Raw genomic sequence first — 170884 nt, 5'->3', positions numbered from 1 at the left:
CACTCGTAGCTCAGCTGGATAGAGTACTCGGCTACGAACCGAGCGGTCACAGGTTCGAATCCTGTCGAGTGCACCATTTAAGAGTCAGTTGCAGTCATGCAGGTGATTCGGTTACAGCCAGTTGTGATCTGGTCTAAAAACACAATCTGCACTCGTAGCTCAGCTGGATAGAGTACTCGGCTACGAACCGAGCGGTCACAGGTTCGAATCCTGTCGAGTGCACCATACAAACAAAAAGCCCGCCTAGTGCGGGCTTTTTGCCGTCTGGGGTTTGTGTGGGATTTCTTCTTTTTCCCTCGCTTTCATGTGTTTTCCTCATCCGCTGCGTCGTCGCAGTTCATAGATGCGGCCTTTGCTCAGCTTTGGCTCGCAAGCGCTTGTTCTTTCCAGTTTTTTGACGTTTAAAGTGGCCGGGCGGTGTATCATTGCGCCCGTCAGCCCCGCCGGGGCTTGTGGAATACCTCCATGGACTTACCCAGTAGTTACTCAGTACCCCGTTTTACCAATCATGAATTGACTGATTGATCCTTCCGGCGTGCCCCGCTGCTGGGAGTGGAGTTCGCCTATGACCGAAGTAGAAGTAAAGAAAACGCAAGAAAGCCTGCAGGATCGCCTGGCTCAAGTCATCGAGCTACTGCAGCGCCAGCGCGTGGTCGAAGACCTTACGCACCGCCAGGATGGCCCGAATAACAACCTGGTTGAAAACCTGGTTCACCGGCAAAACCTCGTCGAGTTGCAGCGCAAGCTTGACGACCTGCACTCCGCCGACGTCGCCTATATTCTCGAAGCCTTGCCGCTGGATGATCGACTGACCCTATGGCAGTTGGTCAAGGCCGACCGCGACGGCGACATCCTCCTCGAAGTATCCGACTCGGTTCGTGAAACCCTGATCGCCGACATGGACGATCATGAGCTCCTGGCTGCAGCCAAGGAGATGGACGCCGACGAACTGGCTGACCTTGCCCCTGAGCTGCCTCGTGATGTTGTCCATGAGCTCATGGAAGCGTTGGACACTCAGCAGCGTGAGCGTGTGCGCTCCGCGCTTTCCTATGACGAGGACCAGGTCGGCGCCCTGATGGACTTCGAGATGGTCACCATCCGCGAAGACGTCAGCCTGGAAGTGGTCCTGCGTTACCTGCGCCGACTCAAAGAGCTGCCAGGTCACACCGACAAATTGTTCGTGGTGGATTACGAAGGCATTCTCAAGGGTGTGCTGCCGATCAAGCGCCTGCTGGTGAATGATCCGGAGAAGAAAGTTGCCGACCTGATGGCCAGTGACACCGTGAGCTTTCATCCGGACGAGGATGCCTATGAAGCAGCCCAGGCATTCGAGCGCTATGACCTGATCTCGGCGCCGGTCGTCGACAAGAACGGCAAGCTGATCGGTCGTCTGACCATCGATGAAATCGTCGACTTGATTCGTGAAGAAAGCGAGACCGAAGTCCTCAACATGGCGGGTCTGCGTGAAGAGGAAGACATCTTTGCCTCGGTTTGGCGCTCGCTGCATAACCGTTGGGCGTGGTTGGCCATTAACCTGATCACAGCCTTTATCGCGTCGCGGGTTATCGGCTTGTTCGAAGGGTCGATCGAGAAGTTGGTGGCGCTTGCAGCGCTGATGCCGATTGTGGCCGGGATCGGCGGAAACTCGGGTAACCAGACGATTACCATGATTGTGCGCGCCATGGCGCTGGATCAGGTCAGTACGGCCAACTCGTCGCGCCTGCTGCGCAAAGAGTTGGCGGTGGGCCTGATCAATGGCCTGGTGTGGGGTGGGGTGATCGGTGTGGTGGCTTACTTGCTGTATGGCAGTTGGTCGCTCGGTGTGGTGATGACGGCTGCGATGACTCTCAACCTCTTACTGGCGGCGTTGATGGGGGTATTGATCCCGATGACCCTGGCTCGCCTTGGGCGCGACCCCGCCATGGGTGCCAGCGTGATGATCACGGCCATGACCGACAGCGGCGGTTTCTTCATCTTCCTGGGCTTGGCAACGATTTTCCTGCTCTGACTCCATCCTGCGGGGGCACATCTGCCCCCGCTTTGCATTATCTTCCCAAATCCCAGGCAAAAAAAGCCAGCACTTGGCTGGCTTCGGCTTTCAGTTGCGGATCAATTGGCTTCTGCGGCCGCCTCAACGTCGTGCGCGATAAGCGAAACGAGAGCATTTTGCTGGCGGTGGGAGAGTTGACGAAAACGCTGCAGCAGTTCGCGTTCGTGCAACGACAGCTCTGGGCTGTCCAGGCGCATGCTCAACTCGTCGCCCAGCGCACCTTCCTGAATGAGGCTTTGTTCCAGGCGAGCGATGATTTCGGAGTTCATGCTGCGGTGATGATTGCGAGCCACCTCGGCAATGCGTTCACGCATTCCGTCTGGCAGACGTACGACGAACTTGTCAGCCGTACGGCTGGAATAAATTGCCTGTTTCAATGGGCGCATATATTTAACCGGTTAGTTCAGGGGAGCGGTTTTTGGAATTGGCCGCAAGATGAGTGTTAAGACAAGGCTCACGACCAAAGTTCAACCTGAATTGCAAAGAGGCCGCATCATGCCTCAGATTTGACAGTTCCTTGGCGTCAATTCTGTGACAAATATTGAACTGCCTAAAGGCTTTATGCCAGCACTCATTTACATTTTTGCGGACTGGTTGGAAAATTTTTCACCGTGTGAATCCACGGGGGAACTTCCGCAAGCCCAGGCCACCACAGGGTTTCAGGCCGTACATGCTATAGCAAAGTGGCCTTTTGCCCTTGGTTTTAAGACTAGTGGCAATTTGCCGATATGCGAGGACCAGGCGACATAAGGTCGGGCGTGGCGGGGATCAGCGCAGGACGGGGTCGAATTTGATACGACGACCCACGATGAGCGTCAGCAACAAGAGAGTGGCGAATACACCACAGGCGATGAAAGCGGTGGTGGCGCCGTCTTGAGAGTCTTCACCCAAGCCTAGAACCGCTGTGACAACGGTCAGGCAAAGGAATAGCCAGGCATATTTGGTCATCAGGGGCTTCCTCAGAATACCCAGTGTTCAGATGCAGGTGCCACTTGGGTATCCTGGGTCAGGCGTATGGGCGATTGCACGTTCGGTGCCATCACCGCCAGTTGCGGACGTTGTTGCAAGTGATGAGGGACGGCCTGGGTGATCTGCGCGGGGTCGTGACTGTTGCTCGATTGAAAATGGAACATGAGCAGTGCCGCCAGGGCTACGGTGTTGAGGGCTAACAGAAGGGCACTGTTCATGATTATGTTCTCCGCTTAACGCCGTGGTTTGTTAGGGTTTGTAGGAGAAGTATTGCAGGTGTCATGCCAATGTATTATTTCAATAAAATCAGAGGCTTAAGTCTGATTTGAGAGACTTTCAGGTTGCAATTTGCAATGATGGCATTTCGCGGGAGTGCATTTTGCACGATGCGGTTCTTGCGCCTGTATCGACGGGGTCAAGACACGGTCCACCCGGCAAGTATCGGCCTACACTCAAAAAGCCTACGGACGACATGACAAAACCTACCCTGGCCGTTAACATGCACGCCGTCCGTCGCCGCTTGCCAGGCGCGGCGCCTGTCATTTGTCCCAGTAGCTCAATTGGATAGAGCATCCCCCTCCTAAGGGGAAGGTTGGCCGTTCGAACCGGCCCTGGGACACCAGATTCGAGGCCTCGTACAGATTCGTCTGGCGGGGCTTTTTTGTGGGCGTTTTCCGAAGATGGGTCGAACCTTGCCAGGGTTCTAGGTTCACACCACTGGCATCGTGTATTTATAGCGATTCGTGTATCCCACGAGCAGCCGGACTGCGTCTGAGTCTTGTAGCAAATAATCCCCCGGAAACAGCGCATACCGCCTGTCCGGACCCGGCCACCCCGGACTATCATGCCGATAGCCCTGTCTCTCACTGCAAGGAGCCGCTCGGAACGCCGATGCGCCAGATCTGGAAATCTTTTCGAGCCCTTTATTTCGCCTCCTTGATGATGCTGATCGGCTCCGGCCTGCTCAGTACCTACCTGGCCTTGCGCCTGGCGGCCGACCAGGTGGACAGCCTGTGGGTCGGTGCGCTGATGGCGGCCAACTATTTCGGCCTGGTGCTGGGCGGCAAGATCGGCCACCGTCTGATCGCCCGGGTCGGGCATATACGTGCTTATGCAACCTGCGCCGGCATTGTCGGCGCGGCGGTGCTGGGCCATGGCCTGGTCGACTGGCTGCCAGCCTGGATCGTGCTGCGGATCATCGTGGGCCTGGGGATGATGTGCCAGTACATGGTCATCGAGAGCTGGCTCAATGAACAGGCCGACGCCAAGCAGCGCGGCGTGGTGTTCAGCGGCTATATGATCGCGTCCTACCTGGGGCTGGTGCTCGGCCAGTTGATCCTGGTCATGCACCCTCAGCTCGGCCTCGAATTGCTGATGCTGGTCGCGCTGTGCTTTGCGCTGTGCCTGGTGCCGGTGGCCATGACTCGCCGTATTCACCCGGCGCCCCTGCATCCGGCGCCGATGGAGCCACGCTTCTTCATAAAGCGCGTGCCGCAGTCGTTGAGTACCGTGCTGGGCGCAGGGGTGATCGTGGGCTCGTTCTACGGCCTGGCGCCGCTTTATGCCTCCCAGCAAGGCCTTACTACCGAGCAGGTGGGTCTGTTCATGGGTAGCTGTATTTTTGCCGGCCTGTTGGTGCAGTGGCCGTTGGGCTGGTTGTCGGACCGCTATGATCGCGCGCTGCTGATTCGTTGCTTTGCCCTGTGCCTGGCGGTGGCGGCGCTACCGCTGGCGATACTGACCAAAGTGCCACTTGAAGTGCTGTTCGTGGCGGGCTTCTTGTGTTCCCTGGTGCAGTTCTGTTTGTACCCGCTGGCGGTGGCGTTCTCCAACGATCATGTGGAAGGCGACCGTCGTGTCTCGCTTACCGCCATGCTGCTGGTGACCTACGGTGTCGGCGCGAGCATCGGGCCGTTGCTGGCCGGTGTGGTGATGAAGATGTTTGGCAGTCACATGCTGTATGCGTTTTTCAGCCTGTGTGCGCTGATCCTGGTGTGGCGGATTCGGCCGAAAGCCGTGACTAACCTGCATCAGGTGGATGACGCGCCGTTGCATCACGTGGCGATGCCCGACAGCATGTCCAGCTCGCCGTTGGTCGCCTGCCTCGATCCGCGGGTGGACGAGGCGGTGGTGCAGGAGCAAATGCAAACCGCCACGCCGGAACCCGAGCCGGAAACGGTCACGCCGGTCGACGAGCCGCTTTTTGAGGGGCCGCCTGAGCCACCGGGCCCGGACGAGCATCCTCACGACTTGAGCAGGGCGCGCCCCTGAATGCAAAAAAAACGGGCAGATCCCATCAGGGGCTGCCCGTTTTTTTGCTGCGATCTTTGAGTTTAAAAATCGTCGTCTTTGTCGAAACGCCGTGCTTCGCGTTGCAGTTGGTACACAAAGCGCTCGACCTGGCGCTGCACCAAACCACTCATATTGTGGAAGCGCACGCCGGCAAACGTGGTGTTGATCTTTTCTTCGAAATGCAGGTAACGCAGTTCGACCGAAGTGGTCATGCTGCCAAAGGGCAGGGCGGCGATAAAGCGGTCGTAGACCTGGCCCAGTTGCAGGCGCTCGGAGATGTCTCCTTCGAAGCGCAATTTGCAACCTGTGGCGGAAATATCCAGCAGCTTGCCGCTGACCGGGGCCTTGAGCTTCTCGCCACCCAGCTCGATGTTCACCAGTTGCGCCAGTTTCAAGGCTGCGCGAAAGGCATTGCGACGCTGGTGATAGACCACTTCGCTGGGCAGGCTACCGGTGTAGATGCGGTGGCCGTCCTTTTCGCTGATGTTCAGGTTGCCATTGCTTTCCCAGGCGACACGCACGCCGTCGTGGAAACCTTCGATACGGAAGGGTTCGCCGTTTTCGAGGTGGCGTTCGCCATCGCGAGGAATCATTTCATCCAGGGCCAACGTGCCGCTGTCCCGATTGACGTCTACCAAGTAGCTCTGAAAGCGCTGGCTGCGTTCATGGAAGGTGATGATCAGCGGGTCATGGCTTTCTTGCAGCATGCGCAAGGTACTGGCGATTTCCAGAGGCGTGGTGAGGACCTTGGGTGGCTGCGGGGCATCTTCCGCATTAAGGGCGTTGAACACGGTTCTTCCATCTCCAGACAAAATACGACTACACGCAAGAGCAGGCATTCTGCCAGTATGTGGCGCGCCTTGGATAGGCCGCGCTGTAAACCGGCGTCAGGCTTGGCTGCGGGTGCTTGGCTTGACCAGGCGCGAGGTGGAACCCTGAGCGTTGTAAAGCGCTGGAGGCTCTCCGCCGTGAAGTATACGCAACTGGTTGGCGGTCGTGGCTTGCTGAAGCTGGATCGACTGACCGTTGAGCTGGTTGGCTTCCTGGCACTGGGTGAGCAATTGGTTGAGTGCTTTGCTCTGGGCCAGTAGTTGATCGCCGACCGAGGAGTGGCTGGCCAGCTGCGCGAGCCCATCATGGTCGGCCGGCAGGCCCAGGCTGACGAGGATCTCGCTGCGTTTTTTGCCGTGCTGTTCCAGCAGGACAATCAGCGATTGCTTGCGCGCCAGAATTTCTTCCAGCAAGGGCATGTCCCGGCCGTAAAGGGCCAGGGATTCTTCCCTGAGCAGCTCGAGCAGCAATTGCGTCGGTGCTAGATCATCAATGATCAGTTGAAGCAGGGTTTCGTCGTGATGCATGGCTGGCCTTGGGGTTTAAGCGTCCAAAAGCCCGGCGCAGGCCTTTGCCTAGCGCTCGGCTTCGAAATTAAGCAGCTTGCTGGCTACACGGTTGCTGTCGACTTTATAGCTGCCATCGGCGATTGCCTGTTTCAATTCGGCCACACGGGCTTTATTGACCACCGGTTGATCGCGCAGCGAGTCAGTGACCTTCTGCAACTGTTGAGCCTCATTGCTCAGGTGTACGGATTCCCCGCTCTGGCTGGCGCTGGCCTGTTCTGCCTTGACGGGCACTGGCTGGGCCTTGGCTTCTACGCTGTCCTTGGTGCCGGCAGTGCGCGTAGGGGCCGACGTCGTCGGGGTGTTATTCAAACGGCTGAAATCGATGACCATGATCAAAAAACCTCTGGGTATTTGGACGCTTGCCATGTTTTCGGCCATATCTGGACAAACTTTAGGCTCGAATGACAATAAACTGCACAGGCCGGCATCCAACCGACAGTGTAGGAAAAGCTGGCGTCTGATACCAGTGGTCTATAAAGCCACCTCCACTTGGCCGGGGGCCGTGACCCGCGCCTTGATCACCCGGTTGGAGTTGAGATTCTTCACGCGGATCTGTTCGCTCATGCCGCCGTTGGACAAGGCCTCCCCCGGCATTTTGACCTGCAGCGCGCCACTGCTGGCGGAAATCACTACCTGGTCGCCTTTGCGAATCACCTCGGCCTGCTCCAGATGCACCAGGGTGATGACCTGATCGGTGACCACTGGTCGGGTCAGTTTCTGCCCGACGGCCTGGTCGAGGGAGGTCAGGTAGCCCTGGCTGATCATGCTGATATCGCGCTCGCGCAACACCACGTCCTCGAAACCGATAATGCCCGTGCGTTTAAGTGGACGGGCAACCACCACCACATCGCGGAATAATTTGACCTGAGCGGGCACGAACACCGTCCAGGGCGAGGCGCCGTCGCAACGCACCTTGACCGTTACACGTCCGATGGGCTGGGCGGGGCTTTCCAGGGTGGCTGTCAATTCCTTGTCGCACATTGGCATGCGCAGGCGCGGGTCCAACTGGTTGACCTGGATTTCGTAACGCCCCGGCGTCTGTGTGGTCGCCAGATAATCTTCTACAGTGAACTCAAGAAAGCCCTGGGTGACGCCGATAAGTAGATCAGGCAAGGTGACGTTATCTGCGCGGGCCGTGGCGCCCAGGCCCAAGGCAAGCAGTGCCAGCGGCGCGCAGAGCAGTCTGCAATACCGTGTCAGGTGGAGGCGTCGGGAAACTGTCGTTTTAATATCCATGACCAATAAATAGCAAAGCTCGTGCCGTTTAGTGTTGGGTGCGCGTCACTGCCCTTATAGGTATGGCCGAAGGTTTTAGCGTGGGAGTCAAGGCATGGCAGGAGTAATGGATTCAGTAAACCAGCGCACACAGCTGGTGGGGCAGAATCGCCTGGAGTTGTTGCTTTTTCGCCTGGATGGCAAGCAGTTGTATGGCATCAACGTGTTCAAGGTGCGGGAAGTGCTGCAATGCCCCAAGCTGACGATCATGCCCAAGTCCAGCCCGGTGGTGTGTGGCGTTGCCAACATACGTGGCGCGACGATCCCGATTCTTGATCTGGCCCTGGCCACCGGTTCCGCCGGGTTGCAGGACCGCGAAAACCCGTTCGTGATCATTACCGAGTACAACACCAAGACCCAGGGTTTCCTGGTGCGCTCGGTGGAGCGCATCGTCAACATGAACTGGGAAGAGATCCATCCGCCACCCAAGGGCACCGGTCGCGATCACTACCTAACGGCGGTGACGCGGGTCGACAACCAGCTGGTGGAAATCATCGACGTCGAGAAAATCCTCGCCGAAGTGGCGCCTACCTCTGAGTCGATCTCCGTGGGTGTGGTGGACGCCGAAACCGCGCACAAGGCAGTCTCACTGCGCGTGCTCACGGTGGACGACTCGTCCGTGGCGCGCAAGCAGGTGACCCGTTGCCTGCAAACCGTCGGGGTTGAAGTGGTCGCCCTCAATGATGGTCGCCAGGCGTTGGACTACCTGCGCAAGCTGGTGGACGACGGCAAGAAGCCGGAGGAAGAATTCTTGATGATGATCTCCGACATCGAGATGCCGGAAATGGACGGCTATACCCTCACGGCCGAGATCCGCAACGATCCACGCATGCAAAAATTGCATATCATCCTGCATACTTCGTTGTCGGGTGTATTCAACCAGGCGATGGTCAAGAAGGTCGGTGCCGATGACTTTTTGGCCAAATTCCGTCCTGATGACCTGGCATCCCGGGTTGTCGACCGGATCAAGGCAGCAGATCACAGCTAAGGTGTTTCCCTTGGCGGTCATACGATTTTAGAGGCGGTATCAGTGTCTACAGGTAATTTGGATTTTGAACAGTTCCGGGTCTTCCTGGAAAAAGCCTGTGGCATATTGCTCGGTGAAAACAAGCAGTACCTGGTATCCAGCCGTCTCAACAAACTGATGGAGCAGCAGGGTATCAAGTCGTTGGGTGAGCTGGTCCAGCGCATCCAGGGCCAGCCGCGCAGCGGGCTCAAGGAGATGGTGGTCGATGCCATGACCACCAACGAAACCCTGTGGTTTCGCGATACCTACCCGTTTGAAGTGCTCAAGAGCAAAGTGCTGCCGGAGGCCATCAAGGCCAGCCCGGGCCAGCGCCTGCGCATCTGGTCGGCCGCCTGTTCCTCGGGGCAGGAGCCGTACTCTATTTCGATGTCCATCGATGAGTTCGAGCGGACCAACATGGGCCAGTTGAAGGCCGGGGCGCAAATCGTGGCCACCGACCTGTCCGGCACAATGCTCACCAACTGCAAGACCGGCGAGTACGACAGCCTGGCCCTGGGGCGTGGTTTGTCCCAGGAACGCCTGCAGCGTTACTTCGACCCGAAAGGGGCGGGACGCTGGGCGGTCAAGGCGCCGATCAAGAACCGTGTGGAGTTCCGCTCCTTCAACCTGCTCGACAGCTATGCCAGCCTGGGCAAGTTCGACATGGTGTTCTGCCGCAACGTGCTGATCTACTTCTCGGCCGAAGTGAAGAAAGACATCCTGTTGCGCATCCACGGCACGCTCAAGCGCGGTGGTTATCTGTTCCTTGGCGCTTCTGAGGCGCTGAACGGTCTGCCGGACCATTTCCAGATGGTGCAGTGCAGCCCGGGGATCATCTACCAGGCCAAGTAAGGCTGACGCGGTAAAAAATGTGGGAGGGGGCTTGCCCCCGATGCCGGTGTGTCAGTGATCGATGTATCAACTGAACCGCTGCCATCGGGGCAAGCCCCCTCCCACATTTGTTTTGCGGCAAACCCAAGTAAAGCGGCAACCCTCATTGCCGCTTTACTGGCGCCACGCGGAAACCGCTTGCCGCTTTTCTGGCATTGCCGCTGGCAACCTCCTCCAGAACCCTTGATATACGGGCCTTCGCCAGGTTGGCATGCACCTTGCTATAACCCTGGTAACGAAAAGCAGGTCAGCCCTTGAAGGTTTCCGCCATGAGCATCAGCTTCGATAAAGCGCTCGGTATCCACGAACAAGCCCTGGGCTTCCGCGCCCAGCGTGCCGAAGTCCTGGCCAACAACATTGCCAACGCCGACACCCCGAACTACAAGGCTCGGGACCTGGACTTCTCCGCCGTGCTCGCCGCACAGCAAGACAAGACCAAGAACGGCACCTTCGCCTTGAACATGACCAACAGCCGTCATATCGAAGCGCAAGGCTTGAGCAATGGCGACGAGTCGTTGCTGTATCGCACGCCGATGCAGCCGTCGATCGACCAGAACACCGTCGACGCCCAGTTGGAGCAATCGGCCTACGCCGAGAACTCGGTGAACTTCCAAGCCAGCTTTACCCTGCTCAACAGCAAATTCAAAGGGCTGATGTCAGCCCTGCGTGGAGAGTAAGCCATGTCTCTGTCCAGTGTTTTCAATATTGCCGGCAGTGGCATGAGCGCGCAGACCACGCGTTTGAACACCGTCGCCAGTAACATCGCCAACGCCGAGACCGTGTCTTCGAGCATTGACCAGACCTACCGCGCCCGTCACCCGGTGTTCGCCACCATGTTCCAGGCTGGCCAGAACGGTGGCAGTGATTCGCTGTTCCAGGACCAGGGTGCCGCCGGCTCCGGCGTGCAGGTGCTCGGTGTGGTTGAAGACCAGAGCAACCTTGAAGCGCGCTACGAACCCAACCATCCCGCCGCGAACGAAAAGGGTTATGTCTACTACCCCAATGTCAACGTGGTCGAGGAAATGGCTGACATGATTTCCGCCAGCCGCTCGTTCCAGACCAATGCGGAAATGATGAACACCGCCAAAACCATGATGCAGAAGGTCCTGACCCTGGGTCAGTGATAAGGGGCGCCAAATAATGGCCATCGTTGATACATCAAACAACACGCCGGTCCAGGACCTGTTCAACTCCAAGGTCAAGAACGCCCAGGACAACAGCAGCGTCAGCGACGCCGCCAATAAGGCGACGGGCAAGCAGGCGTTGGGCAAGGATGCGTTCCTGCAACTGCTGGTAACCCAACTGAAAAACCAGAACCCGCTGTCGCCGCAAGACAACGGCGCGTTCGTGGCGCAACTGGCGCAGTTCAGCAGCCTGGAAGGCATCAACACCCTGAACGACTCGGTGAATGCGATCTCCACCAACTTCAGCTCGTCGCAGGCGTTGCAGGCCTCGTCGCTGGTCGGGCGCTCGATCATCATCCAGACCGACAAGGCCATGGTGGATACGAGCAAGAGCATGACCGGTTCGGTGGCGGTGACCTCGGCGGTGGGCAACGTCTCCGTCAAGATCACCGACAAAGACGGCAACGTGGTGCGCACCATCGACATGGGGGCCCAGAGCGCCGGCACCCAGAACTTCATCTGGGATGGCAAGAACGACAAGGGCGAGGTTGCCCCGGCGGGCACCTACACCTTCAACGCCACCACCAAGAACGACAAGGGTGACTCCGTTGCCCTGGCCACTTCGCTGCCCGCGACGGTAACGAGCGTGACCCTGAGCAAGACCGGCGGCGAAATGCTGCTGAACCTGGCGGGCGGCATGGGCAGCGTCAAGCTGTCGCAAATTCAGACTATCGGTACATAGAGCCGGCTAAATACGGCAGAGGGAGAGAAACATGTCTTTTAACATCGGCCTTAGCGGCCTCTATGCGGCCAACAAACAACTGGACGTGACCGGCAACAACATCGCCAACGTCGCGACCACTGGCTTCAAGTCGTCCCGTGCGGAATTCGCCGACATCTACGCCGCGTCCAAGCTGGGCACCGGCCAGAACAGCATCGGCAACGGTGTGAACCTGGCGGCCGTGTCGCAGCAGTTCACCCAGGGTGACGTCAACGGCAGCGGCGGTATCCTGGACATGGCGATCCAGGGTGGCGGCTTCTTCGTGCAGAAGGGCAGCGACGGTTCGCTGGAGTACACCCGCAGCGGTGCCTTTCGTGCCGACAAAGACGGCTACATCACCAACAACACCGGCACTTCGCGCCTGCAAGGCTACGCGGCAGATGCGGATGGCAAGATCATCAAGGGCGGCCTGACCGACCTGCAACTGAACCTGTCGAACCTGCCGCCCAAGGCCTCCACCAAAGTGGATTCCACCAGTAACCTGAACTCCTCGGAGCCGGTGATCGACCAGGTGGCCAAGCCGTTCAACCCGAACGACACCAGCACCTTTACCACCCAGTACAGCACCACCTTGTACGACTCCCAGGGCAACGCGCACCCGATGGTGCAATACCTGGTGAAAACCGACGGTAACAAGTGGAATGCCTATACCCTGATCGATGGTCGCAACCCCGACGGTTCGGCGCCAACCGGCACCCCATCGACTCCACCTGTGCCATCGACCTTGACCTTTGACGGCGCCGGCAAGCTCACCAGTGTGGTCACCGGTGGTGTCTCCGATAAGACCCTGACCATTACCGGTTGGGTTCCTGGCACCGTGACCAATGGTGTGTGGAAGGCCAACGGTGCGGATGCGAACCCAACAGGTATCGCCGTCAACATGGCCAACATCACCCAGTACAACTCGGCCACCTACCGCAACCCACCGGTCACCGATGGCTACGCCACCGGCCAGATCACCGGGCTGAAAATCGACGGCAGCGGCGTGTTGTTCGCCACGTTCAGCAACCAGCAGAGCAAGGCCATCGGCCAGATCTCCCTGGCCAGCTTCAACAACGAGCAGGGCCTGCAGCCAGCCGGCGGTACTACCTGGAGAGAGACCTTCGCCTCCGGCCAGCCGGGTTACGACACCCCGCAAGCCGGTACCCTGGGTTCGATCGTGGCCAACTCCCTGGAGAACTCCAACGTCAACCTGACCAACGAGCTGGTGGACCTGATCAAGGCCCAGAGCAACTACCAGGCGAACGCCAAGACCATCTCCACCCAGAGCACCATCATGCAGACCATCATTCAGATGACGTGATGCTGTAGACCTGACGTTCCAGCCCAGGAAAGCCCCTCGAGAGAGGGGCTTTTTTTTGCGTGCAGTTCTATATCCCGATCTTTCCAATAGGAACCGATCACTCCGTTCTTTCCACTTATCCAGACGTAAGACATTTTGGATCATAGGGGGAGCGCTAGGTATGTGGGGGTCGTCGGCATCTGCCCAAGAGGCTGGAGGTGCGCGTCATAGTGTGGCCTGGGATCGGTATTACCCGGTAGATGTGAGCCGTTCGCAGAGTGCAGCGCAAGACACAGGCTCCAATAAGCAAACGATCAGTCAGTTGCTCAAGGAACTTGAAGATGCCGAGAAAACGTCGAAGAACCAGACCGTTCGGGATCTGCGTGACAAGCTCAATAAAATACGAGAAGAACTTGGCGATGAGAAATTCAAGGAGATCCTCGAGGAGCTGAAGAAAGACAGGACTGACGCCTGGTGGGAGTGGTTGAAGGCAATGTTTCCGGGCCTGTTTCCCGATGAGCGTCCTCCCGCGCCTCCCTCACAGGCACCTTCTCCGCGCGGCGCAGGCGGCGTTAGAGTCAATCCGCAAGACTTTGGCCCCTCCGAAGCCATGAGCAACAAGCCCATTACCGAGGGGGCTAACTATTTCAATTACAAACCAGACAACAGTGACCCAGGTAGAAAACCGGACAATATCTGGAGCGGCTTCAGTCAGGGGCCGGATGGAAACTGCATCACCGTTTCGGCGATAAAAGCCGCAATGATGCAGTTCGGCCAGAAACCTACCGATGTGTTCAAGGAGGTTAAGGAAACGAGCAACGGCTATGAAGTGATGATGCGAGACGGTTTCAAGCTTTCCTTGACCAAAGATGAGTTGAGACAGGCTGCTACTCACGCGCGCTTCAGGGGCGATGATCCGGCGATGATGACGGACGCCAATTTCATGTATGCCGCGAGTGCCAAGCGGGCGCAGATAGAAAACAACGACGGTTGGGCCGGACGCAGTTTCCAGGCGGCAATGAACAGCCTCAATGATGGTGAGTTCGCGCGTGAAGGGCTGGACCGTTTGGGCTTGAGAGGCCATTACAGGCCGGCGACAGACGCTGATTTGAGAAGCAGCAAAGTGGGGACGGTGGAGTACGGCAACCATTCGATGGCGGTGATCAACGGCCGGGTCGAGTTGTGGGGCCGGCGCGGTGGCGCGCCTCGGTCGGGTATAGCGACCGTGTTGTTTTAGGTCGAATACGCTTTGTTTCCGGGCAAAAGAAAGCCCCCGATACACCAAAGGTCTATCGGGGGCTTTCAACCTTGGGTTAAACCCAAGGCAGGCTCAGCTTACTGGCAAGCTTCGCAATCCGGCTCGTCAATCGCGCAGGCTTTTGGCACTGGCGCCGGGCCGGCTGGCGCAGCAAGCACCGAATCATCACCGTGGTTGCCGCCGCTGGAAACAGCGTTCAGCTTACCGGTGTTGATGGTCGACTTCTCGGTGCTGGTCGCGGCCAGGGCACGGAGGTAGTAAGTGGTTTTCAGGCCACGGTACCAGGCCATGCGGTAGGTCACGTCCAGCTTCTTGCCCGATGCGCCGGCGATGTACAGGTTCAGCGACTGAGCCTGGTCGATCCACTTCTGGCGACGGCTGGCCGCGTCAACGATCCACTTGGTGTCTACTTCGAAGGCGGTCGCGTAGAGCTCTTTGAGTTCTTGCGGGATGCGCTCGATCTGTTGCACGGAACCGTCGTAGTACTTCAGGTCGTTGATCATGACCGAGTCCCACAGGCCGCGGGCCTTGAGGTCGCGAACCAGGTACGGGTTGATCACGGTGAATTCGCCCGAGAGGTTCGATTTCACATACAGGTTCTGGTAGGTCGGTTCGATCGACTGCGACACGCCGGTGATGTTGGCGATGGTGGCGGTCGGTGCGATAGCCATGATGTTGGAGTTACGAATGCCTTTCTGCACACGGGCACGTACCGGCGCCCAGTCCAGGGATTCGTTCAGGTCGACGTCGATGTACTTCTGGCCACGGGCTTCGATCAGGATCTGTTGCGAATCCAGCGGCAGGATGCCCTTGGACCACAGCGAACCCTGGAACGTCTCGTAGGCGCCGCGCTCGTCGGCCAGGTCGCAGGACGCCTGGATCGCGTAGTAGCTCACCGCTTCCATGGACTTGTCGGCGAACTCGACCGCTGCATCCGAACCGTAAGGAATGTGCTGCAGGTACAGCGCGTCCTGGAAGCCCATGATGCCGAGGCCGACCGGACGGTGCTTGAAGTTGGAGTTCTGCGCCTGTGGCACCGAGTAGTAGTTGATGTCGATGACGTTATCGAGCATGCGAACAGCGGTGTTGACGGTGCGTTCCAGCTTGGCGGTGTCCAGCTTGCCGTTGACGATGTGGTTCGGCAGGTTGATCGAACCCAGGTTGCAAACGGCGATCTCGTCCTTGTTGGTGTTCAAGGTGATCTCGGTGCACAGGTTCGAGCTGTGGACCACGCCCACGTGCTGCTGCGGGCTGCGCAGGTTGCACGGGTCTTTGAAGGTCAGCCATGGGTGGCCGGTTTCAAACAGCATGGACAGCATTTTGCGCCACAGGTCTTTGGCCTGGATGGTCTTGAACAGCTTGACCTTGCCTGGGTACTCGGTGAGGGCTTCGTAGTACTCGTAGCGCTCTTCGAAGGCTTTGCCGGTCAGGTCGTGCAGGTCCGGGACTTCGGATGGCGAGAACAGGGTCCACTTGCCGTCATCGAAGACACGCTTCATGAACAGGTCAGGGATCCAGTTGGCGGTGTTCATGTCGTGGGTACGACGACGGTCATCACCGGTGTTCTTGCGCAGCTCGATGAACTCTTCAATGTCCATGTGCCAGGTTTCCAGGTAGGCACACACCGCGCCTTTGCGCTTGCCACCCTGGTTTACGGCGACGGCGGTGTCGTTCACCACTTTCAGGAACGGCACGACGCCCTGGGACTTGCCGTTGGTGCCCTTGATGTACGAACCCAATGCACGCACCGGGGTCCAGTCGTTGCCCAGGCCGCCGGCGAATTTGGACAGCATGGCGTTGTCGTGGATCGCATGGTAGATGCCCGACAGGTCATCTGGCACGGTGGTCAGGTAGCAGCTGGACAGCTGTGGACGCAGGGTGCCGGCGTTGAACAGGGTCGGGGTCGACGACATGTAGTCGAAGGACGACAGCAGGTTGTAGAACTCGATGGCACGGTCTTCTTTCTGCTTCTCTTCGATCGCCAGGCCCATGGCCACGCGCATGAAGAACACTTGCGGCAGTTCGAAGCGGATACCGTCCTTGTGGATGAAGTAACGGTCGTACAGGGTCTGCAGGCCCAGGTAGGTGAACTGCTGGTCACGCTCGTGGTTGATCGCCTTGCCGAGTTTTTCCAGGTCGAAGGTGGCCAGGACCGGGTTCAGCAATTCGAATTCGATACCCTTGGCGATGTAGGCCGGCAGGGCCTTGGCGTACAGGTCAGCCATCTCGTGGTGGGTGGCGCTGTCGGCGACTTTCAGGAAGCCCAGGCCTTCGGCACGCAGGGTGTCCATCAGCAGGCGCGCGGTCACGAACGAGTAGTTCGGCTCACGTTCAACCAGGGTGCGGGCGGTCATCACCAGGGCGGTGTTGACGTCGGTCAGGGCCACGCCGTCGTACAGGTTCTTCAGGGTTTCGCGCTGGATCAGGTCACCGTCGACTTCTTCCAGGCCTTCGCAGGCCTCGGTGATGATGGTGTTCAGGCGGCCCAGGTCCAGCGGTGCAAAGCTGCCGTCGGCCAGGGTGATACGGATCGACGGATGCGCTTGCACGGCGGCTTCTTCGGCCGGGGAGCGTACCGCACGTTCCTTGGCACGCGAATCACGGTAGATCACGTAGTCGCGGGCGACTTTCTGCTCGCCGGCACGCATCAGGGCCAGTTCGACCTGGTCCTGGATTTCTTCGATGTGGATGGTGCCGCCCGACGGCATGCGACGCTTGAAGGTCGCGGTGACCTGTTCGGTCAGGCGGGCAACGGTGTCGTGGATGCGCGACGAAGCGGCAGCGGTGCCGCCTTCAACTGCAAGAAACGCTTTGGTGATGGCGACGGTGATTTTGTCATCGGTGTAAGGAACGACAGTGCCGTTACGCTTGATCACACGCAGTTGGCCAGGTGCGGTGGCGGACAGATCCAGGTTCGAATCAGCGGCCTGCGGCACGGAGCCTTGCGGGTTCTCGCGAGTTGTGTCGGTTTGCATGGGGGGTTGTCTCCACGTTCTATATTTGATTGCGAGTGCCAGGCTCTTCCTGCAACACCCGTACCGTTTTCCATATCGGGGATGGGAAACAGCTGCCATCCGCGTGAGCGGTTTGGTCTACTGAAAATCGGTTGGTTCCATGCTGCGCTAGCAATAAAACGCTTGAATTTCGAGCCACTTGTGTGGTTGGGCGATTTCTTCGAAAACCCCACATGTAGGGTCTTCTGTAGTGCCGAGGTACAAGATAATGCGTTTTCGAGGGGTTAGCAACGCAGTAACCTGTGGATAACGCTGTGAGTAAAATGTGTAAGAAAGGTAGAACAGCCGTGTAGGCCGCATTGCTGCTGGATTACGCCGTTTGTCATTAAATGTTTCGGCCTCAAAACAAGCAGCCCATTTTCGAAGGGCGCGAACCCTATCACAAAAAAACCTGATCACCGAATGGATTTCCCGGCTTGTGTTTGAGGGCTGGCCCATGGCTACAATCGCCTGCCTCGGGCTAAGAAGCGACCCACATCATGCCCGCCTTTTATGACAGACATTGAGGTCACCCGTGGAGCAAGAAGCCTGGCAGGTATTGATAGTCGAAGATGACCAGCGACTGGCCGAATTGACCCGGGAGTACCTGGAGGGCAACGGCCTGCGGGTCTCTGTGGAAGGCGATGGCGCCCTGGCGGCGGCGCGGATCATCGCCGAACAGCCCGACCTGGTGATCCTCGACCTGATGCTGCCCGGCGAAGACGGCCTGAGCATCTGCCGCAAGGTGCGTGAGCGCTATGACGGCGTGATCCTGATGCTCACCGCGCGCACCGACGATATGGACCAGGTGCTGGGCCTGGACATGGGCGCCGACGATTATGTGTGCAAGCCCGTGCGCCCGCGCCTGTTGCTGGCGCGCATCCAGGCCCTGCTGCGGCGCAGCGAAGCGACGGAGCCAGCCGCCGTGGAGAACCAGCGCCGCCTGCAATTCGGCCCTCTGGTGGTGGACAACGCCCTGCGCGAGGCCTGGCTGAATAATGAGGGCATCGAACTGACCAGCGCCGAGTTCGACCTGCTGTGGCTGCTGGTGGCGAATGCCGGGCGCATTCTTTCCCGCGAAGAAATCTTCATTGCCCTGCGCGGCATCGGCTACGACGGTCAGGATCGCTCCATCGACGTGCGTATCTCTCGCATACGCCCCAAGATAGGTGACGACCCGATCCACCCGCGCCTGATCAAGACCATTCGCAGCAAAGGCTACCTGTTCGTCCCCGAAGCCGCCGCCGACATGCCGCTGTGAACTCGATCTTCCTGCGCATATACGGCGGCATGTGCGCGGCGCTGATCCTGGTGGCGCTGCTCGGCGTGCTGGCCCTGCACCTGCTCAACGAGGTGCGCAGCGGCCAGTACCGCGAGCGCCTGGCCCATGGCACCTTCGCCTTGATGGGTGACAACCTGCAACCCATGAGCGCCATCGAGCGCCAGCGCGCCCTGGCGGTGTGGGAGCGTTTGCTGGGGATTCCGCTGGAGTTGCGCCCGCTGGCCGATGCGCAACTGGACTTGAGCCAGCGCAATCGCCTGCAACGCGGCCAGGTGCTGGTGGAGCAGACCGGGCCGCATGCCGCGCGGGTGCTGCGTTTGGTCAGCGAACAGGAGCAGCTTGTTCTTACAGGCGAGGTTCAGCAGATCAGCGAACAACTGGCCCGCGCGACTATCTACCTGCTGGCCGATGAGCTGGTGCGCTTTCCGGTGGCCGAACAGCCGCAGCGCCTGGCAGATATAAAGGAAGCCAAGGGCTTTGGCTTTGATATGCACCTGATGCCACTCGACCAGGCCGATATGGATGAAGACCAGCGTCGTCGGGTTTCGGAAGGCGACACGGTGATGGCCCTGGGCAAGGGCGGCGATTCGATCCGCGTGTTTGCCGGCATGGTCGGTACGCCGTGGGTGCTGGAGATCGGCCCGTTGTATCAGATGAACCCTTACCCGGCGCAATGGCTGATCCTGATCGCCTTGATCGGCCTGACCCTGATCGGGCTGATCGTCTATCTGTTGGTGCGCCAGCTTGAGCGTCGGCTGCGCGGCCTGGAGGCCGCCGCCACCCGCATCGCCAAGGGCAACCTGGAAGTCCGCGTGCCGGCCCGTGGTGCTGATTCGGTGGGGCGGCTGGCGGCGGCGTTCAATGGCATGGCCGAGCATTTGCAACAACTGCTGGCGATCCAGCGCGAGTTGGTGCGCGCGGTGTCCCACGAGTTGCGCACGCCGGTGGCACGCCTGCGTTTCGGCCTGGAGATGGTTGGCGACGCCACTACCGTCGAGGCTCGGCGTAAATACCTGGAAGGCATGGACAGCGACATCCAGGACCTCGATGGCCTGGTGGATGAAATGCTCACTTACGCGCGCCTGGAACAAGGCTCGCCGGAGCTGAATTTCCAGCGGGTCGACCTTGATGCGCTGCTTGATCAGGTGATCGGCGAATTATCGCCACTGCGTCCGCAAGTGACTGTGGCCCGAGGGATTTGCTTGTCTTCGGCGCATTGGGACGACGCCTGGGTCGACGCCGAACCGCGTTACCTGCACCGTGCCCTGCAGAACCTGGTGAGCAATGCCATGCGCCACGCCCAAGGCCAGGTGTTGATCAGTTATCAGGTGGGCCAGGTGCGCTGCCGCATCGACGTGGAAGACGACGGCCCCGGCGTGCCGGAAAGCGCCTGGGAGCGCATCTTCACGCCCTTTCTGCGCCTGGACGACAGTCGCACCCGTGCCTCGGGCGGGCATGGCCTGGGGTTGTCGATTGTGAGGCGGATTATCTATTGGCACGGCGGGCGGGCGTTGATCAGCAAGAGCAATAATCTGGGCGGCGCGTGTTTCAGCTTGAGTTGGCCCAGGGATCAGGATAAACCCTGATGGATCAGGCGCTGACTGCGACCAGGCTCAACAACTGCCCATCATCCACCGCAAACTGGCCCACCAATTCCTTGCCATGGCACCACTCTTCGGACAGGTCCGTCAGCAGTCTCAGCCGCAGATGCCCGCCCTCCGACCATTCCAGCAACTCGGCATGCTCAAAGTAGAAACGCTTCTGCACAATGGGGTAGAGCGCCTTGAACAGGCTCTCCTTGGCGGAGAACGTCAGCGTCACCAACAGGGCGATCCTTTCCCTTGGCAAGGCGGCCATGCGCAGTAATTCATCAGCCGTCAGGATTTCCCCCGCCAACCGCTCGGCCCGCTCGAGGCTCAGCACATTCTCCAGGTCCATCCCCAACCCGCGCCATTGCGCCTTGTGCCCGACAATCGCGGCGGCATGCCCGGTGCTATGGGTGATGGAGCCGCTGATAGGCGCGGGCCACACCGGTGCGCGGTCTTCGCCGATCGCGGGGATGCAGTCCAGGTGATCTAGCTGTTGCAGGGCGGCACGGGCGCACAAGCGGCCGGCGAGGAACTCGGCCTGACGCTTGGCTACCGAGCGCTGGATGCTCGCCGGTGGCGGCACGGCACAGCGCTGGAAATCGCCGGCCGTGAGCAGGGCCGGGTCAAAGCGCGTGCTGAGAAACACCGTGCCGGGCAACGGTTCGGGCAGCGGCCAATGGGCGTCGAGTGGGGTGCAGCAAGCGGGCAAGGGATTCATGGTCGGTATTTTGCCGAGTTGAGGGGCGTGAGGATAGCCCACTGCGGTTCAGGTGAGGTTCAGAGCCTGTTCAGGGGGAGTTCAGGGGCGCCTGCGTAGTCTGGGGCATACAGCCAAACGCATAGAGGTGACACCATGACTGCGATCAAACAGCTGATGTTGGCGTTAACCATGCTCAGTGCCACCGCTGGGGTCCAGGCATCCGATGGCGCCTTCGCCGCATTCGGCGGTGAGAAAACCAAGAAATCCAGTACCTTGATCCAGCGTGTCAGCTTCGAAGAAGCGGGCAGCCAACCCACGCCCTGGGGCCAGTCCCTGAGCCTTGTAACCCCGCAGCCGGGCTATCGCGCCGGTTATGAACACCTGACCGGCCAGTTCAATGGCATAAAACTGCGCCCGCAAGACCTGCAGGGCCGCTATGATATCCCTCTGTCGGACAGTTGAATTGCCTTGGAGAGCCTTATGAAATTGCTGGTGGTGGAAGATGAGGCGCTGCTGCGCCATCACCTGTTTACCCGCCTGACCGACAGCGGGCATGTGGTCGAGGCCGTGGCCAATGCCGAAGAAGCCCTGTACCAGACTGGCCAGTTCAACCATGACCTGGCGATCATCGACCTGGGTCTGCCCGGCATGGGCGGCCTGGACCTGATCCGCCAACTGCGTGCCCAGGCCAAGACCTTTCCGATCCTGATCCTCACCGCCCGCGGTAATTGGCAGGACAAGGTCGAAGGCCTGGCCGCGGGCGCTGACGACTACGTGGTCAAACCGTTCCAGTTCGAAGAGCTGGAGGCGCGGATGAACGCTTTGCTGCGCCGCTCCAGTGGCTTTACCCAGTCGACTATTGTTGCTGGTCCCTTGTTGCTGGACCTCAATCGCAAGCAGGCGTCGCTCGAAGAGCAGCCGCTGGCGTTGACCGCCTACGAATATCGGATCCTTGAATACCTGATGCGCCATCACCAACAAGTGGTCGCCAAAGACCGCTTGATGGAACAGCTCTACCCCGATGACGACGAGCGTGATCCGAATGTCATCGAGGTGCTGGTCGGTCGCCTGCGTCGCAAGCTGGAAGGCCCGGCCGGGTTCAAGCCGATCGACACGGTGCGTGGCCTGGGCTATCTGTTCAATGAGCGCTGCCGTTGATTCGCTCGCTACGCGTGCGCTTGATGCTGGCGGCCGCGACCTTGGCCGTGCTGTTCATGCTCGGCCTGTTGCCGGCCATGCAGGGGGCGTTCAGCCTGGCGTTGCAGGACTCCATCGAGCAGCGCCTGGCGTCGGACGTCACCACCTTGATCTCTGCCGCGCGGGTCGAAAACAACCGTCTGCTGATGCCGGCGCAGTTGCCCGACGAACGCTTCAACCTCACTGACAGCCGCCTGCTCGGCTATATCTACGACCGCGAAGGCCACCTGGTGTGGCGTTCGCGGGCGACCAAAGAAGAAAACATCAACTACAAGCCACGCTACGACGGGCGCGGTAACGAGTTTGCGCGGATTCGCGAGGCCAACGGCCAGGAATTCTTCGTGTATGACGTCGAGGTCAGGCTGCTGGGCGGCAAGAGCGCCGCCTTCAGTATCGTGGCCCTGCAACCGGTGCGCGAATACCAGTTGACCCTGGAAGGCTTGCGCGAAAATCTCTACCTGGGCTTCGGCGCAGCCTTGCTGGTGTTGTTGACCTTACTGTGGCTTGGCCTGACCTGGGGCCTGCAAGCCCTGCGCCGGCTGAGTCAGGAGCTCGACCAGATCGAAGGCGGCACCCGTGAGAGCCTCTCCGAACAACACCCCCGCGAATTGCTGCGCCTGACCGGCTCCCTCAACCGCTTGCTGCACAGCGAGCGTGAGCAACGTGCGCGCTACCGCGATTCCCTCGACGATTTGGCCCACAGCCTGAAAACCCCGCTCGCGGTGTTGCAGGGAGTGAGCGAAGAAATGGCCCAGCGTCCGGAAGATCGCGAGCAGGCCCGGGTGCTGCAGTCGCAGATCGAGCGCATGAGCCAGCAGATCAGCTACCAGTTGCAGCGCGCCAGCCTGCGCAAAAGCGGCCTGGTGCGCCACCAGGTGCGCCTGGAGCCGGTGCTGCAAAGCCTGTGCGATACGCTGGGCAAGGTCTATCGCGACAAGCGCGTCAGCGTGTCCTTTGACCTGCCGGAAGAGTGTGATGTGCCAATCGAGAAGGGCGCCTTGTTGGAGCTGCTCGGCAACCTGCTGGAAAACGCCTACCGCCTGTGCTTGAGCGAAGTGCGCATCAGCCTGGTGGAAAGCCTGGAAGGCACCGAGCTGTGTATTGAGGATGACGGGCCTGGCGTGCCGCCGGATCAGCGTGCCAGGATTCTGCAGCGGGGTGAACGGCTGGACCGTCAGCACCCGGGGCAGGGGATTGGGTTGGCGGTGGTCAAGGACATCATCGAGAGCTACGGTGCGCGGTTGACCCTGGGCGATTCGCCGTTGGGTGGCGCCGCCTTCAGGATTCACTTCCCGGCTTTGTGATCTTTAGGGGGGGACAGGCCTCATCGGGGGCAAGCCCCCTCCCACATTGGCGCTGCATCTTTAGCTCTCTTGGGCTCGGTAAGCCCCCGGCGTCAACCCCGTCCACTTCTTGAACGCCCGATGAAACGCCGACGGTTCGGAAAACCCCAACTGCTCGGCAATCTCCTGCAACGATAAATCCGCCCGCCCCAAATGATAGATGGCGATGTCCCGCCGCAGCTCATCCTTGAGTGCCTGAAAGCTGGTGCCTTCTTCGCGCAAATGCCTGCGCAGGGTCTGCGGGCTGATGTGCAACTGCTGGGCGACGGCTTCCAGGTCTGGCCAGGGTGTACGGTCGCCGCTGAGCAAGCGGCGGAGCTGGCTGCTCAAGCTGTCGCCTTCATCCGGCCGTGACAACAGGTCGGCGGGGGAGCGCTCGAGGAAGTGCTTGAGCGTGCGTTCGTCCTGCAACAGCGGCAGGCTCAGGTAGCGGCTGTGAAATACCAGGCTGCTGTTCGGTGCGCCGAATACCTGGGTGCAGGGAAACAGCAGGTCGTATTCGCTGGCGTGAGCCGGCATCGGGTAGCTGAAGGTGGCCTGGTGCAGGCGGATGCGTTGGCCGATCAGCCAACTGCCGAGTCGATGCCAGATCACCAGCAGGCATTCGCTGAGGAAGTGATCCGGGTCCCACAATTGCGAGTCGTCCAGGCTCAAACGGGCCATTTCGCCTTCACGTGTCAGCTGCCAGCGTGGCCCCTGCGGGAATAGGCTATAAAACAATAAGCCGCGTTCCAGGGCTTTCTCCAGGGTGCGGCAGTGGATCAATGCGTGGCACATCATGGCAAAGGTGCCGCGTTTGCTGGGGCCGTCGGCAAACCCCAGGTATTCATCGTCCAGCGCCAGCCAGAGCATTTGCAGCAACCGGGTAAATTGTTCCGGCGCGATGCGGGCGCGAGGTTCGGTCAGTAGTTCCGGGGTGATACCTGCTTGCAGCAGCAGGCCCGAGTAGTCGTAACCGACCCGACGCGCACCGCCGAGGGCTGCCCGGGCGTAATGGCTGGCGATGGTACGTTCACGCATGCGAAGGCCTCTTCCATGGACGGGCGGATGGTAGCCACCCTCGGATGGGGTCACAAGGCGGATATCCGCCAAATTGTAGGACGGGATCAGGTTGATGGGCGGAAATCCGCCACTCGATTCGGTGCTTGGGAGGGCACTTGTAAAGTACAAACCCTGATGTCTAAAGGCCTTCAGGGTTTTTCAGCAAAGTGGCACGGCGTTTGCGGTAAGGATGACAGCGCAGGCTGGACCTACCGACCTCGCAAACAACAAATCCCTCCAGTGCAGGAGGGTTCGCAATTCAAGTGTCGTGGGCAATGGCGGATATTTGCCACACGGGACGATTGAGGAACTTTGCAATGACGACTCGTCAGCCTATCTACAAATCCCTGTACTTCCAGGTGATCGTTGCAATCGTTATCGGTATTTTGCTCGGTCACTTCTACCCACAGACCGGTGTGGCCCTCAAGCCACTGGGTGACGGGTTCATCAAACTGATCAAAATGGTCATCGCCCCGATCATCTTCTGCACCGTTGTCAGCGGCATCGCTGGCATGCAAAGCATGAAATCGGTCGGCAAGACCGGCGGTTATGCACTGCTGTACTTCGAGATCGTTTCCACCATCGCGCTGCTGATCGGCCTGATCGTGGTGAACGTGGTGCAACCGGGCAACGGCATGCACATCGACGTCGCCACCCTGGACGCCTCCAAAGTGGCAGCCTACGTCACTGCCGGTAAGGACCAGAGCATCGTCGGCTTTATCCTCAATGTGATCCCTAACACTATCGTTGGCGCGTTCGCCAATGGCGACATCCTGCAAGTGCTGATGTTCTCGGTGATCTTCGGTTTCGCCCTGCACCGTCTGGGTGCCTACGGCAAGCCGGTACTGGACTTCATCGATCGCTTCGCCCACGTGATGTTCAACATCATCAACATGATCATGAAGCTCGCGCCAATCGGTGCCCTGGGCGCCATGGCATTCACCATCGGTGCCTACGGTGTGGGTTCGCTGGTGCAGTTGGGCCAGTTGATGATCTGCTTCTACATCACCTGCATCCTGTTCGTGCTGGTAGTGCTGGGCGGTATCTGCCGCGCTCACGGTTTCAGCGTGATCAAACTGATCCGCTACATCCGTGAAGAGCTGTTGATCGTACTGGGTACTTCCTCTTCCGAATCCGCACTGCCACGCATGCTGATCAAGATGGAGCGTCTGGGCGCGAAGAAATCCGTAGTAGGCCTGGTGATTCCAACTGGCTACTCGTTCAACCTCGACGGTACTTCGATCTACCTGACCATGGCGGCCGTGTTCATCGCCCAGGCGACCGACACCCACATGGACATCACCCACCAGATCACCCTGCTGCTGGTGCTGCTGCTGTCCTCCAAAGGCGCTGCCGGCGTGACCGGTTCGGGCTTCATCGTACTGGCGGCCACCCTGTCGGCCGTAGGTCACCTGCCGGTTGCCGGCCTGGCGCTGATCCTGGGTATCGACCGCTTCATGTCCGAAGCCCGTGCGCTGACCAACCTCGTAGGTAACGCCGTTGCCACCATCGTCGTGGCCAAGTGGGTCAAGGAACTGGACACCGACAAGCTGCAAAGCGAGCTGGCGTCCGGCGGTACCGGCATCTCGGAAACCCGTGAGCTGGATGACCTGGGCGTGGCCGAAGGCCCTGCACCTGTGGTCAAGTAAATTGCCGATGGCGTGAACTAACGCTGACAGCAACGCACAAACGCCCCGACTGGTTCGGGGCGTTTGCGTTTCTGGCGCGTCACTTCGGCGACTTTTGTTTTACAGTGAATGACTCGGTTTTAACGCTTGCAGGAGGTTATGTGGACAGTGTGGATCTGAATGTCCTGCGCAGCGTGCTCGAATGGCGCCGTGCCGGACAGCGAGTGGTGTTGTACAGCGTGGTCCAGACCTGGGGCAGCGCGCCGCGCCCGCCGGGCGCCATGCTGGCATTGCGGGGCGATGGGGTAGTGATCGGCTCGGTATCGGGCGGGTGCATCGAAGATGACTTGATTGCCCGCCTGCAGGATGGTCGGCTGCCTGAAGACGGGCCGCCGGTGCAGTTGGTGACCTATGGCGTTACCCGCGATGAAGCGGCGCGTTTTGGCCTGCCGTGCGGCGGCACCTTGCGCCTGACCGAGGAGCGGGTAGACGAGTGGGAATGGGTGGCTGAGCTGTTGGCACGGTGCGAGGCTCATCAGATCGTCGCCCGGGAGTTGGACCTGGCCACTGGCAAGGTGACGTTGAGTGGCGCGAGCAAGACCGACGTCGTCACCTTCGACGGTGAACGCCTGCGAGCCATCTATGGCCCACGCTGGCGCCTGCTGTTGATCGGTGCCGGGCAGTTGTCGCGGTATGTGGCGGAAATGGCGCGCCTGCTGGATTTCGAAGTACTGATCTGCGACCCGCGCGATGAGTTTGTCTATGGCTGGGAAGACCAGCACGGTCGCTTCGTGCCGGGTATGCCCGATGAGGCGGTGCTGAATATCCAGACCGACGAGCGCACGGCCATCGTCTGCCTCACCCATGATCCGCGCCTGGATGACATGGCGCTGCTGACGGCACTGAATTCCTCGGCGTTCTACATTGGTGCCCTCGGTTCACGGGTCAACAGCCAGAAACGCCGGGAAAACCTCGCGGCGCTGGGCTTGTCGACGGAAGCGATTGCGCGTCTGCATGGGCCGATCGGTTTGCATATCGGCAGTCATACACCGGCGGAAATCGCGTTGTCGTTGATGGCGGAAATTGTTGCGATCAAGAATGGTGTGGCGCCGATGCAGAAGAAGCCGTTGCCGGTGGTGGTTGAGTGAGCATCACCGCGATTGTGCTCGCGGCGGGGCAGGGCAGCCGTTTCCGCGCCGAGGCAGGGGCTGACCAGGACAAGTTGCTGGCTGATTGTGTGGGCCTGGATGGCGTCGTTCGGCCAGTGATCGAGCAGGTGCTGAAAAATCTGCCGAGTGCCGTGGCTGATCGTTGGGTGGTGACTTCAGCCGATCGTCCCGAAGTAATTCGCTTGGCAGAGATCTACGGTTGCAAGGTGTTGCTGCTGCGCTCGGCCGGCATGGGCGACAGTATTGCCGCTGCGGTTGCAGCCAGTGCTTCGGCGAATGGCTGGCTGGTGGTGCTGGGGGATATGCCGTTTATTCAGTCATCGAGCATTGAGCGAGTGATTGCGGGGTTGGAGGAGGGTGGCATCAGTGTGCCGGTGCAGGACGGGCAGTACGGGCATCCTGTGGCATTTGGCCGGGCATTTGGGCCCGGGTTGATGGCTTTGACCGGTGACCGTGGAGCCAAGCCGTTGTTTGCCCAGGCGGCGGTGCGTGAGGTGGCGGTAGATGACCCAGGTGTGTCATGGGATGTGGACGTGCCTGCGTTGTTGCATTACCTCTAACCGGACGAACATAAAAAAGCCCCGCCTGATCACTCAGGCGGGGCTTTTCAGTGGCTGCGGGAATCAGGCGAGAGGCTTGCTCTCGTGTTCTGCTTCCTGTGCCGCAGCAGCAGCAGCGGCAGCGGCAGCGGCTTCAGCTTCCTTGCGACGACGACGCACTTCACGTGGGTCGTTCGGCGCACGGCCGTTTTCGGTCAGGGCGCTGACCGGTGCAGCCTCAACCACGGGGGCAGCCACTTCGGCAGCCGCCGGCGCTTCAACCACTGGCGCTGGTTCAACGACCGGAGCAGGCTCAACCACTGGGGCTGGCTCGGCAACCACAACTTCGGCAACCGGTGCCGGCGCTTCTTCTACCGCCGGGGCAGGTGCTGGCGCTGGCGCTTCAACCGGAGCGGCAGGCTCGGCAGTCCATTGGAAGGCGGTCTGTTCTTCACGAACTTCACGAACTTCACGAACTTCCGGGGCCGCTTCGACAGCCGGTGCTTCAATCACTGCTTTAGCCACAGGTTGAGGCTCGACTACCGGTACTTGTTCAGCCACCGCTTCAACTTCTGGCAGGGCTTCTTGAACCGGAGCAACTTCCACTTCCGGAACAACCGGTGCTTCGATTGGGGTAGTCGCTTCAACAACCGGTGCTTCTACGACTGGGGTTTCGGCAGCAGGTGCTTCAACGACCGACGCTTCAACCACTGGGGCCTCGGCGGCAGGCACTTCCACAACGACGGCTTCTTCAACAGTCGCGGTAGCGCGCTCAGCCTGCTCGTGCGCCTGGGCTTCAGCCGGAGCGCTGATGACCGAGCTGGCAACGGCAGCGGTAACGGCCAGGCCGGCAGCCAGCTCGGCGCCAGTCGGCTCGCTGGTAGCGGCTTCTGCGTTTTCGCCGGTCTCTTCCGAGCCTTCGATCACGTTGCCGTTGGCATCGCGTTGACGCTCACGACGGTTGCTGCGACGACGCTGGCCACGGGAGCGACGGCGTGGACGATCGCCTTCGGCGCCTTCCTGACCGTCTTCCTGCAGTTGCTCTTCGCCGGTCAGCACTTCTTCTTCGCTGGCGGCAGCCGCTTGTTCGGCACGTGGTTGACGCTCTTCACGCGGAGCGCGAGGCTGGCGTTCTTCACGTGGCGCACGTTCTTCGCGCGGCTGGCGAGCCGGGCGTTCTTCGGCAACAACAGCTGCACCGGCAACGGCTGGCGCAGCGTCCAGCGGCTCGCGCAGTTCGCGCACACGCTCTTCGCGCTCGCCACGTGGCTTGCGGTCTTCGCGTGGGGCGCGTGGCGTACGCGGTGCGCGCTCTTCACGCGGTGCCCGTTCTACGGTCGGGGTTTCTTCACGGGCTTCGCGAGGCGCACGCTCTTCACGTGGGGCGCGTTCTTCACGCGGCGCACGCTCTTCGCGCGGCTTGCGCTCTTCGTCACGACGGCCGTTGCGGTTACGGCTCTGCTGGCGACCGTTGCGACGCTCTTCGTTGCGTGCAGGGCGCTCGGTCGCTGGTTTCTCAACCACAACCGGTGCAGCAGGTTCTTCCTTGGTGGCGAACAGGCTTACCAGCGACTTCACCAGGCCTTTGAACAGGCTTGGCTCAGGCATTACGGCTGGCGCGGCAACCGGAGCGGCGGCTTCAACCGGAACCGGTGCGTTGGCACGGGCCGGAGCGGTTTTCACGGCGGCTTCCTGGCGGACCAGGGTGCGGGTCGCGGCGGCTGGCTGCACTTCTTCGACTTCGGCGGCTGCAGCGGCGATTTCGTAGCTGGACTGGCCGCTGTGGGCTTCCGGGCTGTCATCACGCAGGCGCTGCACTTCGAAGTGCGGCGTTTCGAGGTGATCGTTCGGCAGGATGACGATACGGGCACGGGTGCGCAGTTCGATCTTGGTGATCGAGTTGCGTTTTTCGTTGAGCAGGAAGGCTGCAACCGGAATCGGCACTTGTGCGCGGACTTCGGCGGTGCGGTCTTTCAGGGCTTCTTCTTCGATCAGGCGCAGGATCGCCAGGGACAACGATTCAACGTCACGGATGATGCCGGTGCCGTTGCAACGCGGGCAAACGATGCCGCTGCTCTCGCCCAGGGACGGACGCAGGCGCTGACGGGACATTTCCAGCAGGCCGAAGCGCGAGATGCGGCCGACCTGTACGCGGGCACGGTCAGCTTCCAGGCATTCGCGGACTTTCTCTTCCACGGCGCGCTGGTTCTTGGCTGGGGTCATGTCGATGAAGTCGATCACGATCAGGCCGCCGATGTCACGCAGGCGCAGCTGGCGGGCGATTTCTTCAGCCGCTTCCAGGTTGGTCTGCAGGGCGGTTTCTTCGATGTCGCTGCCTTTGGTCGCACGCGCCGAGTTGATGTCGATGGACACCAGGGCTTCGGTCGGGTCGATCACGATGGAGCCACCGGAAGGCAGTTCGACCACGCGCTGGAAGGCGGTCTCGATCTGGCTTTCGATCTGGAAACGGTTGAACAGCGGAACGCTGTCTTCGTACAGCTTGATCTTGCTGGCGTACTGCGGCATCACCTGGCGGATGAAGGTCAGGGCTTCGTCCTGGGCTTCAACGCTGTCGATCAGCACTTCGCCGATGTCCTGGCGCAGGTAATCGCGGATGGCGCGGATGATCACGTTGCTTTCCTGGTAGATCAGGAACGGCGCGGAACGATCCAGGGAGGCTTCCTTGATGGCGGTCCAGAGTTGCAGCAGGTAGTCGAGGTCCCACTGCATTTCTTCGCTGCTGCGGCCCAGGCCGGCAGTGCGCACGATCAGGCCCATGTCGGCCGGTGCGATCAGGCCGTTCAGCGCTTCACGCAGTTCGTTGCGCTCTTCGCCTTCGATGCGACGGGAAATGCCGCCGGCACGCGGGTTGTTTGGCATCAGGACCAGGTAACGGCCAGCCAGGCTGATGAAGGTGGTCAGGGCGGCGCCCTTGTTGCCACGTTCTTCTTTTTCGACCTGGACGATGACTTCCTGGCCTTCGCTCAGGACGTCCTTGATGTTCACGCGGCCTTCGGGGGCTTTCTTGAAGTATTCGCGGGAGATTTCTTTGAGGGGCAGGAAGCCGTGGCGCTCGGAGCCGAAATCGACAAAGGCAGCCTCGAGGCTTGGTTCGATGCGAGTAATACGGCCTTTATAGATGTTGGCCTTCTTTTGCTCGCGTGCACCGGATTCGATGTCCAGGTCGTAGAGGCGTTGGCCATCTACCAGTGCAACACGCAACTCTTCGGGTTGAGTTGCGTTAATCAGCATTCTTTTCATGTTGTACCGTCGGTTTCCGGGCTGCCGGAAACGGCGTTCGGCACACACGACTTCTCACGGTCGGTGTCAGGTGCGTCAAGAGTGGTTGGCCACTCCAGTGTCCAGCAATAACAGGCCAATTGGGCCGGTACCGCGACGGACGCGTCCTGCTTGTTAGCGGTGGTGACAAAGGCACCACTTCAACAAAAGCTAAGGTCAGGAGGAGGAATCAACCGGCGACTGTGGACGAGATGAAGCGTCTAAATATAAGCCTAGTGCTACACGGTCCGACGGTTGTGCATCTCCACCCTACACGTATCCCTGATAATTCGGGTGCTGCCGCGCGCAGAATCCGCAGCGGGTTGGCATTTACCGTGTTCTCCAATGGGGAGTCCACGCTCATGGCTAAACAAGACTAGGTGTGGGCGGTTGCGCTCTCACTCAGCTCTTAACAGGCGTTGTTTCCGAAGCATTCGCCGTGGTCTGGTCCAAGACTGACTGCACTTTGTGAACTGGCCGTAAATATCTGCGCAGAACGCGAGTATTCACTCTGCTTTCTGCACTCGCTTCAGGCCTCATGTCACCTGCGCTTGTTACAATCTTGAACCTTCCAGGGTGGCGAAAGCCCCGTAGGACGGCCTCGCGTCCTGATGAATTGCGATGGTCAGGGCCGGCAGTTTGCCGCATGTCCTCTGTCCAGGCCGCTTTTGGCGGCGTTCGCGACTATAGCAGCAATGATTAAGTGCTTCAATTCCATAAAAAATTGTTATCATCGCCGCCATGACGACTACCGCCCCCCAGACCCCCAGCGTCCAGCTGCTCGAGGTCTCGCCGGAATATGCCGGCCAACGCATCGACAATTTTCTCCTGGCCAGGCTCAAAGGCGTGCCCAAGACCTTGATTTACCGCATCTTGCGTAAAGGTGAAGTGCGGGTGAACAAGGGCCGGATCAAGCCCGAGTACAAGTTGCAGGCGGGCGATATCGTACGCGTGCCACCGGTGCGCGTGCCTGAGCGTGACGAGCCTGTACCGTTGGCCCAGGGCTTGTTGCAGCGCCTGGAAGCCTCGATTGTCTTCGAAGACAGCAAGCTGATTGTGATCAACAAGCCCTGCGGCATTGCGGTGCATGGTGGCAGCGGCCTGAATTTCGGCGTGATCGAAGCCTTTCGTCAGTTGCGCCCGGATGCCAAGGAGCTGGAACTGGTCCACCGCCTGGACCGCGACACGTCCGGCCTGCTGATGATCGCCAAGAAACGCAGCATGTTGCGCCACCTGCACACCGCGTTGCGCGGCGATGGCGTGGACAAGCGCTACATGGCGCTGGTGCGCGGCAACTGGGCCAGTTCCATCAAGAGCGTCCGTGCGCCGTTGCAGAAGAGCAACCTGCGCTCCGGCGAGCGCATGGTCGAAGTGGATGAGGAGGGCAAAGAAGCCCTGACCCTGTTCAAGGTGCTGCGCCGTTTCGGCGACTTCGCCACGATGGTCGAGGCCAAGCCGGTCACCGGGCGCACCCATCAGATTCGTGTGCACACCCTGCACGCGGGTCACTGCATCGCGGGCGATACCAAGTACGGCGACGAAGATTTCTCCAGGGAAATCCGCGATCTGGGCGGCAAGCGCCTGTTTCTGCACGCCTACATGCTCACCGTGCCGCTGCCAGATGGTGGCGAGTTGAAGCTGCAGGCACCGGTCGATGAGATGTGGGCCAAGACCGTGGAGCGCTTGAGTGTCGCGCCTTGACTACAAACTGCTGATATTCGATTGGGATGGCACCCTGGCCGACTCCATTGGCCGGATTGTCGAGTCGATGCACGCTGCGTCGACCCGCTCGGGGTATGCGCTGTGCAGTGATCTGGCGGTCAAGGGCATTATCGGCCTCGGCTTGCCTGAGGCGATTCGCACCTTGTACCCCGAGATCAGCGACGCCGAACTGGTCGCGTTTCGCGAGCATTACGCCGATCACTACATCGCATTGGAGGCCACCCCTTCGCCGCTGTTCGACGGTGTGGCGCAGGCCCTGGAGGCATTCCGTGCCCAGGGCTATCACCTGGCAGTCGCCACTGGCAAGGCACGACGTGGCCTGGATCGGGTGCTCAAGGCCCACGGTTGGGAAGATTATTTCGATATCACCCGCGCCGCCGATGAAACTGCCAGCAAGCCTCATCCTCTGATGCTGGAGCAGATCCTGGCCCATTGCGGCGTGTCGCCACGCCAGGCCTTGATGGTGGGCGATGCCTCCTTCGACCTGATGATGGCGCGCAATGCGGGCATGGACAGTGTGGCGGTCAGCTATGGCGCCCAGGCTGCCGAGGCGTTGCAGCAATATGAGCCGCGTCTGACGATTGATCATTTTTCCGAATTGCAGGCCTGGCTCAACCGGGCCCAATAAGTCTTTGCTGGGGTTGATGGCATGAGTGATGAGTGGAAAGCGCCCGAAAAGGCTGAAAGCAGTGATGACAAAAGCTGGAAGCTGCTGGAGAAAACCCTTCTGGCCAGCGTTCAGGAGCAGCGTCGCGCGCGGCGTTGGGGGATTTTCTTCAAGCTGCTGACCTTTGTCTGGCTCATCGGCATGCTGGCGCTGTTCAGTCCACTGGTGGACATGGAAAAAAGCGCAACCCGGGGTGCCAATTACACTGCCCTGATCGAAGTGCGCGGAGTGATTGCCGACAAGGAGTCCGCCAGTGCCGACAACATTGTCAGCAGCCTGCGCGCCGCGTTCGAAGACCCTAAGGTCAAAGGTGTGATCCTGCGTATCAACAGCCCGGGCGGCAGCCCGGTGCAATCGGGTTATGTGTATGACGAGATCCGTCGTCTGCGTGGTCTGCACCCGGATACCAAGCTGTATGCGGTGATTTCCGACCTGGGCGCCTCGGGTGCCTATTACATTGCCAGTGCCGCTGACCAGATCTACGCCGACAAGGCCAGTCTGGTGGGTTCCATTGGCGTGACGGCGGCCGGTTATGGTTTCGTCGGCACCATGGAGAAGCTCGGGGTGGAGCGTCGCACGTACACTTCGGGTGAGCACAAATCTTTCCTCGATCCCTTCCAGCCGCAAAAGGCCGATGAGACCCAGTTCTGGCAGGGTGTGCTCGATACCACTCATCGCCAATTCATCGCCAGCGTGAAGCAGGGGCGTGGTGATCGTCTGAAGGACAAAGACCATCCGGAGCTGTTCTCCGGCCTGGTGTGGTCCGGCGAGCAGGCGTTGCCGCTGGGCTTGATCGACGGCCTGGGCAGTGCCAGTTCGGTAGCGCGGGATGTGATTGGCGAGAAGGAGTTGGTGGATTTTACGGTTGAGGAATCGCCGTTTGATCGTTTCTCCAAGCGGCTCGGTGCCAGTGTGGCCGAGAAGCTGGCCTTTTACATGGGCTTCCAAGGCCCAAGCCTGCGCTGAGCCCCAGGCTACATATAGATCAAAATGTGGGAGGGGGCTCGCCCCCGATTGCGGTGGGTCAACTGCGGGTTAGTTGGCTGATCCTCTGCTATCGGGGGCAAGCCCCCTCCCACATTTGCTTGTGGTGTTCTCAGGGGATTTGCACGCCTTCGGCCAGCAGCATATCCACCAGGCGAATGAGGGGAAGGCCGATGAGGCTGGTGGCGTCCGACCCTTCGGTACTTTGGAACAGGCTCACGCCCAACCCCTCGGCCTTGAAGCTTCCCGCACAGTCATACGGCTGCTCGACTCGCAAATAGCGTTCGATGCGCTCGGCATCCAGCTCGCGCATGTGCACGGTAAAAGGCACGCAGTCGACCTGGCAGTGCCCCGTCTTGCTGTTGAGTAGTGCCAGCCCAGTGAGGAAGCTGACGCGCTTGCCGCTGGCGGCCAGCAGTTGCTCGCGGGCATTCTCGAAGGTGTGCGGCTTGCCGATGATCCGGCCATCGAGTGCGGCCACCTGGTCGGAGCCGATAATCAAATACCCCGGATGGCTGGCGGCAAGGGCGCGGGCTTTCTGTTCGGCCAGGCGCTTGACCAGTTCCTCGGCGGATTCATTTTCGTGGTGACTTTCATCGATATCCGGTGAGCTGCAGATAAACGGCAGGTGCAGGCGGCTCAGCAATTCCCGGCGATACACCGAGCTGGATGCGAGTAATAAAGGCAGCATGGGCGTCTCCTCAGGTCGGCAGCGGATTCTAGCGGGGCGACCGGCTGACGCACAGGGCTGAATTTCCTTTGACATGGCTGGGTGCATCCCTATAATGCTGCGCCTATGTTGAATGACCCGATTCCACCTCACGTTGACCCGCGCAAATTGGCTGATCGTGGCACTTCCCTTCAAGGTGAGTTGCTGCTGGCCGATTTGGAGAGACTCTGCGACCCGCTTTCCGACACTGTCGGTACGGTGCAGGCCAAATTCGTTTTTGAACGAGATGAACGTAAATCTGTGGTAATCCACAGTTTTATCGACACCGAAGTCAAAATGGTTTGCCAGCGTTGTCTTGAGCTGGTCACCCTGCCGATCCACAGCGAGTGCAGTTATGCTGTGGTGAAGGAGGGTGCGAATACCCAGTCGTTGCCGAAAGGTTATGACGTGCTGGAACTGGGCGAAGATCCTTTGGATCTGCATGCACTGATCGAGGAGGAGCTTCTGCTCGCCTTGCCCATTGTGCCTGCTCATCATCCGGAAGAATGCCAGCAGCCGGCGGGCCTCGATGACGAGCCCGAACCGAGCGAGGACGAGGTAACGCGGTCCAACCCGTTCAGTGTATTGGCGCAGTTAAAGCGTGACCCAAACGTTTAGGAGTTAATCAATTATGGCTGTTCAGCAGAACAAAAAATCCCGCTCCGCCCGTGACATGCGCCGTTCGCACGACGCTCTCGAGGCTAGCACCCTGTCCGTGGAAAAGACCACCGGTGAAGTTCACCTGCGTCACCACGTATCGCCAGAAGGCGTATACCGTGGCCGTAAAGTGATCGACAAGGGCGCTGACGAGTAATCACTTGTCTGCTCTAGTCATCGCGATAGACGCAATGGGCGGGGACTTCGGTCCCCGCAGCATTGTTCAGGCCTGCATTGCCAGCCTGTCTGCAACACCCTCGCTGCACCTGGCCCTCGTCGGCCAACCCTCCTTACTTGAAGAAATGATTGCCAGCCATCCGGCGGTGGATCGCGCGCGCCTGACGATTACGCCAGCCAGCGAAACCATCACCATGGATGAAAAGCCTGCGGCAGCCCTGCGTGGCAAGCCTGACTCTTCGATGCGGGTGGCCCTGGAACTGCTGCGTGATGGCAAGGTGCAAGCCTGTGTCAGCGCCGGCAATACCGGGGCGCTGATGGCGTTGTCGCGGTTTGTGCTCAAGACCCTGCCCGGCATTGATCGACCGGCTATGGTGGCGGCGATTCCGACGCAAAAAGGCTATTGCCAGTTGCTGGACCTGGGCGCAAACGTCGATTGCAGCGCCGAGCATCTGCTCCAGTTCGCCGTGATGGGCTCGGTGGCCGCCGAGGCGCTTGGCGTGGCCCGCCCGCGCGTTGCCTTGCTGAATATCGGCACCGAAGACATCAAGGGCAACCAGCAGGTCAAGCTGGCCGCCACGTTGCTGCAGGCCGCGCGGGGTTTGAATTACGTCGGGTTTGTCGAAGGTGACGGCTTGTACCGTGGCGAAGCGGACGTGGTGGTGTGTGACGGGTTTGTCGGCAATATCCTGCTCAAATCCAGCGAAGGCCTGGCGACCATGATCGCCACGCGTATCGAGGCGCTGTTCAAACGGAGCCTGGCATCGCGCGTTGTCGGCGCCCTGGCGCTGCCGTTGATGCGCCGCTTGCAGGCTGACCTGGCTCCGGCGCGGCATAATGGCGCGAGTTTTCTGGGGTTGCAGGGCATTGTGGTAAAAAGCCACGGCTCGGCCGGTGTCGAGGGTTTTCAAAGTGCGATCGCGCGGGCAGTGATCGAGATCCAGGAAAACCTGCCGCAACGCTTGCACGGCCGTCTTGAGGACCTGTTGCCTTAGGCGAATCGGCCCGGGAGTGCTTAAATGTGACCGGCCAGTTCAATTGACCATCCAATCTGTCAGTTTCGTGCGCTCCCACCGTAGGAGTGCGCATTTTTGACGACCAGATCATTAGGGGCTTGTTACATGTCTACATCCCTCGCATTCGTCTTTCCAGGGCAGGGTTCGCAGTCCCTCGGCATGTTGGCCGAGCTGGGCGCGCAATACCCGCTGATCCTGGACACCTTCAAGGAAGCTTCCGACGCCCTGGGTTACGACCTGTGGGCACTGACCCAGCAGGGGCCGGAAGAGCAACTCAATCAAACCGATAAAACCCAGCCGGCCATCCTGACCGCCTCGATCGCCCTGTGGCGCCTGTGGCTGGCAGAAGGCGGCGCACGCCCTGCATTCGTCGCCGGCCACAGCCTGGGCGAATACAGCGCCCTGGTGGCAGCGGGCAGCATGACCCTGGGTGAGGCGGTCAAGCTGGTCGAGCGTCGTGGCCAACTGATGCAAGAAGCCGTTCCGGCCGGGCAGGGCGGCATGGCCGCGATCCTGGGCCTGGACGATGCCGTGGTGATCGAAGCCTGCGCCGAAGCGGCCCAGGGCGAAGTCGTCAGTGCAGTGAATTTCAATTCCCCGGGCCAGGTGGTGATCGCCGGTGCCAAGGCTGCCGTTGAGCGTGCCATCGAAGGCTGCAAGGCCCGTGGCGCCAAGCGTGCGTTGCCGTTGCCGGTGAGCGTGCCGTCGCACTGCGAGCTGATGCGCCCGGCGGCCGAGCGTTTTGCCGAGTCCATCGCCGCCATCAACTGGCAGGCGCCGCAGATCCCGCTGGTGCAGAACGTCAGCGCCGCCGTGGCTGCCGACCTCGAAACCCTCAAGCGCGATCTGCTGGAGCAGCTCTACAAGCCGGTACGCTGGGTTGAATCGGTCCAGACCCTGGCCGCCAATGGTGCGACTGAACTGGTTGAGTGTGGACCGGGTAAAGTCCTGGCCGGCCTGAACAAGCGCTGCGCCGACGGCGTGTCGACTGCCAACCTCAATACCCCTGACGCCTTTGCTGCCGCTCGCGCGGCACTGGCCTGAATCCCTGAACTTAGGAGAAGCCTGCATGAGTCTGCAAGGTAAAGTTGCACTGGTCACCGGCGCAAGCCGTGGCATTGGCCAGGCGATCGCCCTGGAGCTGGGCCGTCAGGGCGCTGTTGTGATCGGCACCGCTACTTCCGCCTCGGGCGCCGAGCGTATCGCCGCGACCCTGAAGGAAAACGGCGTGCAAGGCACCGGCCTGGAACTGAACGTGACCAGCGATGAATCCGTGGCTGCCGTTTTGGCCGAGATCACCGCACAGTTCGGCGCGCCGGCGATTCTGGTGAATAACGCCGGTATCACCCGCGATAACCTGATGATGCGCATGAAAGACGACGAGTGGTACGACGTGGTCGACACCAACTTGAACAGTCTGTTTCGCCTGTCCAAGGGCGTTTTGCGCGGTATGACCAAGGCGCGTTGGGGCCGAATTATCAATATTGGCTCCGTAGTGGGTGCCATGGGCAACGCAGGCCAAGTAAACTACGCAGCCGCCAAGGCCGGTCTGGAAGGTTTCAGCCGTGCATTGGCGCGTGAAGTCGGCTCGCGGTCGATTACGGTCAACTCGGTGGCTCCAGGGTTCATCGACACCGATATGACCCGCGAACTGCCGGAAGCACAGCGTGAAGCGTTGCTGACGCAGATTCCGCTGGGCCGTCTGGGCCAGGCTCAAGAGATCGCGAATGTGGTCACTTTCCTGGCATCCGACGGTGCGGCATACGTGACTGGGGCTACAATCCCGGTGAACGGCGGGATGTACATGAGTTAAATTGTGACGGATCGCTTCAAAAATATGTCATACGAGCTGTCTAAAATCCGTTATAAAGCTGCAACTTAATTTATAGGCAGGTGGCCGACCGGGTACAGGATGAAGCTTTCAGTTGAAAAGCTGAAAAGGCTTTCTATACACTTACCCACTGGCCAGCTGCCTGAATTTGTCCATTAGGAGTTAAACAAGGTATGAGCACCATCGAAGAGCGCGTCAAGAAAATCGTCGCCGAGCAACTGGGCGTTAAAGAAGAAGAAGTGGTCAACACTGCTTCCTTCGTAGAAGACCTGGGTGCCGATTCCCTTGACACCGTTGAGCTGGTGATGGCTCTGGAAGAGGAATTCGAGACCGAAATCCCGGACGAAGAAGCTGAAAAAATCACTACTGTTCAAGCTGCTATCGACTACGTTACTAGCCACCAGGCGTAATAGTTTGTAGTCGTCGCTTGCTGTCAGGGAAAAACCGCACTGCTGTAACGGCGTGCGGTTTTTTCTTTAGCCCTGATGAAAAGTACGCGCTGAAGCAAAAGTGTCGTCATTAGAAAAAGGAGAGTGCTGTGTCGCGTAGACGCGTCGTAGTCACCGGTATGGGTATGTTGTCGCCACTGGGCACGGATGTGCCAAGCAGTTGGCAGGGCATTCTGGCTGGCCGCAGTGGTATTGGTCTGATCGAACACACGGACCTTTCTGCCTATTCCACCCGTTTTGGCGGCTCGGTAAAGGGTTTCAATGTCGAGGAATATCTCTCGGTCAAGGAATCCCGCAAACTCGACCTGTTCATTCAATACGGCCTGGCAGCCGGTTTTCAGGCTGTGCGTAATGCCGGTCTGGAAGTCACCGACGCCAACCGTGACCGCATCGGCGTGGCCATGGGTTCGGGTATTGGCGGTTTGACCAATATCGAAGAAACCAGCCGCACGTTGCACGATTCCGGCCCTCGTCGAATTTCGCCGTTCTTCGTCCCGGGCTCGATCATCAATATGATTTCCGGTTTCCTGTCCATCCACCTGGGCGCACAGGGACCTAACTACGCCATCGCCACGGCGTGCACCACCGGCACGCACTGCATTGGCATGGCGGCGCGCAATATCGCCTATGACGAAGCCGACGTGATGATCGCCGGTGGCGCCGAAATGGCGGCCTGCGGCCTCGGCATGGGCGGCTTCGGCGCGTCCCGTGCGCTGTCGACGCGCAACGACGAGCCGACCCGCGCCAGCCGTCCATGGGACAAAGGCCGTGACGGCTTCGTGCTGTCCGACGGTGCCGGCGCCCTGGTGCTGGAAGAGTTGGAACACGCCAAGGCGCGTGGTGCCACCATCTACGCCGAGCTGATTGGCTTTGGCATGAGCGGTGACGCCTACCACATGACCTCGCCACCGTCCGACGGTGCCGGTGCCGCGCGTTGCATCACCAACGCCCTGCGCGATGCCAAGGTGAATGCGGACCAGGTGCAGTACATCAACGCCCACGGGACTTCGACTCCGACGGGCGACCTGGCGGAAGCCGAGGCCATCAAGTCGGTGTTCGGTGAGCACGCCTATAAGCTGGCGGTCAGCTCCACCAAGTCCATGACCGGACACCTCTTGGGTGCGGCGGGCGCGGTCGAGGCGATCTTCAGCGTGATGGCCATCAAGGATCAGGTCGCGCCGCCGACCATCAACCTGGATGAGCCTGACGAAGGCTGCGACCTGAACTTCGTGCCTCACGAAGCGCAGCCGATGCCGATCGACGTGGCGATCTCCAACTCGTTCGGGTTTGGCGGTACCAACGGTTCCCTGGTGTTCCGCCGGTTCGCCGAGTAATGCACAGCTGGGTCGACGGTCAGCCAGCGGACAGCGTGCCCCTGAAAGATCGCGGCCTGGCGTATGGCGATGGGCTGTTCGAGACCATCGCCGTCAAGGCCGGACAGCCGGTGCTGCTCGACCGTCACCTGCAACGCCTCGACGAGGGTTGCAGGCGCCTCGCCTTGGTTGCGGATCCGATGGTGATCCGCAGCGAAGTGCTGGCCTACGCCACCGCCCTTGGCGAGGGTGTCCTCAAATTGATCCTGACCCGTGGCGACAGCCTGCGCGGTTATGGCATCCACCCTGGCGCACCGGTGCGCCGTATCTTGCAGGGCAGCCCGCCTACTACTTATCCCAGCGCTCATGGAACCGATGGCATCCGCCTGTTTCCCTGTGCCACCCGCTTGGCCGAACAGCCGTTGCTGGCCGGTCTCAAGCACCTCAACCGTCTGGAACAGGTGATCGCCCGCGCCGAGTGGCAGGACACCAAGCACGCTGAAGGCTTGATGCTGGATGTGTCCGGTCGTGTGATCGAAGGCGTGTTCAGCAACCTGTTCCTGGTGTGCAACGGCTTGTTACTAACCGCTGATCTGACGCGTTGCGGCGTGGCCGGGGTGATGCGCGCCGAGATTCTGGCCCAGGCACAGACCCTGGGCATCCCGGTGGCCGTGGCCGACATCAGTGTCGAGCAGTTGCAGCAAGCCGACGAAGTCTTCGTGTGTAACAGCGTTTATGGCATTTGGCCGGTGCGCGAGTGCGCTGCGATGAGCTGGTCGGTTGGCCCGCTCACCCGTAAACTGCAGGGCATTGTTCGCGCGCTATTGGAAATTTGAGTTGATACGAAAACTGGTTGTACTGCTGCTGATCGGTCTGTTCTCGGCGGCTTTGCTGTTGGGTTATGGCGCCTGGAAATACGACGCTGCCCTGAAGCAGCCCTTGAAGCTGACCCAGGAGCAATTGCTCGACGTACCGGCAGGGGCGACCCCCACCGGCACCTTCAATCGCCTGGAAGCTGACGGCGTACTGGACGGTGCCTTCTGGTTGCGTCTGTACTGGCGCTTCAACCTGGACGGCCAGCCATTGCACAGCGGCGAATACCGCATGACGCCCGGCATGACGGCGCAAGGCTTGATCGGCTTGTGGCAGCGTGGCGAAGTGGTGCAATACAGCCTGACGCTGGTCGAAGGTTGGAACTTCCGCCAGGTACGCTCGGCCCTGGCCAAGCATGAAAAGATCGTGCAGACCCTCTCGGGCCTGAGCGACAGCGACGTCATGGACAAGCTCGGTCACCCTGGCGTGTTTCCAGAAGGGCGGTTCTTCCCCGATACCTACCGTTTCGTGCGTGGCATGACCGACGTCGAATTCCTGAAGAAAGCCTACAACCGCCTGGACGACGTACTCGCCCAGGAATGGAGCAAGCGCGCTGCCGACGCGCCTTACACAGACCCTTACCAAGCGCTGATCATGGCCTCCCTGGTGGAGAAAGAGACGGGCGTGCCTGAAGAGCGTGGGCAGATTGCCGGGGTATTTGTGCGGCGCCTGAAGGTCGGCATGCTGCTGCAGACCGACCCGACGGTGATCTACGGCCTGGGTGAACGCTACAACGGCAAGTTGACCCGCGCGCACCTCAAGGAAGCCAATCCCTACAACACCTACATGGTCGCCGGCCTGCCGCCGACGCCCATTGCCATGGTCGGCCGCGAGGCGATCCATGCCGCGCTGAACCCGGTGCCGGGCAGCAGCCTGTATTTCGTTGCCCGTGGCGATGGCAGCCACATTTTCTCGGATAACCTGGATGCGCATAATGCCGCCGTGCGTGAGTTCCAACTCAAGCGACGCGCCGATTACCGCTCCAGCCCGGCGCCGGTGGTGAAGCCTGCCGAAGACGCAACGCCACCGGCGGATGTGCCTGCCGAGGCGCCGGTAGAAAAGCCGGCCGACCCTGCTCCGGACGCTACCGCGCCGCAAAGCCCGCAATAATTCTGACTAAGGACTGCCTGTGACTGGCTTGTTTATTACCCTGGAAGGCCCCGAAGGCGCCGGCAAAAGCACCAACCGCGATTACCTGGCCGAGCGCTTGCGCAGCGAAGGCATCGAGGTGGTGTTGACCCGTGAGCCCGGTGGCACGCCGCTGGCCGAGCGTATCCGCGAAGTGCTGCTGGCGCCGGGTGACGAGCAGATGAACCCGGACACCGAGCTGCTGCTGGTGTTCGCCGCCCGTGCCCAGCACCTGGCCGAGGTGATCCGTCCGGCTCTGGCCCGTGGTGCCGTGGTGATTTGTGACCGTTTCACCGATTCCACCTACGCCTACCAGGGCGGCGGTCGGGGCTTGTCCGTGGAGCGCATCGCCACCCTGGAAACCTTTGTCCAAGGCGACTTGCGCCCTGACCTGACCTTGCTGTTCGATCTGCCGGTGGAAGTCGGCATGGCCCGTGCCAGCGCCCGTGGCCGCCTGGATCGCTTCGAGCTGGAAGGCGATGGGTTCTTCAACGCGGTACGCAGTGCATTCCTCACACTTGCCAAGGCGGAGCCTGCACGGTACTCCCTGCTGGATGCAGCCCAGCCGCTGGCGCAGGTGCAGCAGGCCATCGACGCGCTGCTACCCGAACTGCTGGAGCGCGCCCGTGGCTGAAGCCTACCCGTGGCAGGACAGCCTGTGGCAACAACTGGCCGGCCGTGCCCAGCACGCCCACGCCTACCTGTTGCATGGGCCGGTGGGGATCGGCAAGCGAGCGTTGGCCGAGCGCCTGATGGCAAGCCTGCTGTGCCAGCGCCCGATCAATCTTGAGGCCTGCGGCGAGTGCAAATCCTGCCTGCTGCTCAAGGCTGGCAGCCACCCGGATAACTACCTGCTGGAGCCCGAGGAAGCCGACAAGGCAATCAAGGTCGACCAGGTGCGCGACCTGGTCAGCTTCGTGGTGCAGACCGCACAGATGGGCGGACGCAAGGTGGTGCTGATCGAGCCGGTGGAGGCGATGAACATCAATGCTGCCAACGCCTTGCTCAAAAGCCTGGAGGAGCCGTCCGGCGATACGGTGTTGTTGCTGGTGAGTCACCAGTCCAGCCGTTTGCTGCCGACCATCCGCAGCCGCTGCGTGCAGCAGGCGTGCCCGCTGCCAAGCGAGGCCATGAGTCTTGCGTGGCTGGCACAGGCGTTGCCGGAGTGCTCCCAGGACGAACGGGTCGAGTTGCTGACCCTGGCCGCCGGTTCGCCGTTGGCGGCGGTGAAGCTGCAGGTCCAGGGCGTGCGTGAACAACGGGCGCTGGTGGTGGAGGGGGTCAAGAAACTGATCAAGCAGGAAGTGTCCGCCACCCAGCTGGCAGAAAGCGCCTGGAAGGACATCCCCCTGCTGTTGCTGTTCGACTGGTTCTGCGACTGGTCAAGCCTGATCCTGCGCTACCAGCTGACCCAGGATGAAAACGGTCTGGGCCTGCCGGATATGCGCAAGGTGGTGCAGTACCTGGCGCAGAAAAGTGCCCAGGACAAGGTGCTGGCGATCCAGGACTGGATCCTCGCCCAGCGCCAGAAGGTGCTCGGCAAGGCCAACCTCAACCGCGTGCTGCTGCTTGAAGCGTTGCTGGTGCAATGGGTCGGTTTGCTCGGACGCCGTTAATTTCCGTGGTCGGCGGGTGTATCGTCGGCCAGACACTTTTCGTGACTGAAGTTGTAGACTCCTATGATTGTAGATTCCCACTGCCACCTTGACCGCCTCGACCTGGCCCAGCACGGCGGTTCCCTTGACGCTGCCCTCGACGCCGCACGCCAGCGTGGGGTAGGGCACTTCCTGTGCATCGGCGTCAGCGCGGAGAATGCAGCGGACGTCAAATCCCTGGCCGAGCGTTATGCCGATGTGGATTGCTCGGTGGGCATCCACCCGCTGGACCTCAAGCCCGGTGAAGCCCCGGCACTCGACTGGCTGCTGGGTGAACTCAATCACCCGCGCGTGGTGGCCATTGGCGAAACCGGCCTGGATTACCACTACGAACCCGAAGCCGCCGAGTTGCAGCAGGCTTCGTTCCGCCTGCACCTGCAAGCCGCCCGGCAGACCGGCAAACCGGTGATCGTCCACACCCGTGGCGCCCGTGCCGACACCCTGACCCTGCTGCGCGAAGCGGCATTGCCCCAGGCTGGCGTGTTGCATTGCTTTACCGAAGACTGGGACATGGCCAAGGCGGCGCTGGACCTGGGGTTCTATATTTCGCTGTCGGGTATCGTCACCTTCCGCAACGCCGACGCCCTGCGTGATGTCGCACGCCAGGTGCCCGCCGACCGCCTGCTGGTGGAAACCGATTCCCCCTACCTGGCTCCCATCCCCCATCGCGGCAAGCCGAACCTGCCGGAGTATGTGCGCGACGTGGCGGATTACCTGGCGATGCTGCGCGGTGAGTCCTACGAGCGTTTTGCCGAGCAGACTACCGAAAACTTCAAGCGCCTTTTCCCACTGGCCCACGTCGCTTCTTAACGCGAGGGTCAAATCGCAGGCAAAAAAAACCCGGGTTCTGGGGGGTGAATCCGGGTTAAGACCATTAGGAGTAAAACAAGGGTACGCGGTCCGTTGGTACCCAGGTCGGCGCTTCACTTGGGGGAGATGTCACGTCGACAGTTCAAGTATTGATCAGTATCCGATTCAGTCCAGTCGCGGCTGATCGTTTTTTAAACAGATTTGGAATACGCGCGCTTCGCTTGAGTTCTCATCAGACCGGTGCACGGGTGCAGTTGTTGCGTATTATTTCTGACTGATATCAATGAAAACGTTGGCGTGCTGAAAGTAAAGTGCATTCCGGGTTCACATAGACATTGCCCAACGACCGTTCAGTCGGGATAATCCCTCGCACCGGGTAAATCGTATCGCCACGTATCCGTGGCCCTGCGCAACCCTCCCTAATCCGACCTTTGCAGACCTCTTCCTCATGCACAAAGAACCCCGTAAGGTCCGTGAGTTTCGCCGCCGTGAGCAGGAAATTCTCGACACCGCACTCAAGCTGTTCCTTGAACAAGGTGAAGACAGCGTCACCGTCGAGATGATCGCGGATGCCGTGGGTATCGGCAAAGGCACGATCTACAAGCACTTCAAGTCCAAGGCCGAGATCTACCTGCGCCTGATGCTCGACTATGAGCGCGACTTGAACGAGTTGCTGCACTCGGCCGATGTCGACAAGGACAAGGAAGCCCTGTCCCGTGCCTACTTCGAGTTCCGCATGCGTGACCCGCAGCGCTATCGCCTGTTCGACCGGCTGGAAGAGAAGGTGGTCAAGGGCCACCAGGTGCCGGAGATGGTCGAGGAACTGCACAAGATCCGCGCCTCGAACTTCGAACGCCTGACTCTGCTGATCAAGGGGCGCATCAGCGAAGGCAAGCTCGAAGATGTGCCGCCGTATTTCCACTACTGCGCCGCCTGGGCCTTGGTCCACGGTGCCGTGGCGCTGTACCACTCGCCGTTCTGGAGCAACGTGCTGGAAGACCAGGAAGGTTTCTTCCAGTTTTTGATGGATATCGGCGTGCGCATGGGCAACAAGCGCAAGCACAGCAGTGAGCAGCCACCGGCAGAAACGCCTGCCACGTAATGATTTGCTGCCACGCGTAGTACCCCAGGAATATACTCAGGCATGGACTCTTGCTAAAAGCTGATTTATCAGTCAGCTTTTAGCGCGCCCGAATCATCCTCTGCCGGAGTGATCCATGATCGTTGATCGTCAAGGCAGGCGTTTTCGCAATTTGCGGATCAGCCTGACCTCAGCCTGCAATTACGCGTGTACCTACTGCGTGCCTAACGGCAAGCGGCTGGTGGCTGCCCAGGACGAACTCTCCGCCGAGGCCATGGCCCGTGGTGTGGAATACCTGATCGAAGCGGCGGGCATCGACCGCCTGCGCATCACCGGCGGCGAGCCGCTGGTCAGCCCCAAGCTGGAAGCGTTCATGGGCGCCGTGGGGGGGATGGGGCTCAGCGATATCAGCCTGACGACCAACGGCCAATTGCTGGCGCGCAAGCTGCCGTTGCTGGTGGAGGCCGGGATCAAGCGCATCAACGTGTCCCTCGATACCCTCGACGCAGATGCCTTCCGCGGCATTGCCCGTGGTGGCGACCTGGCCACTGTGCTCGACGGCATGGACCAGGCCCGCGCTGCCGGCATCAAGATCAAGGTCAATATGGTGCCGTTACGCGGCCAGAACCTCGACCAGGTCATGCCGCTGCTCGACTATTGCCTGGAGCGTGGCTACGAGCTGCGCTTTATCGAATTGATGCGCATGGGCCACCTGGCCAAGGACTCCAACGCGTTCCTGCAGCAGTTTGTCAGCCTGCAACAACTGCTGGGTTTGATCGGTGAGCAGCATGAATACCTGCAAGCCAATGCGCCTGTGGATGCCACTGCCGTACGCTACGAAATCCCCGGTAAAGGCTTCTTTGGTGTGATCGCCAACGAAAGCGTACCGTTCTGCCGCACCTGCTCACGGTTGCGCTTGTCGTCCACGGGTTGGTTGCATGGCTGCCTGTCGTCGAGTAACCGTCACTACGTCGGCGACCTGCTGGACAAGCCGCGCCATCAAGCACTCCCGGCCTTGCAGGGGCTGTTGATGAAGGCGTTGGGTGACAAGCAGGAGGTGGCTTTTTCTGGCGGCGCCACCATCATGAAAATCATCGGCGGCTAACCAACCCGCCAAGCCAGCACACAACCAACTGTGGGAAGGGGCAAGCTCCTCCCACATTTGTTATAGGTTGCTTCCAAATGGCGCAAAACCTGCATCACACGCCCATTCGCCGGTTTTCCGTCACCGGCTTCTGGAGGATTAGGATGCGTAGTGTGGTTTTGTTGCTGGCGTCGTTGACGCTGAGTGGCTGCATGACCGTCAGCGATATGGCCGAAGGCACCCGCTATCAGATGAGCGACGCCGGTTTGCTGGACCACAGCGATACCCGCCGTACCGCCTCGGTACGCATACAGCCGGACTCCTTTGTCTTTATCGCCCAGGGCGCCTTTGTGCCGCCGGGCAGTGCCTACCCGCGGCCGAACGTGGTGGCCGAAGAAGCCTTCAATGGCTTTGTCGAGTACTTCCCCATGGTGCGCCGCGCCCGTCAGCCTGAAGGCCTGGAGCAGGCCATGGCCGAAGCCCGTGCGGCGGGGGCTCACTACCTGCTGTACTGCCGTTTCGCCAAGGCGGATGACCGCATCGGCAACGCGGATGAATGGGCCGACCAGGAAGCCCTCGACCGCGTCGGCCTGGACAGCGGCGTCATCCAGATCATGTTGATCGAGACCAGCACCCAGTATTTGATTGATACTGCACGTATACGCAGTCGTGGCGGTTTACTGACGTTTCACGACAACAAGCCAGAAGATCTGATTGCCCGCCCCCTGGCGCAGTACGCCCGCGGCCTGTTGGGGATGAGCAATCCATAAGACCCAGGAGAACCCCATGACCGATTCCGCCAAGGCCAACGACCTGTTGGCCCAGTTGCCCAAGGGCAAGGGGCCGGCCCCGGTGCACCTGTGGAACCCGGACTTCTGCGGCCAGATCGACATGCGCATCGCCCGTGATGGCACCTGGTTCTATCAAGGCACGCCGATCGGGCGCAAGCCGATGGTCAAGCTGTTCTCCAACATCATCCGTCGCGATGGCGATGATTACTTTCTGATTACCCCCGTGGAAAAAGTCGGCATCACCGTCGATGATGCACCGTTTGTCGCCATTACCCTGGAAGTCGAAGGGCAGGGCGAAAGCCAGGTGCTTCGCTTCACCACCAACGTCGATGACCAGGTCGAAGCCGGCCTCAAACACCCGCTGCGGGTGGTGATCGATCCTGTGACCCAGGAGCCTGCACCCTATCTGCGAGTGCGCAGCAACCTCGAAGCCCTGGTGCACCGCAATGCGTTCTACCAGTTGGTGGAGTTGGCAGTGAGCCGTCCGATCAACGGTCAGAATTGGCTGGGCGTCTGGAGCGCAGGCGAGTTTTTCCCTATTGGCCTGGAGCCCTGAAGCCGGTTTTATCATCTCCCTGAAATAATTCGCTTGCTGCACATGGGCGCTTTGCGTTATCAATTTGTACATGATTAGACATGTTCGATTTGATAAGAAAAAACGCGTCGTCGACGAGCTCATCCGCCGTATCGAGGGTGGGGTGATGGCCGACGGTTTCCTGCTGCCGGGCGAGCACCAATTGGCCGAGGAGTTCGCGGTCAGCCGCGGCACCCTGCGCGAGGCCCTGGCCGAACTCAAGCGGCGCAACTACATCGCGACCCAGAGCGGCGTCGGCTCCATCGTGACCTTTGACGGCATGGTGCTCGACCAGCGCAGTGGCTGGGCCCAGGCCCTGGCGGACACCGGTGCGAAGGTCAACACCGATATCCTGCGCCTGGAAGCGGTGACCCGCCCGGACCTGCTCAGCCGTTTCGGCAGCGACCAATTCATTGCCCTCGACCGCCGCCGTCGCACTACCTATGGCACTGCCGTGTCCCTGGAACGCTCGCTGATGCCCGCTTCCGGAGGCCTGGAGGGCCTGCCAAGAGTAGGCCTGATCGATAATTCCCTGACCATCACCCTGGCTGCCTACGGATATGTCGGCGCCGAAGGGGACCAATGGATCGGTGCCGAGCCCCTCAGCGATGAAGATGCCGAGTTGCTTGGCCGCCCAGCCGGCACGGTGTTCCTCAAGGCTTCGCGTACCACCTACGACCGTCGCGAACGTTTCATGGAGTATGTCGAAAGCTTGCTCGACCCTCTGCACTTTCGCCTGCACCTGCAATTTGGAAACTCGAAATGACCCCGCTCAATCGCGCCCTCGGCGCGTTCTACGGCCTGGCCTTGGGCGATGCCCTGGGCATGCCGACCCAGTCCTTGAGCCGCGAACAGGTGCGTGCGCGTTTCGGTGCCATCACCGGCCTGGAAAACGCCGATGCCGACCAGCCCATCGCACCGAACATGCCCGCCGGCTCCATCACCGATGACACCGAACAGGCCATCCTGGTGGGCGAGTTGCTGGTGGAAGGCCGAGGCAAGATCGAACCCACTGTGCTTGCCCAGCGCCTGATCGACTGGGAAGCGGTGATGCGTGCCAAGGGCTCGCAGGATTTGCTCGGCCCCTCCACCAAGCGTGCGATCGACATGATCCTCGCCGGCCACACCCCGGAAGAATCCGGCCGCTACGGCACCACCAACGGCGCCGCGATGCGCATCACGCCAGTGGGGATTGCCGCCGATGTCAGCGACCCGGCGCAGTTTATCCAGGCGGTGATCCAGGCCTGCCAGGTCACCCACAACACCACCCTGGGTATTTCCAGCGCGGCGGCGGTGGCGGCGGTGGTGTCGGCCGGCATCAACGGCGTGGACCTGGGCGAAGCGTTGAACATCGGCACCCAGGTTGCCCAGCAGGCCGAAGGCCATGGTCACTGGATCGCTGGTGGGCGGATTTCCACGCGCATCAGCTGGGCGCGGACCTTGAGCGTCGGCAGCGGTGACAAGGCCCTGTTCGCGGACCTGTTGTACGAATTGATCGGCACCTCCGTCGCGTCCCAGGAGTCGGTGGTGGTGTCGTTCGCCCTGGCCCAGCAAGTGGCGGTGGGCGAGATGAATGCCTTCGAGGCGTTGTGCCTGGCAGCCAGCCTTGGCGGCGACACTGACACCATCGCGGCGATTCTCGGCGCCATGCTCGGCGCGTGCCTGGGCATGCAGTGCTGGCCCGAGGCGATGATCGAACAGGTCAAGCAGGTCAATGGCCTGGATCTGCAATCGCTGGTTCAAGAGCTGTTGAAAATGCGCTGAGTCAGGACGACCGGAAGATTCGCTTTGTATACCTGCCACAACCACAACAATACAGGCACTTGGAGCACCCCCTCATGAGCAGCACATCTTCTGGCCAGAGCGCCGGGCAATTGGAAACACGCGGCATCGAACCGGTCCCGGAAGGCGAGTGCAACGGCCACCCGCTGCAACTGTTCTGGGTGTGGTTCGCGGCCAATATCAGCATCCTCGGCTTGCCGCTCGGCGCCACGCTGGTCGCGTTTCGCGGCCTGGCGATCTGGCAGGCCATCATCGTGGCGATCCTCGGCGCCGCCGGCTCCTTTGCGGTGGTCGGCATCATCTCAATTGCCGGCCGTCGCGGCCGTGCGCCCAGCCTGACGCTGTCCCGTGCCATCTTCGGTGTGCGCGGCAATATCGGCCCGACCCTGGTGTCGCTGATGTCGCGCCTGGGCTGGGAAACCGTCAACACCACCACGGCGGCCTTTGTGCTGCTGTCGTTGTGCTCGATCCTGTTCGGCTCGCCGGTCGAAGCCAAAAGCGCACCGGTGCTCACCCTGGTCTTTATCGCCATCTTCGTGCTGCTGACCTTGTCGGTATCCGGGCTGGGCCACGCCACCTTGCTGGTGATCCAGAAGTGGGCCACCTACGTGTTCGGCGCGTTGAACATCCTGGTCGGCGGCTTCCTCTGCGCCACGATCGACTGGAGCGCGGTGTTCAACGCTACCCCGGCACCCTTGAGCGCGATGATCATCGGCATCGGCACCATGGCCGCTGGCACGGGTATCGGCTGGGCCAACGCCGGCGCGGACATGTCGCGCTACCAGCACCGCAGCGTCAAGGCGGTGCGCCTGGTGGCGTCGGCGGCGTTCGGTGCGGGCATTCCGCTGGTGCTGTTGATCACCCTCGGCGGCCTGTTGTCGGTGGGCAACAATGACCTGGCTTCGGCCACCGACCCGATCGTCGCGATCCGCGACATGCTGCCGACCTGGATGGCCGTGCCGTACCTGATCACCGCGTTTGGCGGGTTACTGCTGTCCAACAACCTGTCGGTGTACTCGGCGGGCCTCACCACCCTGACCCTCGGTTTGAAGGTCAAGCGCGTGCATGCGGTGATCGTCGACATCGTGGCGATCTTCGCCGGCTCCATCTACTTCATGCTGATCGCCGACAGTTTCTACGGCCCGTTCATCACGTTCATCTCTTTGCTGGCGGTGCCGATCACGGCATGGGTCGGCATCTTTGTGGTCGACCTGATCCACCGTCACTACTACAGCGCCAAGGACCTGCTGGACGTGAGCCCAAGCAGCGCCTACTGGTATGGCGGCGGTGTGGAATGGCGTGCCTTCGGTGCCTGGGCCGTGGCGATCGTGCTGGGCTTCAGCTTCACCACCATTGGCACCACCGCCGAGAACATCTGGTTCGCCGGGCCTTTGTCCGACTCGTGGCTGGGCCACAACGGCCTGGGCTGGATCGTCACCTTCCTGGTGGCCGGCGGGATTTATGCGGTGCTGGGCGGTGCGGCTGACCGTCGCCCGGCTTTAGTCGAGAGCCCTAATGTCTAGATTGCTGCACACCGGCCAGGTCATCGTCGACCTGGTCATGGCCCTCGATACCTTGCCCGCAACCGGTGGCGACGTGCTGGCGCAATCGGCCAGTTTCGAAGCCGGCGGTGGTTTCAATGTGATGGCGGCCGCACGGCGCAATGGGCTGGCGGTGGTCTACCTGGGCCGTCACGGCAACGGGCGCTTCGGCGACCTGGCACGCGCGGCGATGCAGGCGGAAGGTGTCGAAATCGCCCAAGCCGCCAGCACGGATAAAGATACCGGTCTGTGTGTATCGCTGACCGAGGCCACCACCGAGCGCACGTTCATTTCCCATATCGGTGCTGAAGGCGAGTTGAGCGCCGACGACCTGGCGCGGGTGGTTCCACAGGCGGACGATTATGTGTATGTGAGTGGCTACAGCCTGTTGCTGGAAGGCAAGGCGCAGGCTCTGCTCGACTGGTTACTGGCCCTGCCTCGCGATATCCAGGTGGTGTTCGACCCGGGTCCGTTGGTGAAGGCACCGGATTCGGCGCTGATGGTGGCGCTGTTGCCGCGTATCGATATCTGGACCAGTAATGGCCCTGAAGCATTGGCGTTTACCGGGGCGGAAACGGTTGCGGAGGCGCTGGTCGACCTGAATCGTCATCTGCCTAGCGGTGCCTTGCTGGTGGTGCGGGATGGGCCGAATGGCTGCTGGGTGAGCCGCAATGGCCAAGCGGAGCATGTGCCGGGGTTCAAGGTGACGGCGGTGGACAGCAATGGCGCAGGGGATGCCCATGCCGGGGTGTTTATTGCAGGGTTGGCCGATGGCTTGGCACCTGCCCGGGCAGCGCGTCGGGCGAACGCAGCAGCAGCGCTGGCCGTGACACGCTGGGGGCCGGCTACATCGCCTGGCAGCGCAGAAGTCGATGCCTTGCTGCGGGAATAGGGTGGGTCAAAAAATGTGGAGGGGGCAAGCCCCCTCCATATTTGAGGCTACTGGCTCGTTTCAGACTCCAGCTTGCGCGCCTCATCCACACCCGACGCCGTCAGCTTGATCGGCAGGTTCAACGCATACTCACCGGCGGCGTCGGTGGTCACATGCCCATCCTTGATCAGGCCGCGATCCTGCAGGAACGCCAACGCACTGGCGACGACTTTTTCTCCGCGGTAGTTATCCAACACCTCCTTGCCCAGCCCTTGAGGGTGAGCGTGCAGCAGGCGGGTCAGGACTTCTTTTTCAAGGTCTTTGTCGACGTTCATGCGTACCTCTTCACTGGGAAATGATCGGGTGTTCGTCAGGCGTTGGTTGGATCAGGGCGCAGGTTGTTTCGGAGCGCCGGGCAGGTTCGAGTCATCGCCCTTATTGATCTTGGGTTCATTGACCGATGGACCCATTTTGCCGTTGCCGACGGCGGCTGGCGCCTGGCGTTGAGTGTCATGACCCTGGGTGTGCGGGTCGGCGGCATTGGTATTGTCAATGACTGCGCCGCCATTGGTGTCCAGGCCGGTGCCCATGGATTTCTGGGACTCGGTGGTGGCGTCCGGATTGGTCGGGCCGGTAGAGGAGGTGGCTGCAAAACCGCTCAGCGAAACCGAAGACAACAGGCCAGCCAGGGCGAGGGCAGCAAACTTGGAATGCTTCATGAGGGTGTCTCCATATGATGAATGTCCTTACCCTCTATTGGTCCGCCGGTATTCTGCGTTCGTGCCTTGATGGCGACGAACGGTCTTGTGTCACCTGTAAGATTTTGTGTGCCAGTGACCACGAAAATGCGCTGCAACTCGTCACGAAAGCGCCTTAGTATGTGTGCTTTGAAATTGCCAAGGCTCACCCATGACCATCGAGATTCGCCCCGCCGTGCCCAGCGATGCTGCGCAGATCCTGACTTTCATCACCGAGCTTGCCGAGTATGAGAAGGCCCGGCATGAAGTGATCGCCAGTGTGGTGGACATCGAGCGCAGCCTGTTCAGCGAAGGGGCGACCGCCCATGGCCTGATCTGTTTGCGCGATGGCTTGCCGATTGGTTTTGCGGTGTTCTTTTTCAGCTATTCCACCTGGCTGGGCAGCAACTGCCTGTACCTGGAAGACCTGTACATCAACCCGGAGCAACGCGGTGGCGGCGCAGGCAAAAAGCTCTTGCGCCACCTGGCGAAGATCGCGTTCGACAACGGTTGCGGTCGCTTCGAGTGGAGCGTGCTGGACTGGAACGAACCGGCGATTGCCTTCTATAAATCCATCGGCGCCCAGCCGCAGGAAGAGTGGGTGCGTTACCGCATGGAAGGCGATGCGCTGCGTGATTTCGCCTTGGGCTAGCTGAAAATCAAAATGTGGGAGGGGCTTGCCTACTCCCACATTTTTTTGTGTTTTGCTCACTATATGGGATGCAAATTTATATATTGAGATGTTTCAAAAGATGGGTTTATAGTCGGCTGCATCAGCACTCACTACCAAAAATAAAACAGGTGAAGCGATGCAGGCACAACCGTTGTCACTCCCCGCCGTGCCCGAGCCCATCTACGGCGAGCGGCTCAAAGGCAAAGTGGTGATCATCACCGGTGCCGCCCAGGGCATTGGCGAGGCGATCGTCGCGTGTTTCCAGGCGCAGCAGGCGAAGCTGGTCATCGCCGATATCCAGGGTGAAAAGGTCGAGAACGTCGCGGCCCACTGGCGTGAACGCGGCGCCGAGATCTACGCGCAACCGGTCGATATCACGTCCAGGGAGCAATGGCAGGCGCTGGTCAATGTGGCCATCGAGCGCTTCGGCCGGGTGGATGTGCTGGTCAATTGCGCCGGGGTCAATGTGTTCCGCGACCCGCTGGAGATGACCGACGAAGACTGGCGCCGCTGCTTCGCCATCGACCTCGACGGCGCCTGGTACGGCTGCCGCACGGTGCTGCCGCACATGATCGAGCAGGGCATCGGCAACATCATCAACATTGCCTCCACCCATTCCAGCCACATCATCCCCGGCTGCTTCCCCTATCCCGTGGCCAAGCATGGCCTGCTTGGCCTGACCCGCGCCCTCGGCATCGAATACGCGCCCAAGGGCATCCGTGTGAATGCCATCGCGCCGGGCTACATCGAAACCCAACTCAATGTCGACTACTGGAACGGTTTCCCCGACCCCCACGCCGAGCGCCAGCGTGCGTTCGACCTGCACCCGCCCAAGCGCATCGGCCAGCCGATCGAGGTGGCGATGACTGCGCTGTTTCTGGCGACCGACGAGGCGCCTTTTATCAACGCCACCTGCCTGATGATCGATGGCGGGCGGTCTGTGATGTACCACGACTAACGCGTTTTCCAATAACAAGAAAGAGGTGGTTCATGTTCAAGAAGACTCTAGGCACCCTCGCGCTCGCCCTTGCCTTCAGTGGCTTTGCATCGGCCGAAGAAGTGAAGATCGGCTTCCTGGTCAAGCAGGCCGAAGAGCCCTGGTTCCAGACCGAATGGGCCTTCGCCGAAAAAGCCGGCAAAGAACACGGCTTTACCGTGATCAAGATCGCCGTGCCCGATGGTGAAAAAACGCTCTCGGCCATCGACAGCCTGGCCGCCAACGGTGCCAAGGGCTTTGTGATCTGCCCGCCGGACGTGTCCCTCGGCCCGGCCATCGTGGCCAAGGCCAAGGTCAATGGCTTGAAAGTCATGGCTGTGGATGACCGCTTTGTCGACGCCAAGGGCAACTTCATGGAAGACGTGCCGTACCTGGGCATGGCGGCCTTTGAAGTGGGCCAGAAGCAGGGCACCGCGATGGCGGAGGAGGCGAAAAAACGCGGCTGGGATTGGAAGGACACCTACGCGGTGATCAACACCTATAACGAACTCGACACCGGCAAGAAGCGCACCGATGGTTCGATCAAATCCCTGGAAGACGCCGGCCTACCCAAAGACCATATCCTGACCGCCGCACTCAAGACCCTCGACGTTCCCGGCAGCATGGACGCGACCAACTCGGCCTTGGTCAAACTGCCTGCAGGCGCGAAAAACCTGATCATCGGCGGCATGAACGACAACACCGTGCTGGGCGGCGTACGCGCCACCGAAAGCGCCGGCTTCAAGGCGGCCAACGTGATCGGCATCGGCATCAATGGCACCGACGCCATCGGCGAGTTGAAAAAGGCTGAAAGCGGTTTCTTCGGCTCCATGCTGCCCAGCCCGCATATCGAGGGTTACAACACCGCGCTGGCGATGTACGAGTGGGTCACCACCGGCAAGGAGCCTGCGAAATACACGGCGATGGACGAAGTGACGCTGATCACCCGCGCCAACTTCCAGGCAGAGCTGACCAAGATCGGGCTGTGGAAATGACCGGCGCGGCCTTGCGTTTCAACGGCATCGGCAAGGAGTTTCCCGGTGTGAAAGCCCTGGCGCAGATCAGCTTTGAAGCGCGGCCGCGCGAGGTGCATGCGTTGATGGGCGAGAACGGTGCGGGCAAGTCGACGCTGCTGAAAATCCTTGGCGGCGCCTACCTGCCCAGCAGCGGCTCACTGCAGATCGGCGCGCAGACCATGGCCTTCCGAAACGCCGCCGACAGCATTGCCAGCGGCGTGGCGGTGATCCACCAGGAGCTGCACCTGGTGCCGGAAATGACGGTGGCCGAGAACCTGTTCCTTGGGCATTTGCCGACGCGCTTCGGGGTGGTCAACCGCCGCCGGTTGCGCAAGCAAGCGTTGGCCTGCCTCAAGGGGCTGGCGGATGAAATCGATCCGGATGAGAAGCTCGGTCGGCTTTCCCTTGGGCAACGCCAACTGGTGGAAATCGCCAAGGCGCTGTCCCGTGGCGCCCATGTGATTGCCTTTGACGAACCCACCAGCAGCCTGTCGGCGCGGGAGATCGACCGCCTGATGGCGATCATCACGCGCCTGCGTGACGAAGGCAAAGTGGTGCTCTACGTGTCCCACCGCATGGAAGAAGTGTTCCGCATCTGCAACGCCGTCACGGTGTTCAAGGACGGTCGCTACGTGCGTACTTTCGATGACATGAGCACGCTGACCCACGATCAATTGGTGACGTGCATGGTGGGTCGCGATATCCAGGACATTTACGACTACCGCCCGCGTGAACAGGGCGAGGTGGCGCTGAAGGTCGAGGGCTTGCTTGGCCCGGGCCTGCGTGAGCCGGTCAGCCTTCAGGTACACAAGGGCGAGATTCTCGGCCTGTTCGGCCTGGTCGGGGCAGGGCGCACGGAGCTGTTTCGGCTGCTGAGTGGTTTGACCCGCAGCACCGCAGGACTCCTGGAGCTCTGCGGGCAACCACTGCAGCTGCATTCACCCCGCGATGCCATCGCCGCCGGGGTGCTGCTGTGCCCGGAGGACCGCAAGAAGGAAGGCATCATTCCGCTATCCAGCGTCGCCGAGAACATCAATATCAGTGCGCGTGGCGCCCACTCTGCGTTCGGCTGGCTGCTGCGCGACGGTTGGGAAAAGGCCAACGCCGACCGGCAAATCAAAAGCATGAAGGTCAAGACGCCGAACGCCGAACAGAAAATCATGTACCTGTCCGGTGGCAATCAGCAGAAGGCCATTCTCGGCCGATGGCTGTCGATGCCGATGAAAGTGCTGCTGCTGGATGAGCCAACGCGAGGCATCGATATCGGCGCCAAGTCGGAGATCTACCAGATTATCCATAACCTGGCGGCCAGCGGCATTGCGGTGATTGTGGTGTCCAGCGACCTGATGGAAGTGATGGGGATTTCCGACCGTATCCTGGTGATGAGCGAAGGCGCCCTGACCGGCGAACTCACCCGCGACCAGGCGGATGAAGCACGGCTGTTGCAACTGGCTCTCCCGCGTTCGCGGGCTTGAAGAATTCGAGGTGAATGATGTCCGAGGTAAAAACTGCAAAGGGCTTCTGGCCGGGTTTCAACCAGCGCAAATTCCTCGATGACTGGGTGATGCTGCTCGCCGCGTTGAGCATCTTTGTGCTCAGCGCGTTGTTTATCGACAACTTCCTTTCACCGCTGAACATGCGTGGGCTGGGCCTGGCGATTTCCACCGTAGGCATTGCCGCGTGCACCATGTTGTTCTGCCTGGCCTCCGGGCATTTCGACTTGTCGGTGGGCTCGGTGATTGCGTGTGCCGGCGTGGTCGCGGGCATCGTGATCCGCGACACTGACAGCGTGGTGCTCGGTGTGTCGGCAGCGTTGGCCATGGGCCTGGTGGTGGGGCTGATCAACGGCATCGTCATCGCCAAGCTGCGCATTAATGCATTGATCGCGACGTTGGCGACCATGCAGATCGTGCGCGGCCTGGCCTACATCTTCTCCAACGGCAAAGCGGTGGGGGTGATGGATGAGGGCTTCTTCGTGTTCGGCAACGGCCAGCTGATGGGCGTGCCGGTGCCGATCATCATCACCGTGCTGTGCTTTGTGTTCTTCGGCTGGCTGCTCAACTACACCACCTACGGGCGCAACACCATGGCCATCGGTGGTAACCAGGAAGCGGCATTGCTGGCCGGGGTGAACGTCGATCGCACCAAGATCATCATCTTTGCCGTGCACGGCTTGATCGGCGCCCTGGCCGGGGTGATTCTCGCCTCGCGCATGACCTCGGGCCAGCCGATGATTGGGCAAGGGTTCGAGCTGACCGTGATCTCGGCGTGTGTATTGGGCGGGGTGTCGTTGAGTGGCGGCATCGGCATGATCCGCCATGTGATTGCCGGGGTGTTGATTTTGGCGATCATCGAGAATGCGATGAACCTGAAGAACATCGACACCTTCTACCAGTACGTCATCCGTGGTTCGATCCTGTTGCTGGCGGTCATCATCGACCGCATGAAACAGCGTTGATCCCGAGCCCTATGAAGATTCGAATGTGGGAGGGGGCTTGCCCCCGATAGCGGTGGGTCAGTGGATACCTGTTTTTCTGATGTGCCGCCATCGGGGGCAAGCCCCCTCCCACATTTGGATCGCCACTGTATTGAGGGGCGGTATTTGCCATAATGCCCCCGCTTTCACACTAATAGGCCCGATATGCAGGAAAACGCCCACATCCCCGTCAAAGATACCGCCCCCACTGGCACCCAGACCCTGTTGCGCGGCCTGGGCGTGGTGCAGGCCGTGGCGGCGGGTGCGCGGGATCTGAAAGAGATCGCCAAGCGCATCGGCACCACTCGCAGCACCACTCACCGCCTGGCCAGTTGCCTGGTGGAGGAGCGTTACCTGCGCGTGGTGCCGCAAGTGGGTTACCTGTTGGGGCCGAAGTTGATCGAACTGGGGTTCCAGGCGCGCGAAGAGCTGCCACTGGTGACCCTGGCCATTCCGTATCTGGATGAGCTGTCGGCGCTGACCGGTGACACCATCCACCTGGCCATCCGTGAATACGACGATGTGCTCTACCTGCACAAGAACCCCGGCCGCAATGGCCCGGAAATGCGCTCGCGGGTCGGCCACCGCATGCCGCTGGCGCGGACCGGGATCGGCAAGGCATTGCTGCTGGATGACACGGTGGAGGAGTGGCAGCGCCTGTACGACGTCAGCCTGCCGGCGGGTGGGAAAAGCCTGCAATGGCCGCAGCACCCGGAACAATCCTGGGCGCAGTTCGAGCAGCGCATGCGTGAATACGTGGTGGGTGGGTATGCGTTCGACCTGGAAGACAACGAACCGTCGATCCGCTGCGTAGCGGCACCGGTGCGCGATGCCAGCCGGCGCATCGTCGCCGGCATCAGCATCGCCAGTACCGTGCCCTACATGCCGCTGGAGAAAATGGCCGAGCTGATCCCCGTGGTCAAACAGGTCGCAGCCCGGCTGTCGGCGGAGTTGGGCGCTAAGGCCTGATCAGGCCTTCAAGGTCGCCATGTCGATGACAAAACGGTACTTCACATCGCCGGCGATCATGCGGCTGTAGGCTTCGTTGATATGTCGGATGTCGAGCATTTCGATGTCGCAGGTGATGTTGTGCTCGGCGCAGAAATCCAGGACTTCCTGGGTTTCGGCAATGCCACCGATCAAGGAACCGGCCAGCACTTTACGGCCCAGCACCAGCTTGGCGGCGTTGACGGGCGGGTCGACCGGTTCGATCAGGCCCACCAGGATATGCACGCCGTCAAAGCGCAGCACGTCGAGGTAAGGGTTCAGGTCGTGCTGCACCGGGATGGTGTCCAGCAGGAAGTCGAAACTGCCGGCGGCGGCGTTCATCTGCTCGGTATCGGTGGACACGATCACATGGTCGGCCCCCTGGCGACGACCTTCCTCAGCCTTGCTCGCCGAGCGGGTGAACAATGTCACTTCCGCACCCATCGCCTTGGCGAACTTGATGCCCATATGGCCCAGGCCACCCATGCCCAGCACGCCGACCTTATCGCCGGCCTTTACGCCGTAGTGCTTGAGCGGCGAGTAAGTGGTGATGCCGGCGCACAGGATCGGTGCCGCGCTGGCCAGGTCGAGCTTGGCCGGGATCTTCACCACGAAGTGTTCGCTGACCACGATGCTGTCCGAGTAACCGCCCATGGTGTTGCTGCCGTCTACGCGGTCCGGGGTGGCGTAGGTCATGGTCGGGCCTTCGAGGCAGTATTGCTCAAGGTCCGATTTGCAGGCGTCGCAGTGACGGCACGAGTCGACCATGCAGCCGACGCCGACCAGGTCGCCGACTTGGTGCGCGGTGACATTGGCACCAACGGCAGTGACCTTGCCGACAATCTCGTGGCCCGGCATCAGCGGGTATACGGCGATGCCCCATTCGTTGCGAGCCTGGTGGATGTCGGAGTGGCAGACGCCGCAGTAGAGGATCTCGATGGCCACGTCATCGGCGCGCGGGCTGCGGCGCTGGAAGGACATGGGGGCGAGGGGAGTGGTGGCCGACTGGGCGGCATAACCGATGGCGGTGTACATGGGGAAACCTCGCAAAAGCCTGGACTGTAGAGGTGGCGCATTCTGCGCGCCGACCCTGGGAGCGAACATGGCAAATGCTCCGAGTCTCATGCCTATTCGTCCGGGAGTGCCCCTGGTTTGGATCCATTGGCCGCCAGACCTGCGATGATGTTCTCATCCCTTATTCGCGAAGTTTTTTGCCATGTTGTTGACCCGCCATCTCGATGCCAACGCCACCTTGGTTGCCTTGATTGAGGGGCTTACGCCCTGCGACGGTTTCTCCCCGACCCACCTGCCCGGTGTGCAAGTGCTGCGCGCCAGTTGTGACGTGGCACGCGGGCCGCAGATCTATGAGCCAAGCCTGATGTTCGTGGCCCAAGGCAGCAAAGTCGCCTACCTGGGGCCGCGCACGCTGGAGTATGGCGCCGGGCATTACCTGATCCAGGCCATGCCGGTGCCGTTCGAGTGCGAGACGTTTGCCATGGGCTCCGATGCGCCGTTGTATGGCGTCACGGTGGGCATTGACCGCGTGGTCTTGGGCGAATTGGTGATGGCCATGGGCATTCAGGCCGGGCCGCCGCCCACGGCGCAGACGCTGGAGTCGATGAGTTCGGTGATGCTCGATGATGCGATGCGCGGTGCCGTCGAACGGCTATTGGAGTGTCTGCACGATCCGCTGGAAAGCCGGATCATGGGGCCGGCGCGGGTCCGGGAAGTGTTGTTCACCGCTTTACGAGGTCCGCAAGCGGATGTATTGCGGGCGCTGGTGGAACAGCAGGGGCAGTTTTCGCGCATCGCCACGTCGTTGAATCACCTGCATGCCCATTACGCCGAGCCGCTGAATATCGAGACGCTGGCGGGGTATGCGCACATGAGTGCGTCGACCTTTCATGAGCACTTCAAGCGCTGCACGTTGTTGTCGCCGGTGCAGTACCTGAAGCGTTTGCGTCTGCTCAAGGCCCAACAGTTGCTGCTGGTGGACGGCATGGGCGTGGCGCAGGCGGCGCATAGCGTGGGGTATCAGAGTACGTCGCAGTTCAGTCGGGAATATAAACGCTATTTCCTGCGTAATCCCGGCGAAGAGCGCGCAGCATAAAAAAGGCTCCCATTTGGGAGCCTTTTTGTTCGAGCCGCGAGCTTACATATTCGGGTAAGTCGGCCCACCCGCGCCTTCCGGCGTAACCCAGGTGATGTTCTGCGAAGGGTCCTTGATGTCACAGGTCTTGCAGTGCACGCAGTTCTGGGCGTTGATCTGGAAGCGCTTCTCGCCGTCTTCCTGGGTGATCACTTCATACACGCCGGCCGGGCAGTAGCGCTGCGCCGGTTCATCGTAGAGCGGCAGGTTGGTGCCGATCGGGATGCTCGCGTCTTTCAACTTCAAGTGGCACGGCTGTTCTTCTTCATGGTTGGTACCGGAGATGAACACCGAGCTCAGCTTGTCGAAGCTCAGCTTGCCGTCGGGTTTCGGGTAGTCGATCTTCTTGCTGTCCTTGGCCAGCTTGAGGCAGGCGTAGTCCGGCTTGGTGTCGTGCAGGGTGAACGGCATCTTGCCGCCCAGGATGTTCTGGTCGAACCAGTTGAAACCGGCACCGATGATCGGGCCTAACTTGTGCATCGCCGGGCCGAAGTTGCGGCTGGCGAACAGTTCTTCGTAGAGCCAGCTGGACTTGAAGCTGTCGACGTAAGCGGTCAGTTCATCACCGCCTTCGGATTCGGCAAACAGGCGGTCGGCCACGGCGTCGGCGGCAAGCATGCCGGACTTCATCGCGGTGTGGCTGCCCTTGATCTTGGCGAAGTTCAGAGTGCCGAGGTCGCAACCGATCAGCGCGCCGCCCTTGAAGACCATCTTCGGCAGCGAGTTCAGGCCGCCTTTGCAGATGGCACGGGCGCCGTAGCTGATGCGCTTGCCGCCTTCGAGGTACTGGGCCAGCACCGGATGGTGCTTGAGGCGCTGGAACTCATCGAACGGCGACAGGAAGGTGTTGCTGTAGGACAGGTCGACGATCAGGCCGACCACCACCTGGTTGTTTTCCAGGTGATAGAGGAACGAGCCGCCGGTGTTCTCGGCGCTCATGATGTCCAGCGGCCAGCCGGCGGTGTGCACCACCAGGCCAGGCTGGTGCCTGGCCGGGTCGATTTCCCAGATTTCCTTGAGGCCGATGCCGTAGTGCTGGGCGTCGGCGTCGCTGTCCAGGTTGAAGCGCTGGATCAGTTGCTTGCCGATGTGGCCACGGCAACCTTCGGCGAACAGCGTGTACTTGCCACGCAGCTCCATGCCTGGGGTGTAGACGCCTTCCTTTGGGTTGCCCTCGCGGTCGACGCCGAGGTCACCGGTGATGATGCCGCGCACCACGCCGTTTTCGTCGAACAGCGCTTCCTGGGCGGCGAAGCCTGGGTAGACTTCCACGCCCAGGTTCTCGGCCTGCTGGGCCAGCCAGCGGCACAGGTTGCCCAGGGAAATGATGTAGTTGCCTTCGTTGTGCATGGTCTTGGGCACAAAGAAGTCAGGGACCTTGGTGGAGGCTTCGGGGCTGCGCAGTACATAGATGTCATCGCGCACCACCGGAGTGTTGAGCGGCGCACCGAGTGCTTTCCAGTCCGGGAACAGTTCGTTCAGGGCGCGGGGTTCGAACACGGCACCGGAGAGGATATGCGCGCCGACTTCGGAGCCTTTCTCGACCACGCAGACGCTGATTTCCTTGCCGGCTTCGGCGGCCTTCTGCTTCAGTCGGCAGGCGGCAGACAGTCCCGCCGGGCCAGCGCCGACGATGACCACGTCGAATTCCATGTATTCGCGTTCCACAGGCTATCTCCTACTCAAGGCTCAACAGGCTTTTTTTTCTAATGGGTGGAGGTTCGGTGTTGTCTTGCGGCAACGGCAAGACCCACCTTTCTCTCTAGGTGGCGCATTATATCTACACCACTGGCAGCGTCCAATACAAACGTTTGTTTGAATTGCCCGCAGGCTAGATAAATCACAGTGGTGCGGCTTATGACTGGCTATTTTGCCGTATTGACCAGAATAGGCGTTCCGGTCAATATACGGTCGGTTTTGCGCTTACCGTAGGCAGACAGCAGGTTTCAAGAGCACGTCCAAAAGCAAGACAGGTGACGCGTGCCCAACCATTGGCGCGCAGTTTACACGCTGCGATAAAGAATGACCTCTCAGTCACCCCTGACGAACGGTCATCATTTCCCGTGAGCAAGGTCGCCGCCTGCGTTTTTGGAGGTGCCCTTGTGTGCCGATGAGCATCAACCGCCAGGTTCGCCTAGGCGACTTTCTTTTCACCGGAGAGTAACGAGGAATCCATGAAGGTTCTTGTAGCTGTCAAACGCGTTGTCGATTACAACGTGAAAGTTCGCGTCAAGGCGGACAATTCCGGCGTCGACCTCGCTAACGTCAAGATGTCGATGAACCCGTTCTGCGAAATCGCCGTGGAAGAAGCCGTACGCCTGAAAGAGAAAGGCGTGGCGACTGAAATCGTCGTGGTTTCCATCGGTCCTGCCACTGCTCAAGAGCAGCTGCGTACCGCCCTGGCACTGGGCGCCGACCGAGCCATCCTGGTCGAGTCCGCTGAAGAGCTGACCTCCCTCGCCGTGGCCAAGCTGCTCAAAGCCGTTGTCGACAAGGAACAACCTCAGCTGGTTATCCTCGGCAAACAGGCCATCGACAGCGACAACAACCAGACTGGCCAGATGCTGGCTGCGCTGACCGGTTACGGCCAGGGCACCTTCGCCTCCAAAGTCGAAGTAAGCGGCGACAGCGTGGCTGTCACCCGTGAAATCGACGGCGGCGCGCAGACCGTTTCTTTGAAACTGCCGGCCATCGTCACCACCGACCTGCGTTTGAACGAGCCGCGCTACGCGTCCCTGCCAAACATCATGAAAGCCAAGAAGAAGCCGCTTGAGTCGCTGACTCCGGAAGCTTTGGGCGTTTCCACCGCCTCCACCAACAAGACCGTCAAAGTTGAAGCACCGGCTGCACGCAGCGCGGGCATCAAGGTCAAGTCGGTGGCTGAACTGGTCGAGAAACTGAAAAACGAAGCGAAGGTAATCTAACCATGACTATCTTGGTAATCGCAGAACACGACAACAAAGTGCTGGCCCCGGCCACCCTGAACACCGTGGCTGCCGCTGCGAAAATCGGTGGTGATATCCACGTATTGGTTGCAGGCCAGGGCGCTGGCGCGGTGGCTGAAGCCGCTGCGAAAGTCGCTGGCGTGAGCAAAGTACTGGTCGCCGACAACGCGGCCTACGCTCACCAACTGCCGGAAAACGTTGCGCCCCTGGTTGCAGAGCTTGGCGCTGGCTACAGCCACATCCTGGCTGCCGCCACCTCCAACGGCAAAAACATCCTGCCACGCGTTGCCGCGCAGCTGGACGTTGACCAGATCTCCGAGATCATCTCGGTCGAAAGCGCCGACACCTTCAAGCGCCCGATCTATGCCGGTAACGCTATCGCTACCGTACAGTCCAACGCTTCGGTCAAAGTCATCACCGTGCGTGCCACCGGTTTCGACCCGGTTGCCGCTGAAGGTGGTTCGGCTGCCGTTGAAGCCGTCGCCGCTGCCCACGACGCTGGCACCTCCAGCTTTGTAGGCGAAGAGCTGGCCAAGTCGGACCGTCCTGAGCTGACCGCTGCCAAGATCGTCGTTTCGGGCGGCCGTGGCATGCAGAACGGTGACAACTTCAAGCACCTGTACGCCCTGGCCGACAAGCTGGGCGCTGCGGTCGGCGCTTCCCGCGCGGCCGTCGACGCAGGTTTCGTACCCAACGACATGCAGGTCGGCCAGACCGGCAAGATCGTTGCGCCACAGCTGTACATCGCCGTCGGTATCTCTGGCGCGATCCAGCACTTGGCCGGTATGAAGGACTCCAAAGTGATCGTTGCGATCAACAAGGACGAAGAAGCACCGATCTTCCAGGTGGCTGATTACGGCCTGGTGGCGGACTTGTTCGAAGCCGTCCCTGAGTTGGAGAAGCTGGTCTAATCCAGTCGCTTCACTTATAAAGAGCCCGGTCCTAGTGACCGGGCTTTTTTTTGACTTGCTGGAGACACACGCCATGGAATTGCGCCCCTGGGCTGTACTGCTGGGCCTCACACTGCTGCCGAGCCTGGCGCTGGCCGCCGGCAAATGCGACCGCCTGGTGATCACCGGCAGCCCGGACGCGCCGCCCCTGCTCTGGCGTGACCCGCAAGACCCCACGCACCTGATCGGCGCCACCGCCGACGTGCTGCAACAGGTGGGCAAGGACCTCGGGTTGAAAATCGACCTGCTCTATGGCGGCAAACGCCCGCTGGCCCTGGATGAGGTGCGCAGCGGGCGCATGGATATCCTCGCCGATGCGCCGCTGAACCTGGGCGAGCTGGAAACCCTCGACTACATCCACCCGGCCCTGGTGCAGCTCGACTACCTGGTGTGGACGCGCAAGGATTCGGCGCTGGTCTACACCACGGCGGCCGACCTGCACGGGCACAAAGGCGCGGTGTCGGAACGTGCGCGCTTGAGTGCCGCCTTCGAGACCTTCGCCGGCCAGCAATTGAGCCTGCAACGCCTGCCGTCCCTGACGCCGTCGTTCCAGAAGCTGCTGCTGGGAGAGGTCGACTATGTCCTCGCGGGACGCTATTCCGGCATGGCGATGGCGCAGACCCTGGGCATGAGCAACGACCTGATCGCCCGTGACGTGCCCGTCGATCAGCCGGGCCTGTACCTGGCGATTTCCCACAACTCGGCCTGCAACGATCCGTGGTTGCGCGGACAGCTCGCCAAAAAGATGACAGAATTGCCCGGGTCTGGTGTGACGGAAGCCGCGTTGCAGCGCAATCTGGAACGTTGGAAAGCGCAATTGCAACAACCCGTCGGCACCCCAACAAAGTAGGGATTTTCAGTGACTCTTCGACCTCTTTTCGCGGCCCTCGCCGTTGTCGCTCTGGCGGGATGTGCAGCTGATCCTGCGCCGAATGAACAAATTCGCCTCACCCAGCAAGCCCTGGAGCAAGCCAGCGCCGTTGGCGCCAACCCTGATGAATCGCCCGAACTGAAACTGGCCGAAGAGAAATTCGCCCGGGCCAAGTCGAGCATGGCTGACCAGTCCTACAAAAATGCACGCATGCGCTTTGAGCAAGCCGAGTTGGACGCGCGGCTGGCAGAAGCCAAAGTGTTGACCCGCAAGAGCCAGGAGCAGTTGAACGTGCTCAACACCCGCATCACGCGCCTGCGCAAGCAACTGCAGTTGGGGGACGCCCAATGAGCCCGATGATCCGTGGTTTGAGCTGTGCGCTGCTGTTGGGCACTGCTGTATTGGGCGGTTGTGCCAGCCATCCCGACAGCGAACAGGCCCTGCAACAGGCCGGGAATGATTTCCAGAAGGTCAAGGAAGACGCCAATGTGTTGCGCTTTGCGCCCAAGGACGTGATCCGCGCCGGTGAGTCCCTGGCCCGTGCCGACCGCATGTCCAGCTACTGGGGCAGCGGTGCCGACGTGGTGCATTACGCCTATTTGAGCCAGCGCTATAGCGCCATTGCCCGCGAACACACCGAACAGGCGCTCAACCAGGAGCGCGGCGCCAAGCTCGAACTGGAGCGCCAGCGCCTGCAACTGGCCTTGCGCGAAAGCAAGCTGAGCAGCGTGCAGCAGCAGGGCAAATGGCTTGAAGAACAGATCGCTAGCCTGACCACCACCCAGACCGATCGTGGCCTGGTGATGACCCTGGGCGATGTGCTGTTCGACACCGGTGACGCCGAGCTGAAGAACTCGGCCAACCGTACAGTGCTCAAGATCGTGCAGTTCTTGCAACTGAACCCCAAGCGTGTGGTGCGTATCGAGGGCTACGCCGATAACACCGGCGGCGAGCAGGAAAACCTCAAACTGTCCCGCGACCGCGCGCAGTCGGTGGCTGATGTGCTGGTCGACCTGGGCATCGACGAAAAACGCATCCAGGTGGAAGGGTATGGCGACCAGTACCCGGTGGAGGCCAATGCCTCCGAGCGGGGCAGGGCACAGAACCGTCGCGTTGAAATCGTCTTCTCTGACGAAAAAGGCCAACTGGGCGCTGCCCGGTAGTAGCCTGGAGCAGCTCTGAATGTGGGAGGGGGCTTGCCCCCGATAGCGGTGCATCAGTCAGCAAATCTGTCGCTGACCCAACGTCATCGGGGGCAAGCCCCCTCCCACATTTTTTGGTGTGCACCCTCACAGTTTTTACTGTCACTCCAACGCGCGCTCGACTATTGTGGCAACTGTCCCCGTACACTTCTAAACTGTGCCGGTATGTTTCACACAAAAATAAAATACCCGTGAAATCGAGTGCTGCGTCATGACCAATCTGTTGCTTTACCAACGTATCGCCCAGCAACTGGCTGAAGATATCCGGCGCGGTGTCTATCAACCGGGCGAGCGCGTGCCTTCGGTGCGCAAGATGAGTTCGCAGTTGAACGTCAGCCACGCGACGGTGTTGCAGGCCTATGCCAACCTGGAAGACCAGGGGCTGATCCGGGCGCGGCCACAGTCCGGTTATTACGTGCACCAGACGCCAGCACTCACGGCGCCGACGCCGGATATTGCACGGGTCGAGCGCCCTGGGTTGGTCACCCGCAGCAGCATCATTCAACAGGTATTGGGCGAGTCGCGTCGCGAGGGAGTGTTTCCGTTGGGCGCCGCGGTGCCGAGCGTGGACTACCTGCCTGTACGCGCGCTGCACCAGCAACTGGCCAAGGTCACGCGCTTCCAGAGCCCACGGGCGTTCAGCTACATGTTCAGCCCCGGTTTCGAACCGCTGCGCCGCCAAGTGGCGATCCGCATGCGCGATGCGGGCGTGGTGGTGGACCCGTCCGAAGTGGTGATCACCCACGGTTGTGTCGACGCGTTGCAGATGTCCCTGCGGGTGCTGACGCGGCCGGGCGACCTGATAGCCGCTGAATCGCCGACCTATTACGGGTTGCTGCAACTGGCCGATCTGTTGGGCCTCAAGGTCATCGAGATTCCCAGCGACCCGTCCACCGGCATGAGCCTGGAGGCCCTGCAGCTGGCGGCCAACCAATGGTCGATCAAGGCCCTGGTGCTGACCACGCGCCTGAGCAACCCGCTGGGCGGCACGATGCCCGAGGAACGGCAGAAACAGTTACTGCGCCTGGCCTCGGACTTCGACATCCAGATTGTCGAGGACGATATCTACGGCGAGCTGATGTTCGAACTGGGCCGCACCAAGGCGCTGAAAGCCTATGACCGCCTGGATCGGGTCATCTATTGTTCGAGCTTTTCCAAGACGCTGTCCCCCGGTGTGCGCATTGGCTGGATGATCGCCGGCAAGTACCAGCAGGAGATCCAGCGCCTGCAGATGTTCAGCACCCACTCCGCGTGCAGTGTCACACAGATGGGCGTTGCGGCTTACCTGGAAAATGGCGGCTACGACCGGCATCTGCGTTACATCCGCCAGGAGTACCGCAAGAACCTCAGCGCCTTTCAACTGGCCGTGCAGCAGTATTTCCCGGAAGGCACTCAGATGACCCGTCCGACGGGCGGCTTCATCCTGTGGGTCAGTTTGCCTGGAAGGGTCAATACCCAGGAACTGCACGTGCGCGCACTGCAACAGGGCATCAGTATTGCGCCGGGGCTGATCTTCAGTAACACGGAGCAGTTCAATCACTGTATTCGCCTCAACTGCGGCACCCCGTGGAACCGCGAGGCAGAGCGGGCGCTGATGACGTTGGGGATGCTGGCCAGCCAGTTATGCCAGGAAACGGCAGCAGGACTGTGACGCTCGGAAAGGGGACAAATCCTATAGCGCGCTGATCACCGTGCTTGTCATGCCGCGCACAACAAGCGAGCATATGGCCCTCTGCCGTTAATGCTGTAGGCGATATGACCTGTATTTTTCGCGCTGTTCTGGTAATTGGCCTGTTAAGCCTGTGCAACGTCGGCACAGCGCTGGCGGCAGCCCCTGTGAGCGAAACCAAGCCCGCCGCCAGTAACGAGCAGAAGACCCCCGCGAAAAAACCGGCTCCCGAAAAAAAAGCGCCAGCGGTGAAGAAACCCACCGCCGCCGCCAAAAAACGTGCAGCCAGCAAGTCCAAGGCATCTCGCGAAGTGACGCAGACACAATTGCCACCGGCACAGTTGGACCTGTCCTTGCCGTCGGATATGGTCAGGCACTTGCAGCCTATCGGCACCATGCCCAAACCCAAAAGTGTGCCCTTGCTGCCGCCAATGTTCGGTGAGAAGCCCGCCGACAACAGCGCCTTCCAGATCAACGGCCGCCTGCTCAGCAACGAAATGCAGCTGCAACTGCGCAACGAAGAACGACGCGAAGTGGAAGGCGCCGCGCTGGAGTTCGAGTTCAAGCAGTAAACTTTTCCCGCAAACGTGACGCGTGCCCTCGACCATCTGTCGCAGACTGGTCAGTCACTTTTGTTTTCTGCGAAAAACCCCTGTTAACCCATTTTAAAACGGCTGTTTTAGGGCGTACTCTAGCCCCGCCATCCACATTGAGTCGTCGAGGACCTGCTGGTCATGAATTGCCGTGAAGGCTGTGGCGCTTGCTGCATCGCCCCCTCCATCAGTTCGCCATTACCGGGCATGCCACAAGGCAAGCCCGCCGGCGAACGCTGTTTGCACCTGTCGGTCGAACAACTATGCCTGCTGTTCGGCCAGCCGGAGCGACCGGCGGTGTGCAGTGATTTCAAGGCAGATCTCGAGGTCTGCGGCACCGATCAGGCCGATGCGATCCGCTTGATCGGCTGGTGGGAGCAGATGACGGCGGCTTGATGGGCTTTACTATCGGAACTTCAACAATAAGGAATACAACAATGGGTTCGCTGAAACGAATGGCTGTGTTGTGCGGTTTTACAGTGTTGTTTGCTGCCACTGCCCAGGCTGAGGATTGGCAAGTCGCCAAGGACGAAGACGGTATCAAGGTGTCCCTGAGCGAAATTGCCGGCTCCAAGTACAAAGCGTATCGCGGGGTCACCACGATCAAGGCGCCGGTGGCCAAGATTGTCGCGCTGCAGGAAGACGTTGCCGGTGCGTGCGCCTGGATCCACGAATGCAAGTCCCAGAAACTGGTCGACAAGAAGGGCGACGAGAGCTGGACCTACACCCAATTCAAAGCGCCGTTCCCTGTGACGGATCGTGACTCCTACCTGCATATCACCACGACCAAGGCCGCCGATGGCACGTTGACTCGTAAACTTGAAGGTGTCCCCACCTACAAGCCTGAAGAAAAAGGCTACGTGCGCGTCGCCCAGGTCGACGGCTTCTGGAAACTGGTGCCCAAAGGCGACAACCAGACCGAAGTCACCTACCAGGTGCACACCGAGCCAGGCGGCAGCGTGCCCTCGTGGTTGGCCAACAAGTTTGTGGTGGACGCCCCGTTCAACACCTTGAAAGCCTTGAAACAACACGCAGAAAAATAACTGCAGTTGATCCGGTGCCTCCGGCCTTGAGTGGAACGTTTGTCCAGCGCTCAAGGTCCAGATACGTGTAAGCCCACACATGGGTTTTATCGAGGAGGCACCGATGCAAACGTGGCAAATTACCTTCGTTGATGATCACGGCGTGCAGTCCGTGGAGCAGTTCACCTGCGAACACAAGCCCAGCCTCGAAGACGCTGCGCACATGATTCGCAACAAGCTGGTGCCCGTCGCCGCCAAACTGAACCTCAATGACCTGGAGGGCCGCAAGCCCGAGCCGACGGTCAAGATTCTCAAAGACCAGAACAGTATCCAGATCCTCGACATCTCTCCCGCCGCCTGAACATTCCCTGTAAGCCATCCAAGCGCCTCTGGTGGAGGTGATAGCTTCGCGCTACTCTGCAAACGAGATCAGCGAATGAATCGCTAGTTCTGGTCTTGTCAGCTACATGCTTGTTTTCCAGCGGTGATGTTGTTGCCGTAGTCCCCACGCCATTGCGGCGTGGGCTTCGGGAAGCACGGAAAGTCTATCCATCAATTCGAGGAGCACTTTTCATGAGCACAGCCTATCAAGAAGACATCAGCACCAACGTTCTGCGCCGCATGAAAGAAGGCGGCTTCGACTTTTCGCGTTTTCACCCCATCGAGTTCTACGCCATTTTCCCGGATGAGGAACGGGCGCGCAGGGCTGCGGGTGAGTTTCGCGGGGAATCCCTGAATGCCCAGGTGAGTGCGCGCGACGATGGCGCCTGGTACCTGGAACTGAGCAAAGTCATGTTTGCGACCTACGACGGCATAGGAGACTTCGAGCAAGACTTCGGGGCGGTGGTCGAGCCGCTGGGTGGGATCATCGAAGGATGGGGCGTGAAGCAGGAGGTGCGTGGGTTACCCATGTAGCGGCTTAAAGTATGAGAAACGCAGCGTATCGGCTGACCTTTGGGTCGGCCGATTTTGTTTGTGAGGTGGGAAAATTACTCGGAACTTGCGCGCTATTTTTACGCACCAAAAAAAAGGCCACCCATGAGGGTGGCTTAAAGGGAAGAGCGGAGCGCTGAAGGCAGTTCAGCAGATGGGGCCGATTATCCGCAGCCTGCGCCGGGCAGTGAAATCAACTCTGACTATGCTGTTGATAGTCAAAGCCCGCATTGCGATGAAGCGTCGGGCAGTGCACCGGGCATTCTGCGCACCAGGACGGTGCGAGCAGATTGCGTGGTTAATTCAACTCACTGATTTCTAAGTGTTTATGCCGCTGGCACGGGCCTTGCGACGGTTCTTTCGCCCGGGTGACAAGGAGTTCGGCATGATCCGCACTTATTACGATGAAATGTACGATGGGGCAGGCCAGGTCCGACCGCATTACCGCGAGTTCGCCCGCTGGCTGGCCGAAACCCCGCCTGAACTGCTGGCCCAGCGCCGGCGCGAAGCCGATTTGCTGTTTCACCGCGCCGGGATCACCTTCACCCTCTACGGGGACGAGCAGGGCACCGAGCGCCTGATTCCCTTCGACACCATCCCGCGCAGCATTCCCGCCAGCGAATGGCGGATTGTCGAGCGCGGCTGCATCCAGCGGGTCAAGGCGCTGAACATGTTTCTCGCCGACCTGTATCACGAGCAACGCATCATCAAGGCCGGGATCATTCCTGCCGAACAGGTGCTGGCCAACGAGCAATACCAGCTGGCAATGCAGGGCCTGGACCTGCACCGCGATCTGTATTCCCACATCTCCGGCGTCGACCTCGTACGCGATGGAGACGGTACGTACTACGTGCTCGAAGACAACCTGCGTACGCCCAGCGGCGTCAGCTATATGCTTGAAGACCGCAAGATGATGATGCGCCTGTTCCCCGAACTGTTCGCTGCCCAGCGCATCGCGCCTATCGATCACTACCCCAACCTGTTGCTCGACACCCTGAAAAGCTCAAGCCCCCTGGATAACCCCAGCGTGGTGGTATTGACGCCGGGCCGCTTTAACAGCGCGTTCTTTGAGCATGCCTTTCTCGCCCGTGAGATGGGGGTGGAACTGGTGGAAGGCGCCGACCTGTTCGTGCGTGACGATCGCGTCTTCATGCGCACGACCGATGGGCCAAAGGCCGTGGACGTGATCTACCGTCGCCTCGACGATGCGTTTCTCGACCCCCTGGCCTTCAACCCGGACTCCATGCTCGGCGTGCCCGGCCTGCTCGCGGCTTATCGCTGCGGGAATGTGGTGCTGGCCAATGCCATCGGCACCGGGGTGGCGGATGACAAGTCGGTGTACCCCTTCGTCACCGAGATGATCCGTTTTTACCTGGATGAAGAACCGATCCTGAAGAATGTTCCGACCTTCCAGTGCCGTAAGCCCGACGAACTGTCCCACGTGCTCGCCAACCTGCCCGACCTGGTGGTGAAGGAGACCCAGGGCTCCGGCGGCTACGGCATGTTGGTAGGCCCGGCGTCCACGGCAGCGGAAATCGAAGCCTTCCGTGCGCGTATCAAGGCCAAGCCCCACGCTTATATCGCCCAGCCGACCCTGTGTTTATCCACCTGCCCGACCTTTGTCGAAAACGGCATTGCGCCGCGCCATATCGACCTGCGCCCATTTGTGTTGTCCGGCAAGGAGACCCGTGTAGTCCCCGGCGGCCTGACCCGCGTGGCCTTGCGCGAAGGCTCGCTGGTGGTCAACTCGTCCCAGGGCGGCGGCACCAAAGACACTTGGGTGGTCGAGGAATGATGCCATGTTGAGTAGAACTGCCTCGGATCTGTACTGGATGTCGCGCTACCTGGAGCGTGCCGAAAACCTCGCACGCATGCTCGACGTCAGCTACTCGCTGTCACTCATGCCCCAGGATGGGCGCGGCGATGGCCTGCATGAACTGGCCATGCCGTTGTTGATTACCGGCACCCTGGAGGATTACCACGAGCGTCACGGCCAATTGCACGCCGAACGCCTGTTGCACTTTTTTGCGCTGGACGCGGCCAACCCGGCCAGCATCTACAGTTGTCTCGGTGCGGCGCGGGCCAGCGCCCATGCCGTGCGTGGGCGAACTACCGCGGATATGTGGGAAAACATCAACGCCACCTGGCTGGATATTCGCGATATCGCCCATCAGGGCCTCAGCCGTTATGGCATGAGCCGGTTCTGTGAGTGGGTCAAGGAGCGCTCCCATCTGTTCCGTGGCGCCACCTACGGCACCATCATGCGCAACGACGCCTTCCGGTTTATCCGCCTGGGCACTTTTATCGAGCGCGCCGACAACACGCTGCGCCTGTTGGACGCCCGCTATGAAATGGCCGGTGACCGTGCCGAGCCTGTCACCGATGGCACGGCCCACGCCTACTATCAATGGAGTGCCTTGCTGCGCGCCTTGTCGTCGTTCGAGGCCTACACCGAGATTTATCGCGATGCGCCTGGCGCGCGGCAAGTCGCCGAGTTGCTGCTGTTGCGCGCCGATGTGCCACGCTCGTTGCGTGCCTGCAGTGAAGAGATCGACCAGATCCTCGCCAGCCTGCCCGGCATCAACGGCCGCCCGGCCCAGCGCCTGGCTGCCGAGATGGATGCGCGCCTGCGCTTTACCGCCATCGATGAAATCCTTGAGGAAGGCCTGCACGCCTGGCTGACCGACTTTATCCCTTTGGTCCGCCAGTTGGGCGACGCCATCTACAGTTCCTACCTGGAGGCGGCATGAGACTCTCCATCAGCCACGAAACCACCTACCACTATGAAGACCAGGTGCGCGCCAGCATCCAGTACCTGCGCCTCACGCCCCATGACAGCGAACGCCAGCATGTGCTCAGTTGGCAACTCGACCTGCCGCGCCCGGTGCGTGCCCAGGTGGACCCGTTCGGCAACATCCTGCATGTGTTGACCCTGGATGAGCCCCACGACGCCATCATCATTGGCGCGCGTGGCCAGGTGGATATCGACGAGCTGCGTGAGGCCGAGCACGAGAGCCAATCGGCGTTCCCGTTCCTGCGATGCACCCGCCTGACCGAACCTGATGACGCCTTGCGTGGTTTTGCCGAACAGCACTGCCATCAACGGCGCGACCGCACGACGTTGATCGACTTGATGCACGCGCTGAACCAGGCGATGGCCTACACACCTGGCGCGACCGAAGTCGACACCTGCGCCGCCCAGGCCTTCGCCGGCCGGGCGGGCGTGTGCCAGGACCACACCCACGCGTTCCTGGCCTGTGCGCGTAGCCTGGGCATTCCTGCGCGGTATGTGTCGGGGTATTTATACACCGAGGACAGCACGCACCTGGCCAGCCACGCCTGGGCCGAAGCCTGGCTGGATGACGCCTGGTACAGTTTTGACGTGACCAACCAACTGGCGCGCCCGGAGCGGCATTTGAAGCTGGCGGTGGGGCTGGATTACCTCGATGCTTGCCCGGTGCGCGGCATGCGCCGGGGCGGTGGGCATGAGCAAATGCATGCCAAGGTGTTCGTGGCGCCGACGCCGGTGATTTCCGTCCAGCAGCAATGATAGGGTCGCGGCGAGCGGGGTGTCGTGGCGTTTGCCACCGGATGTTTAAGGTTGCGGTTTACGCCCGGCCATATGCTTCAAATACCCCACCAACAGATCCAGCTCACCGTCCGGCAACACGCTGGCCGCGAACGCCGGCATCTTCGCCTGCGGCCAATGCCGCAAACTCTGCGGGTCGCGGATATAGCGCTTGAGGAAATCACCGCCAAAATACTCGGTGGGGTTGTAGGGGATATTCAGGTCCGGTCCCACCTGGCCGTCTCCGGCGCCATTGAGGCGGTGGCATGCCAGGCAGTTTTTCTGGAACAGGGCAAAACCCTGGTTGATCGGGTCGTTGGCCGCCAGCTTCGGATCCGGCAACAACGCCGGAAAACGCTCCGCCACTGTCTTCAACTGCTTGATCGCGGAAATCTGGAATGGCCACTGCTCAGGGCTGATAGCCCCGGCTTGCGGGTTGGTCCACACCAGGTAGAACGGCCCTGCACTGGGTTTGCCATCTGCCAGCGCCGGCCATGGTTGAGCAGGATCCTCCACCGCCAGCCAGGCGCGTGCACCCTGGTGTTCCAGCAACGGCGCGGCGGTGAGTTCGGCGGCGAATCCATCCAGGGCCACCGCTTGCACGTGGCTCTCGGGTTTCAAGCCAGGTAGGAGTACGGCCAGCGGCACTGCGCGATAACTCATGCTGCGCTTGTAGGAGACGTCATCGGCGATCTGCACCGTCTGCGCTTGCGGGTGCTTGAGCAAGTCGGCGGTCTCCCAGGTCTTGCGGGAGTGGTCGAGTTCGATGGTCAATTGGGCCGCCGCAGTGGGGAGGCTGATGAGCAAGGCGAGGAGGGCAAGGATGGCTTTCAAGAAAGGGCCCGGTGTCGAGTGGCGATGCTGCTCACGATACCGCAAATCTGCACGCAAAAAGACAGCCCCTGCAGGACCGCTATGCGCAATGTCCTTGCAGGCGCTGCCAAAAACTGCAGACCCGGTGCTGTGAATGCACGGCATGTGGGCGTGGAGGTGTCACCCAATAACCTTGGTTAAATTGGGCAAGATCAGAATCAGTGTGGTGGCGAACAGAATGAGTCCCGCCTGACGTACTTTCGAATGTTTGAACATGGCTGACTGCCTTTTGTTGTTATTCCTGAGCGTCAAATGCGTGCCGGTTTTATTTCAGTATGGCGAGATGACGTGTCGCTTTTCTTACAGTTGCTCCAGCAAAACCCGGCAGCAACTTCCTACTGATTCAACCTTAGAGGCCTTGTTCTTCGCGGCTTAGACTCATTTCGTATCAGCTAATCAGCATTTCTGCTTAAAAAGGCATGAGGCATATCGCCATCTTGGCGCCAATGCCTTGGCTAGACAGCTAAAACGATTAATCAGGGGATTACCTTAGGTACCTACCGTTCGTCCGAGCGAGGGGGTCAAAAGCAATGAGCGCATCCGTCATTGAAACCGTGTCAATCGGGCCTAAGGTAGGGCACACATGCACACTGGTTCGAGGACGTCATGACCCAAGCGTTGATCTTTGATGCAATACGCACCCCCCGTGGCAAAGGCAAGCCGGACGGTGCCTTGCACAGCGTCAAGCCGGTAAACCTGGTGGCCGGCCTGCTCACCGCGCTGGCCCGACGCAGTGACCTCGACACTCATCAAGTGGACGACATCGTGCTCGGCTGCGTGACCCCGGTAGGCGACCAGGGCGCCGACATCGCCAAGACCGCGGCGCTGGTGGCGGACTGGGACATCAGCGTCGCCGGCGTGCAGGTCAACCGCTTCTGCGCGTCAGGCCTGGAGGCGGTGAACCTGGGGGCGATGAAAGTCCGCTCCGGCTTCGAGGACCTGGTGGTGGTCGGCGGTGTCGAGTCCATGTCCCGCGTGCCCATGGGCAGTGACGGCGGCGCCTGGGTGCTCGACCCGCAGACCAATATGCACAGTCACTTCACCCCACAGGGTATTGGCGCGGACCTGATCGCCACCCTGGAAGGTTTCACCCGCGAGGACGTCGACGCCTTTGCCCTGCATTCGCAGCAGAAAGCGGCGAGGGCGCGTGCAGACGGTGCCTTCGACAAGTCGCTGATCGCGGTGCAGGACCAGAACGGCATCGTGCTGCTGGACCATGACGAATTCATTCGCGGCGATTCCACCCTTGAAGGCCTCGGCAAGCTCAAGCCTAGTTTCGAAATGATGGGGCAGATGGGCTTCGATGCCACCGCGTTGCGGGTCTACAGCCATGTAGAGCGCATCCATCACGTACACACCCCCGGCAACAGTTCCGGCATCGTCGACGGGGCGGCGCTGATGTTGATCGGCTCCGAAGCCAAGGGGCGTGAACTGGGCCTGCAACCCCGGGCACGTATCGTTGCCACGGCGGTCACCAGTACCGATCCGACCATCATGCTCACCGGTCCCGCACCCGCCACGCGCAAGGCCCTGGCTAAGGCCGGCCTGCGCGTCGAAGACATCGACCTGTTCGAGGTCAACGAAGCGTTTGCCTCGGTGGTGCTCAAGTTCATCAAGGACATGGGCATCGACGCCGCACGTGTGAACGTCAACGGCGGCTCGATTGCCATGGGGCACCCGCTGGGGGCGACCGGCTGCGCGATCCTCGGCACCCTGCTCGACGAACTCGAAGTACGCCAGCAGCGCTATGGCCTGGCCACCCTGTGTGTTGGCGGTGGCATGGGCATCGCCACCATTATCGAACGCCTCTGAGCCCAAGGAATTTGTCATGACCCAAGCCATTCGTTACGAAAAAGGCCAGGACGGCATCGTGGTGCTGACCCTCGACATGCCCGGCCAAAGCGCCAACACCATGAACGGCGTGTACCGCGCGGCCATGGCGGCCACGGTCGAGCGCCTGGAGACGGAAAGGGACAGCATCGCCGGCGTCGTCATCACCTCGGCGAAGAAAACGTTTTTTGCCGGTGGCGACCTCAATGAACTGATCAAGGTCGACAAGGCCCACGCCAAGGATTTCTATGACGGTGTGCGGGTGTTGAAAGCGCAACTGCGGCGCCTGGAAACCCTCGGTAAACCCGTGGTGGCCGCCATCAATGGTGCGGCACTCGGCGGCGGCTGGGAGATTTGCCTGGCATGCCATTACCGCGTCGCGCTGGACGACAAGTCGGTGCAGTTGGGCTTGCCGGAAGTCACCCTGGGCCTGCTGCCGGGGGGCGGCGGGGTGGTGCGCATGGTGCGTATGCTGGGGCTGGAAAAGGCCTTGCCGTATTTGCTCGAAGGCAAGAAAGTGCGGCCGCAACAGGCGCTGCAAGCCGGCTTGATCAACGAACTGGCGGCGGATCGCGATGAGTTGCTGGCCAAGTCCCGCGCCTGGATTCTGGCCAATCCGGACGCCAGGCAACCGTGGGATAACAAGGCCTACCAGATTCCGGGCGGCACCCCTTCGAACCCGAAAATTGCGCAGATGCTGGCAATTGCGCCGTCGATTTTGCGCAGTAAAACCAACGGCTGTTTCCCCGCCCCGGAGAAAATTCTCTGTGCGGCCGTCGAAGGCGCCCAGGTAGACTTCGACACCGCGCACCTGATCGAAACCCGTTACTTCACCGAGTTGGTGACGGGGCAGGTGGCAAAAAACATGATCGGCACCTTCTGGTTCCAGCTTAACGAGATCAACGCCGGCAGCTCGAGGCCGCAAGGGTTTGCGCCGTATATCACGCGTAAAGTCGGCGTGCTCGGTGCGGGGATGATGGGGGCGGGCATTGCCTATGTCAGCGCCAGCGCAGGCATCGAGGTGGTGCTCAAGGACATCAACCTGGCGGCCGCCGAGAAGGGCAAGGCGCATTCGGCGGCGCTGCTGGACAAGAAGGTCAGCCGTGGGCAATTGACCGCCGAGCAGCGGGAAACCATCCTGGCACGGATTCGTCCTACGGACTCCGATGCCGATCTGGCGGGCTGCGACTTGATCATCGAAGCGGTATTCGAAGATCGTGAACTCAAGGCCAAGGTCTCGGCCGCTGCGCAAAGCGTGGTCGGCGCCGACGCCGTGATCGCCTCCAACACCTCCACCTTGCCCATCAGCGGCCTGGCCACGGCGGTGCCGGATCAGGCCAGGTTCATTGGCCTGCACTTCTTCAGCCCGGTGGACAAGATGCCGCTGGTGGAAATCATCAAGGGCGCACGCACCAGTGACGAAACCCTGGCCCGTGGTTTGGATTTTGTCCTGCAAATCAAGAAAACCCCGATCGTGGTCAATGACAGCCGTGGCTTCTTCACTTCACGGGTGTTCGGCACCTTTACTAACGAAGGCATTGCCATGCTCGGTGAGGGCGTGGCCGCGCCGATGATCGAGACCGAAGCGCGCAAGGCCGGCATGCCGGTGGGGCCGTTGGCGGTGTCTGACGAAGTGTCCCTCAGCCTGATGAGCCATATCCGGCAGCAGACGGCCAAGGACCTGCAGGCGGAGGGCAAGGCGCTGCCTGCGCACCCGGCGACCGCGGTGATCGATCTGTTGGTCAATGAATACAAGCGGCTGGGCAAGGCGGCGGGAGGCGGTTTCTATGAGTACCCCAGCGGCGGGCAAAAGTACCTGTGGCCAGAGTTGAAAAGCCGCTTTGAGCGACCCGACCAACGCATCTCTGCACAGGATGTACGCGACCGCCTGCTGTTTATCCAGGCCATCGAGACGGTGCGCTGTGTGGAGGAGGGGGTGTTGATGTACACGGCGGACGCGAACGTGGGGTCTGTTTTCGGCATTGGTTTCGCGGCCTGGAGCGGTGGCGCGCTGCAGTTCATCAACCAATACGGCTTGAACGACTTTGTTGCCCGCGCCCGCTACCTGGCGCAGCAGTATGGCGAACGTTTCACGCCGCCGGCGCTGTTGCTGGAGAAAGCGGCGCAGGGTGAAGTGTTCCGGTGAAGCTGGGGGGCTTGCCTTGAAGGGGTATTTCAAGGCAGGCTCTGGGGGTGTGCAATATTCCCATCACCGTGTCAGGTATTTTTTATGTCGCTACGCGTCTGTATCCTGGAAACCGATATCCTGCGTCCAGGCTTGATCGATCAATACCAAGGGTACGGGCAGATGTTCAAGCGCCTGTTCGCCAAGCAGCCGATTCCCGCCGAGTTCGTGGTGTACAACGTGGTGAACGGTGAATACCCCTCGGACGACGAAGTCTTCGACGCGTACCTGGTCACCGGCAGCAAAGCCGACTCCTTCGGCACTGACCCATGGATCCAGACCCTCAAGACCTACCTGCTCGACCGTTACGAGCGTGGCGACAAGCTGCTCGGCATCTGCTTCGGTCATCAGTTGCTGGCACTGTTGCTGGGCGGCAAGACCGAGCGCGCCGGCCAGGGCTGGGGCATGGGCATTCACGACTACCAACTGGATGCCAAGGCCCCTTGGATGAGCCCTGAAGTACCGGAATTGACCCTATTGATCAGCCATCAGGACCAGGTCACCACGTTGCCGGAGAATGCCACGGTCATCGCCTCCAGCGCTTTTTGCCCGTTCGCGGCGTACCACATCGGTGACCAGGTGCTGTGTTTCCAGGGCCACCCGGAATTTGTCCATGATTATTCCCGCGAGTTGCTGGAGATTCTCCAGACAACCCTGGGCGAAAAAGTCTATACGAACGGCGTGGCCAGCCTCGAGCGCGACCACCACGGTGCAACCGTGGCGGAATGGATGATGCGGTTTGTGGCGCACAAATCCTAAAGCCAACCCGACCGTTTGAAACTGGCCCACAATGCCGTGCAACCCGTCGCAATAAACCCGAGTACCGCAAAGTAGCCGTAGTGCCATTGCAGCTCGGGCATGTTCTGGAAGTTCATCCCGTAAATCCCCGCCACTGCGGTGGGGAACGCCAGGATCGCCGCCCATGCGGCAAACTTGCGCTGCACCACGCTCTGGCGCGAAGCCTCCAATAACACACCGATTTCGATGGTCTGGCTGGCGATATCGCGCAGGGTGGTCAGGTCTTCCATCTGCCGCGTCACGTGAATCTGCACGTCACGGAAATACGGGCGCATGTTCTTGTCGATGAACGGGAAGCTGAGCTTCTGCAACTCCTGACTGATCTCCACCATCGGCGCCACATAACGCTTGAGTCGCAACACGTCGCGGCGCAGGCCGTGGATCTTCTGGATATCCCGCTCGCTTAGCGAACTGCACAACACGTTGCGCTCCAGCTCATCGATCTCGGCATGGATCGCTTCGCTCACCGGCTGGTAGTTTTCGGTGACGAAATCCAGCAGCGCATACAGTACGAAGTCTTCCCCATGCTCCAGCAACAGCGGCCGCGCCTCACAACGCTGGCGCACAAAGCCGTAGGACGCCGAGTGCCCATTGCGCGCGGTGATGATGTAGCCGTTGCCGGCAAAGATATGCGTCTCGATAAACTCCAGCTTGCCGTTCTCGCGCACCGGCGAGTAGGTGACGATAAACAGCGCATCGCCAAAGGTTTCCAGCTTGGGGCGGCTGTGTTTTTCCAGGGCGTCTTCGATGGCCAGTTCATGCAGGTTGAACTGACGTTGCAGGTTGGCCAGCTCCCGGGCGTCGGGTTCTTCCAGGCCTATCCATACAAAGTGATCGGGTTTGGCGGCCCAGGCCGCGCCTTCATCGAGAGTGATATCCGTGACTTTCTTACCGGCGCTGTAGACGGCGGCCGCAACAACTCTACCCATGGTGCTGATCGCTTCTTATTGGGAGGACAAGTGTTGGGCAGCTTAGCCTGAATGGCGTTCCGTCGTTGCGTCGAGCTTTTTGTAGTGTGCGAGCTTGCTCGCGCTGGGGTGCGAAGCGCCTTCAAGCGGTGTTCAGGCTGCCCGCAACTCGCGGTCCATCTCGTCAATACAGGCTTCCATCTGTGCATGACACGCCTGCATCAACGCCGGGATGTCATCCGAAGTCATGCCAACGGTAGGAATTGGCGGCAGCGACCGTATGAGCACATCCCCACTGTTCCAGCGATTGAGCTGCATATGCGTGACGTAATTGCTGACACACACCTGCACAATCGGCACACCCGCCGCAATCGCCATATGGAACGCACCTTTCTTGAACGGCAGCAATCCTTTGCCCAGGTTGCGCGTGCCTTCCGGGAACACCCAGATCGAGGTGTCTTCATGCTGCAACGTGTGGGTGGTGGTGAGCATCGCACGGCGTGCCTTGTGCGCATTGCCCCGGTCAATCAACACATTGCCCGCCAGCCAGAACAACTGGCCGAACAGCGGCACCCACTTCAGGCTTTTCTTGGCGATGCACACCGTACGGTGGGGCACCACGGTGCCGAACACAAATAGGTCATAGTTGGACTGGTGGTTGGCGATGATCACGCAGGTGCCGGGCTTGTTGCGCAGCGAGTCCACATCGGCCTTCACCTTGAGCCGCAGGATCCACATGGCCGGCACCGCGTACAGGCGTGCGCACAGGCGACTGTTGTCCGGGTTGAACGGCCGGCACACACCAACCAGCACGCCGAGCACGCCGGCAAGCATAAAGTGCAGGCTCATCAACAACATACGCAACAGAAAAAGCATCGACACGGCCCACCGGGACAAAAGGTGGCGCAGTGTACGGTTGTGCACTGTATTCGGCAATTACCCCGGTAGAGGTAGGAGATAGCCGATGTTTAAGCGCATGTTTCAACATCTGTCGATACGGGCAAGCTAGAGCGGCTGAAGATGATTCGGACTAGGTTGTAAGAAAAAGCCCGACGCAAGGTCGGGCTTCGGTGCATCAGGCGTAGGGATTAACTCAGGATATGCCCCTGGTCCTGGATGATGGCGTCGTCCAAGGCTTCCAACAGTTCTTTACGGACTTTCAACTTGGTGTGCTTGTGGGCGTTCATGTTGAGCTTCTTCAACTGACGCGCCGCTTCCAGCGCCGCCGCGTGCAGCTCTTCCGGTGCCACCACCTTGTCGAGGAAGCCCGCTTGCAACGCGCCCTGCGGGTCAAACATCTCGGCATTGATCACCGAACGATGGAACGCCGACTTGCGCAGGCGATCCCGCGCCAACTCGATACCGGCGTGGTGCATGGTCATGCCAATCGCCACCTCGTTCAGGCCAATGCTGAACGGGCCTTCCACGCCAATCCGATAGTCCGCCGACAGCAGCAGGAAGGCACCCTTGGCCACCGCATGCCCAGGGCACGCCACAATCACCGGGAACGGGTGCGACAACAGGCGACGCGCCAACGTCGAACCGGACGTCACCAGGCTGATCGCCTCTTTAGGGCCGGCGGTCATCACCTTCAAATCATAACCACCCGACAAAATCCCCGGCGTACCGGTGATCACCACCACCGCCCGGTCCTTCTCCGCCTGGTCCAGCGCTTCATTAAAGGCACTGACCACCGCCGGAGAAATGGCATTCACCTTGCCGTTGCTCAAGGTCAGGGTCGCGATACCGTCTTCGAGGTGGTAGGCAATCAACTCACTCATGACGCGGTTCCTTGTAGGACTTGTTATAGAAGAATGCAGCAGACGTTACCCACCACGCCCGCCCCGGTAAAGCGCTGTGACTGACTGGCCAGTCAGGGTTTTCCCCTGCACAGCGCATCGAAATGCCTGGGGCAGGGCACAATCGCCGCCCCAGACACCTACCGCCGATGCCTGAGAATGGCACAATCAACGCCCCTTGCCGGGCGGTGAGCGGCATAACCGGCTAAGCGCATGAATATTCTGAAAAAAACCTTTGCCATCAGAAAGGCTTTCGACTACATTAGCGCGCCTCGACAGACTGAACTGGTTTGACGAGATACGGTGAAGTGTCCGAGTGGCTTAAGGAGCACGCCTGGAAAGTGTGTATACAAGAAATTGTATCGAGAGTTCGAATCTCTCCTTCACCGCCAAATTTGAAACGACTAAACCCCTGAAAACGTTGAAGTTTTCAGGGGTTTTGTGTTTTCAGAGGGTCAAAAAAGGCTCATATGGGAACATCCATGGGAACGTTAGGATTCTGCTGAAGCGTCCTATCTATGATTTTTCTCTTTCAGCACTGCAGGATCGGACAGACTCACACTTACGACTGTTACGGAGTGCATGAACAACTTGGGCTCAACTATTCGCGGCACTAAAAAGCTATTACTCTGCCTTGCTTGGCCGGTGATCAATCTGGTCATCTACTGGCGAGGGAGCGATGACAGTATCCAATTTAGAAAAGTACCGGGAAGATCTGAAGGCTTTGCTTCAGGAAGGGCGGGTGGTTCTCCAAGCGCTTATCTATGAGTCGGAAGGCCCGGAAAAATGGCGGGACCGTAAGGCAGGAGTCGGATGGACTGCGGAAAAAATTGAAATTTATGAAGATAAGCTCAAACCCTTCCGGATTTGCTACCACCACTGGTATTCCGAAGCGCTCGTTGTTGTAAAGCAGCTTCTTCCAGACAGGTACGCGGACTTCGTAAAATTTTACGAGCGACCAAAAACGCGAAAGTCATTTGATGTCGAGACTTATCGAATTGAGGACGCATGCCAATCGCTTTCATCGACTCGGTATGATGGGAATGTGATCGTTGATATGTCATCCGCCGTTTCATTGCTACAGCAGCAGATTGCTATCCTTGAATCAGTAGAAAAACGTTTCGAGAGTTCACTTTTTGATATTAAGCAATTGGTACAGGCTGATCTCTTTGATTCTGAACTTGAAGTTGCAACAGAGCTGCTAAAAAACAAGTTTTCTCGTGCTGCCGGCGCTGTGGCTGGAGTTGTGCTGGAAGGCCACATGAAGCAGGTCTGTGATAACCACAATTTGCCCAAGAAATCAGGAACTATTGCGGTGCTAAACGATGCGCTTAAAGCGGCTGGTGTCATTGAAATGCCGCAGTTTAGACAGATTCAGTATCTTGGCGATATTCGTAATAAATGTGGTCATAAGAATCCGACCGACCCAACGGTTGAGGAAGTCAGCGAGCTTATTGCAGGAGTCGATAAGGTTATAAAAACCATCTTCTAAACCCTTGGCCTGGGGCAAGTTGGTTTCCTTGAATATAAGCTTCGAATCTCTCCTTCACCGCCACATTTGAAATGACTAAACCCCTGAAAACGTTAAGTTTTTCAGGGGTTTGTGTTTTCAGAGGGTCAAAAAACGCCTATATGGGAACATCCATGGGAACACGGGAAGCCCACTGATTGATAAGCGGCGGGCACTGAGGGCCACATTTGGGTGGTGAAAGGACGATCTGGGAACGTGAATAGGGCAGAGTGAATCTAATCGAAGGCAAAGGGGAATTCCCAGGCGCAACCGTCTTTCAAACGATCAAACAGCCCTTGCTGGTCGTCCAACGAGCTATGGTCGGCCAAGTCCAAGTAATAATTCAGCCCGTCATGCACGTAGTAAACGAGCCATTCACCCGTTAACGCCCCCCTCTTTTTTCTCTCCTCGATTGCCCCGTAGACAAAAGAGTGTGAAATTCGATTGGCAACAGCCTCTCGATAGGTATCCATATCCGTATCGTCTTCTGCCATTAGAATTTCTCGGAACATGGCTTGCAGTAACCCTTGCTTCTTCGCAAACCCTCCAAACCACCTGTTGTTTATGTTTTCGGGCAAGTGATATGCGTCGAAGTAATGCTTGTGCCAAAAGCGCCCCAGAATAGGCCCTCTAAATTTCTCAGCGGCTTTTGTACCTGTAGGTCGGCTGGTGGCTGTTTTCTCGAGAAAAGCAATCTCGTCTAATACCGAAAATTTATTGATCCGCCGGAGTAATGATCCGTTGTGTAGCCGCATAGCCAGGCACTGGCTGACTCGATCCCAGTAGGGCTGCGCTAGGGTTACGTTCTTTTTAAGCAGCAACGATTCGTATCTATGCAGTAACGGCATAAGCTCATCTCAATGACGCTGAAAGACATCTATAAACCAAGTGCGTGTTGAAGCAAACCAACGATGTCCGGGCCGTCCTCATTTATCCATGTTCAATAGTGCTGTCGGATCATGTCCGCACTGGTGTGGCCCATCTGCTCTGCAATCCAGTCAACCGAGGCAACGCCCGTGGTAAGCAGTTGGCTGGCATAGGTGTGCCGGCACTGGCCAGGACCGCGATAGCGAACGCCGGCCGCTTTCAAGTGTGCTTTAAAGAACCTGTCCCTCACGACGAAGTCACTGACGTGCGGCAGGCCACTTTTGGTGTTCAGGAATACAAAGTGCAACTTGTGCTTGCGAACGGTCTTGTTGTCCCGCTCGACGACGTCCACCGTATCCACGGTCTTGAGCTGGTTGATGGCGTCCAGCTTCCGCAGGGCATCCCACGCGGGCTCCAGCAGACGCACCTTGCGAGTAGAACGACGAGTTTTCGTCACGCGATAGGCTCCCCGCACCTTGGATCGGCGGAAAGTCACAGTCCCCTGTTTCAGATCGACATCCTCCCAGGCCAGGGCAATAGTCTCCGATACCGTCGGCGACCAAGCCGACTTTGACCTGGTAGGCGCGGACAGCAGCTTCGGTGGTGTCGCCGTAGTCACCGTCCGCCACCAGGTTGGCCCCGTGTCTGTTGAGGTTCTTTTGCAGGATCAGCACTGCTTGCGAGCGATCCCCGTGGCGAAGGGTTGTCATAGTTGCTCTACCTTCCGGTTGAAAAACTTCTTGGCCGCAGCGCGGGTACCTTCGACGCCCAGCAACCCGATCACCCCACCGAAAAAAGGCGCAGTGGACGTCGGTATGCCGAGCAACGCCAGGCCATGGCTCGCCGCCAGGGCTAGCGTGCCGCACAGCGGTGCCTCGATCAGCATGCGGCGCAGGGTGCCGCCGCCATACATGATCCGTAGGGCCGCGATGACCAAGGCGAGGACTCCGGCGTAGAGAGTCGGCCAGTTCTGTTCGAGCCAGGCGGCGAGCCAGGCCCAGGTGTCGGGACGTTCAGGCATGCGCTTCATTCCGTTGTCCAGGGTTGGTGGGTTCAAGGGCTTGGTGCTGCGGTGTCAGTCCCATAGATTCACCATCTGCCGTTGGGGCGCGCTGGTTTGGGCTTCGGGCATGTTGACGACCAGGCCTTGCGGCAGGATTGGGCCGTGGTCGGCCAGGCCAGGGTTGGCTTCAAGCACGGCCTCGGTGACGCCTGCGGTACGGCCGTAGTGACGCCAGCAGAGGGCATCGACGGTGTCGTTTTGGATGGTGCGAGTGGCGACGGGCATCAGATCAGCTCCACTGTGGTGCGGGTGCGGCCGAGGAAGTCGCGTACCGCCCAGCGCAGGTCCCGGCGGTAATCGTCGATGGTCGGGGCGGTTTCTTCGGCTTTGTCGCTGCCGGTATTGGTCGCGCTGTAATCGCGGTACCGCTCGCAGACTTCAGCGCCGGTACCGGCCTCGATCGCACGGCGGTACAGGTGAACCTTTACCGATACCTCCTTGATGCGATCCCCCGGCACGTCAGCCAAGGTGGCGTGGCCAGCGGCTTGTTGCGCGACGCGCCATTCGCTCAGTTCGTTATTGAGGTTGATCGCCGCGGCGATCACGGCGGTTTCCAGGCGGGCCGGAGTGACGCTGGCGTCGATGCGCAGGGTGGCGCGCAAGCCGTCCAGGTCAATCGACGGCCAGAACGTGTCGGTGTTGATATGGCCGCCGGTGACTGGGCCGCTGGCTACAAATGCGCTCATGGAACGGCACTCAAAATAGATCGCCGGTGGTCGGGGCTTCACGTTCAGGAGGAGCGGCCTGGCCGATCCGCCCCGAGCCGGCTGGGTGCGTGGGGACGCTCGGTCAGCTGCCAGTGGCAGCGTGTTTTTTCAGGAGGCGCTCGGCGCCGTCCAAATCTTTTTTGCCGCCGCAACCCTCGTGCAGCTCGATCGCCCGCTTGAGCAGGTCGATACCGGCCTGAATCTGTCCGGGCTGGCCTGGCTCCTCGGCGGTGATGCCATCCAATGTCGCGCGGCCGGTTGCCAGGTACAGCTTGGCGCGGGCCTGGTCGGGCATGTCTTCGGCGTCGGTCAGTTCGACGGTGCGGTGCAAGACGCTCAGGTCGAAACTGCCATTGGCCTTTTGCGCCTTCAGCGCGGCCGTGGCGATTTCCTCTGCCACCAGGCAACCGGTGGTGCGTTCGAAACGGTCCGGCATGATCAGCTTGTGCTTGAGCACGTAGTCAGCGATGTCCAGAGCGCCGCTGTAGTCCTCGACGTCAACGCGCCAGACCATGACGGTGGTCATGACGTCATCCTGGGCACCATTGCCTGCTGCAAGCACTCCCTCGACGTACGGGATGTACTCGGGCAACAACTGTGCTTTGAGTGCAGCCTTGCCCTCGTTGGACTGGATGGCTTTCAGGCGCAGCCGGTCTTGCAGCAGCTGATTCAACTGGTGCTCGTATGCAGTGGCGCCGGCCATGGATTGCTGTGGTGCCGTTTTCGCTGCCTCCATGGCCGCGCGTGCGCGGCGTTGGTGGGCTTGGGCGATGCTGAGTGCCATGGGGTTAACCCTCGCTGCCTGCGTCTTCAACCGGCGTGATGTTTTCCAGCAGGCAGCCCAGGCCGTATTCCTCGACCACATAAGCTTCGTTCGACGATTCGAAGTTGCTGACGCGGTTCCACTCCGGCTCTTCCTTGAGGTAGCGGCGGCGCCCGCCGATCTGCCAGTACACCGACAGGTTGGCGAAGGTGGTGATGAGGATCGTGCCTTCGGGGATGTACGGCACCTCGTACAGCGGCAAGCCACCGACGCGGCGTTGCGAGATGATCAGGTCGCTCGCCAGGGTGTTGGTGGCGTCCTGGTCCTTGTTGACCAGGGCCAGGAACTTGTCGTGGACCAGTTCGCGGCCGGTCAGCACGACCAGGCCAGGGTTGCGGCGATACCAAGGGTCGAGCAACTGGATGGCGTCGTAGACCAGGGCGTCGATGTTCTTGAAGTCGCCGGTTTTGCCGATGGTGATCTTGCCGGCGACAGCACCTTCCTTCAGCACACGGTCGGGTGCGTGGGTGCGGTACTGCTGGAGCCAACCGACGTTGACGTCTTCCAGCAGCGGGTGCGCTGTGCGGTCGGTTTGCTCTGCGGCCGAAACACCGTAGAAACCGATCTGGATACGGTCGAGCGCCTGACGTTGGGCTATGGCGCTGGACAGGCGGGTTTGGAAGTCCGGGAACTTGGCCCAGGCGTCGAGCTGTTTGTAGCTGACGAAGGTATCGAAGTCGGTCTGCTCTGCCTTGTACTTATCGCTCGACAGAGTGCCGATGCTGCGCGGCTCACGCTTTTTGACGTTGGTGTTGGTACGGCTGGCAACGGTGCCACCTACGCCCAGGCCAACCTTTTCGCCTTCCTGTTCATCGACGCCGATGACGTTGACCTTGGTCAGGAACTCGCTCGACTCCTGAATCTTTGTTTCCAGGCGCTGCTGGATGGTTGGGTCGACGCTGAATGTGGCGGTGGCCGATTCAACGCCGTTGAGCAGTGCGACCTGGCTGAGGTAGCCGGTGAAGAGTTTTCGAGTGTCGTTACGCATGGGTGTCTCCGATAGTGGGCTGGGCGGTGTAGGCCGCAGGTCAGAACTCAGCCAGGGCTTGTTTGCCGCCGCCGGTTACCGGTGGGCGCTGGGTTTGGGAGTGGTCTTGGGTTTTGCCGAGGGTGGTTTTCAGCTCGACCAGTTCTTTGCTGAGCTGCTCGACCTTGGTGTTCAGTTCGCCGGAGAATTTCTTCTCGGCAGCCAACTGATCGGGCAGATCCTTGACGTGATCGGCAATCGCTTCGACGGCTTGGCCGATTTGGGCGAAATCGGCGTCGTCCTTCGCCTGTTTGCCGCCGAGCAGTGCCTGCACTTTGCTGAAGAGTTGTGCGCCGAGGCTGGGCTTGTCTTCGATTTCCTCAAACTGCAACTCGGTTTCCACTGCCTCAGTGAACATCGACGTCGCGGAGTAATGACGGTCTTTGAATGGACTGGATTCTGGCTTCTGCGCGGAGAAAGACAGTACATCGGTGCCCAGGCTGGCCGGGGAGTCGGTCACCGCCACGCCGACGATATAGGCCTCGCCGGTGTCCGAGAAGCTGTCGTCGATTTCGATCGAGGTGTAAATCTTCTGCTTGGCCTTGTTCATGGCGATCAGGTCGGGCGTCGGCTCGACCTGGGCGAACAGTGCCAGCTTCTTCTGGCCGTTGATTTCCACTACTTCGGTCTTGACCGCGAGCACGTCACCGTAGGCCTTGAAAGGGCTGTCGGGCAGCAGGCTACGGAAGTGCTCCAGCCAGATGCGGGCGCCATAGGTGGACGGGTTGAAGTTTTTTGCGGCCTGTTCCAACCAGCTGCGTTTGATGGTGCGCTTGTCAGAGGTAGCGCCCTCGACGGCGACGCGGAACCAATTACTGCGGAATTTCTTCATGCCGGGAATCCTCAATGCGTTGGGCGCATGCTCTGACGTAAGCGATGCGTTGCAATGAGGGCATGGTCGTGACGCGCGCGAGTCGCAGCAATGAGTTGTGGTTGTAAGGAGCAAATCTACAAGGCTAACGCGAGGGTTATCAGGCGATTCGTATAGCCAGTATCACTGTGCCATTATTCGTGGTGAAATTGATTTTTACGCAGATCTCACACTGAAAAGGATTTTTGAAATGGCAGCTCCAGGAAAACCAGAATCAAACCGAATTAAGTTTGCTTACTATCTCGCAGGGTGGGCATACGGAGGCGATAAAGTGGCGCTCCGTGCTGCTGCGAAGTCTGTACTCACATCTGAATATCAAAAAGAAATGAAAGGCAATATATTTTGCCCGGAGTGTTGCGTTGGTTTATTCAGATCCCCAGAGGATGGAGATAAAGACGCAAATGGGCGAGCTGCGTACTTCGCCCACAGTAGGACACACCGACCACCATGCGGACTACGAGTGAAGAAGCGCGACGGGCAAAGATTTACGACCGAAGAAGAAGCTAAACAAGCCATTGATGATGAACTGCTCGTTGTTGTTAAAAGCTTTATGAAAGAAAAACCTGTCGCGCCGGTATTGCCAGGACAAGTTTACGATGGTCCTGTCGTTGAAGATATAGATGGTGAACCTACAGATGTTCCTATTAAGAGGCATAATGGGGAGCAAATTAAGCTTCCTAGCAGGATAACTACAGTTCGAGGGCTGTGTAGAAGTTTTGATAAGAATTATTATAAATATTATTTTTTGCCTGACGCCCAGTATCCTCAACTTTTAAGTGATGCCTTGATGGATGTGTCGAACGTTCGGGAGTTAAACGAAAAGTCTAAACTGTATTTCGGTCGTATAAAGCGCATATTTAAAATGGGGGATGGTAATCCTTGGAATATACAAATGACTCGCCTTCAATATGAAAACGATGGTGATTATCAAGATTTCACTTTGAAGATGTCTATTCGTGACTCCAAGGAGCACGGCATAACGGATGCATCCATTGGTCGTATCGTGATGATGTACGGTCCTATTTCAAAAAATGGAAGCGGTTTAGCTATAAGTGATCTTGGGTGGGGGGAGTTTGCCCTGCTTCCTGCCAAATATGATCAGGTACTCTTCCCTGAAAATGCTGAACCTTATCAGGAAACTCTAGAAGAACTTCTAGCCGATGCGACAGGCCTCACACTAGAGGAGATTGAAGAGTGGATGCTAGATGAAGAGCAAGAAATTACCGATGATGGTGTTTTAGTGGGTCATATAGTAAATTTCCGCGATGATACGCCTGAGAGAGTTATGAGTCGGGTTAGTGGTAGAACGGGAGAGTACACAGCGAACGTCGGTATCATCGATTTAGATGAGGGTGAATAGGGAAATTATCGTACCCTCTAGTTAGCTTGGAACTAATCGTTATTCACGGAAGTGAGGTTGTGTAAGCAAAGGCTACAGGTGGTAACCCTACCTTATAGCCTTTGTGTTCGGCAGCATTTGGTTTATGACAACCGAATTACTTCCCATTGATCCCCGACGCCAATCCAAGTTCCTGTATTGGATGGGTTGGCGCATCTGCGAGATTGCCGAGGCTACGGGCGAAAAGGAAAAAACGCTACACAGCTGGAAGGCTCGCGACGAGTGGGACCGGGCGGATAACGTCGAGCGCATCGGCGGGGCGCTGGAAGCGCGTCTGGTGCAGTTGATCCTCAAGGAAGGCAAGAGCGGCGGGGACTTCAAAGAGATCGACCTGCTGCACCGGCAGTTGGAGCGACAGGCCCGCATTCAGCGCTTCCAGGGTGGCGGTACCGAAACCGAACTCAACCCCAACCTCGCCAAGCGCAACGAAGGACCGAAGAAGAAGACGCCGAAAAACGACATCAGCGAAGACCAGATCGAGCTGCTGCGCGAAGCGTTTATCGATGGGTGTTTCGACTACCAGAAAGACTGGCACCGGGCGGGCAATCAGCGCACCCGCGTCATCCTAAAAAGCCGGCAGATCGGCGCCACTTACTACTTCGCCCGAGAGGCGTTTATTGATGCGCTGGAAACAGGGCGCAATCAGATTTTCTTGTCGGCGTCGAAGAACCAGGCCTACTTATTCCGTGGGTACATCCAGGCGTTTGCCCGCGAGGTCATCGGCGTCGAGTTGACTGGTGATCCCATCGTGTTGCCGAACGGCGCCGAACTGTTTTTTCTCGGTACCAACGCGCGCACGGCCCAGGGCTACCACGGCAATTTCTACTTCGACGAATTCTTCTGGACGTTCAAGTTTGAGGAACTGAACAAGGTTGCGTCGGGGATGGCGATGCACAAGAAGTGGCGCAAAACCTACTTCTCGACGCCGTCGACCATGGCCCATGAGGCCTACACCTTCTGGACGGGCGAGCGCTTCAACAAGGGCAAGCCGGCGGCGCAACACACCAAAGTCGACGTATCCCACGGGGCGCTCCAGCAGGGTCGTTTCTGCGAGGACCGGTTGTGGCGTCAGATCGTCACCATCTTGGACGCGGAGGAGGGTGGGTGCGACCTGTTCGACATTGAGGAACTGCGCCGGGAGTACAGCCCTGAGGCGTTCGCCAACCTGCTGATGTGCGAGTTCGTCGACGACGGCGCGAGCATTTTCCCGCTGACGGTGTTGCAGCCGTGCATGGTCGACAGCTGGGTCGAGTGGGCCGAGGACTACAAGCCGTTTGCCATGCGGCCGTTCGGCGACCGCCAGGTGTGGGTGGGGTATGACCCGGCTGAAACCGGCGATTGCTCGGGCCTGGTGGTGGTCGCGCCGCCTCTGGTACCAGGGGGCAAGTTCCGGGTACTGGAGCGTCATCAGTTCCGAGGCATGGACTTCGCGGCCCAGGCCAGCGTGATCAAAGCCGTCTGCGACCGGTACTGGGTGACGTACATCGGCATTGACGTCACGGGTCTCGGCAGCGGCGTGGCGCAACTGGTGCGCCAATTCTTCCCCAATGTCACCACGTTCAGCTATTCGCCTGAGGTCAAGACCCGCCTGGTGCTGAAGGCCTACGACGTGATCCACCGGGGCCGGCTGGAGTTCGACGCCGGCTGGACCGACATGGCCCAGTCGTTGATGGCGATCCGTAAGACCATCACCGCAGGCGGTCGCCAATTCACCTACACCGCCGGCCGCAACGACAACACCGGCCACGCTGACCTGGCGTGGGCGCTCTTTCATGCATTGCACAACGAACCGCTGGAGGGGCAGACCACTGCCAACACCGGGCGGATGGAGATTTTTTGATGTCGAACCGCCGCAGAAATACCAAGCAAGTGGCCCAGGCTTCCACGGTTGCAACGCAGGAGTTCATTCCTCGCAGTGATAGCAAGATGGAGGCGTTCAGCTTCGGCGATCCGTCACCAGTGTTGAGTGGCCGGGAGGTGTTTGATTATCTGGAGTGCTGGTTTAACGGGCGGTGGTACGAGCCGCCGCTGTCGCTGGACGGCCTGGCACGGTCTGTGGGCTCCAGCGTGCATCTGCATTCGGGGTTGATGTTCAAGCGCAACCTGCTGAGCAAAACGTTTATCCCACACCGACTGCTGTCGCGGGCAGCGTTTGAACAGTTTGCTCTGGATTTTCTGTGCCTGGGCAACGGCTACCTGGAAGGGCGGCGCTCGCTGCTCGGCCCGTTGCGCGAGCTCGTGCCGCCGTTGGCGAAGTACATGCGCTCGGGCAAGGACGGGCGGCAGTTCATGGTCCAGGGCTGGAAAGAGGAGCATGAGTTTGAACCGGGCACCGTTTTTCATCTGCGGGAAGCGGATCTGCACCAGGAAGTGTACGGCCTGCCCGAGTGGATCAGCGCCTTGCAGTCGGCGTTGCTGAATGAGTCGGCCACGCTGTTCCGCCGCAAGTACTACGAGAACGGCAGTCACGCCGGCTTCATCCTCTACATGACCGACGCCGCGCAGAACGAAGCGGATGTCGATTCACTGCGCAAGGCGCTCAAGGATTCCAAGGGGCCGGGTAACTTCCGCAACCTGTTTGTGTACTCGCCGAACGGCAAAAAGGACGGGTTGCAGATCATTCCGGTCAGTGAAGTGACGGCCAAGGACGAATTCAATTCGATCAAAAACCAGACCCGCGACGATGTGCTGGCCAGCTTGCGCATTCCGCCGCAGTTGATGGGCATTGTGCCGCAGAACGCGGGAGGGTTTGGGTCGATCAGGGAGGCGGCGCAAATCTATGCAGCCAATGAACTGGAGCCGATTCAGGCGCGTATGGCGCAGGTGAATGACTGGCTCGGGGAGGAGGTCGTACGGTTCAAGCCCTATGAAATTCCCGTGGGGGCCTAAAACCCCCTGCGCAGCAAACGAGGCGACGAACCGGTGCGTCAACACCGGTTCGACGCTGAATCACTCGAACCAGCCGAGTGCTCCAACCAAGGCCTCGCCCCACTGCGCAGGGGGTGCGAAGCCTAAGCGAATCCAATTGTCGAAACAAGGATCACTTATGAGCACACCGATAATCCCGTGGATGGGCGGCAAACGTCGCCTGGCAGATCGTCTTATTCCGCTGTTTCCACCCCATGAATGCTACGTCGAGGTTTTTGCCGGCGGTGCCGCGCTTTACTTCATGCGGCCCCAGGCCGCGCCGGTTGAGGTTCTCAATGACATCAACGGCGACTTGGTGACTCTGTATCGCGTGGTGCAGAACCACTTGGAGGAGTTCGTGCGCCAGTTCAAGTGGGCGCTCAGCTCTCGTCAGGTGTTCGAATGGCAGAAGATGACCAGGCCGGAAACGCTCACCGACATCCAGCGGGCGGCGCGGTTTTTCTACCTGCAGCACCATGCGTTTGCGGGGAAGGTTAGCGGGCAGACATTTGGCACAGCCACCACTGGGCCCGCGATCAATCTGCTACGGATTGAGGAGAACCTCTCCGCCGCGTGGCAGCGCCTCTCAGGCACCTACGTTGAAAACCTGGGCTGGCTGGAATGCGCGGAACGGTACGACCGGCCGCATACCTTTCACTACATGGATCCGCCTTACTGGCAGACCGCAGGCTATGGGGTGGACTTTCCCTTTGAAAACTACGAGCGGATGGCCGAATTTATGCGGCGTTGCAAGGGCAAGGTAATGGTGAGTATCAACGACCACCCTGATATCCGACGGGTATTTGATGGGTTTCACTTTGAGACTGTGGACATTCGGTACACTTCGGCGAATCAGCGGCATCTGCGGGCCGATATTAGTGAGGAACTAGTAATAATGAACTGGGAGCCATCTTTACTAGATCGGCTTTTTTGAAGGGGACTATATATTCAATATAAAAATAGCCGCCATCACGGCGGCTATTTGACAGCAGTTATGTAAGTTTTTCTAAGGTGTTTCTTTCTCGGATTTTGAGCCGCTTCTTATAATTGAATCCATTTGCGTGGCTTCATGGTGCCTAACAATTAAGTTGATTAGCGCGCTTCGGCTTTGACGTTTCGAGGTTTGGATTCCAACTACTTCGGCTAACTTTTGAATGCTTGCTGTTGAAACAAATAGAGCGTCATCATTTAGATATGTTTCTATTTCCTGGGTGCTCATCGTTCTCAACTTGTCGCTGATATCGTCAGGCAGGTTAATGCTGTACTGTCGATTTTTTTGTATTTCCTGTTTGGCTGAATTATTCACCAGCTTCTGAATATGGTTGATGTTGTGAGTTATGTCGTTGTTCGGCAATGATCGCAACAGTTTTGAAGTGAGTTCTAAGATGTTGGCTAGTTCATGACTTTTCATATGGGCCTCCCTTATATGATCCGGGTAACAAACTCATCAACAACGGCACCCATATAACCTGCTTGTTTGCCTGCGTTCTGGTGTGAGCGGGGTAAGTCAGTTACAGCAAATACAGGAAGATTCATGTCGGCAGCTGCAGAAATGCCATCGCCGTCAGTAATATAATTATCAAACAGGGCGCCGGGGCCTAGCTGTGAGCTAATGTTAGTCATTATCTGTTGATGGCCGTTTTTTGGACCTCCATTGTACTCGTCAACCATGTTAAATACGACCCCACCGAATTTTGTAGGGTTATATTTTCCAGGAAGGCCTGCGTAACCCCACATAGAATCATAATCTTTATTGAATTGATCCATGTACTGATTAATCAAGGTTATACCCACGGTTGACAAAAAGTCAGGAATTGAGGGTACTACATAATAATCACTAGCAAAAAAAGCGTTTTGCGTCACTAGATTTACATTCGGTGGGCAGTCTAACAAAACGTAATCATAATCGTCTGCTACGGCGTCAAGAATGTTTTTTATGATGGAGATTTTCTCTATTTCAAACTTTGTGTCTTCTCTGTGATCCTTGCCTACGCGCTTTTCTCGTGCGAGTTTCATATCAAGCAAGGTCAGTTCTTGATGGGATAGTATTACTCCTACTCGGGCATATACTTTTCCAGCTCTCGCTCTGACGCTTTCCTGAAGTATTACGTCCTCTGGTTTCGCTAACTTTCTATCAAAGTATCCGTCGAAGATGTCTTTCAAAGTTGGCTTGTTGTTGGTGTAAGCATGAGAGATATACGAACTTGCTCCAATCGCCAAAAAAGAGAGATTGCATTGTGGGTCAAGATCTATAAGTAAAACTCTTTTTTTGTGACGGGTGGCTAAGCCGGCTGCTAAGTGAAGGGTGAGCGTGGTTTTTCCCACTCCACCTTTCCAGTTGATCATGCTCACTACTTTCGACATGTTTCATTCCTTGAGGTCTGTTTTATATCTGTTGCCGGTCTCTGATTCCGAGCCAGCAAATCCAAGCTACTCCATTACTTCCAGTGGTGTCCATCTGACATTACTAGAGGCTGCCTGGGCCTGAAATTTGAATTTACACAGCGGTAGCGAATTGCGCGCGCTTGGATGACCTGCGCCGCGCCGTCGTCCCCCCACCTCGCCTGCGGGCTAAATGGGTCGTTTTTTCTGCGCCCCTGCGGACCACTCCCGGCGGCTTAGGCTGGGCGCTTGCATGGCGTTGTGGGGAGGTTGAAAGCCTGCGGAACCCTGCACCGAGGGGGTATTTCTTCGAAAGGTCTGGATGCGTTGCTGTGCAGGTAGAGGGGGGGATTTCAAAAAGAGTAATTTCAGTAACCACGTCTGGGGAATGGGCTGGAGGCCGCGTATTCCGTGGGGTTCGGTATTACAAAAAGGAGTAACAGAGAAGTAATTGAAAATGTAATTTTTTGCCAACCTGTTGTTTTTAAAGAGTTTTTATAAAAATGAGAATTACGTTTATAAAGAGTAATCAGATTACTTCAATATTACTTAAAAATTACCTTTTGGCCGAAATGCAAAACCCTTTAATTTCAATGGCTTGAGCGTAATAAATGGTCAAGATTACTTATGTTACTCTTTTTTTGCCCCCCTCTAGATTTCGAATTCCAGCCCCCTATACGTGTGATGCGCACGCGTATTGAGGTGCATGCTGATGCGCATGGGAATGGCGTGGGAACACTTTCGCGCAACTGGCACCGCTGGAGCCATTGTATTCCGGGGCCTCGGCTGAGCAATTGAGGGTGCGGGTACTTTCGAATCTCTCCTTCACCGCCAAATTCTTGAAGAAATCCCGCGAGTTAGACGCTCTGCGGGATTTTTTTTGCTCTCGATTTCGCAGCCTACCCCCGTCTGTGCCCCGGTCGAGTGGTGCCTTTTGGGCATTGCCTATTCTCATACCCGAATTTCATCAAAGGTTGCTGAAAAGGGCTTGCTGCCTCACCTGGCATGATGCTGCGAACGAACCGTTGCGCTTTCGATCATGTCTGTGCGAATGGCTGACGGTTGCCCAACACTGTTGCGTGCATAGCTGCATAACGTGACCGGCAGCTCTGCTATTTCCAGGAAAATGCCATCCATGGCCAGGGTGTAGCGTTCATCGTCAATATCGCCACAGGTGGTCCTGCTCGCCGAATGCACGCTGTAGTAGTAATGCTGGCTAAAACCGCTGTGCTGGTTTTCCCAGGCGATGTGATAGCGGTGCTTGATCTGCGGTGCCGGTGCGGGGTTGGTCAGGAAGACCGAATGGGTGAATACATTGCGCAGGAGTGCTTGGGTCAGCGGTTGCTCGGCCTTTTGCACGCCGAGTATGCACAGCACATGCGGCCCCAGCACGGGGCCGATGGACTGGTCGATGTAGGCCTCGTCAGAGGCGGCGGCGACTTGGTAGCCGTGGGTGCGTGCACAATCGTTGATGTCATTTACGGCCTTGAATCGGTAGAACGGCTCCTGGATCGAGAATCTCAGGTTCCAGGTTGGACGGGTTATTTGGCCGGCGGCATCACGTTGTAAATGCACATACGGCTTCAGGTTCCATGGTTCGTCCAGCGTGATTTCAACGGCCTTGAGCTGGCAGGTCGGGGTGTCATTACGGAACACACCGTCTACAAAGCAGTAGTACAAGTGGTTGGCGGGATAGCTGTAGTTGAATTTGGCGGCTTCACACACCGAGTTGTTCTGACAGCTATTGAGAATGTCCTTCTGAATGGCGGACGCGACCTTGCTGATGATACTGGTGATTTCATTGGTATTCCGGTCCAGCATCGGACTGCCGGAGCTGCCTGGGCGCAGACCGTTGCAGCGGTTGCGCAAGGCGTTGGGGAACACACCGGGTTGTTCGGCAAAACTGTTGATAGTCGACTCCACGCAGGCGCTCATGCGTAGTCCCTTTTTCAGAAACCCGGTCGGCGCTCCCACATTGATCACTTCTCGATCCGACGTGTGACGTTGAGATGCCAGCCTGAGTGGCATGATCCCGCTGGCCACCAGCGCGGCCAGTGACGTATCCAGTTCGAGCACGGCTAAATCGGTGCCCGCCATGCTGCTCCAATGTGCTGTTTTGACGGCGTAGGTGACATGCCGTTCAGGTGTGTCATGAAAGTAATTGAAGGTGACATCGGCGGTGAACGCCCGGCGCAGCAGCGCCGTACCGTAGCTGAAGAACACGCAGTGCCCGCTGGTCAGCACATAAGCCGGGCCGGTGGCCTTGCCCCGGCGATCATGAGTGTCAAGCAGAACGGCATTGCAGGTCTGGCCTAAGGCGTTTTTCAGTGAACCGATGCCGGTCCATTGCGGGTAACGGTGGTGTTTATTCTCAAGTGCCATGGACGGTGACTGTTCGGTAAGTCCTTCGGCCAGGTCTCTGGCGTGGCAGGGCCAGACGATGCTGAGCAACAGGAGATACAGGAAAACGCAAGCGCTGTGAGTACGTGACATAAGGGCCCCGACAAGGAAGTCATTGATTGGCTGAAACTACCCAATCAGGCCATGGCAAGTGCCATACAGGACTATTGCGTGAGCCCTTGAGAGAAGGTGCTGATCCCAGTGATCATGGCGTCACCACCTTTTGACTGCATCGTCTCAGATATGCAGCCACGCCAGGCTTCCCAGCACCACCGCGACACCCGCCGCCGTATACGACAGGCGCTTCAACCATTCCCGCCTGGTCAGCAAGGTAATCGCCGCCAGCGAAATCGCGATCTGAATCGCGGTCATCGCCTGGGCCCAGCGATGGTGCTGGTGCAGCGCCTGTTCCGACTTTTCATCCCATTGCTTTGACGTCGCCTCAAGCTTTTCGGCCTGTTTGCGCACGTCTTCCTTCTGGCTTCTGTAGCGCTCTATCTCTTCCTTGTAATGCACCGCGTCCACGCCGGGAATGTGGGTGGCCAGTTCTGCCAGGTTTTGCCGGCTGGATTTGGCCTGGTAGTAGTTCCACTGGTTGGCGGCTTCGGTCTTGAAGATGGCGGCGTTGTTCTTGTCCATTGCCGCTTCGCTTTCGGTGGAGCCGGCCTGGTAGCTGAGCATGGCGCCGAGGGTGGCCATGAGGGCGGTCATCACGGCGATGCGGCTGGCGAAGGTGTCACCACGGCCGTGGGCATGTTCGGTGGTGTGTTCGATGTGTTTTTCGTGGGGGCTGGGGACTTCGAAGGCTTCGGGCATGGGGGCGTCTGTGAAGGGACTGAGGGAGTCTGATTCTTCACCAGTGAAGCTGTCTCAATCCTGTACGTAACGCTGCAAACCTTCCACCAGGGCATCGAACATCACGCGGCAGCGCGGGCTGTTGCGCAGGTCTTCGTGCATGGTCACCCAGGTGTCCAGCTTGAGTGCAAAGCCTTCTGGCAGGACCCGGCGCAGGCAGGGATCGCGCTTGGCCAGTTGGACCTGGCAGCCGCCGATACCGGCACCGGCGCGGATCAGCGCCAATTGTGCCAGGTCGCTGTCGCTGCTGAGGGCGAAGGCGCTGCGCTCGAAGCCCGTGATGGCCAGGCTGCGGATAAATGCGTTTTCCTGGTCGAAACCGATCACTGAGTGGCCGGCCAGGTCCTGCATCAACAGGGGCGTGCCGTGTTGCTGCAGGTAATCGTCGCGGGCATGCAGGCCCACTTCGATCAAGCCGATGCGTCGCGCCAGCAGTTGCTCCTGGCTGGGGCGGACCATGCGCACGGCGATGTCGGCTTCCAGTTGCAACAGGTCGCTCAGGCGGTTGGTCAGCACCAGTTCGACCTTGAGGTGCGGGTGTGCCTGGCGCACTTGCGTGAGGATCGGCGGCAGCACTTCCACGCCGATCACTTCACTGGCGGACACGCGCACCACGCCGCGCACTTCATCACCCTGGGCAGACGCTGCACGCTCAAGTGCCGCCGCTGTGCGTTCCATGGTTTCGGCGTGGGCGCGCAGGGTCCGGGCTACCGCCGTGGGCAACAAGCCGCTCGGTGAACGGGTAAACAGCACCACGCCCAGCGCCGTTTCCAGCGCGGCAATGTGCCGGCCGACCGTGGGCTGTGTAATGCCGAGTTGCCGCGCGGCTCCCGACAACGATCCTTCTCGGAAAACGCCGAGGAACGACCGGTAAAGCTCCCAACCAATATTCGTTGCCATGCATAAATGTATAGCGCCTGGGCGATCTTCGACAATTCCTCTATAGCGCCGGCACGCAGAAAATGTCCCCATCAACCCCTGTGGGAGAGTGTGATGAACAAAGTATTGGTGTTGGGTGCAACCGGTGGCATTGGTGGCGAAGTCGCACGGCAGCTGCTCGCGGCGGGTTGGCAGGTACGTGCGTTGACCCGTGATGTCGACAAGGCCCGTGGCCAGAACGCCGCATTTGACTGGCTTGAGGGTGATGCACTCAACCGCGATGACGTACTTGCTGCAGCCCGAGGCTGTGAAGTGATCGTGCACGCGGTCAACCCGCCGGGCTATCGGCACTGGGCCGAGCGGGTGCTGCCGATGATCGACAACACCATCGCGGCGGCCGTTGCGGAAGGCGCCACCATTGTGTTGCCCGGTACCGTCTACAACTTTGGGCCGGACGCGTTTCCCGTACTGCACGAAGACTCCCCTCAACACCCGCAAACCCGCAAGGGCGCGATCCGTGTGCAACTGGAGCAGCGTTTATACGAAGCTTCAGGCAACGGGGCGAGGGTGCTGATCGTGCGCGCCGGTGACTTTTTCGGTGCGCAGGCGGCCAACAGCTGGTTTTCCCAGGGCTTGGTCAAACCTGGCAACCTCGTGCGCAGCGTCAATTATCCGGGTGCGCCAGGTGTGGCCCATCAGTGGGCGTACCTGCCCGATGTGGCGCGTACGATGGTTGAACTGCTCGAGCGCCGTGAAACCCTGGAGGCGTTCGCGCGTTTTCATATGGCGGGGCAGGTGGACACGGATGGCACACAGCTGAGCCGGGCGATCCAGCGCGTGGTGCTGCGTAGGACGGGGCAACAGCCTGTCGTCAGGATGTTCCCCTGGTGGCTGCTCAAAATAGCTTCGCCCTTTGTCGTCACCTTCCGTGAAATGCTGGAGATGCGTTACCTGTGGCAAACCCCTGTGCTGCTCGATAACACGCGGCTGGTTGCGGTATTGGGCGCTGAACCTTGCACGCCGCTGGATGAAGCGGTGGAGACGACCCTGGCCGGCATGGGTTGCCTGCCTCGAGCGGTGTGAAGTTTGGCTCGAAGTGGCCTGTGGCATCGCCCTCTACGGCACTGGCCCATGCGCGGATCCAGGTGGAAGCCTTGAGCAAGGGCTGCAATGGGTGGGCTGAGGGCGCGGATTTTCCAGAGTTACACTTTATAGCTCCAGTTGACTGGCGTTGATGCCGAAGGCCTTGGCAATTTTTTCCCGTGTTGCACGGCGAGGTTTGTTCACCGACTCTTGTTGGGCAAATGCGGATTGGGAAATGCCCAGGCGTTTGGCAACCTCTTCCTGGGTCAGGTTCAGGTGTTCGCGCCATGCACGGATAGGGGTTGCCCCATCCACCAGGCGGCTTACCACCGCATGGGGAATCAGATTTGGATCGTTCTGCCGGGCCAGATAATGTTCATAGGGAATCACCACAAAGGCTGGCTTGCCCTCCGTATTGTGGATGATCTGTACGGCAGTAGGTTCGCTCGTCACGCTTCTTGACCTCTTCAATGCTGACCACATGGATATCGCGATCCCAATCGAAAAGGACTCGGTAATTACCCACGCGCAAGCGATAACCATGGGGGTAATTGACCAATGCCTTGACGTTGGCTGCCTCGGGCATGCGCTCAAGCGCTGACACCGCATCGCGTACCTGTTGCTGATGATACGTATGCAACCGAAGCAGTTGCTTTACGGATTTTCTAGTCCAGTGGATGGAGTTCATTGGAAGATTAATAAGTCTTTTATAAGGTTATCAAGCGATATTTTCAGACGCCGGCCAGTGGCGGTTCGCGCTGCCCTCACAAACCGTAGACGGTCGCCGCACACACCGACCGGTATAACTGTTGCCAGTTATGAGGCACTGATATGAAGGGCCATCAACTCGGGAATCGAATCGATACAAAGTCATGGCGGTTGCCTGCGTGGGACCCGCACCGCTATTGTGCTGAATCCTTTTAGTCTTTCCCTTAGGTTGTCGTGATGAATGCACCGCGTACCGCAGTCGGTCCGATCAAGGCCGTGATTTTCGATATGGACGGGTTGTTGCTGGACACGGAAGGCATCTACACAGAAGTCACGCAAATCATCGCCGAACGCTACGGTCGCATCTACGACTGGGGCATCAAGCAGCACATCATCGGGCGTGGTGCCCAGGACCTGGCGGACTACGTGGTGAAGGCGCTGGACCTGCCGATCACACCGGCTCAATTCCTGGAGATCCGCGAACCGCTGATGAGCGAGCGTTTCCCCAAGGCCTTGGGCATGCCCGGCGCCGAAGCCTTGGTGCGGCACTTGAAGGCGCACAATATCCCGATTGCCGTGGGCACCAGTTCGTCGCGCAATTCGTTTGGCCACAAGACCACCTTGCACCGCGAATGGTTTGGCCTGTTCGACACCATCGTCACCGCTGACGACCCGGAAGTCGGCGCCGCCAAACCCGCGCCAGACATCTTCCTCACCGCCGCCCGCCGCCTGGGCGTTGCGCCCGAGGATTGCCTGGTGTTCGAAGACTCACCCTTCGGCGTCACTGCTGCCAAAGCTGCCCATATGACCGCCATCGCCGTGCCGGATGAAGCCATGGCCGACAGCAAGTACCACCACGCCGACCAGATCATCCGCAAGCTCGCGGACTTTGACCTGGCGGCCTACGGCCTGCCACCTCGAGCCTGATTGATCGCGGTTGAAAATGTGGGAGGGGCGGTGCGACGATTCTACTTGCCCCCTCCCACATTTGATTGGCAGTGTTCAGGAAGCCCTAGGCGCTGAAGCCTCCATCGATGGTCAAGCTTGCACCGGTGATATAGCCCGCTTCCGGTCCTGCGAGGTAAGCCACAAAACTGGCAATCTCCTCCACATGCCCATACCGCCCCACCGCCATCAACCCAATCAGACTCTCGGCAAAGTCACTGTTGGCCGGGTTCATATCGGTATCCACCGGCCCACGTTGCACGTTGTTGATGGTGATCCCCCGTGGCCCCAGATCCCGCGCCAGGCCCTTGGTCAAGCCCACCAGCGCTGCCTTGCTCATCGCATATGGGCCACCGCCACCAAACGGCATGCGTTCGGCATTGGTGCTGCCGATATTGATCACGCGGCCGCCTTCACCCATATGCCTGGCCGCTTCCTGGGTTGCGATAAACACGCTGCGTACGTTAATTGCCAGGGTCTGGTCAAAGTCTTCCAGCTTGAAATCCTCCAGCGGCGCGATGGCCAGCACGCCGGCGTTGTTCACCAGTATATCCAGACGCCCAAAGGCTTCGACGGTGGCGTTGACCGCATTGCGTATCGCATCGGCATCGGCGCTGTCGGCATGGATCGCCAGGGCTTTGCCGCCTTCGCTGATCACGCTGTTCTGCAGTTCTTCGGCCTTGGCGGCCGAGCTGACGTAGGTAAAGGCAACGGCTGCGCCCTGCGCGGCAAGACGTTTGACGATGGCGGCGCCGATGCCGCGAGAACCGCCTTGAATCAAGGCGACTTTGCCGCTGAGGTTTTGGGTGGTCATGTCGATCTCCAAGCTGTTCAAGGCGGGATGCCTTGTTGTTGGAACCGAGTATCGACCTCGCCAGCCCCTCCCGGTAGACCAGGATTGCTATAGTCTGTGTAAACCAAAAGTTTAGAGTGGTCGATATGGAAAGCTTTGGCAGTATCGAATGTTTCGTGCGCAGCGCTGAAGGTGGCAGCTTTGCCGAAGCGGCGCGGCACCTGAGCCTGACACCGGCGGCGGTGGGCAAAAGTGTCGCCAAGCTCGAAGCGCGTTTGGGCGTACGCCTGTTCCAGCGCAGCACCCGGCGCCTTACCCTCACCGAAGCCGGCAAGCTGTTTCTCGAAGAGGTCAGCGGCAGCCTTACCACCATCCAGAACGCCGTGGCCAACCTGGCCAGCGCTGAAGGGCGGCCGGTGGGCACGTTGAAAGTGAGCATGGGTACGGTGTTTGGCAATCGCTACGTGGTGCCGCTATTGGGCGCGTTCATGCGCCGCTTCCCGGACATCAGCCCGGACTGGCATTTCGATAACCGCCAGGTCGACCTGATCGGCCAGGGTTTCGATGCCGCCATCGGTGGTGGCTTCGAGCTGCCCCAGGGAGTGGTGGCGCGCAAGTTGACCCCGGCCCATCGCGTGCTGGTGGCGTCACCGGACTATCTGGCACAGCGTCCCCCGGTGCGGGTGCCCGAAGACCTGGCGCGTTGCCACGGGATTCTCATCCGTTCACCGCAGACCGGACGCGTGCGCTCCTGGCAATTGACCAGTACCGAGCGTGAACACCGCCCGCTGGTGCTTAGACCGAGCATGACCATGAGCGATTCCGAAGCCGCCTGCTGCGCCAGCGCCCAAGGCCTGGGCGTCGCCTTGGTGAGCATGCCTATGGCCGTGCCATTCCTGGACAGCCGTGCGGTGGTTCGAGTGCTGCCCGACTGGTACGTCGACGACGGCAACATCTCCATCTACTACGCCGAACACAAACTGCTGCCCGGCAAGACCCGCGCGTTTGTGGATTTCATCATCGAGCAATTCGCCGAGCAGCAGTTGAACCAACGCTTCAGCGCGGCCAACCGATGACTTTTTTCGCCCTTGGCGTTGCGTAAGTCCTGATCTTCGACGTCGACAACCCCAGCCGCACCAGCGACTCGGCAATGGTCACCGCCGCTGTCACCCCATCCACCACCGGCACACCGGTGCGCTGGCGAATCTGCTCATCCAGCCCGGCCATGCCGCCACAGCCCAGGCAGATCACCTCGGCCTTGTCTTCGCTGATGGCCAGTTCCGCCTGGCGCACGATGGCCTCCATCGCTGCCAGCGGGTTTTCTTCCAACTCCAGCACCGCCATGCCACTGGCGCGCACCGAGGCGCAGCGCTGGTACAGGCCGGCCAGTTTCAGGCGGTCTTCGATCAGCGGCACCGTGCGGTCCAGGGTGGTCACTACCGAGTAGGCGTGACCCAGGAACATCGCGGTGCTGGCGGCGGCTTCGGTGATGTCCACCACCGGCACGTTGAGCAATTCCTGCAAGCCTTCACGACCATGCTCGCCGTACCCGGCCTGGATCACTGCATCAAACGGCTGGTCATAGGCCATCACCCGGTCCATCACCGCGATGGCCGCCAGATAGCTTTCAAAGTTGCCCTCCACCGATTCGGCGCCGAAGTACGGCGTGAGCCCGACAATCTCGGTGCCCGGCGCAGCCACGGCGCGCGCCTGCTGGGCGATGGTTTCAGTGATGGATTCGGTGGTGTTGACGTTGACCACGAGGATACGCATGGAAGGTCCTTGATTAATGACTGACGTTATCGACGGCAATGCTTTCGCCGCTGACATCGGCGTAGAACGGCTGGCGCTTGGCGATCAGCAAGTACAACAGCCCTGCAATACCGGCGCCAAACATCCAGGAAAACGGTGACACGTTGGCAAAACCCGGTAACAAGGCCAGGAGAATGGCGATCACCGCCGCAGGAATAAACGCTGCCACCGCACGCAAATTGACTCCACGGCTGTAGTAATAAACGCCGCGCGGGTCTTCGCTGTACAACTGCGGCACGTCCACCTGGCTTTTACGGATCAACCAGTAATCGACCATGATCACCCCATACAGTGGCCCCAACAGCGCGCCCAGGCCGGACAGGAAGTACACGATCACCAGGGGGCTGTTGTAGAGGTTCCACGGCAGGATCAGCACCGCCACGGTGGCGCTGATCAACCCGGCGCGACGGAAGTTCAGGTACTTGGGCGCCAGGTTGCTCAGCACAAAGGCCGGCGCGACGAAGTTGGCCATGATGTTCACGGCCACGGTGACGATCAGGAACGCCAGGCAGCCCAGCACCAGGAAAAAGGTATTCGGGATGGCCGCGATGATCTCGGTCGGGCTTTCGATCACTCGGCCATTGAGCTGGAATTGCCCGCCGCACAGCAGCACGGTGATCGCGGCAAACACCAGGATATTCACTGGCAGGCCCCAGAAATTACCCACCTGAATGGTCTTGCGGCACGGCGAGGAGCGGGCGAAGTCACAGAAATTGAGGATCAGCGTGCCGTAGATCGCCAGCCACAGCGCGCCGCCGGCAAAGATATTGCGCCACATCTCGCCGCCGCTCAGCGGCTCGCGGATAGACCAGGCGATGGTCCCGCCGGTTTGGAAATACATCCAACCGGCCAACGACGCCACGGTGAGCAAAATCACCGGTCCGGCGAAGCCTTCGTAGCGGCGTACCATTTCCATGCCGTAGGCCAGGATCACCAATTGCACCAGCCAGATTGCCACGAAACACACCCAGCCGAGGGACGATAGGCCCAGGATCGAATTGTGGTCGTATTCGGCAAAGCCGGGATGAATCGCCGTCAGCAACACGCGGAACACCACCGACGCCAGGTAGGTCTGGATGCCGAACCAGGCAATCGCAATCACCGCGCGGATCAACGCCGGAATCTGCGCGCCATGAATGCCGAAGCTGATACGGCTGATCACTGGAAACGGCACACCGGTTTTCTGGCCCATATAACCCGACAGGTTCATGAAGAAGTACACCAGCGCCGCACCGATGCCGAGAGACAACAGAATCTGCCAGCCGCCCAGGCCCAGCGCATACAAACCAATGGCGAACGAGTAGTTGGCGATGTTGTGCACGTCATTGGTCCACAGCGCAAAGATGCTATAGCGACCCCAGCGCCGGCCTTCAACCTTGGTGGGCGCCAGGTCCTTGTTGTGCAGGCGTGGGCTCAGCACCAGAGGGCCGTGCTCGATGGCTTCGGGCTTCAGGGAGGAGGGCAGATCCAGTGCGATGTTATTCGAGAGGCTTGTACGCATTCCGGCAGGCTCCAGCACATCGGCAGCCAGGCCGCAGATGGCAAAGTGTATGTATGTTTTGTACTTATTGTATACAAAGCGTGTTTCACCTTAAGCCACTTGCGTGCCAGTTTTTGATCTATGAAAACCTGGGGTAATTTCTTTTTTATAGGTTTATTGAATAACTAGCTGAATTCAAAGCGATATAAATTGACCGTTTGAACAGTTATTTATTTTTTGGTGGGAGCCGGGCTATTTGTAAAGACAAAAGACAGGAGGGGAGAGGTGTTACGTAATGGTGCGCAACAAGATGGATTGCACACATAAATGGCACCGATGGTTACATATGTGTGTACACGTTCAGTGGCTAACATAACTCAAATGTGGGAGGGGGCTTGCCCCCGATTACGGAGTGTCAGTCACTATTGACCTGGCTGACCCACCGCTATCGGGGGCAAGCCCCCTTCCACATTTTTTACAGCGCAACTTCAGGCCTTGCTGATGATATTCCCTGCATGCAACCCGCATTCCTTCTGCGTGGCTTCCTCCCACCACCAGCGACCTTCACGCTCATGCTGGTTCGGCAACACCGGGCGGGTGCAGGGCTCGCAGCCGATGCTGATGAAGCCGCGCTCATGCAGGCTGTTGTAAGGCAGTTCCAACATGCGGATGTAACCCCAGACTTCCTCACTGGTCATCTGCGCCAGCGGGTTGAACTTGTACAGGGTGCGTTCCGGGGTAGAGAAGGCCGTGTCGATTTCCAGCGCCGCCACCTGGCTGCGGGTGCCGGGGCTCTGGTCGCGGCGCTGGCCGGTGGCCCAGGCAGTGACGCCGGCGAGTTTACGGCGCAGCGGTTCGATCTTGCGTACGCCGCAGCATTCGCCGTGGCCGTCCTTATAGAAGCTGAACAGGCCTTTCTCTTTGACGAAAGGTTCCAGCTTGCTCTGGTCCGGCGAGATCAACTCGATATCGATCTTGTAGAACTCGCGCACCTGCTCAATGAACCGATAGGTCTCCGGGTGCAAGCGCCCGGTGTCGAGGCTGAACACCTTAACGTTCTTGTTCAGCTTCCAGGCCATGTCTACCAGCACCACGTCCTCGGCGCCGCTGAAGGAAATCCACAGGTCATCACCGAACTGGCTGAACGCCAGCTTGAGAATGTCCTGGGCGGATTTGTTGGCATAAGTCGCGGCGAGTTCAGCGACGTCGAAGGCTTGGTTCATCAGGACGGTTCCTACAGGTCAGTGGCGCTGAGCGCTCTATAGGGGAGCGATGGTATCAAAATCCGCCCTGCGTTGCGGCGGCGAGCATGAATCGCTAGAGTTCGGCAGTCCTTTTGCTCGCTCAACCAACAACATCTATAAGGGAGTGTCTTGTGGAAATTGCCTGTCTCGACCTGGAAGGGGTACTGGTTCCGGAAATCTGGATCGCCTTCGCCGAAAAAACCGGTATTGAATCCCTGCGCGCCACCACCCGGGACATTCCCGACTACGACGTGCTGATGAAGCAGCGCCTGCGCATCCTCGACGAGCACGGGCTCAAGCTCGCCGACATCCAGGCAGTGATCGCCACCCTCAAACCGCTGGATGGCGCCGTCGAGTTCGTCAACTGGCTGCGCGAGCGCTTCCAGGTGGTGATCCTGTCCGACACCTTCTACGAATTCTCCCAGCCGCTGATGCGTCAGCTGGGTTTCCCGACCCTGCTGTGCCACCGGCTGATTACCGACGAAACTGACCGTGTGGTGAGTTACCAACTGCGCCAGAAAGATCCGAAGCGCCAGTCGGTATTGGCCTTCAAGACCCTCTACTACCGCGTGATCGCCGCCGGCGACTCCTACAACGACACCACCATGCTGGGCGAAGCCGACCGTGGGATTCTGTTCCACGCGCCGGAAAACGTGATTCGCGAATTCCCGCAATTCCCGGCGGTGCATACCTTCGAGGATTTGAAGAAAGAATTCATCAAGGCCTCGAATCGGTCGTTGAGCCTGTAAGGCTTTCAGCGCGGCTGATGGCCTCTTCGCAGGCAAGCCAGCTCCCACACTTGACCGAGTTCCATCATGAGAATGCAGTCAAATGTGGGAGCGGGCTTGCCCGCGAAGAGGCCAGCCCAGTCACTACAAACCGTCCAGTGTCTCCAACAACACCCGCACCTTCGTCAGCGACTCCTGGTACTCCGCCTCCCATTCCGAGTCCGCGACAATCCCGCCGCCGCCCCAGCAACAAACCTGGCCATCCTTCACCAGCAAACTGCGAATGGCGATGGAACTGTCCATCTCGCCGCGCACATCCAGATACACCAGCGAGCCGCAGTACAACCCACGGCGAGTCGGCTCCAGCTCGTCGATGATCTGCATCGCGCGGATCTTCGGCGCGCCGGTGATGGAGCCGCCGGGGAAGCTGCCGGCGATCAGGTCGAGCGCGTCCTTGCCGTCGGCCAGCTCGCCGATGACGCTGCTCACCAGGTGGTGCACGTTGGGGTAGCTTTCCAGGCTGAACAGCTCCGGCACGCTGACCGAGCCGGTGCGGCAGGTGCGCCCCAGGTCGTTGCGCAGCAGGTCGACAATCATCAGGTTTTCGGCGCGGTCCTTGGGGCTGGCCAGCAGTTCGGCGGCGTTGGCGGCGTCTTCCTCAGGCGTCAGGCCGCGTGGGCGGGTGCCTTTGATGGGGCGGGTTTCGACCTGGCGTTTGCTGATGTGCACGAAACGCTCTGGCGACAAGCTCAGCACCGCGCCGTCGTCCGGCAGGCTCTGGAACCCGGAGAACGGCGTCGGGCAAGCTTCGCGCAGGGCGCAGTAAGCGACCCATGGATCGCCGATGCACGGGGCCCGGAAACGCTGGGCAAAGTTCACCTGGTAGCAGTCGCCGGCCTGGATGTAATCCTGGATGCGCACGATAGCCTGGCGGTAGGCCTCGGCGGTGAGGTCCGGCGCCATGGGACCGTTCAACTTGAAGATTGCCGCGCTGTCGGCGACCGGCTGGCCGAACAGAGTGATCAAGCGTTGCTGCTCGCTATCGGCCAGTGTCGGATGAAACACGAGCTGGCTGGTCTGCGCCTGATGATCACTGATCAATGCCCAGGCATACAGCCCGAAGCGCGCATCCGGCAGGTGCAGGTCATCCGCGGCAAGGTGCGGCATGTGCTCCAGGTGTCGGCCAAAGTCATAGCTCAGGTAACCGATCAACCCACCGGCAAACGGCAGCTCATAACCAGCAGGCAGATCCGCCTCGCCCAACTGCGTAAGATTTGCACGCAAGCGTTGCAGGAAATCACTGCCGCTTTCGTCGTGCGATACCGTCAATGTCGTGTGTGGCCACGCGCTCAACAGGTCATACCGTCCGCGCTCGGCTGCCGGTCGGCCGCTGTCCAGCAGCACTGCGCCAGGCGCATGGCGAATCGCCGCGAAATACTCGGCGGGGTTGGCCCGGTAGGGCAGCGGGTGTACGGAGCAGGTCAACATGCGGGGTGGATCAGCCATTGGCGCGGGGGAGGGGATTGTAGTCCCCCGTAGGATTTGCTCCTAGGGGGGATGTCGGGGATAGACAGATTGAAGACCTGATCAGCCTTCGACGGGGGGAATATGCCCAAACATTTCCTGCACGAACTTCACCCGTTCTTCCGGGGTTTCCGTCACGCCAGCGGCGTTCAGCGCTTCCAACCGTGCTTCCACCGCATGGGTGCGCAGGGTCAGGCCGCAGTCATTGGCAATCTGGATATTCAGCCCAGGCCGCGCATTCAGTTCCAGGATCAACGGGCCTTTTTCCTGGTCCAGCACCATGTCCACGCCGATATAGCCCAGCCCGCACAGCTCATAGCAGCCGGCGGCGAGCTTCATGAAACCGTCCCAGTTGGGCAGCTGCACGCCATCCACCGCATTGGTGGTGTCGGGGTGTTTGGTAATGATGTTGTTCAGCCAGGTGCCGCGCAGGGTCAGGCCGGTGGCGAGGTCCACGCCGACGCCAATTGCACCCTGGTGCAGGTTGGCCTTGCCGCCCGACTGGCGGGTCGGCAAGCGCAGCATCGCCATCACCGGGTAGCCCATCAGCACGATGATGCGAATGTCCGGCACGCCTTCATAGCTGATGCTCTTGAAGATCTGGTCGGGCACCACACGGTATTCGATCAACGCACGATCACGGTGGCCGCCCAGGGAATACAGGCCAGTGAGGATGCTGGAAATCTGATGCTCGATCTCTTCATGGCTGATGATCTTGCCCGACACCGTGCGATAGCGCCCTTCAAAGCGGTCGGCGACCACCAGGATGCCGTCCCCGCCGGCGCCCTGGGCCGGCTTGATCACGAAGTCGCTGCGCCCGCCGATGATCTCGTCGAGCTTGTCGATTTCTTTCTCGGTGCTGATCACCCCGTACATTTCCGGTACATGGATGCCGGCCGCCAGCGCGCGCTCCTTGGTGATGATCTTGTCATCCACGATCGGGTACAGGCTGCGCTTGTTGTACTTGAGCACGTAGTCGGCGTTACGCCGGTTGATGCCCATGATCCCGCGCGCTTCCAGGGCTTTCCAGGTCTTCCAGAAACCGAACATTACCGGTCAGCCTTCAAGAACGCCTTGAAACGCACCAGCTCGGTCAGGCGGTAACCGCGATAACGCCCCATGGCCAGCATGAACCCCACCAGGATCAGCAGGACCGCCGGGAAGGTGAACACGAAGTAGATCAGCTCCGGCACGCTCATGATCAGGTGCGCCAGGGACGCCGCGAACAGCGTACCAATCGCCACTTTCAGCGCATGGTTGGCGCCGCGTTCCTCCCAGGTGATGGACAGGCGTTCGATGGTCATGGTCAGGATCACCATCGGGAACAGCGCCACCGACAACCCGCGCTCCAGCCCCAGCTTATGGCTGAACAGGCTGATGGCCGCAATCAGCACTACCACGAAGGTCAGCACCACCGACAACCTTGGCAGCATCTGCAATTTCAGGTGTTCCAGGTACGACCTGAGGGACAGCCCCAGCGCCGTGATAATCGTAAACAGCACAATCCCGAAGCCCAGCTGCGTCTCGCGGAAGGCCAGGGCGATCAGCACCGGGGTGAACGTGCCGAGTGTCTGCAGGCCGATCAGGTTGCGCAGGATGAGGATCACCAGCACGCCAATCGGGATCATCACCATGATCATGAAGGTCTGCTGAGTTTGCAGCGGCAGGCCGTACAGCGAGTATTCGAGGAAGTTGGCGTCGGTGTTCTCGTCGGTCAGCTTGGCCAGGCGAATCGCGTTCATCTCGCTGTTGTTCAGGCTGAAGGTCACCATGGCCTTCTTGCCGCCCTCGACGGTGATCAGGTTTTCATCACCGGTCCACCACAGCAGGCGGTCGGCGGGCAGGCCCTGTTCGCCGGTTTCCGGGTTGAAGTACAACCAGTCATTGCCGTTGAAGCTGCGCAACCACAGTTCCGGGGTTTGCGGCTGGTCGGCGACCAGGCGGATGGTGTGGACCTTTTCCACCGGCACGTGGGCGATGGACAGCAGCAGCTCGACGATCTTGGCCTTGTGTGGCGTCGAAGGGTCGCCCGCCAGCAGCAGTTTCACATTGTCGTCGTTGAGGTTATTGGTGCGCTTGATCGCTTCGGTGATAAACGTCTCGACGTCGGCCGAGTGCTGGCGGATCGGCGCCAGCAGGGCTTCGGCGGCAATCTTTTCCGGGCCTTCCACGGCGATGCTGTCGCGGAAGGTGGGGCCTTTGACCTTGACCTTCTCGCCGCTGTAGCGCTTGGTGAGCACCAGGCGGTAGTACAGGGTCTGGTTACCCTTGGCGCGGCGCGCCGACCAGGTGACCTTGCGGTTGCCGTCGATGCGGTTGACGCTCACCCCGTAGTTATTCGAGATGAAGCTTTCGTTGAGGCTGACGAAGTCGCGGCTCAGGGGCGGCACGAACATCTGGATCTTCACCGGGTCTTTCGGGTTGGCGACGAACTCGACCTTGGCGTCGATGTTCCACAAGTCGTCGGTGGCGTCCTCGGTGACGGGGATCCCCAGCACGAAGATCTGATAAGCGGTGACCGAAATACCCAAAACCACCAGGATGGTGATCAGGATCTTCAGGTGCAGGGTCAGAGAGCGCATTCGGTTTACTCGGCGGTATGAGCGTCGGCGGCGCAGGCGGGTTTGCCTGCTGCGTATTTAAGACTGGGGTCGACCAGCGCATCAAAGCGTTTCAGCGCTTCGGAGCCGATCAGCAGCGGGTATTGGAATGCGCTGCGGTCAGTCAAGTTCACTTCGATGCTGCGTAAAGCAGTGCCCATGCAGATATCCAGGGCAATCACCGGACGGGCGGTGTAGTTCTTGTCCTCATCGGGGTCGTAGTCACCGGCGCGGCGCTTGATCTTGCTGACGCGGGCCAGGGGACGCTCGATGGGATGGGAATGGGCGGTGTCGATGGCCAGGTAGAAGCGCACCCAGGATTCGCCGTTGCGCTTGAAGCGCTTGATATCACGGGCACTGAGCGAGGCGGTCTTGGCACCGGTATCCAGTTTGGCGGCGACTTCCAGGTCGATACCGGCCAATTGGGCGTATTCGTTGAGGCCATACACGGTCTTCTCGGCGGCAGCGCCGAGGCTGGGTGCGGTCAACAGGCACATCAATAGAAGGAAGGGTTTGAGTCTCATAGATCCCGAGGCGGCAGTGCGATGTTCAATTCAAGGCGACTGGCATTGCTGCGCAAACTCCCTCGTACGCCGTTTCATCCAATGATGTCAGGCAAAAGTGCCGGGCATTCTAACATGATGCTTTTTTGGCGCCAGCGCTGGCAGGCGGCCATGCCCTGATAGGGTGCAACCCTGGTTATTAGACGATTGTCGACAATATGTATTTATTCTTTGACTATCCTGGACTGATTGGCTAGTTTTTGCGGAATTGCTTTCAAAGGTGTTGACAATATGCTGGATCAGCTGGAATCCCCAGTGGTGGCGCAAGACGTTTCCCAGACCATGTCCGAGAACGTCTTCCGGCGTATCCAGGCCGCCATCGTCAAGGGCGAGATCGCCCCGGGCAGCAAGATCTCCGAGCCGGAGCTGGCGCGCACCTACGGCATCAGCCGTGGCCCGCTGCGTGAGGCGATCCACCGCCTGGAAGGCCAGCGCCTGCTGGTGCGCGTGCCCCACGTCGGCGCGCGGGTGGTGTCGTTGAGCCACGACGAACTGATCGAGCTCTATGAAATCCGCGAATCCCTCGAAGGCATGGCTTGTCGCCTGGCTGCCGAGCGCATGACCGACGCGGAAATCGAAGAATTGCGCCAAGTGCTGCACACCCACGAGCGCGACGAAGCCTTCCAGGCCGGCCTGGGCTATTACCAGCAGGAGGGCGACTTCGACTTCCATTACCGGATCATCCAGGGCGCCGGCAACCGCACCCTGACCCAGATGCTCTGCGGCGAGCTGTACCAATTGGTGCGTATGTACCGCATCCAGTTTTCCGCCACCCCCAATCGTCCGCGCCAGGCCTTTGCCGAGCACCACCGCATTCTCGACGCGATTGCCGATCGCGACGGTGAACTGGCCGAACTGTTGATGCGCCGGCATATCGGCGCATCCAAACGCAATATTGCCCGTCACTTCCCGGACGGCACTCCCCCATCACGAGGTGAATGATGAGTTCCAATAACAAGACGACTCCCGGCCAGCGTTTCCGTGACGCGGTCGCCAGTGAACACCCGCTGCAGGTGGTGGGTGCGATCAACGCCAACCACGCACTGCTGGCCAAGCGCGCCGGGTTCAAGGCGATCTACCTGTCGGGTGGCGGGGTTGCGGCTGGCTCCCTCGGTGTGCCGGATCTGGGCATCACCGGCCTGGACGATGTGCTGACCGACGTACGCCGCATCACCGACGTGTGCGACCTGCCGCTGCTGGTGGACGTGGACACCGGCTTCGGCTCCTCGGCATTCAATGTGGCGCGCACCGTCAAGTCGATGATCAAGTTCGGCGCGGCCGCCATCCATATCGAAGATCAGGTGGGCGCCAAGCGTTGCGGTCATCGCCCGAACAAGGAAATCGTGTCCCAGCAGGAAATGGTCGACCGTATCAAGGCCGCCGTGGATGCGCGCACCGATGACAGCTTCGTGATCATGGCGCGTACCGATGCGCTGGCCGTCGAAGGCCTGGAATCCGCGCTGGAACGTGCCGCCGCCTGCATCGAGGCCGGCGCCGACATGGTGTTCCCGGAAGCCATCACCGAGCTGGAGATGTACAAACTGTTCGCCTCCCGCGTGAAAGCGCCGATCCTGGCCAACATCACCGAGTTCGGCGCCACGCCGCTGTACACCACCGAACAGTTGAAATCTGCCGATGTTTCCATCGTGCTGTACCCGCTTTCGGCCTTCCGCGCCATGAACAAGGCCGCCGAGAATGTCTACACCGCGATCCGTCGCGACGGTACCCAACAGAACGTGATCGACACCATGCAGACCCGCATGGAGCTTTACGATCGCATCGACTACCACACCTTCGAGCAGAAGCTCGATGCGCTGTTTGCCGCGAAAAAATAACCCGGCGCACTCCCGAATAAATTCAAGATTGGAGAACAGACATGGCTGAAGCAAAAGTATTGAGTGGTGCCGGCCTGCGTGGCCAGGTGGCCGGGCAGACCGCACTGTCCACCGTGGGCCAGGCGGGTGCCGGCCTGACCTATCGCGGCTACGACGTGCGCGAACTGGCCGCCGATGCGCAATTTGAAGAAGTCGCCTACCTGCTGCTGTACGGCGAGTTGCCGACCAAGACCGAGCTGGCCGCCTACAGCGCCAGGCTGGGCAAGCTGCGCGACCTGCCGCAAGCGCTGAAGGAAGTGCTGGAGCGTATCCCCGCCGACGCCCACCCGATGGACGTAATGCGCACCGGTTGCTCGTTCCTGGGCAATATCGAGCCGGAAAAAGACTTCAGCGTGCAGCGCGACGTTACCGACCGCCTGCTCGCTGCCTTCCCGGCGATCATGTGCTACTGGTACCGCTTCAGCCACGACGGCAAGCGCATCGACTGCGTGACCGACGAGCCGAGCATCGGCGGCCACTTCCTGCACCTGCTGCACGGCAAGAAGCCCAGCGAGTTGCACGTCAAGGTGATGAACGTGTCGCTGATCCTCTACGCGGAACACGAATTCAACGCCTCGACGTTCACCGCCCGGGTGTGTGCCTCGACCCTGTCCGACCTGTATTCCTGCGTCACCGCCGCCATCGGCTCGCTGCGCGGCCCGCTGCACGGCGGCGCCAACGAAGCGGCGATGGAAATGATCGAGCGTTTCTCGTCCGCTGAAGAGGCGGTCGAAGGCACCCTCGGCATGCTGGCGCGCAAGGACAAGATCATGGGCTTTGGCCACGCGATCTACAAAGACAGCGACCCGCGTAATGAAGTGATCAAGGGCTGGTCGAAAAAACTTGCGGACGAGGTGGGCGACAAGGTGCTGTTCCCGGTTTCCGAAGCCATCGACAAGACTATGTGGGAACAGAAGAAGCTGTTCCCCAACGCTGACTTCTACCATGCCTCGGCGTACCACTTCATGGGCATCCCGACCAAGCTGTTCACCCCGATCTTCGTGTGCTCGCGCCTGACGGGCTGGGCGGCGCATGTGTTCGAACAGCGCGCCAACAACCGCATCATCCGTCCAAGCGCCGAATACACCGGCGTCGAGCAGCGCAAGTTCGTGCCAATCGAACGTCGCTGAATGGGAATGCCGACGATCCCGAATTGTTAACCGGATCAAATGTGGGAGGGGGCTTGCCCCCGATTGCTGTCTGTCAGTTGATGCAGCGGGCACTGACCCACCGCTATCGGGGGCAAGCCCCCTCCCACATTGTGACCGCATTTCAATTCTGGATCGGTGCAGGTCCTCCCTTTGTTATCACCGTGACCGAGTCCTGACGATGAACACTGAATTCCGCAAACCGCTTCCCGGCAGCCGCCTGGATTTCTTCGACGCCCGTGCGGCCGTCGAGGCAATCACCCCTGGCGCCTACGCCACCTTGCCTTACACCTCCCGCGTCCTCGCGGAAAACCTGGTGCGCCGCTGCGACCCAGCCACCCTCAATGCTTCCTTGAGCCAACTGATCGAACGCAAGCGCGACCTCGACTTCCCATGGTTCCCGGCGCGTGTGGTGTGCCACGACATCCTCGGCCAGACCGCTCTGGTCGACCTCGCCGGCCTGCGTGACGCCATCGCCCTGCAAGGCGGTGACCCGGCCCAGGTCAACCCGGTAGTGCCGACCCAACTGATCGTCGACCACTCCCTGGCCGTCGAAGCCGGTGGTTTTGACCCGGACGCGTTCGAAAAAAACCGCGCCATCGAAGACCGTCGCAACGAAGACCGTTTCCACTTCATCGAGTGGACCAAGAAGGCCTTCAAGAACGTCGATGTGATCCCGCCCGGCAACGGCATCATGCACCAGATCAACCTGGAGAAAATGTCCCCGGTGATCCAGGTGCGCGACGGCGTGGCCTTCCCCGATACCTGCGTCGGCACCGACAGCCACACCCCGCACGTGGATGCCCTGGGCGTGATCGCCATCGGTGTCGGCGGCCTGGAAGCCGAGAGCGTGATGCTCGGTCGCGCCTCGTGGATGCGCCTGCCGGAAAGCGTCGGCGTCGAATTGACCGGCAAGCTGCAACCGGGCATCACCGCCACCGACATGGTGCTGGCGCTGACCGAGTTCCTGCGTAAACAGAAAGTGGTTGGCGCCTGGCTGGAGTTCTTCGGCGAAGGTGCTTCGGCACTCACGCTCGGCGACCGTGCAACCATCTCCAACATGGCCCCGGAATACGGCGCGACTGCGGCGATGTTCTACATCGACCAACAGACCATCGCCTACCTGAAACTCACCGGCCGCGAAGACGAACAAGTCACGCTGGTGGAGCAGTACGCTCGCCACACCGGCCTGTGGGCCGATGACCTCAAGGGCGCGCAGTACGAGCGAGGGCTGACCTTCGATCTGTCCAGCGTCGTACGCAACATGGCCGGCCCGAGCAACCCCCATGCTCGCGTTGCCACCAGCGATCTGGCGTCCAAGGGTATTTCCGGCCAGTGGGACGAAGTGCCAGGCCAAATGCCTGACGGCGCAGTGATCATCGCCGCCATCACCAGTTGCACCAACACCAGCAACCCGCGCAACGTGATCGCCGCCGGCCTGCTGGCGCGCAACGCCAACAAGCTGGGGCTGGCCCGCAAGCCGTGGGTCAAATCGTCCCTGGCACCCGGCTCGAAAACCGTGGCGATGTACCTGGAAGAAGCCGGCCTGGGCCATGAGCTGGAAAAACTCGGCTTCGGTGTGGTGGCGTTTGCCTGCACCACCTGCAACGGCATGTCCGGCGCACTCGACCCGGTGATCCAGCAGGAGATCATCGACCGCGACCTGTACGCCACCGCCGTGCTCTCGGGCAACCGTAACTTCGACGGGCGTATTCATCCCTACGCCAAGCAAGCGTTTCTCGCGTCGCCGCCGCTGGTGGTCGCGTATGCGATTGCCGGCACCATCCGCTTCGACATCGAGAAAGACGTGCTTGGCCTCGACGCGAATGGCAAGGAAATCCGCCTGCAGGACATCTGGCCGAGCGACGAAGAGATCGACGCAGTGGTCAAGGCCTCGGTCAAGCCGGAGCAGTTCCGCCAGGTCTACATCCCGATGTTCGCCATCCACGAAGACACTGGCCCGAAAGTCGCGCCGCTGTACGAATGGCGTCCGCAAAGCACCTATATCCGCCGCCCACCTTACTGGGAAGGTGCTCTGGCCGGTGCCCGTCCGCTCAAGGGCATGCGCCCGCTGGCGGTGCTGCCGGACAACATCACCACCGACCACCTGTCGCCCTCCAACGCGATCATGCTCGACAGCGCCGCCGGCGAATACCTGGCGAAAATGGGCCTGCCGGAAGTCGACTTCAACTCCTACGCGACGCATCGGGGCGATCACTTGACCGCGCAGCGCGCCACCTTCGCCAACCCGAAACTGTTCAACGAAATGGTGGTGGAAAACGGCAAGGTCAAGCAGGGTTCCCTGGCGCGCATCGAGCCGGAAGGCCAGGTCACGCGGATGTGGGAGGCCATCGAAACGTACATGGAGCGCAAGCAACCGCTGATCATCATTGCCGGCGCGGACTACGGCCAGGGCTCGTCTCGCGACTGGGCGGCCAAGGGCGTGCGGCTGGCCGGTGTCGAGGCGATTGCCGCCGAAGGTTTCGAGCGCATCCACCGCACCAACCTGGTGGGCATGGGCGTGTTGCCGCTGGAGTTCCTGCCGGGCACCGACCGCCACACCCTGAAGATCGATGGCAGCGAGACCTATGATGTGGTCGGCGCACGTACTCCGAGGGCGCAGTTGACCCTGGTGATCAACCGCAAGAATGGCGAACGTGTCGAGGTGCCGGTGACCTGCCGCCTCGACACCGCCGAAGAAGTGTCGATCTACGAGGCGGGCGGCGTGTTGCAACGCTTTGCCCAGGACTTCCTGGAATCGGCGGCGACGGCCTGAGGGGACACCATGGCACACGTAGCGCAAATCAAGATCCCCGCCACCTACATGCGTGGCGGCACCAGCAAGGGCGTGTTTTTCAGCCTCACAGACCTGCCCGAATCGGCGCAGGTACCGGGCGCCGCACGCGATGCCTTGCTATTGCGGGTGATCGGCAGCCCCGACCCCTACGACAAGCAAATCGACGGCATGGGCGGCGCCACCTCGAGCACCAGCAAGACGGTGATCCTGGCCAAGAGCACCCGCGCCGATCACGACGTGGATTACCTGTTCGGCCAGGTCTCCATCGACAAACCCTTTGTCGACTGGAGCGGCAACTGCGGCAACCTGTCGGCGGCGGTCGGTTCCTTTGCCATCAGCGCCGGCCTGGTCGATCCGACACGCCTGCCCCACAACGGCGTGGCTGTGGTGCGTATCTGGCAAGCCAACATCGGCAAGACCATCATTGCCCACGTGCCGATCACTGACGGCGCGGTGCAGGAAACCGGCGACTTCGAACTGGATGGCGTGACCTTCCCGGCCGCCGAAGTGCAGTTGGAATTCATGGACCCGGCGGCGGAAGAAGAGGGCGGCGGTGGTTCGATGTTCCCCACTGGCAACCTGGTGGACGACCTGGAAGTGCCTGGCGTCGGCACCTTCAAGGCGACGCTGATCAACGCCGGTATCCCGACCATTTTCATCAACGCCGAAGACCTCGGCTACACCGGCACCGAGCTGCAAGGCGCGATCAACAGCGACCCGAAAGCCCTGGCAATGTTCGAGACCGTGCGGGCTTATGGCGCGTTGCGCATGGGCCTGATCCAGCACCTGGACGAAGCCGCCCAACGCCAACACACGCCGAAGGTGGCGTTTGTGGCCAAGCCGGCCGACTACGTGGCGTCCAGTGGCAAGGCGATCAAGGCGGGTGATGTGGACCTGCTGGTGCGTGCGCTGTCCATGGGCAAATTGCACCACGCGATGATGGGCACGGCGGCGGTGGCGATCGGCACGGCGGCGGCGATTTCCGGCACCCTGGTCAACCTCGCGGCCGGTGGTGTGGAGCGCAATGCCGTGCGCTTCGGGCACCCGTCCGGCACCTTGCGCGTCGGCGCAGAGGCCACCCAGGTGAACGGCGAGTGGGTGGTGAAGAAAGCCATCATGAGCCGCAGCGCCCGGGTGCTGATGGAAGGTTTCGTACGCGTGCCCGGCGACGCTTTCTAACAACCCACACTGTCCCCAGTGTGGGAGGGGGCTTGCCCCCTCCCACATTGGATCTTCATACCCCCAAGCAGGCGGCCAGACCTGCGATGGAGCGATCAACCGTGATCCTGAGGACTAACCCAACCTTTTAGGAGTACTGCCATGAGCGCCAACGTCGACCAGAACAACCGTCCCGACTACGACCAGGTCCTGCAGGACATCGCCGATTATGTCCTCACTTACCGGATCGACTCTCAGGATGCATTGGACACCGCCCGCAACTGCCTGATGGACACCTTGGGTTGCGGCCTGCTGGCCCTGCGTTTCCCGGAGTGCACCAAGCACCTGGGGCCGATGGTCGAGGGCACGGTGGTGCCGTTTGGCGCTCGTGTACCAGGCACTTCGTTCCGGCTAGATCCGGTCAAGGCGGCGTGGGACATCGGCTGCATCGTACGCTGGCTCGACTACAACGACACCTGGCTTGCCGCCGAGTGGGGACACCCCTCGGATAACCTCGGCGGCATCCTCGCTGTGGCCGACCACTTGTCGCAAAAGCGCATCGCCAACGGCGAGGCACCGCTGACCCTGCGCGCGGTGCTGGAAGCAATGATCATGGCCCACGAAATCCAGGGCGTGATTGCCCTGGAAAACTCGTTCAACCGCGTTGGCCTCGACCATGTGCTGTTGGTGAAAGTCGCTTCAACGGCGGTGACGGCCAAACTGATGGGGGCCAACCGTGAACAACTGATGGCGGCCTTGTCCCACGCGTTTGTCGATGGGCAGGCATTGCGCACGTATCGGCATGCACCGAATGCCGGTTCGCGCAAATCCTGGGCGGCGGGAGATGCTTCCAGCCGGGGCGTGCGTCTGGCGGATATCGCGATGCGCGGCGAGATGGGCATCCCTGGCGTGTTGAGCGCGCCGCAGTGGGGGTTCTATGACGTACTGTTCAGCCATACCAACAAGGACCTGGCGCTCAAACCGAAGGACAAGCGTGGGTTCAGTCTGTCCCAGCCCTACGGCACCTATGTGATGGAGAACGTGCTGTTCAAGATCAGCTTCCCCGCCGAGTTCCATGCGCAAACGGCCTGCGAAGCGGCGGTGACCTTGCATCCGTTGGTCAAGGATCGCTTGCATGAAATCGAGCGTATCGTGATCACCACCCATGAATCGGCGATTCGCATCATCTCCAAGGTCGGACAACTGGCCAACGCCGCTGACCGTGACCACTGCCTGCAATACATGACCGCCGTGCCACTGGCGTTCGGCAATCTGGTGGCCGAGCAGTACGAAGACGAATTCCACGCCGCCCATCCGATCATCGATGAACTGCGGGATAAAATGGTCATCGTCGAGGATCCGCGCTACAGCCGCGAATACCTGGAGGCGGACAAGCGTTCCATCGCCAACGCGGTGCAGGTGTTCTTCAAGGACGGTACGCATACCGAACAGGTGGCGGTGGAGTACCCGATCGGCCATCGCCGCCGCCGGGTGGAGGGCATTCCGTTATTGGAAGACAAGTTCAAGGCCAACCTGGCCACACGGTTTACCGCGCAGCGCAGTGCCGAGATTTTTGCGTTGTGCAAGGATCAGGCGCGGCTCGAGGCGACACCGGTAAACCGGTTTGTGGATCTGATCGTGATCTAGCAGACACCACGTATTCACCTGTGCAAATCCAATGAATGTGGGAGGGGGCCTCCCACAGTTGACCGTGTTCACTCGAATCGCAGTATGACTCTGCGGTTGTGTTTGCTCTTCTTCTCGATCTTCTCGCAGAACACCCGGCCGATTTCTTCGGTGTTGAGCACATGGGTGCCGCCGCATGGTTGGATATCGATACCGGCGATTTCAATCACCCGCACCGCTCCCTGGACCACCGGTGGCGCCACCGCCTGGGTGCGGGTGATCTGCAGCAGGGTGGCGTACTCGGTGGCCGGCATCGACAGGGTTTTCACCGGGTGGGCCTGCTCGATCAGCGCGTTGAGGTCGCGGGTGATGCTGTCTTTGTCGAGGGTCATTTCCGGCAGGTCGAAGTCCAGGCGGCCTTTGTCTGCACTGATGCTGCATCCGGTGACCGGCGCGTCAATGATCGAGCACAACAGGTGCAGGCAGGTGTGCATCTTCATGTGCTGGTAGCGCCGGTCCCAGTCGAGGCCGGCGTCCACCTGCACCCCGGCGGTCAATTGTTCGGGGCAGTGTTCCACCTGGTGCCAGATGATCGAGCGCTGCACCGGGTCGCGCACTGTGCCGGTCACTTCGACCCGCGTACCGTCCGCCAGGGTGAGGTGCCCCGTGTCGCCTGGCTGCCCGCCCCCGGTGGGGTAGAACAACGTGTGTTCCAGGGCGACGCCGTGTTCGCTGATGGCAATCACTCGGGCGCTGAAGGCGTTCTGGTAGGGTGCGCTGTCGAACAGCGCCAGGGTTTCCATGGTGTGCACGGACATGTTCAACCTCCGACGATCAATGGGCTGGCTTGCAACAGGGAGCGCACCATCGCACTCAAGCCAGGCGGGGAAAGCAGGGTGATTTCAAATTCAGGGCCGCAGACCTTCAGGTTCAGCGGCAGGCGTGGCAGGTGGTTGCCCGATTCGATGCGATGCAGGCGAAATTGCAGGTGGTGACGTTCCTTCACCGTAGGCTCCAGCATCAGCCCGGGCAAGGGATGGAAGTCGGCGTCCAGCACCGTGACCTTGTGGCTGGTATTGATCTCGCCGACCACGTGCAGACGCTCATCCAGGGCGAAGGCGCCCAGGTATTTACTGTGGTCCGACTCGTCGTTTTTTTGCAGTTGGATCTGGTTTACCACCTTCACCTTGGTGCCGGCGGGCACGTCCTGGGTGATCACGCAGGACGGGCTGATAAACACGTTGTCGCCGATCAACACATAGCCGAGCACGCGGGCGCCGGAACCGACCTCGACGTTATTACCCAGACGTGGATGGCGCTTGCCGTCGGGGTTGTTGGCGATGCCGCGGGCGCCCAGGGTCACGCCGCAGAGGATGTAGCAGTCGTTGCCGATCTCACACGTTTCGCCGATCACGGTGCCGTAGCCGTGGTCCAGTACGAAGCGCCGACCGATACGCGCCGCCGGGTGGATCTCGGCGCCGGAAAGCACCTTGCCCTGGTTGCTCAGCTTGAGGGCGATACGGGAGAAGACGCCGTTGGTCTGGTCGGGGAAATGCCACACCAGGTGCGCCAGCCGGTAATACAGCACCGCCTTGAACGACGCGTAGGACTCCAGGATCAGCTCACCGCGCCCGCGTGATGCCGGGTCGCGGTAGGCGTAGGCGATCAAATCCTCGGCCACCGCCTGGGCGGCATTCTGTACCAGCGGCGCCAGATGCGGCTCCAGCTGTTTCATCTGTGCCGGCGTGAGGGTCTTGATGAGGTGAGTCAGCAACTCATCGTGCAACTGTTGCATGTCGATAAAGCCACCCATTGAGGCACCCCCTTAGTCTGATTGGTTGGAAGAGCGCTTATTCGAAACTGGGCAGGTAGCTGTCGGCATTGTCGTAGACCATGGTCAGCACCACCGTTTCGGGTGGCAGTTCCGGGGCGAGTTGGGCGACAGCCACCATGTTGGCGGCCGAGGACAAGCCCAGGCTGATGGCGTCGGTGCGCATGATGCGTTTCATCATGTCGATGCAGTCCTGGCGCGAGACCTTGAGCATGCCGTCGATCACGTCCAGGTTGAGGATGCTCGGGATCAGGCCGATCGACAGGCCCTGGACATGGTGCGGCGCATGCTGGTTTTTCAGCAGGTCGCATTCTTCCGGTTCCACCCCCATGACGCGCAGCCCCGGCCAGGCGGCTTTGAGGGTTTCGCCGATGCCTGTGATATGCCCGCCCGTGCCGATCCCGCTGACAAAGTAGTCAGCACGACGCTCGCCGAACGCACGCAGGATTTCCGGCGCGGTGGTGTCGCGATGGGTCTGCGGGTTGGCGCCGTTGCGTTGCTGGTTGAGCATCACGTAGCTGGGGTTTTCCAGCTGCAGCTCCATGCACTTTTCGCCATGGGAGTTGTTGCCCAGGCGGCTGTCCGACAGCACCACCTTGGCCCCGTACAGGCGCAGCAGCTTCTGTTTTTCGGGGCTGTAGTTGTCGGGGATCACCAGCACGACCTTGTAGCCCAGTACATTGCCGGCCATGACCAGGCCGATACCGGTATTGCCGCCGCTGGGCTCGATGATGGTTTGCCCGGAGTCACGGATCAGCACGCCCCGGCGTTCGGCGTCGAGGATCATGCCCAGGGCGATGCGCGCCTTGTGGCTGCCGCCCGGGTTGAGGGATTCGAGCTTGGCATAGACCTCGATGCCGAGGTCTTCGGAGAACTGCGCCAGGCGCACGATCGGCGTTTGGCCGATGACCTCGAGAATGGAGTTGTGCAACATCATTCAGTCCTCGGCTCAATACAAGGGCATGTCAGGTTCGACGTCGCGAACCCAATGCTTCATGCCGCCCTGCAGGACTTTGGTATTGGCGAAACCCGCCGCCAGCAAGGTGCTGGCGGCTTGCTCGGCGCGGGTGCCGGCGTAGCAGATCAGGTAGTGGGTGTTGTCCCGGCTGAGGCGGTCGAGCTGATTGTCCAGTTCGGCCAGGGGGATATGCACCACACCTGGCAATTTGCACACCTCCAGTTCGCTGGCATCACGCACGTCCAGCAACACATCGACGCTGCGCGGGTGTTCGAGCAATTGCTTGAGTACACGGGGCTTTATGTAGCGCTCTTCGGCCAGGGACGGCTGGCTGGGCACAGCGTCCGCACAGACAGCCGGCGCCACGCTTTCGCTGTGGCGCAGTTCGGAGCAGCACGGGCAGTCGGCACGCCGCTTGAAGCGGATCTCGCTGAACTTCATTGCCAGCGCATCGAAGCGCATCAAGCGGCCGGACAGCGGTTCACCGATGCCGATCAACAGCTTGATGGCCTCGGTGGCCTGGATCATCCCGACCACACCGGGCAACACGCCGATCACGCCACCGGCGCTGCAATTGGGCGCCAGTTCGGCGGGCGGCGCGCTGGGGAACAGGCAGCGGTAGCAGGGGCCACCTTTATAGTTGAGTACGCTGATCTGCCCGTCGAAACGGTAGATGGCGCCGTATACCAAAGGCTTGCCCAATTGCACGCAGGCGTCGTTGACCAGGTAGCGGGTGTCGAAGTTGTCGGTGCCGTCGATCACCAGGTCATAGGCGCCCACCAGTTCCGGGGCGTTATCGGCGTTCAGGGCGGTGTCGTGGGCGTTGATCTGGATATGGCGGTTGAGGTCTTGCAGACGTTGCTTGGCGGACTCGACCTTGGGCATGCCGAGGGTGCTGTTGCCATGCACGATCTGGCGTTGCAGGTTGCTGCTTTCCACCACATCGAAGTCCACCAGCCCCAGGGTGCCGACGCCGGCTGCTGCCAGGTACAGGCTGATCGGTGAGCCCAGGCCACCGGTGCCGATGATCAGCACCTTGGCTTTCTTGAGGTTCAACTGGCCTTCGCGGCCGACGCCGGGCAGGGTGATATGGCGCACGTAGCGTTGCACTTCTTCATTGCTAAGGGCATCGACATCCATACCGCCCGACGTGGCGAGCAGTACTTCGATCCGGGCTTTTTCCGGAAGCGGATCGTCGGCGCCGACCAGTTCTTCTTCGGCGGTAAACAGAAAGTGCTCCTTGAGCTGGTTGTTCTTCTCGTGGAACAGGTGCGCACGCAACTGCGGGTGGCTGCTGCAGAGGTTTTCAATGACTTCGCGCAATGTCGTTCCGGCGCCCTCGAGGGTCGATTCCGGCAGCTTGGCCACGCGAACCAGAATGTCGGGGAAAGAGACAGCGTTCATGGACAACTCCGTGTGCAGGTCGTTGAAAGGTTGAAGGGCGAAATGCTTGCCATCCCAGGCAAACAGCTTGGAACCCAGGGACTGGCCCTGGCGAACGTCCACCACCAGGTAGCTGACGGGGTAGATCGGTTCGCCCATGAACAGCGCCTTGTCCTCGTCTTCGTCGCTGAAATAGGCGCCGACATCCGGGTGGGAGTGGTAGATCACCACCACTGGGTTGTTGCTGCGAAACGCTTTGCTCAGCAGCAGGGTGTCGGCCACCGAGAATGTGTAGCCGTTGGCGGCGTTGCGCGGGTACATCTCGGGGTTCTTGCTGTGCAACTCGTTCTGGATATTGCTGCCCAGGTACACGCTGCCGTCGGCGAAGACAAAACCACAGCACTCCTCGGGGTAGCTGCGGCTGGCGTGGGCGTAGATCTGTTCCAGGGCTTCGGGGCGGAGGACGTCCATGTTTCTCTCGCATGGTGGTAGGAGGGTCAATTTTTCTTGGCCAGGAGTTTTTCAACCGGCAGCTTGGTGATCGCAAAGCCGGCCAGCAGGATGGCCGAGTACAGCATCAGGTCGCGGGAAATCGACACGCCTTCGTACCAGGCGCCGATGATCACCGCGAACACCGGGAAGATGATGAACACGAACGACAGGATGATCGGGCTCAAGCGCTTGAGCAGCATGAAGTACACGATGAACCCACCCACCGAGGCCACCAGTCCCAGGTAGAACAGCGCACCCCATGACCGCAGGGTGATGGCTTCGAAGGTCGGCGCTTCAAACCACAGCCCGGCGACGAACAGCATCAGCCCGGCAATACCGATGGGCAGCGTGTTGTAGGTGATTACGCTGATGGCGCTGCCTTTTTGCTTGGTGATGACGTAGCACAAGGCATGCATGATCGCGGCGGTCAGAATCGCCAGCACCCCGAAGAACTCGGCGTGGTCCAGGTGCAGGCCCTGGCTCTTGATGATCATGTAGAGGCTGCCGAAGCCGATACCGATGCCGACCACCTGGGAAAAGTAGATGCGTTCGCGCAGGAACAGCGCGGAGAAAATCAGGATGAACACCGGCATGCAACTGAACAGCAGCGCGGTAAGGCCGGACGAAACATGCATCTCGCCGTAGTTGAGCAGGTAGTAGGGCACGCTGAAGTAGGACAGGGTCACGAACACGAAGAACCAGCGGCTCTCGCGGGGAAACAGGACCGGCTCGCGGCGCACCATGGCAAAGCACAGGAACAGCGGGAAGGCGATGAGGAAGCGCAGGCCGGCGGAGGTGAGCGGCGGCACGCTCTCCACGGCAATCTTGATGCCCAGCCAGGTTGTGCCCCAGCTCAGGCATACGATCAGGAACATCACACTGGTGATCAGCCCGGCCAGCCACTGTTTTTGGGTTTTGGTCTTGGCGGTGTTTTCGAGAACGGCGGACATTGGCATCGTTTATTGCTTCCCTGAGCCGGAATTGAACTCTATATTGAGCTTGTAATGAGTTGTAAAATTCGGCGATTGAACCCGTAAAAGCACACTATTAGGGCGAAAGATGGCTGTCAAAACAAATATTGACATGGTGTCAATTATGCGTGAGGGGTTGTCCAACGGTCAGGGCGTGAAGTACAAGCGCCTGTCCGATGTCATGGAACGGGGCATCCTTGAAGGCTTGATTGAGCCAGGAAGAAAACTGCCGCCCCACCGGGTGCTTTCCGACAATCTTGGCGTCACGATCGGCACCATCAGCCGCGCCTATGGCGAACTGGAACGCCTGGGACTGGTGGTGGCGCGGGTCGGTGACGGCACGTTCGTGCGCAAGCGTGGGATGGAGCGCCAGCGCGATGAAGGCTTTCGCAACTTCAGTGAAGAACCGCGCCAATACTTCGACATGAGCCGGAATATGCACATCCCGGGGCAGGAGACAGTGTTCCTGGCCCAGAGCTTTCAAACCCTGTCGACCAACGCCAAGTTCCTCCAGGACATCAGTGCCTACACACCGGATGCCGGCTTGCCGCGCTACCGTGAAGCGGGGGCACAATGGCTGGTGCAACGCGATTTTCATCCGATCCCCGAGCAGGTCATCTGCGTCAACGGCGGCCAGCATGGCTTGCTCTGCTCGATGATGGCGCTGTTACGGGCCGGAGATACCGTTGTGACTGAGCAACTCACATACCCCGGCCTGATCACCGCCGCCCGCATGCTCGGTATTCGCTTGATCGGGCTGGAGATGGACGAAGAGGGTGTACTGCCGAGCGCGCTGGACGAAGTCTGTCGTAATCACCGGATTTCAGCGCTGTACTGCACGCCGACCATACAGAACCCCACCACCGCCGTGCTCTCGGTGGCGCGTCGCGAAGCGTTGGTCAAAGTCTGTCGCGAACACAATCTGCTGATTCTTGAGGACGAAGCCCACGGCGTACTGGTGGAGGATCGGCCGCCGCCCCTCAGCCATTTCGCCCCTGAGCGTACGATTCTGATCAGCAGCCTGAGCAAGGCGGTGTCCGCCGGGCTGCGTGTGGGCTATGTACATGCGCCGCCCGCGCTGGTCAGCCGTATTTCGGCGGCCCTGCGTTCCACCTGCTGGATGGCCACCCCCGTCACCCTCGAGCTGGCGACCCAGTGGATCGAGAACGGCACGGCGGAATACCTGCTGCGCCAGCAGATCAACGAGATCAGCCGCCGCAAGGCCCTGGTCCGCGACCTGCTGATGGGCCTGGAATACCGCACTCACCTCAACAGCCCGCACTTCTGGATCGAAGTGCCGGAGCCGTGGCGGGCGTCGGAGATCGAGGCCGAGCTCAAGCAGAACAATTACCTGATCGCCACCGCCGAGGCGTTTGCCGTGGGGCAGACGGCGGTGCCGCAGTTTATCCGGGCGAGTATCTGCAATACGTCGGGGGATGATCAGTTATTGCGGGCGGGGTTTGATGCGCTGGCCACGGCGCTGGGGCAGGGCGGGGGACGCTTCCAGTTGTAGCAGGGTTTGTTGTGGCGAGCCCGCTCGCCACGGTGCAACAGCGTATCAAGGCGTTATTTGAAGCGCCGCTCCACGCCTTTCTCCACCAGAATCTTCGCCGAAATCTCTTCCACCGAGAAATGCGTGGAATTGATGTGCGCAATATTCTCGCGACGGAACAGATTTTCTACCTCGCGCACTTCGAACTCACACTGGGCATAGCTCGAATAGCGACTGTTGGGCTTGCGCTCATTACGGATCGCCGTCAGCCGGTCCGGGTCGATGGTCAGCCCGAACAGCTTGTGCGAATGCGCGCGCAGGGCCGCCGGGAGCGTCAGGTGCTCCATGTCGTCTTCAGTCAGCGGGTAGTTGGCCGCACGGATGCCGAATTGCATGGCCATGTACAGACAGGTGGGCGTTTTGCCGCAGCGCGACACGCCCACCAGGATCAGGTCAGCCTTGTCGTAGTAATGGGTACGGGCGCCGTCGTCGTTGTCGAGGGCGAAGTTCACCGCCTCGATACGCTCCATGTAGTTGGAGTTATGCCCAATGGAATGCGACTTTCCGACCGAATACGAGGAGTGTTCGCTCAACTCCTGCTCCAATGGCGCCAGGAAGGTCGAGAAAATATCGATCATGAAACCATTCGACGTTGCGAGAATCTCACGGATGTCTTGATTGACGATGGTGTCGAAAATGATCGGTCGAAAACCGTCTTTTTCAGCCGCCAGATTGATTTGTTGTACCATGGCCCGCGCTTTATCCACGCTGTCGATGTACGGCCGCGTGAATTTGGCGAAGGTAATGTTTTCGAACTGCGCGAGCAGGCTCTGGCCCAGTGTTTCGGCTGTGATGCCGGTACCGTCGGAGATAAAGAAAGCAGATCGTTTCATTTGAGCCCTGGGCCTTAAGCTGATGGCGAATCTTGGATATGATAGGCGCGATTTTGCCGTCCCGCGGTGGGCCGCATTCTCACTTATTTTCCAGGTCCAGGCCACAAGCGCTGGCGACAGCTCCTATTGAGCAGCCGGCGTCCTGAGCTTTTCCAACACAGAAAGTGGAGAGATCACCTTGGTAGAGTACGTAGTTTCCCTCGATAAGCTCGGCGTCCATGATGTAGAGCACGTAGGGGGCAAGAACGCATCCCTCGGCGAGATGATCAGTAATCTTGCAGGCGCTGGCGTGTCGGTGCCCGGTGGTTTCGCCACCACGGCCCAGGCTTACCGCGATTTCCTCGAACTGAGTGGCCTCAACGCTCAGATCCACGCCGCGCTGGACGCCCTGGATGTCGATGACGTCAACGCCCTGGCCAAGACCGGTGCCCAGATCCGCCAATGGATCATGGAAGCCGAGTTCCCCGAGAAGCTCAACGAAGAGATCCGTACCGCCTTCGCCACCCTGTCGGCCGGCAACCCGGACATGGCTGTCGCCGTGCGTTCCTCGGCTACCGCCGAAGACTTGCCGGACGCCTCCTTCGCCGGCCAGCAAGAGACCTTCCTGAACATCCGCGGCGTGGAAAACGTCATCCGCGCCGCCAAGGAAGTGTTCGCCTCGCTGTTCAACGATCGCGCCATTTCCTACCGTGTTCACCAGGGTTTCGACCACAAGCTGGTGGCCTTGTCTGCCGGTGTACAGCGCATGGTGCGTTCGGAAACCGGCACGGCTGGCGTGATGTTCACCCTCGATACCGAATCGGGCTTCCGTGACGTGGTGTTCATCACCGGCGCCTACGGCCTGGGTGAAACCGTCGTACAGGGCGCGGTCAACCCCGACGAATTCTACGTACACAAGGGCACCCTCGAAGTGGGTCGCCCGGCCATCCTGCGCCGTAACCTGGGCAGCAAGGCCATCAAGATGATCTACGGCGACGAGGCCAAGGCCGGTCGTTCCGTGAAAACCGTTGAAGTCGACAAGGCCGAACGTGCGCGTTTCTGCCTGACCGACGCTGAAGTCAGCGAGCTGGCCAAACAAGCGATGATCATCGAAAAGCACTACAAGTGCCCGATGGACATCGAGTGGGCCAAGGACGGTGACGACGGCAAGCTGTACATCGTGCAGGCCCGTCCGGAAACCGTGAAAAGCCGCACCTCGGCCAATGTCATGGAACGCTACCTGCTCAAAGAAACCGGCACCGTGCTGGTGGAAGGCCGTGCCATCGGCCAGCGCATAGGCGCCGGCAAGGTGCGGATCATCAAGGACGTGTCCGAAATGGACAAAGTCCAGCCGGGCGACGTACTGGTCTCCGACATGACCGACCCGGACTGGGAACCGGTAATGAAGCGCGCCAGCGCCATCGTCACCAACCGTGGCGGGCGCACCTGCCACGCAGCGATCATCGCCCGTGAGCTGGGGATTCCTGCGGTAGTCGGTTGCGGCAACGCCACCCAGTTGCTCAAAGACGGCCAGGGCGTGACCGTGTCCTGCGCCGAAGGCGATACCGGCTTCATCTTCGAAGGTGAACTGGGCTTCGACATCAAGCAGAACTCCATCGACGCCATGCCGGACCTGCCGTTCAAGATCATGATGAACGTCGGCAACCCGGACCGTGCCTTCGACTTCGCACAGTTGCCGAACGCCGGTGTGGGCCTGGCCCGCCTGGAGTTCATCATCAACCGTATGATCGGCGTGCACCCCAAGGCCCTGTTGAACTACGACGGCCTGCCGCTGGACATCAAGGAAAGCGTCGACAAGCGCATCGCCGGCTACAACGACCCGGTGGGCTTCTACGTCGAGAAGCTGGTGGAAGGCATCAGCACCCTGGCGGCGGCGTTCTACCCGAAAAAGGTCATCGTGCGCCTGTCGGACTTCAAGTCCAACGAATACGCCAACCTGATCGGCGGCAAGCTCTACGAACCGGAAGAAGAAAACCCGATGCTGGGCTTCCGTGGCGCCTCGCGTTATATCAGCGAAGCGTTCCGTGACTGCTTCGAGCTCGAATGCCGCGCCCTCAAGCGCGTGCGCAACGAAATGGGCCTGACCAACGTCGAGATCATGGTGCCGTTCGTGCGCACCTTGGGCGAAGCGAGCCAAGTGGTCGACCTGCTGGCAGAAAACGGCCTGTCCCGTGGCGAAAACGGCCTGCGCGTGATCATGATGTGCGAATTGCCGTCCAACGCCATCCTGGCCGAAGAGTTCCTCGAGTTCTTCGACGGTTTCTCCATCGGTTCCAACGACCTGACCCAGCTGACCCTGGGCCTGGACCGCGACTCCGGAATCATCGCCCATCTGTTCGACGAGCGAAATCCTGCGGTCAAGAAGCTGCTGGCCAACGCCATCCAGGCCTGTAACAAGGCAGGCAAGTACATCGGCATCTGCGGCCAAGGTCCTTCCGACCACCCTGACCTGGCCAAATGGCTGATGGAACAGGGCATCGAAAGCGTCTCGTTGAACCCTGATTCCGTGTTGGAAACCTGGTTCTTCCTGGCGGAAGGCCAGGCGTCCGCCTAAGATCGTCATGTCAAAAGTGCCGGTCACCCGATGAGGATGACCGGCATTCTTATCTGTGCAGGGCGGAACTCCTTCCGGACGCCGCCCTTTTTTGTGCAAGAGCATTATGCAAAGCAGCAGCAACCTGTTTCCCGTCGCCCTGATCAGCGCTGAGCGTCGTGGCGACCTGAGTGAAGACGTGTACCGCCTCAAGCCCGGTAACAGCCCCGACGGCACCGTCGAGCTGGCAGTTACCCGTTTGGGCCTGGCCGATGTCCCGGAAAACCGGGGCATTGCGGTTATTTTATTGCATGGCAGTTTTTCCAATCGCCGCTTCTGGTATTCGCCCAAAGGCATCGGCCTGGGCGCTTACCTGGCACGCCAGGGATTTGATGTGTGGATCCCGGAAATGCGTGGTCATGGTTTGTCCAAGCGCAATCATGACTACGCACGCAACCGCGTCGCTGACTATGCGCGCTACGACTTGCCGGCCATTGGCGCGTTCGTGCGCGAGCAAAACGGGCAGGTTCCTCACTGGATCGGTCATTCCCTGGGTGGCACCAGTCTGGCGGCGGCGCTTGGCGGGCGGCACCTTGGCGCGCCAGCCGTGGCTTCGGTGGCGTTGTTTGGCTGCCAGGTCAGCCGCACCCACTGGCCGTTGAAGCTGCCACCGGTGGAATGGACGGGGCGCTTGCTCTTGAAACGCTTCGGCGAAGTCTCCGGCTCGCGCCTCAAGCGTGGCCCGGAGGACGAGCCGGCAGGCGTGATGATCGAAGCCATGCGCTGGAATGGCCTGTTTGGCCGCTTTGGCGAAGGCAAGAACGACTGGTGGAAAGGCCTGGCGGAGGTCGATGTGCCGTTGCTGTCGGTCAGTGCTGCCGGCGATCGTCAAGACCCCGACTGGGCCTGTCGCAAGCTGTTCGAGCAGGTCGGTTCCGAGCACCGTCAATACTTCTGCCTCGGCCGTCAGCAAGGGTTTACCGAGGATTTCGGGCACGTTGAAATGCTCGTCAGCAAAGCCGCACAGGCTGAAGTGTGGCCACTGGTGGCGCAATGGCTGAAGGACCCGCTCGCCCCATTGTTCGGCGTGCAGCCCGAGGTGTTGGCCACTGTTTGAGGGCAGGGCTCTGCCAAGGGCGTTTCACTCGTGTGTGGTTGCGGCTAAGATATGACGCGTTAAACGCTTCTGGTCATATTCAGTCGCGCAGTGGCTATTGCGTTGCGACGAAGTGGATGGGATGTTTCGCACCTGCTTGGGCTGGCGCTTCTTTCGAAAGACACCTCTTTGACGGAAAGGAATTGTTCAATGAACCATTATGTGACCCCCGACCTGTGCGACGCCTACCCGGAGCTGGTGCAGGTGCTCGAGCCGATGTTCAGCAACTTCGGCGGCCGAGACTCCTTCGGCGGTGAGATTGTCACCATCAAATGCTTCGAAGATAACTCCCTGGTCAAGGAACAAGCCGACCAGCCTGGTGCTGGCAAGGTGCTGGTGGTCGACGGTGGAGGATCCCTGCGCCGTGCGCTGCTGGGCGACATGATCGCCGAAAAAGCTGCGAAAAACGGCTGGGAAGGGCTGGTGATCTACGGCTGCATTCGTGATGTGGATGTCATCGCCCAGACCGACCTTGGCGTGCAGGCCCTGGCCAGTCACCCGATGAAGACCGACAAGCGTGGTATTGGCGATCTGAACGTGGTGGTCACCTTTGCAGGCGTGACGTTCCGCCCGGGTGAGTACATCTACGCCGACAATAACGGCGTGATTGTGTCGCCCAGCCCACTGAAAATGCCTGAATAAACTGCTGTAAGCGACGGGGTGAGGATGTTCGAGGAAGAAAACGCGCAATGGGGGCTTGTGCATGCCCTGGTGCTGGATGGTAAAGGCGGTGCGCGTTCGATTGCCCGGACAGAGCTCGACAACTTGCAACTGCAGTCCCAGGAAAGCCTGTGGCTGCATTGGGATCGCAGTCATCCGCAGACCCAGACCTGGCTGCGCAAATCCAGTGGCTTGAGCGAGTTCGCCTGTGACCTCTTGCTGGAGGAGAACACCCGCCCGCGCCTGTTGCCGTTGCCGGACTCGCAATTGCTGCTGTTCTTGCGTGGGGTCAACCTCAACCCCGGTGCCGAACCGGAGGACATGGTTTCGGTGCGGATTTTCGCCGCGGCCAACCGTGTGATTTCCCTGCGGTTGCGTCCGTTGCGCGCCACGGATGAGTTGCTGGTGCAGCTGGCGGATGGCAAGGGACCGAAGACGGCCTCTGAACTCATCCTTTATATGGCTCAGTACCTGACTAATAAAGTGCAGGATCTGGTCAGTGACCTGTCTGAAATCGTCGACGTAGAGGAAGAAAAACTCGATACCGACGAACGGTATACCCCGGAACATGGCAGCGTCCTGCAGATCCGTCGACGGGCAGCCGGGCTGAAGCGATTCCTCGCGCCGCAGCGGGATATTTTTGCCCAGCTCACGCGGATCAAACTGCCGTGGTTCTGTGACGACGATGCCGACTATTGGAACGAATTGAACAACAGCCTCACCCGTTATCTGGAAGAGCTTGAATTGACCCGAGAGCGCGTGGGGCTTGTGCTGGAGGCCGAAGACCGGCGTTTGAGCGTGCGCATGAACCGCACCATGTACCGCTTCGGGATCATCACCGGAATCTTCCTGCCGATGAGTTTTCTCACCGGCCTGCTGGGTATCAATGTGGGTGGGATTCCGTTCTCTGCCAGCCCCTATGGATTCATGATTGCGTGCCTGTTGATGGTCTCGGTGGCGCTTGGGCAATGGTGGCTTTTTCGACGATTGCGCTGGGTTTGACCTGAATATGACCTGAACGTAGGAAGGGTCCTATGTGACCCCAAGAAATTTACCCTCGTCTTTTAAATCACTTGCGAGAGGTCCTTATGCACGATCCGTTCGAACAGTCTTTGCGTGACATGCTCAATGCCTCGCCGTCCAACCGCGACGACGATGCCTGCCTGGGCCGCGTGCTGAAAACCGCCAACCGTCAGGTGGGCGCGGGTGATCTGTTCGGTCTGCTCGGGCGCTGGGTGCCGGCGTTGATGATGGCCCTGAACAACGGTTCGGCCCATGTCTCACCGGTTTCCCGTGATAAACCTCTTGCTCGCACTGCTGATAAGGCTGATTGAATATGGAACTTGATCTCTGGACCCAGAGCCTGGTCACCGCGATGACCGCATTGTGGACCAAGGTGGCGAATTTCATTCCCAACCTGTTTGGTGCCCTGGTGCTGGTGTTGCTGGGCTTTGTCGTGGCCAAGCTGCTCGACACCCTGCTGTCCAAACTGCTCGCGAAACTGGGCCTCGACCGCCTGATGGCAGGCACCGGTCTGACCAAACTGTTGGGGCGTGCCGGGCTGCAGGTACCCATCTCGACGTTGATCGGCAAGATCGTTTATTGGTTTGTTTTGCTGATTTTCCTGGTTTCTGCGGCTCAATCCCTTGGACTTGAGCGAGTTTCAGCTACGCTCGACATGCTGGCGCTGTACTTGCCGAAGGTTTTCGGCGGCGCGCTGGTGCTGCTGGTAGGTGTTTTGCTGGCGCAACTGGCCAATGGGCTGGTGCGCGGCGCCGCCGAAGGCGTGGGTTTGGACTATGCTGCGGGCCTGGGGCGGATTGCCCAGGGCCTGGTGATTATCATCAGTATTTCGGTCGCGATCAGCCAGTTGGAGGTCAAGACTGACCTGCTCAACCACGTGATTGTGATCGTTTTGATTACCGTTGGTCTGGCCGTTGCGCTGGCCATGGGCTTGGGAAGCCGGGAAATTGCCGGTCAGATTCTTGCGGGAATCTATGTGCGTGAGTTGTACCAGGTGGGCCAACAGGTGCGTGTGGGCGAGGTTGAAGGGCAAATCGAGGAGATCGGCACGGTCAAGACGACGGTGCTGACCGATGACGGCGACCTGGTGTCGCTGTCCAACCGGATTCTCCTGGAGCAGCAGGTCAATAGCCGCTAACCCGGCAAACCCTGCTAATGTACGCCGCCGCGAGCCTGGGTGATCGGGCTGTGGCGGACATTGACCTGACTGTCGGCACGACTTGTTTTGAATAAAGCCCAAACGCTGTCCACGCGCTATGACCCCCGTGAGCTCTCTGATGAGGAGCTGGTCGCGCGTTCGCACACGGAGCTGTTTCACGTCACTCGCGCGTACGAAGAATTGATGCGCAGATATCAACGCACTTTGTTCAACGTTTGTTCAAGGTATTTGGGGAACGATAGAGATGCGGATGATGTCTGTCAGGAAGTGATGCTCAAGGTGTTGTACGGCCTGAAGAACTTCGAAGGCAAATCGAAGTTCAAGACATGGCTGTACAGCATCACGTACAACGAGTGCATCACGCAGTATCGGAAGGAACGGCGAAAGCGTCGCTTGATGGACGCCTTGAGTCTTGACCCCCTTGAGGAGGCGTCTGAAGAGAAGGCGCCGGCACCCGAGGAGAAGGGCGGACTTGATCGCTGGTTGGTGTATGTGAACCCGATTGACCGGGAAATTCTGGTGCTACGATTTGTCGCAGAGCTGGAGTTTCAGGAAATCGCTGACATCATGCACATGGGTTTGAGTGCTACAAAAATGCGTTACAAGCGTGCTCTTGATAAATTACGTGAGAAATTTGCGGGCGAGACTGAAACTTAGTGCGTGGCAAATATCTCTTACGTGTAGGCAAGTTCTGTTAGACTTGTCGCCGAGTTGTCCCCCGGTTTGTGGGACTGCTTTACAATCACCAGATGGGGATTTAACGGATGAAACTGAAAAACACCTTGGGCTTGGCCATTGGTTCTCTTATTGCCGCTACTTCTTTCGGCGTTCTGGCACAAGGCCAAGGCGCAGTTGAAGGCGAGCTGTTCTACAAGAAGCAGTACAACGATAGCGTCAAGCACATCGAAGACGGCTTCAATCCTGGCGCTCGCATCGGTTACTTCCTGACCGACGACCTGTCCTTGAACCTGTCCTACGACAAGACCAACCACACCCGTTCGAACGACGGTACTGGTAACCAGAAGATCAAAGGCGATACCGGCAGCCTGGTTGCCCAGTATCACTTCGGTCAAGCTGGCGTAGACAGCCTGCGTCCATACGTAGAAGGCGGTTTCGGTCACCAGAGCCGTACCAACGTTCAGGCTGACGGCCACAGCGGTCGCGACCAGACTACTTTCGCTACCGTTGGTACTGGCGTGAAGTACTACTTCACCAACAACCTGTACGCACGTGCCGGTGTTGAAGCTGACTACGGTCTGGACAACGGCAAGTGGGACTACTCCGCACTGGTCGGCCTGGGCGTAAACTTCGGCGGTAACGCTGGCGCAGTTGCTCCAGCTCCTACCCCAGCACCAGCTCCAGAGCCAACTCCAGAGCCAGAAGCTCCAGTTGCTCAGGTTGTTCGTGTTGAGCTGGACGTCAAGTTCGACTTCGACAAGTCGGTTGTTAAGCCTAACAGCTACGGCGACGTGAAAAACCTGGCCGACTTCATGGCTCAGTACCCAGCTACCAACGTAGAAGTTGCTGGTCACACTGACTCCGTAGGTCCAGACGCTTACAACCAGAAGCTGTCCCAGCGTCGTGCTGACGCTGTTAAGCAAGTCCTGGTTAAAGACGGCGTTGCTCCTAGCCGTATCACCGCAGTAGGTTACGGTGAGTCCCGCCCAGTTGCTGACAACGCAACTGAAGCTGGTCGTGCCATCAACCGTCGTGTAGAAGCGTCGGTAGAAGCTACAGCTCAGTAATTACTGAGTGGTAGAAAAAAGCCCGGCTCAGGCCGGGCTTTTTTTCGCCTGGAATTTGCTTCAGGCGCTGGCGGCTTGTGTAAGGCAAGCGACTTGCCCAGGGGCTGCCACATGGCCAATCACCAGGATGGCCGGGCTCTTCAAGGCAAATGCCTGCGCATCTGCATACATCCGTGACAACTCGCTGCGGCATTCCCGTTGTTGTGGTAGTGATGCGTTTTCGATCATCGCCACCGGCATATCCGCTGCCATCCCGCCGTCCAGCAATTGCTGGCGAATCTCCTCAAGCTTCGCCACGCCCATGTACACCACCAAGGTCGTGCCACCCTCTGCCAGGGCTCGCCAATTCAAGCTGCTGTCGTCCTGGGTGTGTGCCGTCACCAGGGTCACGCCACGGCTCACCCCGCGCAGCGTCAGCGGAACCGCGCAATTTGTCGCGCCTGCCAGGCCCGCCGTGATCCCGTTGACCAACTCCACCTCGACGCCCCGTTCACGCAGCCACATGGCTTCCTCACCGCCACGCCCGAAAATGCACGGGTCGCCGCCCTTGAGCCGCACCACGCATTTGCCCTGGCGCGCATAGCGCAGCATCAGGCGATGGATAAAGTCCTGCGGTGTCGAGCGACAGCCACCGCGTTTACCCACGGTGATCACCCGTGCTTCAACGCAGTGTTCCAGTACCGCCGGGTTGACCAGGTCATCGATCAGCACCACATGCGCCTCACGCAGGGCGCGTACGGCCTTGAGGGTCAACAGTTCCGGGTCACCGGGACCCGCGCCCACCAACCAGACTCTTGCGTTCATGGATTTTTCCTCGTCCAGGGATGACGTCAGCGGTGAAAGAGTGAATACAACAGCACTAGATTGATCAACATCGACAGCAGTCCCAGAGTGCGCCAGACCTTCAAGGGTTCACGCTCCAGCAAGGGCTTGGGGCGAATGCTCAGTTCCTGCCGGTCCGCCTGTTCCAGCACACGCAACCATTCTTCGGCGGTTTCGTAACGATGCGCAGGTTGAGCCGCCACTGCCCGGTCCAGGCTGAGGGGTAGCCAATCCGGCAGATCGGGGCGGTAGCGGCTGGCGCTGAAGGGCTGGTTGAACCGGGGCCGTTGGAAGGCTTCGATTTCACCGTAGGGGTAGTGCCCGGTCAGCAGGTAATACAGGCTGACACCGGCACTGTATAAATCCTGTTGGGCCGTAGGCCGGTCGCCATTGAACGCCTCGGGCGCGATAAAGCTTGGTGTGCCGGGCAATGCATGGACGCGGTCTTCCGACAGGCCCGGGCAGTACGCCAGGCCGAAATCCAACACACGCAGTTCGCCGTCATCCCCCAGTAGCAGGTTTTCCGGCTTGATATCGCGGTGCAGGATCTGCCGCCGGTGCAACATGCCCACTGCCCGCAGCAAGCGCTCGGCGATCGACTGCCATTGCGCCAGGGGCAATGGGCCGTGCTGCTGGAACAGTTCGGCCAGGGTCTGGCCGGGGTATTCCCGCATCACGTAGTACAGATGCTGGCGTCCGCTGGCGGCATGGACTTCAGGAAACGCCCGGCCGGCGACGCGTCGTAGAAACCATTCTTCCGCGAGCAAGGCCTGGCCGGCATCGCTGTCATCATCGCGGCTCAGCGGCAGGGTTTTCAGCAGCCAGGGTTGCTGCTGGGCATCCCGCACCCGGTACAGTAACGACTGTCGGCTTTGCGCCAATACGCCTTGCACCTGCCAGCCTTCAAAGTGTTGCCCGGCTTTCAACGGCGGTGGCAGCGGCCATTGCTGCAATTGCACCAGGGCGTCGCCGAGGGTCGCCGCGCCGAGGGTGTCGATACGCACGAGCAGGGCGCTGGCATTGTCCTGGCTACCCGCCAGGTGCGCGGCGTTCACCAGGGTGTTGACCGCCAGATCCAGGTCGGTTTGCTCGCGCAGAATCGAACGGATGCTGTGATCACCCAGGGTTGCCCACACGCCATCACTGAGCAGCAGGAAACATTCGCCTTCGCGCAACTGGCCGTCGAGAAAATCCACTACCAGGTGTTGATCCAGGCCGAGGGCACGCTTGAGCACATGCTCCATGCCCGGCTGCTCCCATACGTGATCCTCACTGAGGCGCTGCAATTCGCCATCCAGCCAGCGATACGCCCGGCAATCGCCGACATGCGCGAGGGTGAAGCGCTGGCCGCGAAACACCAGGGCGCTCAGGGTGGTCAGCAACGGCTGGCCACCGCCATTGGCCTGCAGCCAGCGATTCTGGGCCGACAGCAAGCGTTCCAGGGCCTGGGCCACGCTCCAGGTCTGCGGCGTGGCGTAGTAATCCAGGGCCAGCGCCTGCAAGGTCGAGCGCGCGGCCAGGCCGCCGTCGGCGCACTGACTCACTCCATCGGCGATGGCGCACAAGTAGCCTTTGCTCGCCGCCAGTTCGGCCACGGGTGTCACCACCCGCAGTGCGTCCTGGTTTTGTGCCCGAGGGCCGATGGCACTGGCCTGAGCGATGCTCAGTTGCAGGCTCATCAGACCCGTGCAGCCGTCACGGCGGCCGAGCCCCAGGTGGTTCTCCAGCGACGTTTAACGCCATGCAGGCCGAACCAGGCCAATACACCCAGGCTCGCGAACAGCCACAGCGCCATCTGATAGCTGCCGGTGCTTTGCTTGATCGCGCCCATGCCAGCTGCCAGGGCGAAACCTCCAATGCCGCCGGCCATGCCGATCAGGCCGGTCATCACGCCGATCTCACGGCGGAAACGCTGCGGCACCAGTTGGAACACCGCACCGTTACCGGCGCCCAGGCCAAGCATGGTGCAGACAAACAGCGCCAGCGCCGCATAAGAGCTTGGCAGGTTGAAACCCACCGCCGCGATGCAGATTGCTGCCACGCTGTACATGCCCAGCAACGTACGAATCCCGCCGAAGCGGTCCGCCAGCGCACCGCCCAGTGGGCGCATCAGGCTGCCGCCGAACACGCAGGCGGCGGTGTAGTACCCCGCGGTCACCGGGCTCAGGCCGTACTGGTCGTTGAAGTAACCGGGCAGGGCGCTCGCCAGGCCGATAAAGCCGCCGAAGGTCACGCTGTAGAAAAACATGAACCACCAGCTGTCACGGTCGCCCAGGGCCTTTAAGTAGTCGGCCATGGATTTGGCTTTTGGCCGTTCAGGGGCATTGCGCGCCAGCCAGGCAAACACGATCAGCGTCAGCACCAGCGGAATCAGAGCGAAGCCGAACACGTTGCTCCAGCCAAACGCGGCCGCCAACACAGGCGCCAGCAACGCGGCGAACACCGTGCCTGAATTGCCCGCACCGGCGATGCCCATGGCCTTGCCCTGGTGTTCGGCCGGGTACCATTGGGAGGCCAGCGGCAACGCGACAGCAAAGGATGCACCGGCCATACCGAGGAACAGTCCCAGCAGCAGCGCTTGTTCGTAGCTATGGATGCCCAGTTTCCAGGCGCCGAACAGGGCACAGATCACAATCACCTGGCCGATCAGCCCGGCGGTCTTGGGCGACAGCTTGTCCGCCAGCATGCCCATCAGGAAGCGCAGCACCGCGCCCGCCAGGATCGGTGTCGCCACCACCAGGCCGCGTTGTTGGGTGGTCAGGTGCAGGTCTGCGGCAATCTGTACCGCCAGTGGGCCTAGCAGGTACCAGACCATGAAGCTCAGGTCGAAATACAGGAACGCGGCAAACAGGGTCGGGGTGTGCCCGGATTTCCAGAAGCTTGATTTCATCACGCACCTCAACGGTTGGGAGTCTTGTAAGAAGGCCAAAACGAAAAAACGCCGCCACCGGGTTCGCGAGGGCAAACCGGGTGTGCGACGTCTTTGTCGTGGAGGGGCAACCGCCGTTGGTTACCTGTGCGGAATACTTAGCAAGAGCTGAGCCAAATCAGCCGAGCAGCTCGCTCATGGCGATAATCTGCTCCGCCACCTGGATCAGTTTCTGCTGGCGGCTCATGGCCTGGCGACGCATCAGGGTGTAGGCCTCTTCTTCGTTGCAGGCCTTCATTTTCATCAGCATGCCCTTGGCCAGCTCGATGCGCTTGCGCTCGGCCAATTGCTGGTCGCGCGCCTGGAGCTGGGCGCGCAAGGCCTGGTCGCTTTCGAAGCGCGCCATGGCCACATCGAGGATCGGCTGCAGGCGCTGGGCCTGGATGCCTTCGACGATGTAGGCGCTGACGCCGGACTTGATCGCCTGGCGCATTACGTTCGGGTCATGTTCGTCGGTAAACATCACGATGGGCCGGGGTTGGTCTCGGCTGACCAATACCACCTGCTCCATCACATCACGGCCCGGTGACTCGGTATCGATCAGGATCACGTCCGGGCGCACCGTTTCGACGCGTGCGGGCAGGTCGATGGTCAGGCCGGACTCATCGATGACATCAAAACCGGCCTCGATCAGCGCCGACCTGAGGCGGCCGACCTTGCGCGGGGTGTCATTGATCAACAGGATTCGCAGCATGGAGATTCTCCTGTCAGCGCCAGGCCTGGCGGTTGGAATCATTGGCCAGGGCATGCAGGCGGAAGCTGCGGGCGTATTCGGTTGGGTTGGAACCGTCCCAGATCTTGCCGTCGATCAGCTGGCTGCTGCGCATGTCCTGGGCCTTTACCGGGATCCCCAGCGCACCTGCCGCCTGACGATACAGCGCCAGTTGCTGCACCTGGCGGGCAACGCCGAGGTAGTCGGGGTCCTCGCGCAACAGGCCCCAACGCCGGAACTGGGTCATGAACCACATGCCATCGGAGAGGTAAGGCAGGTTCACCTCGCCACCGGCGAAAAAACGCAGGGCGTGGGGATCCTGCCACTGGTTGCCCAGGCCATCGTCATAGGCGCCCAGCAGGCGCGGTTCGATGCAGTCGAGCGGGGCGTCGAGGTACTCGCGACCACTGAGCAATTGTGCGGTGGAACGGCGGTTTTCGGTGCTTTCTTCGATAAACCGGCTGGCCTCCAGGATCGCCATCACCAGCACGCGCGCAGTATTGGGGTACTGGTCGACGAACGTCCGGGTGCATCCGAGGACCTTTTCCGGGTGATCCGGCCAGATCGCCTGGCTTGTCGCCAAGGTAAACCCCTGGTTTTGCTTGACTGCGCTGGCGCACCAGGGCTCGCCGACGCAAAACCCGTCAATGCGTCCGGCTTGCAGGTGCGCAACCATTTGCGGTGGCGGGACCACCACACTGTCCACGTCCTGCAAGGGGTGAATACCTTGGCTCGCCAGCCAGTAATACAGCCACATGGCGTGAGTACCTGTGGGAAAGGTCTGCGCGAAGGTCAGTTTTGTTCGGCTTTGGTGCACGTGGCGGTCGAGCGCCTCAGGAGTGATCACCCCTTGTCGCTGCAAGCCGTGGGACAGGTTGATGCTCTGGCCGTTCTGGTTGAGCCCCATCAGCACGGCCATGTCGGTGGGCGCGACTCCGCCGATGCCCAGGTGCACGGCATAGATCAGCCCGTACAGGCTGTGGGCGGCGTCCAGTTCGCCGCTGACCAGTTTGTCGCGCAGGTTGGCCCAGGACGATTGGCGCTTGAGGTTCAGGGTCAGGCCGTAGGGTTGAGCGAAGCCCTGGGTGGCCGCTACGACCACCGAGGCGCAGTCGCTCAGGGCCATGAAACCCAGGTCAAGGCTGCTCTTTTCAGGGGCATCACTGCCGTTGACCCAGGCCCGCGGGTCGTTCATCGGGCTGTTGCCGACCGAATCGTTCATCAACACCTACCTTTTCTTTCAAAAAAAAGCGTCGTTCCCTCAGATGGCGATGTAAGCCAATGCGGGTAACGACGCCTTTGTCCGTAGCGCGCTCCGCCGTTGGCGCGTGCTCTCATGCAGAGTTCGTAGCAAGGCACATGCCACGGGTGGTGAGGCCCGGCTGGCCGTCAGCTTTCCATCAAGATTGAAACCGGGCGGGCTTTCAGTATGGCCGCTCTCTTACTGCCAGACTGCCCAGGAACCCTCACGGTGCACGCCGAATCCCTTGTAACGATGCTCCGTCTCCGGTTTCACCGTTGGTTGTGGTTTGCCGGCCTGTGGTTGGGAAGTGCGCTGGCTTGGGCCGAGCTTCACCAGGTTCGGGATGAAAGCCTGTATACCGTGTTCACTGCGCTGTCGGAGCCGCTGGGGGTGCCCATCGTTGTCAGCCAGGCGGTGGCGCGCAAACGTCTGAGCACCGCACTGGATTTCGATGCGCCGCAACAGGCGTTGGAGGCGCTTGCGCAAGAGCAGGGGTTGATCTGGTACAGCGACGGGCAAGCGCTGCATATCTACGATGCTGACGAGGCAAAGAGCTCTGCGGTGACCTTGCGGCATATTACGGTCGACAAGTTGCGTGGCCTTATGCGCCGCTCGGGTATCGATGAGTCACGCCATCCCCTGCGTGAAAGTGGGGCACGCACATTTTATGTGTCCGGCCCACCTAACTACGTCGATCAGGTGATGCGCCTGGCCCAATTGATGGACCGGCAAAGAGCCGATCTGCGTGTGGGCGCGCAGGCCTTTGGTGTGGTTCAGGTGCTTAACACCGATGTGGCGGACCGTCAGTACGGCGCGCGCGACAACCCGGTTACCGTGCCGGGAATGGCGTCGATGATCGAGACCCTGCTGGCCAGCGAGCACAAGGGGTTGCTGGCCGACAAGAGCCTTGGTGTGATCGCCTACCCGGACAGCAACAGCCTGCTGATCAAGGGCAAGCCGGCCCAGGTGACCTTCATCCAGAAACTGGTGGCTGAACTCGACATACCCAAGCGATCGATCGAAGTGTCGTTATGGCTGGTGGATGTTGAGCGTGACGAGCTGGAAAAACTGGGCCTGGGCAGGGATGAAGACGCCCGGATGTCGACCACGCGAATCCTTGCGCCTCAGGATGACAACCGCGTGATGGCCAGGATCGGTGCATTGGAGCGTCGTCGACGGGCGAAGGTGGTGACACTGCCCGTGATTCTCACTCAGGAGAACGTCCCGGCGGTGTTTCAGGATAGCCATACCTTTTATCTACCGCCCCCCGGAAACGACCGGACTGACTGGAAACCTGTGCGCTATGGCACTCAGGTCAGCGTACTGCCGCGTTTTTCAGAAGCTAACCAGATCGAAATGCGCCTTGAGATTGAGGAAGGGCGCCAGATGAGTGAGAAGGGGCGGCGTGAAAAAAATACCGCGGTGGGGCAGGTGGGGGTCAACAGTGTGGTGCGTGTGCCCCAGGGCAGGCGTCTGTGGTTGGGCGCGTTTCAACGAGAGGCAGAACGGCGGGCGACTACTCGCCCGGATCAAGTGCGTCTGTTTGTGATTCAGGCCAGGGCCGTGGGCAGTGAGACGCTGGGGCCGGGTGGGGGGGCAGGGCCACCGCCTTTGACGGCAGCGCAATACGAGCGTGTTCAACGTGCGTTTGTACGGCCTGAGCGCGATGTCTCACCGTGAACAAGGTGTTAGCCCGATGCATCTGGAAATTCTTCTTCAGGAACAATTGATCAGCCGCCGGCGCCTGGCAAAGTTTGCGCCCGGGAAGGTGTTGCCTTTGATGCCAGAGATAATCCATTGCGTGGAGGTTCGGGTTAACGGGCAATTACTGGCCTTGGGTGAGTTGGTGCAGTTGGAAGACCGGTTGGGGGTTGAGTTGCACGAGGTTTACCACGCCTGGCTACCTGAAGTTGATGGGTAGCGAAACGTCTTACAGCGTGGTTCCAAAAAAACGCGCGATGTCTGCGCTTTTTCCTAACGTGAGCCTTGAGGCAGGTTTTTATAGTCGTGGCAGGGGCACTTGAACCCGTAATGCAAATGAGGACTTCAATGTCAGTAGTCGGATGCCGAGGTAATCATGGCTGTCATGGATGATGGAGGGACGACGACTTCCCTGGTTTTTGCGCGTTGGACCCTGCACGACGATGGTCGCCTGACCGGTGAGGACGCAGATGTTCAGCTGCCGCCCAAGGAAGGGCTGGTGTTGCGGTTGTTGCTGATGTCCGGTGGCGTGTTGATGACCAAGGATCGCTTGCTGGAGCTGGCCTGGCCGCAGGGGGAAGTTGCCGAAGAGTCGCTGACACGCTGCATTTATTCACTGCGCAAGTACCTTGGCACCGACAAGGGGTTTATCAAGACGATTTACGGTCGGGGGTACCGTTTCATTTGCCCGGTGACGATCGAGGGCCCCTCGTCTGGCCGTATGGACCATGTGTGCTCGGCATGCGGCCATACCCGCAATGGAGTGGCAGGCCGTGGCTAGGTTCTGGAGCAAGGGCTTGGTGTTGGGTGTGATGATGACCGGCAATCAGGCGCTGGCCTATTGCTGGGAGGAGGCGGCCAGCCGCTACAACATCGAGCCCGAATTGCTGCAGGCGATCGCTGCGGTGGAGTCGGGCTTTCGTGCGCATGCGATAAACGATACGAACCGTAATGGCACTCGGGACATCGGCCTGATGCAGATCAACAGCAGCCATTTGCCGCGCCTGCTCGAGCGAGGTATTACCGAGGAGCGGTTGCTCAATGAGCCTTGCCTGTCGGTGGAGGTAGGGGCTTCGATTCTCGCCGAGTTCATCCAGCGCTTTGGCTACAACTGGACGGCGGTAGGCTCCTACAACGCAGGCCCGGGTTCCGGGCCCGCGCGTGAGGCGTTGCGCATGCAATATGCCCAGAAAATCTGGGCGTATTACGAGCAGTTGGTAGCGCACCGCTACTGACGATTGAGGTTCGCGCCTCGCGCGCAACCCGTGACCCCGGCTATAATCGCCGCCACCTTTCGCCGCCATCCGAGTCTAGCCCGCCCATGTATACCCTGGCCCGCCAGCTGTTGTTCAAACTCTCCCCGGAAACCTCCCACGATCTGTCCCTGGACCTGATCGGTGCCGGTGGCCGCCTGGGGCTCAATGGCCTGGTATGCAAGGTACCGGCAAAAATGCCGGTCTCGGTGATGGGGCTCGACTTCCCCAACCCGGTCGGCCTGGCGGCTGGCCTGGATAAGAACGGTGCGGCCATCGATGGTTTTGCACAGCTGGGTTTCGGTTTCGTTGAAATCGGCACCGTGACGCCACGCCCACAGCCGGGTAACCCCAAGCCACGTATCTTCCGCCTGCCGGAAGCCGAGGCGATCATCAATCGCATGGGTTTCAACAACCTGGGCGTTGATCACCTGCTGTCGCGGGTTCAGGCGGCGAAGTACAAGGGCATCCTGGGCATCAATATCGGCAAGAACTTCGATACGCCGGTCGAGCGTGCGGTGGATGATTACCTGATCTGCCTGGACAAGGTCTACGCCCACGCCAGCTATGTCACGGTCAACGTCAGCTCGCCCAATACCCCGGGCCTGCGCAGCCTGCAGTTCGGCGACTCCCTCAAGCAACTGCTCGAAGCCTTGCGCCAGCGCCAGGAAGACCTGGCCGTGCGTCATGGCAAGCGCGTGCCGCTGGCGATCAAGATCGCGCCGGACATGAGCGACGAAGAAACCGTGCTGGTGGCCCAGGCCCTGGTGGACTCGGGGATGGACGCAGTCATCGCGACCAACACCACCCTCAGCCGCGTAGGCGTCGAAGGCCTGGCCCATGGCGACGAAGCGGGCGGCCTGTCGGGGGCGCCGGTGCGTGACAAGAGCACCCATATCGTCAAGGTGCTGGCTGCGGAGCTGGCCGGGCGCTTGCCGATCATCGCCGTCGGCGGTATTACCGAAGGCAAGCATGCGGCCGAGAAGATTGCCGCGGGTGCAAGCCTGGTGCAGTTGTATTCCGGCTTCATCTACAAAGGCCCGGCGCTGATTCGCCAGTCGGTAGATGCCATCGCGGCATTGCCAAAAGCCTGAAAACCATCCATTAAAAAGGGCTCCTGAAAAGGAGCCCCCTGGGCCGAAGCCCGCCGCCCGGATGGGGCGTGCATGGTAAGTCGTTATAAATCCAGAGGTGGTGTCGGAATTAATTGCCCTTGATTAGCCGACGGCGTGAAGTTCGTTGAGTCTGTGGATTCCCGCAGTGCCAGTCATACCGTCCCAGTTGTCGCCGCGTCCTTCTCGCCAGCCGTTGATCCAGGCTTGGCGTACCGACGGTAGAGTAAATGGGCAAAGCTCACGGGATTTGCCATGAACGCCGTATTGATATCCGCGTAAAAATGCTCTTTCCAACGGATCACGCTTAAGTCTTCTCATAGGGTGTTTCCCTCACTTGTTGACTGTCTTGATATCCTTCGGCCTCGTCCGAGACCGGGCAGAGTTTTTCTGCCGTTGGTGGGCTCGCTGCCGGCGTGGCGAGCCGATGTGTCGGCGTCGTTACGGCGCCAACCTGTGTTGAGTTCTAACCAATAGGTCACATGGATTCAATGATCGTTTTGTCATAAGCACGTAACGATAACGATGCTATAGCGATAAGCTGGGATGGTTTTTCGCCCCTTTTATCGGGCAAAGCCAGCTATGATGCACCCTGCATAGAGGATGGGTTTTATCCTTTAGTGAGAATGTCCGCCCGTTGCAGTCAGTTATTATTCGACGAAGGGTCGGAATATTTCTTTTTGTTACAGCCAATTGTTTCTCTGCCCCGTCATTACAGGCCCAAAGGCCCGGCAGCCGGGGTGGGACGGCACATTCGTGCCACGCGAGCACTCTTCAAGAAAAGTGCTTGATTGAAAACCGAGCCGGCGATGCGTCGCCCGTTCATTTATTGCTGAAAAGCCTGGAATGCCCCATGTCGGACCGTTTTGAACTCTTCCTCACCTGCCCCAAGGGCCTCGAAGGCCTGCTGATCGAGGAAGCCGTCGGGCTTGGCCTTGAGGACGCCCGCGAGCACACCTCGGCTGTGCGCGGCATGGCCGACATGGAAACCGCCTACCGCCTGTGCCTCTGGTCGCGCCTGGCCAACCGCGTGCTGCTGGTGCTCAAGCGCTTCCCGATGAAGGACGCCGAAGACCTCTACCACGGCGTGCTGGATATCGAGTGGGCCGACCACATGGTGCCGGATGGCAGCCTGGCGGTTGAATTCAGCGGCCACGGTTCGGGCATCGACAACACCCACTTCGGTGCGCTGAAGGTCAAGGATGCGATTGTCGACAAGCTGCGCACCCCGACTGGCGAGCGCCCGTCCATCGACAAGATCAACCCGGACCTGCGCATCCACCTGCGCCTGGACCGTGGCGAAGCGATCCTGTCCCTCGACCTGTCCGGCCACAGCCTGCACCAGCGCGGTTATCGCTTGCAGCAGGGGGCGGCACCGTTGAAGGAAAACCTGGCGGCCGCGATCCTGATTCGTGCCGGCTGGCCGCGCATCGCCGCTGAAGGCGGCGCGCTGAGTGACCCGATGTGCGGCGTGGGCACCTTCCTGGTGGAAGGCGCCATGATCGCTGCCGACATGGCCCCCAACCTGAACCGCGAGCTGTGGGGTTTCACCACCTGGCTCGGTCATGTCCCGGCGCTGTGGAAGAAGCTGCACGCCGAAGCCGCTGAACGCGCCGCCATCGGCATGAACAAGCCGCCGCTGTGGATCCGTGGCTACGAAGCCGATCCGCGCTTGATCCAGCCTGCGCGCAATAACATCGAGCGGGCCGGCCTGAGCCACTGGATCAAGGTGTACCAGGGCGAAGTAGGCACCTTCGAACCGCGCCCGGACCAGAACCAGAAAGGCCTGGTCATCTGCAACCCGCCGTACGGCGAGCGCCTGGGTGACGAAGCCAGCCTGTTGTACCTCTACCAGAATCTCGGCGAGCGTCTGCGTCAGGCGTGCATGGGCTGGGAAGCCGCAGTGTTCACCGGCGCGCCGGACCTGGGCAAGCGCATGGGCATCCGTAGCCACAAGCAGTATTCGTTCTGGAACGGCGCGTTGCCGTGCAAGTTGCTGCTGATCAAGGTCAACCCGGACCAGTTCGTCACCGGCGAACGTCGTACCCCGGAACAGCGCCAGGCCGAGCGTGAGCAAGCTGCCTACGATCAGGCCCCAGCCGAGCCGCAAGAGCGCCAGTACAACAAGAACGGCAACCCGATCAAACCTGCTCCGGCCCCGGTGGTCGAGCAGGCGCGCCTGAGCGAAGGCGGGCAGATGTTTGCCAACCGCCTGCAAAAGAACCTCAAGCTGCTGGGCAAGTGGGCCAAACGCGAAGGCGTGGATTGCTACCGCGTGTACGATGCCGACATGCCGGAATACTCCATGGCCATCGACCTGTATCACGATTGGGTGCATGTACAGGAATACGCGGCGCCCAAGTCCATTGACCCGGAAAAAGCCTCCGCGCGTATGTTCGATGCGCTGGCGGCCATTCCCCAGGCGCTGAACATCGACAAGAGCCGCGTGGTGGTCAAGCGCCGTGAGCGTCAGAGCGGTACCAAGCAGTACGAGCGCCAGAGCGCCCAGGGCAAGTTCACCGAAGTCAGCGAAGGCGGCGTAAAGCTGCTGGTCAACCTCACCGACTACCTGGACACCGGCCTGTTCCTCGACCACCGCCCGATGCGCCTGCGCATCCAGAAAGAGGCAGCCGGCAAGCGTTTCCTCAATCTGTATTGCTACACCGCCACCGCCAGTGTGCATGCGGCCAAGGGCGGCGCGCGCAGCACCACCAGCGTCGACCTGTCCAAGACTTACCTGGACTGGGCACGCCGCAACTTGTCCCTCAACGGCTTCTCCGACAAGAACCGTCTGGAGCAGGGTGACGTGATGGCCTGGCTGGAGGCCAGCCGCGATGAGTTCGACCTGATCTTCATTGACCCGCCGACCTTCTCCAACTCCAAGCGCATGGAAGGTATCTTCGACGTGCAGCGCGACCACGTGCAGTTGCTCGACCTGGCCATGGCGCGCCTGGCGCCGGGCGGCGTGCTGTACTTCTCGAACAACTTCCGCAAGTTCGCACTGGAGGACAACCTGAGCGAACGCTACGCGGTCGAGGAAATCAGCGACAAGACCATCGACCCGGATTTCGCACGCAATGCGAAGATCCACCGGGCATGGAAAATCACCGCGCGCTGAACACGGCTGTCAATCAGGCCGCAAGCCTGGATTATTCCGGGTTTGCGGCTTTTTTACGCTGGTCAAATTCAAGGCCGGTGGCTATAACTTAAGGCCAAGCCAAAGTGACACCCCCCGCACGCTGGCGCTGTGAGTGTTGCCTATGCCGTTGCAAGCCGTACGCCCGAAAATCCTAGGCTTTATCAGTGAGCAGGCGTCGGCTTGGCTGGTGGCATTGGTGGTGTTGCTGGCAGGGTTTGCCTTGACGGCTGTTGTGGCCTGGGCGGCCGCCGACCTCTATCAGCAGCAGGTGCGCCAACGCTTTCAGTTGTTGGTCAACGAACGCTACACCCGCCTGCAGGAACGCTTCGACGACCAGGAACAACGCCTGAACAGCCTGCGGCGTTTCTTCGTCAACTCCGATGACGTGTCCCGCGAAGAGTTTGACGGTTTTGCCCAGCCCTTGTTGCTGCGCGCGCGCGCTTACTCCTGGGCGCCCCGGGTGTATCGCGAACAGCGCGGTCAGTTTGAGCAAGCCGTGTCCGCGCAGCGCGGCACACCTTTCATGATCTGTGAGTTGAATTCCACGGGTGAGTTGGCCCCTGCGCCCGAGCGCGATGAATACGTACCGGTACTGTACAGCCAGACCCAAAGCCTGTTGGGCGCACCCCTCGGCTTTGACCTGCTGGCCCAGCCCCTGCGGCGTTCGGTGCTTGAGCGTGCGCAAAACACCGGCAAGCTGGCGGTGTCCCAGCCCATGCAACTGGTGGGTGTGGAACCGGACTATGCCACCGGGGTTTTATTGGTCGCGCCGGTCAGTCATTTGCCCAGCTCCGACCAATCCCAGAATGAGCCCTACGGCTATGTCATGGCGGTGATCAGCATGCGCCAACTGGTGGCCGACGGTTTGCCCAAGCCGGACCGCGACAACCTGGTGATGCAGATCGTCGACACCTCCGACGTGCAAAAGCGCGTGCTTTTCGAGTCCGGCAATGCCGTGGCCAGCGGTGATCTGGTCGGGGCGCGCCGCCTCACGCTGGGTGACCATGTGTATGCCCTCACACTGCGTCCGAGCCAGGTGTTCGACCAGGCCAACCATTCCTCGTTGAGCACGATCCTGACCATGGGCGGCCTGCTCAGCCTGTTGCTCAGCGCGTTGCTCTATGTGCTGGTCAGCCAACGCCAGCGCGCGTTGAAACTGGTGGAGCAGCGCACGGCGCAGTTGCGCCTGCGCGAGCAGGAATTACGCGGCGCCCACGGCCAATTGCGCAGTGTGCTGAATGCCGCGACGCAGGTCGCGATCATTGCCACCGACCTGCGCGGTGTCATCAATACCTTCAATGCCGGTGCCGAGCAGATGCTGGGGTTCAAGGCCGAGCAGGTGGTGGGCACGCACACCCTGGAAAGCCTGCACCTGGCGTCGGAACTGGAAGCGCGTTCCGCCAGCCTCAGTGTAGCCTTGGGCAAACGCATCCCGGCAAGCCAGGCGATGCTGGTGGAAAGCCCCGACAACCTGCACCAAGCCCGCGAGTGGACCCTGGTTCGTGAGGATCGCAGCCAACTGACGGTAAACATGCTGGCCACCGTGTTGCTGGACGACCACGGTTTGTGGATCGGTCACCTGGCGATTTACCTGGACATTACCGAACAAAAGCGCGCCTACGAGGCATTGGCGGCCAGGGATCGGCTGCTCAAGAAACTCAGCGCCCATGTGCCCGGCGGCATCTTCCAGTTCACCCTGGAGCCTCAAGACAACTGGAAATTCATCTACGCCAGCGACGGCATGCGCGATATCTATGAAATCGAGACCGGCGTGCTGCAGCAGGATGCGAAGAAGGTCTTCGAGCGCATCCACCCGCTGGATGCGGAGCGGGTACGCGCATCGATCCGCTTGTCGGCGTTGCAGTTGAGCCATTGGCGGGAGGAGTACCGGGTACTCTTGCCGCAACGCGGACTGCGCTGGATTCGCGGCGAAGCGACGCCGGAAGAGTTACCCGGAGGAGGGACGCTGTGGCATGGCTACGTGTCGGATATTTCCGATCTGAAGCGGGTGGAGGAAGAGCTGCGTGCACTCTCCATCACCGACTCCCTGACCGGGATCCACAACCGCCGCTATTTCCAGGACCGCCTCAAGGCCGAGATGGTCAGGCTCAACCGCACCTCGGGGGCCTTGTCGGTGATCATGCTCGATATCGATCACTTCAAGCGCATCAACGACCAGCATGGGCATGCCGTCGGCGATGGGGTATTGCAGGAGTTGTGCAAACGCATCAGCCAGCGCCTGCGCCGCACCGATGTGTTCTGCCGCCTGGGTGGCGAGGAGTTCATGGTGCTGTGCCCGCACACCGATGGTGCTCAGGCCTACAGCCTGGCGATGGAATTGTGGGCGTCGTTGCGCAGCGTGCCGATGGAGCCGGTCGGTATTGTCACCGCGAGCTTCGGCGTGGCCAGTTGGCGGGTGGACGAAGGTATCGATGGGCTGCTGCTGCGCGCTGACTCGGCCGTGTACGTGGCCAAGCAGGCGGGCAGGGATCGGGTGGAAGCGCAGTCGGTTTGCTGACTGGCCCCGTCGTGGTGAGCGGGCTTCTGGGGTGAGCGGACAAGCCCGTTCACCCCAGTATGTTTCAGAGGGCCGGTGCTGCCGCAGCCACCTTCGGCTGGCGGTACAGGTCGAGCAACACCTGATCCAACACCGACGAAGCACCCCATGGCTTCGGGTCGTTGAGGATAGCCACCACGGCCCAGGTATTGCCGTTGTTGTCGCGGCTGAACCCGGCGATGGCGCGCACGGTGTTCAGGGTGCCGGTCTTGATATGGGCTTCGCCGCGCATGGCGGTGGTCTTCAGGCGTTTGCGCATGGTGCCGTCGGTGCCGGCAATCGGCATCGAACTGATGTACTCGGCAGCGTAGGGGCTTTTCCACGCGGCTTGCAGCATGGCCGCCATCTCGCGGGCGCTGACCCGTTCGGCGCGGGACAGGCCTGAGCCGTTCTCCATCACCAGGTGCGGCGCGGTGATGCCTTTCTTCGCCAGCCACTGGCGCACCACGCGTTGCGCAGCCTTGGCATCGTCGCCATCGGCGTCATTGCGGAACTGCGCGCCCAGGCTCAGGAACAACTGCTGGGCCATGGTGTTGTTACTGTATTTGTTGATATCGCGGATAATTTCCGCCAGGTCCGGCGAAAAGGCCCGGGCCAATACCTTGGCATCCTTGGGCACCGGTGCCTGGATGTCACGGCCCTGGATGGTGCCGCCCAGTTCCTTCCAGATCGCCCGGACGGCGCCGGCGGTGTAGGTGGCGTGGTCCAGCAGCGACAGGTAGGTCTGCGAACTGCAGCCATCGGCCAATTGGCCGCTGACCGTTACCGTCACGTTGCCGTCGGCGGCGGTGACCGGGTTATAGCGTACGTCGCCGGTGCACTGCTTGGCGTTGGACACCTTGACCTGGTTGTCGATACGGATGCTGGCAATCGGCGGCTCGACCGATACCAGTACCCGGCCCGAATCATTGCGGGTCACGAAGCGCAGGGCCTTGAGGTTGACCAGCAGCGCGTCCGGCTTGACCAGGAAGGGCTTGTTCTCGTCGTTGCCGTCGTCGTTGAATTCCGGCAACAGCGGCTGGTTGAAGAAGCTGCGGTCCAGCACCAGGTCACCAGTGACTTGCTGCACGCCGTTGGCGCGCAGGTCGCGCATCAGCAGCCAGAGTTTTTCCATGTTCAGCTTGGGGTCGCCGCCACCCTTGAGGTACAGGTTGCCGTGCAACACGCCACCGCTGAGGGTGCCGTCGGTGTAGAACTCGGTTTTCCACTGGTGGTTGGGGCCGAGCATTTCCAGCGCCGCATAGGTGGTGACCAGCTTCATGGTCGAGGCCGGGTTCACTGAGACATCGGCGTTGAAAACGGTCGGTGTACCGGGGCCGTTCAGGGGAATCATCACCAGGGACAGCGCGGTGTTTTGCAGCTTGGCTTTGGCGAGTGCCTGCTGAACATTCGGTGGCAGGGTATTGTTGACGGGGGCAGCGGAGGTGGAAAAGGCCAGCGGAAGGAGAAGACCGGCGAGCAAGACGGAACGCAAAGATTTGATCATAAGAAGTAAAACCCTACTGCTGAGGAGGGTGAAAAAGGCGAGGGGTAAATAAGAAAAATCCCTCAATAGTCATGAAAGTGTCGGCATTATGCCCCAAGGTTGATCTACTTGTAGCTGAACGATAGCTGGTATTGCGCGTTTTTTTTAGCGCCATTGTGCCGCCTGTCCCAGAGAGTCGGGCAATCGCCGCCTTAAACTGCTAAAGTGCCGCCCGTTATTACTTATGAGGATTGTTCCAATGGCGACTAACCGTTCCCAGCGTCTGCGCAAAAAACTGTGCGTTGATGAATTTCAAGAGCTGGGTTTCGAACTGAACCTGGACTTCAAAGAAGGCCTGAGTGAAGAAGCTATCGACGCTTTCCTCGAAGCATTCATCAAAGAAGCCATGGAAGCCAATGGTCTGGGCTACGTCGGCGGCGATGACTACGGTCTGGTTTGCCTGCAGAAGCGTGGCTCGGTCTCCGAAGAGCAACGTGCTGCCGTTGAAGCCTGGCTGAAAACCCGTTCCGAGCTGACCAAGGCTGAAGTCAGCCCGCTGCTGGACGTGTGGTATCCGGAAAAGCCGATCAACGCGGCTAAGTGATACTGAAAAAACGGCGACCCCAGGGTCGCCGTTTTTTTATGCCTTGCGCCAATTCAGAATCAGCAGCGTCAACACCCCCGCCACAATCCCCCAGAACGCCGACCCGATGGAAAACAGCGTCAGGCCAGACGCCGTGACCATGAAGGTGATCAGCGCCGCTTCACGTTCCTTCGGCTCATTCATGGCGATGCTCAGGCCATTGATGATCGAGCCAAACAGCGCCAGCGCCGCGATCGACAGCACCAGTTCCTTGGGCAAGGCTGCGAACAGCGCCGCCAAGGTCGCGCCGAATACCCCGGCAATCCCGTAGAACACCCCGCACCACACGGCTGCGGTATAGCGCTTGTTGCGGTCTTCATGGGCATGGGGCCCGGTGCAGATCGCTGCGCTGATGGCGGCCAGGTTGATGCCGTGGGAGCCGAACGGCGACAACACCAGCGATGCCAGCCCGGTGGCGGTGATCAGCGGCGAGGCCGGCACGTTGTAGCCGTCGGCCCGCAGCACGGCGATGCCGGGCATGTTCTGCGAGGTCATCGCCACCACGAACAACGGGATGCCGATGCTGATGGTCGCCGCCAGCGAAAAGTGCGGCGTGGTCCATACCGGCGTCGCCACTTCCAGGTGGAAACCGCTGAAGTCCAGCAGCCCCATCAACCCCGACAGCGCGGTGCCGATCAGCAGCGCGGCCAGCACCGCATAACGCGGCGACAGGCGCTTGATCACCAGGTAGGTGAAGAACATTCCCAGCACCAGCCCGGTGCGATGCTGCGCGGCGACGAAGATCTCGCTGCCGATCTTGAACAGGATGCCCGCCAGCAGGGCCGCCGCCAATGACGCCGGGATACGCTTGACCAGTTTTTCAAAGCTGCCGGTCAAGCCGCAGATCGTCACCAGCACCGCGCAGGTGATGTACGCGCCGATGGCTTCGCCGTAGCTCACACCGCCCAGGCTGGTGATCAGCAGCGCGGCACCTGGCGTCGACCAGGCAATGGTGATGGGGGTGCGATAGCGCAGGGACAGGCCGATGCTGCACACCGCCATGCCGATGGAGATCGCCCAGATCCATGAGGAAATCTGCGCCGTGGTCAAACCGGCGGCTTGCCCGGCCTGGAACATCAGGACCAGGGAGCTGGTGTAGCCGGTCATCATGGCGATGAAGCCGGCGACGACGGCCGAGGGTGAAGTGTCGGCCAGCGGGCGCAGAGGCGCTTGGGCGGCATCGGTCATGAACAGGTGTTCCTTTTACCAGGGAAGTTGCGGATTCAAGCCTAAACTCAAACGCAGCGACCCATTGCAATACAGCCGACGCCGCAAACAGCCGTACAGTGTGTTGGCGCATTGGGTTGTGTACAATGTGCCCTGTTTTTAGGTGATACTTGCCAGCGACACGCTGTTGCCGTATTACCGTTAATTCGCCGCCGTTCTCCAAACCCGAGTGCCCATGAACGAACAGTTGCAACCTCTCAAGAAACAACCGCGTGCCGGCAAGGCCGGTCGCAGCGGAACCCAGGACGATATCGTCTACGCGCATATCTTCGAGGCGATCCTCGAACAACGCCTGGCACCCGGTACCAAGTTGAGCGAAGAGGCACTGGGCGAAATCTTCGGCGTCAGCCGCACCATCATTCGCCGCGCGTTGTCGCGCCTGGCCCATGAAGGCGTGGTGCTGCTGCGGCCCAATCGCGGTGCGGTAGTGGCCAGCCCAAGCGTCGAGGAGGCACGCCAGGTGTTCCTCGCGCGGCGCCTGGTGGAGCGGGCGATCACTGAATTGGCGGTGCAACACGCGACAGCCGAGCAACTGGCCGAACTGCGCCAGATGGTCAATGACGAACGCGACAGCTTCTCCCGTGGCGATCGCGGTGCCGGTATCCGCCTCTCCGGCGAGTTCCACCTCAAGCTGGCCGAAGCGGCGAAGAACGCGCCGCTGATCAGCTTCCAGCGCAGCCTGGTGTCCCAGACTTCATTGATCATCGCCCAGTACGAAAGCGGCAACCGCTCGCACTGTTCCTACGATGAACACACCCAGCTGATCGACGCAATCGAGGCACGAGATGCGGCGTTGGCAGTGAACTTGATGATGCATCACATGGATCACATCGACAGCAAGCTCAACCTCGATGAAGAGAGCGCGTCGGATGATCTGCATGCGGTGTTTTCGCATTTGTTGCAGACCAAGAAGCCGGGGCGTTCGTCCATAAAGTTGTAAATACGACCAACAATGTGGGAGTGGGCAAGCCCCCTCCCACATTTGTTTTGGGGTGTTTATGGGATTAGCGCTGGTGCACCAATTGCCCCGCCGCATAAGTCTGCAACACCGTCCGATCATCCCCCAGTGTCATCAATACAAACAACGTCTCGGCAATGTTCTTCGCCTGCTTCAGGCGATAGCTCAGCAGTGGCGTGGCGTTGTAGTCCAGCACCAGGAAGTCCGCATCGGTGCCCGGTTGCAGCGTGCCGATCTTGTCTTCCAGCCGCAGCGCCCGCGCACCGCCCAGGGTCGCCAGGTACAGCGACTTGAACGGGCTCAAGCGCGCGCCCTGCAACTGCATGACTTTGTAGGCTTCGTTCAGGGTTTGCAGCAGCGAGAAACTGGTGCCGCCCCCCACATCGGTGCCCAGGCCCACATTCAGCTTGTGCTTCTCGGCCATCGGCAGGTTGAACAAACCGCTGCCGAGGAAGAAGTTCGAGGTCGGGCAAAATGCGACCGCTGAACCGGCCTCTGCCAGACGCGCGCACTCGTCATCACACAGGTGCACGCCATGGGCAAACACCGAGCGCTCGCCCAGCAACTTGTAGTGGTCGTAGACATCCAGATAGCCACTGCGCTCCGGGAACAGCTCCTTCACCCACTCGACTTCCTGCTTGTTCTCGCTGATGTGGGTCTGCATGTACAGGTCCGGGTATTCCCCCAGCAGTTGCCCGGCCAGTGCCAGTTGCTCCGGCGTACTGGTCGGGGCGAAGCGTGGCGTCACCGCATAATGCAGGCGACCCTTGCCGTGCCAGCGCTCGATCAGCGCCTTGCTTTCCTGGTAGCCGGATTCGGCGGTGTCGGTCAGGTAGTCCGGCGCGTTGCGGTCCATCATCACCTTGCCGGCGATCATGCGCAGGTCGAGTTTTTCTGCTGCTTCAAAGAATGCATTCACCGATTGCGGATGCACACTGCCGAACACCAGCGCGGTGGTGGTGCCGTTGCGCAGCAGTTCCTTGATGAAGATATCCGCGACTTCTTCGGCGTGAGCCTTATCGGCGAACTGGCTTTCGCACGGGAAGGTGTAGGTGTTGAGCCAGTCGAGCAACTGCTCGCCATAGGCGCCGACCATGCCGGTCTGCGGCAGGTGGATGTGGGTGTCGATCAGGCCCGGGGTGATCAACGCGTCCTGGTAATGGGTGATGTCGATGTCGACGGGCAAGGTCGGCAGTAAATCGCTGGCATGGCCGATGGCGCTGATTTGACCGTTTTCGATCACCAGCAGGCCGTCTTCGAAGTACGCGTAGGAGGCTTCGATGCCCACTTCAGCGGGGTCGGCGAGGTTGTGCAGCAGGGCGGCACGGTAGGCTTTGCGAGTCAAAGGCATGGTGATCTCATTTCAAATGGCTTGGCTGCGACGCGAGGCCGGCAGCAGTTTGGCAATGGGTTCGGCGCTGGCGGTGCGCTGGCCGAAATTGGCGTTATAGGTGGCGATGATTTCGCCGGCGATGGAGATGGCGATCTCCACCGGCAACTTGCCCTTCACCTCGGTGAGGCCCATGGGGCAGCGCATGCGTTGCAGTTGCGCGGCGTCGAAGCCGCGATCCCGCAGGCGATGTTCGAACTTGACGCGCTTGGTCTTCGAGCCGATCAGGCCGAAGTAGGCAAAGTCATTGCGCTTGAGCAGGGCGGCGGTGAGTTCCAGGTCCAGCGCGTGGTTGTGGGTCATGACGATGCAATAACTGCCCACCGGCAGATCGGCAATTTCGTCGACCGGCTCTTCGCTGACGATTTTACGCACGCCCTGGGGGATATGTGCCGGAAACTCCTGCTCACGGGAATCGATCCAGCGCACCCGACACGGCAGGCTGGCCAGCAACGGCACCAGCGCCCGGCCGACATGGCCGGCGCCAAACACCGCAATCTGCGCCTGCACCTGGCCCATGGGCTCGAACAGCAGTACGGTCACACCACCGCAGCACTGGCCCAGGCTCGCGCCGAGGCTGAAGCGCTCCAGATGGGTGCTCTGCTGGCCGCGCACGAGCATGTCCCGGGCGATCTGCATCGCCTTGAATTCCAGGTGCCCGCCACCGATGGTGTCGAAAGTCTGGGCGGCGCTGATGACCATCTTCGAACCGGCATTGCGCGGCGTGGAGCCGAGCTCTTCGATGATGGTCACCAGCACGCAGGGTTCACCTTGGTTTTGCAGGTCGGCGAGGGCGCTGATCCAGTTGTTCATGGTCACCTCTTGTGGTGTCTGTCAGGCCGCTATCGGGGGCAAGCCCCCTCCCACACTGGAATGCATTCCAATGTGGGAGGGGGCTTGCCCCCGATGGCAGCGCCTCGGTCTAAAGCGAAGCCATCTCGGTATCCGCCTCAACCACCTTCGCCGCAGTCAACTGCCGCATCTGCTCACACCCCCACAACACTCGCTCTGGCGTGGCCGGTGCATCGACCCTGGGCTGATGGCGATAGTCACCCAGGCTCGCCACGGCATCCTTGATCGCACACCACGAAGCAATCCCGAGCATAAAGGGCGGTTCGCCCACGGCCTTGGAATGGAACACCGTGTCTTCGGGGTTCTTGCGGTTTTCCACCAGCTTCACCCGCAGGTCCAGCGGCATGTCGGCCACGGCCGGGATCTTGTAGCTGGCCGGGCCATTGGTCATCAGCTTGCCCTTTTCGTTCCACACCAGCTCTTCCATGGTCAGCCAGCCCATGCCCTGGATGAAGCCGCCCTCGACCTGGCCGATGTCGATGGCCGGGTTCAGCGAGGCGCCTACGTCATGGAGGATGTCGGTGCGCAGCATCTTGTATTCGCCGGTCAGGGTGTCGACGATCACTTCGCAGCACGCGGCGCCGAACGCGTAGTAGTAGAACGGCCGACCCCGTGACTGGCTGCGGTCGTAGAAGATTTTCGGGGTCTTGTAGAAACCTGTGCTCGACAGCGACACCTGGGCGAAATACGCCTGCTGGATCAACGCCTCAAACGTCAGGATCTGCTCGCGCACGCGCACATGGCCGTTGTGGAACTCCACGTCCGCTTCGCTCACGTCGTACTTGCGTGCGGCGAATTCCACCAGGCGCTGCTTGATGGTTTCGGCGGCGTTCTGTGCGGCCTTGCCATTCAGGTCGGCACCGCTGGAGGCGGCGGTCGGTGAGGTGTTGGGCACCTTGTCGGTGTTGGTGGCGGTGATCTGTACGCGGTCGATGTCCACCTGGAACACCTCGGCCACCACCTGCGCGACCTTGGTGTTCAAGCCCTGGCCCATTTCGGTGCCGCCGTGGTTCAGGTGGATGCTGCCATCGGTGTAGATATGGATCAGCGCACCGGCCTGGTTGAGGAAACTCGCGGTAAACGAGATACCGAATTTCACCGGGGTCAGCGCCAGGCCTTTTTTCAGGATCGGGCTGTGGGCGTTGTACAGGCGAATCGCTTCGCGGCGCTCGGCGTATTGGCTGCTGGCTTCCAGTTCGGCGGTCATCTCGTCGAGCATGTTGTGCTCGACGGTCTGGTAGTAGTGGGTGACGTTGCGCTCGGTCTTGCCGTAGTAATTGGCTTTGCGCACCGCCAGCGGGTCCAGCGCCAGGTGGCGGGCGATGGCGTCCATCACTTCCTCGATGGCCACCATGCCTTGCGGGCCGCCGAAGCCGCGATACGCGGTGTTGGACGCGGTATTGGTCTTGCAGCGGTGCCCGTTGACGGTGGCGTCGCCCAGGTAATACGCGTTGTCGGCGTGGAACATGGCGCGGTCGACAATCGAGTTGGACAGGTCCGGCGAACAGCCGCAGTTGCCCGCCAGTTCCAGGTTGATCCCGTGCAGGCGACCGCTGTCGTCGAAGCCGACGTCGTATTCGATATAGAAGGGGTGGCGCTTGCCGGTCATCAGCATGTCTTCGACGCGCGGCAGGCGCATCTTGGTCGGCTGGCCGGTCAGGCGTGCGACCACCGCGCACAGGCACGCCGGGCTTGCCGCCTGGGTTTCCTTGCCGCCGAAACCACCGCCCATGCGGCGCATGTCCACCACGATCTTGTTCATCGACACGTCCAGCACTTCGGCCACCAGTTTCTGCACTTCGGTGGGGTTCTGCGTGGAGCAGTAGACGATCATGCCGCCGTCTTCGGTGGGCATCACCGAAGAGATCTGGGTTTCCAGGTAAAAGTGTTCCTGGCCGCCGATGTGCAGGGTGCCCTGGATGCGGTTTTTCGCAGTGGCCAGTGCGCCGGTCGAATCGCCGCGCTGGTGGGTGTGACTGTCGAGTACGAAATGTTTTTTACGCAACGCCTCGACCACATCCAGCACCGGTTCAAGGTCTTCGTACTCGATTACCGCCGCCATGGCGGCCTTGCGTGCGGTTTCCAGGTCACGGGCAGCAACAGCCAGCACCACTTGGCCGACGAACTGCACCGTATCAATCGCCAGCAAGGGGTCGCCGGGCATCAATGGGCCGATGTCTTTAAGGCCCGGCACGTCCTCATGGGTGATGACAATGCGCACGCCGTCAATGGCGTAGCAGGGCGCCGTGTCAATGCTGATGATGCGGGCGTGGGCGCGGTCGGACATGCGCGCATACAGGTGCAACTGGTTGGGGAATTCCAGGCGGTCATCGATGTACTGCGCTTCGCCGGATACGTGCTTGGCGGCGCTGTCATGCTTGACGCTGCGGCCGACCCCGGAAGTAAGATCCTGGGCAAACAGTTCGGCGAGTTCGGCCTGGGTTTTAACGACGGCGTGATGGTTAGACATAAGCGGTCACCCGAGTCTCGATGTGCGGTGTTTGCAACTCGATGAAGTACTTGCGCAGCAGGTTCTGTGCGCTGAGCAGGCGGTATTCCTTGCTGGCGCGGAAGTCCGACAGCGGGGTGAAGTCCTGGGCCAGGGCGGCGCAGGCTTTCTCCACGGTGGCGCTGTTCCAGGTGGCGCCGACCAATACGGCCTCGCAGCTTTTGGCGCGCTTGGGCGTGGCGGCCATGCCGCCGAACGCCACGCGGGCCTCGCGGATCACGCCGTTGTCGAGCTTGAGGTTGAACGCGGCGCAGACGGCGGAAATATCGTCGTCCAGGCGCTTGGAGACCTTGTAGGCGCGGAACAGCGTGTGGCCCTTGGGAACGATGATCTTCTCGATGAACTCGCTGTCCTGGCGGGCAGTGACGCGGTAATCGATGAAGTAGTCTTCGAGTGCCAGGATGCGGCGTGTGTCGCCCTTGCACAGCACAATCTGCGCGCCGAGGGCGATCAGCAGCGGCGGCGAATCACCGATCGGCGACGCATTGCCGATATTGCCGCCGAGGGTGCCCTGGTTGCGGATCTGCAGGGAGGCGAAGCGGTGCAGCAGGTCGCCGAAGTCCGGGTATTCGTGGTGCAGCGCGGTGTAGCAGTCGGAGAGGGCGGTGGCAGCGCCGATTTCCAGACGGTCGTCGAAGTCGTCGATGCGCTTCATTTCTTCAATGTTGCCGACGTAGATCATCACCGGCAAGGTGCGATGGAACTGGGTCACTTCCAGCGCCAGGTCGGTGCCACCGGCCAGCAGGCGGGCCTGCGGGTAGGCGTCGTAGAGGTCGGCCAGGTCGGCGACGGTGAGCGGCACCAGGCAGCGTTTGTCGCCACTGTTGAGTTCACCGGTCTGGGTCGGCGCAATGGCTTTGAGGCGGGCGATGGTCTGCGCCTCACGGCTGTCGAACTGATCCTGGGGCTTGTTGCAGCAGGCCTGTTCGGCTGCGGCGAGGATCGGGCGGTAGCCGGTGCAGCGGCACAGGTTGCCGGCCAGGGCTTCATGGGCTTTCTGGCTGTCGGGGGCATCACTGTTCTTTTGCAGGGCGAACAGCGACATCACGAAACCGGGGGTGCAAAAGCCGCATTGCGAACCGTGGCACTCGACCATCGCCTGTTGCACGCTGTGCAGTTGGCCCTGGTGCTTGAGGTCTTCGACGCTGATCAGTTGCTTGCCGTGCAGCGACGAGACAAAGGTCAGGCAGGAGTTGAGGCTGCGATAACGGATCCGCTCGGCGCCTTGATCGTCGGTGTGCAACTCGCCGACCACCACCGTGCACGCGCCGCAATCGCCGCTGGCGCAGCCTTCCTTGGTACCGGATTTGCCCAAATGCTCGCGTAAATAGTTGAGCACGGTCAGGTTGGGGTCCAGGGCGTGCTCGCTACGGAGTTCCTGGTTAAGTAAAAACTGGATCACGGAAGGCCTCGCAGACTCATTATTGTTGTTAACCGCTTTGCGCCGAATCTAGTCATCTCTGACTTTTCGGTCAACGATTTTCTGACCAGAAGGTCAAGAAATTGCGATCGCAACACTTTCAATTATGGTTCAGTCTTCTGGAACCGGCGTTTTTTGGGGCTTGTGGCTATTCATCGTTGCTTATTCCGTGCCAAATTCGCCACGGTGGGCGTAGCGCCATCAGCCAGCCAATGCGCTACACTGCCGCGCTTGTACCGATAGAAGATTTTGAAGGGAAAACATGACGTTCAAGGCGCCGGACAGTCTCGCCGAGCAAATTGCTCACCACCTCGCCGAACGCATCATTCGCGGCGATCTCAAGCCTGGGGAGCGGATCCAGGAACAGAAGGTCACGCTGGCGCTCAATGTCAGCCGTGGTTCCGTGCGCGAAGCCTTGCTGATCCTCGAACGCCGCCACCTGATCGCGATCCTGCCGCGCCGTGGCGCCCATGTCACCGAGTTGACGGCGCACAAGGTGCAGAGCCTGTGCACCTTGATGGGCGAGCTGTACATCCTGCTCGGCAATGCGGTCGCCCAGGGCTGGCAGGTGCAGGCCGACATGGCGCCGTTCCTGCAGATCCAGCAGCGCCTGGTGACCAGTTACGAGCGCGAGGACATCCGCGCTTTCGTTGAAGAAAGCTTCAACGTGATGCGCGCCGCGTACCCCTTCGCCAATAACCCGTACTTGCAGGAAACCGTCGAGAACCTGCAGCCGGCGATGAATCGCGCCTATTACCTGGCCCTGGATCAGCGCAAGGCCTCCATGAGCGAATACCTGGCGTTGTTCGAGCAACTGCTCGCCGCCGTACTCGCCCGTGACTTGCCGCAGATCCGCCAAGTGCTCTCGGCCTACGGCGAGCGCAGTTGCTCGCTGGTCATTGCTGCGTTGGCGGACGCCTAAACGTGCGGCTCAAGTGCATCAAACTGGCGGGGTTCAAATCCTTCGTCGACCCGACCACGGTGAACTTCCCCAGTAACATGGCGGCGGTGGTCGGGCCCAATGGTTGCGGCAAGTCGAACATTATCGACGCCGTCCGCTGGGTGATGGGCGAGAGCTCGGCCAAGAACCTGCGCGGCGAGTCGATGACCGACGTCATCTTCAACGGCTCCACCAGCCGCAAGCCGGTGAGCCAGGCCAGCATCGAACTGGTGTTCGACAACTCCGACGGCACTCTGATCGGCGAGTACGCAGCCTACGCGGAGATCTCCATTCGCCGCAAAGTGACCCGCGACAGCCAGAACAGCTACTTCCTCAACGGTACCAAGTGTCGCCGTCGCGACATCACCGATATTTTCCTCGGCACCGGCCTGGGCCCACGCAGCTACTCGATCATCGAGCAGGGCATGATCTCCAAGCTGATCGAAGCCAAGCCCGAGGACCTGCGTAACTTCATCGAAGAAGCGGCTGGCATCTCCAAGTACAAGGAGCGCCGCCGCGAGACCGAAAACCGTATCCGCCGCACCCACGAGAACCTCGCCCGCCTGACCGACCTGCGCGAAGAGCTGGAGCGCCAGTTGGAGCGCCTGCACCGCCAGGCCCAGGCCGCCGAGAAGTATCAGGAATACAAAGGCGAGGAGCGCCAGCTCAAGGCACAACTGTCGGCCCTGCGCTGGCAGGCGCTGAACGACCAGGTGGGCCAGCGCGAAGCGATCATCGGCACCCAGGAAATCAGCTTTGAAGCCCTGGTGGCCGAGCAGCGCAATGCCGACGCCAGTATCGAACGCCTGCGTGACGGTCACCATGACCTGTCCGAGCGCTTCAATCTGGTGCAGGGCCGCTTCTATTCGGTGGGTGGCGATATCGCCCGCGTCGAGCAGAGCATCCAGCACGGCCAGCAGCGCCTGCGCCAGTTGCAGGATGACCTCAAGGAAGCCGAGCGCGCGCGCCTGGAGACCGAATCCCACCTGGGCCACGACCGCACCTTGCTGCTGACCCTGGGCGAAGAGCTGGACATGCTCACCCCCGAGCAGGAAGTCACCAGCGCCGCCGCCGAAGAAGCCGCCGCCGCCCTGGAAGAAGCCGAAGCCACCATGCACGGCTGGCAGGAGCAGTGGGACACCTTCAACCTGAAGTCTGCCGAACCCCGGCGTCAGGCCGAAGTGCAGCAGTCACGCATCCAGCAACTGGAAACCAGCATGGAGCGCCTGGCCGAGCGCCAACGCCGCATGCAGGAAGAGCGCGCGTTGCTGTCCGCCGACCCGGAAGACGCGGCGATCATGGAGCTGAGCGAGCAACTGGCCGAAAGCGAAATGACGCTGGAAGAGCTGGAAGCCAGCGAAGAACAACAAGTGGAGCGCCTGGAGCAATTGCGTCAGCAGTTGCAGCAGGCGACCCAGGCACAGCAACAGGCCCAGGGTGATTTGCAGCGGCTCAATGGCCGGCTCGCCTCCCTTGAAGCGTTGCAGCAGGCTGCATTGGACCCGGGCACCGGCACCGCCGAGTGGCTGCGTGATCAACATCTGGCCGAACGCCCGCGCTTGGCCGAAGGTTTGAAGGTAGAAGCCGGTTGGGAGCTGGCGGTGGAAACCGTCCTGGGTGCCGACCTGCAAGCGGTGTTGGTGGATGACTTTGGCGGCTTCGACCTGGCCGGTTTTGCCCAGGGCGACCTGCGTTTGCTCAGCCCTGCCGCCGATGGCACGCGGGTGCCGGGCAGTTTGCTGGATAAAGTTGAAGCGGCGATTGATCTGTCGCCGTGGCTGGGCCAGGTCAAGCCGGTGGATTCCCTGGAGCAGGCCCTGGCCCAGCGCGGTCAGTTGGGCGCCGGCGAAAGCCTGATCAGCCGTGACGGCTATTGGGTCGGCCGCCACTTCCTGCGCGTGCGCCGCGCCAGTGAAGCGGAAAGCGGCGTGTTGGCCCGTGGTCAGGAAATCGTCAACCTGATCGCCGAGCGCGAAGAGCGCGAAGCCACCCTGGAAAGCCTGGAAACCGAACTGCAAACCCTGCGTGCCACCCAGCGCCAGCAGGAGACCGGCCGCGAGCACCTGCGCCGCCTGTTGCAGGACGAAGCGCGCCAGCAAGGCGAACTCAAGGCCCAGCTCTCCGCGAGCAAAGCCAAGGTCGAGCAACTGACCCTGCGCCGCACCCGTCTCGACGAAGAAGTCGCGGAAATGGGCGAGCAGCGCGCCCTGGAACACGAACAGATCGGCGAAGCGCGCCTGCAGTTGCAGGAAGCCCTCGACAGCATGGCCCTCGACACCGAGCAGCGCGAACTGTTGCTGGCCCAGCGCGACAGCCTGCGCGAACGCCTCGACCGTGTGCGCCAGGAGGCGCGCCAGCACAAGGACCACGCCCACCAGTTGGCCGTGCGCCTGGGGTCGCTCAAGGCCCAGCACGCGTCCACCGCCCAGGCCCTCGAGCGCCTGGAGATGCAGTCCGAACGCCTGACGGAAAAGCGCGAGCAACTGAGCCTTAACCTGGAGGAAGGCGAAGCCCCACTGGAAGAGCTGCGCCTGAAGCTCGAAGAGTTGCTTGACAAGCGCATGACCGTCGACGAAGAGCTCAAGACCGCGCAGATCGCCCTCGAAGACGCCGACCGCGAACTGCGCGACGCCGAAAAACGCCGGACCCAGGCCGAGCAGCAATCCCAGCTTATCCGTGGCCAGCTCGAACAGCAGCGCATGGAGTGGCAAGCCCTGACCGTGCGCCGCAAGACCCTGCAAGACCAATTGCTGGAGGACGGCTACGACCTGCACGGCGTACTCAACACCCTGACCGCCCAGGCCAACGAGAAAGAAGCCGAAGAGGAGCTGGAGCGCATTGCCGCACGTATCCAGCGCCTGGGCGCGATCAACCTGGCGGCCATCGACGAGTACCAGCAGCAATCCGAACGTAAACGTTATCTGGATGCCCAGGACGCCGATCTGGTGGAAGCCCTGGACACCCTGGAAAACGTGATTCGCAAGATCGACAAGGAAACCCGTAACCGTTTCAAGGATACCTTTGATCAGATTAATGGCGGTTTACAGGCGTTATTCCCAAAAGTTTTCGGCGGTGGCAGCGCTTACTTGGAACTGACGGGCGAAGATCTACTCGATACTGGGGTGACGATCATGGCGCGGCCTCCGGGCAAGAAGAACAGCACCATCCATTTGTTGTCCGGCGGCGAGAAAGCCCTGACCGCATTGGCCCTGGTATTTGCCATCTTCAAGTTGAACCCGGCGCCGTTCTGCATGCTCGACGAAGTTGACGCGCCGCTGGATGACGCTAACGTTGGACGCTACGCGCGGTTGGTGAAAGAGATGTCCCAGACCGTGCAGTTCATCTATATCACCCACAACAAGATCGCCATGGAAATGGCGGATCAGTTGATGGGGGTCACGATGCACGAACCGGGCTGTTCGCGTTTGGTGGCGGTGGATGTCGAAGAAGCGATGGCAATGGTGGAGTCTTGACCCATGCCGGCAGAGAATTTTTGTAGCGTGCGGTAAGAGACTTTACCGGCCTGGCGAAAGTGGCAAATGGACATATTTGTTCAAGGCATTTTGACAGACGGTGTAAAGTTATCTTTGGTCGTGCTAGTTTAATGTCAAATTTTCGTATGCGTGGGCAAAACGTCAGTCAGAACATAGAGTTGGCGCCACGTTTTAAAGCGGTTTGCACGTTGCTAAACCCCTTATTTTTCAGCATTTTTTATTAGAGGCACGGGATTACATGGAAATCGGTCTGCGCGAGTGGCTGATCGTCATCGGCATTATTGTCATTGCCGGTATTCTTTTTGATGGCTGGCGCCGGATGCGCGGTGGCAAGGGCAAGCTCAAATTCCGTCTGGACCGCAACCTGTCCAACTTGCCTGACGACGACGGCAGCGCCGAGCTGCTGGGGCCGCCCCGTGTGCTGGACACCCATAAAGAACCGCAATTGGACGAGCACGACTTGCCGTCGATGAGCGCGCCGGTGCG

General features: G+C 60.2%; 159 protein-coding genes, 3 tRNA genes and 3 pseudogenes (1 of these 165 cut by a window edge). 103 read left to right on the top strand and 62 right to left on the bottom strand.

What is annotated here, in order from left to right; translation table 11 throughout:
- The first annotated feature begins 148 nt into the window (after positions 1–148).
- Together AC3WP7_RS06715 and mgtE are read left to right on the top strand one after the other, a co-directional pair.
- Positions 149–225: transfer RNA gene (locus tag AC3WP7_RS06715), tRNA-Arg, on the top strand.
- Positions 226–565: 340 nt separating this feature from the next.
- Positions 566–2008, top strand: coding sequence for a magnesium transporter (mgtE, locus tag AC3WP7_RS06710; RefSeq protein WP_092242473.1), 1443 nt, complete (start codon positions 566–568; stop codon positions 2006–2008).
- Positions 2009–2109: 101 nt separating this feature from the next.
- Here the strand turns inward: mgtE and AC3WP7_RS06705 are convergent, their stop codons facing one another.
- The 3 genes from AC3WP7_RS06705 to AC3WP7_RS06695 form a co-directional block, all read right to left on the bottom strand.
- A complete protein-coding gene (locus AC3WP7_RS06705; protein WP_003175643.1) occupies positions 2110–2436 on the bottom strand; it encodes an Arc family DNA-binding protein in 327 nt (108 codons plus the stop codon).
- Between the two features lie 382 nt (positions 2437–2818).
- On the bottom strand, positions 2819–2998 hold the full coding sequence (locus tag AC3WP7_RS06700; RefSeq protein ID WP_093128194.1) for a PA3371 family protein: 180 nt from the start codon (positions 2996–2998) through the stop codon (positions 2819–2821).
- Positions 2999–3009: 11 nt separating this feature from the next.
- Positions 3010–3237, bottom strand: a complete 228-nt coding sequence (locus AC3WP7_RS06695; protein ID WP_093514549.1) for a hypothetical protein — start codon at positions 3235–3237, stop codon at positions 3010–3012.
- Positions 3238–3564: 327 nt separating this feature from the next.
- Between AC3WP7_RS06695 and AC3WP7_RS06690 the strand changes: the two genes are divergently transcribed.
- Both AC3WP7_RS06690 and AC3WP7_RS06685 read left to right on the top strand, forming a co-directional pair.
- Positions 3565–3641 (top strand) — tRNA-Arg (locus tag AC3WP7_RS06690).
- Between the two features lie 269 nt (positions 3642–3910).
- On the top strand, positions 3911–5290 hold the full coding sequence (locus AC3WP7_RS06685; RefSeq protein ID WP_071490525.1) for an MFS transporter: 1380 nt from the start codon (positions 3911–3913) through the stop codon (positions 5288–5290).
- 62 nt (positions 5291–5352) lie between these two features.
- On the opposite strand, the gene AC3WP7_RS06680 is transcribed toward AC3WP7_RS06685, so the two are convergent.
- From AC3WP7_RS06680 to flgA, 4 genes are all read right to left on the bottom strand, one after another.
- Positions 5353–6102 (bottom strand): flagellar brake protein, encoded by a 750-nt coding sequence (locus AC3WP7_RS06680; protein WP_092242483.1) that lies wholly within the window; start codon positions 6100–6102, stop codon positions 5353–5355.
- 96 nt (positions 6103–6198) lie between these two features.
- The gene (locus tag AC3WP7_RS06675; RefSeq protein ID WP_071490523.1) at positions 6199–6669 is read right to left on the bottom strand and encodes a flagella synthesis protein FlgN; all 471 of its coding nucleotides are present in this window, start codon (positions 6667–6669) and stop codon (positions 6199–6201) included.
- A gap of 48 nt (positions 6670–6717) precedes the next feature.
- The gene (gene flgM / locus AC3WP7_RS06670) at positions 6718–7041 is read right to left on the bottom strand and encodes a flagellar biosynthesis anti-sigma factor FlgM (protein ID WP_071490522.1); all 324 of its coding nucleotides are present in this window, start codon (positions 7039–7041) and stop codon (positions 6718–6720) included.
- Positions 7042–7182: 141 nt separating this feature from the next.
- Positions 7183–7947: a flagellar basal body P-ring formation chaperone FlgA gene (flgA, locus tag AC3WP7_RS06665; RefSeq protein WP_058427495.1), complete on the bottom strand. Its 765-nt coding sequence runs from the start codon at positions 7945–7947 to the stop codon at positions 7183–7185.
- Between the two features lie 94 nt (positions 7948–8041).
- On the opposite strand from flgA, the gene AC3WP7_RS06660 reads away from it, so the two are divergent.
- From AC3WP7_RS06660 to AC3WP7_RS06630, 7 genes are all read left to right on the top strand, one after another.
- On the top strand, positions 8042–8974 hold the full coding sequence (locus AC3WP7_RS06660) for a chemotaxis protein CheV (protein ID WP_071490521.1): 933 nt from the start codon (positions 8042–8044) through the stop codon (positions 8972–8974).
- Between the two features lie 42 nt (positions 8975–9016).
- Positions 9017–9844, top strand: a complete 828-nt coding sequence (gene cheR, locus AC3WP7_RS06655) for a protein-glutamate O-methyltransferase CheR (protein ID WP_027607785.1) — start codon at positions 9017–9019, stop codon at positions 9842–9844.
- A 308-nt stretch (positions 9845–10152) separates the two neighbouring features.
- The gene (gene flgB, locus AC3WP7_RS06650; RefSeq protein ID WP_010208346.1) at positions 10153–10560 is read left to right on the top strand and encodes a flagellar basal body rod protein FlgB; all 408 of its coding nucleotides are present in this window, start codon (positions 10153–10155) and stop codon (positions 10558–10560) included.
- 3 nt (positions 10561–10563) lie between these two features.
- Positions 10564–11007, top strand: a complete 444-nt coding sequence (flgC, locus tag AC3WP7_RS06645; RefSeq protein WP_058427493.1) for a flagellar basal body rod protein FlgC — start codon at positions 10564–10566, stop codon at positions 11005–11007.
- Between the two features lie 16 nt (positions 11008–11023).
- Complete coding sequence (gene flgD / locus AC3WP7_RS06640) at positions 11024–11749, top strand: flagellar hook assembly protein FlgD (RefSeq protein ID WP_058427492.1); 726 nt, start codon at positions 11024–11026, stop codon at positions 11747–11749.
- Positions 11750–11780: 31 nt separating this feature from the next.
- A complete protein-coding gene (gene flgE, locus AC3WP7_RS06635; protein WP_092242490.1) occupies positions 11781–13091 on the top strand; it encodes a flagellar hook protein FlgE in 1311 nt (436 codons plus the stop codon).
- A gap of 160 nt (positions 13092–13251) precedes the next feature.
- Entirely contained in the window at positions 13252–14307 is a 1056-nt protein-coding gene (locus tag AC3WP7_RS06630; RefSeq protein ID WP_092242493.1) for a hypothetical protein, read from the top strand.
- A gap of 98 nt (positions 14308–14405) precedes the next feature.
- On the opposite strand, the gene AC3WP7_RS06625 is transcribed toward AC3WP7_RS06630, so the two are convergent.
- Positions 14406–17303 (bottom strand): ribonucleoside-diphosphate reductase subunit alpha, encoded by a 2898-nt coding sequence (locus tag AC3WP7_RS06625; RefSeq protein WP_071490518.1) that lies wholly within the window; start codon positions 17301–17303, stop codon positions 14406–14408.
- Positions 17304–17856: 553 nt separating this feature from the next.
- On the opposite strand from AC3WP7_RS06625, the gene AC3WP7_RS06620 reads away from it, so the two are divergent.
- Positions 17857–18582, top strand: a complete 726-nt coding sequence (locus AC3WP7_RS06620) for a response regulator (protein WP_092242497.1) — start codon at positions 17857–17859, stop codon at positions 18580–18582.
- Complete coding sequence (locus tag AC3WP7_RS06615; RefSeq protein ID WP_092242500.1) at positions 18579–20189, top strand: ATP-binding protein; 1611 nt, start codon at positions 18579–18581, stop codon at positions 20187–20189. Before AC3WP7_RS06620 ends, AC3WP7_RS06615 begins: the two co-directional genes overlap by 4 nt.
- A gap of 4 nt (positions 20190–20193) precedes the next feature.
- On the opposite strand, the gene AC3WP7_RS06610 is transcribed toward AC3WP7_RS06615, so the two are convergent.
- Positions 20194–20910, bottom strand: a complete 717-nt coding sequence (locus AC3WP7_RS06610) for a 4'-phosphopantetheinyl transferase family protein (RefSeq protein WP_093128146.1) — start codon at positions 20908–20910, stop codon at positions 20194–20196.
- Positions 20911–21045: 135 nt separating this feature from the next.
- Here AC3WP7_RS06610 and AC3WP7_RS06605 point away from each other — a divergent pair, with 135 nt between their 5' ends.
- From AC3WP7_RS06605 to AC3WP7_RS06595, 3 genes are read left to right on the top strand one after another with little or no spacing between them, the layout of a single operon-like run.
- Positions 21046–21354, top strand: coding sequence for a hypothetical protein (locus AC3WP7_RS06605; protein WP_102592255.1), 309 nt, complete (start codon positions 21046–21048; stop codon positions 21352–21354).
- Between the two features lie 18 nt (positions 21355–21372).
- A complete protein-coding gene (locus tag AC3WP7_RS06600) occupies positions 21373–22050 on the top strand; it encodes a response regulator (RefSeq protein ID WP_092242509.1) in 678 nt (225 codons plus the stop codon).
- The gene (locus AC3WP7_RS06595; RefSeq protein WP_092242512.1) at positions 22047–23393 is read left to right on the top strand and encodes an ATP-binding protein; all 1347 of its coding nucleotides are present in this window, start codon (positions 22047–22049) and stop codon (positions 23391–23393) included. Before AC3WP7_RS06600 ends, AC3WP7_RS06595 begins: the two co-directional genes overlap by 4 nt.
- A 60-nt stretch (positions 23394–23453) precedes the next feature.
- On the opposite strand, the gene AC3WP7_RS06590 is transcribed toward AC3WP7_RS06595, so the two are convergent.
- Positions 23454–24452 carry an AraC family transcriptional regulator gene (locus AC3WP7_RS06590; protein ID WP_093514555.1) on the bottom strand — a complete coding sequence of 333 codons (999 nt, stop codon included), beginning with the start codon at positions 24450–24452 and terminating at the stop codon, positions 23454–23456.
- Between the two features lie 338 nt (positions 24453–24790).
- Here AC3WP7_RS06590 and AC3WP7_RS06585 point away from each other — a divergent pair, with 338 nt between their 5' ends.
- The 3 genes from AC3WP7_RS06585 (at position 24791) to AC3WP7_RS06575 (ending at position 27830) form a co-directional block, all read left to right on the top strand.
- Complete coding sequence (locus tag AC3WP7_RS06585) at positions 24791–26122, top strand: dicarboxylate/amino acid:cation symporter (protein WP_102592256.1); 1332 nt, start codon at positions 24791–24793, stop codon at positions 26120–26122.
- A 140-nt stretch (positions 26123–26262) separates the two neighbouring features.
- On the top strand, positions 26263–27249 hold the full coding sequence (locus AC3WP7_RS06580; RefSeq protein ID WP_071490510.1) for an XdhC family protein: 987 nt from the start codon (positions 26263–26265) through the stop codon (positions 27247–27249).
- Positions 27246–27830: a nucleotidyltransferase family protein gene (locus AC3WP7_RS06575; RefSeq protein ID WP_102592257.1), complete on the top strand. Its 585-nt coding sequence runs from the start codon at positions 27246–27248 to the stop codon at positions 27828–27830. The genes AC3WP7_RS06580 and AC3WP7_RS06575 overlap by 4 nt, the downstream gene beginning before the upstream one ends.
- Positions 27831–27893: 63 nt before the next feature.
- Here AC3WP7_RS06575 and rne read toward each other — a convergent pair whose 3' ends face one another.
- The gene (gene rne, locus AC3WP7_RS06570; protein ID WP_404941833.1) at positions 27894–31070 is read right to left on the bottom strand and encodes a ribonuclease E; all 3177 of its coding nucleotides are present in this window, start codon (positions 31068–31070) and stop codon (positions 27894–27896) included.
- 759 nt (positions 31071–31829) lie between these two features.
- On the opposite strand from rne, the gene rluC reads away from it, so the two are divergent.
- From rluC to AC3WP7_RS06555, 3 genes are read left to right on the top strand one after another with little or no spacing between them, the layout of a single operon-like run.
- Positions 31830–32789, top strand: a complete 960-nt coding sequence (gene rluC, locus AC3WP7_RS06565) for a 23S rRNA pseudouridine(955/2504/2580) synthase RluC (RefSeq protein WP_071490507.1) — start codon at positions 31830–31832, stop codon at positions 32787–32789.
- A complete protein-coding gene (locus tag AC3WP7_RS06560) occupies positions 32776–33438 on the top strand; it encodes an HAD-IA family hydrolase (protein WP_102592259.1) in 663 nt (220 codons plus the stop codon). Before rluC ends, AC3WP7_RS06560 begins: the two co-directional genes overlap by 14 nt.
- Positions 33439–33459: 21 nt before the next feature.
- On the top strand, positions 33460–34443 hold the full coding sequence (locus AC3WP7_RS06555; RefSeq protein WP_092242527.1) for a S49 family peptidase: 984 nt from the start codon (positions 33460–33462) through the stop codon (positions 34441–34443).
- A 130-nt stretch (positions 34444–34573) separates the two neighbouring features.
- Here the strand turns inward: AC3WP7_RS06555 and AC3WP7_RS06550 are convergent, their stop codons facing one another.
- Positions 34574–35152, bottom strand: coding sequence for a Maf family protein (locus tag AC3WP7_RS06550; RefSeq protein WP_092242530.1), 579 nt, complete (start codon positions 35150–35152; stop codon positions 34574–34576).
- A gap of 105 nt (positions 35153–35257) precedes the next feature.
- On the opposite strand from AC3WP7_RS06550, the gene AC3WP7_RS06545 reads away from it, so the two are divergent.
- The 20 genes from AC3WP7_RS06545 to AC3WP7_RS06450 all read left to right on the top strand — a co-directional run bounded on the left by AC3WP7_RS06545 (position 35258) and on the right by AC3WP7_RS06450 (position 52824).
- Positions 35258–35788, top strand: a complete 531-nt coding sequence (locus AC3WP7_RS06545; RefSeq protein ID WP_010566563.1) for a YceD family protein — start codon at positions 35258–35260, stop codon at positions 35786–35788.
- A gap of 13 nt (positions 35789–35801) precedes the next feature.
- On the top strand, positions 35802–35984 hold the full coding sequence (rpmF, locus tag AC3WP7_RS06540) for a 50S ribosomal protein L32 (RefSeq protein WP_003179396.1): 183 nt from the start codon (positions 35802–35804) through the stop codon (positions 35982–35984).
- 4 nt (positions 35985–35988) lie between these two features.
- Complete coding sequence (plsX, locus tag AC3WP7_RS06535; RefSeq protein ID WP_102592260.1) at positions 35989–36999, top strand: phosphate acyltransferase PlsX; 1011 nt, start codon at positions 35989–35991, stop codon at positions 36997–36999.
- 126 nt (positions 37000–37125) lie between these two features.
- On the top strand, positions 37126–38064 hold the full coding sequence (gene fabD, locus AC3WP7_RS06530; RefSeq protein ID WP_092242539.1) for an ACP S-malonyltransferase: 939 nt from the start codon (positions 37126–37128) through the stop codon (positions 38062–38064).
- Between the two features lie 25 nt (positions 38065–38089).
- Positions 38090–38833 carry a 3-oxoacyl-ACP reductase FabG gene (gene fabG, locus AC3WP7_RS06525; RefSeq protein ID WP_015885432.1) on the top strand — a complete coding sequence of 248 codons (744 nt, stop codon included), beginning with the start codon at positions 38090–38092 and terminating at the stop codon, positions 38831–38833.
- 191 nt (positions 38834–39024) lie between these two features.
- Positions 39025–39261, top strand: coding sequence for an acyl carrier protein (gene acpP / locus AC3WP7_RS06520; protein WP_003175607.1), 237 nt, complete (start codon positions 39025–39027; stop codon positions 39259–39261).
- 128 nt (positions 39262–39389) lie between these two features.
- Positions 39390–40634, top strand: coding sequence for a beta-ketoacyl-ACP synthase II (gene fabF / locus AC3WP7_RS06515; protein ID WP_093128129.1), 1245 nt, complete (start codon positions 39390–39392; stop codon positions 40632–40634).
- Positions 40634–41449, top strand: coding sequence for an aminodeoxychorismate lyase (pabC, locus tag AC3WP7_RS06510; protein WP_102592261.1), 816 nt, complete (start codon positions 40634–40636; stop codon positions 41447–41449). The genes fabF and pabC overlap by 1 nt, the downstream gene beginning before the upstream one ends.
- Position 41450: 1 nt before the next feature.
- The gene (gene mltG / locus AC3WP7_RS06505) at positions 41451–42596 is read left to right on the top strand and encodes an endolytic transglycosylase MltG (RefSeq protein WP_071490500.1); all 1146 of its coding nucleotides are present in this window, start codon (positions 41451–41453) and stop codon (positions 42594–42596) included.
- A gap of 19 nt (positions 42597–42615) precedes the next feature.
- Positions 42616–43248, top strand: coding sequence for a dTMP kinase (tmk, locus tag AC3WP7_RS06500; RefSeq protein ID WP_071490499.1), 633 nt, complete (start codon positions 42616–42618; stop codon positions 43246–43248).
- On the top strand, positions 43241–44230 hold the full coding sequence (locus tag AC3WP7_RS06495; RefSeq protein WP_102592262.1) for a DNA polymerase III subunit delta': 990 nt from the start codon (positions 43241–43243) through the stop codon (positions 44228–44230). The genes tmk and AC3WP7_RS06495 overlap by 8 nt, the downstream gene beginning before the upstream one ends.
- A gap of 63 nt (positions 44231–44293) precedes the next feature.
- The gene (locus AC3WP7_RS06490; protein WP_092242558.1) at positions 44294–45079 is read left to right on the top strand and encodes a TatD family hydrolase; all 786 of its coding nucleotides are present in this window, start codon (positions 44294–44296) and stop codon (positions 45077–45079) included.
- A 448-nt stretch (positions 45080–45527) separates the two neighbouring features.
- Positions 45528–46181, top strand: a complete 654-nt coding sequence (locus tag AC3WP7_RS06485) for a TetR/AcrR family transcriptional regulator (RefSeq protein ID WP_071490496.1) — start codon at positions 45528–45530, stop codon at positions 46179–46181.
- Between the two features lie 115 nt (positions 46182–46296).
- Positions 46297–47265, top strand: coding sequence for a GTP 3',8-cyclase MoaA (locus tag AC3WP7_RS06480; RefSeq protein WP_092242561.1), 969 nt, complete (start codon positions 46297–46299; stop codon positions 47263–47265).
- Positions 47266–47408: 143 nt separating this feature from the next.
- Entirely contained in the window at positions 47409–48014 is a 606-nt protein-coding gene (locus AC3WP7_RS06475) for a DUF4823 domain-containing protein (RefSeq protein WP_071490494.1), read from the top strand.
- A gap of 16 nt (positions 48015–48030) precedes the next feature.
- On the top strand, positions 48031–48591 hold the full coding sequence (locus AC3WP7_RS06470) for a DUF1285 domain-containing protein (protein ID WP_102592263.1): 561 nt from the start codon (positions 48031–48033) through the stop codon (positions 48589–48591).
- A 70-nt stretch (positions 48592–48661) separates the two neighbouring features.
- On the top strand, positions 48662–49375 hold the full coding sequence (locus AC3WP7_RS06465) for a GntR family transcriptional regulator (RefSeq protein ID WP_102592264.1): 714 nt from the start codon (positions 48662–48664) through the stop codon (positions 49373–49375).
- Positions 49372–50373: an ADP-ribosylglycohydrolase family protein gene (locus AC3WP7_RS06460; protein WP_102592265.1), complete on the top strand. Its 1002-nt coding sequence runs from the start codon at positions 49372–49374 to the stop codon at positions 50371–50373. The genes AC3WP7_RS06465 and AC3WP7_RS06460 overlap by 4 nt, the downstream gene beginning before the upstream one ends.
- 74 nt (positions 50374–50447) lie before the next feature.
- Positions 50448–51914 (top strand): purine-cytosine permease family protein, encoded by a 1467-nt coding sequence (locus tag AC3WP7_RS06455; RefSeq protein ID WP_102592266.1) that lies wholly within the window; start codon positions 50448–50450, stop codon positions 51912–51914.
- Positions 51907–52824 carry a PfkB family carbohydrate kinase gene (locus AC3WP7_RS06450; RefSeq protein ID WP_102592267.1) on the top strand — a complete coding sequence of 306 codons (918 nt, stop codon included), beginning with the start codon at positions 51907–51909 and terminating at the stop codon, positions 52822–52824. Before AC3WP7_RS06455 ends, AC3WP7_RS06450 begins: the two co-directional genes overlap by 8 nt.
- Positions 52825–52871: 47 nt before the next feature.
- On the opposite strand, the gene AC3WP7_RS06445 is transcribed toward AC3WP7_RS06450, so the two are convergent.
- Complete coding sequence (locus AC3WP7_RS06445; RefSeq protein ID WP_058427435.1) at positions 52872–53138, bottom strand: hypothetical protein; 267 nt, start codon at positions 53136–53138, stop codon at positions 52872–52874.
- 51 nt (positions 53139–53189) lie between these two features.
- Positions 53190–53522, bottom strand: coding sequence for a hypothetical protein (locus AC3WP7_RS06440; protein WP_058427434.1), 333 nt, complete (start codon positions 53520–53522; stop codon positions 53190–53192).
- 190 nt (positions 53523–53712) lie between these two features.
- On the opposite strand from AC3WP7_RS06440, the gene AC3WP7_RS06435 reads away from it, so the two are divergent.
- The 6 genes from AC3WP7_RS06435 (at position 53713) to AC3WP7_RS06410 (ending at position 59650) form a co-directional block, all read left to right on the top strand.
- On the top strand, positions 53713–54192 hold the full coding sequence (locus tag AC3WP7_RS06435; RefSeq protein WP_010208407.1) for a GNAT family N-acetyltransferase: 480 nt from the start codon (positions 53713–53715) through the stop codon (positions 54190–54192).
- A gap of 157 nt (positions 54193–54349) precedes the next feature.
- Positions 54350–55171: an SDR family oxidoreductase gene (locus AC3WP7_RS06430; RefSeq protein ID WP_102592268.1), complete on the top strand. Its 822-nt coding sequence runs from the start codon at positions 54350–54352 to the stop codon at positions 55169–55171.
- 32 nt (positions 55172–55203) lie between these two features.
- Positions 55204–56184 carry a substrate-binding domain-containing protein gene (locus tag AC3WP7_RS06425; RefSeq protein ID WP_093514569.1) on the top strand — a complete coding sequence of 327 codons (981 nt, stop codon included), beginning with the start codon at positions 55204–55206 and terminating at the stop codon, positions 56182–56184.
- Complete coding sequence (araG, locus tag AC3WP7_RS06420; RefSeq protein ID WP_102592269.1) at positions 56181–57680, top strand: L-arabinose ABC transporter ATP-binding protein AraG; 1500 nt, start codon at positions 56181–56183, stop codon at positions 57678–57680. Before AC3WP7_RS06425 ends, araG begins: the two co-directional genes overlap by 4 nt.
- A 17-nt stretch (positions 57681–57697) precedes the next feature.
- Positions 57698–58663 carry an L-arabinose ABC transporter permease AraH gene (gene araH / locus AC3WP7_RS06415; protein WP_028617559.1) on the top strand — a complete coding sequence of 322 codons (966 nt, stop codon included), beginning with the start codon at positions 57698–57700 and terminating at the stop codon, positions 58661–58663.
- A 183-nt stretch (positions 58664–58846) separates the two neighbouring features.
- Complete coding sequence (locus AC3WP7_RS06410; protein ID WP_071491453.1) at positions 58847–59650, top strand: IclR family transcriptional regulator; 804 nt, start codon at positions 58847–58849, stop codon at positions 59648–59650.
- Here AC3WP7_RS06410 and AC3WP7_RS06405 read toward each other — a convergent pair whose 3' ends face one another.
- Entirely contained in the window at positions 59651–60703 is a 1053-nt protein-coding gene (locus tag AC3WP7_RS06405; RefSeq protein WP_092242587.1) for an NAD(P)-dependent alcohol dehydrogenase, read from the bottom strand.
- A gap of 181 nt (positions 60704–60884) precedes the next feature.
- On the opposite strand from AC3WP7_RS06405, the gene AC3WP7_RS06400 reads away from it, so the two are divergent.
- Entirely contained in the window at positions 60885–61778 is an 894-nt protein-coding gene (locus AC3WP7_RS06400) for an AraC family transcriptional regulator (RefSeq protein WP_071491451.1), read from the top strand.
- A gap of 42 nt (positions 61779–61820) precedes the next feature.
- On the opposite strand, the gene AC3WP7_RS06395 is transcribed toward AC3WP7_RS06400, so the two are convergent.
- The gene (locus tag AC3WP7_RS06395) at positions 61821–63485 is read right to left on the bottom strand and encodes an electron transfer flavoprotein-ubiquinone oxidoreductase (protein ID WP_102592270.1); all 1665 of its coding nucleotides are present in this window, start codon (positions 63483–63485) and stop codon (positions 61821–61823) included.
- Between the two features lie 506 nt (positions 63486–63991).
- Here AC3WP7_RS06395 and AC3WP7_RS06390 point away from each other — a divergent pair.
- The 14 genes from AC3WP7_RS06390 (at position 63992) to AC3WP7_RS06325 (ending at position 75552) form a co-directional block, all read left to right on the top strand.
- Complete coding sequence (locus AC3WP7_RS06390) at positions 63992–64741, top strand: electron transfer flavoprotein subunit beta/FixA family protein (protein ID WP_071491449.1); 750 nt, start codon at positions 63992–63994, stop codon at positions 64739–64741.
- Positions 64742–64743: 2 nt separating this feature from the next.
- Positions 64744–65673 (top strand): electron transfer flavoprotein subunit alpha/FixB family protein, encoded by a 930-nt coding sequence (locus AC3WP7_RS06385; RefSeq protein ID WP_058427425.1) that lies wholly within the window; start codon positions 64744–64746, stop codon positions 65671–65673.
- A gap of 73 nt (positions 65674–65746) precedes the next feature.
- Positions 65747–66562 carry a substrate-binding periplasmic protein gene (locus tag AC3WP7_RS06380; protein ID WP_102592271.1) on the top strand — a complete coding sequence of 272 codons (816 nt, stop codon included), beginning with the start codon at positions 65747–65749 and terminating at the stop codon, positions 66560–66562.
- Positions 66563–66571: 9 nt separating this feature from the next.
- Positions 66572–66934, top strand: coding sequence for a DUF4398 domain-containing protein (locus AC3WP7_RS06375; protein WP_092242594.1), 363 nt, complete (start codon positions 66572–66574; stop codon positions 66932–66934).
- Positions 66931–67746: an OmpA family protein gene (locus AC3WP7_RS06370; RefSeq protein ID WP_093514574.1), complete on the top strand. Its 816-nt coding sequence runs from the start codon at positions 66931–66933 to the stop codon at positions 67744–67746. Before AC3WP7_RS06375 ends, AC3WP7_RS06370 begins: the two co-directional genes overlap by 4 nt.
- A 250-nt stretch (positions 67747–67996) precedes the next feature.
- Positions 67997–69436 (top strand): aminotransferase-like domain-containing protein, encoded by a 1440-nt coding sequence (locus AC3WP7_RS06365; protein WP_015885400.1) that lies wholly within the window; start codon positions 67997–67999, stop codon positions 69434–69436.
- Positions 69437–69540: 104 nt separating this feature from the next.
- Positions 69541–70026 (top strand): translation initiation factor 2, encoded by a 486-nt coding sequence (locus AC3WP7_RS06360; RefSeq protein ID WP_093529789.1) that lies wholly within the window; start codon positions 69541–69543, stop codon positions 70024–70026.
- 162 nt (positions 70027–70188) lie between these two features.
- Positions 70189–70443, top strand: coding sequence for a YkgJ family cysteine cluster protein (locus tag AC3WP7_RS06355; RefSeq protein ID WP_071491547.1), 255 nt, complete (start codon positions 70189–70191; stop codon positions 70441–70443).
- 41 nt (positions 70444–70484) lie between these two features.
- Complete coding sequence (locus AC3WP7_RS06350; RefSeq protein WP_093514575.1) at positions 70485–71090, top strand: START domain-containing protein; 606 nt, start codon at positions 70485–70487, stop codon at positions 71088–71090.
- A gap of 103 nt (positions 71091–71193) precedes the next feature.
- The gene (locus tag AC3WP7_RS06345; RefSeq protein ID WP_092242608.1) at positions 71194–71430 is read left to right on the top strand and encodes a hypothetical protein; all 237 of its coding nucleotides are present in this window, start codon (positions 71194–71196) and stop codon (positions 71428–71430) included.
- Between the two features lie 212 nt (positions 71431–71642).
- On the top strand, positions 71643–71984 hold the full coding sequence (locus AC3WP7_RS06340) for a ribonuclease E inhibitor RraB (protein ID WP_058427416.1): 342 nt from the start codon (positions 71643–71645) through the stop codon (positions 71982–71984).
- Positions 71985–72387: 403 nt separating this feature from the next.
- The gene (locus AC3WP7_RS06335; RefSeq protein ID WP_071491442.1) at positions 72388–73797 is read left to right on the top strand and encodes a circularly permuted type 2 ATP-grasp protein; all 1410 of its coding nucleotides are present in this window, start codon (positions 72388–72390) and stop codon (positions 73795–73797) included.
- Positions 73798–73801: 4 nt separating this feature from the next.
- Positions 73802–74752, top strand: coding sequence for an alpha-E domain-containing protein (locus AC3WP7_RS06330; protein WP_102592272.1), 951 nt, complete (start codon positions 73802–73804; stop codon positions 74750–74752).
- On the top strand, positions 74749–75552 hold the full coding sequence (locus AC3WP7_RS06325) for a transglutaminase family protein (protein WP_102592273.1): 804 nt from the start codon (positions 74749–74751) through the stop codon (positions 75550–75552). The genes AC3WP7_RS06330 and AC3WP7_RS06325 overlap by 4 nt, the downstream gene beginning before the upstream one ends.
- A gap of 45 nt (positions 75553–75597) precedes the next feature.
- On the opposite strand, the gene AC3WP7_RS06320 is transcribed toward AC3WP7_RS06325, so the two are convergent.
- Positions 75598–76404, bottom strand: coding sequence for a c-type cytochrome (locus AC3WP7_RS06320; protein ID WP_102592274.1), 807 nt, complete (start codon positions 76402–76404; stop codon positions 75598–75600).
- A 645-nt stretch (positions 76405–77049) separates the two neighbouring features.
- Here AC3WP7_RS06320 and AC3WP7_RS06315 point away from each other — a divergent pair.
- From AC3WP7_RS06315 to AC3WP7_RS06305, 3 genes are all read left to right on the top strand, one after another.
- Positions 77050–78255: an acetyl-CoA C-acetyltransferase gene (locus AC3WP7_RS06315; RefSeq protein WP_093514576.1), complete on the top strand. Its 1206-nt coding sequence runs from the start codon at positions 77050–77052 to the stop codon at positions 78253–78255.
- Positions 78256–78271: 16 nt separating this feature from the next.
- Positions 78272–80419 carry a 3-hydroxyacyl-CoA dehydrogenase NAD-binding domain-containing protein gene (locus tag AC3WP7_RS06310; protein WP_102592275.1) on the top strand — a complete coding sequence of 716 codons (2148 nt, stop codon included), beginning with the start codon at positions 78272–78274 and terminating at the stop codon, positions 80417–80419.
- 84 nt (positions 80420–80503) lie between these two features.
- A complete protein-coding gene (locus AC3WP7_RS06305; protein WP_071491436.1) occupies positions 80504–81217 on the top strand; it encodes an amidotransferase in 714 nt (237 codons plus the stop codon).
- On the opposite strand, the gene AC3WP7_RS06300 is transcribed toward AC3WP7_RS06305, so the two are convergent.
- The 3 genes from AC3WP7_RS06300 to AC3WP7_RS06290 form a co-directional block, all read right to left on the bottom strand.
- The gene (locus AC3WP7_RS06300; RefSeq protein ID WP_092242626.1) at positions 81214–82185 is read right to left on the bottom strand and encodes a magnesium and cobalt transport protein CorA; all 972 of its coding nucleotides are present in this window, start codon (positions 82183–82185) and stop codon (positions 81214–81216) included. The genes AC3WP7_RS06305 and AC3WP7_RS06300 overlap by 4 nt on opposite strands.
- Before the next feature lie 132 nt (positions 82186–82317).
- Positions 82318–83040, bottom strand: a complete 723-nt coding sequence (locus AC3WP7_RS06295) for a lysophospholipid acyltransferase family protein (RefSeq protein WP_093128101.1) — start codon at positions 83038–83040, stop codon at positions 82318–82320.
- Between the two features lie 212 nt (positions 83041–83252).
- Positions 83253–83945, bottom strand: a complete 693-nt coding sequence (locus AC3WP7_RS06290) for a crotonase/enoyl-CoA hydratase family protein (protein ID WP_071491433.1) — start codon at positions 83943–83945, stop codon at positions 83253–83255.
- Positions 83946–84265: 320 nt separating this feature from the next.
- Here AC3WP7_RS06290 and AC3WP7_RS06285 point away from each other — a divergent pair.
- Positions 84266–84355: transfer RNA gene (locus AC3WP7_RS06285), tRNA-Ser, on the top strand.
- A gap of 287 nt (positions 84356–84642) precedes the next feature.
- On the top strand, positions 84643–85455 hold the full coding sequence (locus tag AC3WP7_RS06280) for a hypothetical protein (protein WP_102592276.1): 813 nt from the start codon (positions 84643–84645) through the stop codon (positions 85453–85455).
- 254 nt (positions 85456–85709) lie between these two features.
- Here the strand turns inward: AC3WP7_RS06280 and AC3WP7_RS06275 are convergent, their stop codons facing one another.
- From AC3WP7_RS06275 to AC3WP7_RS06235, 9 genes and pseudogenes are all read right to left on the bottom strand, one after another.
- Positions 85710–86321: a hypothetical protein gene (locus tag AC3WP7_RS06275; RefSeq protein WP_102592277.1), complete on the bottom strand. Its 612-nt coding sequence runs from the start codon at positions 86319–86321 to the stop codon at positions 85710–85712.
- A gap of 29 nt (positions 86322–86350) precedes the next feature.
- Positions 86351–86896, bottom strand: a pseudogene (locus AC3WP7_RS06270) (tyrosine-type recombinase/integrase); the annotation flags it as partial.
- Positions 86886–87050, bottom strand: a pseudogene (locus AC3WP7_RS06265) (peptidoglycan-binding domain-containing protein); the annotation flags it as partial. The pseudogenes AC3WP7_RS06270 and AC3WP7_RS06265, both read right to left, overlap by 11 nt.
- Positions 87047–87370 carry a phage holin, lambda family gene (locus AC3WP7_RS06260; RefSeq protein ID WP_172963325.1) on the bottom strand — a complete coding sequence of 108 codons (324 nt, stop codon included), beginning with the start codon at positions 87368–87370 and terminating at the stop codon, positions 87047–87049. The pseudogene AC3WP7_RS06265 and the gene AC3WP7_RS06260, both read right to left, overlap by 4 nt.
- A gap of 45 nt (positions 87371–87415) precedes the next feature.
- Entirely contained in the window at positions 87416–87628 is a 213-nt protein-coding gene (locus AC3WP7_RS06255) for a tail protein X (protein WP_102592278.1), read from the bottom strand.
- Positions 87628–88089: a head completion/stabilization protein gene (locus tag AC3WP7_RS06250; protein WP_102592279.1), complete on the bottom strand. Its 462-nt coding sequence runs from the start codon at positions 88087–88089 to the stop codon at positions 87628–87630. Before AC3WP7_RS06250 ends, AC3WP7_RS06255 begins: the two co-directional genes overlap by 1 nt.
- A 103-nt stretch (positions 88090–88192) precedes the next feature.
- A complete protein-coding gene (locus AC3WP7_RS06245; RefSeq protein WP_102592280.1) occupies positions 88193–88894 on the bottom strand; it encodes a phage terminase small subunit in 702 nt (233 codons plus the stop codon).
- 4 nt (positions 88895–88898) lie between these two features.
- Positions 88899–89921, bottom strand: coding sequence for a phage major capsid protein, P2 family (locus AC3WP7_RS06240; protein ID WP_102592281.1), 1023 nt, complete (start codon positions 89919–89921; stop codon positions 88899–88901).
- A 40-nt stretch (positions 89922–89961) separates the two neighbouring features.
- Positions 89962–90792, bottom strand: a complete 831-nt coding sequence (locus AC3WP7_RS06235; protein WP_102592282.1) for a GPO family capsid scaffolding protein — start codon at positions 90790–90792, stop codon at positions 89962–89964.
- A gap of 229 nt (positions 90793–91021) precedes the next feature.
- On the opposite strand from AC3WP7_RS06235, the gene AC3WP7_RS06230 reads away from it, so the two are divergent.
- The 4 genes from AC3WP7_RS06230 to AC3WP7_RS06215 all read left to right on the top strand — a co-directional run bounded on the left by AC3WP7_RS06230 (position 91022) and on the right by AC3WP7_RS06215 (position 96071).
- Positions 91022–92191: a hypothetical protein gene (locus AC3WP7_RS06230; RefSeq protein ID WP_146012694.1), complete on the top strand. Its 1170-nt coding sequence runs from the start codon at positions 91022–91024 to the stop codon at positions 92189–92191.
- Between the two features lie 124 nt (positions 92192–92315).
- Positions 92316–94070: a terminase ATPase subunit family protein gene (locus tag AC3WP7_RS06225; RefSeq protein WP_102592299.1), complete on the top strand. Its 1755-nt coding sequence runs from the start codon at positions 92316–92318 to the stop codon at positions 94068–94070.
- Complete coding sequence (locus tag AC3WP7_RS06220; RefSeq protein ID WP_102592283.1) at positions 94070–95119, top strand: phage portal protein; 1050 nt, start codon at positions 94070–94072, stop codon at positions 95117–95119. Before AC3WP7_RS06225 ends, AC3WP7_RS06220 begins: the two co-directional genes overlap by 1 nt.
- A 157-nt stretch (positions 95120–95276) precedes the next feature.
- Positions 95277–96071 carry a DNA adenine methylase gene (locus AC3WP7_RS06215; RefSeq protein ID WP_102592284.1) on the top strand — a complete coding sequence of 265 codons (795 nt, stop codon included), beginning with the start codon at positions 95277–95279 and terminating at the stop codon, positions 96069–96071.
- Between the two features lie 72 nt (positions 96072–96143).
- Here the strand turns inward: AC3WP7_RS06215 and AC3WP7_RS06210 are convergent, their stop codons facing one another.
- From AC3WP7_RS06210 to AC3WP7_RS06190, 5 genes are all read right to left on the bottom strand, one after another.
- Positions 96144–96548, bottom strand: a complete 405-nt coding sequence (locus tag AC3WP7_RS06210; protein WP_102592285.1) for a hypothetical protein — start codon at positions 96546–96548, stop codon at positions 96144–96146.
- A gap of 11 nt (positions 96549–96559) precedes the next feature.
- A complete protein-coding gene (locus AC3WP7_RS06205) occupies positions 96560–97501 on the bottom strand; it encodes a ParA family protein (protein ID WP_102592286.1) in 942 nt (313 codons plus the stop codon).
- A 1014-nt stretch (positions 97502–98515) separates the two neighbouring features.
- Positions 98516–100012 carry a trypsin-like serine peptidase gene (locus AC3WP7_RS06200; protein ID WP_102592287.1) on the bottom strand — a complete coding sequence of 499 codons (1497 nt, stop codon included), beginning with the start codon at positions 100010–100012 and terminating at the stop codon, positions 98516–98518.
- 144 nt (positions 100013–100156) lie between these two features.
- Entirely contained in the window at positions 100157–100735 is a 579-nt protein-coding gene (locus AC3WP7_RS06195) for a DUF4337 domain-containing protein (protein ID WP_102592288.1), read from the bottom strand.
- 54 nt (positions 100736–100789) lie between these two features.
- Positions 100790–101674: a LysR family transcriptional regulator gene (locus AC3WP7_RS06190; protein ID WP_093128097.1), complete on the bottom strand. Its 885-nt coding sequence runs from the start codon at positions 101672–101674 to the stop codon at positions 100790–100792.
- Between the two features lie 93 nt (positions 101675–101767).
- On the opposite strand from AC3WP7_RS06190, the gene AC3WP7_RS06185 reads away from it, so the two are divergent.
- Positions 101768–102736 carry an SDR family oxidoreductase gene (locus AC3WP7_RS06185; protein WP_102592289.1) on the top strand — a complete coding sequence of 323 codons (969 nt, stop codon included), beginning with the start codon at positions 101768–101770 and terminating at the stop codon, positions 102734–102736.
- Between the two features lie 126 nt (positions 102737–102862).
- Here AC3WP7_RS06185 and AC3WP7_RS06180 read toward each other — a convergent pair whose 3' ends face one another.
- Together AC3WP7_RS06180 and AC3WP7_RS06175 are read right to left on the bottom strand one after the other, a co-directional pair.
- Positions 102863–103219: a helix-turn-helix domain-containing protein gene (locus tag AC3WP7_RS06180; protein ID WP_071491428.1), complete on the bottom strand. Its 357-nt coding sequence runs from the start codon at positions 103217–103219 to the stop codon at positions 102863–102865.
- Positions 103173–103424 (bottom strand): annotated as a pseudogene (locus tag AC3WP7_RS06175) (type II toxin-antitoxin system RelE family toxin); the annotation flags it as partial. The gene AC3WP7_RS06180 and the pseudogene AC3WP7_RS06175, both read right to left, overlap by 47 nt.
- 257 nt (positions 103425–103681) lie before the next feature.
- Between AC3WP7_RS06175 and AC3WP7_RS06170 the strand changes: the two are divergent.
- Positions 103682–104371, top strand: coding sequence for an HAD-IA family hydrolase (locus AC3WP7_RS06170; protein ID WP_092242643.1), 690 nt, complete (start codon positions 103682–103684; stop codon positions 104369–104371).
- A gap of 85 nt (positions 104372–104456) precedes the next feature.
- Here the strand turns inward: AC3WP7_RS06170 and AC3WP7_RS06165 are convergent, their stop codons facing one another.
- Positions 104457–105203: a 3-oxoacyl-ACP reductase family protein gene (locus AC3WP7_RS06165; RefSeq protein ID WP_102592300.1), complete on the bottom strand. Its 747-nt coding sequence runs from the start codon at positions 105201–105203 to the stop codon at positions 104457–104459.
- 125 nt (positions 105204–105328) lie between these two features.
- Between AC3WP7_RS06165 and AC3WP7_RS06160 the strand changes: the two genes are divergently transcribed.
- Positions 105329–106258, top strand: coding sequence for a LysR family transcriptional regulator (locus AC3WP7_RS06160; protein WP_092242646.1), 930 nt, complete (start codon positions 105329–105331; stop codon positions 106256–106258).
- Here the strand turns inward: AC3WP7_RS06160 and AC3WP7_RS06155 are convergent.
- The 3 genes from AC3WP7_RS06155 to AC3WP7_RS06145 all read right to left on the bottom strand — a co-directional run bounded on the left by AC3WP7_RS06155 (position 106239) and on the right by AC3WP7_RS06145 (position 109697).
- The gene (locus tag AC3WP7_RS06155) at positions 106239–106955 is read right to left on the bottom strand and encodes an aspartate/glutamate racemase family protein (RefSeq protein ID WP_071491425.1); all 717 of its coding nucleotides are present in this window, start codon (positions 106953–106955) and stop codon (positions 106239–106241) included. The genes AC3WP7_RS06160 and AC3WP7_RS06155 overlap by 20 nt on opposite strands.
- Before the next feature lie 13 nt (positions 106956–106968).
- On the bottom strand, positions 106969–108495 hold the full coding sequence (locus AC3WP7_RS06150; RefSeq protein ID WP_093128091.1) for an NCS1 family nucleobase:cation symporter-1: 1527 nt from the start codon (positions 108493–108495) through the stop codon (positions 106969–106971).
- A 467-nt stretch (positions 108496–108962) separates the two neighbouring features.
- A complete protein-coding gene (locus AC3WP7_RS06145) occupies positions 108963–109697 on the bottom strand; it encodes a phosphoadenylyl-sulfate reductase (protein WP_071493897.1) in 735 nt (244 codons plus the stop codon).
- A 152-nt stretch (positions 109698–109849) separates the two neighbouring features.
- Between AC3WP7_RS06145 and thrH the strand changes: the two genes are divergently transcribed.
- The gene (thrH, locus tag AC3WP7_RS06140; protein WP_102592290.1) at positions 109850–110467 is read left to right on the top strand and encodes a bifunctional phosphoserine phosphatase/homoserine phosphotransferase ThrH; all 618 of its coding nucleotides are present in this window, start codon (positions 109850–109852) and stop codon (positions 110465–110467) included.
- A 123-nt stretch (positions 110468–110590) separates the two neighbouring features.
- On the opposite strand, the gene pabB is transcribed toward thrH, so the two are convergent.
- The 4 genes from pabB to rloA form a co-directional block, all read right to left on the bottom strand.
- Positions 110591–111934 carry an aminodeoxychorismate synthase component I gene (gene pabB, locus AC3WP7_RS06135; RefSeq protein ID WP_093514070.1) on the bottom strand — a complete coding sequence of 448 codons (1344 nt, stop codon included), beginning with the start codon at positions 111932–111934 and terminating at the stop codon, positions 110591–110593.
- Between the two features lie 99 nt (positions 111935–112033).
- The gene (locus AC3WP7_RS06130; protein ID WP_071491420.1) at positions 112034–113020 is read right to left on the bottom strand and encodes an alpha-L-glutamate ligase-like protein; all 987 of its coding nucleotides are present in this window, start codon (positions 113018–113020) and stop codon (positions 112034–112036) included.
- Positions 113020–114552, bottom strand: a complete 1533-nt coding sequence (gene rloB, locus AC3WP7_RS06125; protein ID WP_092242672.1) for an osmotic stress tolerance membrane protein RloB — start codon at positions 114550–114552, stop codon at positions 113020–113022. The genes AC3WP7_RS06130 and rloB overlap by 1 nt, the downstream gene beginning before the upstream one ends.
- 5 nt (positions 114553–114557) lie before the next feature.
- Positions 114558–115094, bottom strand: coding sequence for a retropepsin-like aspartic peptidase RloA (gene rloA, locus AC3WP7_RS06120; protein ID WP_058427391.1), 537 nt, complete (start codon positions 115092–115094; stop codon positions 114558–114560).
- A gap of 270 nt (positions 115095–115364) precedes the next feature.
- Here rloA and AC3WP7_RS06115 point away from each other — a divergent pair, with 270 nt between their 5' ends.
- The 6 genes from AC3WP7_RS06115 (at position 115365) to prpD (ending at position 123757) form a co-directional block, all read left to right on the top strand.
- On the top strand, positions 115365–116075 hold the full coding sequence (locus AC3WP7_RS06115; RefSeq protein WP_102592291.1) for a GntR family transcriptional regulator: 711 nt from the start codon (positions 115365–115367) through the stop codon (positions 116073–116075).
- Positions 116075–116968 (top strand): methylisocitrate lyase, encoded by an 894-nt coding sequence (gene prpB, locus AC3WP7_RS06110; RefSeq protein WP_021491517.1) that lies wholly within the window; start codon positions 116075–116077, stop codon positions 116966–116968. The genes AC3WP7_RS06115 and prpB overlap by 1 nt, the downstream gene beginning before the upstream one ends.
- Positions 116969–117009: 41 nt before the next feature.
- On the top strand, positions 117010–118137 hold the full coding sequence (gene prpC / locus AC3WP7_RS06105; RefSeq protein ID WP_092242678.1) for a bifunctional 2-methylcitrate synthase/citrate synthase: 1128 nt from the start codon (positions 117010–117012) through the stop codon (positions 118135–118137).
- Between the two features lie 199 nt (positions 118138–118336).
- Positions 118337–120931 (top strand): Fe/S-dependent 2-methylisocitrate dehydratase AcnD, encoded by a 2595-nt coding sequence (gene acnD / locus AC3WP7_RS06100; RefSeq protein ID WP_102592292.1) that lies wholly within the window; start codon positions 118337–118339, stop codon positions 120929–120931.
- Positions 120932–120940: 9 nt separating this feature from the next.
- Complete coding sequence (prpF, locus tag AC3WP7_RS06095) at positions 120941–122131, top strand: 2-methylaconitate cis-trans isomerase PrpF (RefSeq protein WP_093529338.1); 1191 nt, start codon at positions 120941–120943, stop codon at positions 122129–122131.
- 141 nt (positions 122132–122272) lie between these two features.
- Positions 122273–123757, top strand: a complete 1485-nt coding sequence (gene prpD, locus AC3WP7_RS06090; RefSeq protein WP_102592293.1) for a 2-methylcitrate dehydratase — start codon at positions 122273–122275, stop codon at positions 123755–123757.
- 68 nt (positions 123758–123825) lie between these two features.
- Here prpD and AC3WP7_RS06085 read toward each other — a convergent pair whose 3' ends face one another.
- The 5 genes from AC3WP7_RS06085 to AC3WP7_RS06065 are packed head-to-tail and all read right to left on the bottom strand — an operon-like array spanning position 123826 to position 129299.
- The gene (locus tag AC3WP7_RS06085) at positions 123826–124554 is read right to left on the bottom strand and encodes an alanyl-tRNA editing protein (RefSeq protein ID WP_092242692.1); all 729 of its coding nucleotides are present in this window, start codon (positions 124552–124554) and stop codon (positions 123826–123828) included.
- Between the two features lie 2 nt (positions 124555–124556).
- Positions 124557–125549, bottom strand: a complete 993-nt coding sequence (locus tag AC3WP7_RS06080) for a serine O-acetyltransferase (RefSeq protein ID WP_092242695.1) — start codon at positions 125547–125549, stop codon at positions 124557–124559.
- Positions 125550–125586: 37 nt separating this feature from the next.
- The gene (locus tag AC3WP7_RS06075) at positions 125587–126501 is read right to left on the bottom strand and encodes a PLP-dependent cysteine synthase family protein (protein ID WP_102592301.1); all 915 of its coding nucleotides are present in this window, start codon (positions 126499–126501) and stop codon (positions 125587–125589) included.
- 15 nt (positions 126502–126516) lie between these two features.
- A complete protein-coding gene (moeB, locus tag AC3WP7_RS06070; RefSeq protein WP_102592294.1) occupies positions 126517–128379 on the bottom strand; it encodes a molybdopterin-synthase adenylyltransferase MoeB in 1863 nt (620 codons plus the stop codon).
- A 26-nt stretch (positions 128380–128405) separates the two neighbouring features.
- A complete protein-coding gene (locus tag AC3WP7_RS06065) occupies positions 128406–129299 on the bottom strand; it encodes a DMT family transporter (protein WP_162276406.1) in 894 nt (297 codons plus the stop codon).
- A 160-nt stretch (positions 129300–129459) separates the two neighbouring features.
- On the opposite strand from AC3WP7_RS06065, the gene AC3WP7_RS06060 reads away from it, so the two are divergent.
- Positions 129460–130884, top strand: a complete 1425-nt coding sequence (locus tag AC3WP7_RS06060) for an aminotransferase-like domain-containing protein (protein ID WP_093128077.1) — start codon at positions 129460–129462, stop codon at positions 130882–130884.
- 53 nt (positions 130885–130937) lie between these two features.
- Here the strand turns inward: AC3WP7_RS06060 and ppsR are convergent, their stop codons facing one another.
- Positions 130938–131756, bottom strand: a complete 819-nt coding sequence (ppsR, locus tag AC3WP7_RS06055) for a posphoenolpyruvate synthetase regulatory kinase/phosphorylase PpsR (protein WP_003193298.1) — start codon at positions 131754–131756, stop codon at positions 130938–130940.
- A gap of 178 nt (positions 131757–131934) precedes the next feature.
- Between ppsR and ppsA the strand changes: the two genes are divergently transcribed.
- From ppsA to AC3WP7_RS06015, 8 genes are all read left to right on the top strand, one after another.
- Positions 131935–134310: a phosphoenolpyruvate synthase gene (ppsA, locus tag AC3WP7_RS06050; protein ID WP_102592295.1), complete on the top strand. Its 2376-nt coding sequence runs from the start codon at positions 131935–131937 to the stop codon at positions 134308–134310.
- Between the two features lie 106 nt (positions 134311–134416).
- Complete coding sequence (locus AC3WP7_RS06045) at positions 134417–135406, top strand: alpha/beta fold hydrolase (RefSeq protein WP_102592296.1); 990 nt, start codon at positions 134417–134419, stop codon at positions 135404–135406.
- Between the two features lie 189 nt (positions 135407–135595).
- The gene (rraA, locus tag AC3WP7_RS06040; RefSeq protein WP_058427377.1) at positions 135596–136087 is read left to right on the top strand and encodes a ribonuclease E activity regulator RraA; all 492 of its coding nucleotides are present in this window, start codon (positions 135596–135598) and stop codon (positions 136085–136087) included.
- Between the two features lie 24 nt (positions 136088–136111).
- Positions 136112–137107 (top strand): zinc transporter ZntB, encoded by a 996-nt coding sequence (locus AC3WP7_RS06035; RefSeq protein ID WP_093514064.1) that lies wholly within the window; start codon positions 136112–136114, stop codon positions 137105–137107.
- Positions 137108–137193: 86 nt separating this feature from the next.
- Positions 137194–137439: a CrfX protein gene (locus tag AC3WP7_RS06030; RefSeq protein ID WP_092242715.1), complete on the top strand. Its 246-nt coding sequence runs from the start codon at positions 137194–137196 to the stop codon at positions 137437–137439.
- 2 nt (positions 137440–137441) lie between these two features.
- Complete coding sequence (locus tag AC3WP7_RS06025; RefSeq protein WP_071491406.1) at positions 137442–138266, top strand: mechanosensitive ion channel family protein; 825 nt, start codon at positions 137442–137444, stop codon at positions 138264–138266.
- Positions 138267–138353: 87 nt separating this feature from the next.
- A complete protein-coding gene (gene sigX, locus AC3WP7_RS06020) occupies positions 138354–138944 on the top strand; it encodes an RNA polymerase sigma factor SigX (protein WP_010208495.1) in 591 nt (196 codons plus the stop codon).
- 107 nt (positions 138945–139051) lie between these two features.
- Positions 139052–140032 (top strand): OmpA family protein, encoded by a 981-nt coding sequence (locus AC3WP7_RS06015; protein WP_071491405.1) that lies wholly within the window; start codon positions 139052–139054, stop codon positions 140030–140032.
- A gap of 60 nt (positions 140033–140092) precedes the next feature.
- On the opposite strand, the gene cobA is transcribed toward AC3WP7_RS06015, so the two are convergent.
- The 5 genes from cobA to AC3WP7_RS05990 all read right to left on the bottom strand — a co-directional run bounded on the left by cobA (position 140093) and on the right by AC3WP7_RS05990 (position 145717).
- Positions 140093–140836 (bottom strand): uroporphyrinogen-III C-methyltransferase, encoded by a 744-nt coding sequence (cobA, locus tag AC3WP7_RS06010; RefSeq protein WP_092242721.1) that lies wholly within the window; start codon positions 140834–140836, stop codon positions 140093–140095.
- Positions 140837–140862: 26 nt separating this feature from the next.
- Positions 140863–142533, bottom strand: coding sequence for a bifunctional protein-serine/threonine kinase/phosphatase (locus AC3WP7_RS06005; RefSeq protein ID WP_102592297.1), 1671 nt, complete (start codon positions 142531–142533; stop codon positions 140863–140865).
- On the bottom strand, positions 142533–143744 hold the full coding sequence (locus AC3WP7_RS06000; RefSeq protein ID WP_071491402.1) for a nitrate/nitrite transporter: 1212 nt from the start codon (positions 143742–143744) through the stop codon (positions 142533–142535). The genes AC3WP7_RS06005 and AC3WP7_RS06000 overlap by 1 nt, the downstream gene beginning before the upstream one ends.
- 157 nt (positions 143745–143901) lie before the next feature.
- Entirely contained in the window at positions 143902–144477 is a 576-nt protein-coding gene (locus AC3WP7_RS05995; RefSeq protein ID WP_071491401.1) for an ANTAR domain-containing response regulator, read from the bottom strand.
- A gap of 13 nt (positions 144478–144490) precedes the next feature.
- Entirely contained in the window at positions 144491–145717 is a 1227-nt protein-coding gene (locus AC3WP7_RS05990) for a CmpA/NrtA family ABC transporter substrate-binding protein (protein WP_092242727.1), read from the bottom strand.
- Between the two features lie 273 nt (positions 145718–145990).
- On the opposite strand from AC3WP7_RS05990, the gene sctC reads away from it, so the two are divergent.
- The 5 genes from sctC to AC3WP7_RS05965 all read left to right on the top strand — a co-directional run bounded on the left by sctC (position 145991) and on the right by AC3WP7_RS05965 (position 149786).
- Positions 145991–147418 carry a type III secretion system outer membrane ring subunit SctC gene (gene sctC / locus AC3WP7_RS05985; RefSeq protein WP_102650589.1) on the top strand — a complete coding sequence of 476 codons (1428 nt, stop codon included), beginning with the start codon at positions 145991–145993 and terminating at the stop codon, positions 147416–147418.
- A gap of 16 nt (positions 147419–147434) precedes the next feature.
- Positions 147435–147659, top strand: a complete 225-nt coding sequence (locus AC3WP7_RS05980) for a FliM/FliN family flagellar motor switch protein (RefSeq protein ID WP_092242733.1) — start codon at positions 147435–147437, stop codon at positions 147657–147659.
- A gap of 156 nt (positions 147660–147815) precedes the next feature.
- Complete coding sequence (locus AC3WP7_RS05975) at positions 147816–148220, top strand: winged helix-turn-helix domain-containing protein (protein WP_092242736.1); 405 nt, start codon at positions 147816–147818, stop codon at positions 148218–148220.
- The gene (locus AC3WP7_RS05970; protein WP_092243316.1) at positions 148213–148674 is read left to right on the top strand and encodes a transglycosylase SLT domain-containing protein; all 462 of its coding nucleotides are present in this window, start codon (positions 148213–148215) and stop codon (positions 148672–148674) included. Before AC3WP7_RS05975 ends, AC3WP7_RS05970 begins: the two co-directional genes overlap by 8 nt.
- Positions 148675–148760: 86 nt before the next feature.
- Positions 148761–149786 (top strand): quinone-dependent dihydroorotate dehydrogenase, encoded by a 1026-nt coding sequence (locus tag AC3WP7_RS05965; protein WP_102592784.1) that lies wholly within the window; start codon positions 148761–148763, stop codon positions 149784–149786.
- A 123-nt stretch (positions 149787–149909) separates the two neighbouring features.
- Here the strand turns inward: AC3WP7_RS05965 and rmf are convergent, their stop codons facing one another.
- Positions 149910–150125 carry a ribosome modulation factor gene (gene rmf, locus AC3WP7_RS05960; RefSeq protein WP_002553055.1) on the bottom strand — a complete coding sequence of 72 codons (216 nt, stop codon included), beginning with the start codon at positions 150123–150125 and terminating at the stop codon, positions 149910–149912.
- Positions 150126–150657: 532 nt separating this feature from the next.
- On the opposite strand from rmf, the gene rlmKL reads away from it, so the two are divergent.
- Both rlmKL and AC3WP7_RS05950 read left to right on the top strand, forming a co-directional pair.
- Positions 150658–152922, top strand: a complete 2265-nt coding sequence (gene rlmKL, locus AC3WP7_RS05955) for a bifunctional 23S rRNA (guanine(2069)-N(7))-methyltransferase RlmK/23S rRNA (guanine(2445)-N(2))-methyltransferase RlmL (RefSeq protein WP_071491395.1) — start codon at positions 150658–150660, stop codon at positions 152920–152922.
- 142 nt (positions 152923–153064) lie between these two features.
- A complete protein-coding gene (locus AC3WP7_RS05950; RefSeq protein WP_093514057.1) occupies positions 153065–155461 on the top strand; it encodes a sensor domain-containing diguanylate cyclase in 2397 nt (798 codons plus the stop codon).
- Between the two features lie 64 nt (positions 155462–155525).
- Here AC3WP7_RS05950 and dacB read toward each other — a convergent pair whose 3' ends face one another.
- A complete protein-coding gene (gene dacB, locus AC3WP7_RS05945) occupies positions 155526–156986 on the bottom strand; it encodes a D-alanyl-D-alanine carboxypeptidase/D-alanyl-D-alanine endopeptidase (RefSeq protein ID WP_093514056.1) in 1461 nt (486 codons plus the stop codon).
- A gap of 238 nt (positions 156987–157224) precedes the next feature.
- Here dacB and AC3WP7_RS05940 point away from each other — a divergent pair, with 238 nt between their 5' ends.
- Complete coding sequence (locus tag AC3WP7_RS05940) at positions 157225–157569, top strand: YggL family protein (RefSeq protein WP_010208515.1); 345 nt, start codon at positions 157225–157227, stop codon at positions 157567–157569.
- 36 nt (positions 157570–157605) lie between these two features.
- Here the strand turns inward: AC3WP7_RS05940 and AC3WP7_RS05935 are convergent, their stop codons facing one another.
- Positions 157606–158796, bottom strand: coding sequence for a benzoate/H(+) symporter BenE family transporter (locus AC3WP7_RS05935; protein WP_058427362.1), 1191 nt, complete (start codon positions 158794–158796; stop codon positions 157606–157608).
- A gap of 214 nt (positions 158797–159010) precedes the next feature.
- Between AC3WP7_RS05935 and AC3WP7_RS05930 the strand changes: the two genes are divergently transcribed.
- Positions 159011–159775 carry a GntR family transcriptional regulator gene (locus tag AC3WP7_RS05930; RefSeq protein WP_015885332.1) on the top strand — a complete coding sequence of 255 codons (765 nt, stop codon included), beginning with the start codon at positions 159011–159013 and terminating at the stop codon, positions 159773–159775.
- Positions 159776–159839: 64 nt separating this feature from the next.
- Here AC3WP7_RS05930 and guaD read toward each other — a convergent pair whose 3' ends face one another.
- The 4 genes from guaD to xdhA form a co-directional block, all read right to left on the bottom strand.
- Positions 159840–161144 (bottom strand): guanine deaminase, encoded by a 1305-nt coding sequence (guaD, locus tag AC3WP7_RS05925; protein WP_102592785.1) that lies wholly within the window; start codon positions 161142–161144, stop codon positions 159840–159842.
- Positions 161145–161156: 12 nt separating this feature from the next.
- On the bottom strand, positions 161157–161996 hold the full coding sequence (gene xdhC, locus AC3WP7_RS05920) for a xanthine dehydrogenase accessory protein XdhC (RefSeq protein WP_093122011.1): 840 nt from the start codon (positions 161994–161996) through the stop codon (positions 161157–161159).
- Positions 161997–162105: 109 nt separating this feature from the next.
- On the bottom strand, positions 162106–164505 hold the full coding sequence (gene xdhB, locus AC3WP7_RS05915; protein ID WP_102592786.1) for a xanthine dehydrogenase molybdopterin binding subunit: 2400 nt from the start codon (positions 164503–164505) through the stop codon (positions 162106–162108).
- Positions 164498–165946 (bottom strand): xanthine dehydrogenase small subunit, encoded by a 1449-nt coding sequence (gene xdhA, locus AC3WP7_RS05910; protein ID WP_102592787.1) that lies wholly within the window; start codon positions 165944–165946, stop codon positions 164498–164500. The genes xdhB and xdhA overlap by 8 nt, the downstream gene beginning before the upstream one ends.
- A 280-nt stretch (positions 165947–166226) precedes the next feature.
- Here xdhA and AC3WP7_RS05905 point away from each other — a divergent pair, with 280 nt between their 5' ends.
- The 3 genes from AC3WP7_RS05905 to zipA all read left to right on the top strand — a co-directional run.
- On the top strand, positions 166227–166886 hold the full coding sequence (locus AC3WP7_RS05905) for a GntR family transcriptional regulator (RefSeq protein WP_058427357.1): 660 nt from the start codon (positions 166227–166229) through the stop codon (positions 166884–166886).
- A gap of 2 nt (positions 166887–166888) precedes the next feature.
- Positions 166889–170377, top strand: a complete 3489-nt coding sequence (gene smc, locus AC3WP7_RS05900) for a chromosome segregation protein SMC (protein WP_071491387.1) — start codon at positions 166889–166891, stop codon at positions 170375–170377.
- 259 nt (positions 170378–170636) lie between these two features.
- On the top strand, positions 170637–170884 hold the 5' portion of the coding sequence (gene zipA / locus AC3WP7_RS05895) for a cell division protein ZipA (RefSeq protein WP_071491386.1). 616 nt of this gene lie beyond the right edge of the window; 248 of the gene's 864 nt are visible here — the first part of the coding sequence; the start codon lies at positions 170637–170639; its stop codon lies beyond the right edge, outside the window.

The sequence above is a fragment of the Pseudomonas sp. FW305-3-2-15-C-LB1 genome (genome assembly GCF_058787615.1).
Note: the sequence above shows the minus strand (reverse complement) of the source record. Positions and strands in the feature narration are given on the sequence as shown.

Bases quoted from the DNA above. Each gene is read 5' to 3' on its own strand.
- prpB (WP_021491517.1), top strand. From the start codon at position 116,075: ATGAGTTCCAATAACAAGACGACTCCCGGCCAGCGTTTCCGTGACGCG.
- AC3WP7_RS06350 (WP_093514575.1), top strand. From the start codon at position 70,485: ATGGGTTCGCTGAAACGAATGGCTGTGTTGTGCGGTTTTACAGTGTTG.
- AC3WP7_RS05940 (WP_010208515.1), top strand. From the start codon at position 157,225: ATGGCGACTAACCGTTCCCAGCGTCTGCGCAAAAAACTGTGCGTTGAT.
- prpC (WP_092242678.1), top strand. From the start codon at position 117,010: ATGGCTGAAGCAAAAGTATTGAGTGGTGCCGGCCTGCGTGGCCAGGTG.
- AC3WP7_RS06440 (WP_058427434.1), bottom strand. From the start codon at position 53,522: ATGAAGCATTCCAAGTTTGCTGCCCTCGCCCTGGCTGGCCTGTTGTCT.
- rlmKL (WP_071491395.1), top strand. From the start codon at position 150,658: ATGTCGGACCGTTTTGAACTCTTCCTCACCTGCCCCAAGGGCCTCGAA.
- AC3WP7_RS05995 (WP_071491401.1), bottom strand. From the start codon at position 144,477: ATGCTGCGAATCCTGTTGATCAATGACACCCCGCGCAAGGTCGGCCGC.
- AC3WP7_RS06215 (WP_102592284.1), top strand. From the start codon at position 95,277: ATGAGCACACCGATAATCCCGTGGATGGGCGGCAAACGTCGCCTGGCA.
- flgD (WP_058427492.1), top strand. From the start codon at position 11,024: ATGGCCATCGTTGATACATCAAACAACACGCCGGTCCAGGACCTGTTC.
- AC3WP7_RS06205 (WP_102592286.1), bottom strand. From the start codon at position 97,501: ATGTCGAAAGTAGTGAGCATGATCAACTGGAAAGGTGGAGTGGGAAAA.
- AC3WP7_RS06585 (WP_102592256.1), top strand. From the start codon at position 24,791: ATGACGACTCGTCAGCCTATCTACAAATCCCTGTACTTCCAGGTGATC.
- AC3WP7_RS06150 (WP_093128091.1), bottom strand. From the start codon at position 108,495: ATGCGTACAAGCCTCTCGAATAACATCGCACTGGATCTGCCCTCCTCC.
- AC3WP7_RS06470 (WP_102592263.1), top strand. From the start codon at position 48,031: ATGACCGATTCCGCCAAGGCCAACGACCTGTTGGCCCAGTTGCCCAAG.
- AC3WP7_RS06605 (WP_102592255.1), top strand. From the start codon at position 21,046: ATGACTGCGATCAAACAGCTGATGTTGGCGTTAACCATGCTCAGTGCC.
- AC3WP7_RS06695 (WP_093514549.1), bottom strand. From the start codon at position 3,237: ATGAACAGTGCCCTTCTGTTAGCCCTCAACACCGTAGCCCTGGCGGCA.
- AC3WP7_RS06550 (WP_092242530.1), bottom strand. From the start codon at position 35,152: ATGCTGCCTTTATTACTCGCATCCAGCTCGGTGTATCGCCGGGAATTG.
- AC3WP7_RS06260 (WP_172963325.1), bottom strand. From the start codon at position 87,370: ATGAAGCGCATGCCTGAACGTCCCGACACCTGGGCCTGGCTCGCCGCC.
- xdhC (WP_093122011.1), bottom strand. From the start codon at position 161,996: ATGAACAACTGGATCAGCGCCCTCGCCGACCTGCAAAACCAAGGTGAA.
- moeB (WP_102592294.1), bottom strand. From the start codon at position 128,379: ATGGACGTCCTCCGCCCCGAAGCCCTGGAACAGATCTACGCCCACGCC.
- rluC (WP_071490507.1), top strand. From the start codon at position 31,830: ATGACGACTACCGCCCCCCAGACCCCCAGCGTCCAGCTGCTCGAGGTC.
- AC3WP7_RS06080 (WP_092242695.1), bottom strand. From the start codon at position 125,549: ATGGGTGGCTTTATCGACATGCAACAGTTGCACGATGAGTTGCTGACT.
- sctC (WP_102650589.1), top strand. From the start codon at position 145,991: ATGCTCCGTCTCCGGTTTCACCGTTGGTTGTGGTTTGCCGGCCTGTGG.
- araH (WP_028617559.1), top strand. From the start codon at position 57,698: ATGTCCGAGGTAAAAACTGCAAAGGGCTTCTGGCCGGGTTTCAACCAG.
- AC3WP7_RS06210 (WP_102592285.1), bottom strand. From the start codon at position 96,548: ATGAAAAGTCATGAACTAGCCAACATCTTAGAACTCACTTCAAAACTG.
- AC3WP7_RS06250 (WP_102592279.1), bottom strand. From the start codon at position 88,089: ATGAGCGCATTTGTAGCCAGCGGCCCAGTCACCGGCGGCCATATCAAC.
- AC3WP7_RS06365 (WP_015885400.1), top strand. From the start codon at position 67,997: ATGACCAATCTGTTGCTTTACCAACGTATCGCCCAGCAACTGGCTGAA.
- AC3WP7_RS06225 (WP_102592299.1), top strand. From the start codon at position 92,316: ATGACAACCGAATTACTTCCCATTGATCCCCGACGCCAATCCAAGTTC.
- rraA (WP_058427377.1), top strand. From the start codon at position 135,596: ATGAACCATTATGTGACCCCCGACCTGTGCGACGCCTACCCGGAGCTG.
- AC3WP7_RS06480 (WP_092242561.1), top strand. From the start codon at position 46,297: ATGATCGTTGATCGTCAAGGCAGGCGTTTTCGCAATTTGCGGATCAGC.
- AC3WP7_RS06390 (WP_071491449.1), top strand. From the start codon at position 63,992: ATGAAGGTTCTTGTAGCTGTCAAACGCGTTGTCGATTACAACGTGAAA.
- AC3WP7_RS05935 (WP_058427362.1), bottom strand. From the start codon at position 158,796: ATGACCGATGCCGCCCAAGCGCCTCTGCGCCCGCTGGCCGACACTTCA.
- AC3WP7_RS06445 (WP_058427435.1), bottom strand. From the start codon at position 53,138: ATGAACGTCGACAAAGACCTTGAAAAAGAAGTCCTGACCCGCCTGCTG.
- AC3WP7_RS06005 (WP_102592297.1), bottom strand. From the start codon at position 142,533: ATGAGCCTGCAACTGAGCATCGCTCAGGCCAGTGCCATCGGCCCTCGG.
- guaD (WP_102592785.1), bottom strand. From the start codon at position 161,144: ATGCCTTTGACTCGCAAAGCCTACCGTGCCGCCCTGCTGCACAACCTC.
- flgC (WP_058427493.1), top strand. From the start codon at position 10,564: ATGTCTCTGTCCAGTGTTTTCAATATTGCCGGCAGTGGCATGAGCGCG.
- rloA (WP_058427391.1), bottom strand. From the start codon at position 115,094: ATGAGACTCAAACCCTTCCTTCTATTGATGTGCCTGTTGACCGCACCC.
- AC3WP7_RS06190 (WP_093128097.1), bottom strand. From the start codon at position 101,674: ATGGCAACGAATATTGGTTGGGAGCTTTACCGGTCGTTCCTCGGCGTT.
- AC3WP7_RS06290 (WP_071491433.1), bottom strand. From the start codon at position 83,945: ATGAGTGAGTTGATTGCCTACCACCTCGAAGACGGTATCGCGACCCTG.
- AC3WP7_RS06295 (WP_093128101.1), bottom strand. From the start codon at position 83,040: ATGCTTTTTCTGTTGCGTATGTTGTTGATGAGCCTGCACTTTATGCTT.
- AC3WP7_RS06380 (WP_102592271.1), top strand. From the start codon at position 65,747: ATGGAATTGCGCCCCTGGGCTGTACTGCTGGGCCTCACACTGCTGCCG.
- AC3WP7_RS05965 (WP_102592784.1), top strand. From the start codon at position 148,761: ATGTATACCCTGGCCCGCCAGCTGTTGTTCAAACTCTCCCCGGAAACC.
- AC3WP7_RS06200 (WP_102592287.1), bottom strand. From the start codon at position 100,012: ATGTCACGTACTCACAGCGCTTGCGTTTTCCTGTATCTCCTGTTGCTC.
- AC3WP7_RS06425 (WP_093514569.1), top strand. From the start codon at position 55,204: ATGTTCAAGAAGACTCTAGGCACCCTCGCGCTCGCCCTTGCCTTCAGT.
- fabG (WP_015885432.1), top strand. From the start codon at position 38,090: ATGAGTCTGCAAGGTAAAGTTGCACTGGTCACCGGCGCAAGCCGTGGC.
- fabD (WP_092242539.1), top strand. From the start codon at position 37,126: ATGTCTACATCCCTCGCATTCGTCTTTCCAGGGCAGGGTTCGCAGTCC.
- mgtE (WP_092242473.1), top strand. From the start codon at position 566: ATGACCGAAGTAGAAGTAAAGAAAACGCAAGAAAGCCTGCAGGATCGC.
- AC3WP7_RS06685 (WP_071490525.1), top strand. From the start codon at position 3,911: ATGCGCCAGATCTGGAAATCTTTTCGAGCCCTTTATTTCGCCTCCTTG.
- AC3WP7_RS06030 (WP_092242715.1), top strand. From the start codon at position 137,194: ATGCACGATCCGTTCGAACAGTCTTTGCGTGACATGCTCAATGCCTCG.
- pabB (WP_093514070.1), bottom strand. From the start codon at position 111,934: ATGTTGACCTGCTCCGTACACCCGCTGCCCTACCGGGCCAACCCCGCC.
- flgE (WP_092242490.1), top strand. From the start codon at position 11,781: ATGTCTTTTAACATCGGCCTTAGCGGCCTCTATGCGGCCAACAAACAA.
- flgB (WP_010208346.1), top strand. From the start codon at position 10,153: ATGAGCATCAGCTTCGATAAAGCGCTCGGTATCCACGAACAAGCCCTG.
- AC3WP7_RS05990 (WP_092242727.1), bottom strand. From the start codon at position 145,717: ATGAACGATTCGGTCGGCAACAGCCCGATGAACGACCCGCGGGCCTGG.
- AC3WP7_RS06060 (WP_093128077.1), top strand. From the start codon at position 129,460: ATGGCTGTCAAAACAAATATTGACATGGTGTCAATTATGCGTGAGGGG.
- AC3WP7_RS06045 (WP_102592296.1), top strand. From the start codon at position 134,417: ATGCAAAGCAGCAGCAACCTGTTTCCCGTCGCCCTGATCAGCGCTGAG.
- AC3WP7_RS06675 (WP_071490523.1), bottom strand. From the start codon at position 6,669: ATGCATCACGACGAAACCCTGCTTCAACTGATCATTGATGATCTAGCA.
- acnD (WP_102592292.1), top strand. From the start codon at position 118,337: ATGAACACTGAATTCCGCAAACCGCTTCCCGGCAGCCGCCTGGATTTC.
- prpD (WP_102592293.1), top strand. From the start codon at position 122,273: ATGAGCGCCAACGTCGACCAGAACAACCGTCCCGACTACGACCAGGTC.
- AC3WP7_RS06115 (WP_102592291.1), top strand. From the start codon at position 115,365: ATGCTGGATCAGCTGGAATCCCCAGTGGTGGCGCAAGACGTTTCCCAG.
- AC3WP7_RS06275 (WP_102592277.1), bottom strand. From the start codon at position 86,321: ATGCCGTTACTGCATAGATACGAATCGTTGCTGCTTAAAAAGAACGTA.
- AC3WP7_RS05905 (WP_058427357.1), top strand. From the start codon at position 166,227: ATGACGTTCAAGGCGCCGGACAGTCTCGCCGAGCAAATTGCTCACCAC.
- AC3WP7_RS06485 (WP_071490496.1), top strand. From the start codon at position 45,528: ATGCACAAAGAACCCCGTAAGGTCCGTGAGTTTCGCCGCCGTGAGCAG.
- AC3WP7_RS06455 (WP_102592266.1), top strand. From the start codon at position 50,448: ATGAGCAGCACATCTTCTGGCCAGAGCGCCGGGCAATTGGAAACACGC.
- AC3WP7_RS05975 (WP_092242736.1), top strand. From the start codon at position 147,816: ATGGCTGTCATGGATGATGGAGGGACGACGACTTCCCTGGTTTTTGCG.
- araG (WP_102592269.1), top strand. From the start codon at position 56,181: ATGACCGGCGCGGCCTTGCGTTTCAACGGCATCGGCAAGGAGTTTCCC.
- AC3WP7_RS06305 (WP_071491436.1), top strand. From the start codon at position 80,504: ATGTCGCTACGCGTCTGTATCCTGGAAACCGATATCCTGCGTCCAGGC.
- AC3WP7_RS06000 (WP_071491402.1), bottom strand. From the start codon at position 143,744: ATGAAATCAAGCTTCTGGAAATCCGGGCACACCCCGACCCTGTTTGCC.
- AC3WP7_RS05950 (WP_093514057.1), top strand. From the start codon at position 153,065: ATGCCGTTGCAAGCCGTACGCCCGAAAATCCTAGGCTTTATCAGTGAG.
- AC3WP7_RS06410 (WP_071491453.1), top strand. From the start codon at position 58,847: ATGCAGGAAAACGCCCACATCCCCGTCAAAGATACCGCCCCCACTGGC.
- AC3WP7_RS05980 (WP_092242733.1), top strand. From the start codon at position 147,435: ATGCATCTGGAAATTCTTCTTCAGGAACAATTGATCAGCCGCCGGCGC.
- AC3WP7_RS06310 (WP_102592275.1), top strand. From the start codon at position 78,272: ATGACCCAAGCCATTCGTTACGAAAAAGGCCAGGACGGCATCGTGGTG.
- AC3WP7_RS06235 (WP_102592282.1), bottom strand. From the start codon at position 90,792: ATGAAGAAATTCCGCAGTAATTGGTTCCGCGTCGCCGTCGAGGGCGCT.
- xdhB (WP_102592786.1), bottom strand. From the start codon at position 164,505: ATGTCTAACCATCACGCCGTCGTTAAAACCCAGGCCGAACTCGCCGAA.
- AC3WP7_RS06025 (WP_071491406.1), top strand. From the start codon at position 137,442: ATGGAACTTGATCTCTGGACCCAGAGCCTGGTCACCGCGATGACCGCA.
- AC3WP7_RS06195 (WP_102592288.1), bottom strand. From the start codon at position 100,735: ATGCCCGAAGCCTTCGAAGTCCCCAGCCCCCACGAAAAACACATCGAA.
- AC3WP7_RS06245 (WP_102592280.1), bottom strand. From the start codon at position 88,894: ATGGCACTCAGCATCGCCCAAGCCCACCAACGCCGCGCACGCGCGGCC.
- AC3WP7_RS06435 (WP_010208407.1), top strand. From the start codon at position 53,713: ATGACCATCGAGATTCGCCCCGCCGTGCCCAGCGATGCTGCGCAGATC.
- AC3WP7_RS06255 (WP_102592278.1), bottom strand. From the start codon at position 87,628: ATGCCCGTCGCCACTCGCACCATCCAAAACGACACCGTCGATGCCCTC.
- AC3WP7_RS06330 (WP_102592272.1), top strand. From the start codon at position 73,802: ATGTTGAGTAGAACTGCCTCGGATCTGTACTGGATGTCGCGCTACCTG.
- AC3WP7_RS06280 (WP_102592276.1), top strand. From the start codon at position 84,643: ATGACAGTATCCAATTTAGAAAAGTACCGGGAAGATCTGAAGGCTTTG.
- AC3WP7_RS06130 (WP_071491420.1), bottom strand. From the start codon at position 113,020: ATGTTCGGTTTCTGGAAGACCTGGAAAGCCCTGGAAGCGCGCGGGATC.
- AC3WP7_RS06355 (WP_071491547.1), top strand. From the start codon at position 70,189: ATGAATTGCCGTGAAGGCTGTGGCGCTTGCTGCATCGCCCCCTCCATC.
- ppsR (WP_003193298.1), bottom strand. From the start codon at position 131,756: ATGAAACGATCTGCTTTCTTTATCTCCGACGGTACCGGCATCACAGCC.
- AC3WP7_RS06160 (WP_092242646.1), top strand. From the start codon at position 105,329: ATGGAAAGCTTTGGCAGTATCGAATGTTTCGTGCGCAGCGCTGAAGGT.
- AC3WP7_RS06220 (WP_102592283.1), top strand. From the start codon at position 94,070: ATGTCGAACCGCCGCAGAAATACCAAGCAAGTGGCCCAGGCTTCCACG.
- AC3WP7_RS06300 (WP_092242626.1), bottom strand. From the start codon at position 82,185: ATGGGTAGAGTTGTTGCGGCCGCCGTCTACAGCGCCGGTAAGAAAGTC.
- AC3WP7_RS06015 (WP_071491405.1), top strand. From the start codon at position 139,052: ATGAAACTGAAAAACACCTTGGGCTTGGCCATTGGTTCTCTTATTGCC.
- AC3WP7_RS06165 (WP_102592300.1), bottom strand. From the start codon at position 105,203: ATGACCACCCAAAACCTCAGCGGCAAAGTCGCCTTGATTCAAGGCGGT.
- dacB (WP_093514056.1), bottom strand. From the start codon at position 156,986: ATGATCAAATCTTTGCGTTCCGTCTTGCTCGCCGGTCTTCTCCTTCCG.
- AC3WP7_RS06185 (WP_102592289.1), top strand. From the start codon at position 101,768: ATGAACAAAGTATTGGTGTTGGGTGCAACCGGTGGCATTGGTGGCGAA.
- rloB (WP_092242672.1), bottom strand. From the start codon at position 114,552: ATGCGCTCTCTGACCCTGCACCTGAAGATCCTGATCACCATCCTGGTG.
- AC3WP7_RS06545 (WP_010566563.1), top strand. From the start codon at position 35,258: ATGTTGAATGACCCGATTCCACCTCACGTTGACCCGCGCAAATTGGCT.
- AC3WP7_RS06035 (WP_093514064.1), top strand. From the start codon at position 136,112: ATGTTCGAGGAAGAAAACGCGCAATGGGGGCTTGTGCATGCCCTGGTG.
- AC3WP7_RS06625 (WP_071490518.1), bottom strand. From the start codon at position 17,303: ATGCAAACCGACACAACTCGCGAGAACCCGCAAGGCTCCGTGCCGCAG.
- AC3WP7_RS06145 (WP_071493897.1), bottom strand. From the start codon at position 109,697: ATGAACCAAGCCTTCGACGTCGCTGAACTCGCCGCGACTTATGCCAAC.
- AC3WP7_RS06345 (WP_092242608.1), top strand. From the start codon at position 71,194: ATGCAAACGTGGCAAATTACCTTCGTTGATGATCACGGCGTGCAGTCC.
- AC3WP7_RS06475 (WP_071490494.1), top strand. From the start codon at position 47,409: ATGCGTAGTGTGGTTTTGTTGCTGGCGTCGTTGACGCTGAGTGGCTGC.
- AC3WP7_RS06405 (WP_092242587.1), bottom strand. From the start codon at position 60,703: ATGTACACCGCCATCGGTTATGCCGCCCAGTCGGCCACCACTCCCCTC.
- AC3WP7_RS06230 (WP_146012694.1), top strand. From the start codon at position 91,022: ATGGCAGCTCCAGGAAAACCAGAATCAAACCGAATTAAGTTTGCTTAC.
- AC3WP7_RS06450 (WP_102592267.1), top strand. From the start codon at position 51,907: ATGTCTAGATTGCTGCACACCGGCCAGGTCATCGTCGACCTGGTCATG.
- AC3WP7_RS06335 (WP_071491442.1), top strand. From the start codon at position 72,388: ATGATCCGCACTTATTACGATGAAATGTACGATGGGGCAGGCCAGGTC.
- AC3WP7_RS06315 (WP_093514576.1), top strand. From the start codon at position 77,050: ATGACCCAAGCGTTGATCTTTGATGCAATACGCACCCCCCGTGGCAAA.
- prpF (WP_093529338.1), top strand. From the start codon at position 120,941: ATGGCACACGTAGCGCAAATCAAGATCCCCGCCACCTACATGCGTGGC.
- AC3WP7_RS06325 (WP_102592273.1), top strand. From the start codon at position 74,749: ATGAGACTCTCCATCAGCCACGAAACCACCTACCACTATGAAGACCAG.
- rmf (WP_002553055.1), bottom strand. From the start codon at position 150,125: ATGAGAAGACTTAAGCGTGATCCGTTGGAAAGAGCATTTTTACGCGGA.
- AC3WP7_RS06600 (WP_092242509.1), top strand. From the start codon at position 21,373: ATGAAATTGCTGGTGGTGGAAGATGAGGCGCTGCTGCGCCATCACCTG.
- AC3WP7_RS06240 (WP_102592281.1), bottom strand. From the start codon at position 89,921: ATGCGTAACGACACTCGAAAACTCTTCACCGGCTACCTCAGCCAGGTC.
- AC3WP7_RS06660 (WP_071490521.1), top strand. From the start codon at position 8,042: ATGGCAGGAGTAATGGATTCAGTAAACCAGCGCACACAGCTGGTGGGG.
- AC3WP7_RS06430 (WP_102592268.1), top strand. From the start codon at position 54,350: ATGCAGGCACAACCGTTGTCACTCCCCGCCGTGCCCGAGCCCATCTAC.
- AC3WP7_RS06085 (WP_092242692.1), bottom strand. From the start codon at position 124,554: ATGTCCGTGCACACCATGGAAACCCTGGCGCTGTTCGACAGCGCACCC.
- AC3WP7_RS06490 (WP_092242558.1), top strand. From the start codon at position 44,294: ATGATTGTAGATTCCCACTGCCACCTTGACCGCCTCGACCTGGCCCAG.
- rpmF (WP_003179396.1), top strand. From the start codon at position 35,802: ATGGCTGTTCAGCAGAACAAAAAATCCCGCTCCGCCCGTGACATGCGC.
- AC3WP7_RS06465 (WP_102592264.1), top strand. From the start codon at position 48,662: ATGATTAGACATGTTCGATTTGATAAGAAAAAACGCGTCGTCGACGAG.
- AC3WP7_RS06170 (WP_092242643.1), top strand. From the start codon at position 103,682: ATGAATGCACCGCGTACCGCAGTCGGTCCGATCAAGGCCGTGATTTTC.
- AC3WP7_RS06400 (WP_071491451.1), top strand. From the start codon at position 60,885: ATGTTGTTGACCCGCCATCTCGATGCCAACGCCACCTTGGTTGCCTTG.
- AC3WP7_RS06555 (WP_092242527.1), top strand. From the start codon at position 33,460: ATGAGTGATGAGTGGAAAGCGCCCGAAAAGGCTGAAAGCAGTGATGAC.
- AC3WP7_RS06370 (WP_093514574.1), top strand. From the start codon at position 66,931: ATGAGCCCGATGATCCGTGGTTTGAGCTGTGCGCTGCTGTTGGGCACT.
- AC3WP7_RS06340 (WP_058427416.1), top strand. From the start codon at position 71,643: ATGAGCACAGCCTATCAAGAAGACATCAGCACCAACGTTCTGCGCCGC.
- acpP (WP_003175607.1), top strand. From the start codon at position 39,025: ATGAGCACCATCGAAGAGCGCGTCAAGAAAATCGTCGCCGAGCAACTG.
- AC3WP7_RS06700 (WP_093128194.1), bottom strand. From the start codon at position 2,998: ATGACCAAATATGCCTGGCTATTCCTTTGCCTGACCGTTGTCACAGCG.
- AC3WP7_RS06590 (WP_093514555.1), bottom strand. From the start codon at position 24,452: ATGCGTGAACGTACCATCGCCAGCCATTACGCCCGGGCAGCCCTCGGC.
- flgM (WP_071490522.1), bottom strand. From the start codon at position 7,041: ATGGTCATCGATTTCAGCCGTTTGAATAACACCCCGACGACGTCGGCC.
- pabC (WP_102592261.1), top strand. From the start codon at position 40,634: ATGCACAGCTGGGTCGACGGTCAGCCAGCGGACAGCGTGCCCCTGAAA.
- rne (WP_404941833.1), bottom strand. From the start codon at position 31,070: ATGAAAAGAATGCTGATTAACGCAACTCAACCCGAAGAGTTGCGTGTT.
- AC3WP7_RS06610 (WP_093128146.1), bottom strand. From the start codon at position 20,910: ATGAATCCCTTGCCCGCTTGCTGCACCCCACTCGACGCCCATTGGCCG.
- AC3WP7_RS06385 (WP_058427425.1), top strand. From the start codon at position 64,744: ATGACTATCTTGGTAATCGCAGAACACGACAACAAAGTGCTGGCCCCG.
- AC3WP7_RS06360 (WP_093529789.1), top strand. From the start codon at position 69,541: ATGACCTGTATTTTTCGCGCTGTTCTGGTAATTGGCCTGTTAAGCCTG.
- AC3WP7_RS06630 (WP_092242493.1), top strand. From the start codon at position 13,252: ATGTGGGGGTCGTCGGCATCTGCCCAAGAGGCTGGAGGTGCGCGTCAT.
- AC3WP7_RS06155 (WP_071491425.1), bottom strand. From the start codon at position 106,955: ATGCGTATCCTCGTGGTCAACGTCAACACCACCGAATCCATCACTGAA.
- cobA (WP_092242721.1), bottom strand. From the start codon at position 140,836: ATGAACGCAAGAGTCTGGTTGGTGGGCGCGGGTCCCGGTGACCCGGAA.
- AC3WP7_RS06705 (WP_003175643.1), bottom strand. From the start codon at position 2,436: ATGCGCCCATTGAAACAGGCAATTTATTCCAGCCGTACGGCTGACAAG.
- AC3WP7_RS06460 (WP_102592265.1), top strand. From the start codon at position 49,372: ATGACCCCGCTCAATCGCGCCCTCGGCGCGTTCTACGGCCTGGCCTTG.
- AC3WP7_RS05930 (WP_015885332.1), top strand. From the start codon at position 159,011: ATGAACGAACAGTTGCAACCTCTCAAGAAACAACCGCGTGCCGGCAAG.
- AC3WP7_RS06180 (WP_071491428.1), bottom strand. From the start codon at position 103,219: ATGTGGTCAGCATTGAAGAGGTCAAGAAGCGTGACGAGCGAACCTACT.
- AC3WP7_RS06075 (WP_102592301.1), bottom strand. From the start codon at position 126,501: ATGTTGCACAACTCCATTCTCGAGGTCATCGGCCAAACGCCGATCGTG.
- flgA (WP_058427495.1), bottom strand. From the start codon at position 7,947: ATGGATATTAAAACGACAGTTTCCCGACGCCTCCACCTGACACGGTAT.